211 protein-coding genes and 1 tRNA gene are annotated in these 225,300 nt (G+C 64.7%); 97 read left to right on the plus strand and 115 right to left on the minus strand.

Annotated elements, in window-relative coordinates; genetic code table 11:
- Positions 1 to 277: 277 nt before the first annotated feature.
- Together AB7Z56_RS36035 and AB7Z56_RS36040 are read right to left on the minus strand one after the other, a co-directional pair.
- A complete protein-coding gene (locus AB7Z56_RS36035; RefSeq protein WP_063985321.1) occupies positions 278 to 1,006 on the minus strand; it encodes a sulfite exporter TauE/SafE family protein in 729 nt (242 codons plus the stop codon).
- A gap of 47 nt (positions 1,007 to 1,053) precedes the next feature.
- The gene (locus AB7Z56_RS36040) at positions 1,054 to 1,242 is read right to left on the minus strand and encodes a hypothetical protein (RefSeq protein WP_187387810.1); all 189 of its coding nucleotides are present in this window, start codon (positions 1,240 to 1,242) and stop codon (positions 1,054 to 1,056) included.
- 464 nt (positions 1,243 to 1,706) lie between these two features.
- Between AB7Z56_RS36040 and AB7Z56_RS36045 the strand changes: the two genes are divergently transcribed.
- Positions 1,707 to 4,811: an ATP-binding protein gene (locus AB7Z56_RS36045; protein ID WP_063985323.1), complete on the plus strand. Its 3,105-nt coding sequence runs from the start codon at positions 1,707 to 1,709 to the stop codon at positions 4,809 to 4,811.
- 160 nt (positions 4,812 to 4,971) lie between these two features.
- Here the strand turns inward: AB7Z56_RS36045 and AB7Z56_RS36050 are convergent, their stop codons facing one another.
- Positions 4,972 to 5,235, minus strand: a complete 264-nt coding sequence (locus AB7Z56_RS36050) for a hypothetical protein (protein WP_063985324.1) — start codon at positions 5,233 to 5,235, stop codon at positions 4,972 to 4,974.
- 339 nt (positions 5,236 to 5,574) lie between these two features.
- Here AB7Z56_RS36050 and AB7Z56_RS36055 point away from each other — a divergent pair, with 339 nt between their 5' ends.
- Together AB7Z56_RS36055 and AB7Z56_RS36060 are read left to right on the plus strand one after the other, a co-directional pair.
- On the plus strand, positions 5,575 to 6,036 hold the full coding sequence (locus AB7Z56_RS36055) for a universal stress protein (protein WP_063985325.1): 462 nt from the start codon (positions 5,575 to 5,577) through the stop codon (positions 6,034 to 6,036).
- Between the two features lie 95 nt (positions 6,037 to 6,131).
- Positions 6,132 to 6,260, plus strand: a complete 129-nt coding sequence (locus AB7Z56_RS36060; RefSeq protein WP_256376431.1) for a hypothetical protein — start codon at positions 6,132 to 6,134, stop codon at positions 6,258 to 6,260.
- Between the two features lie 66 nt (positions 6,261 to 6,326).
- Here the strand turns inward: AB7Z56_RS36060 and AB7Z56_RS36065 are convergent, their stop codons facing one another.
- The 6 genes from AB7Z56_RS36065 to AB7Z56_RS36090 all read right to left on the minus strand — a co-directional run bounded on the left by AB7Z56_RS36065 (position 6,327) and on the right by AB7Z56_RS36090 (position 10,145).
- Positions 6,327 to 6,893 (minus strand): DUF1697 domain-containing protein, encoded by a 567-nt coding sequence (locus AB7Z56_RS36065; RefSeq protein ID WP_063985326.1) that lies wholly within the window; start codon positions 6,891 to 6,893, stop codon positions 6,327 to 6,329.
- Between the two features lie 170 nt (positions 6,894 to 7,063).
- Positions 7,064 to 7,336 (minus strand): hypothetical protein, encoded by a 273-nt coding sequence (locus tag AB7Z56_RS36070; protein ID WP_063986662.1) that lies wholly within the window; start codon positions 7,334 to 7,336, stop codon positions 7,064 to 7,066.
- A gap of 242 nt (positions 7,337 to 7,578) precedes the next feature.
- Positions 7,579 to 7,845 carry a DUF3551 domain-containing protein gene (locus tag AB7Z56_RS36075; RefSeq protein ID WP_063985327.1) on the minus strand — a complete coding sequence of 89 codons (267 nt, stop codon included), beginning with the start codon at positions 7,843 to 7,845 and terminating at the stop codon, positions 7,579 to 7,581.
- A 250-nt stretch (positions 7,846 to 8,095) separates the two neighbouring features.
- The gene (locus AB7Z56_RS36080) at positions 8,096 to 8,605 is read right to left on the minus strand and encodes a DUF2867 domain-containing protein (RefSeq protein ID WP_063985328.1); all 510 of its coding nucleotides are present in this window, start codon (positions 8,603 to 8,605) and stop codon (positions 8,096 to 8,098) included.
- Positions 8,606 to 8,925: 320 nt separating this feature from the next.
- A complete protein-coding gene (locus AB7Z56_RS36085; RefSeq protein WP_063985329.1) occupies positions 8,926 to 9,816 on the minus strand; it encodes a sigma-70 family RNA polymerase sigma factor in 891 nt (296 codons plus the stop codon).
- A gap of 20 nt (positions 9,817 to 9,836) precedes the next feature.
- Positions 9,837 to 10,145 carry a hypothetical protein gene (locus tag AB7Z56_RS36090; RefSeq protein ID WP_063986663.1) on the minus strand — a complete coding sequence of 103 codons (309 nt, stop codon included), beginning with the start codon at positions 10,143 to 10,145 and terminating at the stop codon, positions 9,837 to 9,839.
- A gap of 263 nt (positions 10,146 to 10,408) precedes the next feature.
- Between AB7Z56_RS36090 and AB7Z56_RS36095 the strand changes: the two genes are divergently transcribed.
- The 3 genes from AB7Z56_RS36095 to AB7Z56_RS36105 all read left to right on the plus strand — a co-directional run bounded on the left by AB7Z56_RS36095 (position 10,409) and on the right by AB7Z56_RS36105 (position 13,203).
- Positions 10,409 to 11,815, plus strand: a complete 1,407-nt coding sequence (locus AB7Z56_RS36095) for a DHA2 family efflux MFS transporter permease subunit (protein ID WP_063985330.1) — start codon at positions 10,409 to 10,411, stop codon at positions 11,813 to 11,815.
- Between the two features lie 126 nt (positions 11,816 to 11,941).
- The gene (locus AB7Z56_RS36100) at positions 11,942 to 12,679 is read left to right on the plus strand and encodes an SDR family oxidoreductase (protein ID WP_063985331.1); all 738 of its coding nucleotides are present in this window, start codon (positions 11,942 to 11,944) and stop codon (positions 12,677 to 12,679) included.
- A 26-nt stretch (positions 12,680 to 12,705) separates the two neighbouring features.
- On the plus strand, positions 12,706 to 13,203 hold the full coding sequence (locus AB7Z56_RS36105) for a DoxX family protein (RefSeq protein ID WP_063986664.1): 498 nt from the start codon (positions 12,706 to 12,708) through the stop codon (positions 13,201 to 13,203).
- A gap of 58 nt (positions 13,204 to 13,261) precedes the next feature.
- On the opposite strand, the gene AB7Z56_RS36110 is transcribed toward AB7Z56_RS36105, so the two are convergent.
- On the minus strand, positions 13,262 to 13,930 hold the full coding sequence (locus AB7Z56_RS36110) for a TetR/AcrR family transcriptional regulator (RefSeq protein ID WP_063985332.1): 669 nt from the start codon (positions 13,928 to 13,930) through the stop codon (positions 13,262 to 13,264).
- Positions 13,931 to 14,143: 213 nt separating this feature from the next.
- On the opposite strand from AB7Z56_RS36110, the gene AB7Z56_RS36115 reads away from it, so the two are divergent.
- The 6 genes from AB7Z56_RS36115 to AB7Z56_RS36140 all read left to right on the plus strand — a co-directional run bounded on the left by AB7Z56_RS36115 (position 14,144) and on the right by AB7Z56_RS36140 (position 19,146).
- Positions 14,144 to 14,977, plus strand: a complete 834-nt coding sequence (locus tag AB7Z56_RS36115) for a sugar phosphate isomerase/epimerase family protein (protein WP_063985333.1) — start codon at positions 14,144 to 14,146, stop codon at positions 14,975 to 14,977.
- A gap of 19 nt (positions 14,978 to 14,996) precedes the next feature.
- Positions 14,997 to 16,076: a Gfo/Idh/MocA family protein gene (locus tag AB7Z56_RS36120; protein WP_063986665.1), complete on the plus strand. Its 1,080-nt coding sequence runs from the start codon at positions 14,997 to 14,999 to the stop codon at positions 16,074 to 16,076.
- Positions 16,077 to 16,176: 100 nt separating this feature from the next.
- Positions 16,177 to 16,845 (plus strand): amino acid ABC transporter permease, encoded by a 669-nt coding sequence (locus tag AB7Z56_RS36125; protein ID WP_063985334.1) that lies wholly within the window; start codon positions 16,177 to 16,179, stop codon positions 16,843 to 16,845.
- A 9-nt stretch (positions 16,846 to 16,854) separates the two neighbouring features.
- Entirely contained in the window at positions 16,855 to 17,496 is a 642-nt protein-coding gene (locus AB7Z56_RS36130) for an amino acid ABC transporter permease (protein WP_063985335.1), read from the plus strand.
- Between the two features lie 22 nt (positions 17,497 to 17,518).
- Entirely contained in the window at positions 17,519 to 18,361 is an 843-nt protein-coding gene (locus tag AB7Z56_RS36135) for a transporter substrate-binding domain-containing protein (protein ID WP_428841292.1), read from the plus strand.
- A gap of 26 nt (positions 18,362 to 18,387) precedes the next feature.
- Positions 18,388 to 19,146 (plus strand): amino acid ABC transporter ATP-binding protein, encoded by a 759-nt coding sequence (locus AB7Z56_RS36140; protein WP_063986666.1) that lies wholly within the window; start codon positions 18,388 to 18,390, stop codon positions 19,144 to 19,146.
- A 53-nt stretch (positions 19,147 to 19,199) separates the two neighbouring features.
- On the opposite strand, the gene AB7Z56_RS36145 is transcribed toward AB7Z56_RS36140, so the two are convergent.
- The 6 genes from AB7Z56_RS36145 to AB7Z56_RS36170 all read right to left on the minus strand — a co-directional run bounded on the left by AB7Z56_RS36145 (position 19,200) and on the right by AB7Z56_RS36170 (position 24,017).
- Entirely contained in the window at positions 19,200 to 19,997 is a 798-nt protein-coding gene (locus tag AB7Z56_RS36145) for an adenylate/guanylate cyclase domain-containing protein (protein ID WP_063985336.1), read from the minus strand.
- Between the two features lie 87 nt (positions 19,998 to 20,084).
- Positions 20,085 to 20,297 (minus strand): hypothetical protein, encoded by a 213-nt coding sequence (locus AB7Z56_RS36150; RefSeq protein WP_014497603.1) that lies wholly within the window; start codon positions 20,295 to 20,297, stop codon positions 20,085 to 20,087.
- Positions 20,298 to 20,563: 266 nt separating this feature from the next.
- Positions 20,564 to 20,776, minus strand: coding sequence for a hypothetical protein (locus AB7Z56_RS36155; RefSeq protein ID WP_063985337.1), 213 nt, complete (start codon positions 20,774 to 20,776; stop codon positions 20,564 to 20,566).
- Between the two features lie 704 nt (positions 20,777 to 21,480).
- Positions 21,481 to 22,674, minus strand: a complete 1,194-nt coding sequence (locus tag AB7Z56_RS36160) for an adenylate/guanylate cyclase domain-containing protein (RefSeq protein ID WP_063986667.1) — start codon at positions 22,672 to 22,674, stop codon at positions 21,481 to 21,483.
- A gap of 126 nt (positions 22,675 to 22,800) precedes the next feature.
- Positions 22,801 to 23,385, minus strand: coding sequence for a HutD/Ves family protein (locus tag AB7Z56_RS36165; protein ID WP_063985338.1), 585 nt, complete (start codon positions 23,383 to 23,385; stop codon positions 22,801 to 22,803).
- A gap of 101 nt (positions 23,386 to 23,486) precedes the next feature.
- Positions 23,487 to 24,017, minus strand: a complete 531-nt coding sequence (locus AB7Z56_RS36170) for a hypothetical protein (protein ID WP_063985339.1) — start codon at positions 24,015 to 24,017, stop codon at positions 23,487 to 23,489.
- Between the two features lie 798 nt (positions 24,018 to 24,815).
- Here AB7Z56_RS36170 and AB7Z56_RS36175 point away from each other — a divergent pair.
- Complete coding sequence (locus AB7Z56_RS36175) at positions 24,816 to 25,112, plus strand: hypothetical protein (RefSeq protein WP_028153826.1); 297 nt, start codon at positions 24,816 to 24,818, stop codon at positions 25,110 to 25,112.
- A gap of 57 nt (positions 25,113 to 25,169) precedes the next feature.
- Here AB7Z56_RS36175 and AB7Z56_RS36180 read toward each other — a convergent pair whose 3' ends face one another.
- Genes AB7Z56_RS36180 through AB7Z56_RS36190 form a run of 3 tightly spaced genes read right to left on the minus strand, consistent with a single transcriptional unit; the run spans position 25,170 to position 27,253 of the window.
- Positions 25,170 to 26,015: an SDR family NAD(P)-dependent oxidoreductase gene (locus tag AB7Z56_RS36180; protein ID WP_063985341.1), complete on the minus strand. Its 846-nt coding sequence runs from the start codon at positions 26,013 to 26,015 to the stop codon at positions 25,170 to 25,172.
- A gap of 10 nt (positions 26,016 to 26,025) precedes the next feature.
- On the minus strand, positions 26,026 to 26,577 hold the full coding sequence (locus AB7Z56_RS36185) for a carboxymuconolactone decarboxylase family protein (RefSeq protein ID WP_063985342.1): 552 nt from the start codon (positions 26,575 to 26,577) through the stop codon (positions 26,026 to 26,028).
- Positions 26,555 to 27,253, minus strand: coding sequence for a TetR/AcrR family transcriptional regulator (locus AB7Z56_RS36190; RefSeq protein WP_063985343.1), 699 nt, complete (start codon positions 27,251 to 27,253; stop codon positions 26,555 to 26,557). Before AB7Z56_RS36190 ends, AB7Z56_RS36185 begins: the two co-directional genes overlap by 23 nt.
- 167 nt (positions 27,254 to 27,420) lie before the next feature.
- Between AB7Z56_RS36190 and AB7Z56_RS36195 the strand changes: the two genes are divergently transcribed.
- The 5 genes from AB7Z56_RS36195 to AB7Z56_RS36215 all read left to right on the plus strand — a co-directional run bounded on the left by AB7Z56_RS36195 (position 27,421) and on the right by AB7Z56_RS36215 (position 31,994).
- Positions 27,421 to 28,632 carry an ABC transporter substrate-binding protein gene (locus AB7Z56_RS36195; protein ID WP_063985344.1) on the plus strand — a complete coding sequence of 404 codons (1,212 nt, stop codon included), beginning with the start codon at positions 27,421 to 27,423 and terminating at the stop codon, positions 28,630 to 28,632.
- A gap of 4 nt (positions 28,633 to 28,636) precedes the next feature.
- The gene (locus AB7Z56_RS36200; RefSeq protein ID WP_063985345.1) at positions 28,637 to 29,530 is read left to right on the plus strand and encodes an MBL fold metallo-hydrolase; all 894 of its coding nucleotides are present in this window, start codon (positions 28,637 to 28,639) and stop codon (positions 29,528 to 29,530) included.
- 11 nt (positions 29,531 to 29,541) lie between these two features.
- On the plus strand, positions 29,542 to 30,510 hold the full coding sequence (locus AB7Z56_RS36205) for a Bug family tripartite tricarboxylate transporter substrate binding protein (RefSeq protein WP_063985346.1): 969 nt from the start codon (positions 29,542 to 29,544) through the stop codon (positions 30,508 to 30,510).
- A 31-nt stretch (positions 30,511 to 30,541) separates the two neighbouring features.
- A complete protein-coding gene (locus tag AB7Z56_RS36210) occupies positions 30,542 to 31,081 on the plus strand; it encodes a VOC family protein (protein ID WP_063985347.1) in 540 nt (179 codons plus the stop codon).
- A 100-nt stretch (positions 31,082 to 31,181) separates the two neighbouring features.
- Positions 31,182 to 31,994: a class I SAM-dependent methyltransferase gene (locus tag AB7Z56_RS36215; protein ID WP_063985348.1), complete on the plus strand. Its 813-nt coding sequence runs from the start codon at positions 31,182 to 31,184 to the stop codon at positions 31,992 to 31,994.
- A 10-nt stretch (positions 31,995 to 32,004) separates the two neighbouring features.
- Here AB7Z56_RS36215 and AB7Z56_RS36220 read toward each other — a convergent pair whose 3' ends face one another.
- Positions 32,005 to 32,970, minus strand: a complete 966-nt coding sequence (locus AB7Z56_RS36220) for a GlxA family transcriptional regulator (protein WP_063985349.1) — start codon at positions 32,968 to 32,970, stop codon at positions 32,005 to 32,007.
- 187 nt (positions 32,971 to 33,157) lie between these two features.
- Between AB7Z56_RS36220 and AB7Z56_RS36225 the strand changes: the two genes are divergently transcribed.
- Positions 33,158 to 33,529 (plus strand): hypothetical protein, encoded by a 372-nt coding sequence (locus AB7Z56_RS36225; protein WP_283018470.1) that lies wholly within the window; start codon positions 33,158 to 33,160, stop codon positions 33,527 to 33,529.
- A gap of 153 nt (positions 33,530 to 33,682) precedes the next feature.
- Positions 33,683 to 34,087, plus strand: coding sequence for a hypothetical protein (locus AB7Z56_RS36230; RefSeq protein ID WP_063985350.1), 405 nt, complete (start codon positions 33,683 to 33,685; stop codon positions 34,085 to 34,087).
- A gap of 93 nt (positions 34,088 to 34,180) precedes the next feature.
- Here the strand turns inward: AB7Z56_RS36230 and AB7Z56_RS36235 are convergent, their stop codons facing one another.
- The 17 genes from AB7Z56_RS36235 to AB7Z56_RS36315 form a co-directional block, all read right to left on the minus strand.
- Complete coding sequence (locus AB7Z56_RS36235) at positions 34,181 to 35,743, minus strand: L,D-transpeptidase (RefSeq protein ID WP_063985351.1); 1,563 nt, start codon at positions 35,741 to 35,743, stop codon at positions 34,181 to 34,183.
- A 220-nt stretch (positions 35,744 to 35,963) separates the two neighbouring features.
- Positions 35,964 to 36,182 carry a hypothetical protein gene (locus tag AB7Z56_RS36240; protein WP_063985352.1) on the minus strand — a complete coding sequence of 73 codons (219 nt, stop codon included), beginning with the start codon at positions 36,180 to 36,182 and terminating at the stop codon, positions 35,964 to 35,966.
- Positions 36,183 to 36,282: 100 nt separating this feature from the next.
- Positions 36,283 to 37,476 (minus strand): CaiB/BaiF CoA transferase family protein, encoded by a 1,194-nt coding sequence (locus tag AB7Z56_RS36245; protein WP_063985353.1) that lies wholly within the window; start codon positions 37,474 to 37,476, stop codon positions 36,283 to 36,285.
- Between the two features lie 84 nt (positions 37,477 to 37,560).
- Positions 37,561 to 38,775, minus strand: coding sequence for an ABC transporter substrate-binding protein (locus AB7Z56_RS36250; protein ID WP_371496415.1), 1,215 nt, complete (start codon positions 38,773 to 38,775; stop codon positions 37,561 to 37,563).
- A gap of 215 nt (positions 38,776 to 38,990) precedes the next feature.
- Complete coding sequence (locus AB7Z56_RS36255; RefSeq protein WP_063985355.1) at positions 38,991 to 39,686, minus strand: ABC transporter ATP-binding protein; 696 nt, start codon at positions 39,684 to 39,686, stop codon at positions 38,991 to 38,993.
- Entirely contained in the window at positions 39,686 to 40,456 is a 771-nt protein-coding gene (locus tag AB7Z56_RS36260; protein ID WP_283018469.1) for an ABC transporter ATP-binding protein, read from the minus strand. Before AB7Z56_RS36260 ends, AB7Z56_RS36255 begins: the two co-directional genes overlap by 1 nt.
- Positions 40,453 to 41,733 (minus strand): branched-chain amino acid ABC transporter permease, encoded by a 1,281-nt coding sequence (locus AB7Z56_RS36265; RefSeq protein WP_063985357.1) that lies wholly within the window; start codon positions 41,731 to 41,733, stop codon positions 40,453 to 40,455. Before AB7Z56_RS36265 ends, AB7Z56_RS36260 begins: the two co-directional genes overlap by 4 nt.
- Positions 41,730 to 42,677 (minus strand): branched-chain amino acid ABC transporter permease, encoded by a 948-nt coding sequence (locus AB7Z56_RS36270; RefSeq protein ID WP_028158956.1) that lies wholly within the window; start codon positions 42,675 to 42,677, stop codon positions 41,730 to 41,732. Before AB7Z56_RS36270 ends, AB7Z56_RS36265 begins: the two co-directional genes overlap by 4 nt.
- Positions 42,678 to 42,796: 119 nt before the next feature.
- The gene (locus AB7Z56_RS36275; protein WP_063985358.1) at positions 42,797 to 44,029 is read right to left on the minus strand and encodes a branched-chain amino acid ABC transporter substrate-binding protein; all 1,233 of its coding nucleotides are present in this window, start codon (positions 44,027 to 44,029) and stop codon (positions 42,797 to 42,799) included.
- A 245-nt stretch (positions 44,030 to 44,274) separates the two neighbouring features.
- Complete coding sequence (locus AB7Z56_RS36280; protein ID WP_063985359.1) at positions 44,275 to 45,402, minus strand: mandelate racemase/muconate lactonizing enzyme family protein; 1,128 nt, start codon at positions 45,400 to 45,402, stop codon at positions 44,275 to 44,277.
- 48 nt (positions 45,403 to 45,450) lie between these two features.
- Positions 45,451 to 46,488, minus strand: a complete 1,038-nt coding sequence (locus AB7Z56_RS36285; protein ID WP_063985360.1) for a tagatose 1,6-diphosphate aldolase — start codon at positions 46,486 to 46,488, stop codon at positions 45,451 to 45,453.
- On the minus strand, positions 46,485 to 47,414 hold the full coding sequence (locus AB7Z56_RS36290; RefSeq protein WP_245328487.1) for a sugar kinase: 930 nt from the start codon (positions 47,412 to 47,414) through the stop codon (positions 46,485 to 46,487). The genes AB7Z56_RS36285 and AB7Z56_RS36290 overlap by 4 nt, the downstream gene beginning before the upstream one ends.
- 17 nt (positions 47,415 to 47,431) lie before the next feature.
- Positions 47,432 to 48,505, minus strand: coding sequence for an ABC transporter ATP-binding protein (locus AB7Z56_RS36295; protein WP_063985362.1), 1,074 nt, complete (start codon positions 48,503 to 48,505; stop codon positions 47,432 to 47,434).
- A gap of 6 nt (positions 48,506 to 48,511) precedes the next feature.
- Positions 48,512 to 49,516: a zinc-dependent alcohol dehydrogenase family protein gene (locus AB7Z56_RS36300; protein ID WP_063985363.1), complete on the minus strand. Its 1,005-nt coding sequence runs from the start codon at positions 49,514 to 49,516 to the stop codon at positions 48,512 to 48,514.
- Between the two features lie 8 nt (positions 49,517 to 49,524).
- A complete protein-coding gene (locus tag AB7Z56_RS36305; protein ID WP_063985364.1) occupies positions 49,525 to 50,352 on the minus strand; it encodes a carbohydrate ABC transporter permease in 828 nt (275 codons plus the stop codon).
- Between the two features lie 4 nt (positions 50,353 to 50,356).
- Positions 50,357 to 51,244, minus strand: coding sequence for a carbohydrate ABC transporter permease (locus AB7Z56_RS36310; protein WP_063986668.1), 888 nt, complete (start codon positions 51,242 to 51,244; stop codon positions 50,357 to 50,359).
- Between the two features lie 61 nt (positions 51,245 to 51,305).
- The gene (locus AB7Z56_RS36315; protein ID WP_063986669.1) at positions 51,306 to 52,607 is read right to left on the minus strand and encodes an ABC transporter substrate-binding protein; all 1,302 of its coding nucleotides are present in this window, start codon (positions 52,605 to 52,607) and stop codon (positions 51,306 to 51,308) included.
- Positions 52,608 to 52,799: 192 nt separating this feature from the next.
- Between AB7Z56_RS36315 and AB7Z56_RS36320 the strand changes: the two genes are divergently transcribed.
- The gene (locus AB7Z56_RS36320) at positions 52,800 to 53,840 is read left to right on the plus strand and encodes a LacI family DNA-binding transcriptional regulator (protein ID WP_063985365.1); all 1,041 of its coding nucleotides are present in this window, start codon (positions 52,800 to 52,802) and stop codon (positions 53,838 to 53,840) included.
- 10 nt (positions 53,841 to 53,850) lie between these two features.
- Positions 53,851 to 54,585 carry an SDR family NAD(P)-dependent oxidoreductase gene (locus tag AB7Z56_RS36325; RefSeq protein WP_063985366.1) on the plus strand — a complete coding sequence of 245 codons (735 nt, stop codon included), beginning with the start codon at positions 53,851 to 53,853 and terminating at the stop codon, positions 54,583 to 54,585.
- Positions 54,586 to 54,593: 8 nt separating this feature from the next.
- Here the strand turns inward: AB7Z56_RS36325 and AB7Z56_RS36330 are convergent, their stop codons facing one another.
- Positions 54,594 to 56,030, minus strand: a complete 1,437-nt coding sequence (locus AB7Z56_RS36330) for a lipopolysaccharide biosynthesis protein (protein WP_063985367.1) — start codon at positions 56,028 to 56,030, stop codon at positions 54,594 to 54,596.
- A 353-nt stretch (positions 56,031 to 56,383) separates the two neighbouring features.
- Between AB7Z56_RS36330 and AB7Z56_RS36335 the strand changes: the two genes are divergently transcribed.
- Positions 56,384 to 57,451: an endo-1,4-beta-xylanase gene (locus AB7Z56_RS36335; protein WP_063985368.1), complete on the plus strand. Its 1,068-nt coding sequence runs from the start codon at positions 56,384 to 56,386 to the stop codon at positions 57,449 to 57,451.
- Positions 57,452 to 57,460: 9 nt separating this feature from the next.
- Here AB7Z56_RS36335 and AB7Z56_RS36340 read toward each other — a convergent pair whose 3' ends face one another.
- The 3 genes from AB7Z56_RS36340 to AB7Z56_RS36350 form a co-directional block, all read right to left on the minus strand.
- The gene (locus AB7Z56_RS36340; protein ID WP_063986670.1) at positions 57,461 to 58,414 is read right to left on the minus strand and encodes a DUF6492 family protein; all 954 of its coding nucleotides are present in this window, start codon (positions 58,412 to 58,414) and stop codon (positions 57,461 to 57,463) included.
- Positions 58,415 to 58,509: 95 nt separating this feature from the next.
- Positions 58,510 to 59,304, minus strand: a complete 795-nt coding sequence (locus AB7Z56_RS36345; protein WP_063985369.1) for a protein-L-isoaspartate O-methyltransferase family protein — start codon at positions 59,302 to 59,304, stop codon at positions 58,510 to 58,512.
- On the minus strand, positions 59,301 to 62,771 hold the full coding sequence (locus AB7Z56_RS36350; protein ID WP_063985370.1) for an ATP-binding protein: 3,471 nt from the start codon (positions 62,769 to 62,771) through the stop codon (positions 59,301 to 59,303). Before AB7Z56_RS36350 ends, AB7Z56_RS36345 begins: the two co-directional genes overlap by 4 nt.
- A 135-nt stretch (positions 62,772 to 62,906) precedes the next feature.
- Between AB7Z56_RS36350 and AB7Z56_RS36355 the strand changes: the two genes are divergently transcribed.
- The 4 genes from AB7Z56_RS36355 (at position 62,907) to AB7Z56_RS36370 (ending at position 71,605) form a co-directional block, all read left to right on the plus strand.
- The gene (locus tag AB7Z56_RS36355; RefSeq protein ID WP_063985371.1) at positions 62,907 to 69,350 is read left to right on the plus strand and encodes a non-ribosomal peptide synthetase; all 6,444 of its coding nucleotides are present in this window, start codon (positions 62,907 to 62,909) and stop codon (positions 69,348 to 69,350) included.
- Between the two features lie 142 nt (positions 69,351 to 69,492).
- On the plus strand, positions 69,493 to 69,663 hold the full coding sequence (locus AB7Z56_RS36360; protein WP_014497648.1) for a hypothetical protein: 171 nt from the start codon (positions 69,493 to 69,495) through the stop codon (positions 69,661 to 69,663).
- 233 nt (positions 69,664 to 69,896) lie between these two features.
- A complete protein-coding gene (locus AB7Z56_RS36365) occupies positions 69,897 to 70,628 on the plus strand; it encodes a 4'-phosphopantetheinyl transferase family protein (RefSeq protein WP_014497649.1) in 732 nt (243 codons plus the stop codon).
- Complete coding sequence (locus AB7Z56_RS36370; protein WP_063985372.1) at positions 70,625 to 71,605, plus strand: LLM class flavin-dependent oxidoreductase; 981 nt, start codon at positions 70,625 to 70,627, stop codon at positions 71,603 to 71,605. Before AB7Z56_RS36365 ends, AB7Z56_RS36370 begins: the two co-directional genes overlap by 4 nt.
- Here AB7Z56_RS36370 and AB7Z56_RS36375 read toward each other — a convergent pair.
- Genes AB7Z56_RS36375 through AB7Z56_RS36385 form a run of 3 tightly spaced genes read right to left on the minus strand, consistent with a single transcriptional unit; the run spans position 71,602 to position 74,607 of the window.
- A complete protein-coding gene (locus tag AB7Z56_RS36375; RefSeq protein ID WP_063985373.1) occupies positions 71,602 to 72,441 on the minus strand; it encodes an ABC transporter ATP-binding protein in 840 nt (279 codons plus the stop codon). The two genes, AB7Z56_RS36370 and AB7Z56_RS36375, sit on opposite strands and share 4 nt — an antisense overlap.
- Entirely contained in the window at positions 72,438 to 73,238 is an 801-nt protein-coding gene (locus AB7Z56_RS36380) for an ABC transporter permease (protein ID WP_063985374.1), read from the minus strand. The genes AB7Z56_RS36375 and AB7Z56_RS36380 overlap by 4 nt, the downstream gene beginning before the upstream one ends.
- A 4-nt stretch (positions 73,239 to 73,242) precedes the next feature.
- Complete coding sequence (locus AB7Z56_RS36385) at positions 73,243 to 74,607, minus strand: ABC transporter substrate-binding protein (RefSeq protein ID WP_187388095.1); 1,365 nt, start codon at positions 74,605 to 74,607, stop codon at positions 73,243 to 73,245.
- 19 nt (positions 74,608 to 74,626) lie between these two features.
- Between AB7Z56_RS36385 and AB7Z56_RS36390 the strand changes: the two genes are divergently transcribed.
- Positions 74,627 to 74,881 carry a hypothetical protein gene (locus AB7Z56_RS36390; protein ID WP_187387811.1) on the plus strand — a complete coding sequence of 85 codons (255 nt, stop codon included), beginning with the start codon at positions 74,627 to 74,629 and terminating at the stop codon, positions 74,879 to 74,881.
- Between the two features lie 87 nt (positions 74,882 to 74,968).
- Positions 74,969 to 75,808: a Crp/Fnr family transcriptional regulator gene (locus AB7Z56_RS36395; protein WP_371496430.1), complete on the plus strand. Its 840-nt coding sequence runs from the start codon at positions 74,969 to 74,971 to the stop codon at positions 75,806 to 75,808.
- A 116-nt stretch (positions 75,809 to 75,924) separates the two neighbouring features.
- Here the strand turns inward: AB7Z56_RS36395 and AB7Z56_RS36400 are convergent, their stop codons facing one another.
- The 3 genes from AB7Z56_RS36400 to AB7Z56_RS36410 form a co-directional block, all read right to left on the minus strand.
- The gene (locus AB7Z56_RS36400; RefSeq protein ID WP_063985375.1) at positions 75,925 to 76,950 is read right to left on the minus strand and encodes a histone deacetylase family protein; all 1,026 of its coding nucleotides are present in this window, start codon (positions 76,948 to 76,950) and stop codon (positions 75,925 to 75,927) included.
- Between the two features lie 128 nt (positions 76,951 to 77,078).
- Positions 77,079 to 78,020, minus strand: a complete 942-nt coding sequence (locus AB7Z56_RS36405; RefSeq protein WP_063985376.1) for an SMP-30/gluconolactonase/LRE family protein — start codon at positions 78,018 to 78,020, stop codon at positions 77,079 to 77,081.
- Positions 77,977 to 80,043 carry a PQQ-dependent sugar dehydrogenase gene (locus AB7Z56_RS36410; protein WP_063986673.1) on the minus strand — a complete coding sequence of 689 codons (2,067 nt, stop codon included), beginning with the start codon at positions 80,041 to 80,043 and terminating at the stop codon, positions 77,977 to 77,979. Before AB7Z56_RS36410 ends, AB7Z56_RS36405 begins: the two co-directional genes overlap by 44 nt.
- 207 nt (positions 80,044 to 80,250) lie before the next feature.
- Here AB7Z56_RS36410 and AB7Z56_RS36415 point away from each other — a divergent pair, with 207 nt between their 5' ends.
- Positions 80,251 to 80,484 carry a DUF6894 family protein gene (locus tag AB7Z56_RS36415; RefSeq protein ID WP_014497658.1) on the plus strand — a complete coding sequence of 78 codons (234 nt, stop codon included), beginning with the start codon at positions 80,251 to 80,253 and terminating at the stop codon, positions 80,482 to 80,484.
- 9 nt (positions 80,485 to 80,493) lie between these two features.
- Positions 80,494 to 80,670: a hypothetical protein gene (locus AB7Z56_RS36420; RefSeq protein ID WP_187387812.1), complete on the plus strand. Its 177-nt coding sequence runs from the start codon at positions 80,494 to 80,496 to the stop codon at positions 80,668 to 80,670.
- Positions 80,671 to 80,691: 21 nt separating this feature from the next.
- Here AB7Z56_RS36420 and AB7Z56_RS36425 read toward each other — a convergent pair whose 3' ends face one another.
- Positions 80,692 to 81,465 carry an enoyl-CoA hydratase-related protein gene (locus AB7Z56_RS36425; protein ID WP_063985377.1) on the minus strand — a complete coding sequence of 258 codons (774 nt, stop codon included), beginning with the start codon at positions 81,463 to 81,465 and terminating at the stop codon, positions 80,692 to 80,694.
- Positions 81,466 to 81,584: 119 nt separating this feature from the next.
- On the opposite strand from AB7Z56_RS36425, the gene AB7Z56_RS36430 reads away from it, so the two are divergent.
- Both AB7Z56_RS36430 and AB7Z56_RS36435 read left to right on the plus strand, forming a co-directional pair.
- Positions 81,585 to 83,174: a gamma-glutamyltransferase family protein gene (locus tag AB7Z56_RS36430; protein ID WP_283018468.1), complete on the plus strand. Its 1,590-nt coding sequence runs from the start codon at positions 81,585 to 81,587 to the stop codon at positions 83,172 to 83,174.
- 91 nt (positions 83,175 to 83,265) lie between these two features.
- Positions 83,266 to 83,496 (plus strand): hypothetical protein, encoded by a 231-nt coding sequence (locus AB7Z56_RS36435; protein WP_283018467.1) that lies wholly within the window; start codon positions 83,266 to 83,268, stop codon positions 83,494 to 83,496.
- A 56-nt stretch (positions 83,497 to 83,552) separates the two neighbouring features.
- Here AB7Z56_RS36435 and AB7Z56_RS36440 read toward each other — a convergent pair whose 3' ends face one another.
- Genes AB7Z56_RS36440 through AB7Z56_RS36455 form a run of 4 tightly spaced genes read right to left on the minus strand, consistent with a single transcriptional unit; the run spans position 83,553 to position 87,018 of the window.
- The gene (locus AB7Z56_RS36440) at positions 83,553 to 84,839 is read right to left on the minus strand and encodes an NAD(P)/FAD-dependent oxidoreductase (protein ID WP_063985379.1); all 1,287 of its coding nucleotides are present in this window, start codon (positions 84,837 to 84,839) and stop codon (positions 83,553 to 83,555) included.
- Between the two features lie 12 nt (positions 84,840 to 84,851).
- Positions 84,852 to 85,583 carry an amino acid ABC transporter ATP-binding protein gene (locus AB7Z56_RS36445; protein ID WP_063985380.1) on the minus strand — a complete coding sequence of 244 codons (732 nt, stop codon included), beginning with the start codon at positions 85,581 to 85,583 and terminating at the stop codon, positions 84,852 to 84,854.
- Positions 85,580 to 86,233, minus strand: a complete 654-nt coding sequence (locus AB7Z56_RS36450) for an amino acid ABC transporter permease (protein WP_014497665.1) — start codon at positions 86,231 to 86,233, stop codon at positions 85,580 to 85,582. The genes AB7Z56_RS36445 and AB7Z56_RS36450 overlap by 4 nt, the downstream gene beginning before the upstream one ends.
- Positions 86,234 to 86,259: 26 nt before the next feature.
- Entirely contained in the window at positions 86,260 to 87,018 is a 759-nt protein-coding gene (locus AB7Z56_RS36455) for an ABC transporter substrate-binding protein (RefSeq protein ID WP_063985381.1), read from the minus strand.
- Between the two features lie 179 nt (positions 87,019 to 87,197).
- On the opposite strand from AB7Z56_RS36455, the gene AB7Z56_RS36460 reads away from it, so the two are divergent.
- Complete coding sequence (locus AB7Z56_RS36460) at positions 87,198 to 87,839, plus strand: helix-turn-helix domain-containing protein (RefSeq protein WP_063985382.1); 642 nt, start codon at positions 87,198 to 87,200, stop codon at positions 87,837 to 87,839.
- Positions 87,840 to 87,998: 159 nt separating this feature from the next.
- Here AB7Z56_RS36460 and AB7Z56_RS36465 read toward each other — a convergent pair whose 3' ends face one another.
- Entirely contained in the window at positions 87,999 to 89,264 is a 1,266-nt protein-coding gene (locus AB7Z56_RS36465; protein ID WP_354124676.1) for a D-amino acid dehydrogenase, read from the minus strand.
- 70 nt (positions 89,265 to 89,334) lie between these two features.
- Positions 89,335 to 90,663 carry an aspartate aminotransferase family protein gene (locus AB7Z56_RS36470; RefSeq protein ID WP_063986675.1) on the minus strand — a complete coding sequence of 443 codons (1,329 nt, stop codon included), beginning with the start codon at positions 90,661 to 90,663 and terminating at the stop codon, positions 89,335 to 89,337.
- Between the two features lie 149 nt (positions 90,664 to 90,812).
- Here AB7Z56_RS36470 and AB7Z56_RS36475 point away from each other — a divergent pair, with 149 nt between their 5' ends.
- Positions 90,813 to 91,361 (plus strand): cupin domain-containing protein, encoded by a 549-nt coding sequence (locus AB7Z56_RS36475; RefSeq protein ID WP_231144261.1) that lies wholly within the window; start codon positions 90,813 to 90,815, stop codon positions 91,359 to 91,361.
- A gap of 146 nt (positions 91,362 to 91,507) precedes the next feature.
- Entirely contained in the window at positions 91,508 to 91,660 is a 153-nt protein-coding gene (locus tag AB7Z56_RS36480) for a hypothetical protein (RefSeq protein WP_166082130.1), read from the plus strand.
- A 43-nt stretch (positions 91,661 to 91,703) separates the two neighbouring features.
- Here the strand turns inward: AB7Z56_RS36480 and AB7Z56_RS36485 are convergent, their stop codons facing one another.
- Genes AB7Z56_RS36485 through AB7Z56_RS36495 form a run of 3 tightly spaced genes read right to left on the minus strand, consistent with a single transcriptional unit; the run spans position 91,704 to position 95,507 of the window.
- Positions 91,704 to 93,965: a xanthine dehydrogenase family protein molybdopterin-binding subunit gene (locus tag AB7Z56_RS36485; protein ID WP_063985385.1), complete on the minus strand. Its 2,262-nt coding sequence runs from the start codon at positions 93,963 to 93,965 to the stop codon at positions 91,704 to 91,706.
- Positions 93,958 to 95,013 carry an FAD binding domain-containing protein gene (locus AB7Z56_RS36490; protein WP_063985386.1) on the minus strand — a complete coding sequence of 352 codons (1,056 nt, stop codon included), beginning with the start codon at positions 95,011 to 95,013 and terminating at the stop codon, positions 93,958 to 93,960. The genes AB7Z56_RS36485 and AB7Z56_RS36490 overlap by 8 nt, the downstream gene beginning before the upstream one ends.
- Positions 95,010 to 95,507: a (2Fe-2S)-binding protein gene (locus AB7Z56_RS36495; protein ID WP_008140891.1), complete on the minus strand. Its 498-nt coding sequence runs from the start codon at positions 95,505 to 95,507 to the stop codon at positions 95,010 to 95,012. The genes AB7Z56_RS36490 and AB7Z56_RS36495 overlap by 4 nt, the downstream gene beginning before the upstream one ends.
- A 239-nt stretch (positions 95,508 to 95,746) precedes the next feature.
- On the opposite strand from AB7Z56_RS36495, the gene AB7Z56_RS36500 reads away from it, so the two are divergent.
- Positions 95,747 to 96,397 carry a TetR/AcrR family transcriptional regulator gene (locus tag AB7Z56_RS36500; protein ID WP_187388096.1) on the plus strand — a complete coding sequence of 217 codons (651 nt, stop codon included), beginning with the start codon at positions 95,747 to 95,749 and terminating at the stop codon, positions 96,395 to 96,397.
- Positions 96,398 to 96,462: 65 nt separating this feature from the next.
- Positions 96,463 to 96,870, plus strand: coding sequence for a DUF4864 domain-containing protein (locus AB7Z56_RS36505; RefSeq protein ID WP_063985388.1), 408 nt, complete (start codon positions 96,463 to 96,465; stop codon positions 96,868 to 96,870).
- Here the strand turns inward: AB7Z56_RS36505 and AB7Z56_RS36510 are convergent.
- Positions 96,867 to 98,132, minus strand: a complete 1,266-nt coding sequence (locus AB7Z56_RS36510; protein ID WP_063985389.1) for an MFS transporter — start codon at positions 98,130 to 98,132, stop codon at positions 96,867 to 96,869. The two genes, AB7Z56_RS36505 and AB7Z56_RS36510, sit on opposite strands and share 4 nt — an antisense overlap.
- Before the next feature lie 150 nt (positions 98,133 to 98,282).
- On the opposite strand from AB7Z56_RS36510, the gene AB7Z56_RS36515 reads away from it, so the two are divergent.
- The 8 genes from AB7Z56_RS36515 (at position 98,283) to AB7Z56_RS36550 (ending at position 105,667) form a co-directional block, all read left to right on the plus strand.
- Positions 98,283 to 98,720: a hypothetical protein gene (locus AB7Z56_RS36515; protein ID WP_063985390.1), complete on the plus strand. Its 438-nt coding sequence runs from the start codon at positions 98,283 to 98,285 to the stop codon at positions 98,718 to 98,720.
- 79 nt (positions 98,721 to 98,799) lie between these two features.
- Positions 98,800 to 99,084, plus strand: a complete 285-nt coding sequence (locus tag AB7Z56_RS36520; protein ID WP_063985391.1) for a hypothetical protein — start codon at positions 98,800 to 98,802, stop codon at positions 99,082 to 99,084.
- 9 nt (positions 99,085 to 99,093) lie between these two features.
- A complete protein-coding gene (locus AB7Z56_RS36525) occupies positions 99,094 to 100,518 on the plus strand; it encodes a TolC family protein (RefSeq protein WP_063985392.1) in 1,425 nt (474 codons plus the stop codon).
- 13 nt (positions 100,519 to 100,531) lie between these two features.
- Positions 100,532 to 101,863 (plus strand): copper oxidase, encoded by a 1,332-nt coding sequence (locus tag AB7Z56_RS36530; protein ID WP_283018465.1) that lies wholly within the window; start codon positions 100,532 to 100,534, stop codon positions 101,861 to 101,863.
- Between the two features lie 32 nt (positions 101,864 to 101,895).
- The gene (locus tag AB7Z56_RS36535) at positions 101,896 to 102,351 is read left to right on the plus strand and encodes a cupredoxin domain-containing protein (RefSeq protein WP_063986677.1); all 456 of its coding nucleotides are present in this window, start codon (positions 101,896 to 101,898) and stop codon (positions 102,349 to 102,351) included.
- A gap of 14 nt (positions 102,352 to 102,365) precedes the next feature.
- On the plus strand, positions 102,366 to 102,668 hold the full coding sequence (locus tag AB7Z56_RS36540; RefSeq protein WP_028158911.1) for a copper-binding protein: 303 nt from the start codon (positions 102,366 to 102,368) through the stop codon (positions 102,666 to 102,668).
- 358 nt (positions 102,669 to 103,026) lie between these two features.
- On the plus strand, positions 103,027 to 105,168 hold the full coding sequence (flhA, locus tag AB7Z56_RS36545) for a flagellar biosynthesis protein FlhA (protein ID WP_063985393.1): 2,142 nt from the start codon (positions 103,027 to 103,029) through the stop codon (positions 105,166 to 105,168).
- Between the two features lie 295 nt (positions 105,169 to 105,463).
- Positions 105,464 to 105,667: a hypothetical protein gene (locus tag AB7Z56_RS36550; RefSeq protein ID WP_014497685.1), complete on the plus strand. Its 204-nt coding sequence runs from the start codon at positions 105,464 to 105,466 to the stop codon at positions 105,665 to 105,667.
- Positions 105,668 to 105,937: 270 nt separating this feature from the next.
- Here the strand turns inward: AB7Z56_RS36550 and AB7Z56_RS36555 are convergent, their stop codons facing one another.
- The 6 genes from AB7Z56_RS36555 to fliI form a co-directional block, all read right to left on the minus strand.
- Positions 105,938 to 107,158, minus strand: coding sequence for an NAD(P)/FAD-dependent oxidoreductase (locus AB7Z56_RS36555; RefSeq protein WP_441256754.1), 1,221 nt, complete (start codon positions 107,156 to 107,158; stop codon positions 105,938 to 105,940).
- 115 nt (positions 107,159 to 107,273) lie between these two features.
- A complete protein-coding gene (locus AB7Z56_RS36560; RefSeq protein WP_063985395.1) occupies positions 107,274 to 108,233 on the minus strand; it encodes a helix-turn-helix transcriptional regulator in 960 nt (319 codons plus the stop codon).
- Positions 108,234 to 108,428: 195 nt separating this feature from the next.
- A complete protein-coding gene (locus AB7Z56_RS36565; protein WP_063985396.1) occupies positions 108,429 to 109,490 on the minus strand; it encodes an anti-sigma factor in 1,062 nt (353 codons plus the stop codon).
- A gap of 37 nt (positions 109,491 to 109,527) precedes the next feature.
- Positions 109,528 to 110,073, minus strand: coding sequence for a sigma-70 family RNA polymerase sigma factor (locus AB7Z56_RS36570; protein WP_063985397.1), 546 nt, complete (start codon positions 110,071 to 110,073; stop codon positions 109,528 to 109,530).
- A 180-nt stretch (positions 110,074 to 110,253) separates the two neighbouring features.
- On the minus strand, positions 110,254 to 110,673 hold the full coding sequence (fliJ, locus tag AB7Z56_RS36575; RefSeq protein WP_008138882.1) for a flagellar export protein FliJ: 420 nt from the start codon (positions 110,671 to 110,673) through the stop codon (positions 110,254 to 110,256).
- 121 nt (positions 110,674 to 110,794) lie between these two features.
- Positions 110,795 to 112,120 carry a flagellar protein export ATPase FliI gene (fliI, locus tag AB7Z56_RS36580; RefSeq protein ID WP_038936482.1) on the minus strand — a complete coding sequence of 442 codons (1,326 nt, stop codon included), beginning with the start codon at positions 112,118 to 112,120 and terminating at the stop codon, positions 110,795 to 110,797.
- Between the two features lie 431 nt (positions 112,121 to 112,551).
- Here fliI and ctrA point away from each other — a divergent pair, with 431 nt between their 5' ends.
- From ctrA to AB7Z56_RS36600, 4 genes are all read left to right on the plus strand, one after another.
- Positions 112,552 to 113,253 (plus strand): response regulator transcription factor CtrA, encoded by a 702-nt coding sequence (gene ctrA, locus AB7Z56_RS36585; RefSeq protein ID WP_008138878.1) that lies wholly within the window; start codon positions 112,552 to 112,554, stop codon positions 113,251 to 113,253.
- A 169-nt stretch (positions 113,254 to 113,422) separates the two neighbouring features.
- Positions 113,423 to 113,827 carry a DUF350 domain-containing protein gene (locus AB7Z56_RS36590; RefSeq protein ID WP_014497691.1) on the plus strand — a complete coding sequence of 135 codons (405 nt, stop codon included), beginning with the start codon at positions 113,423 to 113,425 and terminating at the stop codon, positions 113,825 to 113,827.
- 1 nt (position 113,828) lies between these two features.
- Positions 113,829 to 114,212, plus strand: coding sequence for a hypothetical protein (locus AB7Z56_RS36595; protein ID WP_063985398.1), 384 nt, complete (start codon positions 113,829 to 113,831; stop codon positions 114,210 to 114,212).
- Positions 114,213 to 114,297: 85 nt separating this feature from the next.
- A complete protein-coding gene (locus tag AB7Z56_RS36600) occupies positions 114,298 to 115,458 on the plus strand; it encodes a glutathionylspermidine synthase family protein (protein WP_231144257.1) in 1,161 nt (386 codons plus the stop codon).
- Positions 115,459 to 115,514: 56 nt separating this feature from the next.
- On the opposite strand, the gene AB7Z56_RS36605 is transcribed toward AB7Z56_RS36600, so the two are convergent.
- From AB7Z56_RS36605 to chpT, 7 genes are all read right to left on the minus strand, one after another.
- Positions 115,515 to 115,958, minus strand: a complete 444-nt coding sequence (locus AB7Z56_RS36605) for a hypothetical protein (RefSeq protein ID WP_231144256.1) — start codon at positions 115,956 to 115,958, stop codon at positions 115,515 to 115,517.
- 294 nt (positions 115,959 to 116,252) lie between these two features.
- Positions 116,253 to 117,125: a CheR family methyltransferase gene (locus AB7Z56_RS36610; RefSeq protein WP_063979740.1), complete on the minus strand. Its 873-nt coding sequence runs from the start codon at positions 117,123 to 117,125 to the stop codon at positions 116,253 to 116,255.
- Entirely contained in the window at positions 117,122 to 118,309 is a 1,188-nt protein-coding gene (locus tag AB7Z56_RS36615) for a protein-glutamate methylesterase/protein-glutamine glutaminase (protein WP_063979739.1), read from the minus strand. Before AB7Z56_RS36615 ends, AB7Z56_RS36610 begins: the two co-directional genes overlap by 4 nt.
- A gap of 74 nt (positions 118,310 to 118,383) precedes the next feature.
- Complete coding sequence (locus AB7Z56_RS36620) at positions 118,384 to 118,749, minus strand: response regulator (protein ID WP_007600538.1); 366 nt, start codon at positions 118,747 to 118,749, stop codon at positions 118,384 to 118,386.
- A gap of 72 nt (positions 118,750 to 118,821) precedes the next feature.
- Complete coding sequence (locus tag AB7Z56_RS36625; protein ID WP_063979738.1) at positions 118,822 to 119,295, minus strand: chemotaxis protein CheW; 474 nt, start codon at positions 119,293 to 119,295, stop codon at positions 118,822 to 118,824.
- A 27-nt stretch (positions 119,296 to 119,322) separates the two neighbouring features.
- Positions 119,323 to 122,106: a hybrid sensor histidine kinase/response regulator gene (locus tag AB7Z56_RS36630; RefSeq protein WP_441256755.1), complete on the minus strand. Its 2,784-nt coding sequence runs from the start codon at positions 122,104 to 122,106 to the stop codon at positions 119,323 to 119,325.
- Between the two features lie 195 nt (positions 122,107 to 122,301).
- The gene (chpT, locus tag AB7Z56_RS36635; protein ID WP_063985400.1) at positions 122,302 to 122,955 is read right to left on the minus strand and encodes a histidine phosphotransferase ChpT; all 654 of its coding nucleotides are present in this window, start codon (positions 122,953 to 122,955) and stop codon (positions 122,302 to 122,304) included.
- A 170-nt stretch (positions 122,956 to 123,125) separates the two neighbouring features.
- Here chpT and AB7Z56_RS36640 point away from each other — a divergent pair, with 170 nt between their 5' ends.
- Positions 123,126 to 123,956: a 3'(2'),5'-bisphosphate nucleotidase CysQ family protein gene (locus AB7Z56_RS36640; protein ID WP_187387813.1), complete on the plus strand. Its 831-nt coding sequence runs from the start codon at positions 123,126 to 123,128 to the stop codon at positions 123,954 to 123,956.
- A gap of 8 nt (positions 123,957 to 123,964) precedes the next feature.
- Here the strand turns inward: AB7Z56_RS36640 and AB7Z56_RS36645 are convergent, their stop codons facing one another.
- Positions 123,965 to 124,450, minus strand: coding sequence for a YHS domain-containing (seleno)protein (locus AB7Z56_RS36645; protein WP_063986679.1), 486 nt, complete (start codon positions 124,448 to 124,450; stop codon positions 123,965 to 123,967).
- Between the two features lie 139 nt (positions 124,451 to 124,589).
- Here AB7Z56_RS36645 and AB7Z56_RS36650 point away from each other — a divergent pair, with 139 nt between their 5' ends.
- The 3 genes from AB7Z56_RS36650 to AB7Z56_RS36660 all read left to right on the plus strand — a co-directional run bounded on the left by AB7Z56_RS36650 (position 124,590) and on the right by AB7Z56_RS36660 (position 126,947).
- Positions 124,590 to 125,195, plus strand: a complete 606-nt coding sequence (locus AB7Z56_RS36650; RefSeq protein ID WP_028151234.1) for a DUF1134 domain-containing protein — start codon at positions 124,590 to 124,592, stop codon at positions 125,193 to 125,195.
- Between the two features lie 220 nt (positions 125,196 to 125,415).
- Positions 125,416 to 126,714: a hypothetical protein gene (locus tag AB7Z56_RS36655; RefSeq protein WP_063985401.1), complete on the plus strand. Its 1,299-nt coding sequence runs from the start codon at positions 125,416 to 125,418 to the stop codon at positions 126,712 to 126,714.
- 158 nt (positions 126,715 to 126,872) lie between these two features.
- Positions 126,873 to 126,947: transfer RNA gene (locus AB7Z56_RS36660), tRNA-Val, on the plus strand.
- A gap of 913 nt (positions 126,948 to 127,860) precedes the next feature.
- Here AB7Z56_RS36660 and AB7Z56_RS36665 read toward each other — a convergent pair.
- Entirely contained in the window at positions 127,861 to 129,279 is a 1,419-nt protein-coding gene (locus AB7Z56_RS36665) for a DUF2252 domain-containing protein (protein WP_283017699.1), read from the minus strand.
- 136 nt (positions 129,280 to 129,415) lie between these two features.
- On the opposite strand from AB7Z56_RS36665, the gene AB7Z56_RS36670 reads away from it, so the two are divergent.
- Both AB7Z56_RS36670 and AB7Z56_RS36675 read left to right on the plus strand, forming a co-directional pair.
- Positions 129,416 to 131,134 carry a SulP family inorganic anion transporter gene (locus AB7Z56_RS36670; RefSeq protein WP_231145432.1) on the plus strand — a complete coding sequence of 573 codons (1,719 nt, stop codon included), beginning with the start codon at positions 129,416 to 129,418 and terminating at the stop codon, positions 131,132 to 131,134.
- A 24-nt stretch (positions 131,135 to 131,158) separates the two neighbouring features.
- Complete coding sequence (locus AB7Z56_RS36675) at positions 131,159 to 132,016, plus strand: carbonic anhydrase (protein WP_063985402.1); 858 nt, start codon at positions 131,159 to 131,161, stop codon at positions 132,014 to 132,016.
- A gap of 227 nt (positions 132,017 to 132,243) precedes the next feature.
- Here AB7Z56_RS36675 and AB7Z56_RS36680 read toward each other — a convergent pair whose 3' ends face one another.
- Positions 132,244 to 132,909 (minus strand): hypothetical protein, encoded by a 666-nt coding sequence (locus AB7Z56_RS36680; RefSeq protein WP_063986681.1) that lies wholly within the window; start codon positions 132,907 to 132,909, stop codon positions 132,244 to 132,246.
- A 414-nt stretch (positions 132,910 to 133,323) separates the two neighbouring features.
- Here AB7Z56_RS36680 and AB7Z56_RS36685 point away from each other — a divergent pair, with 414 nt between their 5' ends.
- A complete protein-coding gene (locus AB7Z56_RS36685; RefSeq protein WP_084795396.1) occupies positions 133,324 to 133,800 on the plus strand; it encodes a DUF3302 domain-containing protein in 477 nt (158 codons plus the stop codon).
- 37 nt (positions 133,801 to 133,837) lie between these two features.
- Positions 133,838 to 135,016 (plus strand): HlyD family secretion protein, encoded by a 1,179-nt coding sequence (locus tag AB7Z56_RS36690; protein ID WP_063985404.1) that lies wholly within the window; start codon positions 133,838 to 133,840, stop codon positions 135,014 to 135,016.
- A 70-nt stretch (positions 135,017 to 135,086) separates the two neighbouring features.
- On the opposite strand, the gene AB7Z56_RS36695 is transcribed toward AB7Z56_RS36690, so the two are convergent.
- From AB7Z56_RS36695 to AB7Z56_RS36705, 3 genes are all read right to left on the minus strand, one after another.
- Positions 135,087 to 135,404: a hypothetical protein gene (locus AB7Z56_RS36695; protein ID WP_187387814.1), complete on the minus strand. Its 318-nt coding sequence runs from the start codon at positions 135,402 to 135,404 to the stop codon at positions 135,087 to 135,089.
- A gap of 965 nt (positions 135,405 to 136,369) precedes the next feature.
- Positions 136,370 to 137,119, minus strand: coding sequence for a bestrophin-like domain (locus tag AB7Z56_RS36700; RefSeq protein ID WP_063985406.1), 750 nt, complete (start codon positions 137,117 to 137,119; stop codon positions 136,370 to 136,372).
- Positions 137,120 to 137,152: 33 nt separating this feature from the next.
- Positions 137,153 to 138,490, minus strand: coding sequence for a TAXI family TRAP transporter solute-binding subunit (locus AB7Z56_RS36705; RefSeq protein WP_063985407.1), 1,338 nt, complete (start codon positions 138,488 to 138,490; stop codon positions 137,153 to 137,155).
- 326 nt (positions 138,491 to 138,816) lie between these two features.
- On the opposite strand from AB7Z56_RS36705, the gene AB7Z56_RS36710 reads away from it, so the two are divergent.
- From AB7Z56_RS36710 to AB7Z56_RS36720, 3 genes are all read left to right on the plus strand, one after another.
- Positions 138,817 to 140,082 carry a metallophosphoesterase family protein gene (locus AB7Z56_RS36710; protein ID WP_231143614.1) on the plus strand — a complete coding sequence of 422 codons (1,266 nt, stop codon included), beginning with the start codon at positions 138,817 to 138,819 and terminating at the stop codon, positions 140,080 to 140,082.
- 62 nt (positions 140,083 to 140,144) lie between these two features.
- The gene (locus AB7Z56_RS36715) at positions 140,145 to 140,579 is read left to right on the plus strand and encodes a hypothetical protein (protein WP_071909693.1); all 435 of its coding nucleotides are present in this window, start codon (positions 140,145 to 140,147) and stop codon (positions 140,577 to 140,579) included.
- Positions 140,576 to 140,941 (plus strand): hypothetical protein, encoded by a 366-nt coding sequence (locus tag AB7Z56_RS36720; RefSeq protein ID WP_063985409.1) that lies wholly within the window; start codon positions 140,576 to 140,578, stop codon positions 140,939 to 140,941. Before AB7Z56_RS36715 ends, AB7Z56_RS36720 begins: the two co-directional genes overlap by 4 nt.
- 92 nt (positions 140,942 to 141,033) lie before the next feature.
- Here the strand turns inward: AB7Z56_RS36720 and AB7Z56_RS36725 are convergent, their stop codons facing one another.
- The 6 genes from AB7Z56_RS36725 to AB7Z56_RS36750 all read right to left on the minus strand — a co-directional run bounded on the left by AB7Z56_RS36725 (position 141,034) and on the right by AB7Z56_RS36750 (position 145,831).
- A complete protein-coding gene (locus AB7Z56_RS36725) occupies positions 141,034 to 141,711 on the minus strand; it encodes a hypothetical protein (RefSeq protein WP_231145434.1) in 678 nt (225 codons plus the stop codon).
- A 180-nt stretch (positions 141,712 to 141,891) separates the two neighbouring features.
- Complete coding sequence (locus AB7Z56_RS36730) at positions 141,892 to 142,455, minus strand: hypothetical protein (RefSeq protein ID WP_084795301.1); 564 nt, start codon at positions 142,453 to 142,455, stop codon at positions 141,892 to 141,894.
- A gap of 20 nt (positions 142,456 to 142,475) precedes the next feature.
- On the minus strand, positions 142,476 to 144,062 hold the full coding sequence (locus AB7Z56_RS36735; RefSeq protein WP_063985410.1) for a tetratricopeptide repeat protein: 1,587 nt from the start codon (positions 144,060 to 144,062) through the stop codon (positions 142,476 to 142,478).
- Between the two features lie 203 nt (positions 144,063 to 144,265).
- The gene (gene greA / locus AB7Z56_RS36740) at positions 144,266 to 144,748 is read right to left on the minus strand and encodes a transcription elongation factor GreA (RefSeq protein ID WP_063985411.1); all 483 of its coding nucleotides are present in this window, start codon (positions 144,746 to 144,748) and stop codon (positions 144,266 to 144,268) included.
- Between the two features lie 92 nt (positions 144,749 to 144,840).
- The gene (locus AB7Z56_RS36745; RefSeq protein ID WP_063985412.1) at positions 144,841 to 145,326 is read right to left on the minus strand and encodes a hypothetical protein; all 486 of its coding nucleotides are present in this window, start codon (positions 145,324 to 145,326) and stop codon (positions 144,841 to 144,843) included.
- Positions 145,327 to 145,492: 166 nt separating this feature from the next.
- Complete coding sequence (locus AB7Z56_RS36750) at positions 145,493 to 145,831, minus strand: hypothetical protein (RefSeq protein ID WP_063985413.1); 339 nt, start codon at positions 145,829 to 145,831, stop codon at positions 145,493 to 145,495.
- Positions 145,832 to 146,084: 253 nt separating this feature from the next.
- Here AB7Z56_RS36750 and AB7Z56_RS36755 point away from each other — a divergent pair, with 253 nt between their 5' ends.
- On the plus strand, positions 146,085 to 146,318 hold the full coding sequence (locus AB7Z56_RS36755) for a DUF3551 domain-containing protein (protein ID WP_028151247.1): 234 nt from the start codon (positions 146,085 to 146,087) through the stop codon (positions 146,316 to 146,318).
- 336 nt (positions 146,319 to 146,654) lie between these two features.
- On the plus strand, positions 146,655 to 148,193 hold the full coding sequence (locus AB7Z56_RS36760; protein ID WP_231143615.1) for a peroxidase family protein: 1,539 nt from the start codon (positions 146,655 to 146,657) through the stop codon (positions 148,191 to 148,193).
- A 194-nt stretch (positions 148,194 to 148,387) separates the two neighbouring features.
- Here the strand turns inward: AB7Z56_RS36760 and AB7Z56_RS36765 are convergent, their stop codons facing one another.
- Both AB7Z56_RS36765 and AB7Z56_RS36770 read right to left on the minus strand, forming a co-directional pair.
- Complete coding sequence (locus tag AB7Z56_RS36765; protein WP_063985415.1) at positions 148,388 to 148,918, minus strand: hypothetical protein; 531 nt, start codon at positions 148,916 to 148,918, stop codon at positions 148,388 to 148,390.
- A gap of 38 nt (positions 148,919 to 148,956) precedes the next feature.
- Complete coding sequence (locus AB7Z56_RS36770) at positions 148,957 to 150,504, minus strand: acetolactate synthase large subunit (protein WP_028151250.1); 1,548 nt, start codon at positions 150,502 to 150,504, stop codon at positions 148,957 to 148,959.
- 269 nt (positions 150,505 to 150,773) lie between these two features.
- Here AB7Z56_RS36770 and AB7Z56_RS36775 point away from each other — a divergent pair, with 269 nt between their 5' ends.
- Together AB7Z56_RS36775 and AB7Z56_RS36780 are read left to right on the plus strand one after the other, a co-directional pair.
- Positions 150,774 to 151,352, plus strand: coding sequence for a L,D-transpeptidase (locus AB7Z56_RS36775; RefSeq protein ID WP_063985416.1), 579 nt, complete (start codon positions 150,774 to 150,776; stop codon positions 151,350 to 151,352).
- 84 nt (positions 151,353 to 151,436) lie between these two features.
- Positions 151,437 to 152,252, plus strand: a complete 816-nt coding sequence (locus AB7Z56_RS36780; protein WP_063985417.1) for a DUF2927 domain-containing protein — start codon at positions 151,437 to 151,439, stop codon at positions 152,250 to 152,252.
- Positions 152,253 to 152,301: 49 nt separating this feature from the next.
- Here AB7Z56_RS36780 and AB7Z56_RS36785 read toward each other — a convergent pair whose 3' ends face one another.
- Positions 152,302 to 153,429: a threonine synthase gene (locus AB7Z56_RS36785; RefSeq protein WP_063985418.1), complete on the minus strand. Its 1,128-nt coding sequence runs from the start codon at positions 153,427 to 153,429 to the stop codon at positions 152,302 to 152,304.
- Positions 153,430 to 153,812: 383 nt separating this feature from the next.
- On the opposite strand from AB7Z56_RS36785, the gene AB7Z56_RS36790 reads away from it, so the two are divergent.
- The 3 genes from AB7Z56_RS36790 to upp are packed head-to-tail and all read left to right on the plus strand — an operon-like array spanning position 153,813 to position 157,002.
- Entirely contained in the window at positions 153,813 to 155,069 is a 1,257-nt protein-coding gene (locus AB7Z56_RS36790; protein WP_014492301.1) for a GTP cyclohydrolase II, read from the plus strand.
- A 7-nt stretch (positions 155,070 to 155,076) separates the two neighbouring features.
- Positions 155,077 to 156,315, plus strand: a complete 1,239-nt coding sequence (locus tag AB7Z56_RS36795; protein ID WP_063985419.1) for a URC4/urg3 family protein — start codon at positions 155,077 to 155,079, stop codon at positions 156,313 to 156,315.
- Positions 156,316 to 156,372: 57 nt separating this feature from the next.
- On the plus strand, positions 156,373 to 157,002 hold the full coding sequence (upp, locus tag AB7Z56_RS36800; protein ID WP_014492299.1) for a uracil phosphoribosyltransferase: 630 nt from the start codon (positions 156,373 to 156,375) through the stop codon (positions 157,000 to 157,002).
- Between the two features lie 65 nt (positions 157,003 to 157,067).
- On the opposite strand, the gene AB7Z56_RS36805 is transcribed toward upp, so the two are convergent.
- Positions 157,068 to 158,180: a M48 family metallopeptidase gene (locus AB7Z56_RS36805; RefSeq protein ID WP_063985420.1), complete on the minus strand. Its 1,113-nt coding sequence runs from the start codon at positions 158,178 to 158,180 to the stop codon at positions 157,068 to 157,070.
- Between the two features lie 3 nt (positions 158,181 to 158,183).
- Positions 158,184 to 159,338, minus strand: a complete 1,155-nt coding sequence (locus AB7Z56_RS36810; protein ID WP_063985421.1) for a YjgN family protein — start codon at positions 159,336 to 159,338, stop codon at positions 158,184 to 158,186.
- Between the two features lie 390 nt (positions 159,339 to 159,728).
- Between AB7Z56_RS36810 and AB7Z56_RS36815 the strand changes: the two genes are divergently transcribed.
- Both AB7Z56_RS36815 and AB7Z56_RS36820 read left to right on the plus strand, forming a co-directional pair.
- Positions 159,729 to 160,994: a cytochrome P450 gene (locus AB7Z56_RS36815; protein WP_063985422.1), complete on the plus strand. Its 1,266-nt coding sequence runs from the start codon at positions 159,729 to 159,731 to the stop codon at positions 160,992 to 160,994.
- Positions 160,995 to 161,048: 54 nt separating this feature from the next.
- Positions 161,049 to 162,323, plus strand: coding sequence for a cytochrome P450 (locus AB7Z56_RS36820; protein WP_063985423.1), 1,275 nt, complete (start codon positions 161,049 to 161,051; stop codon positions 162,321 to 162,323).
- A 234-nt stretch (positions 162,324 to 162,557) separates the two neighbouring features.
- Here the strand turns inward: AB7Z56_RS36820 and AB7Z56_RS36825 are convergent, their stop codons facing one another.
- Positions 162,558 to 163,478, minus strand: coding sequence for a LysR substrate-binding domain-containing protein (locus tag AB7Z56_RS36825; protein ID WP_063985424.1), 921 nt, complete (start codon positions 163,476 to 163,478; stop codon positions 162,558 to 162,560).
- Between the two features lie 125 nt (positions 163,479 to 163,603).
- Between AB7Z56_RS36825 and AB7Z56_RS36830 the strand changes: the two genes are divergently transcribed.
- From AB7Z56_RS36830 to mdlC, 4 genes are all read left to right on the plus strand, one after another.
- Positions 163,604 to 164,773: an acyl-CoA dehydrogenase family protein gene (locus tag AB7Z56_RS36830; protein ID WP_063985425.1), complete on the plus strand. Its 1,170-nt coding sequence runs from the start codon at positions 163,604 to 163,606 to the stop codon at positions 164,771 to 164,773.
- 9 nt (positions 164,774 to 164,782) lie between these two features.
- A complete protein-coding gene (locus AB7Z56_RS36835; protein ID WP_063985426.1) occupies positions 164,783 to 165,886 on the plus strand; it encodes a CaiB/BaiF CoA transferase family protein in 1,104 nt (367 codons plus the stop codon).
- A 15-nt stretch (positions 165,887 to 165,901) separates the two neighbouring features.
- Positions 165,902 to 166,753 carry an FAS1-like dehydratase domain-containing protein gene (locus AB7Z56_RS36840; RefSeq protein ID WP_063985427.1) on the plus strand — a complete coding sequence of 284 codons (852 nt, stop codon included), beginning with the start codon at positions 165,902 to 165,904 and terminating at the stop codon, positions 166,751 to 166,753.
- A gap of 140 nt (positions 166,754 to 166,893) precedes the next feature.
- Positions 166,894 to 168,516 (plus strand): benzoylformate decarboxylase, encoded by a 1,623-nt coding sequence (mdlC, locus tag AB7Z56_RS36845; protein ID WP_063985428.1) that lies wholly within the window; start codon positions 166,894 to 166,896, stop codon positions 168,514 to 168,516.
- Positions 168,517 to 168,626: 110 nt separating this feature from the next.
- Here the strand turns inward: mdlC and AB7Z56_RS36850 are convergent, their stop codons facing one another.
- On the minus strand, positions 168,627 to 169,403 hold the full coding sequence (locus AB7Z56_RS36850) for an SDR family NAD(P)-dependent oxidoreductase (protein WP_283017701.1): 777 nt from the start codon (positions 169,401 to 169,403) through the stop codon (positions 168,627 to 168,629).
- Positions 169,404 to 169,478: 75 nt separating this feature from the next.
- Here AB7Z56_RS36850 and AB7Z56_RS36855 point away from each other — a divergent pair, with 75 nt between their 5' ends.
- Positions 169,479 to 169,940 carry a MarR family winged helix-turn-helix transcriptional regulator gene (locus AB7Z56_RS36855; protein ID WP_084795397.1) on the plus strand — a complete coding sequence of 154 codons (462 nt, stop codon included), beginning with the start codon at positions 169,479 to 169,481 and terminating at the stop codon, positions 169,938 to 169,940.
- Between the two features lie 75 nt (positions 169,941 to 170,015).
- Here AB7Z56_RS36855 and AB7Z56_RS36860 read toward each other — a convergent pair whose 3' ends face one another.
- Complete coding sequence (locus AB7Z56_RS36860) at positions 170,016 to 170,810, minus strand: SDR family oxidoreductase (protein ID WP_063985431.1); 795 nt, start codon at positions 170,808 to 170,810, stop codon at positions 170,016 to 170,018.
- A gap of 93 nt (positions 170,811 to 170,903) precedes the next feature.
- The gene (gene trhA / locus AB7Z56_RS36865; protein WP_028151267.1) at positions 170,904 to 171,599 is read right to left on the minus strand and encodes a PAQR family membrane homeostasis protein TrhA; all 696 of its coding nucleotides are present in this window, start codon (positions 171,597 to 171,599) and stop codon (positions 170,904 to 170,906) included.
- A gap of 179 nt (positions 171,600 to 171,778) precedes the next feature.
- Between trhA and AB7Z56_RS36870 the strand changes: the two genes are divergently transcribed.
- From AB7Z56_RS36870 to AB7Z56_RS36885, 4 genes are all read left to right on the plus strand, one after another.
- Positions 171,779 to 173,248: a YcjX family protein gene (locus AB7Z56_RS36870; RefSeq protein WP_063985432.1), complete on the plus strand. Its 1,470-nt coding sequence runs from the start codon at positions 171,779 to 171,781 to the stop codon at positions 173,246 to 173,248.
- On the plus strand, positions 173,245 to 174,270 hold the full coding sequence (locus tag AB7Z56_RS36875; RefSeq protein WP_063985433.1) for a YcjF family protein: 1,026 nt from the start codon (positions 173,245 to 173,247) through the stop codon (positions 174,268 to 174,270). Before AB7Z56_RS36870 ends, AB7Z56_RS36875 begins: the two co-directional genes overlap by 4 nt.
- A 586-nt stretch (positions 174,271 to 174,856) precedes the next feature.
- Complete coding sequence (locus AB7Z56_RS36880; RefSeq protein ID WP_256376432.1) at positions 174,857 to 174,991, plus strand: hypothetical protein; 135 nt, start codon at positions 174,857 to 174,859, stop codon at positions 174,989 to 174,991.
- Between the two features lie 313 nt (positions 174,992 to 175,304).
- Entirely contained in the window at positions 175,305 to 175,508 is a 204-nt protein-coding gene (locus AB7Z56_RS36885; RefSeq protein ID WP_063985435.1) for a hypothetical protein, read from the plus strand.
- A gap of 12 nt (positions 175,509 to 175,520) precedes the next feature.
- Here the strand turns inward: AB7Z56_RS36885 and AB7Z56_RS36890 are convergent, their stop codons facing one another.
- Together AB7Z56_RS36890 and AB7Z56_RS36895 are read right to left on the minus strand one after the other, a co-directional pair.
- Positions 175,521 to 175,763 (minus strand): hypothetical protein, encoded by a 243-nt coding sequence (locus tag AB7Z56_RS36890; protein WP_063985436.1) that lies wholly within the window; start codon positions 175,761 to 175,763, stop codon positions 175,521 to 175,523.
- Positions 175,764 to 176,019: 256 nt separating this feature from the next.
- Positions 176,020 to 177,525, minus strand: a complete 1,506-nt coding sequence (locus AB7Z56_RS36895; RefSeq protein ID WP_063986685.1) for a glycosyltransferase family 39 protein — start codon at positions 177,523 to 177,525, stop codon at positions 176,020 to 176,022.
- Between the two features lie 428 nt (positions 177,526 to 177,953).
- Here AB7Z56_RS36895 and AB7Z56_RS36900 point away from each other — a divergent pair, with 428 nt between their 5' ends.
- From AB7Z56_RS36900 to AB7Z56_RS36915, 4 genes are all read left to right on the plus strand, one after another.
- The gene (locus AB7Z56_RS36900; RefSeq protein WP_155794894.1) at positions 177,954 to 179,684 is read left to right on the plus strand and encodes an adenylate/guanylate cyclase domain-containing protein; all 1,731 of its coding nucleotides are present in this window, start codon (positions 177,954 to 177,956) and stop codon (positions 179,682 to 179,684) included.
- 217 nt (positions 179,685 to 179,901) lie between these two features.
- Positions 179,902 to 181,101, plus strand: a complete 1,200-nt coding sequence (sorA, locus tag AB7Z56_RS36905; protein ID WP_283017702.1) for a SorA family sulfite dehydrogenase catalytic subunit — start codon at positions 179,902 to 179,904, stop codon at positions 181,099 to 181,101.
- A gap of 12 nt (positions 181,102 to 181,113) precedes the next feature.
- Positions 181,114 to 181,422, plus strand: coding sequence for a SorB family sulfite dehydrogenase c-type cytochrome subunit (gene sorB, locus AB7Z56_RS36910; RefSeq protein ID WP_063985439.1), 309 nt, complete (start codon positions 181,114 to 181,116; stop codon positions 181,420 to 181,422).
- Positions 181,423 to 181,630: 208 nt separating this feature from the next.
- Complete coding sequence (locus tag AB7Z56_RS36915; RefSeq protein WP_008134691.1) at positions 181,631 to 181,831, plus strand: cold-shock protein; 201 nt, start codon at positions 181,631 to 181,633, stop codon at positions 181,829 to 181,831.
- A gap of 170 nt (positions 181,832 to 182,001) precedes the next feature.
- On the opposite strand, the gene AB7Z56_RS36920 is transcribed toward AB7Z56_RS36915, so the two are convergent.
- Complete coding sequence (locus AB7Z56_RS36920; protein ID WP_038954741.1) at positions 182,002 to 182,463, minus strand: Lrp/AsnC ligand binding domain-containing protein; 462 nt, start codon at positions 182,461 to 182,463, stop codon at positions 182,002 to 182,004.
- A 114-nt stretch (positions 182,464 to 182,577) separates the two neighbouring features.
- Here AB7Z56_RS36920 and putA point away from each other — a divergent pair, with 114 nt between their 5' ends.
- The 3 genes from putA to AB7Z56_RS36935 all read left to right on the plus strand — a co-directional run bounded on the left by putA (position 182,578) and on the right by AB7Z56_RS36935 (position 187,703).
- Complete coding sequence (gene putA / locus AB7Z56_RS36925) at positions 182,578 to 185,577, plus strand: bifunctional proline dehydrogenase/L-glutamate gamma-semialdehyde dehydrogenase PutA (protein WP_231143619.1); 3,000 nt, start codon at positions 182,578 to 182,580, stop codon at positions 185,575 to 185,577.
- A 116-nt stretch (positions 185,578 to 185,693) separates the two neighbouring features.
- Entirely contained in the window at positions 185,694 to 186,899 is a 1,206-nt protein-coding gene (locus AB7Z56_RS36930; protein ID WP_063985441.1) for a CaiB/BaiF CoA transferase family protein, read from the plus strand.
- Between the two features lie 156 nt (positions 186,900 to 187,055).
- Entirely contained in the window at positions 187,056 to 187,703 is a 648-nt protein-coding gene (locus tag AB7Z56_RS36935; protein ID WP_063985442.1) for a glutathione S-transferase family protein, read from the plus strand.
- Between the two features lie 11 nt (positions 187,704 to 187,714).
- On the opposite strand, the gene AB7Z56_RS36940 is transcribed toward AB7Z56_RS36935, so the two are convergent.
- The 6 genes from AB7Z56_RS36940 to AB7Z56_RS36965 all read right to left on the minus strand — a co-directional run bounded on the left by AB7Z56_RS36940 (position 187,715) and on the right by AB7Z56_RS36965 (position 193,059).
- The gene (locus AB7Z56_RS36940) at positions 187,715 to 187,882 is read right to left on the minus strand and encodes a hypothetical protein (protein ID WP_014492272.1); all 168 of its coding nucleotides are present in this window, start codon (positions 187,880 to 187,882) and stop codon (positions 187,715 to 187,717) included.
- An 80-nt stretch (positions 187,883 to 187,962) separates the two neighbouring features.
- Entirely contained in the window at positions 187,963 to 189,513 is a 1,551-nt protein-coding gene (locus tag AB7Z56_RS36945) for a hypothetical protein (RefSeq protein ID WP_231143620.1), read from the minus strand.
- Positions 189,514 to 189,606: 93 nt separating this feature from the next.
- Entirely contained in the window at positions 189,607 to 190,578 is a 972-nt protein-coding gene (locus AB7Z56_RS36950) for a hypothetical protein (protein WP_063985444.1), read from the minus strand.
- Positions 190,579 to 190,912: 334 nt separating this feature from the next.
- Positions 190,913 to 191,410 (minus strand): TPM domain-containing protein, encoded by a 498-nt coding sequence (locus AB7Z56_RS36955; protein WP_063985445.1) that lies wholly within the window; start codon positions 191,408 to 191,410, stop codon positions 190,913 to 190,915.
- A 5-nt stretch (positions 191,411 to 191,415) separates the two neighbouring features.
- A complete protein-coding gene (locus tag AB7Z56_RS36960; protein ID WP_063985446.1) occupies positions 191,416 to 192,312 on the minus strand; it encodes a TPM domain-containing protein in 897 nt (298 codons plus the stop codon).
- 138 nt (positions 192,313 to 192,450) lie between these two features.
- The gene (locus tag AB7Z56_RS36965) at positions 192,451 to 193,059 is read right to left on the minus strand and encodes a LemA family protein (protein ID WP_063985447.1); all 609 of its coding nucleotides are present in this window, start codon (positions 193,057 to 193,059) and stop codon (positions 192,451 to 192,453) included.
- 171 nt (positions 193,060 to 193,230) lie between these two features.
- On the opposite strand from AB7Z56_RS36965, the gene AB7Z56_RS36970 reads away from it, so the two are divergent.
- The 3 genes from AB7Z56_RS36970 to AB7Z56_RS36980 are packed head-to-tail and all read left to right on the plus strand — an operon-like array spanning position 193,231 to position 196,441.
- Positions 193,231 to 194,085: an enoyl-CoA hydratase gene (locus AB7Z56_RS36970; RefSeq protein ID WP_063985448.1), complete on the plus strand. Its 855-nt coding sequence runs from the start codon at positions 193,231 to 193,233 to the stop codon at positions 194,083 to 194,085.
- A gap of 4 nt (positions 194,086 to 194,089) precedes the next feature.
- Positions 194,090 to 195,229 (plus strand): acyl-CoA dehydrogenase family protein, encoded by a 1,140-nt coding sequence (locus AB7Z56_RS36975; protein ID WP_063985449.1) that lies wholly within the window; start codon positions 194,090 to 194,092, stop codon positions 195,227 to 195,229.
- Between the two features lie 15 nt (positions 195,230 to 195,244).
- Positions 195,245 to 196,441, plus strand: coding sequence for an acyl-CoA dehydrogenase family protein (locus AB7Z56_RS36980; RefSeq protein ID WP_063985450.1), 1,197 nt, complete (start codon positions 195,245 to 195,247; stop codon positions 196,439 to 196,441).
- A gap of 237 nt (positions 196,442 to 196,678) precedes the next feature.
- On the opposite strand, the gene AB7Z56_RS36985 is transcribed toward AB7Z56_RS36980, so the two are convergent.
- The 3 genes from AB7Z56_RS36985 to AB7Z56_RS36995 all read right to left on the minus strand — a co-directional run bounded on the left by AB7Z56_RS36985 (position 196,679) and on the right by AB7Z56_RS36995 (position 201,139).
- Positions 196,679 to 199,003 carry a xanthine dehydrogenase family protein molybdopterin-binding subunit gene (locus AB7Z56_RS36985; RefSeq protein ID WP_063985451.1) on the minus strand — a complete coding sequence of 775 codons (2,325 nt, stop codon included), beginning with the start codon at positions 199,001 to 199,003 and terminating at the stop codon, positions 196,679 to 196,681.
- A gap of 227 nt (positions 199,004 to 199,230) precedes the next feature.
- Positions 199,231 to 200,109 (minus strand): dihydrodipicolinate synthase family protein, encoded by an 879-nt coding sequence (locus tag AB7Z56_RS36990; RefSeq protein ID WP_063985452.1) that lies wholly within the window; start codon positions 200,107 to 200,109, stop codon positions 199,231 to 199,233.
- A gap of 64 nt (positions 200,110 to 200,173) precedes the next feature.
- A complete protein-coding gene (locus AB7Z56_RS36995; protein ID WP_063985453.1) occupies positions 200,174 to 201,139 on the minus strand; it encodes a VOC family protein in 966 nt (321 codons plus the stop codon).
- Between the two features lie 200 nt (positions 201,140 to 201,339).
- On the opposite strand from AB7Z56_RS36995, the gene AB7Z56_RS37000 reads away from it, so the two are divergent.
- Both AB7Z56_RS37000 and AB7Z56_RS37005 read left to right on the plus strand, forming a co-directional pair.
- A complete protein-coding gene (locus AB7Z56_RS37000) occupies positions 201,340 to 202,206 on the plus strand; it encodes a S1C family serine protease (protein ID WP_063985454.1) in 867 nt (288 codons plus the stop codon).
- Positions 202,203 to 202,574, plus strand: a complete 372-nt coding sequence (locus AB7Z56_RS37005) for a response regulator transcription factor (RefSeq protein WP_063985455.1) — start codon at positions 202,203 to 202,205, stop codon at positions 202,572 to 202,574. The genes AB7Z56_RS37000 and AB7Z56_RS37005 overlap by 4 nt, the downstream gene beginning before the upstream one ends.
- Before the next feature lie 12 nt (positions 202,575 to 202,586).
- On the opposite strand, the gene AB7Z56_RS37010 is transcribed toward AB7Z56_RS37005, so the two are convergent.
- From AB7Z56_RS37010 to AB7Z56_RS37025, 4 genes are all read right to left on the minus strand, one after another.
- On the minus strand, positions 202,587 to 203,663 hold the full coding sequence (locus tag AB7Z56_RS37010; protein ID WP_063985456.1) for a sensor histidine kinase: 1,077 nt from the start codon (positions 203,661 to 203,663) through the stop codon (positions 202,587 to 202,589).
- Positions 203,650 to 204,342 (minus strand): response regulator transcription factor, encoded by a 693-nt coding sequence (locus AB7Z56_RS37015; RefSeq protein ID WP_063985457.1) that lies wholly within the window; start codon positions 204,340 to 204,342, stop codon positions 203,650 to 203,652. Before AB7Z56_RS37015 ends, AB7Z56_RS37010 begins: the two co-directional genes overlap by 14 nt.
- A gap of 100 nt (positions 204,343 to 204,442) precedes the next feature.
- Positions 204,443 to 205,018, minus strand: a complete 576-nt coding sequence (locus tag AB7Z56_RS37020; RefSeq protein WP_063985458.1) for a hypothetical protein — start codon at positions 205,016 to 205,018, stop codon at positions 204,443 to 204,445.
- A gap of 340 nt (positions 205,019 to 205,358) precedes the next feature.
- Entirely contained in the window at positions 205,359 to 207,695 is a 2,337-nt protein-coding gene (locus AB7Z56_RS37025) for a Tex family protein (RefSeq protein WP_231143621.1), read from the minus strand.
- A gap of 246 nt (positions 207,696 to 207,941) precedes the next feature.
- On the opposite strand from AB7Z56_RS37025, the gene AB7Z56_RS37030 reads away from it, so the two are divergent.
- Both AB7Z56_RS37030 and AB7Z56_RS37035 read left to right on the plus strand, forming a co-directional pair.
- Entirely contained in the window at positions 207,942 to 209,048 is a 1,107-nt protein-coding gene (locus tag AB7Z56_RS37030) for a ring-opening amidohydrolase (RefSeq protein WP_166081270.1), read from the plus strand.
- A 112-nt stretch (positions 209,049 to 209,160) separates the two neighbouring features.
- The gene (locus AB7Z56_RS37035) at positions 209,161 to 210,630 is read left to right on the plus strand and encodes an amidase (RefSeq protein WP_014492253.1); all 1,470 of its coding nucleotides are present in this window, start codon (positions 209,161 to 209,163) and stop codon (positions 210,628 to 210,630) included.
- Between the two features lie 38 nt (positions 210,631 to 210,668).
- On the opposite strand, the gene AB7Z56_RS37040 is transcribed toward AB7Z56_RS37035, so the two are convergent.
- Entirely contained in the window at positions 210,669 to 210,986 is a 318-nt protein-coding gene (locus AB7Z56_RS37040; RefSeq protein WP_028151536.1) for a hypothetical protein, read from the minus strand.
- A 161-nt stretch (positions 210,987 to 211,147) separates the two neighbouring features.
- On the opposite strand from AB7Z56_RS37040, the gene AB7Z56_RS37045 reads away from it, so the two are divergent.
- Both AB7Z56_RS37045 and AB7Z56_RS37050 read left to right on the plus strand, forming a co-directional pair.
- Positions 211,148 to 212,056, plus strand: a complete 909-nt coding sequence (locus tag AB7Z56_RS37045) for a PaaI family thioesterase (protein WP_063985461.1) — start codon at positions 211,148 to 211,150, stop codon at positions 212,054 to 212,056.
- Between the two features lie 68 nt (positions 212,057 to 212,124).
- Positions 212,125 to 212,490, plus strand: a complete 366-nt coding sequence (locus tag AB7Z56_RS37050) for a hypothetical protein (protein ID WP_038942774.1) — start codon at positions 212,125 to 212,127, stop codon at positions 212,488 to 212,490.
- Here AB7Z56_RS37050 and poxB read toward each other — a convergent pair.
- From poxB to AB7Z56_RS37065, 3 genes are all read right to left on the minus strand, one after another.
- Positions 212,487 to 214,223 carry a ubiquinone-dependent pyruvate dehydrogenase gene (gene poxB, locus AB7Z56_RS37055; protein ID WP_063986686.1) on the minus strand — a complete coding sequence of 579 codons (1,737 nt, stop codon included), beginning with the start codon at positions 214,221 to 214,223 and terminating at the stop codon, positions 212,487 to 212,489. The genes AB7Z56_RS37050 and poxB overlap by 4 nt on opposite strands.
- Positions 214,224 to 214,303: 80 nt before the next feature.
- Complete coding sequence (locus AB7Z56_RS37060) at positions 214,304 to 214,936, minus strand: 2-dehydro-3-deoxy-6-phosphogalactonate aldolase (protein WP_063985462.1); 633 nt, start codon at positions 214,934 to 214,936, stop codon at positions 214,304 to 214,306.
- 13 nt (positions 214,937 to 214,949) lie between these two features.
- Positions 214,950 to 215,864, minus strand: coding sequence for a 2-dehydro-3-deoxygalactonokinase (locus tag AB7Z56_RS37065; protein ID WP_063985463.1), 915 nt, complete (start codon positions 215,862 to 215,864; stop codon positions 214,950 to 214,952).
- 240 nt (positions 215,865 to 216,104) lie between these two features.
- Between AB7Z56_RS37065 and AB7Z56_RS37070 the strand changes: the two genes are divergently transcribed.
- Positions 216,105 to 217,202, plus strand: coding sequence for an LLM class flavin-dependent oxidoreductase (locus AB7Z56_RS37070; RefSeq protein ID WP_063985464.1), 1,098 nt, complete (start codon positions 216,105 to 216,107; stop codon positions 217,200 to 217,202).
- A gap of 57 nt (positions 217,203 to 217,259) precedes the next feature.
- Positions 217,260 to 217,814, plus strand: a complete 555-nt coding sequence (locus tag AB7Z56_RS37075) for a flavin reductase family protein (protein WP_187387815.1) — start codon at positions 217,260 to 217,262, stop codon at positions 217,812 to 217,814.
- Positions 217,815 to 218,020: 206 nt separating this feature from the next.
- Here the strand turns inward: AB7Z56_RS37075 and AB7Z56_RS37080 are convergent, their stop codons facing one another.
- From AB7Z56_RS37080 to AB7Z56_RS37090, 3 genes are all read right to left on the minus strand, one after another.
- Complete coding sequence (locus tag AB7Z56_RS37080; protein ID WP_063985465.1) at positions 218,021 to 219,874, minus strand: sigma-54-dependent Fis family transcriptional regulator; 1,854 nt, start codon at positions 219,872 to 219,874, stop codon at positions 218,021 to 218,023.
- Positions 219,875 to 219,969: 95 nt separating this feature from the next.
- Positions 219,970 to 223,272, minus strand: a complete 3,303-nt coding sequence (locus AB7Z56_RS37085) for an acetyl-CoA carboxylase family protein (protein WP_063985466.1) — start codon at positions 223,270 to 223,272, stop codon at positions 219,970 to 219,972.
- A gap of 194 nt (positions 223,273 to 223,466) precedes the next feature.
- Positions 223,467 to 225,149 (minus strand): methyl-accepting chemotaxis protein, encoded by a 1,683-nt coding sequence (locus AB7Z56_RS37090; protein WP_063985467.1) that lies wholly within the window; start codon positions 225,147 to 225,149, stop codon positions 223,467 to 223,469.
- Between the last annotated feature and the right edge of the window lie 151 nt (positions 225,150 to 225,300).

Below are 225,300 nucleotides of genomic sequence, written 5' to 3' on the forward strand. Positions count from 1 at the left end.
CGGGCATAAGGTCGGCCTAATCAGATCGATCGAATTTTAGGTATTGCCTGACTTGGAGGAGGCGGACGCCGTCGACAACCCGCCCAACGGAGCTGCACCCGCGAGGTCGCGCGTTTTGACCAGCAGCAGCCTCTGGCAAGCGAAGGATGACCCTCGACCGGGGCAGCAGCACGGCCCACCGAATGGTTCGGCTCACGCTTAAGGGATTACGGCGACAGCGCTACTGCGCGCCGTACTCGAATGGCTGCCATTGTAACTGGAGGCGCGACCGGCGTAACTACAATACCAGCAACAGTCCCGAAACCAGCAAGATGCTGAGGATAATTCGCCGGAACAGCGCGTCATCGACGCAGCGAAAGACAAAAATCCCGAGCGCCGTTCCTGCAACGAGCGCCGGGATGCCGACGGCGAAGTCAACCAGGACCTTTGTCGACAGATCTCCTCGGATCAGCATGAGAACAAGTGCGAATATCTGCATGGCGGCGATGAAGGGTTGAACCATTCCGCGCTGTTCGGTTTTTGGCACGCCGTGGATGTCACACCATATGGTCGGTATTGCACCCGGCATTGCCGTCAACCCGCCGACAAAGCCTCCACCGAAGCCGATCAATGCATTACGTCCCGCATTCATCTGCAAGCGATGAGAGAGCACCGGCCGGAATAACGTGTAGGCCGCGTAGCAGGCGACGGCGAGACCAAAGCTCTCCCTGAAGATCCGGGCGTCTGCAGCTTGCAGCAACCACACGGCGATCGGAACGCCGAGCAATCCGCCGACGACCAGTCCCGAGCTCTGCTTCCAGCGAATGCTTTTTCTCAAGGCCCAAAGACCCGCGGCTTGCACGGTGATGCTGCAGGCCATCATCAGCGGGACCGCCTCCCGTGGTGGGAGAACGTGAAGGAGAATCGCGCCGGCCACCGCCGAAAAGGCAAAGCCCGCGAGGCCCGAGACGAAAGCGCCGCAAAACACGGCGATGCTGAGCAGGCAAAACGACGCCACGTCGCCCATGAGCTAACCCTTCTTGTCTGTCAAATCCTGGAATAGCGAGCTGGCGATCAGTCCCCGGACGACAGTCCGGGCGGCTCGGGCGGTGCCCCGGCATCGCTCTGGCGGGTCGACGTCAACGTCGTGGCTGCAAGGATGTGAAAAATGATAACGCAGATGGCGATCGTTGCGAGCAGCGTATTCTCGCCCGGCGCCGAAATCCGAAGCTTGCGTTCGGGGGACTTTTCACTGACCGGCATTGTCTCGCCCTCCAACATCTGACCGAGAGGCAAACTGGGGCCACCCATTGTCGGTCAGGTGACGATTCTGTCGAAGGGTGCGCTCTGCCTGCAGCCGTCGCGAATGGTGGAGCGCTTGAAGGAGGCGCCCAAACCAGCCTTCCTTTCGGGAAGACCCCGTGGAGGCGACAAACGAACTCGCTGAAATTGACGCATCGCCTCTGGGTGAAGCTCTGCCGTTAAACAATGGTACGGAGGATGCCACGAGCGACTGAAACATCTTGTGAAGCAACAACCCATAGAACACGCGGGTGAGACGCCGTGCCTTATCTTCCAAGCGCATGACACGAACACCTTGTGTGAGTGACCGGATACGGCTGGAAGTATCGAGCGGGACGCGGGGCCACGCTTTAAGGCGAGCTTAATTTGTTCTTATCGTTTCCTTGATTCTGAAGGGTGTGCTTGCTTTCGGGCCCGCGTACCGGTTGAATATCCGCCTTGCGCACACCTCCGAAGGCATTGTTTTGCTGTACCTATTTGACGAGTTTGTCCTCGACACCGACCGGCGGGAATTGCGCCGTGACGGACGTACGATCCCGTTGCAGCCCCAGGTTTTTGACATCCTCGAATATCTGATCCGCTACCGCACCCGGGTGGTGACCAAGGACGATCTGATCGGTGCAATTTGGGGCGGGCGCATCGTCTCGGAGTCAGCGCTCACCACCCGCATCAACGCGGCCCGTACCGGAATAGGCGATTCCGGCGAGGCGCAGCGGCTGATCAAGACTTTGCCGCGCAAAGGCGTCCGCTTTATCGGCACGGTTCGGGAAGCGGCCAGGGAGGTCGAGAACGCGGTCGTACCTCTGAAAACCGAAATCTCCGCTCTGGTGGTCGGCCGGACCCCGTCCTTCGAGACGATCGACCAGATGACGCGGCACGTCCTGTCTGGCAAACGGCAGATGGCTTTTGTCACCGGAGAAGCCGGGATCGGCAAGACGGCCTTCATCGCCAAGGCGCTCGAGCAGCTGACGGAACAGGGCTTCGATCAGCTCTATGGGCGCTGCACCGAACGGTTCGGAACAGACGAAGTCTTTCTTCCACTCATCGATGCGCTGGTGAGCCGTTATCGCGCAAACGGTCCGGAATTGATTTCGGCCGTTCGCGCCCACGCCCCCACCTGGATCCTGCAATTGCCAGGCGTCATCGACGCATCGGAACGCGCGGCTTTCCAGGACGAAGTGTTCGGCGCGACGCGCGAGCGGATGCTGCGCGAATTCTGCGATCTTCTGGAAGCGCTGAGCATCGACCGCCCCTGGGTTCTTGTTCTCGAAGATCTGCACTGGAGCGACTTCGCGACACTCGACGTACTGTCTCGCTTCGCGCGCGGGAACGGCAAAGCACGCGTGCTGGTCCTCTGCTCCTATCGTCCGGCCGACAGTTCCGTCGGCGGGCATCCCATCCCTCGCCTGCACCGCGATCTCGAGATTCACGGATATTGCAGCGAATTGCGCCTCGATCGGTTGTCGCGTCCGGAGGTCGAGCGTTACCTGGCATTGCGCTTCGGCGACGAGCAGCTTGCCTCCGGCCTGTCAAAGCCGGTATTCGAGCGAACGCTGGGACATCCCCTGTTTGTTGCCACGCTGCTCAAACACTTGATCGACCAGGAGTCGATCATCGAAATGGACGACGGATGGCGCTTGTCCTCACAAGCGGCATTTGCGCAAGATCGCATTCCAGACAGCCTCGTGAACATGATCGGCCACGAGCTCGATCGCCTCACCGACAACGAGCGGCGTCTGCTCGACGTCGCCAGCGTTGCCGGCGAAGAATTTTCTGCGGCCCTCGTTGCGGCCGGCCTGAGCGGCGATGCGATCGACGTTGAAAGGGACATCGAAGCGTCGATCCGGAAGGATCAGATCCTCGTTCGTTCGGGGGTTGCCGAGTGGCCCGACGGCACATACTCGGGCTGCTACGCTTTCCGTCACATTCTCTATCAGAACATCATTTACCAGAATCTGCCGCCCGGGCGCCGCGCACAAACGCACAAGCGCCTGGGCAAGAGGCTGGAGGAGGCCTATGCCGGCCGCACCCCTGAAATAGCGCCCGCGCTCGCACTTCACTTTGAGCAGGGTCGCGACTTTCCGAGCGCGTTGCGTTACCTCCGGGAAGCGGCAAAGAACTCGACGAAACGCCTCGGCCATGCGGAGGCCGCAAGCTATCTCACCCGCGCGCTTGGCATACTCGATCGTTTCGATGCTGCCGACAAATTCTCAACCCGCGTCGCTCTTTTGCGGGAGCGAAGCTGGGCTCTTCGTTCGTGCGGCGACCTCGCCGGCTCCATCCGCGATCTGCGAGACATGATTGCCTGCGCCGAACAAGCGGGCGAGATCAAGCAACAGCTCAACGGCCTCACGGCGGTGAGCAGCCTCTGCTTGCGCGTGGATCGCCACGCCTGCCTTGAGGCCGCTGAAGATGTGCTGTCGCGAAGCCAGGCGCTGGCGGACGACACATTCAAGGCTCTGGTCCAGGGCAGCAGCGCGAGCGTCAACCTGTTCCTCAACGGCTGGCGCAAACAGGACGCCACGCTCTGCGACAGGGCGATCGAGCTGAGCGCGAATGCCACGAATTATGGCATCCTGATCAGGCGCAATGGAATATCGGGTATCGTCGATTGCTGGAGGTCGCGGTACCAGGAGTGCCGCCGCGCCGGCACGGAAGGCAAGCGGTTGGCCCGTCTGGCCGGCGACGTCTACACTTTTGTTCTGTTCAACGTTCTTGAGTCGATCGCGCTTATTCATCTGGGCGAGTGGCGCGAATTGCGACTTGAAATCACGGCCGGCCTCGAACTGGCCGTCAGGAACGCGAACGGCCCCAGCAGCGCATTGTGCCGGCTGACGCTTGCGTGGTTGCACGTCGAAGCGATGGACTTTGATGGAGCCCGTGAGCTCTGCGAAAGCGTCGACGATAGTCTGCTGGTCGGAGATCAGTCGACGTACTTCCACAAGCGGGCCGTCCTTGCCAAGGCCTATGTCGGGCTGAACGACCCGTCGGGAGCTCGCAGGCAATTTGATGACATCGAGCGCCGCAGGCATGAAGAAGGCATCGACATCGAATTTACCGCCGCGACGCAGGTGTATCATTGTCTCGGCGAATATTACTTGCAGGTTGACGACTTTACGCAGGCCCAGAGCTGTGCGCGCCAGCTCCACGACTATGTGGCCACGGCTCCGGATCTCAATCACCTGGCCCAGGCCCACGGACTGCTCGCCCGTACTGCGCTTGCCATGGGCAATTCAGCGGAGGCCCAGTTACAGCTGTCTCGCGCGCTGGAGATCGTCGACAGTGCCGACTTCCCGATTGCTTCCTGGCGGGTGTACCGCACGGCCGCCGAGATCTTCGCGAAGTACGGCGACGTCGACAGGGCGGCGACGTATCGCATGCGATTTGTCGAGACCGTCCGAAGGCTCGCGCAAAATTTCGAACCCGCGGATCGGCTGCACAAGAGCTTGCTCGCCATGTTGGCGACGCGAACAGCGCAACTGGAAGCAATGACCTCTCTGCCTTCGCGGCCCGACAGTGCACGCCATTGACCCGATCCGCCTCGACACGCATGGCGGCCAGGTCTGCAATCTGCCGCTCAGTCGGCCGAAATGGCGTTAAACTGTGCGGCAAGTTGCGATGAAAATGGCCAAGCTACTTTGAGCTTCGCACCGCGCGCCAATCCTTGCGAACGCCGGCAAGGTCGGATGCTCAGCATATCATCGGGTTATCCCCGTGGTCGCAAACTCCACCCGGTTGATCCGAGGGTACTGGCGCAAATGCGTGGTAGGCCGGCGTAGCGATCGATCGCTCGCCCTCGAAGCGAGAGCTCGCCCCCACGCCCTGCTCGGTGCGCCGATCGCCGGTGCGGTGCTCACGCGCCTGGAGCGGCGTGCTGAAGATTGCGGTGACGACCAGTCCGGTCAACAGGGCCTTGGACAGGACTGACGCAATGGGATTTTTGAATGGTGTCATCGTGGTGGTTCCTTTCGTTTGGGGGATCTCCCGCGAGGCAAGAGATCCGGTCCACCACCCTTAGACGTGCGTTGTCGCGCGCTTATTCCCAAGTCACAAAGTAGTTTCCGAGGCGCGTACAATCTTCTCGGACACGAGACAGAGCTCTACGCCGGATTCGGTTGCCTGCATCGAACGTGAATAAAAGTTTAGTCAGCCGAGAACCGGACGTGTCCACGCGGCGCGCGGCGAGCTTTTCGAGGCTGTAACGGCGAGACCGAAAACGCACATGGACCCACGGCGCGTATAAGATCATATTACCCAGGCATCACTTTGTTCGAAGAGCAGAGGATTGATCGAATGTACGCCAACATTCTCTTGAGCACGGACGGATCGGACGTTGCGCGAAAAGGCGTTGAGCATGGCATTGCCCTGGCGAAGGCGTTGAACGCCAGGCTGACGATCATCACGGTGACGGAAGCGCTGCCGGTCGACTATGGGAGCGGACACGCCTCGGGATGGATTCCGACGCAGGAGGAGGTTGACAGCTATGACGCAGCCTGCAAAGCCCGTGCAGGCAAAGTGCTCGATGAAGCGCGCGCCATGTCGGAGCAGATCGGCACGCCTGCGGAACTCCTGCACGTTCCGAATGCGCACCCGGCGACAGCGATCATTGCAACAGCAGAGTCGAGAGGCTGCGACTTGATCGTCATGGCCTCTCACGGGCGTCGCGGCCTCAGGAAGCTGTTTCTGGGCAGCCAGACATCCGAGGTCCTGGTGTACGGAAGCGTGCCGGTGCTGGTCGTGCCGAAACCGGCATAGTGCAGGGCTTACCCCACGCCACTCGGCTGTTCTGCTGGGCGAGCCCAACCAAAACAAGGCGCCAATCGACCGCTCTCACGCGGCAGGAGAATTTTATGGTCAGTGAAAAAGGCCCGAACATCAAAAAGAAGCAGAAATGCAAAAATTGCGAGGGCAAAGGCTTGCTCAAGAAGGGCGAGAAGGTGGTGAAGTGCCAGCGCTGCAAGGGCACGGGGGTGCGGTGATGTTGAGTTGATGACCGCTCTATTCCCGGGGGATTGCGATGACAGTGCACTTCCCAGCAATCGATTTTATTTTTGATCAGCCCGGCTGGATCGGGCCGAAGTCACGGCGTCACCGATTCGCCTTAGCGTATTCGTGTTGCGCAACGTGCCGACGCCCTTCAGGCGCCCCGCGCCTAACGCCGAAAGCAAACGCGATCGCGCTGGATCTCCCGTAAAATGGATCCAGAGATCGCCACCGGCGACGGCAATTCGTTCATCGCTGATATAGCGTGCCAGGGCGTTTTCGCTGCCTTTCGGGATTGGACTGCGCATCACGCGAACAGCGACCCTTTGCGGATCAGCGGTCGCTTCGGCACGAAACGGGTTTGCGCGTAGCAGGCGTCGCCACGCGTCAGCGTTGCGAACGATGATTGCGACATGCTTGCCGAACCGCACGTTGAAGGCCGCTTCGAGATTTTCTTCCAACTCGGAAATCGACGCCTTGTCGCTGTCAAACGTCAGATTTCCCGTCGCGCCGATGGTTCTAGGGTCGTGGAGGCCGAGGCCTTGCGCCATGGCACGCAGCTCGGCCATCGCCAATCGCCGGCCGAGCGGGAGAACCACACTGTAAAGCAGGGCCACGTAGGTCGTCATCGTTGGATGGCTCTCGTTCTCGGTCGGCTATCCTGACCAGCTTTATCTTTCACAAGGTCAAATATCTTACGGGGTGCAGTCAAGCACTGTCACTGTAATAGCCCGCACCATGAAGCCACTGGTATTCCGGCCGGCAACATCAAGCTTCGTGCAGTATTCTGGGCGATCCATCACAGAAAGGTCGTGAGCTCATAAGCCAGCACGGCTCCGCCAAGACAGCGCCGCCATGGGTTCACCCCGCGGAAAATCTCGTCGAGGGCCCAAACGATGAGGCCGCCTTTGAACACGATGTCCAGGGCAATAGCGGCAGTGCCCGGCGGCTGCCAGACCCAGCGCAGGACACCGGCCACAATGACGACCCAGAGAACGAGGTTGGGGACCTGGGCGATCGTGATGTCACCGGTTTCGCGATTCCGAAAGAACCATTGCAGGAACCTGGACATGATCGCGCTTGCCTCTCCGATCGTGAAGATACTCGAATATTCCGGTCGCCGCGATTGCGCCGTCCCGATGTCTGCCATCGAGGACCGCATCAGGTCTTTCGCGATTCGGGAGATGACGACGACAGCGCTGGATTGTATGCCATCGACGGGCCGGCCGTGCGTCCCGACGCATTGCTGCTTGTTCGGTGGAGCAGCCACATCGAACAGGGGCGCCGTCGCCGGCGCCCTTCATCGCTTGCCGCTCAATCCCGGCTGCGATGCAGCACGTGCCGTTGCTGCTGCGGCGCGTAGGCCCGCATCGGGTTGATACCGCAGCTCTCGTTGGTGCCGCTCGCGGTGGCGCGGCACTGCTCATAGGTGGAAAACTCGCAATTGCCGGGGTAGCCCGATTGGCGGCCCTGCAGGCAATAAGTGTCCTGCACCTCGGTTGCGGACGCGGCGGTAGAGGATGCCGCGACGGTCAGGGTGGAAACCGCCGCAAGGACGGCGATAGCGAGATGACGATGCATGAGGGAACTCCTGTGTAGCGCTCGCTGGATGCGAGAACTCTCGTGAGCTAACGTTTCAGATCTCGAATACTTTGCAGGTGGAGAGATTAAATCGCTGTTATGTGCCACAGGGGCGGCACGCCCGTGCTCCGCTCCACCACGCACTCCGCACCATCGATAACGTAGGGTGCGTGACGAAAATCCCTGATGGTGGCGGGCTTGTCGCCGACCCAGCACGTACCGAATTTGGTCCAGCCGTCGGCGCGCGACCTTACAGTTCAGCTGGCCAGCCCGATCGCTCGGCTCGACGCAAAGACGACTTTACGATCAGGCGATGGAAGGGCGCGATTCCCGCGATATAGGCCCGCCCTCCCAAATGATTGAAGGTCACGACCGTTGTGGCGACAAGTCGGCGGCACAAAGCGGACTCTTCAACCAAAACGGACAAACGGAAGTCGAGATGGCGATCGTCCTCGCCAAGAATAATCTCATGACGACGCCGATCGTAGACCCGAAAGAAATCGATCCTGTCGGTCGCAACGTCATCGCGCAAGTCAGACGATGTCTTAAGACCAAACCCCGCAACCAAGGTGTCCCTTAGAGCCACCAGCCAGCCAACCCACCGCGCCTGACCCATAAGCATATGGGTGGCGAGGCGCTCGGCGTCGCCCGTCGCATGGCTCGGCAGATCGATGGCGAATGCGTCAGCGAAGCCCGCCTTGGCGTAGAGCGGCTTGAGCACCGAACGTTGCGGTAAATCCACTCGAGCAACGCGCGCCATAGATGTTCCGCCCGGACTGAATGGAAGCGAAGAGGTGGTGGAGACAAATAGCACCCGTGGGGCTCTCCAACAAGCGGCGAGGCCACTAGGCAGGTCGGTGCCCCCTTCCCGCTCAGCGGTCATTGAAACTGAAGCTCAGACCACGCTGCCGGCCACGCGAATAGGTGCCAAGCGAATTACAGTGACAGTGCACTCGATGCCTCCGGCCGCTTTCATGGGCTCGAAGGCTTGTGCATTAAAGTCCACCGGCAATAGCCGGGAGGGTGAATGGCGCTCAACCTTGTTTCGTTCAGGTGCGGCGGAGGGGTCGCTACGTACACTCACCCTCCATCCACCACGCACTCCGCACCATCGATAACGTAGGCTGCGTGACGAAAATCCCTGATGGTGGCGAGCTTGTCGGCGGACCAGTTCAACAGCATGAAATATTTCGCCCGCCCGCTCGGCTCGTTCGGATCGAACACCAGGATCGCGGGACGTCCGTCGACCTGCCCCGTCACCAGGTGCCAGTCGCTGATCTTCGAATAATTGCCGAAATAGCGCGACACCTCGGCCTTGCCGTTCAGCCTGGTGCGGTTGACGAGCTCGAGCCTGACGTCATCGGCGATCATGGCGCGGATCGCGTCGAAGTCGCGGGCATTGAAATGGCCGACATAGGCGTTGAGCCGCGTGCGGTCGGCCTCCGACAGGCCCGGCTGCGGCACATCGTCAGGCTCCCCGGCAAACTCGCGCAGCTGCGTGCGCCCACGATGCAGCGCGGCCTTCACCGCCGGCAGGCTGAAATCCATGATGTCGCAGACCTCGGCAAGCGAGCAGCCGAGCACGTCCATCAGGATCACGCTGGACCGCTGCGCCACCGGCAGCCGCATGAAGGTGCGCAAGCTGGTCGCAGCGATCTGGCGGCTTTCCACATCATCGAGCTGGTCGGCAATCATCTCCACCTCCTCAGCCGAATGCAGCGCCTCCTGCCGGTTGCGGCGACGCAGGAAATCCAGCGCGGTGTTGTGCGCGATGCGGAACAGCCAGCCCTCCGTATTGACGACGGGCGTGACCGATTGCAGCGCTCCCATTGCCTTGATCAGCGCATCCTGCAGCACGTCCTCACCGTCGATGACCGAGCCGACCATGCGCGCGCAGTAGCGATGCAGCTTCGGCCGCAACCGCGCCAGCAGCGCCTCGATATCGATGGTGGCCAGTGGCTCCGGCGCCATTGCTCCTCCGCCTCGCCTCGTCAGGACTCGTCCAGCATACGGTAGTTGCCGACGATCCTCACATCACGAACCAGCGGCGGCTCGGCGCAGCGGTCGCGGATGCCGTCCTGGAACGCCTGAAACGCCCTGAGTTTCGGGATCGGGCTCGAGCCGTCCTCGGCCGCGGCCTCGACCAGATGGATGAAGGTGTCGTCCTCCAGCCGCAGCGTCAGATAGCGCACGCCGTCCGGCCCGGCCGCCTTCAATTCGGCAAATACGGCCGAAACCAGCTCGGCGTTCCTGTCGGCCAGCTCGGGCTTGGCCTTGTACCTGATCAACGTCCTTTTCATCGCGCTCTCCTTGCTCATCTCGCGACCTGGCTCGCCCATCGCGCGCCATCTTTCCATTTCGGCATGACCTTCCCGGAAAACCGGTGCCCCGCTTTCCGGATCAAGCTCGCGTCAATGGCCGCGTCATCCCCAAGGACGTTTGGCGGTCGGCGAAGGATGCGGCCGGGAAAAAATTATTTCCGGGCGCATCCTTTGCCCCTCCGACCTCGTCTAGCCAGCAGAACGCGCCGCGACAGGGTGGCGCAACACACGGAGAGAGGGCGATGCAGACCCCGACCAATCGCGCCGAGAAGAACTGGGTGCTTGGCGTCACCGCGCTGGCATCCTTCATGATGGCGCTGGACGCCATGATCATTACGACGGCATTCGCGACCATCCGCGCCGAATTCGGCAGCCCGGTCGAGACGCTGCAATGGACCGTCAACGCCTTCAACCTGACCTTCGCCGTGCTGCTCCTGACCGGCGCCGCGCTCGGCGACCGCTTCGGTCGCCGCCGCATGTTCGCGACCGGGATCGCCCTGTTCGTCGTTGCGTCGGCGGCCTGTGCGCTCGCAGGCAATGCCACCGCGCTGATCGCCGCCCGCGCGCTACAGGGCGCCGGCGCCGCATTGGTGATGCCGCTGGCGATGGCGATCCTGAGCGGCACGTTCGGCCGCGAGGAACGCGCCCGCGCGCTCGGCATTTTCGCCAGCATCACCGGCTGCGCGCTGATCATCGGCCCGGCCATCGGCGGCTTCATCACCGAACATTTCGGCTGGCGCTGGGTGTTCTGGATCAACCTGCCGATCGGCCTGATCGTGATCACCCTGGTGCTGGCACGCTTGCGCGAAAGCTTCGGACCGGCTGCCGCATTGGACATCCCCGGACTGTCGCTCGTCGCCCTCGCGGCGCTCGCGCTGGTCTGGAGCCTGTTACGCGGCAACGCAGTGGGATGGGCGAGCGCTGAGGTCATGGGCACGCTGATGTCAGGCCTGGTGTTCACAGCCGGCTTCGTGCTCTGGGAATTGCGCGCGGCCGCGCCGATGGTGCCGATGCGGCTGTTTGCATCACGCGCCCTCGCCTCCGGCATGTCCGCAAGCGTCCTGTTCTACGCCGCGATGTATGGCGTCTTGTTCCTGCTGCCGCAGTTCCTGCAGACCGCGCTGGGCTTCGACGCCTTCGGCGCCGGACTTCGCCTGCTGCCCTGGACCGCGACGCTGTTCGTCACCGCCCCGATCGCCGGCGCGGTCGTCAACAGGTTCGGCGAGCGGCCGCTGGTGGTGACGGGATTGCTGATGCAGGCGATCGGCCTTGGCTGGATCGCGGCGATCGTGAGCCCCGCGATTGCCTACTCCGCTCTGGTCGCGCCGCTGGTGCTGGCCGGCGTCGGCGTCTCGATGGCGATGCCAGCGGCGCAGAACGCGATCCTGAGTTCAGTCGCGGTGGCCGAAATGGGCAAGGCGTCCGGCGTCTTCAACATGGGCCGCTTCCTGGGCGGCATGTTCGGCATCGCTGCGCTGGTGGCGAGCTTCTCGGCCAACGGCGGGGCCGACTCGGCCGCGCATTTCGAGAGCGGATTTGCTGCGGCGATGCGCCTCGCCGCAATGCTGTCGTTGGCCGGCGCGATTGCGGGGCTTTCCCTGCCGGCACGGCGACGGACCGCCAGTGCAGTCGCGCCACAGGATGCGTGACGCTGACAGCGGCGGATACCGCACCATTCACTGTTCGTCCCACCCGAACAGTGAAGCCAATTCCAGCGGGATTATCCAGCCAACCTCCCCGCCTATTATCTCCCCATCAAACAGGGAGACCCCACCATGACCACCCAGCACCCACGCACAGCCATCGTCACCGGCAGCTCGAAGGGCATTGGCGCGGCGGTCGCCGAGCGGCTGGCGCGGGACGGCCTCGCCGTCGTCGTCAACTATGCGAGCGGCGCTGCGCCGGCCGAGGCGCTGGTGGCGAAGATCAAGGCCGCCGGCGGAGCGGCGATTGCGGTCAAGGCCGACATCAGCAAGTTGGCCGACGTCCGCGCGCTGTTCGACGCGGCCGAGACGGCGTTCGGCGGCATCGACGTGCTCGTCAACAATGCCGGGATCATGAAGGTCGCCCCATTGGCCCAGACCACCGACGAGGTGTGGGACCAGACGATCGCGATCAACCTCACCGGCACCTTCTATGCGCTGCGTGAAGCGGCGAAGCGGCTGCGCGAGGGCGGCCGGATCGTCAATTTCTCGACCAGCGTGGTCGGGCTTTATCAGCCGACCTATGCGGCTTACGCCGCGACCAAGGCCGGCATCGAGGCGATCACCCACATCCTCTCGAAGGAGCTGGGCGTGAGGCGGATCACGGTCAACGCGATCGCGCCGGGCCCAGTCAACACCGAGCTGTTCCACAACGCCAACCAGCACGACATCTCGCCGATCATCGACCGGACGCCGCTCCATCGACTCGGCGAACCCGACGACATCGCGCGCGCGATCTCGTTCCTGGTCGGGCCCGACGGCGGCTGGATCAACGGCCAGATCCTGCGCGCCAATGGCGGCATCATCTGAAGCCGCATCGTCTGGAGATCATGACCATGAGCGATGCGATCACGGGCGGGGCCCCACGGCACAGCCCCGCGTCCCTGCTGTTGCCTGGCTTGCGAAATTTCTACGAGATCGCCAATCCCGTTTCCTATGCGTTTCTGCGCGTTGCCTTCGGATTGATCCTGTTCACGCACGGCTTGCCGAAATTGCTCGGCGAGTCCCACGGCGCCATGGCCAATCCGTTCGCGAGCTCCATCAATTTCATCACCAATTCATTGCATTTTCCGGCCCCGGTGGCGTTCGGCTATTTCGTGATGCTGCTGGAAACCATCGGGGCCATCATGCTCGCCGCAGGGCTGTTCACCCGCCTCGTCGCGCCGATGGTCGCCGTGCAGATGGCGATGATCTGCCTGATCCATTATCCCAAATGGGCCTGGATCGATCGCGGCATGGAGTACCCGTTCCTGATGGGCCTCGTTGCCCTGCACATGTCGTTTCGGGGCGGCGGGCGATTTTCGGCGGACGGCTTGATTGGACGGGAGCTTTGAAGGCGCGCCGGGCGGCCCTGCCCGCTCCGGCCGCGCGAGGTCTTCACACCGCCGCCGTTCAATCCCCCCGCACACAACGCCACAGCAGATCGGCGATCTCGGCGCGGCGCTGCGCCCTCGCCTTTGACGAGGACATGTCGAAGGCGAATTGCGCCTCGAACGTGTGACGGTTGGCGACCGCGAAGAAGCTCAGCGCATTCAGCGTCATATGCAGTTCGACCGGATCGATGCCGGGCCGGATCGCGCCGCAGGCCGCGCCGCGCTCCAGCACCTTGGCAATCTGGCTGATGCTCGGCTGCGTCATCTCCTTGAGCCTGCGGCTGATGGCCATGTGCCGTCCGCGATGGATGTTCTCGATGCTGACGAGGCGGACGAATTGCGGATGGGCCTGGTGGAAATCGAAGGTGAATTCGGCAAGCCGGCGGATCGCGGCCTCCGGCTCCAGCGCCTCGAGATGAAGATCCTCCTCGGCGGCGCGCATCTCCGCATAGGCCATCTCCAGCACCGCGGTGAACAGCTCTTCCTTGGAGTTGAAGTAGTAAAAGATCAGCCGCTTGGTGATGTTGGCGCGGGCGGCGATGGCGTCGGTGTTGCCGCCGGACAAGCCGTTCTCGGCGAACTCCTCGAAGGCGATGTCGAGGATCTCCTGCCGCGTCCGCTCGCGGTCGCGCCGCTTGATCGGCACCGGCTTCGCCGCCCGCAGGGGCTGCTTCGTCACACCTGGCATCTGGCCCTTCGGTCCTTCACGGCGGCCGGTCGCGGCATCGCCCTCCCTCCATAGCGCAATCGCGGGCCCTTGACATCAATTATCCCATTGGGTAATTAGTAATTAACCTATAGATTAATTAAGAGAGAGGAGACACATGCGCCTGATCGGCCACCGCCGCGCCAGCTCCCGACCACTGCGACTGCCGGGATTGCCTGTGCAGGCGAGCAGGCCATGATCGCGCTCGGCCTCGCCCATCTCACAGCGTTGGAGCTTGCGCCCACGGCGCTGGTTGCCGAGGCGGCGCGAGCCGGGTTTGCAGCCGTCGCGCTACGCTTCATCCCGGCAACCAGCGACGGGCCGGCCTATCCGACGCAGGTCGGCACCGAGGCCCACCGAGCGCTGAAGCGCGTGCTTGACGGCGAGGGCGTGCGGGTCAGCGACATCGAGCTGGTCCAGCTCAAGCCCGCCATCGACATCTCCTCGCTCGCAGGCTGTCTCGAAGCCGGCGCCGATCTCGGCGCCACCGCGATCATCGCTTCGGGCGACGATCCGGATCGGTCCCGGCTCACCGCGCGTTTCGCCGAGCTCTGCCAACTCGCCGCGTCGTTCGGACTGCGCGTCGACCTCGAATTCATGCGCTGGCGCGCGATCGGCAATTTGGCGCAGGCCGCGGCGGTCATCCGCGACGCAGGCCAGACCAACGGCTCCATCCTGGTCGACGCGTTGCACCTGGCGCGCTCCGGCGGCCGGGCCGGCGACCTGATCCCGCTTCCCGATCATTGGCTTCGCGCCGCGCAACTCTGTGATGCCGTCGCCGAAGCGCCAGCAACGGACGCGGCCATCATTGCCGAGGCGCGCGCGGGACGGCTGCCGCCCGGCGACGGCGCTCTGCCCCTCGGCGCACTGCTGGAGGCCCTGCCCGCTGACACCGCCCTCAGCGTCGAGATGCCGTTGCCGGCGCTCGACGCGAGAGAGCGGATCGCCACGGCGTTCAACGCGACCAGGAACTTGCTCGAAGGCCAGGCCCGCGGCGCCAGACGCCGCGACTGCCACGGCTGGGCCTAAACCCAACGGAATGCACGAGATGACAAAAATCAGGATTGGCGTGATCGGCGCAGGATTGATCGGGCGCAAGCATCTGCGCAAGCTGGCCGAGCACGGCGACTACGAGCTCGCCGGCATCGCCGACGTCAACGCCGAGCAGGTCGCGGCCGAGCAGCCCGGCGCACGCGTCTTCGCGGATTACCGGAGGCTGCTCGACGAGGCGCGGCCCGAGGCCGTGATCATCGCATCGCCCAATCAGCTCCACGCCGAGAACGGCATCGCATGCGCGCGGGCCGGCATCCATATCCTGATCGAAAAGCCGGTCACCGATACGCTCGAGACCGCCGCCGGCCTGATCGCGGAGGTCCGCAAGGCGGGCATCCGGTCGCTGGTCGGGCATCACCGCCGCCATCATAGGCAGGTGAAGGCGCTCAAGGCGCTGCTTGGCGAGGGCCGCATCGGCGATGTCGTCGGCGTTTCGGCGATCTGGGCCACGCACAAGCCGGCCGACTATTTCAAGGCGGCGCCCTGGCGGTCGCAGGCCGGTGGCGGGCCGATCCTGATCAATCTGATCCACGAGATCGACTTCCTGCGCTTTGCGGTCGGCGAGATCGTCGCCGTGGAGGCCATCGCCGCGAACCGGCAGCGCGGCTTCGCGGTCGAGGATACCGCCGCCGCGCTGCTCGAGTTCGAGAACGGCGCGCTCGGCACGTTCTTCCTCAGCGACTGCGCGGTGACGCCCTGGACGATGGAACAGGGTCTCGGCGAGGCGCCGGAGTTTCCGTTCAGCGGCCAGAGCAGCTACCGCCTGATGGGCCGCCGCGGCGCGATCGAATTTCCAAGTCTCGATCAATGGACGCAGGAAGGCGGCGCGCAGGACTGGAACAGGCCGATCCAGGCGCAGGCCAATCATGCGGCGTCGATCGATCCTTACGTCGCCCAGCTCGATCATTTCCGCGACGTGGTCCGGGGTGTGACGCCGTCGCTGCAACCGGTCGAGGACGGCGCGCGAAGCCTGCTGGTGACGCTCGCGATCGCAGAGGCCGCGACGGCGCGACGGCGCATCGACCTGCGCGAGCGCTACGCGGCGCTCGGGCAAGGTGAGCAGGCAACGACCTAGAGCACGGCTTTCACCGCCGTCGGACAGACGCGAACGGGCCAAGCCACGCCAAGGGGGCGGCCCGGCCACGCCAAGAGAGCGGCCCGGAGGGAGGAGCGAGGTGAACTACAAGTTCGATTTCGGACCCGTGATCGAGGGCCTGCCGGAGCTGCTCTGGGGCTGTGCCGGCACGCTCGGCCTGGCGCTGTCGGGCATGGTGCTGGCGCTGATCATCGGGATCGGCGGCGTGCTGCTGCGCGATTCCCGGCTCGCGCCGCTGCGCTGGCTCGTCATCGCGTTCGTCGAGACGATCCGCAACACGCCATTTCTCGGCCAGATCTACTTCGTCTTCTTCGCGTTGCCGATGGTGGGCATCCGCCTCGATCCCACGCTGACCGCGATCATCGCGCTCGGCGTCAACGGCGGCGCCTATGCGATCGAGATTATCCGCGGCGGCGTGCAGTCGATCAACAAGGGGCAGGTCGAGGCCGGACTGGCGCTCGGCCTGAGCCGGACCCTGATCTTCCGCCTGATCGTGCTGAAGCCGGCGCTGCGCGCGATTTTCCCGTCGCTGACCAGCCAGTTCATCATGCTGACGCTGACGACGAGCATCGCATCGGCGATCTCGGCCTATGAGCTGACCTCGGTCGGACAGGCGATCGAGACCAATACGTTCCGCAGCTTCGAGGTCTATGGCGTCGTCACGCTGCTCTATCTCGCGATGTCGTGGATGCTGATGCAGATGTTCGCGCGGATCAACGCGCGCTTCCTGCTCTATCCCGTGAAGTGAGGACGGCGCATGGACAAGAACCAGTTCCTGTTCCTGCTCGGCGGCCTGAAATGGACGCTGGCGCTGTCCGCGATCGGCTTCGCGCTCGGCTCGGTCGCCGGCCTCGGCGTCGCGCTGGCGCGCACCTCGGGCCGGCGCTGGCTCGAACGCGGCGCGGCCGCCTACATCGCGCTGTTCCAGGGCACGCCGCTGCTGATGCAGCTGTTCGTCGTCTATTACGGCCTCGCGCTCGCCGGGCTGAAGCTCGATCCCTGGGTCTCCGTCTCGATCGGCTTCACCCTGCATGCCGGCGCCTTCCTCGGCGAAATCTGGCGCGGCTCGATCGAAGCCGTGCCGCGCGGCCAGGTCGAGGCCGCCAAGGCGCTCAGCCTCGGCTATCTCGACCGGATGAAGGATGTCGTGCTGCCGCAGGCGATCCGCATCTCGCTGCCCGCGACGATCGGGTTCCTGGTGCAGCTGATCAAAGGCACCTCGCTTGCCGCCATCATCGGCTTCACCGAGCTGATGCGCGCCGGGACCATCGTGTCCAACCAGAACTTCAAGCCGCTGCTCGTGCTCGGCCTGGTCTGCGCGCTCTATTTCGCGCTGTGCTGGCCGCTTTCGCTCTATGGCGCCTGGCTGGAGCGGCGGCTCGTCACCGCCGCACGATGATGAATTCAACACAGAGGAGGGAATGATGACCAAAAAGACAATCCGGTTCAATCGCCGCCACATGCTGGCGCTCGGCGCCGGCGCGATCGCCTCGCCGTTCGTGCTGTCGCGCGCCGCCTACGCGGTGACGCCTTCGGAGATCAAGGCGCGCGGCAAGGTGTCGATCGGGATCCAGGGCGACAATCCGCCCTGGGGGTTCGTCAATTCCACGGGCAAGCAGGAGGGCCTCGATGCCGATCTCTCCGAGCTGTTTGCAAAAGAGCTCGGCGTAGCCGCCGAATTCACGCCGCTGGCCGTCGCCAATCGCATCCCGGCACTGACGTCGGGACGCGTCGACATCCTGTTCGCGACCATGGCGATGCTGCCGGAGCGCGCCAAGGCGGTGCAATTCTCAAAGCCCTATGGTGCCAACATCATCACCTTCATCGCGCCGAAGGAGATGGAGATCAAATCGCCGGCCGACATGGGCAAATATGTCATCGGTGTCGCGCGCGGCAGTGTGCAGGACACCGACGTGACCAAGGCGGCGCCTCCCGGCACCACCATCCGCCGCTTCGACGGCGATGCGCCGACCATGCAGGCGCTGCTGTCCGGGCAGGTGCAGGCGGTGGGCGGCAACATCTTCTACGTTCCGCGCCTCAACGAATCCAAACCCGGCACTTACGAGAACAAGCTCGAATTCACCAAACTCTATAACGGCGCCTGCACGCGGCTCGGCGAGAAGGAGATCAACGCCTTCGTCAACGGCTTCATCGACAAGATCATCGCCAGCGGCGAATGGGCCAGGATCTATCCGAAGTGGATGAACAACCCGCTGCCGGCTTTCCCCGACAGCATTCCCGGCATCCCCTTCACCGTCAGCTGAGGGAGAGTGCCATGTCGGTCACAGCCATGTCGGTCGCAGCCACGGCGGACACGATGATCGCGATGCGCGGTGTCAACAAATGGTACGGCACCTACCAGGTGCTCACCGACATCAACCTGGCGGTCCGTGCGAGCGAGAAGATCGTCCTGTGCGGGCCGTCCGGATCGGGCAAATCCACCCTGATCCGCTGCATCAATGCGCTGGAGAACTACCAGAAGGGCGAGATCGTCGTCGACGGCGTCCATCTCGGCAGCCAAGGCAAGGCCATCGACGCGGTGCGCCGCGAGGTCGGCATGGTGTTCCAGCAATTCAACCTGTTCCCGCACATGACGGTGCTGGAGAACTGCACGCTGGCGCCGATCCGCTCTCGCGGCATTCCGCGCCCGGCGGCCGAAGAGACCGCGCGGCGGCTGCTCGACCGTGTCAAAATCCTCAACCAGGCGGACAAATACCCGGCGCAATTGTCCGGCGGTCAGCAGCAGCGCGCGGCGATCGCGCGGGCGCTGTGCATGGAGCCCAAGGTGATGCTGTTCGACGAGCCGACCTCGGCGCTCGACCCGGAAATGGTCAAGGAGGTGCTCGACACCATGATCGGGCTTGCGACCGACGGCATGACCATGATCTGCGTCACCCATGAAATGGGCTTCGCCCGGCAGGTCGCCGACCGCGTGATCTTCATGGCGGAGGGACGGATCGTCGAGGAGGCGGAGCCGGAACTCTTCTTCAGGGCCCCGCAGCACGAGCGCACCAAAAAATTCCTCGGCGAAATTCTGCCGCATCATTGAAGCCGTGCCGGCGCGGCGCGACGGCGGTCCGGTGTCCACCCTTGCCGGACGCCTCACGCCTCCACCCGATACAGCCTCCACCGCTCCGGCACACCCTTGAGCTGGTGCATGCCGTGATCCCTGAAGCTGATGGTTGATTGTGCCTTCAGCAAATCCTTGACCGCGCTCGAGACCAAGACTTCGCCGGCCCGCGCTTTCGCGGCGACGCGGGTGCCGATGTGGAAGGCGAGACCGACCATTTCGTCGCCGCTGATCGTATACTCGCCCGCATGCAGGCCGACCCTGATCTCTAGCCCCAGCGTGCGCACCGCCTTCTGGATCGCGGTCGCGCAACTGATCCCGGCCGCCGGCGCCTTGAACGTCGCCAGCACGCCGTCGCCCGTCGTCACGACTTCCTTTCCGCGCGAGCTCTTCAGCTCCTTGCGGACGGCTGCGTAATAATGGCCCATCACCTTGGTCCAGCGCGCATCGCCGAGCTTCGCCGCCTTGGCGGTGGAGCCGACGATATCGACGATCAGGATGGTGGCGAGCGCCCGCTTGAGATCGGTGCCGCGCTCGGCGGGGCGGCGCCGGAGCGCGATAGCTCCGACCAGCGGCTCATAGCGATGGCTACGGCGCCGCGCGATCGCGGCCTTTGCGTAATCCTGGGCACGCTGCGCCGTGCCGCACCGAACTGTCTTCTCCTGCGGCGAGCGCGTCCAGTAGACCTTGCGCCCGGCGCCGGTGCCTTGGACCTCGACGCCGCCCCACTTCAGGAAAACCGCCGAGCCGACGCGCCTGACACACCACGCCTTCGACGTGTATCCCGATACGTTCGACTGATGGACTCCGATGCGAAGGAATTTTGGCATGAACGCGCGGCCAGTCGAAGGAACGTGGGCGGACCTCGGACCAACGTATTCGCACATGCCTGCATTGGCAACAGGGCTCCTCGCACCCTATGCTCCCCTGCGAGCCTCCTGCTTGCCGATCGAGCAGCGCCACGCCGCGAGACGTTCGGCTGGATGCTGCGCCATCCATTCGGCGAGCTGCGGCGCTCCCATCAGACAGGACTGCATCGTCACGTCAGCGAAATCCGAGGTCGTGACGATCTGCTCGTGGCAATCTGTCGGCGACGAGAGGCTGCAGAGCACGGCAATGATCTTGATCATGTCACGAGAGCTCCTTCGACGTACTCGGGCTCTGCGTCGCCGCCCGAGGGGTCGACCGCGGCTCGACGGGCCGCTCGCCGTCGGGATCTGCCCGCGGAAACACGGCGTCATAGTTAGCGCGCGCTTCGCGGATCAGCCGCGCACGCTCGCGCTCAGCTCTTGTGACCAGTCGAACAACTTCGCCCATATCGGCTCCACGGGGTGGCAAGAGAGGAAACTGACCAGACGGCCCTGATTGGGCGACCGGCTCACCGCGCAACCCGCAATCACGGGTACGATTCGTATCGCGTGCCGGCCGAACGCGCCGATGACCTCGCCGCATCGACGCTTGATGCCTTTTCGGCGCGCCGCTGATAGTCATTGGCCAGCATCTCGAGACGGGTCGCGACCACGATGTCCGTCATGGTCCGGGCCGCGCGCAGCAGGCTCTGCGCCGTCTCGAGATATTCCTTTCCTCGTCGTGACATCTGCATGGTCATAGGCGCCTCGCGCGGTTTTCTGAAAACATGTCGACAACCGACGGAAATCGACCGAACCAGTCGCGCTCACCCTGCCGGCGCGTCGCCAAACGTTCGACGCACTTTTTCGAGCAAAGGGGCTTTCGCCAAGAGTAGTAGCGGACCAGGCCAAACTTGCCGTCGCACGCGGCACAGCGAGCGGTTCGACTTCCAGAAACTTGGGAACAGTTTGGCATTGTCGTCTCCTCTTGTGGTCGCGTCCGATGTGTCGATCACCTTTTCTGTTGCATCGAGGCAGCCGCACCGACTGTCCTCGACCAAATCTTGCGGCACCAATCGCAACGCCGCCAGTGAAGCCAACCTAGGCGTCCTGCGCGAACATATCTTTCAACAACGCGTCCGATATTGCCCATAAGCACGACTTCCGTCGCGCGCAGGGGACGTACCCCCGACAACTGCGCGTTTGCGCGATCGCCCGATTCCGGAACTGGGTCGACGTCACGGCGACGCACGCATGCACCGTCAATCACAGCGCGTCGAGGCCATGACGAGCGGAGATGGCGACCGTCGTTCGGAGATGCCGGGGTGTGCAGGACGATGGCAAGCTGGCGTTGCCGATGAGGAGCTGGATTTCTCCGCCATGCCGCGCAATCGGCGGCGCGCGGGTCATCGGCAATCTTGCGTCAGCGAGATTTCAACCGGACGGCTGCGGCGAGCATCACGCCTCAGCCGTGAAACGCAAACAGCTCGATCGGATCGCTGAAGCCGCGCACCTCGTATTTGCCGACATGCTCGAGCTCGAACTCCCGCTCGACCAGCTCGGCGAAGGCGCGCGAGAGCAGCACCGGTCGTCCCAGCTGCTTGGTCAGGGCTTCGAGACGGGAGGCCATGTTGACGGCGGGACCGATGACGGTGAAGTCGAGCCGGCTGGACGATCCGATATTGCCGTACATGACGTCGCCGACGTGGACGCCGATGCCGTAATTCAGCGGCGCGCGGCCGGTCCCGTTGTTCCGTTCGTTCAGCGCGGCCATAGCCTGCCGGGCTTCAGTCACGGCGCGCAACAGGTTTGCGCAGGCGCCGGGCCCGCTGAGCGGGAAAATGGCGAGCAGGCCGTCGCCGATGAATTTCAGGATTTCGCCGCCGTGCCGCGCGATCGGCTCCGACATCGCGTCGAAATAGTCGTTGAGGAGATCGATGACGTCGTCGCGCGGCCAGTTGTCCGAGATCTTCGTGAAGTCACGGAGGTCGCAGATCATGATCGCGGCACGCACCGTCGTGCCGGTGCCGCGCCGCGTGGCCCCGGCCAGGATGAGCTCGCCGGCATGGGAGCCGACATAGGTCTCGAGCAGCGTTCGCGCCAGGCGGTTCTTGACGCGGATCTCGCTGACCAGCGCCAGCACCGGCAGCACGTTCTTGAGCGCAACCAGATGCGCGTCGTCGAAGCCGCCGGGGCGATCGGTCGCGAAGGTGACGAGATGGCGCTTGCCGAGTGTGTGGTGGAGCGGCCAGGCGACGTAGTCGGTCAGACCTTTCGCGCGCATCTCGTCATAGACCGCGTGCCTGCGGCCGAGCGACGGATCGCCTTCGAGGTTCTCGCGGAGTTCGCTCGCACCGTCCAGCATTTCGCTGACAGGGCTGCCGATGAACTCGGATCGCTCGAGCACATCGAAGTCGACCCGCGAGATCTTCGCCTCGCGCATGCCATCCAACCACATGAAGGCGGCGCCGAGCCATTGCGGATGCTGGATCCGGACGTGCATCGTCGACCGCTTGAGCGGAATGCCCGCCTGCTGGAGGCGGATGCACATCTCGGCAAAGATGTTGTCGACGAAGCGCTCGCCGCTCGTGCCGTTGGTCAGCCAGTCGACGACGCCGTCGGATAGCGTGGTGGGGCGATTTTGGTCTGGCGCGGTCATATCCTGCCCGTTCATATCGTGGCTTGCGCGGCGGTCCGCATGATCACGGCAGATATCGTGTTCCGGCGCCGCGGCGTCAACCTAGCCATGTGCATGGATTGTGCGCATCCGCCGGGCGATTGCCATCTAGCCGACGAGCTGAATCGAGCCCAGTACCGCCAGCCCTGAGACGAGTCCCAATCTGGACGCCTGGGTCTGCTCGACCTTCAGCGTGCTGCCGTCGGGGATGACAATATCCTCGCCATTGAGACGAATGCTGCAATCGCCGGAAACCGCGTAAACCAGGTGCGTGCCGGCGGACAAGGGCCGCTCGCCGGGTTCCCTGAGTGCCAGCAGCTCGATCTCCGCCGCGCCGCGCCGGGCCATCAGGTTGACGACCTCGACGGGACCCGCCTCGAGCGCGGTCACGACCTCCATCTCGCCGGTGAAGCGCACCGCCGTAAAAGGTTCGCGCTCGTCGAAGTCCTGGCTGGGCGACTTCAGCACCAGCCCGCGCCCACCGACGACCATTTGCAGGCGGTCGATGCCGGGCATGTAGGAGAAGGGCCCGGGCGCCACGATCGGCGTCGAGGCAAAGCGCCAGAGCAGGCTGTCCCAATCCTTCGCCGGCGCGTCGGCGCGATGGGCATCCGCGATATCGGTGAAGATGCCGCCACCGTTCTTCCAGGGCGAGCGGGTGTAGTCTTCGGACTTCAGCAGCGTGGTTTTCATGTCTTGAATTTATCCGGGAAGGCATGTGGCCGAGATCGTCCGCGCATCATGCGCGGGTTGGGCCGGCTTTGCCAACCGGTTTCACCGGCGATGAACTGCCGTCACGCTTTGGCGTCGAGGTTCAGCCTGGTGCTCAGCTCGTTGACGAGCGAATCCACGAACTGGTTCTGATAGGCCGAGATGCCGTTGAAATAGACCGGGCCGCCGGACTGCACCAGCAGGCCGCCGCCGGACATTTCGGCATCCTTGGCACCGCTCTCGGATTGGGTATCGAGCTTGCCCATGGCGTCGTTGAGCTGCGCGGCGGTCTTGTCGTCCATCTCGCCATTGGCCTGAAGCGTGGCGAGCAAGGCCTGGTAGGCACTGCCGAGATCGGCTCCCGTCCCCGTCTCGGCCGTCGCCGAGAAGCTGCCGTTGGTCTTGCCGCTGTAGCTCTTGTAGGTCAGCGTCTCCGTGGTGGTGCCGTCACTGTTGGTTCGATTGTCGAGCAACAGTTCGAACGCGTTGCCATAGGCGCCCGTCGTCAGCATGTTCGGATCGTTCGGATTCCTGTTCTTGCTCGCGCCTGTCTTGTCGGAGCCTGCGGTCCAGTTCGGCGGGACGGTGTAGCTGACGTTGGTCACGACGCGCATTCCTGTGTGCATTCCAAAGCGCGGAGAATGTTCAGCAAGATATGTGCCAGCGACAGCGCCGTTGATTCCTACCGGCTTTCCTTGCCGTAGCGCGTGGAATTCGCACGACGCTGCAAAAATTGCCCGGCAGTTTCATCCCGTCGCGCGATTGTGCGGAGCTTGCGCCTGAGTTCGTAGCCCGGATGAAGCGCAACGCAGTGCCGGGGCAACTCGCGCGATGAGGCTGTGCTCCCGGATGACGCTTCGCTTCATCAGGCTGCGCGCCCTCCACTCTTTGTCGGGAGCATTGTTGGCCGTCAGCCTTCATGGCCGCACCAAAAGCCTTGCTGTCGAACTTGCCGATCTTCTCGGTGACGGATTTGACGAGATTTGGGGGGACGGATCGCTTCCCCTTGCCCCCGCCGGCGGCAATTTAGGTCAGAAATCTACCCCTTTTGGGTACCTTGCACGAAGCTTGAAGCGCCGCATAATACAGACACTTATCCAAAGGTAATCCGCTCGCGCTTCGGCCAGGCAATTGCGTAACGCGCTCCTCTCAGTGGGAGAATTGCAATGCCCGTGTTGGACTTGCCGTACTGGTTGATCATTGCAGGCTCCGCGTTGGTATTGGGCGGGCTCATTGGCTTAGGGGTCAGCCGCAACAGGCGGGTTGAGAGCGATCCCATTCTGCTCCCGGGCGATTTGACGGCATGGAAAGCCGAGGGATCAGAGACCTCGGACCTTGCGGCTATCCGGGATTCGCACAACTGACGGCTTGTGCCCGTGGCCCATTCTGCGGAGCAAACTCTGGAGAGAGACATGACCCTGCACTTTACGCGCGTCGAGACTCCGGTGCATGAACTTGAAATCTGGATGGCGTGCAGCGGCGGATTTTCGTTCGTGATCAGTAACGAAAGCCGCACCGGTCCTGGCCTTCACGGAAAGCCCGGCCTGGTTGCCTCATGGCGACCGGTCGAAGAAAACAAGTCCGCGATCAAGCTTGGCGGCTCCCCCTTCAGTACCTTCGCCGAAGCCGAGAAGGCCTGCGAAGCCGTATTGGAAGCACTTGAGCAGATGAGCGAATCGCAAACTCCGACGACGTCCTCGCCGCAATGAAGAGAGACTCTGCTCGCCGGGGCATCGAATTCCGCGCCGCCGGATTGTGCTGGCGTCTTACATTCCGCTCAGGCCGCTATCCACCGCGAGCGACTGTGCGGTGACGTAGACGCTCTCATCCGACAGAAAGAACAGCACGGCATAGGCGATCTCCCAGGCGGTGGCCTGCCGGCCGAAGGGGACGTGGCCCTTGCCGCGGCTGGGGCGGCCGGCGCCGGCTTCGCGGCCGTTGGGGGTGTCGACGAGGCCGGGATAGACGAGATTGGCGCGGATGCCGCGGCGTGATCCGAGATGGGCGATGTTGCGCATCAGGCCGCCGAGCGCGGCTTTCGACGAGTCATACACCGCCATCTGCGATCCCGCTTTCAGCGCGGCGATCGAGGAGATGAAGACGATGGCGCCGCCATTGTCCAATTTCGGCATCGCGGCGCGGCAGCACAGCATGGGACCGCGGACGTTGACGTCGTAGATCCTGTTCCATTCCTCGGGGCTGACGGCATCGAGGCCGGTCTTGCCGAAGGTGCCGATGTTCAGCACCATGCCGTCAAGGCCGCCCATCGCGCGATGCGCCTCCTCGATCATGCGCTGGACGTCAGGCTCCGACGTGACGTCGGCAGTGATGGCAAAACCCTCGCCGCCTTCGTCGGTGATGTGCTTGACGGTCTGCTGTGCGGACGTCCGGTTGAGATCTGCCACCGCGACCTTCGCGCCCTCGCGTGCGCACAAAATGCTCATGGCGCGGCCGTTGCCGATCGGATCGGTGGCAGCGTCGAACACGCGCTGGCCGCCGCCGACGATCAGGATACGACGTCCCTTCAGGCGTCCCCTGCCCGGCGCTTCGCCCAATGACTCCGCGCTTGGTGGACGGACGTAACGCTCCGGTTTGCTATCGATTTCCGCCATCTCAGCCGCCCTACTTCTTGCCGCCGTCATAGACCTTCATGCCGGCCGCGGGATCGAGATCGGTTTCGGTTGCCTCGGTCAGGCGCGCCATCATCATATAGAAGCCGAGCGCGACGATGGCTTCGACGATCTCCTGATCGCTGAAGTGTTTTCGCGCGGCAGCGAAGGTCGCCTCGGGCACGCGAACATTCTCGACCACCTCGCGGCCGAACTTCAGCAACGCGCGCTCAGCATCGCTGAAGCTGGCGGCATCGTAGTCAGCCCGCTCCACCGCATCGATCTGTCCTTGCGTGCAGCTGACCCCGATCGCGATCGGCACGTGCTGGCGCCATTCATAGGCGCCGCCCTCGAGCTGGGCGGCCTGCAAGATCAAAAGCTCGCGGTTGACGGCTGAGAGCTTCTGCTTGTGCAGGATCGAATTGCCGAGCCGCATCGCCGGGATCATGTTGGCCTCGGCATGGGCCATCATGCGGAAGATGTTGAGCTTGACCGGCATGCGGTCGAACGAGGCGCGGATATCGCCGCTCGTCGTCTCCGGATCAATCAGGGGCAGCCTTGCCACGCGTTTCTCCCTTGGGTTTTCGTTTCTTGTTGTCTTCGCCATTGCCTGCCGCGATCAGCGACAGGAAAAAGGCGAGATAGCGGTCGATCGCCTCGATCACCTTCGGCCGCGGCGAAGGTGCCGCGCCCATCACGTAATGCTCGAGGCGGATGTAGATCAGGCCGGCCGCGAACAGCCGCGCGGCCTCGCGCGGATCGGGTGTCGAGACCAGGCCGGCGAGCGCAAAACCGCGAAAGTAATCCGTCATCATGCTCTGCTCGCGCGCATAAAAATGGTCGGCGAATTTGGCGCGGATGCCGGGCACGCGGTTACGTTCGGCGGTGATTACTTTCTGGAATTGGTGCTCGCGCGGGTCGGACCATTGCTCGACGAGATCAAGCGCGAACTGACGGCAGAACGCGGCCGGCTGGCGCGCCAGCTGCTTGTAGCGCGGCTCTTCCAACCGGCTCGCCGAACTGGCGGGGCCGTGCTCGGCCACGATCGCTTCTAGGATCGCGGCCTTGCCGGAGAAATGGTTGTAGAGGCTGCTCTCGCGGATGCCGACGCGGCGCGCAAGCTCGCGCATCGAGGCGCCGCCATAGCCGCTCTGCGCGAACAGATTGAGCGCTTCGCTGAGGATGCGCTCGCGGGTCGTGGGCGCAGCCGCTTCCGCCGCGCTGGAGGTGTGGACAGCCATGTGGCTTGACTAACGAACGAACGTTCGCTAGTCAACCGTACGAACGATCGTTCGTTTCGCCAGTCTGGCGGCAGCGGTCGCGGCCCGCAAGTCCGCTTCGGGCGCTGTTCTCGCGTTTCAACTCCGCTCCAATGAGAGGCGGAGAGCAATTTTGGGGAGACGACCTCATGGCGCGCTTTGCCCGCCTTCGCCTTCGTGCGGCCTGCATCCTGTTGCCGCTGCTCGCAGCCAGTGCCGTTCAGGCCCAAAGCGCGAAATACGATCCCGGCGCCGACGACAAGACCATCAAGATCGGCACCACCGCGCCGCTGAGCGGGCCAGTGTCCGCCTTCGCGCAGATCGCCAAATCGGCGGAGGCCTATTTCCGCAAGGTGAACGACGACGGCGGCGTCAACGGCCGGCGCATCCAGATGATCATCGCCGATGATGCCTACAGCCCGCCCAAGACGGTGGAGCAGACGCGGCGGCTGGTCGAGAGCGAGGAGGTGCTGCTGATCTTCGGCGGCGTCGGCACGCCGACCAACAGCGCCGTGCACAAATATCTCAACGACCGCAAGGTGCCGCAGCTCTTCCTCGGCTCTGGCGCCGCGAAGTGGGACGATCCCAAGAACTTTCCGTGGACCGTTGGCTGGCAGCCGACCTATCGCGACGAGGCGATCACCTACGCGAAGTACATCAAGGCGAGCCACGCCAATGCGAAGATCGGCGTGCTCTACCAGAACGACGACCTCGGCAAGGACTATCTGAAGGCGTTGGAGGAAGGGCTCGGCAGCGGCGAGGCGATCGTTGCGCGCGCGGCTTACGAGACCTCGGCGCCGACGGTCGATACGCAAATCCTGCAGCTCAAGACCGCAGGCGCAGAAATCGTGCTGGTGGCGGCAACGCCAAAATTCGCGGCGCAGGCGATCCGCAAGATCGGCGAGATCGGGTGGAAGCCTGTCACCATCATCTCCAATGTCTCGGCCTCGATCAGCGGCGTGCTGGAGCCGGCCGGCAAGGACAATTCCACCGGCGTCATCTCCAGCCAGTATTTGAAGGACGCGACCGACCCGGCCTCGAGGGACGACGCCGGCTATAAGGAATGGCTGGCGTTCATGGACAAGTACCTGCCGGACGCCAACAAGAGCGACTGGCTCAATGTCTACGGCTACACCATCGCGCAGACGCTGGTGACGGTGCTGAAGGCGTCCGGAAACGACCTCACCCGTGCCAATGTGCTGAAGCAGGCCACGACGCTCAAGGACGTAAAGCTGCCGATGCTGATCAACGGCACCGCGGTGAACAATTCGCCCGAGCACTACACGCCGATGACGAGCCTCCAGCTCATCCGCTTCGACGGCACGCGCTGGGTGCCGTTCGGCGACCTCCTGAAGAACTGAGCCCATGCGGCAGGTCAGGATCGGCAGCATGCGGATCGATCTCGTCAGCGAGATCCCTTCGCTTGCCTTCGAAAAGACCTGGCTGTTCGCCAACGTCACCGACGCGGTGATCGCGGAGAACCGGAGCTGGCTCGATCATCGCTATATCGAGCCGGAGACCGGTCGCTTCATCCTCAGCCACCACTCCTATCTGGTGCGCACGCCGCGCTGGACCGCCATCGTCGACACCTGCTGCGGCAACCACAAGCCGCGGCCGCGCGTGCCGATGTGGGACAACCTCAACCGACCTTATCTCGACAACATGCAGGCGCTGGGCGTTGCCCCTGAAGAGGTCGACTTCGTGATGTGCACGCATCTGCATGTCGACCACGTCGGCTGGAACACGCGCCTCGTGGACGGCCGCTGGGTGCCGACCTTCCCCAACGCGCGTTATCTGATGGGACGCGAGGAGTACCGCCACTTCGAGGCCGCGCACAATGCCGCGCCGAAACGCCCGGTCAACCACGGCTCTTTCGAGGACTCCGTGCTGCCGGTCGTCGCAGCCGGCCTCGCCGAGCTGGTCGAGACCGATCATCGCGTGTTCAACGATCGCGACGCAGGCTTACGCTTCGCGCCGGCACCGGGCCATACCGCCGGCAACATGCAGATCCACCTCAATGGCGGCCACGATCACGCGGTGATGTCCGGCGACGTCATCCACCATCCCATCCAGTGCGCGGCGCCGTGGCTGTCGAACGCCGCCGACGTCGATCCGGCCGCCGCGGTCGCAACACGGATGGCGCTGCTGGAAGAACTTGCGGACACGCCGAGCTATCTGCTCACCGGCCATTTTCCGGCGCCGACTGCGGGCCACGTGATCCGGCATGGCGAGGCCTACAGATTTCGTTTCGAGGATTAGGGGGAACTATCATGAAGCTGCGCACTGTCACCCTGTCATTGCTCGCATTGCTGTCGGCGGCACTGCCGGCACACGCCGAGGATCCTGCCACCTACCCCACCCACAAGATCAAAATGCTTCTGCCCTATGCGGCCGGCGGCGGCGGCGACGTGATCGGCCGCTTGCTCGCCGACAAGATGGGCAAAACGCTTGGACAGAGCGTCTATATCGAGAACCACACGGGTGCTGCCGGCACACTCGGCACGCAGATGGTCGCGGCGTCGCCGAACGACGGCTACACCATCACCGTCGGCGGCATGACCACGCATGTGCTGGCGCCGGCGATCTATCCAAAACTGCCCTACGATTCGATCAAGGATTTTACGACGATCGGACGCATCGGGACGTCCTCGATCATGCTGGTGGCGACCAGGGATTTTCCCGCCAATGACATCAAGGGCCTGATCGCGCTTTCCAAGAAGGGCGAGCCGATCCAGTACGGAAGCTGGGGCGTCGGCTCGACCGGACAATTCTGCGCGGAAATCCTGATGCAGCAGACCGGCATCAAGATGGATCACGTGCCGTTCAACGGCATCGCCAAACTCGCGGGCGACCTGCTTGGCGGCCACATCTCGCTTGCAACGCTGGACATGGCAACCGCAACGCCACTGGTGAAGGACGGCTCTATCAAGGCGCTGGCCGCCTGCGGCGAGCGCTCGCCGAGCCTGCCTGACGTCGCAACCTACAAGGAACAGGGCGTGCCGTTCGACCGCAGCCTGTCCTGGGCGATGTATGGTCCCGCCGGCCTCGCTCCCCCGATCGCACAGAAATTGTCGGCGGCGTTGAAGGACGCGCTGGGCGATGCCGAGGTGAAGGAGAAGCTTTTGGGGCTCGGCATCACGCCGCAATACGTGCCGGGCGACGAGCAGCGCGACATCAACGCCCGCGACATCGCAGCCTGGAAGCAGGTTGCCAGGGACGCAGGCATCGAGGTCAAGTGACGATCGCAAGCGATCAGAAGGGAGCGCGGGCATGAGCCGCATTTTCGGCGCGGTGCGCCAGAACGGATACGTCGTGCGGGACATCCACGCCGCGATCAAGCACTGGATCGAGGTGATGGGCGTCGGCCCCTGGTACTACATGGACCGCGTCAAGACCGACTGGTTCCGCCATCGCGGCCAGGACTCCGCGGTCGAGATGAGCATTGCGCTGGCCAATTCCGGCGATCTCCAGATCGAGCTGATCCAGCAGCGCAACGATGCGCCCTCGCTGTACAAGGAATTCCTCGACGCCGGCCACGAGGGCCTCCAGCACATGTCCTACTGGAGCCACGACTATCAGGCGCTCTACGACAAGGCACTCGGGCTCGGCTACAGGATAGGCCATGAAGGCCAGATCGGCGGAGACAAGGGACGCTTTGCCTATTTCGACACGCAGGCCCATCCAGGAACCATCATCGAAATCTCCGACATCAGCGGCACCAAGGGGCCGTTCTTCGAGAAGGTCCAGCAGGCGGCGATGACCTGGGACGGGACGCGGCCGATCCGCGAAGTCGGCGGAGCGAAACCTTAAAATCCGACCGCCGGATTGCGACCGGAAGAGGCCGCAGATGCGGTACGACTGCGATCCATGGTAGCATGAACCTCGTGTCCGAACCTTCAGCGAGGCAAGCATGTCCAACACTGACAAGGTTTTCGCCGGCTCGATTCCGAAAATCTACGACGAGTATCTCGTCCCGCTGATCTTTGCCCACTACGCCGCCGACATCGCGAAGCGTATCGCGGCTCTTTCCCCGTCGACGATACTGGAAACCGCGGCAGGTACCGGCGCCGTTACGCGGGCCGTGACCGCGGCGCTGCCTCCCGGCATCCGTTACGTCGCAACCGATCTCAACGAGCCGATGCTCGAGATCGCGGCGCAGCGCCAGGGTGAGGACCCGCGCATGACATGGCGTCAGGCGGATGCCACCGCCCTGCCCTTTGACGAAGCCGCGTTCGACGCGGTCTGCTGCCAGTTCGGCGTCATGTTCTTTCCCGACCGCGTCAAAGGCTACGCCGAGGCAAAGCGGGTGTTGCGGCCGGAAGGCACGTTCGTATTCAACGTCTGGGACCGCATCGAGGAAAACGTGTTCGCCGATGACGCCACCGCGGCGCTCGGAAAAATGTTTCCCGATGATCCGCCCCGTTTCATGGTGCGGACGCCGCATGGCTATCACGACAAGGCCATTATCAGAGCCGACCTGGAACAAGCGGGCTTCCGCCACATCTCGATCGAAACGCTTGCTGCGGTGAGCCGCGCGCCGTCGGCCGAGTATGTTGCGATCGCGCTCTGCCAGGGCACGCCGCTGCGCAGCGAGATCGAGGCCAGGGATGCCAGCAAGCTTCAGGCTGCGACCGACCTCGTCGCCGAGGCGCTCCGATCGCGCCATGGGTCCGGAGCGGTCGAAGGCAAGATTCAGGCGATCGTGATCGAGGCGCGGCCGTAGGTGCGGACCCTCAGCGCAGGTTTGCGCGAAGCTCGCGCACGCCGCGTCCGAGCCGTTCCCGCAAGAGCGTCCGGAGCGTCGCGCCGTCCTCATAGCCGACCTCGGCGGCGATCGCATCGACGTCGAGACCGCTGCCATGCAGCAGCGACTGCGCGCGCTCGACTCGCAGATCCTGAAAGTAGGAGAGCGGAGACTTACCCAGCACCGACTCGCACCGGCGCTGCAAGGTGCGTGCGCTCGTCGCGAGCGCACTGGCGGCCTCCTGCAGCGAAAACCCTTGCTTGAGATGTTCGCGCGCCCAGTGCTCGAAACGCTGGATGAGCGGATCGGCCTGCGCGAGGTGATTGGGAATGATGAAGGGCGCCTGCAGGGAGCGCAGGTCGGCGAGCAGATAGCGCGACACGACGGCCGCGAGCTCGGGGCTCGCCTGGCGTATGAACCACAGCGCAAGATCGAGATGCCCCATCGCAGCGCCCGCCGTGACGACGCGGTCTGACGTCACCAGCATGCGTGTCTCATCGAGACGAACATTGGGGTAGCGTTGGCGAAACAAGGGTGACAGCCACCACGTGGTGGTCGCGTCTCGTCTATCGAGCAGCCCCGCCTCCGCCAGCACGAAGGTACCGATGCAGGACGCGGCGATGCGCGCGCCCTCGGCGTACCAGGACTGGAGCTGTTTCACTGCCTCTCTGACATCGCGCCGGTCGAGCGCCGGAATCAGCTGTTCCGGCCGGCTCGTATTCAACGCCGGCACGATGACCCAGTCCGGCTTCAGATCGGATGTTACCGATTTGACGGGGATCGCAAAGCCCTGCCCGGATCGGACCTTCTTCCGCACGCCGACAATTGAGACATCGAAATGGGGCGCTCCGCCCGTTTGAGCGGCCGCGAAATTGTTGGCGATCGTGAACGCATCGAGCGTCACGGTCAGCCCGGTGTCCCAAAATCCCTCTAGGGCGAGCAATTGAATGCGCATGGCGGAAACGCTCTCAAAGTTGTCGTTTACGACAATACCGTTCGGACGGAAGCAAGCCTAGCTTGCGATGCAACGGCAACCGGAACAAAGGCCTTCATCGCGATCGATAGATAAGGGCAATCATCTGAACCAACAACGCTATTCCAGATGTTCGCTCGAGGAATCGATGGCGTGAACGCATCTAAAAATGGCGCTTCTGCCAACATTGCAGGAGGTCCTTGATCCGATGCCGTCCACTGACAAGCAGCAATCCAAAGGAGCCCACATGAAAGTCATCGCCATCGGTAACATCGGCAAGGCACCGACACCCGAGCAGCGGCAGCAGATCATGCCGAGGGAAGTGCCGGCCACGCTCAAGCTGTATCTCGACGGGAAGATCGAGCAGTTCTGGTTTCGCCAGGACAAGCCAGGCGTGGTCTTCCTGATGAACGTCGAATCCCTCGAACAGGCCAAGGCGACCGTGGAAGCACTGCCGCTCGTCACCGACGGCTTCGCCACTTACGAGCTGATGCAAGTCGGTCCGCTCGCGCCGCTGGGCATGCTCATCCAGGGCAAGTGACCGCGCGTCGGACCGACACGCGACGCTTCCACCAACCTTCCGAACCGGCCCGCATCGCCGCCGTTCCACGGCGGCGATGCAACGTGCGGCAATCGCTGCCGGCGAAGCATGACTAAATGAAGAGCGTAAACCTCGGAACATGGAGGATTTCAAATGAAGCTTACACTCGCTGCCGGTCTCCTGGCATTCGCCCTGTGCCTGACCTCCGCCGTCCCCGGACGCGCGCAGTCACCCACGCCACCGACACCGACCACCCGAATTCTCGCGATCGGCACCGTAAACCCCGGCGCCGATGTCGCCGCTGCGCGCGCCATCCTGCCGATGGAAGTGCGCGAGACGGTGAAGCTCTATCTCGATGGCAAAATCGACCAGTGGTACTCGCTGCAAAATCGTGTCGGCGTCGCGTTCATCCTGAACGTCACGGATATCGCGGCCGCTCATGACATGCTCGAAAAGCTGCCCCTGGGGCAGGCTCATCTCATGAGCTTCGAGCTGATCCCGCTTGGCCCGCTCAATCCGCTTCGGCAGTTGCAGGGCATGTCGACGGGTCCACAGTAGACAGCCGGTATGCCCGTCGTCGGCGCCGCTGCGGTCGCCGACGACAGATATCTTCAGCTCAGGCGATGACGCGGCCCAGCGCGGCGCGCCGTCCTACCAGAAGCCCCGCTGCATCGGCTGCGCCGGCTGATAATACTGATACTGGCCGCGGCGGCGCGGATTGACGGGCTGCGGGTTCGGCTGCTGCTGGAAGAAGAAGCCGAAGCCGTTGCCGCCATTGCCCCAGCTGTCATCGCTTGCCATTTCCATCGGCGGCGGCGCGGTCGGCTTGCGGGTGATGAAGCCGCCCTGCGGATGATTGCTCAGCACCGCGACGAACTCGGTGCGGTAATTGGTCTCGGCGCTCAGCGGCTCGTCCGAAATCACGATCGACGAACGCGGCAATGCCGTCGGCCCGATGCGATCCCAGACGTCCTGCGGAATGGTGATGCGATCGAGCGCGTCCTTGGCGTCGTCGCCGTTCTCGATCGTGACCACGCTCCAGCGCAGGCCGGTATCGGCCTTCGCCATCGCGGTGAAGATATGCGTGCCGAGCGGCTGGTCGGGATTGCGGATGGTGACGGGCACCTCGATGCTGGTGTCGAACACCTCGCCGCCGCCGTCCGGCGCCGGCTTGTGCGTGTTCCGCCGCACGTAGAGCTTCTGCGTCGCGCGGCTGATGTAAACGGACACCGGCTCAAGCGCGAGCTTGGCGTCGGTCGCAGCCGTCACCGCATCGGCCTTCCTGGTTGCCGCGACCTTTGCCGCCTCCTTGGTGGCGGCAACGGCGTCGCGCTTCGGCTGCGCGGCGGCCTTGGCGGCCTCGAGCGCCGACGCAGCGTCGGCGGCCTTGGTCGCAACCTTCTGCTTCAGCTCCTCGGCCTGCGCCCGCGCCTGATCGGTCTTGGCAGCCGCGATCTTCTTGTCGGCGAAGGCGAGCTCGGCGTCGGCCTTGGACTTCTGCTGTTCCAGCTTGCGCAGCGACGCGGGAAGCGACGCGGCCTCCTTCGCGGCCGCGGCCGCAGCCTTCTTGGCCTCGGCGGCAGCCTGGATCGCCTCCTCGGCTTCAGCGGAGAGCTTGTCGGCCCGGTTCGGCACGGCCGCGATGGCCTCGCGCTTCGGCACGAACAGCGAGGGATGAGTGAAATCGATCGGGGCCGCGTCGTTCGGCGAGATGATCACGCGCATGCCGATGTTGGTCTTGTCGAACAGGCCCTCGGCGAAGTTGAAGGGCATGCGCACGCAGCCGTGCGAAGCGGCATAGCCGGGCAGCGGCCCGCCATGCAGCGCGATGCCGTTCCAGGTGATGCGCTGCATGTTGGGCATCCAGGCATCGTCATACATGGTCGAACGGTGGTCCTTGTCCTTCTCGACGATGGCGAAGACGCCGGCCGGCGTCTCTCGCCCGGTGGTGCCGGTGGACACCGGCGCGCGCAGAATCCAGCCGTCGGAATCGTAGAAAGTGACCTGCTGGCTCTTGATCGACACGATCGCCATGATCGGCTCGCCGGCCTCGCGCGGCGCCACCGCCTCGGCCGGCTGGCGGGCCTGCTTGGCCGCCTCGGCGCTTCCGCTCAGCGCCGTCAGGGCAACGGCCGTTGCGAGCGCAACAAGTCCGGGGGGCCGCCAACGCCGCATCGCCGTGGTGGATTGCGCCGTCGTCATCAGGTCTTTCATGCCATTCCCCGGTCCAGTACCAGTCCGCGCCTTACGTCGATCACATCAGATTGCGATCTTTGAATTAAGAATTCGCAGCCACCTTGCGTTCCGTATCCGGCAATATTCGGACCTATCAGGCGGCAAATCTCTCATATACGAGGGCTCGCGCGGGCGGAAGGTGGGCTGGGGCCGGAGCTGGCCCGGGGCTGGTCACGAATCGCTGCGGCACAATGTCCGGTTAGTGGGTACGGCGCCCGATCAGCCGGGTCATTGCAGCGCCGAACAGGCCGAACAGCGCATACACCATGAGCGGCAGAGCGTGCGCGGCAGCCTGCCCGACCGGTTCGTGCTCCACGATTAGCAGGACCGCGAACACGGTAAGGCTCAGGAGGACGCAGATGAGGGCGGCAGCAAGGCCCAGCCTGCGCAGAACGAAGGCAAAGTCGCTGGTGGTCATGACCGCATCCGGGGCGAAGATGAACAGGCCTACGCTAGACCCGCCCGCGACAGCAGGATGTGACCGTCATCACAGAGATGCGGTTCCCGAACGCCGCGGCTCAAGACGCGACCCCGACCGCCTTGCTGTCGACCGCGGCCTGGATTTCCGCATCGCTCAGGCCCGCCTCGCGCAACACCTCGCGCGAATGCTCGCCGAGGCGCGGCGCCATGCGATGGATGCCGGCCGGGCTTTCCGAGAATTTCGTCGCGGGCCGCGCCTGCCGGATCCGGCCTTCGGTCGGATGATCGATATCCGCAAACAGTGCGACGGCGGCGAGATGCGGCTGCTCGCCGATCTCGGTGAGCCGGGCGAAGGCGGTGTGCGGCACGTCCAGCCGCAGCAATAGCTCCTCCCATTCCGCCGTGGTGCGGGTCGGCCCGATCTCGCTCATGCGGTCATAGACCTTGTCGATGTTCTGGGAACGAAGCACGGGATCGCGCACCCCGAGCTCCTCGATCAGCTCGGGGCGGCCGACAGCCTCGAAGAACGCGCACCAATTGTCTCCGGAGTAAGGCAGCATCGTCAGCCAGCCATCCTTGGTCTGCACCGGGCGCCGGTTCTTCATCCGCTTGTAGCCGGTCGGGCCGATCGGCGGATCGAACGCGTGCCCGCCCAGCATCTCGATACTGTTGAAGCCGGCGATGGTTTCCAGCATGGGGACTTCGACCATCTGGCCCTGCCCGCTGCGCTCGCGCCGGAACAAGGCCGCGGACACCGCGCCGACCATCGCCATCGCGCAGATCTTGTCGCCGATCAGGCTCGGAACGAATTCCGGCTCCTCGTCCGATCCGATCGATGACGCAAGGCCTGAAGCCGCCTGGATGATCTCGTCGAATGCGGGGCGCGCCGCCCACGGCCCGTCCTGGCCGAAGCCGGTCGCCGCGGCATAGATCAGCCGCGGATTGAGCTTTGCGCAGGCCGCGTAACCGAAGCCGAGCCGCGCCATCGCCGCGGGTCGCACATTGGTGACGAGCGCATCGACCGTCGGGATCAGTTTTGCCAGCGCCGCCTTGCCGTCCGGATGCTTCAGGTCGAGCGCGAGGCTGCGCTTGTTGCGGTTGACGGCCATGAACTGGCCGCTCATGCCGCGGTTCCGGAACACGCCGGTGTAGCGCCAGGTGTCGCCCGCGGGCGGCTCGACCTTGATGACATCGGCGCCCCAGTCGCCGAGCATCTGCGCGGCGTAGGGGCCGAACAGCACGCTCGTCAGATCGAGAACGCGGATACCGCTGAGGGGGCCGGTCGGTGTCATCGTCGTTTCACTGTCGTTGGAGGAAGCAATTGTGGGACAAGACGGGCGGGCTGGTACCAGCCCGCCCGTCACATTGCGTCGATCCTATTCGCCGATCACGTCGCCGAACAGCTCCCAGGATTTTCCGTTGAAGCGCGCCATCTGCAACTGCCGGATCGGCGTCACCTGCTCGGCCGAGGTGTTGAGCTTGATGCCCGGCAGCAGCATCGGCAATTCGACATCCCTGAACGACTGCGTCTGCTTCATCAAATTGGCGCGGGTGAGGTCGTTGCCGGCGCGCTGCAGCACCAGCTCCATGATCTGCGCCATGGTGTAGCCGGTGACGTTGAAGACGTCGGCCGGATCGGCGCTCGAATTGTACGTCTTCATCCACTCGCGCCAGGCTTTCATGCCGGAATCATTCTCCCAGCGCGGATCACCGGGATCCTTCTGGAAAGCACCGGTGACGATGCCGACGGAATTGTCGAGCCCGGCCGGCACCAGCACGGAGCCGACGGAGTTGGAAACGGCGGGAAGGATGATCTGCGGCTTCCAGCCGAGCTCGGCGATCTTCTTGATCGCTTGCGCCGCGAATTTCGGCGTGCACTCGTTGAAAACAACGTCGGCGCCGGCGGCCTTGAACTTGACGATCTGGGAGTCGACGGTCGGATCCGATGTCTCGTAGGTGGCCTCGGACACGATCTGGTTGACGTGCTCCCCTAACCCTTCTTTGAAGCCGGCGAGATAGTCGCGCCCGGGATCTTCGTTCGGCGTGATGACGGCGATTTTGGCATTCGGCTTGTTCGCAAGAATCCACTTGGCATAGATGCGGCCTTCGGTCCGGTAGGTCGGCTGCGAACCGGTGGTCCAGGGAAAATGCTGCGGATCGTTCCAGCGGCTGGCGCCGCTCGACGGGAACAGCTGCGGGATCTTCTTGGCGTTGAGGTATTTCTGCGCGGCGATGTTGGGACCGGTGCCGAGCATTGAGAACATCGCCAGCACCTCGTCGCCCTCGGCGAGGCGGCGAACCTGCTCGACCGTCTTCGACGGGGAATAACCGTCGTCCATGCTGAGCAGCTCGACCTTGCGGCCGTTGATGCCGCCCTTGTCGTTGAGCATCTTGAAATAGGCGATCTCGGCGCGGCCAATCGCGGAATACGCGGAGGCCGGTCCCGAGTAGGGCATGGTCTGCCCGAGCTTGATCGACGTGTCGGTCGCGCCGGTGTCGTAGTTTCCGGCCATCGCGGCCGAAGTGGCGCCCAGCGCCGCAAGCAGAGCAACGACTCCGCGGACCAGTTGTCTTCCCGGCATGCTCGGCATCTCCTTCCCAGGCAAGACGCATCGACGCGCGAGCTCACAGCTGCCGCCGGCGCCCTCCACTTTCTTCTTGGTTATCATCGTCCGCATCGATTGCGATGCCGGCGAGTGCGACGATACCTTGATTATGAAGCGTGAGATGTAGCGAAGAATTCAGATGCGTATGCGCGGCTTGCAGCCGTTCTATTTTACGCGCGCGTCACACGACAATGTGAGCGTCAGACCTCAAGCCATTCCTGGCGCACGGCGGCATTGGCCTTGAGCTCGTCCGGCGTCCCCTCGAACACGACGCGGCCGTGGCCCATGATGTAGACGCGCTTCGAGATCCGCATCGCGATTGACAGCTTCTGCTCGACGAGCAGGATGGCGACACCGGCCTGCGCGATGCGCGCGATGAGATCGCCGACCTGCTGCACGATCAGCGGTGCCAGACCTTCGGTCGGCTCGTCGATCATAATGAGGTCCGGATCGCCCATCAGCGTCCGGCAGGTCGTGAGCATCTGCTTCTCGCCGCCGGACAGCACGCCCGCGGCCGTATCGGCACGCGCGGCGAGATTGGGGAACATCTCGAGCATGTCCTCAAGCCGCCATTTGCCGGGGCGGCGCGTGTCCTTGACGCCGAGCAGCAGGTTCTGGCGAACCGTCAGGCTCGGGAAGATATCGCGATGTTCAGGGACATAACCGAGGCCGAGGTGCGCGATCTTGTAGCTGGGAAGGCCGGCGATGTCCTTGCCCTTGAAGCGGATCGTGCCTTGCGGCGCGACCTCGCCCATGATCGCCTTGACCGTGGTGGAGCGGCCGACACCGTTGCGGCCGAGCAGGCTCACGACCTCGCCTGCGGCGACATCGAGGTCGACGCCCTGGAGGATGTGGCTCTTGCCGTAATAGGCGTGGAGATCCCTGACCTCGAGCATCAATGCGCTTCCTCGCCGAGATAGGCTTCCTTGACCTTCGGATCGCGCCGGATCTCTTCCGGCGTGCCCGAGGCGATGATGTGGCCGTAGACCAGCACGGAGATGCGGTCGGCAAGGCCGAACACGACGCTCATGTCGTGCTCGACGATGACCAGGGTCTTGCCCTCGGTCAGCCGCCGGATCAGCGACACCGCGCGGTCGGTTTCGGCGTGGCTCATGCCGGCGGTCGGCTCGTCGAGCATGACGACCGTGGCCCCGCTCGCGATGGTGATGCCGATCTCGAGCTCGCGCTGCTCGGCGTAGGTCAGAAGTCCCGCCGGAACATCGCGCCGGTGCGTGAGATGGATGTCGTCCAGGATCTGGGCCGTGCGCTCGCGCACTTCCGGCAGGCTGTCGACGTTCTTCCAGAAGGCGTAGCGATGCCCCGTCGCCCACAGCACGGCACAGCGGACGTTCTCCCAGACCGACATGCGGGCGAACACGTTGGTGACCTGGAACGAGCGCGACAGGCCGCGCCGGTTGATCTCGAACGGCCGCAGGCCGGAGATCACATCGCCGTTCAGCTTCACCTCGCCCGAGGTCGGCTTGATGTGGCCGCTGATCAGATTGAACGTCGTGGATTTTCCGGCGCCGTTCGGACCGATGACGGCGTGACGCTCGCCTTTCGCGACGCTGAGGTTAAGGTCGCGGATGATGCCGACATTGCCGAAGCGTTTTTCGACGTCGCGGACTTCGATGGCTGCGCTTTTTCCGGGTACCGCTCCGCTCATGCCAGATACCCCCGGTCACGGGCGACCGTCGCAGCCCTGTCCCACGCGTCCGCGATCCTCCGCCAGCTCAGCCGCGCGACGAACGCACCGCCGACGACGAGAACTGCTGCGGAAATCCACGTCACCGGGGATTTCGCATTGAACGGAATGCCAAACAGGTTGATCGGGTCGCCGCCGGAATAGCGCGCGACCGTCTCGATGGTGAGGATGACGCCGCAGGCGAGCGCCAGGGTCGGCACGACAGCGACGAGATAGGACGGGATCACCGTCCACAGCGTTCCGGCGCGAACCAGCGGCCGGTGCATCATCAACAGGCCGGCGATGCCGCCCGGCGCGAACATCACGATGCCGATGAAGATGATGCCGAAATAGAGCTGCCAGACGCTGGTGAGGCCTGTCAGCCCGAGCTGGAGATAGGTCACCAGGATCGCGCCGAGGATCGGCCCGAAGAAATAGGCGATGCCGCCGATGAAGGTGGAGAACAGCACGAGGCCAGACTGGATCGCACCGAGCAGCGCGGAGTTCGCGATCTCGAAATTGATCGCGGTCAGGCCGCCGGCGACGCCCGCGAAGAACCCGGCAAAGCAATAGGCGAGATAGCGGACGACGTGAGGATCGTAGCCGATGAACTGGACGCGCTCGGGATTGTCGCGGACCGCGTTGCTGATCCGCCCCAGCGGCGTCCGCGTCAGCGCGTACATCGCAATCGCCGACAGCACCAGCCAGAACGCGATGAGGTAATAGACCTGAACCTGCGGCCCGAACGACCAGCCGAACATCTTGGGCAGCGCCGTGCGATCCGTGGTGATGCCGGCTTCGCCGCCGAACACCGAACGCAGGATCAGCGAGGACGACGCCACCAATTCGCCGATGCCGAGTGAGATCATCGCGAACACGGTGCCGGCGCGCTTGGTCATGACCCAGCCGATGATGATCGCGAAGACGAGACCGCCGATCCCGCCGAACAGCGGAATGAACGGCAGCGGGATCGGCCAGCCGTGCGACACCACCGCATTCATCATGTGGCAGGCCGCGAAACCGCCAAGACCATAGTGAACGGCGTGACCGAACGACAGCAGTCCGGTCTGGCCGAGCAGGATGTTGTAGGAGAGCGCGAAGACGATCGCGATGCCGATCAGGCTGAAGGACGTCAGCGAGCCGCCGGAGGAGAAGATCAGCGGCAGGACGATCAGCGCGGCAATGCCGATCAGCCAGACGCCGTAGAAGCGCAGGCCGTCGCCGGCGGGCTTCGATGTCGAAATCGGTTTGGCGGTCATGACTCGCGCGTCCCCATCAGGCCCATGGGGCGAACGATCAGAATGAGCACCAGCAGCATATAGGGAACGATCGGCGCGACCTGCGCGATTGTGACGTTCCAGATGTCGGTGAGGACCGACGGTCCCGTCGACGGATCGAGCGGTCCGAACGCACTCGCCAGCGAGCCGTTCAGCGCCACCGCAAAGGTCTGCACCAGTCCGATGACGAGCGAGGCGATGAAAGCACCGGGCAAGGAGCCGAGGCCACCGAACACGATGACGACGAACAGGATGGGCCCGAGCGCCGCGGCCATGTCCGACTGCGTGACCAGGGCCGGACCGGCGATGACGCCGGCAATGCCGGCGAGCGCGCTGCCGACGCCGAACACCACCATGAACACCCGCCCGACATTGTGGCCGAGATGCCCGACCATGTGCGGATGCGTCAGCGCCGCCTGCACGATCAGGCCGACGCGGGTGCGCTTGAGCACGACCAGCAGCGCCACGAAGATCACGACCGACACGGCCAGCATGAAGATCTTGTAGGCGGGATAGTTGGTCGAGAAGATCGTGAAGGCCGGGAAGTCGAGCAACGACGGCACGCGGTAGTCGACCGGGCTCTTGCCCCAGATCATCGACACGATCTCTTCGATCGCAAAAGCCAGACCGAAGGTCAGCAGCAGTTCCGCGACATGGCCGTGCTTGTGGGTGTTGCGCAGGCCGTAGCGCTCCACCGCCATGCCGATGGCGCCGACCAGCAGCGGCGCCAGCACCAGCGCCGGCCAGAAGCCGATCCACTTGGTGAGCTGGAAGCCGAAGAAGGCGCCGAGCATGTAGAAGCTGGCATGCGCGAAATTGAGCACGCCCATCATGCTGAAGATGACGGTCAGCCCGCTCGACAGCAGGAAGAGCAGCATGCCGAACAGCACGCCGTTCAGGGTCGAAATGACAATGAGTTCAAGCACAGCGCACTCGTCTCTGTCCGGGGCCTGATGGCCCCGGTGAACATCGCCCAATCAAGAATAGTCCGGCCACCGCCTTCCCGCGACCGATGTCGGCCGCGGGAAAACGACGGATGTCGTGATTACGGCCGCGCCATCTTGCAGGTCGTGGGGACCATGGCCTGCGCCGTGTCGACCTTGGAGACGAGGTGCCAGCCCCAGCCGGTGTTTTCCTCGTCGAAGGGCTCATTCTCGGTCAGCTTGCCGAAGGAGGAAATGTAGATCGGCTGAAGGAACTGGTGGTCGTCCTTGCGCATGATGCCGTTGCCGCCGTCCAGGACCTCGAACTTCAGGTCCTCGAGCGCCGCCGCCACCTTCACGGGATCGATCGAGTTGGCCTTCTCAGCAGCCGCCTTGAACATGCGCATCTCGTTGACCGCACGCGGGTACCAGAGCGACAGATTGACCTTGGCGCGGAACGCCTTCTCGTAATCCATCGCGGTCTTGTTGCCGGAATTCGCAAAGCCTTCGGTGATCTGGAAGACCTGATGATCGAGACCGGTCTGCTTGACGGCAGTGGGGCCGCCGGCGCCGCCGGCATAATAGGTGTACCAGTTGACCTTCAGGCCGGCGTCAGCGGCAGCCTTGAGCAGCAGCGCGAAGTCCTGGCCCCAATTGCCGGTGACGACGCTGTCGGCGCCGGACGCCTTGATCTTGGCGATATAGGGCGAGAAATCGGTGACCTTCAGCAGCGGATGCAGCTCGTCGCCGACGATCTGGATGTCGGGCCGCTTGGCGCCGAGCATCTTGCGCGCGTCGGAGCGGACGGACTGACCGAACGAATAGTCCTGGTTGATCAGGTACACCTTTTTGATCGAGGCGGTGTCCTTCATGTAGTTGGTGAGCGCCTCCATCTTGATGTCGGAGCTCGCATCCCAGCGGAAATGCCAGTAGCTGCACTTCTCGTTGGTCAGGCTGGGATCGACGGCGGCGTAGTTGAAGTACAGCACTTCCTTGCCGGGATTGCGCGTGTTGTTCTTGGTGACGAAATCCGACAGCGCCGCGCCGACGGACGAGCCGTTGCCTTGCGTGATGTAGTGGACCCCGGCGTCGATCGCCTTCTGGGCCTGCACCAGGCTTTCCTGCGGATTGGTCTTGTTGTCGAGCGGCACGATCTCGATCTTGTGGCCGAGAATGCCGCCCTTGGCGTTGAGCTCGTCGGCCAGATACTGGAATGTCTTCAGACCACCCTCGCCGACGCTGGCACCACCGCCGGAGAGCGGATCGATGTAGCCGATCTTGAGGGTGTCCTCAGCCGACGCGGCATGACCGAGCATCGGGGCGATCACGGCAATGGCCAAAGTGAGCTTGCGCATTTTTTCGTTTCCTCGCTGGCTATCGACTTTAGTCGATGGGCTTTTTGCGCATGTTGCAGCGCAATTGCAGATCCCTAATGAGCAGAACGAACTTTGATTTTCAAGCTCGGCGAGACATGGCTCCGGCCATCGTTATGAAATGTGAAGGCGGCTGCCCGTCTCGCCGGCAGCTTTCCGCGACGAGGAATAGAACGCAAGGGGAAACTGGCCTGCGCGGCGCCTGACGACGCAGGTGTCGCAGCCGTCTACAGGCTGCGATAGTTCGCGATTCCCGACAGGTCTGGCGTGAATCCGAGCCCCGGTTCCTCGCCGAGGACGATCGTACCATCAGTGACATTGGCAACGGCACCGCAGAACCGGTCGCGCAGCGGATTATCGTTGGCGTCGACCTCGAGCCAGCCGTCGCCGCCGATGCCCGCAAGCAGATGCGCCGAGGCAAGCAGTCCGATGCCGCCGCCGAGATAATGCGGGCAGAACGTCTTGCCCGCCTTCAGAATGTCGCGCGCGACGCCAGCGCATGCGCTCAGCCCGCCCCATTTCGCGATGTCGGGCTGAACGACGCCGAGCACGTCTTCGGCCAGGACGTCCTTGAATCCCTCGACGCTCGAAATGTTCTCGCCCGCGGCAATCGGCATTTTCGCGGCTGCCCGCAGCCTGCGCCATTCCTCGCGCGGCCGGTCGGCGCGGATGGGCTCCTCCAGCCATCGCAGATCGAACGCGGCCAACCGCGGCACCATCTCCAGCGCCTGATCGACCGACCAGCCCTGATTGGCATCGGCAGCGAGCATGCCCGCACCGACGATCGCGCGCAGCGCGGCCAGATTGGCGAGGTCGGTCTCGGCACCGAAGCCGACCTTCAGCTTCAACGCGCGATGGCCACGCGCGAGCGCGGCTTCGGCCGCCTGCGCGGCGCCGCCCGGATTGATGCCGCTGGCATAGACCTTGATCCTGCGCGACTGCCCACCGAGAAGCCGCCACAGCGGCAAGCGCTGCCGGCGCGCGGAGAGATCCCACAGCGCGAGATCGATGCCCGAAATCGCCTGCGCGAACGGACCGGGCTCGCCGCATTGAAGCGCCAGCACTTCGGTACCCTTCGTCAGGACCTCGAAAGCCTGGGCGGGGCCGTAGAACCTGCGCCCGACAAGGCCCGGAGCCAGCACTTCGTTGACAAGCCGGGCACGGTGCTCGGCGCCCGGTGCAGGAAAGTTGGACCAGGCTTCGCCCCATCCCTCGACACCGTCCTCGTCGACTGCGCGAACGAAGACGGCCGGTCGGTTGAGCATCTTGCCGAACGACGTCACCACCGGCGTCGCCAAGGGATAGCGATAGCAGAACGCCTCGATCGAGCGGATCGTGAAGCTGTCAGTCGTCATATTGCAGGTCCTGCGACCGAGGTGAGACCACGCGGGACCGTTACCATCTCAGTAGGCGCGCGCGAAGTCACCTTCCTGCTTGATATCAGCGAACACCGGGAAGCGCGCCTTCCACGCCGTGCCCTTGGCCGTGGTCAGCTGATTGAGCCGTTCCAGCACCCCAAGGCCATCCTTGCGCAGGCTGGCCGACACCGCTGCGCGATCCGGAAAGTTCTTCAGGACGGCATCCAGCCAGATGGTGCGGCCCGCCAGGAAACCGCTTGCGCCTGCGGCATAGGAGTAGTCGAGCACGCGCTCGAACTTTTCAGGCGCAGCGCCGCCCGACAGCAACACCCAGGGGATGCTGCGTTCGCGGCAGATTTCGCCGATCGCATCGAACTCCTTCTGCGACGCCTTTGCTTCCGCGCTGCCGTCACGCGCCGGCAGGCTGTTGGCTGCAAGCGGGCTCTCCAGCTTGAGGAGATCGACGCCATATTCGGGCTTGGCAAATTCGCGCACGCTGTCGATGACGAGGCCCGGGAGCTTGCCGGGCGATTCCACGTAATCGGCCGTGTGATTGGCGCTGCCGAGGAACGGGTAGACCAGCAACTCGAGCACGTAAGGGATATCGTGACGGGCGCAGTCTTCGCCGATTTCGCGCACGAAGCGCTTCTGGTGCTCGTTCACCGCGGCATCGGCGTCCGGCCGGTACCAGGCCAGCACCTTGACGGCGTCGCCGCCCATCGCGCGGATCTTCTCCACGCTCCAATTGGTGATCGCGCGCGACTTGCGGCCGCCCGCGGTTTCCTCAACGCGGTGCTCTTCCAGCGTCATGATCAGGCCGCAGCGCGGCGGCAGCAGGTCGATAGCGGCAGGCACTGCGAAGTTCGGGTCGAACAGCATCGAACTGCAATGCGGTGCGAGGTTCTCGACCAGGAGACGCTTGGCCGCCGTGACGTCGGAATATTCGACCTGATCCCGCGTGATCCCCTTCGCCTTTGCAATGGCGTCGAACAATGGCGGCCGCTGATCCAGCGCGACCATGCGAAAATGGCCATCCGCGTCAGCAAGCCGTGCCAGGCCGCGGTTCTTTCCAATCGTTCTCATGGCTTCGTCCTCATGAATACAAGACACTCGTTGATCTCGGGGATTCCGTTACGGCCGCCGGCGTGGCGGCATTTCATGGCGGCCGTCGCCGCCGAAAACGCCATGGCGGCGCGCACGTCGAGGCCGGCGCCGATTGCGAGCGCATAGGCGCCGTGGAAGACGTCGCCCGCGCCCGTGGTGTCGACGACGTCGACGGCGTAGGCGGCCTGCCGGTGCAGTTGGCCGTTCTCGTGCCAGCTCACGCCGCCCTCGCCGCGCGTGACGGCGACGACGCGGCAGCCGAAGCGCGCAAGGGCTGCGAGAGATTTATCTTCGGCCGAGCCGGCAAAGGCGGCGAGTGCAGGCTCGGAGAAGATGGCGTGATCGGTCAAGGGCAGCAGCCGCTCGAATACCTCGGCATCGGCCATGTCGCCGTCGAGCACCGTCGGGATGTTGCGCGATCGCGCTTCCCGAAACAGCGTCGCGGCACCCTCGACCCAGCGCGGATCGGCCAGCACGGAGGATGCGCGCGCGACAGCTTCGAGCGAAAGCCAGTCTGCGGTCTCCGGGTAAAGGCCACGGAAATTCACGATCTGCCGCTCGCCGGAGTTGTCGACGATGACCCCGGACACGGACGAGCGGCCATCGGGGAACAGCCGGAAATTCTCGACATCGACGCCTTCAGCGGTGAAGGCCGATTTCATCTCGTGGCCGGCGGCGTCATTCCCTGCCCGTCCCCAGAACGCGACGGACGCGCCGAGCTTCGCTACCGCGACGCTCGCATTGGCGGCCATGCCGCCGCCAAGCGTACCGTACTCGACGGCCTTGATCTTCTCGCTTCCACCCGCGAATGGCCGATCGACGCGCCAGACCTGGTCGAGCGCGGATAGCCCGAGGCAGATCACGTGCACGGGCTTCGTGCCGGACGCAACGTCCGCGAGATCCACTATATTGGCCGGCGCGCTCACCGCAGGACCTGTCCGTTGGATGCAGCAAACAAATGCGTCTTGCCCGACTGTGGGCGCAGATTGATGCGATCACCAACCTTCGGCCGCAGCGCCGGATCGACCCGCGCGATGGCGGAGCCGCCGGCGAGATCGAAATGGATCAGCGTGTCCGAGCCGAGCGGCTCGACCAGCTTGACGTTGATGGCGATGCCATCGGCGGCATCAGTGGCGATGGCAAAGTGTTCGGGGCGAATGCCCAGCACGGCGTTGCCGGCTTTGCTCAGGCAGCCAGCGGTCTCGCCGTCCAGCGGCACCACCGTTCCGCCTTGCGACAGGATCGCGCGCTCCTGACGCCATTCGACCGGGAAGAAATTCATCGCGGGCGAGCCGATGAAGCCGGCGACGAACTGGTTGGCGGGCCGCTCGTAAACCGTCTCCGGTGTATCGTATTGCTGGATCGTGCCGCTCTGGAGCACGACGATCCGGTCGGCCATGGTCATGGCCTCGATCTGGTCATGCGTCACGAAGACCATGGTGGTCTTCAGCTCCTGCGACAGCGCCTTGATCTCCGCCCGCACCTGCCCGCGCAGCTTCGCATCGAGATTGGAGAGCGGCTCGTCGAACAAAAAGGCCTTGGGATTGCGCACGATGGCGCGGCCCATGGCGACGCGCTGGCGCTGGCCGCCGGACAACTCCTTCGGCTTGCGATCCAGATAAGGCTCGATGTGCAGCAGTGCGGCTGCACGCTTCACGCGGGCGTCGATCTCGGCCTTCGGCGTGCCTCGCAGCTCCAGCGCAAACGACATGTTGTCGTAGACCCGCATGTGCGGGTAGAGCGCGTAATCCTGGAACACCATCGCGATATCGCGTTGCGCAGCCTGGACGCCGTTGACGCGCCTGTCGCCGATGTAGAGATCGCCGGACGAAATCGGCTCGAGGCCGGCGATGATGCGCAACAAGGTCGACTTGCCGCAGCCGGACGGGCCGACGAAGACGACGAATTCGTGGTCCGCGATCTCCAGATTGAGATCGGGGATCACGGTAAAGTTGCCGTAGCGCTTGGTGAGGTTGCGGATAGAGATCGAGGCCATGATCGCTCAGTCCAGCGCCAGCACGGGCTTGATCAGCTCGCCCTTGGCGAAGCGGGCGAAATTCTCTGGCAGAGCCGACAGGCCGAACTCGCCATCGACCAGGACGCGGTATTCGTCCTTGTACTTGCGCAGCAGTTCGACATTCGGCTCGAAATCCGAGACCGGGAAGTAGAAGGTCCGGATCATGTAAAAATCCTTGCGGCGGAAGACCTTGCCTTCCTCGATGGTCCAGGGCGCGGCGTTCTCGCCGACCAGCACCAGCGCACCGCGCGGCAGGACCAGCTCGATGCCGAGGTTGCGCGCCGCATGGGCGCCGGAGCATTCCATGATGAGGGCAAAGCGCTTCGAAGTGTCGCCGACGGGATGCGCCTTCGCGCCGAAGGATTGGGCGATCTTCAGGCGTGTGGCGTTGGGATCGGCGACGTAGATGTCGTCGTAGCCGAGCGCGCGGAGCGCCAGCACGACGCCAAGGCCGACGGGCCCCGCACCCATCACGAGGACCGGCCCCGCCTCATTCGGCGGCACGACGCGGCTGACGAAGCGCACGGCGTGGCCTGACGTGCCGATGGTGTCGAGCAGCAGCGGCGCAAGGCTGTCCTCGATATCATCGGGCACCGGCAGCAGGCAGTTTTCCGGCACCGGCACATATTCGGCATAGCCGCCCGGCCTGTTCCAGCCGATCAGACTGGAGACGTCCAGGCACATCTGGGTGTCGCCGCGCTTGCAAGCGGCGCAGTGACCGCAGTGCAAAGGGATATAGACGGCGCAGCGGCGGCCGTGCAGGCGATGACCGGGCTGCTCGACCACGCCAAAGATCTCGTGGCCGGCGGTGAACTCGGCGCCCTTGTGCCAGAGCTTGAAGTCGGAGCCGCACAGCGCAGTGCGCGAGACGCGGACGAGCACTTCACCTGGGCCGACATCGGGCATCGCGACGCGCTCGATGGTGATACGGTCATTGCCGTGGAAGACCGCGGCCTGCATGATCGAATTCGGACGGGGCGACACGTTCATTTCGATACCTAGCCTTTCACCGCACCGAGCGTCAGTCCGGACACCAGCCAGCGCTGAACCAGGGCCGCCAGCACCAGCGGCGGCAACGCGATCAGCGTTGCAGCCGCCATGAGGGCGCCCCATTGCGTCGAGCCTTCGCCGATGAAGTTGAAGGCCGCCGCGATCAGCGTCTTGGTGTCGCCGTTGGAGAGCACCAGCGCAAACAGGAAGTAGTTCCACGAAAACACGAAGGCCAGGATCGCCGAGACGGCGACGCCTGATGCCACCAGCGGCAGCGCGATGCGCCAGAGGATGCGCGTGGCGCTGCACCCATCCACCTGCGCCGCCTCGAACACGCTGCGCGGAATGCCGTCGAAGGACGGCAGCAAAACCCAGATCACGATCGGCAGCGTGATGACGGCGTGGCTGAGGATCAGCGCGGTGTAGGAGCCGATCATGCCGACCTGCCGGAACATCACGTACCACGGCAGCAGGAACAACGTGCCGGGCGCCATGCGCGCGGCGAGCGTCAGGATGGCCGGCCACGAAATCCGCGTCCAGGAGACGGCGAAGGCAGCAGGAATTCCAAACAGCAGACCGAGCGCGGTCGAGCCAACGGTGACGATGAGACTGTTGAGCGCGTAGCTGAGGAACGGCGTGGTCCTGGTCAGCTCGACATAGTTTTCCAGCGTCGGCGAGAAGCTCAGCGTCGGCGGATACGCGGTGACCTCGAACGACGGCTTGAACGAGGACAGCACCATCCAGACCGTCGGCGCCATGATGAGCACGCCGGCGAGCAGGAGCTGCACCGTGTTGAGCCAGCGGATCCAGCGGTCGGTGTTGGCGGCATCGTTCATGACATCACCAGGCCACCGCGCCGCGGAGGCGATTGAAGGCGAGCACGGCGCCGAACACGATCGCCGTCAGCGTCAGCATCAGGGCACTGGCATAGCCGATGTTGAAGAATTCGAAGCCGACCCGGAAGCCGTAGATGTTGAGCGTGTTCGAGGCGTTGCCCGGGCCGCCCTGGGTCGTGATGTAGATGATGTCGAAGAAGCGCAGCAGATCGACGCTGCGCAGGATCGCCGCGGTGACGATGGTCGGCAGCAGCAGCGGCAGCGTGATGCGCTGGAAAGTCCTGAATGGAGACGCGCCGTCGATCTGCGCCGCCTCGTAGACGCTCGGCGGCAGGGATTGCAGGCCGCCCAGCACGATCAGGGCGACATAAGGCGTCCACTGCCAGCTGTCGATCAGAGCCACGGTAGGAATGACCCAGGTCGGCGAGGCCAGCCAGTCCGACGGCGGCAGGCCGAACGACTGGAGGATATAGTTGGCAGCACCGAGCGACGGATCGAGGATCACCAGCCACATCATGCCCGCCACCACCGGCGGCATCATGAAGGGCGAAATGAACAACGAGCGCACGATCCCCGGCAGCCGCTTGGCGTGGAACAGCACCAGCGCCAACCAGACGCCGAAGACGAGCTGCAGCACCAAGGACAGCACGAATAGCGCAATGGTGATCCACAGCCCGTGCCAGAATTCGTAATCGGAGATCAGCTTCGAATAATTGGCGAGGCCAGCGAAGGACTGCTTGCCGGTCGAGGAGAAGGTCTGGAAGCCGAGCCAGATCGTATAGACGACCGGAAACGCGATCATCGCGACCGTGAAGACCACGGCCGGCGCCGATAGGGCCGCCATCTCCAGCTTCTGCCGGTCCTGCGTGAGTGTCGCAGCCGTATCAGACATGCGTTCGTATCCTCGATCGAGTTGGGTGCCGGCAGGCAGCAAGCCTGCCGGCATGAGGCCGTTAGTTCAGCGCGATTAGCGCATCCAGGGCCTTGTCGGCATCCGCGCAAGCCTGATCGACGGTCTTCTGCTTCAGGATCAGATCTTGCACCGCCTGCCCGATGAACTCGCGCGATTGCGGATTGGCGACGATGGGATAGCCGACCTCGGAGGAGCCCTTGGTGGCGAGCACGTCGAGCGCGGCCTGCCATTCCTTCCGCACCGGCTCCTCGTCGATCCACTTGCGATATTCAGGATCCTTGGCGACCGACGGACGCGGCGGGGCAATGCCCTGAAGCGCCATCTTCTTCTGCACCTCGGGGCTGGTCGCCCACTGCACGAAGTACCAGGCCGCATCCGGCTGCTTGCTGTGCGAGGACACTGCCATGCCCCAGCCGATCGTGGTCGGCACCTGGCCGGCATCGCCCGCCGGGAACGGCAGCAGGCCGGTGTCCTTCAGGCGCGCGCCGCCTTCCATCACCGTGCGCAATTCATTCGACGACTCAAACGCCATCGCGGCGCGGCCGCCGCGGTAGAGCGCCGAAATCTGCTGGAAGCTGTAGTTGACGACGCCAGGCGGTCCGAAATCGCGCAGCAGCCGGCTATAGGTGTCGAGCGCTTCCTTGCCCTTGGCTGAGCAGAGGTTCGACTTGCCGTTTGCGACATAGCTGCCGCCGACATTGTGCAGCATGTTGCTGAAGGTATAGGCGATCGCGGGCTTGAGGCCGCGCGAGACGAACGGCGTCACCGTGCTGTCGCAGCTCTTGATCTTCTCGGCAGCGGCCTCGACGTCCTTGATCGTCTTCGGCGCCTCGAGGCCGCACTTTTTGAAGATGTCGGTGCGGTAATAGAAGATCGGGCCTTCGATGTTCATAGGCATGCTGGTCAGCTTGCCGCCGAAGGTCGCGGCCTTCAGCAGGGCCTGGCTCAATCCGTTGGGGTCGTATTCCTTGGCCACCTCGTTCTTGGCCATCGCGGTGAGATCGCCGTACCAGCCGGCGGCGGCGAACTGCTCGCCCTCGCGCGAGGGCAGCGTCATGAACACGTCCACCTCGTCGCTGTTCGCATTCATGACGGTCACCAGACGCTGGCGCATCTGCTGCTCCTGATAGCCGTCGACCTTGAGGGTCATGCCGGTCAGCTTCTCGAAATCGGCCTTGTAGGTCAGCAGCGCCTGCGACACCGGATTGTTGTTGGCGAGAAAGGTGACGGTCTTGCCCTTGAACTTCATCCAGTCGAAATCGGCGGCGTGCGCCTGCGCGGTCGCCGCAGCAATCGCGAGAACGGGCAACGCGACGTGGGTCGCGAGCATCCTGGCCTTCATCGAACTCTCCTCCCGGCTGGCCGCCTTAAGCTGGCGGACCATTTTGAAAACGTTTGAGCAGCGCTTGAAAACGGTTACAAAATAGACCTCGCATTCGCCGTGTCAAGCGATGGACAAGCCGCACAATCTGCGGCAGATTTGCGACATTGCCGCTACCATGCGGTTCGCTACGCCCGATGTAACGTTACATTCATGAGACTGACCAACGCCAAGTCTGTGAAACAGGGCATCCGCGCCGTGGCGGCCCGCGCCGGCGTCTCGACGGCATCGGTCTCGCGCGCCCTCAACAACCCCGACGCGGTGAGCCCTTCCTTGCGGGCGCGTATCGAGCAGGCCATCGACGCGCTCGGCTACATCCCGCATGCGCCGGCGCGCATCCTGTCGTCACGCCGCTCGCGCACGCTTGGCGCAATCGTTCCAACGATCGACAACACGATGTTCGCGCGCGGCATCGCCTCGCTGCAGCAATATCTGTCGTCGGTCGGATACATGCTGTTTCTCACCACGAGCGGCTACGATCTCGACGTCGAATTGCAGCAGGCGCGCAATCTGATCAGCCGCGGTGTCGACGGCCTCGTGCTGCGCGGCGATTGCCATCACGACGGATTGCGCAAGCTGCTGGCGGACAATGCCGTACCGTTCATCAATGTCGGCATCTACCAGCCCGACCGGCCCTATCCTTGCGTCGGCACCGACAACGAAGCCGCCGCCCATCGCGCCGCCGCGCATGTCATCGAGCTCGGCCATCGCCGCATCGGGATCGTCTCGGCGCTCCAGCGCAACAACGACCGCGCCAGCGCGCGCGTCGCCGGTTTTCGCCGCGCGCTGACGGAGAACGGGCTCGAATTGCCTTCGCAATGGCATGTCGAGGTGCCCTATACGCTGGACGACGCGCGCGAGGCGGCGCGCTATCTCCTGGGCCTCGAGGACCGTCCGACAGCCGTTGTCTGCGGCAACGACGTCATCGCCTATGGCGTGCTGCTCGAAGCCGAGCGCAGCGGTTTTTCGGTGCCGCGTGACCTATCGGTGGTCGGCTTCGACGACCTCGACTGGAGCCGGCATTTGCGGCCGAGCCTGACCACGATCCACGTACCGACCGGAGAAACCTGGCAGCGCGCCGGCGAATATCTGGTGCGCAGCCTCGCCGGCGAGCAGACCATCATGCATCGCGAGATCGACTTCTCGCTGGTCGTCCGCGAGTCGACGGCTGCGCCTCCGAAATCCCTGAAGTGAGACATTCCCGATGAATCCGAATTTTTCTCTCGCCCCCGGCTTTCATGCCGTCGTGATCGGCGGCGCCGGTGACATTGGCGCCGCCATCAGCAATCAATTCTGCGATCTGGGTGCGACAGTGACAGCAACGGGTGCGAACGAGGCCGATCTTGCCCGCACCCTCCTCAAACCGCGCGCGGGTCTCACGCTCGCGACGCTCGATGTCACCGATGACGAGGCCGTCACGTCCTTCGCCCGGAAACACAAGCGCGTCGACGCGCTGATCAACTGCGCCGGTATTCTCGCGCGCGACAAGGAATTCGAGATCGAGACCTTCATAAAGGTGCTCGACGTCAATCTCACCGGCACGTTCCGGACCTGCATGGCCTTTCATCCCCTGCTCGCGGAGCAGACGGGATCGATCGTCAACATAGCTTCGATGAACGCGACGCTGGCGCTGCCGCGGATTCCCGCCTATTGCGCCAGCAAGGGCGGCGTCGTGATGCTGACCAAGGCGCTGGCTTTGAAGTGGGCCGAAGAAGGCATCCGCGTCAACGCGGTCGCGCCCGGCTATATCGAAACCGCGATCAACGCCGCCGGCCGCAGCGACCTTGCGCATTATCGGCGCATCGCCGACCGCACTGCCTTCAAGCGCTGGGGACATCCGGAGGACATTGCCGGCGCCGTTGCCTTCCTCTGCATGCCGGCTTCGCAATATGCGACCGGCACCGTCATTGCCGTGGATGGCGGCTTTCTGGCGGGGTAGCGCGGGTTCTATACGCCCAGCGCCTTGCGATTGAACGTCCGCAGGAAGCGCAGCGACAACGTCCGCACATTCGCGACGTTGAGCAGCCAGGCCGCAGCGGCGTAAGCAACCCCGCCCGCGGAGCTGACGACCATCAACGCCACGATACCGGTACCGCCGACCTGTGTCCGCGCAATGAGGATGGCGCCCGCCATCGCCGCAGCCGAAGCCGCAACGCCGGCGAGGCGGTTGACGTCGAACGGCACGGGATGGGCGCGGTGCATCAGGGCGACGGCGACGACGAAGCCGAGCGCTTCGGTGGCGAGGGTGGCGAGCGCTGCGCCGTAAAGGCCGTAGCCGGCGACCAGCGCAAACATCAGTGCCACGCTCAAAACGAGCGTGAGGAACGACTGCGCCGCCAGCATGAACGGCCGCTCGGCGAGCTGGAAGCTGATCTGCACATAGAATTGATTGGCGATGCCGAAGAAGCGCGCGAGCACCAGCGTCGGCAGCAGCGCCGACACGCCGGCGCGGAAATCGACGCCGACGAGCGTGCCCGCGACCTGGTCGGCCGCGAGCGCGAGCCAGACGGCGACGGGTGCGACGACGACGAGCAGCAACTCGAGGCTCTCGCTCAGCCGCTCCCGCGTCGTCTCGCTGTTCTTCTCGGATAGTGAGCGGAACACCAGCGGCACGGTTGCCGCGGCGACGCTGGAGGCGATCATCACCATGAACTGGCGCGGCAAATCGGCGGCGACGCCGAAAATGCCGGCGGCGTCCTTGCCGAGCAAATAGGCTACGATGAGCCGGTCGCAGGCCGAATAGACCGCAACGGACAATCCGGCCAGCGTCAGCGGCAGGCCGTAGCGCGCCAGCTGCATGAACTGGCTGCGCTGGAAGCGCGCGATCTTCGTGCGGTCGCCGACGAGATTGAGAATGATGCCGGTGAGCGAGCCCAGACCGAACGCGGCGAGCAGTCCCAACCCACCCCAGCCGAGCCAGATGCCGAGCAGGCCAAAGCCGACGCTCGACACGCTGCGGACGATCGAGATCGCCGCGAACCTATAGGGGCGCAATTTGGCGCGTTCGAATTCCTGGCCGACATCGACGGCATTGGCCATGATCGCCACGAACATGCTGGCGAGCAGCAGCTCGACGCTGAGGTCGCTGCGGAACAGAATGACCAGCGGCGTGGTGGCGCAGAGGACCGCGGCCGTCAGCCCGAAGGCGACCATCGCCGTGCCGCGAAAATCAACCTCCGCCGACATCGCCTGATAGCGGGACACCGACAGCTTGATCCAGGCGAAGAAGATCGCGCCCAATATGCCGGCAAGGCTGATGCCGACGACATAAACGCCGTACTCGGCCGGCGTCAGCAGCCGCGTGTAGGCCGTGACCGCAAAGAAACCCACCGCTGCGGGCAGGATGTAGGCGACGAGATAAATCGAGAAATGGCGGTTCAGCATGCGAGCACAGGACCGGCAACGGTGTTGCGATGGTGACGGCCGTTAATCAATGACCTTGGCGGGGCGAACAAACTGCGCCGCAGCATCTCTCAAGAGTGTCACATAAGTCTGCAGATCGGGCGGCGAATGAGGCTGGAAGGCCGCTTTCGCGCGTTAGCGTTAAATTTGCCCTTTCCCTGGGGCGGTTCGAGCGATCACGACACGAAACCCTGATCCAGACTGGAACAGCGATGCAGCGCCACGCGCGTTGCGCACCGGACATCCGCAAAGGTTAACCCAACGACAGGAAACCCCGGCGTCGCAAGGCGCCGCTTGGTACGATGGCGCGTTGGTTCCCAAAGGAACGTCCCACCGTGACCAGGCTCGACAGACGCGAATTTCTCCTCGGCAGCGCCGCAGCACTCGCGGCGGGGGCATCGGCGTCCGCCGCACCGGCATCAAAACTCGCGCAGCGCCGTCCGGGCTTTGGCGCTGCGGCGACGCTCTGGGACCTGCAAGCCGATCCCAGGCTCGGCGAAGCCATCAGCACCTATTGCACCCAGGTGGTGCCGGTGCTCGAGCTGAAATGGCCGATGCTGCGGCCGAACGCGCACACGTTCAACTTCGAGCGCGCCGACGCGATTCTGGATTTCGCCAGGGAGAACGATCTGACGATGCGCGGCCACGCGCTCGCCTGGTATCACGACATTCCGGACTGGACCAAGCAGATCAAGGACACCAAGGACGTCGAGCGCGCCTATGTCGACCACATCGGCACCGTCGTGTCCTATTACAAGGACAAGCTGACGTCGTGGGACGTCGTCAACGAGCCGATCCCGGACAATCCGAAGAAGATCACCGACCGGCGCGACACGTTCTGGACGCAGCATCTGGGCAACCGCTGGATTCCGCTGGCCTTCCGCACGGCGGCCGCGGCCGATCCCTTCGTCAAGCTCGCGATCAACGAATATGACATCGAGTCGGCGAAGGACTCGTTCATTGCCAAGCGCGCGGCGTACCGCAACCTGATCATGGACCTGCTCGACCAGGGCGTGCCACTGCACGCCGTAGGCCTGCAATCGCATCTGCATGCCGAGCTCGAGATCGACACGCATGGGCTCGCCGAATTCGTCACCGAGTTGCGCTCCTGGGGCCTCGATGTGCTCGTCACCGAGCTCGATGTCGACGACCAGAAGCTGACAGGCAATCCGGCGGAGCGCGACGCCATCGTCGCCAAGCGCGTCGACGACCTCCTGACCGCGATCTCGACCAGCGGCCCGGTGCGCTCGATCCTGACCTGGGGCCTCTCGGATCGCTATAGCTGGATCAACGGCACCTTCGCCCGCGCGGACAAGCAGCCGAACCGCCCCTTGCCGCTCGACGGCGAGTTCAAGCCGAAGCCGTTCATGGACGTCATCAGCAAGTTCACGAGAGACGCCTGAGACGCGGCCTTAGCGCGTCTTCGCCGGCACTTCGAATTCGGCCGCATCACCCATATCTTCAGGAGACAGGCTCGGGCTGCGTCGATCCCGCGAGCTAAGGCGGAACACGTCGCGGATGTCGTCGATCGAGGTCGACGAATAGGACTGGATGCAGAGCGCGACCTGTTCGGGCGAGGCCGCGCCCATCATCGCTTCGATGGCGGGACGGTCGAGGGGCGTGTCGTCCCAATGCGAGACCGCAATGCTGTCTTCGGTGACCCGATGGGTGGCCAGATGCGCGGGCGAGTTCGCGACGAAGTGTCCGTACATCAGATACTCCGAGAACTTCTTCTTCCGGCACAGCGCCAGAACCCAGTTCAAGCCCGTCGCCGCCTTGATGGCGTCGGTCATCGCGCGCGCGGTGTCCCGGTCCCAGACCAGCGCGTTGCCGACATAGTCGTCGGCGGGGAACGAGCGCTCCTTGATACCGAGAAGCTGATCGACAGTGCGCAGCCACAGGCCGTGCAACGGATGGTCGGCGCCGATGTCCTTCGGGGTGACGAACAGCGGCGTCTTCTCGGCGCCGGCATATTGGCCGACGTCGAATTCGCGGAAGAACAGATTGTCCGAGTCCAGGATGCAGACGCGCTGCTCGGATGCGTTGAGCACGCCGGCGATCTTCAGGATCTGCTGGATGTGCCAACCATGCACCGGCGACGACAGCAGCGACAGCCAGACCCGGCGCTTGCTGAGGAACTGAAGCGCCGGCGGCAGCGCCCACAGCCATTTCGGCAGATAATTCGAGGCCGGAACGATGACGCGCTTGTCGGACGCGAACCGCGCGAACAGCGGCACGTCCTCATCGTTAACGAGAACATAATGCCGCGTGTATCCCGAGAGCCAGGTGTCGATGCTCTCGCTGAGCAGCGAAAAGCGTTCGATATCCTTGGCGTAGCTGGCGGTCAGCAGGGCAACGGAATGCATGGAGCGCGCTCGAATGGCCATCAAGCCGCACTCATAGCCGCACCGCGAGATGCTGGAAACTCACAAACGGAATCAAGGTAAAACGAAACCAAGCATTAGCCATCCGACGGCAGCCCCTGCTCGATGGCGCGAAAACGCAGTGGCGCCAGCGCGGAGGCGCGCTGCCACCAGTCGGCGACGCGGTCGTCCAGTGCGGTCACACCGCGACCCTGGCCGGGGAAGATCCGGATCTGCTGCACCGCCTCGGCCTCGAACCCCCTGCCCTTGCGCGTGATCTTGAGGGCGGCGCCCTCGCGGTCGCGCTGCGTCAGCGGCGCCAGGAGGCGGCCGTGCGGGCGGAGCGACTGAAGCCAGAGCGGATGCGGGTGCGGGAAGCCGGCATGCACGATGATCACGTCGGCGGGCTCGCCGATCTCCTCGCATCCATCGCCATGCACGACCTCGACATTGCGATAGGGGCGAAGGTAATTCGCGGCACGCGCCGCAAGCCGCCCGTCGCATTCGATTGCATGCACCGTGCCCTTGGGCCCCACGATCTTCGACAACACCGCGGAAAAATAGCCGAGACCGCAGCCGATCTGGACCACGCGGTCCTTCTCCCCGACGTCGAGCAGATCGATGAAGTGCGCCCACAGGCTCGGCAGCCCGGTGTCGAGCTTGCGGCGCGCATCGATCGCGACCAGCACATTGTCGTAGAGATGAACGGGATCGGCATCCGGCGTCAGCCGGTAGCCGCGCGCCGCCTCGCTCTTGATACGCCAGGGTCCCTTCGCCAGAAAATCCTCGCGCGGGATGGCGGCGAGCGCTTCGAGCAGGCGTGGTGAGGAGATCCGCTCTCGCTTCGCAATCAACTCGACGTAGCGCGCACGCGCGGCGGCAAGATCGCTCATTTCATCGCATCGGCCTGTTCAAGGACGGGCACGTCTCCGCCGAGCTCGCTGAGGAGCTGCATCGCCTGCTTCAGGTCCGGAGTATAAAAGCCCTCGCTGAACTTGCCGACGATCGGCAAAAGCAGAAGACTTGCGTGCTCGCGCTTGCCGGCTTGGTGCGACAGCCGCGCAAGGCTGACGGCGGTCCGAAGCTCCCATGACAGCGCGCCCTGCTTGCGCGCGGTCTCCAGCGACAGGGCGAACAGGTCCTCGGCCTCCTGCACCGATGCCGGATCACCGTCCGACATCGTGATCTCGCCCTGCAGCCGATAGACCTCGGCGAGATAGGAGTGATCGCCGGTCCGTCTCGCGGTCGCGAGCGCGCCGTCCAGCGCGCGCAAGGCGGCATCGCGCATCCCGACCTTGGCATAGGCTTCCGCAAGCAGGCAGCGGAACCAGCAGCCGGCGAGCCAGGAATCCATCGCCTCGTATTCGTCGAGGCCGAGGCGCATCTGGCTGAGACCTTCGTCGGCCTCGCCGAGCTGGGCCAGCGCCCAGCCGCGCAGGATCGCCGCCTGCTGCTTCCAGTGCAGGAAATTGTGCTCAGTGGCGATGATCATGGCGCGGTTGGCGTGGTCGCGCGTACCCTCGACGTCGCGCAAATGCTGGCACAGATAGGCGCCGAACACGAGCGCGAAGGCGAGCGTGAAGGGATGGCGGATCTTCTCGGCATTCGCGATCGCCTGCTCGCTGTGCTGGCGCGCCGCGTCCGGCCGGCCGAGGAACCAGAGGAGATAGCCGAGATAGGACAGCGAAACGACGCCGGGATCGGTACCGTGCCGCTCCATCAGATCGGAGTGCAGATCGGGACTGTAGAGGTTGATGCAGCGGTGCAGATGGTGCTGGGAGGCGGCAAAACGGCCGCGATAGAGCATCGTCATCGCGATCGAGCGGTGCGCCTCGATCAGATAGCCGGTCTGCTGCGCCGGCTGCGTGCGCTCGTTCAGCCGCTCGCGCTTGGCGAACTTCAACAGCTCGACACTGAGATCGTGCGCGCGGCTGAGATCGGCACGGATGAAATGGCAGACCCAGAGCCCACGCGTGGCGGCGAAGGCCTTCTCGTCGTCGTCGAGCTGCTGACCGAGCTCGAGCGCGCGGATGTAGTTTTCCTCGACCTCCTGCACGGCGTAGCCCTTGGCGGCAATCAAAGCGTTGCCGAGCGCGATGCGCAGCTCCAGCTCCATCTCGTCGGCGCCCTGCATGCGCGCATTGGCCTGCACGACGCTCAAGCCCCGGCGCAAATGCCCGATCGCCTCCAGATTGGCGCCGCTCTTGGCCGCCTGCTTGCCGGCCTTGAGCCAGAAGCTGGCGGCGCCCTCGCTCTGGCCGGATTCGGTGAGGTGATGGGCCAGCAGCTCCGGTTCGCGCTCGGTCTTCTCCGGATACATCTCGGCGAGCACCTGCGCGATCCGCGAATGCAGCTTGCGCCGCTCACTGTGCAGCAGGCTGTCGTGCGCGGCGTTCTGGATCATCACGTGCTTGAAGGAGTAGAGCGCGCCGGGCGGATGGCCGCGGCGCATGATCAACCCGGCCTCCTCCAGATGATTGAGCGCGGCCTCGATCTGCTCCGCCGGCGTATTGGCGACCGCGTGCAGCGTCGCGTAGGAGAACTCGCGACCGATGGTGGCGCCGATCTGCGCGATGCGCTTGAACGGTCCCATCCGGTCCAGCCGCGCCATCAGCGAGTCGGTGAGGGTCGCCGGGATCGCGAGCTGCCGCCATGGGCCCGACAGCACGTAGCGCCCGTGCCGCTCGGTCAGGAGGTTGGATTCGAGAACGGTCTTGGTCAGCTCTTCCAGGAACAGCGGCACGCCGTCGGTCTTGACGATGATCTCCTCGACCACCTCCTTGGGAAGCTCGCGGCCCGCGACGCGCTCGACCAGCGTCGTGCGCAGCTGCCGGCTCAGGCGGTTCAGCACCAGCGTGGTGATGTGCGAATGCGCGTTCCAGCTCGGCTGGAATTCGGAGCGCGCGGTGATGATGACAAGGACCGGCTGGTTCTGCACCCGGGCGACGAGGAGGTCGATCACCTCGCGGGAGGTCGGGTCGATCCAGTGCAGATCCTCAAGCGCGATCACCAGCGGCATGTCGCGCGCAAGGCCGAGGAAATGATTGACCAGCGCGGCGACGGTCGCATCCTTCTGCTGCTGCGGTGACAGGTCGAGCGGCGGATAGCGGTCTCCGGTCGGGATCGACAGCAGCGCGGCAAACAGCGGCGTGACCTGCTCGATGTCGCCATGGGCGGCGGCGATCGCGGTCTCCAGACCCGCCAGCGACGTCGCGGATGGATCCTCGCGGTCGAGGCCGAGCGAGAATTTGAGCTGCTCGGAGAACGGATAGAACGCCGTGGAGGTGTAGTAGGGCGAGCACTGGAACGAGACGTGTCCATGGCGGTCGCCCGCGATCCGGTCGAATATCTCCTGGATGATGCGCGACTTGCCGATGCCGGGCTCGCCGAACTTGACCACGACCTGGCCGTCGCCGTCCTTGACCTGCTGCCAGCGCCCCATCAGCAGCGCGATCTCTTCCTCGCGGTTGACGAGCGGCGTCAACCGCCCGCCCATGGAAGCGGCGAAGCGGGTCTCCGCCCGCGAGGCGCGCACCACGTGCCAGGCCTGCGTCTTCTCCGAGATGCCCTTCAGCGCATGGACACCGAGATTGCGGTAGTCGAACTTGCCCTTCAGCAGCGACTGTGTCGAGGCCGAGATCACGACGCCGTTGGGCGGCGCCAGACCTTGCAGGCGTGCGGCGAGATTGACGGTTTCTCCGACCGCGGAATCGCGCTCCTCGGTGCCTTGGCCAACGAGGTCGCCGACCACGACGAGACCGGTTGCGATCCCGATGCGGACGGCGGGGGCGTGGCTCAGCGCACCGCGCGGCTCGATCGCGCGCGCGGTCGACAGCACCCGCACGATCTCGAGCCCGGCGCGCACCGATCGCTCGGCATCGTCCTCATGCGCGGTCGGATAGCCGAAATAGACAAGGATACCGTCGCCGACGAAGCGCGCGGCAAACCCTTCGTAATGCTTCACCACGCGGACGCAGGTCTCGCGAAAGCTCGCGATCATGTCGCGCACGTCTTCCGGATCGAACTGCACCGACAGCGAGGTCGAATCCACCATGTCGCAGAACATGGTGGTGAGCTGACGCCGTTCGGCACCGACTTCCGCCCGGACTTGCGGGCGCGCGGCCGTATCGGGCTTCTCGGCGGTCTCAGCGTGGAATAGCGCCGACATCGCGCGCTGAAGCCGCTTGCGATCGCCGAGCGGCAATCCGAGCTCGACCAGGTCGGATTCCGTCAGGTCCCCCATCACATCGAGATCGAGGCGGTGCTGCGCGAAGAGATCGGTGTAATGTCCAAGACCGACGCCTTCGAGCCAGCGCTTCAACCCGCCTTCCGTCCCCGTAACAGGTTCATTCTCCAGCATGGTGATTCTGCCCGACCTTCACTCCGTCGAAGGGCTTTAGGCCCCTCAACCACAGATTTTGGGGCCCGAACTTCACCTCAGACTGGACGCGTTCCCTAAGTCTTGGGAAGAATAGCTCAATCAGATCAAAAGGGAATGGCATTGTCCCACATTGCATCCGTAGCGGGAGAGGATTCGGACAGCGCAGGCGCCGAAACCAGGACGTTTGCCGATATCGGCGGCCTTCTCGACTTTTATGCGCGCAAGACCCCGTCGGCACCAGCTCTCCTCGCGCCGGGCCGGCCGGCCCTCACCTACGGCAAGCTGGGTGAGTTGATCCAGCAACTGGTCCGCACCCTGCGGGGGCTTGGCATTGCCCCTGCCGACCGGATTGCCGTTGCGCTGCCGCGCGGCGCCGACAGCGCGCTGGCGCTGATCGCGGTCGCCTCGGCCGGCGCCTGCGTCCCCGTCAATCCCGATCTGACGGCCGACGAGCTGCAGCGCTATTTCAGCGAATTGAAGCTGACCGCGCTCGTCACCCGGGCCGACATGAATTCACCAAGTCGTGACGTTGCCAAGGCACTCGATATCGCGGTGATCGATTTCGTGCCGGGGCCGAACGACAATCTCGGCGGCTGCGCGTTCATCGGCCCGGCAGTCGGGCCGGCCAGCACGAGCGGCGCCTCGCGCGGCGACGATGACGCCTTCATCCTGTTGACGTCAGGCACGGCGGCGCGGCCGAAAATGGTGCCGCTGACGCAGCGCAATGTGTGCCTGTCCGCATACAATGCCGGCCGCGTGCTGTCGCTCGCAGCCCACGACCGCCTGCTCAACGCCCTGCCGCTGTTTCACGCCCATGGTCTGATCTCCGGCCTGCTGACGGCGCTGGCCGCGGGCTCCAGCGTGATCTGCACCAACGGTTTCGACGCGTTGTCCTTCTTCAGCTGGATGCGGGAGCTGCGACCGACCTGGTACACGGCGGTGCCGACCATCCATCGCGCGCTGCTGACGGCGGCCGAGGCCGACCCGGACCGCGCCCGGTCGTCGTCGCTGCGCGTGATCCGCTCGGCCTCATCCTCGCTCGCGCCTGCGATCCTGAACGGGCTGGAGGCGATGTTCGGCGTTCCCGTGCTCGAGACCTACGGCATGACGGAAGCAGCCTCGCAGATCTCCGCCAATCCGTTCGAGCTGCGCAAGGTCGGATCGGTCGGCCGCGCTGCGGGCCCCGAGATCGCGATCATGGACGGGGCGGGCCGCACGCTTGCGAGCGGCGAGCATGGCGAGATCATGCTGCGCGGGCCGAACATGAGCCGCGGCTATTATAATGACGAGGCGACGACACGGGCCGCCTTCCGCAACGGCTGGTTCCGGACCGGCGACCTCGGCTATCTCGACGCCGACGGCTACCTCTTCATCGTCGGCCGCATCAAGGACGTCATCAACCGCGGCGGGCAGAAGATCTCGCCCCTGGAGGTCGAAGAGGTCCTGCTGAGCCATCCGGCGGTGCTGGAGGCCGGCGTGTTCGCCGTCCCGCATCAGAAGCTCGGCGAAAACGTCGCCGCCGTCGTGGTGCTGCGCCCGAACTCCGAAGCAACTCCGGACCAGCTTCGGCAGTTCGCGCGCAAACGACTTGCGGCCTACAAGGTACCGAGCCTGATCCGCGGCGTGGCCGCACTGCCGAAAGGCGCGAGCGGCAAGGTCAAGCGCAACGCGCTGGCCGATCTGATCGCAACCGCGGAGCATGGCGTCGAAGCGCAATTGCCGCGCAACGCGCTGGAGACCCAGCTCGCGGGGATCTGGGCCGGTCTGTTGGAACTGCCGCAGGTCGGCATCGATCAGGATGTCTTTGCGCTCGGCGCGGACTCGCTCGCGGCGACGCAGATGCGCTCGCGCTTGCGCGAACGCTTCAATGTCGACTTCTCCTTCGAGGACATCTTCGATTGTGCCACGGTCTCGGCGCTTGCGGCCCGGATCGAGACCGCCACAACCCATCGCGAGACGATGGTGCCCGCATGGCGCCAGGCGGCGGCAGCAGACGCGCCGCTGTCGTTCCAGCAGCAGCGGATGTATGTGCTCTCGCGGCTCGATCCGACCCGCTACAATTACAACGTCGTCGAAGTCGCGGTTCTCAAGGGCCTGCTCGACGTCGCCGCGCTTTCTGCGAGCCTCGCCTCGATCTGCGCGCGCCACGAGGCGCTGCGCTCGGTCTTCATCGAACGCGAGGGCGAGCCGGCGCAGCGGGTGCTGCAATCACCACCGCGATTCGAGCGGATCAAGCTCAAGCCCTGCGCCGCGGACAAGCAGGGCGCAATCATCCGGCGCGAGGCGCTTGAGCTCGCGCAATATCCGTTCGACCTGGCGCGTGAGCCGCCGCTGAAGGTCACCCTGCTGTCGTTCGACAAATCCAGCCACGCGCTGGTGGTCAACGTCCATCACCTCGTCACCGACGGCTGGTCGCAACGGCTGTTCTGGGAGGAGCTTGCCGCCCATTATTCCGCTGCACGCAAGGCAAGCGCCGTGACGTTACCCTCGCCCGCCTTCCAGTATCGCGACTTTGCGCTATGGCAGCAGAGCTGGGCTCAGACGCCGGCGGCGAAGGAGCAGCTCGATTACTGGCGGACCCAGCTCGACGGTGTCACCACGCTGCCGCTGCGGACCGACCGGCCACGACCGGAGGTCTGGAGCGGTCACGGCGCCCGTCACTATCTCGAATTCTCCAAGGCACTGTCGGCCGATCTGCGCGCGCTCAGCCAGGACCAGGGCGTCACGCCTTTCATGACGCTGCTCGCGGCTTTCCAGTGCCTGCTGTTCCGCCACACCGGACACGAGGATGTCGCGACGGGATCGCTGATCGCCAACCGCAACCAGATCGAGAGCGAGCGATTGATCGGGCTGTTCGCCAACACCCTGATCCTGCGCAACGATTTTGGCGGCGATCCGGGCTTTGGCGAGATGTTGCGGCGGGTACGGCAGGTCACGCTGGATGCCTACCGCAACCAGGACCTTCCGATCGAGGAAGTGCTGCGCGCGCTGCAGATCGCGCGCCGGAGCGATGGCAATCCGCTGTTCCGGATCATGTTCATCCTCCAGAACGCCTCGATCGAGGCGGCACGTTTCCCCGGCCTGTCGACGCGGCGGCTGGAGGTCGACCCGAAGGTCGCGCGCTTCGACATCACGCTCGAACTGGTCGAGGCCGACGGCCGCTTCACCGGCTTCTTCGAATACGCCACCGATCTGTTCGACGCGGCGACCATCGAAGGCATGGCCGCTCAGTTCAAGACCCTGCTCAAGGCCGTGATCGCCAATCCGGAGCAGCGCATCTCGCGCCTGCCGCTCCTGACGGAGGCCGAACGCCGGCAGTTGCTGGCGAAAGGCCAGGGCGTGGTGGCCAATTTCACCGCGCGCGGCAATCTTTGCGAGCGCCTCGAGCGCCAGGCGAAGAAGACACCGAACGCAATCGCGGTAACGGACGGACACACCTCCCTGACCTATCGGGAGCTCGCCCGCCGCAGCCAAGCGGCCGCACGCTGGCTCGCGCGCGAAGGTGTCGGCGCCGAGAGCGTTGTCGCCTTGCTTGCGGATCGCGGGCCCGACCTGCTCGCCGCGATGATCGCCGCGCAGCGCGTGGGCGCAGCCTTCCTCAATCTCGATCCCGACCAGCCGCCGGCGCGGCTTGCGACCATCCTCGGATCGAGCTGCGCCCGCATGCTGCTGACCGGGCGCGCCCAGTCGGCCATGGTCGAGGCCCTGCTCGGACCGCTGGTCGAGCGCATCCATGTCGCCGAGCTCGAGGACGCGATCGCACCCGGATCGACCAGGCCTGCCCGCGCCGCGCGGCGCGCAGCCGCGAGCCTCGCCTATCTCATCTACACATCCGGCTCCTCCGGCGCGCCGAAGGGCGTCATGATCGAGCAGCGCGGGCTGTCGAACCATCTGGCGTCGCTCATTTCCGAGCTCGGCCTTACGGCGAGCGACGTGATCGCCCAGACTGCGCCGCAGAGCTTTGTCATCTCGGTCTGGCAGTTCCTTGCCGGTCCCATGGTCGGCGCGCGCGTCCATGTCTGTGCCCACGCAATCGTGCAGGACCCGATCCTGCTCGCGCGGGAGATCGAGCGTGAAGGCATCAGCGTGCTCGAGATCGTGCCGTCGCTGCTGCGGGTGATCCTCGACCGCATGGACGACGCGCAGGTCCAGCGCGCCTTTGCGGGATTGCGGCTCCTGATCTCGACCGGCGAGCCGCTGCCGGTCGATCTCTGCCGCGCCTGGTTCGCCCGCTGCCCGAAGGTGCCGCTGATCAACGCCTATGGCGCGTCGGAATGTTCCGACGACGTCTCGCTGCATCGCCTGACCAAGGCGCCGGCGGCGACGACGAGCAACGTCCCGGTCGGCGCGCCGCTGCCCAACACCCAGCTCCATGTGCTCGATCAAAACCTCCAGCCGCTGCCGGTCGGCGTGACCGGCGAGCTCTGCGTCGGCGGCGCCGGTGTCGGCCGCGGCTACATCAACGATCCCGCGCAGAGCCGGCAGCGCTTCCTGCCGGATCCGTTCGCACGCCAGGCCGGCGGGCGGCTGTACCGGACCGGCGACCTCGCACGCCGCCGCGCCGACGGCACCATCGAATGCCTCGGCCGCGCCGACCATCAGGTCAAGGTCCGGGGCTACCGTATCGAGCTCAAGGAGATCGAGAACGCGCTTGCCGACCATCCTGCGGTGCGCGCCGGCATCGTCGAGCCGCGCCGCGAGGCGAGCGGCGATGTCAGGTTGATTGCCCATATCGTCGCAAGGGCCGGCAGCCAGAGCAGCGCCAGCGAGCTGCGCGACTTCCTGAAGAGCCGGTTGCCGGGCCATGCCATCCCGTCCGCATTCCTGTTCCTGGACCAGATGCCGCTCAATGCCCATGGCAAGATCGACCGGTCGGCGCTGCTGGCGCCCGCGCAGCAGGACGTCTCCGGACCGGACGCCGCCGTGCCGGCGCGGCACTTCACCGAAAAAGTGCTCTCGGACATCTGGGTCGACCTGCTGAAGGTCGAGAGCCTCGGCGTGACCGATAATTTCTTCGATCTCGGCGGCCATTCGCTGCTGGCGGGCCAGGCGATGGCGCGCGTCGCCCGTGCGCTCGGCGTGTCGCTGCCGATCAAGACCATCTTCGAGGCTCCGACGATCGAAGAACTCGCCCGGCGGGTTGACGAGGCCGTGGCAGCAAAGCCGCGCAAGCCGGCAACAGGCATGCTGCGGCCTGCTGAAAGCGGGCTCCCAACGCTCTCGATCGCACAGGACCAGATGATGCGGATCGAGCAGAACCTGCCGGGCCTGCCGCTGTTCAACCTGCCCTTTGCCTTCCGCCTCCAGGGCCCGCTCGATCCGACCACCCTCGCGCAGGCGTTCGGCGACATCGTGCGCCGCCACGAATCGCTGCAGACCGGGTTCGGCCGGAGCGGCGAAGAGCCCGTCAGTCGCATCGCCACACCCGGCGAGCTCGGACCGGCCCTCACGATCGAGGTCATCGGCGACGGACGTCCCCACGACAACAAGCGGCGCAAAGCCCTCGAACTCAGGAAGATCGACCTCCTGATCGAGCAGGAGACCTACGCCCCGTTCGACACTGCGCGGCCGCCGCTGTTGCGGGCGCGGCTGTTGCGGCTCCATGCCGACGATCATGTGCTGCTGCTGACGCTGCATCATGCCATTGCCGACGGCTGGTCGATCGGCGTGCTGTTCGAGGAGCTGTCCAACCGCTATGCGGCGCTGGCCGGGCGTCCGTCCGTGCCGCTGCCGAAACTACCGCTGGCCTTTTCGGACGTCGCCCGCTGGCAGCGCTGGTGGCGCGGCACGGACGCCGCCCGCCGCCAGGCCGCCGACTGGACGGAGAATCTGCGCGGCGCGACCCCCGTCTTCGACGGTGAAGCAAGCCCCGGCGCGTCCACCGGGCATCACCCCGTCAGCCTCGAGCGCGAGCTGATCGGCCGGCTCACGGCGTTCGCCGGCCGGCATAACAGCACGCTGTTCATGTGCCTTCTCACCGGCCTGAAAGCCCTGCTGCTGGCGCAGAGCGGCCGCAACGACATCTCGGTCGCCACCGCCATGGCCAATCGTGCCCAGCCGGATACCGACCGGATCGTCGGTCCGTTCGAGAACACGGTGATCGTCCGTACCCGAATCACGCCGGAGCTGTCATTCGCGCAAGCCCTGGCCCGGGTGCGCCAGAGCGTGCTCGACGCGCATGCGCGCCAGGAGCTGCCGTTCAACATCCTGGCCGACCATCTGGAGCAGGAGGGGATCGATCCGGCCTCGCTGCTCCAAGTCTATTTCACCCTGCAAAATCCGCTGCGCCAGCCGCTCGATCTGGCTGACGTCACGATCGAATCGATCGGCAACGTCGCGCGCGAAGGCCAGCCGGTGCTGCCGATCGACCAGACCTGGCTGTCGCTGATGCTCAAGGAACGCCCCACCGGAATCACCGGCTCATGCAATTACAAGGGCGAGCTGCTCGATGGCCGCAGGATCGGTGAGTGGATGGCGCATCTCGTCGCGCTGCTGGATGCGGCCGTCGCCCACCCCAACACACCGCTCGGCCGATTACTCGCTCGCAGGGCGGCATGACCGGCTGTACGGGACGGGAGAACACAGGTTCACTCGCCAAAGCTGTGCATGACCAAGTTGCATCTTGATTATTTGGCGCCAGCGCGCAAGATTATTCCCTCGATTTGATTTGGACGATTATTTTCAACCGGGGGAGTATGTTATGGGTTTCATCAAATTTACCAAGGGTACCTCGTTGAGCGACAAGGACCGCAAGGCCCTGCAAAAGCTGCTGGGCGCCGAGAAGAAGAAGCTCCAGTCCGCGCTCAAGGATGTCGATGCCAGCCTTTCGATGCTGGGCGGAGCGAAGAAAGCCAAGAAGAAGAAGAAGTAAGGATCGTCGGCCGGGACGCCGCACGAATCCTCAGGCTTCACTTTCCGGATATGGGCCGCTCGCTTGTCGAGTTGGGGTCTCGCACAAGCTTGCGCCTGTAAACTGGCCTGCAAATCGACAAGAAATTGCCCGGGTGGACCGTTAGAAGCGGTCCGCTCAGTTGATTCTTGCTCAGTTGATTCTTCCGTCAGGGCCGGAGACTTGGCCTCCGCCTGACGCCATGGGCCTTATTGATGGCAGACGACAGAATTGAACTGTTTGTCGGACTGATCGAGACCATTGACGCTCCGGGCGCAGTCGATGCGTGCCGGCGCCTACTCTCGGTCGACGAACGGATCCGCGCCGACCGCTTCATGTTCGAGCGGCACCGGCGGCAGTATATCTTCGCGCACGCGATGCTGCGCCTGGCGCTGTCGCAGGCCGCGCCGAACGTCGCACCCACCGATTGGTCCTTCGGGGCCGGTCGCTACGGGCGGCCGTTTGTCGCGGCGCCCGCGACCTCGACCGCGCTGCATTTCAGCCTGTCCCATGCCGATGGCTGCGTTGCCTGCGTCGTCTCCGGGCATGAGACCGTCGGCGTCGACGTCGAAACCGTGTCACGGCGTGTCGCGCCACTGTCCACCGCGCTTCGCTTCTTTGCGCCGGAGGAGGTCGAAACGTTGCGCGGACTGCCGGAGCCCGCCGCGATCGAGCGCTTTTTCGACTATTGGACGCTCAAGGAGGCCTATCTGAAGGCAAGGGGCTTTGGGCTCAATCTGCCGCTCGACGCTTTCGCGATGCAGGTGTCCCGCGAGGCCATCGAGATCAGCTTCAAGCCCGATATCGCCGACGATCCGCATGCATGGCGCTTCTCGCTGTGCTCGCCGTCGCCCTCGCATCGCCTCGCGATCGCCGACGGCTCCCGCGCGCACGGCGGCCTTCCCATCACCCGCAATTCCTGGCCGTTCCAGGAAGCGGCTGAATGACGCCCCCGCGGCTGCGCGTCTTTCCCGCGATCTCGCGCAACCGCGATCCCAAGAAATATGTCGGCGAGCTGATGCGGGTGGCACAGTTCGCCGACCGCAACGGCTTCGAAGGCATCCTGCTGTTCGAAGGCAACGACGTGTTCGTCGAGCCCTGGGCGATGGCCCAGCACATCATGGGTGAGACCACGCGAAGCTCGCCGCTGATCGCGGTCAATCCGGTCTACATGCACCCGTTCGCCGCGGCAAAATTCGTCTCGTCCTTTGCGCAGCTCCACGGCCGCAAGGTCTATCTCAACATGATCACGGGGACCGCGGTCAGCGATTTGCAGGGGCTGGGCGACGAGCAGTCGCATGCGGACCGCTACGTCCGGCTCGGCGAATTCGTCGCGCTGATGCGCCAATTGCTGGAAAGCCCTCGCCCGGTGAATTTCGACGGCCGGTTCTACCGCGCAAGCAATCTGCAACTTCGCCCGCGCCTGCCGGCGGAGCTGATGCCGGAATTCCTGGTCGCGGGCCAGTCGGAGGCGGCGCAGCGCGTGGCGAAGGAGACCGGCTGCATCAAGATGCAGATGCTGCCGCCCGATCTCGATCGCGGCCTCGATGCGCCCGGAATGAACTTTGGCATCTTCGCCCGCGAGGGACGCGACGAGGCACGGCAGGCGGCAACGGCGCGTTTCCGTGACAATGCCGATGATCGCGAGCTGCTCGCGCTCACCGTGGAGAACAGCGATTCCGTGTGGAAGCGGCGGCTCTATGACGGCCAGAGCGGCGAGCTCGCCGACAATGGCTACTGGCTGCTGCCGTACCTCACCTTCCAGGCCGACTGCCCCTATCTCGTCGGCAGCTACACCGAGATCGGCGCAAAGCTGAGGGATTTTGCGGCGAAGGGCCTGACCACGATCATGCTCGACATGGTCGCCGACGAGGCCGAGATGCAGCACGTCCGCAAGGCGCTCGCGGCGAGCGGGATGTTCTAGGACGTCACGCCGAGCGGACTGAGCCGTGCCAGCGGCTCGCTGCCTTCCGGCCGTCGCAAAAGCTGCATGACATGCCGCTTCAGGCGCACGAATTCGGGTTCGGTGACGAGATCGTGGCTCCGCGGCCGCGCAAACGGCAGCACGATGTCCTCGATCACCCGGCCGGGTCTTGCGCTCATCACGACGATGCGATCGGCGAGAAACAATGCCTCGTCGATGTCGTGGGTGACGAAGACCGTGGTGGTCGGGATCTTGCTCCAGATGTCGAGCAGGACCTCCTGCATCATGCCGCGCGTCTGCGCGTCGAGCGCGCTGAAGGGCTCGTCCATCAGCAGCACCCGCGGCTGGTTGATCAGGACCCGCGCGATTTCCACGCGCTGCTGCATACCGCCCGACAATTGCGCGGGATAGAACGCCTCGAAGCCGGAAAGGCCGACCAGCTTCAGGATCGCGTCGGCGGCGCGGTCGCGCTCCCTCCTCCCGAGACCCCGCATCTTCGGGCCGAAGGCGACATTGTCACGCACCCCCTTCCAGGGAAACAGCGTGTGCTGCTGAAACACCATGCCCCGGTCCGGGCTCGGGCTCTGGACCTGCTGGCCGTCGACCGTGAGACGGCCAGCCGTGATCGGCAAATGCCCGGCCAGCGCGCCGAGCAGCGTGGATTTTCCGCAGCCGGAGGGACCGAGGATGCAGACGAGCTCGCCCGGCGCAATCGCGACATCGAGACCGCTGACCGCTTCGAATGCATCGCCGCCCGATCCGAGCGAAATCGAGACATCGGCGAAGTCGATCCGACCGACGCTGTTCGTGCCGATATCCGCGACCCGGATGTTCATCGCGCCACCTTCGGGCTACGCCAGGGCATCAGAAGCCGCCCGGCCGTCGTCAGCAGCCAGCTCGATCCCATGCCGAGCAGGCCGATGATCAGCATGCCGACGATGATGTCGGCGTAGTTCTGGAGCGTGTAGGCTTCCCAAGTGTAATAGCCGATGCCGAACTGGCCTGAGATCATCTCCGCGGTGACGAGGCAGAACCACGAGGTGCCCATGCCGATTGCAAGCCCGGTGACGATGCTGGGCGCGGCGTCCGGCAGCACGACCTCCCTCAGGATCGCCAACTCCCCCGCGCCGAGGCTGCGGGCGGAGGCAACCAGCCGGCGGTCGACATTCGCGACACCGTGGACGGTGTTCAGCACGATCGGAAACAAGGCACCGATGAAGGTGATGTAGATCATCGAGAGTTCGGACGACGGAAAGATCAGGATCGACAGCGGTATCCATGCCACCGCCGGTATCGGCCGCAGCAATTCCAGCGGCGGCAGCAAAAGATCGCTCGCGGCGCGTGACCGGCCGATGGCAAAACCAAGGATCACGCCGATCACGACCGCCGCCCCGTAGCCCGCGAACACCCGCCAGAGGCTACTGGTGATATGTGCCGTCAATTTCGGCGAACGAAACAGGGCGAGCGCGGATTGAGCGACCTCGACCGGCGGCGGCACGTTGCGGAAGGTCACGATCCCCAGATTGAGATGCGTGGTCGAAGCGACCTGCCAAAGGGCGATGCAGGCCAGGATCGAAAGGCCGCGGACCATCCAGCGGATGCCCGCAGGTCGCGCCGGGATAGCGGTGGCCATCGCCTCACCGGCTCGCGACGAGGGACTCGCGCGCGGCCGCGAAGTCGAGCACCGCGCCACCGTTCTTCTTCGACCAGCCCTCGGCCGCCTGCTTGAGCAGGAACGCGCTCAGCTCGCCCTTGGACGACCGCACGAACCAGGCCTGGTTTGCAAACAGCTTGATGCCGCTCTCGCGATCCTGAGCGTAGACGACGCGGATGGTCTTGCCGTCCTTCTCGAGGCCGGCGAGCGCCTTGAGCGCGTTCTCGGGCGAGGCATAGTGGCGTACATGAGCCTCGTCCTTGACCCAGATCTGCGCGACGCGGCTGAAGTCGCTGATCTGGTCGCCCGTTGCGGCGTCCTTGGCACGAAGCGGAAGCTGCGCGTAGTTCTTCAGTTCGGAGTCGTAATCGCGTCCCGCCTGCGCCGCCGCGATACGGATGAACTTGTCGGTCACGAACTGGTTGATATCGAGATCACTGTCCGCGCGCTTGAGCAGCTTCAGCGTCTTGATCGAGGTTGCGACCGCCTGGCGGTACTCCGGCTTCCAGGTCACATCGCGGGTCTGGAGACCGAGCGGTCCGTGAAAGAGGTAGTCGACCTCCGCCTCGATGCCGGTCACCTTCGCGATCAGTTCGCTGTACTTCTCCGGCTCTTCCGCGATCAGGCGATCCGCTTCCAGCGCTGCGCGCAGATAGGCGACGACGATCTCGGGATATTTCTCGGCATAATCGGCATCGACCAGCCCGCCGTGGAATGTCGGGGCATTGGCCTGCGCGCCGTCAAAGATCTTGCGCGCGAAGCCGCGCCACGGGAACAGTTCGGCGAACGGAACGAAGTCGGCATGCGCCTCGATCTTGCCGGCCTGCAAGGCCGGCCCCGCAACCTCCGGCGCCTGCGTGATGATGTTGACGTCGGTCTCGGGATTCCAGCCCTTGGCCTCGATCGCGCGGAGCAGCATGCCGTGCGAGGTCGAGGCGAAGGGAACCGAGATGGTCTTGCCCTTGAGCTCATCGAGCGATTGCACCGGCGAGCTCGACGGCACCACGATGCCGTTGCCACTGCCCTTGGTGCTGCCGGACAGCACGCTGATGAAGAGGCTACGGCGTCCGGCCTTCTGGAACGCCACGCCGTTCAGCGAGCCCGGAAAGTCAGCCATCGCGCCGAAATCGAGCTTGCCTGCGACCATCTCGTTGGTGAGCGGCGCGCCGCTCGTAAAATTCTTCCACTGGATGTCGTAGGTGACATCCTTGTACTTGCCGTCATGTGGCAGAAATTTCTCAAGCAGCTTGAGCTCGCGAATGAGCAGTCCGCCGGTCGCGCAATTGATCGTCGTGTCCTGCGTCCCGACTGCCACACGGATCGTCTCCGCCTGGGTCGGCGCGAACATCGCAACAGTGATGGCCACAATGGCCACACTGAATCTCAAAGAGCTGAATTCGATCATCGAACTGTCCTCGGGAGGCCGGGCGCGTGCCGGCGGCAACGCTGGCCGGCACTATCGAAGGCGCGGCGCAACGCTTGAAGCAATTACTTGCGTCGCTGTCGCAGGACGTTCGCGTCATGATTCCGTCGCGCAACGACGCAAAGGATTTTCTCAGGACGGAGCCATGGACAGAGGAATCGTTTCGCTGCCGGTCGCCGCACACATCAAGCTTTGCTAAGTGATTTGGAACGATCGCAAAGAGATGGACATCGCACCACCGCCGCACTTACCTATTCGCAAGCCCCTGGAGAGCTGACGGATTGCGATGACCATACTCAAGGAAGCTGCCGCGACCGAGCCTGCCGCTTTCGCCGACCGGCCTCATGCAGGCGTTCCGTTCGACTGGACCGACCACAAGAAGACGCGGCGGGTCCGCAGCACACGCGCGAGGCCCGCAAGCTCGGCGCTGTTCATGAGCGAGACGATCGACGGGCTGAATGCCGGCGCGCATTTCCTCGACCGTTTGTCCGCGTCGGAGCAGGCGCGCGTGCACGCGGCCGGCCGCATCATCACGGTGCCGCAGGGCGAAATGGTATTCAGCCAGGGCGATGGCCACGACGGCATCTTCATCATCCGCCGCGGACAGGTGCGGGTCTACTACACCGCGCCGTCGGGCCGCGAGATCACGCTCGCCTATTGGACGCCGGGACATTTCATTGGAGGCCCCGAGATATCCGGCGGTGGCATTCACATGTGGTCGGGCATCGCCATCGAGGCCTGCGAGATTACGACACTCTCCGGCCCCGCGCTTGAGAAGCTGTTGACCAGCATGCCGAGCTTCGCGCTGGCGCTGATCGACGGCCTCATCGCCAAGGGCAAATGCTACTCCTCGATGGCGCAGATCCTCGGTACGCGATCGGTGATCGAACGGCTGGCGCAATTCCTGCTCACGCTGTCGGAATTGCATGGCACGGCCGACGGCGACACCATCGTCATCAACCGCAAGATCACCCATGACCAGATCGCGGCCATGGTGGGCTCGACCCGGCAATGGGTGACGATGATGCTGAAGCGTTTCCAGAACCGCCGCATCATCGCCATCGACGGCAGCACCATCCAGATCAGGCGGATCGACCTGCTGGAGCAGATTTTGTTCAAGGATTAGGCGCGGCGGGTTGTCTCCGTGCGCACGGTGACAGTCGAACTCGCGGAGAGTCCCCCTCACCCGGAATTTGCTTACGCAAATTCCGACCTCTCCCCGCAAGCGGGGAGAGGTAAACTTCACCGCGCCTCTTCAAACCCGGCCAGCACCGAGGTCAGGTTCGCGCCCAGAATATCCGAGAGATAGCCGCCCTCCTGCACGAACACGGTCGGCAGGCCCAGCTTCGCGATCGCCTGGCCGATGCGGCGGAAGCCCGGCGTGGTGACGGCGAGGCCCTTCAGTGGATCGTGCTCGGAGGCATCGAGGCCGAGCGCGATGACGAGGGCGCCGGGTGCAAAGGATTCGATCGCCTTGCGCGCGACATCCATCGCCTGGATGTAGCCGTCGTCACCGGTGCCGATGGCCAGGGGGATGTTGAGATTGGCGCCGAGGCCGGGTCCTTCGCCGCGCTCATGCGCGTAGCCCCACACATAAGGATAGTACGCGATGGGGTCAGCGTGGATCGACACCGTGTAGACGTCAGGGCGTGCGTAGAAGATTCCTTGCGTGCCGTTGCCATGATGGACGTCGACGTCCAGGATCACGACGCGCTCATGCTTGAGCCGCAGATGCGCGGCTGCGATCGCGCTGTTATTGAGGAAACAGAAGCCGCCGGCCATGTCGCGGTAGGCGTGATGGCCGGGCGGACGGCAGAGTGCATAGGTCGCATCCTCGCCGTCCATCACCATCTGCGCTGCCGTGACCGCAACATCGGTGGCAGCGCAGGCCGCGGCCCAGGTGCCGGGACCGATCGGCGCCGCGGTGTCGGCGGTGTGCCAGCCGAGCTTGCCGACGATATGAGTGGGATAGGTCGCGGCATGACGCACGGGATGGATGTTGCCGATCATCTCCGGGCCGGAATCGCCGAGCGCGGTCCAGGCGTCCCAGGCTTCGCTGAGGAACGACAGATATTCCGGGCTGTGAATCCGCGCACGCGGCCCCTGCCCGAATGTCGTCGGTTCGACCAGCTGATGCTTGCCGTCCTTCAACCCCTTGAGCAGGCGATCGGCGCGCTCGGGCTGCTCCGTGGTGCGCTTGACGACACCGCGAACCAGGAAGAATTGCGGATCGTGGCTGCGATGCAGTTCGGTATGGACGGCTTTCACTCAAACACTCCGTGGTCGCGTTGACGGTGCCCACAGATGTCTAAATGCCTGCGGCGGCCAGATGCAAGCAAGAAGAATGCCGCCGCTTTGGTGCTGCTCTGCGCCGGAGGCAGACCGCCCGTGATGCTCTAGCAGCGCCCGCGCTGGAGGCAGTGCTCGCGGCCCTGCTGGTCGGTGCGGAAGGACTCGACGAAGCCGCCCTGACGCTGGGTGACGAAGACGGTCTTGCCGTCGCTGCCGCCGAAGGCGAGATTGGTCGGCTCCTTGCCCTTCAGCGCGATCTCCCGCTCGACCGCACCATTGGGCTTCATCAGCGCGATGGTGCCCTTGAGGATGCGCGCGACATAGAGACGGCCGGCGACGTCGGTGCGCAGGCCGTCGACGGTGTCGGGCTGGAAGGCTTTGACGAGTTTTGCGCCGGTGAGCTCGTTACCGCGGACGGTGTAGGACCAGATTTCGCCGCTGCTGGATTCCCCGACATAGAGCGTCTTGCCGTCAGGGCTGAGGTCGATGCCGTTGGTGGTGCCCATCGCGCGCGGCGCGGGCATCACCTGCCCCTGCACCGTGCCGTCCGCAGATTTGGCGATGCGCCAGATGTGGCCTTCCCTGCCTTTCCAGTTCGGATCGCTCGCATAGATCGTGCCGTCGCGCGCGACCGTGATGTCGTTGGGCTGGTTCATCTCGTCGGAATGAAACCAGACGACGGGCTCGCTCGCGCCCTTCGGGATCGCGAAGATGTTGTGCTTCTTGTAGTCGGCGATGAACATGGTGCCGTCACGCGCAAAGCGGATGGCGTTGCCGACGCTGCCCGCGGGCAGTGCCGTAAACTGCTCCGAAGCCGCGCCGCCCACCGGCAGCTTGCCGATGGTGCCGGGCTTGCCAAAGTTGACCACGAAGAGATTGCCGTCGAGATCGGCCGCCGGCCCTTCGATGCCGAAGGTGTATTCGCCCGACGGCGTCACCTGCACGCTTTCGAACAGCTTTGTTTCAGCATGGGCCGGCGATGCCGCGATGACGAGAAGGAGGCTACTGCACAGGCACCAGAAATTCCTGCCGAATGTAATAGCCATCGTCGTCGCTGCACTCGCCATTCAGATAGGGATCGGCAGGCCGGAAGAATCGGCTGAAGCCGGGTTTGTCTACAGCGCTCCTTTGTGTCACGACAACGACCTTGCCGGCCGGTATTTCGCCGCATTCCTTGTTGGTCTTGCCAAAGAACTTGCGCTGCGGCGGGCCGGACTTGATCCGCATCCGCGTGCCCGGAACCATTTTCGCAACCAGCAGGTCCGCGGTATCGAGCAGGCGCGTGTAGCCAGGTTCGGTCCTGGGCAGGCTTTCGCCGCCCGGCGGCATCAGCTTCTCGGCGCCGATACCGCGCAGCCGCGTGCGCAGCTTCCCGGAGTCTGGATCGCCCGGATAGATCCAGCCGTCCTGCGACAGCATGAAGCGCAGCACCGTCGCGTCCTTTTCCGCATCCGATTGCCCTGCCTTCAGGCCGAAATCCGAGTGGCAGCCGACGCAGTGCTTTTCGACGAGCCCCTTGCGCAGCGTGGTGAGCCGGACACTGTTCTGCGCGTCTTTGGCGACGAAGGCCGCGAGCTGGTCGATCATCGCCTGGCTGCGCATGTCGCAAGGCAACGGCGGCGGATCGCCAGCAGCGCGATCGATGCGGATTACCGTCTGGTTCTTGTCCTCGACCAGCCAGATTGCGCCGTCCTCTGCGACCGTCATGCCGACGGGCGCTCCTTGCGGCCGCGCGCCGTTGACGCGGTGCCAGCCTGCGATCAGTTCGTCGAATGGCGCGGCGGCGACTTCTCCGGCGTCGGTCTGAAAGCTGTGGGTCGGATCTGCCGCGCAACTGACGTGGTAACGCACCGGCGCCGGGGCGGGCTTCGGGAAGCCATGGTCGTCGACGTCATAGAAGAGGACGCGGCTGCCGGTCGGACGATAGCCGTGCAGGCCGACTAGCAGCTTGCCTTCCAGCTCCGGGAATTTCGCGCCGTGATAATAGAGCATCGCCAGCGGCGCGCCGTGCGGCGGCATCAGAGAGAACGGTGCCTTGTAGAGCGCATTGGCCGTGCAGAGCGACCTGTAGACCCCGGATTGCAGCACGGGCTTGAATTCGGGGCTCGGCGTCGACAGGTCGTAGCAATAAGGCCAGCCATAATGCCTGCCCTGCTCGATCGCGTTGATCTCCTCGTTCGGCTTGAAGATGTCGGGCAGATCGCGGCCGTTCTCGCCCTGCAGGAAGGCGTAACCAGGATCGGGAAAATTCGGATGCAGCGCCAGCGCCATCGAGTTGCGCAGGCCGCGCGCATAGACGGTGTGCGGCGGGTCGGGATCGGCCGGCTTCAGCGCCGGGAAGATGCCGCCTGCGGGCGGTGTGAACAGCCAGATCGAGGCCATCGCGGACGCGCCCTCGGCCGCCGCGCATGGTTTTGTGATCGGCGCCGACGTGATGCAGTCGTCGCTGTGCGAGCCGACATTGACGAACAGCCGCCCGTTCCCGTCAAAGGCGAACTGCTTGAGCGGATGGGCACTCTCGTCGAGCCTGGTGCCGTCAGGCAATGTGATCCGGCGGCCGGGCATGTGCCGGATGATGGTCTCGACCGTGCTGCGGGGATTGTCGGCGAGCGGATCGAACCGGAAGATCGTCTCCGCGGTCGAGGCGTACAGCTTCTTGTCCGGGCCAATCACGAGACCGAACGGATATTCGATTGCGGTCAGCAGCTCCTTGAACCGCTGCCCCTGCGGCGCATGCGGATCGAGCAGCAGCAGCCGTCCATCGGTGTGGCCCCAGCCCCCCATGTCGGCGACCACGAACAGGTCACGGCCTGGCACCTGGATGATCGAGCGCGGAAATTTCAGGCGATCCTCTTCGCTGGCGACGAGACCGGCGCAGAATCCCGCCTTCATGTCGATCTGGATTCTGGGAAAGGCGAGATCGCCGCTGCCACAGGTTTCCGTGCCGATCGCGTAGCCGCTTTTCCTCACCGGCTCGGAGGAGGCTCCCGGGGCAAGACCGAACAGCGCTCCGGCGACGATCGCCGCAAACAAGCTTCGGCGTTCATGCCAGAATGTGAGCTGGTTCACGGCGATCCCCCGGACTTTCGGTCCAAAGTTGTTCCATGCCATGGGAACGCCGTCCAGTTGATCATCACCCCCCTGTGATCAAACCCGCTCGGGCCTTCGCAGCGACCAATCTCCGTAGATTCCCTTACCGGGCTCGCCCCGAATGTTTCGCGAAGGCCTCGGGTGGTATCGGTTTGCCATCCCAGTCGCTCCCGACAGGAGACGCATATGGTCCAGGTCTATTTTCACTGCTCCAACACCGAAGGCACGCTGATCGATCGCAGCGGCACCGCGGTGGCCAGCCTGACCGAGGCGCGTGACCGTGCGGCCCAGATCATGCACTCGATGATCTACACCCCGGGTGCCGAAGACTGGCGCGACTGGGTGATCCATGTCAGCGGCTCCGACGGCGAGGAGATCTTCGACCTTCCCTTCACCGCCATGCTCGGCAAGCCGCATTGAGGTGATGCCGTGCTGTTCGCTTCATTAACCCTGCTCTGCCAGCCCCTCAACTTCGTCGCCACCAAGTGGCAGAAGCTGGTGCGGATCGCAGGCAACCCCTACCGCCCCGAACTTCACTACATGCGCGGGCCTGGCCCGAAATGGCACGCCAAATATCAGGCCAGCCGGCTGGACCGCGGGCTCTGAGCGCAGTCCGCGGCTGCTCCTCTACTTCCCCGTAAACTTCGCCTTGCGCTTCTCGACGAAGGCGGTGCGGCCTTCGATGGCGTCGGCGCTCTTGCGGATCGTGGCCTGAACCTCGATCTCGCGGCGGAACTGCGCCTCGTAAGCCGCATGCTCGCTCTCCTCGACAAGCGCACGCGTTGCGACCAAAGCGCGCGTCGGGCCGTCCGCCAAACGGCGCGCCAGGACCAGCGCCTCGTCCATCAGCTTCGCGTCGTCGACGACCTGCCGCACCAGGCCGATCTCCTGCGCACGTTCGGCCGTCAGGGGCTCGTTCAGCAACATCAGCTCGAGCGCGCGCTGCCGACCGACCAGCCGCGGCAACAGCCAGGTCGAACCGAGATCGGGCACCAGGGCGATCCGGCTGAACACCTGGATGAAGCTCGCCGACCGCGCCGCAACAATCATGTCGCCGGCCATCGCAAGGCTGAAGCCGCCGCCGGCCGCGACGCCGTTGACGGCGACCACGACAGGCACGCGGCATTCGCGCAACGCCTTGAACGCGGGCCAGTAGAACCGCATCACGCCGGCGGCGATGTCCTCGCCCAGCGCTTCCGATGCCTTCAAATTCTGTCCTGAGCAAAATCCGCGCCCCGCGCCGGTGAGGATCAGTGCGCGAATGCCCTCATCCCCAGTCATCTCGGCGACGGCGGCGGCGAGCGCGCCGAGCAGGTCCGGCGTCATCGCGTTCAGACTCGCCGGCTCGTCGAGCGTCAAGATCCCAACCGCGCCATCCCGCGCCTGTTTCACACCTGCCATGTCTCGTCTCCCTTTGGATTTTCTCGTTGGCGGCAATGTGCCATCCTTCGCACGCCCCGCCAATGCTGCAGCTTCCGCGTGAAGCCAGAACAACCGAATCCAGAGATCAAGACGACATCATGCCTCATCAGTTCAGCCTCGCCCAAGCCGTCCGCAAACCCGCCGTCACATCCAAGGGCGGCATCGTCGCCTCGCAATCGCGACGGGCGGCCGAAGTGGGCGCGCAGGTGCTGGCGGCGGGCGGCGACTGCGTGGACGCGATCGTCGCGACCACCTTTGCGCTGAACGTGCTGGAGCCCTGGAACAGCGGCATCGGCGGCGGCGGCGCCATGGTGCTCTACCGCGCCAAGGAAAATCGCACCGAGGTGATCGACTACGGCATGTGCGCGCCACAGAGCCTGCGCACCACCGACTACCCGCTCAGCGGCGAAGGCGCGGCCTCCGATCTGTTTCCCTGGCCGCGGGTGAAGGACGATCGCAACATTCACGGCCCCGGCTCGGTCGCCGTGCCCGGCGTCGTCGCCGGCATGGAGGAGGCACATCGCCGCTACGCCAAGATGCCGTGGAAGGATCTGGTCGCGCCGGCCGCCGCGCTCGCCGGCGAAGGCCTGCTGGTCGATTGGTGGACCACGCTGACGATCGCGGCATCGGCAGCCGATCTCAGGCGCTATCCCGCGAGCGCGGCCACCTTCCTGAAGGATGGCCTGCCGCCGAGCGCGCCGTGGGGCATCAAGTCCGAGACGCGGCTGCCGTTGGCCACGTTGAAGGCGACGTTGTCGCACCTCGCCGCTGCCGGTCCGCGCGATTTCTACCAGGGCGATCTCGCCAAAAGCATCGCATCCGACATCAAGGCCGACGGCGGCTCGCTGTCGGTGGAGGATCTCGCCGCGTTTCGCGCCCATCTGCGCGAGCCGCTGGCGATCCCCTATCGCGGCGGCAAGGTGTATGCGACGCCGGAGCTCACGGCCGGACCGACAATGGCGCATGCGCTGCGGCTGTTGCAGCAGAGTCTGAAGCCGGGAAGCGCACCCGACGCGACCACCTACAGCGAATATGCGGTGGCGCTGCAAGCAGCCTTCCGCGAGCGGCTCAAGGACATGGGCGATGCCGACGGCAAGCGATCGCTCGGCGCCGAATATCTGGCGCCCGCCTGCACAACGCATTTCTCCGTGGTCGACCGCCACGGCAACATCGCAGCGGTCACGCAGACGCTGCTCTCGTCCTTCGGCTCGAAATACGTGACGCCGCACACCGGCATTGCCATGAACAACGGCATCATGTGGTTCGACCCGACGCCGGGCACCACCAACTCGCTCGCTCCCGGGAAGCGCTGTCTCTGCAACTACACGCCCGTCATCGCCGAAACGAAGGACGGCAAGCGTCTCGCGGTCGGCGCCTCCGGCGGCCGCCGCATCCTGCCGTCGGTGATGCAGCTCGTGTCCTTTGCGATGGATTACGGCATGGACCTCGACACGGCCATCCACCAGCCGCGGATCGACGCAAGCGAAGGCGCGGTCGTGATCGGCGATATCAGACTGCCGGCAGACGTGCGCAAGACACTTGCCGCACGCTTCGATTATGAAGAGACGCAAGTGCAGGCCCTGCCGCAGAAGTTCGCCTGCCCCAGCGTGGTGATGCGCGAGGACGATACGAATTCGGGCGCGGTCGAGATCTTCCAGCCCTGGGCCGACGCTGTCGCCGAATCCTGAGCGTCACGACTCCTCCGCATTTGCACGCGACACCGCGATCGATGTTCGTTCGTCGAACGGACAGATGCGTGCCTAACAGGAGAGATTTCGGATGAAGAAACTTGCGCTCGCCGCAACACTGATCATCGCGGCCGGCTTCACCATGCCAAACGCCGCATTCGCCAGGGGCGGCCACGGACATGGTCATGGCCATGGCCACGGCCATCATGGCGGATACCATGGACATCGCCATGCCACTCATCTCGGATGGCACCACGGGCGCAAGGTCGGCTGGCGCGGCAGGGGCTGCCCGCCCGGCCTGTGGAAACAGGGTCGCTGCTGACGCCCTATCTGCAAGTCATGCAAGGCGTCGCTCCTGACGGGGCGGCGCCTTCTTCTTCAAACGCCCAGCCGATCCCGCACCCGGCCCGTGATCACAGCAGTCGCAACCCCCAAGGGCCAAAATGCGTGCATCGGAATCGGCTTGATACCCGTGACGGGCATGTCGATCTCAGCCTTGGCACCGCCGATCAGCCGGCGCGCGAGCTGCGCGCCCATCGCGGTCGAGAGCGCGACGCCGCGGCCATTGCAGCCGAGCGAGATCAGGACGCTCTCCGCCGGCTCGTGCACATGCGGATAATGATCCTTGGTGATGGCGAGCCGGCTGTTCCAGCCATGCGTCCAGGCGGCGCCCTTGAGCTGCGGCCATAGCCGCTCGGCATAACGCATGAGATAGGCGACGTCGTTGGGCGACTTGATCCAGCGCATCGGGCCGCGGCCGCCCATCAGCAGGCGGTTGTTTTGATCGATCCGATAATAGACGGTGATATGACCGCTCTCGTAGAGCACCGGCCGTGTCGGCATGATCGAGCGGGCGACCGCGTCGGAGAGCGGCGCGGTGGCGGCAATCGAAGAGAATACCGGCACGATGGTACGGCGGAGCGCCGGCCAGAGATCGTCGGTGAAGCCGTTGGTGGCGAGCAGGACCTTGTCGGCATGCACCACCGCGCGCGGCGTCTCGATGCGCCAGCGCGCGCCGTCGCGACGGAGCGACAGCGCCGGCGTTTCGCCATGGACCTTCGCGCCCGCGGAAATCGCGGCGCGCGCGAGGCCACGGGCGTAGCTGAGCGGATGCAGATCGCCGCCGCGCGAGTCCAGCATGGCGCCGATGTAGCGGTCCGTGCCGGTCATCTCGCGCAACTGCTCGCGGTTCAGATATTGCACCGGCATGCCGCGGCGCATGCATTGCTGCGCCGTCTTCTCGATCGCGGCGGCGCTGGCCTCGTTGTAGGCCGCGCGCAGCGTGCCATTCTGCCGCGCTTCGCAGGGGATCTGGTAACGGCGGATCAGGTCGTGCGTGAAATTGGTCGTGCCGTAGGAGAAGTCGATCATGCGGCGGCCGAGCTCGGCGCCGAAATCGGCCTCGATCTGATCGGGGTCATGCTTCAAGCCGGGATTGGTGTGACCACCATTATTGCCCGATGCGCCCCAACCAGGTTCCTGCGCCTCCAGCACCAGCGCCTCGACACCTCGCTCCGCCAGATGCAAGGCCGTGGACAGACCGGTGTAGCCGCCGCCGACGATCGCGACGGGGACGGTCTTGTCCGCGTCGAGCGGCGGCGTGGCAACCGGCGCGACGGCGGTGTCGGCATAGAGCGAGGGCGGCAGAGGCAGGCGCGTAGTCATGACGAGGACCGATCAGAGCGGATGCAGCACGCGGCGCAAAAAGTCCTGCGTGCGCGGGTGCTGGGGTTGATTGAGGACGGCCTTCGCCGCGCCCTGCTCGACGATGACGCCGCCGTCGATGAACAGCACGCGGTCGGCGACGTCGCGGGCAAAGCCCATCTCGTGGGTGACGACGACCATGGTCATGCCGTCATCGGCGAGCTTGCGCATCACGCCGAGCACGTCACCGACCAGTTCGGGATCGAGCGCCGAGGTCGGCTCGTCGAACAGGATCGCCTTTGGCTGCATCGCGAGCGCGCGCGCGATGGCGACGCGCTGCTGCTGGCCGCCGGAGAGCTGCGGCGGATGCGCGTCGGCCTTTTCGGCGAGGCCCACCTGACCGAGCAGCGCGCGGCCGCGCTCGAGCACCTGCGCACGCGGCTCCTTCTTTACAAAGAGCGGGCCTTCGACGACGTTTTCCAGCACGGTGCGATGCGGGAACAGGTTGAAGCGCTGGAACACCATCGAGACCTGGGTGCGGACCTTCACGATGGAGGACGCATCGCGGTCGACCTTCAGTCCCTCGACGTTGATCTCGCCGCGGTCGTAGCTTTCCAGCCCATTGATACAGCGCAGGATCGTCGACTTGCCGGAGCCCGAGGGGCCAATGATGCAGACCACCTCACCCTTCTGGACGGAGGCCGTGATGCCCTTGAGCACCTCGTTCTGGCCAAAGCTCTTGTGGACGTCGGTGAGCTCGATCATTTCTTGCCCGCCCGCTTCTCGAAGTGACGGACCAGCAGGATCAGCGGGATGCTCATGGTGAGATACATCAGCGCCACCAGCGTGAACACATTGGTGTTCTTGAAGGTCGAGGATGCGATCAGCTTGCCTTGCAACGCGAGCTCGGCGACCGTGATGGTGGAGGCTTGCGACGAATCCTTCAGCATCATGATCATGACGTTGCCATAAGGCGGCAGCACGATGCGCACCGCCTGGGGCAACACCACGCGGCGCATGGTGAGCCACCAGCCCATGCCGATCGACTGCGCCGCCTCGATCTGGCCCTTGTCGATCGCCTCGATGCCCGCACGGAAATTCTCGGCCTGGTAGGCCGAATAGGCGATGCCGAGCCCGAGGATCGCGGCCTGCAAGGCCGACAGCGTGACGCCGAGATCCGGCATCACGAAATAGAGGTAGAACAACAGCACGATGATCGGGATGCCGCGGATCACGTTGATCAGGCTGGCGCTGAGCATCGACAGCACCTTGATGCCGGAGACCCGCATCATCGCCCAGATCAGACCCAGCACCGTCGAGAGCAGCAGCGAGCCGATGGTGACGACGATCGTCAGCGCGACACCGCTCATCAGGATCGGGAAGAATTCGACGGCGTCGTGCCAGAAGCCTTTCATCGGTCAGCCTTACCAGCCTCTGTCGATCAACCCTGCGCCTTCTGACCCCACTTCTCGAGGATCTTGTCGATGGTGCCGTTGGCCTTCAGCTTCGCCAACGAGGCGTTGATCTTGCCGAGCAGCGCGGCCTCGCCCTTGCGGACGCCGATGCCGACCGAGCCGACGGTGACGGGCTTGTAGCCGTCGACGAGACGTACCTCAGGGAAACCACCCTGCTTCAGATTGTAGGCGAGGATCGGATAGTCGGCGTAGCCGGCCTTGAGGCGACCGGTGTTCACGTCGCGCAGGATGTCAGGGATGGTGTCGTAGGCCTTGACGTCGGCGAACAGGCCGGACTTCTTCAGCGCATCGACGAAGGCGGTGCCGACCTGGGCGCCGACCGTCTCGCCCTTCAGATCATCCTGCGTGGCATAGGCCTTGGTGTCGCTCTTCGGGACCACCAGGCCTTCGCCGTAGGTGTAGATCGGATCGGAGAAGTCGACGACCTCCTTGCGCGGCGCGGTGATGAACATCGCCGCCGCAATCATGTCGATCTTGCCCGATGTGAGCGACGGGATCAGCGCCGAGAACGCCATCGGCTCGATCTGCACGCTGAGGCCGGCGTCCTTGCCGATCTCGGTGACGATGTCGACCATGATGCCCTGGATGGTGTTGGTCTTGGTGTCGAGGAAGGTGAAGGGAATGCCTGTCGGCGTCGAGCCGACCTTCAACGCCTGCTGCGCCGAAGCCGGCATCGCCGCTGCAATCGCGAGCGCCGCGACCGCGGCCAGACCAAAACGCTTCATCGCATCCCCCTTTGGGCTTGGCCGATGTCGGCGCTCGCGCATGTCGTGATCAGACGTTGCGGGCCAAGCCGTTTCGGCCTATTTTCACCAATATGAAAATTTGGTCACACTTTCGCGGGCGATGCAAGCGGTTTTCATGCACATGAAGGAAGCGGTTTGACGTGAGCGGTGGCAAAAGAATGCGCAAACCGGCCGCCGCAAAGCCGGCGAAGGTGAAAGCCAAGGCTACCACCAAGCCGGCCGAGCCCGCGATGGATGTCGCGGTCGGCCGCCGTATCCGCGATCTCAGGCGTGTCAGACAATTCTCGCTCGAGACCGTCGCGGCGCGCACCGACCTGTCGATCGGCTTCCTCAGCCAGATCGAGCGCGGCCTGTCGTCGCCATCGCTGCGCGTGCTGGCAACGCTCTCCGACGTGCTCGGCGTCGGCATGGCCGCTTTGTTCGGTGCGAGCCCAAGTCCCGACGGTGCCTCCGACCAGGTGGTGACGCGCGGGCTTCAGCGGCCGGAACTGAAACTCTGGCGCAGCGGAATTTCGAAGCAACTGCTGAGCGCTGCGGGCAGCGACAACCGGCTCAACCTGTTCCTGGTGCATATCGATCCCGGCGGCTCCGCGGGCGACGAACTCTATACCCATGACGGCGAGGAAGCCGGCCTCGTGCTCGAAGGCGAGATGATGCTGACGGTGGACAGCGAGACGTGGTCGCTGAAGACGGGCGACAGTTTTCGGTTCGCTAGCCGAAGGCCGCACCGGTTTTCCAATCCGGCCAATGATGCGAAGGCTGTGGTGCTGTGGGTGAATTGCGTGACGGGCGCGGGGTAAGCCCGTGCTCACCTTCCACCGCGCACGGCGAAAGTAAGAAAAGCCGCGACGTCTCCACATCGTCATTGCGAGCGAAGCGAAGCAATCCAGACTTTCTCCGCGGAGGCACTCTGGATTGCTTCGTCGCTTCGCTCCTCGCAATGACGGGCGGATGGAGTCTTAGCCGAACCGATACTTGTACCGGTCCACCGTCAGCGCACTCACATCGACCTCCGGCTTCCTGCCCGACAGCATGTCCGCGAGCACGCGGCCGGAGCCGCAGGACATGGTCCAGCCGAGCGTGCCATGGCCGGTGTTGAGGTGGAGGTTGCCGTATTGCGTCGGGCCGATCACCGGCGGGCCGTCCGGCGTCATCGGACGCAGGCCGCTCCAGAACGTCGCCTTGGAGAGATCGCCGCCGCGCGGGAACAGATCGGTCAGCGAGTGATCGAGCGTGGCGCGGCGGGCGTCGTAGAGCTGGCTCGAATAGCCGGATATCTCGGCAGTGCCGCCGACGCGGATGCGATTGCCGAGGCGGGTGATCGCGACCTTGTAGCTCTCGTCCATCACGGTCGATTCCGGCGCGCCGGAGGCGTCCTTGATCGGCACCGTGATCGAATAGCCCTTCACCGGATAGACCGGCAATGAGATGCCAAGCGGTGCAACGAGCCGCGACGACCAGCTTCCGAGCGCGAGAACGTAGGCATCGGCCTGCAACGAGCCCGCACTGGTCACGACACCACTGACGCGCGCGCCATCCGTGACGATGCGATCGATGCCGGTGTTGAACATGAAGCGCACACCGAGCGCTTCGGCATGCTTGGCCAGCGCCTGCGTGAACATGTGGCAGTCGCCGGTCTCGTCCTGCGGCAAGCGAAGCCCGCCGGCGAACTTCTCCTTCACGGCGGCGAGCGCCGGCTCGACCGCGATGCAGCCCTCCCGGCTCAACACCTCGAAAGGAACGCCATACTGCTTGAGCACGGCGATGTCCTCACCGGTGCCATCGAGCTGCGCCTGGTGGCGGAAAAGCTGCAGCGTGCCCTGCGAGCGCTCGTCATACTGGATGCCGATGTCGCGGCGCAGGTCGCGCAGGCAATCGCGGCTGTATTCCGCGATCGGGATCATCCGGCTCTTGTTGACCGCGTAACGCGCGCTGGTGCAGTTGCGCAGCATCTTGGAGAGCCAGACCCACATGACAGGATCGAGCTTCGGCCGGATCACCAGCGGGCCGCGCTTCATCAGCAGCCATTTGATCGCCTTCACCGGCACGCCGGGACCGGCCCAGGGCGACGAATAGCCGGGCGACACCTCGCCCGCGTTGGCGAAAGAGGTCTCCAGCGCCGGCTCGGGCTGACGGTCGACGACCGTCACCTCATGACCGGCACGCGCAAGGTAGTAGGCAGAGGTGACACCGATGACGCCGCTGCCGAGGATCAGAACTTTCACGCTTCGTCAAACTCCCGCGGCATCACGCTCGCCGCTGCAAGAACAAACTCCGCAACGGCGAGAGCAATTATCAGGCCACCCGCTTGATGGCGTCGCCGAGGATCGAGACCATATCGTCGATATGGCTCTTCTCGACGATGAGCGGGGGCGACAGCGCGAAGCTATCGCCGCTCATGCGGAAGTACAGACCGCGATTGAAGCAATCGACCATGACGTCGTAACCACGCGCGCCGACCGCACCGTCACGCGACGACAGCTCTACCGCGCCCATCAGGCCGCAATTGCGGATGTCGACGACGTTCGGCAGACCCTTCAGCGAATGCAGCGCATCGCCCCAGTATTCGGCAATCGACGCACCGCGCGTCAGCAGGCCCTCGTCCTTGTAGATGTCGAGCGTCGCGATGCCGGCGGCGCAGGCCGTCGGATGCGCCGAATAGGTGTAGCCGTGGAACAGCTCCATCTGGTTCTCCGGGCCGACCATCAGGCCGTCGTGAACCTTGCGGCTCGCGAACACCGCGCCGCAGGGAATGGTGCCGTTGGTGATGCCCTTGGCCGTCGTCATCAGGTCCGGCGTGACGCCGAAGAAGTCGGCGGCGAATGGCGTGCCGAGGCGGCCGAAGCCGGTGATGACCTCGTCGAAGATGAGGAGGATGCCGTGCTTGTCGCAGATCTCGCGCAGGCGCTTGAGATAGCCCTTCGGCGGCGGCAGCACCGCGGTCGAGCCCGGCACCGGCTCGACGATAACGGCCGCGATCGTCTCGGCGCCGTGCAGGCCGACCAGACGCTCGAGATCGTCGGCGAGCTCGGCGCCATGCTCAGGCTGGTCCTTGGCGAAGGCGTTGCGGGTGAGATCGTGGGTGTGGCGGATGTGGTCGACGCCCGGAAGATGGGTGGCGAAGGCGCGGCGATTGGCGACCATGCCGCCGACCGACATGCCGCCGAAGCCGACGCCGTGATAGCCGCGCTCGCGGCCGATCAAACGGGTGCGGCTCGCCTGGCCGTTGGCGCGGTGATAGGCGAGCGCGATCTTCAGCGCGGTGTCGACCGACTCGGAGCCGGAGTTAGTGAAGAAGATGCGGTCGAGGCCCTTCGGCGCGATCTCGGCGAGACGCTCGGCGAAGTCGAATGCCAGCGGATGGCCCATCTGGAACGACGGCGCGAAGTCCAGCGTCATCAGCTGGCGCTCGACCGCTGCGGCGATCTGCTTGCGGCCGTGACCGGCATTGACGCACCAGAGGCCGGCGGAGCCGTCGATCACCTTGCGGCCGTCGACGGTGGTGTAGTGCATGCCCTCGGCCGAGGAGAACAGGCGCGGCGCCTTCTTGAACTGACGGTTGGCCGTGAACGGCATCCAGAACGAGTCGGTCTTGATAGTGTTCGGAATCTGATGAAGGGTCACGGGCCACGCTCCTTTGCTGACGGGATAGCAGAGGCACGGCTTCGGAAGCGCAACAAGTCCTTTTCTGGTCACCTGCAAGCCATTGATTTCACTGGGGCTGCCGGTCCATATTTGCGCGATCCGCAACACCTGCAACAGGGACCAGGGGCATGAGCGTCGACATCGGTAGACGGCTGCGATTCATCCGGGCGCACCACAAGCTGTCGCAGCGCGAGCTCGCCAAGCGCGCCGGCGTCACCAATTCGACGATCTCGCTGATCGAATCCAACCAGATGAACCCGTCGGTCGGCGCGCTCAAGCGCATCCTCGACGGCATCCCGATGGGGCTCGCCGAGTTTTTCGCGCTGGAGCCGGAGTCACGGCGCAAGATTTTCTACCGCGCCGAGGAGCTGACCGAGGTCGGCAAGAAGCCGATCTCGTATCGCCAGATCGGCGACAATCTGTTCGGCCGCAGCTTGCAGATCTTGAAAGAGCGATACGAGCCCGGCAGCGACACCGGACGCGTTCACCTCGTCCATGACGGCGAGGAAGGCGGCATCGTAATCTCGGGCAAGCTCGAAGTCACCGTCGAGGACGAGCGCCGCATCCTCAATCCCGGCGATGCCTACTACTTCGAGAGCCGTCGCCCGCATCGCTTCCGCTGCGTCGGCGGCAAGCCGTGCGAAGTGATCTCGGCCTGCACGCCGCCGACGTTTTGAGGCGCATCGACATTATCCGGAATCTTACGGAGTGCCCCGGTATCTTACGGATCTTGAGGCATCTCAATCTCCGCGCGTCGACCCTCTATATGTTGCGAACCCAAGCCGAGAGACATTCCGGCGCCGCTTCATAACTGGGCTCGAAGATGAAGATCACGCTCGCCAATGCAGAGGCCGCGCTCGATGAAGTGCAGCGCGACACCGACAAGCTCCATTCGCAGGAGCTGCGTAAGGCTATTGCCGACTACATCGAGACGCAGCGAGAAGCGCTGAAGGCGCTCCGCAAGAAACTGCATTAGCAGGACGCGGCGGAACGAGAAGATCTCGTCCCGCCTTTTTGCCTCAGCGCTGCGTCAACAACTCCTCGATCTTGATCGGAAAGCGGCGGACACGCACGCCGGTCGCATGCCACACCGCGTTGGCGACCGCGCCGGCGCTGCCGGTGATACCGATCTCCCCGACGCCCTTGATGCCGAGCGCATTCACATGCGGATCGTGCTCCTCGACCATGATCACGTCGAGCGGCGGCACGTCGGCATTCACGGGGATATGGTACTCGCCGAGATTGGCATTCATGATCCGGCCGCTGCGGCGGTCGGTGATGGCTTCCTCATGCAGCGCGAAGGACATGCCCCAGATCATGCCGCCGAACAGCTGGCTCTTCACCAGATGCGGATTGACGATGCGCCCCGCCGCGAACGCACCGACCATGCGGGTGACGCGGACCTGGCCGAGCTCGGGATCGACCTTCACCTCCGCAAACACCGCACCATGCGCGTGCATCGCATACTCTTCCATCGCCGCAGGGTTCGGCGCTCCGGTGCCGCGGGCTTCGAGTTCGGCAACGCCCGCGCGCGCGAGGATCTCGACGTAGCTCTCGCCACGGGTCTCGTCGTCGCGCCGGATCAACCGGCCATCGCGCGCGATCACGCCGGCATTGCCGGCACCAAACAACGGCGAGCGCTCGTCGTTGGTGGCGAGATCGGCGAGTTTTGCGACGACGGCCGCACCGGCACTGTGGATCGCAGCACCCGCGGTCGCGGTGTGCGCCGAGCCGCCGGCGATGCCCGCGTCGGGCAGGTCGGATGAACCAGCCTTGAACTCGACACGGTCGATGTCGAGCCCGAGTTCGTCGGCCGCGATCTGCGCGAGTGCCGTCCAGGCGCCCTGCCCCATGTCATGCGCGCCGATCTCCATCGCGCCACTACCGTCGCGGCGGAGCACCGCGCGCGCTTCGGCCTGGAACATCAGCGCCGGGAAGGTCGCGGTGCCCATGCCCCAGCCGACGAGAAGGCCAGCATCGTCGCGCATCTGCCGCGGCTGGAGCGAACGCTTCGACCAGCCGAAGCGCGCCGCGCCCTGCTCGTAGCAAGCACGCAGCGCCTTGGACGAAAACGGCTTGCCAGTGATCGGCTCGACCTCGGCGTAGTTCTTCAGGCGGAAAGCCAGCGGATCGATGCCGCAGGCCCAAGCCATTTCGTCGATCGCGCTTTCGAGCGCGATCGAGCCGGTGGCCTCGCCGGGCGCACGCATGAACAGCGGTGTACCGGTGTTGACGCGCACGGCGTCATGCGAGGTGCGGATTGATGGGCTGGCATAGAGTGTATGCGAGGCGTCCGCCGCGGGCTCGTAGAAATCGTCGAACGTGCTCGACACGGTCCGGGCGTGATGATCGAGCGCAGTCAGGCGCCCTTCGCCATCCGTGCCAATGCGCAGCCGCTGACGCGTCGGTGCACGGTGACCGACCGGGCCGTACATCTGCTCACGGCGCAGTACGAGCTTGACCGGCTTGCCGACCAGCTTTGCGGCCATGATGCCGAGGACCGGCGGACCAGCCATCAGCCCCTTCGAGCCAAAGCCACCGCCGAGGAACGGGCTGCGGATGTGGATCTTGTCATGCGCGATGCCGAACAATTCGGCAACGCGCGCAAGCGACAGCATCAGACCCTGGGTCGGCATGTCGATCTGCAGACTGTCGCCATTCCATGCGGCCACAATCGCATGCGGCTCCATCGCGTTGTGATATTGCGGCGGCGTTTCGTAAATCGCGTCGATCTGCTTCTCGGCCGCGGCAAGACCCGCCTCGACATCGCCGAGGTGATTTTCGGTGGGGTTGCCGACGCCCACGACCGGCGGCACGTAACTCTCGCCGGCATCGAGGCCGACCAGCGCGGGCAGCGTCTCGTAGCGCGGCGCCAGCAGCACCGCGCCTTCCGTCGCTGCCTCCAGCGTCTCGGCGATCACGACGGCGATGGGCTGGTTGGCGTAGCGGACCTCGTCGCTTTGCAACACCTCCATCCGAAACACGAACGGATTGGTCTTGATTTCCGGATCGATTGCGAGCTGCGGCTTGTGGTCTGGTGTCATGACGTCAACGACACCGGGATGGCGTTTTGCGGCGGCGACATCGAGCGAGGTGACGCGGCCACGCGCGATGCTGGCGACAGCCATCACGGCAAACAGCATGCCGGGCGGATGGTTGTCGGCGGCATAGGTCGCCTGCCCCTTGACCTTGAGGACGCCGTCACGGCGGGTCAGCGGCTGACCGATGTTCGAGCCGTGGCGCAGATGGGCGGGAGAGCTGGATAGATTAAGCTCAGGCATGGATGGCTCCGGACGTCGAGGCAAAGGGAGAGGCCGGCAGCGCGGGAATACGCGCGGGCGTACCGGCAGCGGCAAGGGTCAGCGCGCGCACGACGATGCGGCGTGCGAGCTCGATCTTGAAGGCGTTGTCGCCGGACGGCTTTGCGTCGGTAAGCGCGCGCCAGGCGGCTTCCTGAAAAGCGTCGCTCGTCGGCGCGACGCCCTTGAGCACGTCTTCCGCGGCACGGGCACGCCAGGGCTTTGCGGCGACGCCGCCGAGCGCCAGCCGCGCCTCCGCGATCTTGCCGTTCTCGATCCGCAACGCCGCCGCGGCCGAGACCACGGCGAACGCGTAAGACGTGCGCTCGCGAACCTTGAGGTAGCGCGCATGCGTGGCGAAGCCGCGCGCCGCGGGCGGCAGGCGCACCGCGACGATGAGGTCGCCGGGTTCGAGCCCCGATTCACGCTCGGGCGTGTTGCCCGGCAGACGATGCAGCGCGTCGAGCGCGATCTCGCGGCGGCCGTTCCTGCCCTCGATCTCGACGACGGCATCGAGCGCAAGCAGGGGTACGCAGAAGTCCGACGGGTGCGTGGCGATACAGCTCTCGCTCCAGCCGAGCACGGCATGGGTGCGGTTCTCGCCCTCACGGGCGTCGCAGCCCGAGCCGGCCTCGCGCTTGTTGCAGTGGCTGGCGGTGTCGTAGAAATACGCGCAGCGCGTCCGTTGCAGCAGATTGCCGCCGACGGTCGCGGCATTGCGCAGTTGCGCGGACGCACCGGACAGCAGCGCTTCAGCGACGGCCGGGTAGGATTTCGCGAAGTTTGCGTCATGCGCGAGATCGGCGTTGCCCACCAGCGCGCCGATGCGCAACGATCCGTCAGCGAGAGTCTCGATCTGATCGAGCCCATCGAGATGCGTGACATCGACCAGACGATCCGGCCGGCTGACGCCGCCCTTCATCAGATCGAGCAGATTGGTGCCGGCGGCGAGATAGGCAGTACCCGGCTGAGCGGCCGCCGCGACGGCCTCGGCCACTGTGGCCGGCCTGATATAATCGAACGGTTTCATGCGGAGCGCCTCTGATTGGATTCATCCATGCCGGCCTGGGCTTCCAGCACGGCATCGACGATGCCGGCATAGGCGCCGCAGCGGCAGAGATTGCCGCTCATGCACTCGCGGATGCGCTCGGGATCGTTGCCGGCTTGCGCCTCTTGCATCATGCCGATCGCGCTCATGATCTGGCCGGGCGTGCAGAAGCCGCACTGAAAGCCGTCATGGGCGATGAAGGCCGCCTGCACGGGATGAAGCTGGTCGCCGCGCGCCACGCCTTCGATGGTGAGGATGTCGGCGCCATCATGGCTGATGGCGAGAGCAAGACAGGAGTTGATGCGCTTGCCGTCGACGAGAATGGTGCAGGCGCCGCACTGGCCGCGATCGCATCCCTTCTTGGTTCCGGTCAGATGGAGGCGCTCACGCAGGAGATCGAGCAGCGTGACGCGCGGATCGTCGAGGACGAAATCGCGCCGCGCACCGTTCACGGTGAGGCTGATGGAGTGGTTCATACAAGGCTCCGATCAGATATGGACATGAGTCATCAGCCAGCGCGCCACCTCCGTGGCCGCCGTCGATATGCGTTGGCCAGGCGGAACCCGGCCAACATCTCAAGGAAGATACGGAGGCACCCTCCGGTTAACAAGGGCTGCCCGAAAATATTTGGAATTCGTCGAAAGCCCGTGCGCATACAACGCGATGCAGCCTTGCTAGGGTTCAATCTAACCAATTCGTGATCTACATTACCGCCATGGACGACCAGACCGACCAGATTCGGAAGCCCCGCGCCGACGCCGTGCGCAATCGCGAGCGCGTGCTCGAGGCGGCGAAAATCGTGTTCAACGCGGGCGGTCCCGAGGCGAGCCTGGAAGCCGTCGCCAAACGCGCCGGCGTCGGCATCGGCACGCTCTATCGGCATTTTCCGACTCGCGAGGATTTGTTCGAGGCGGTGTACCGGCGCGAGGTCGAGCAGCTCAGCGAGCTCGCTGAGCAATTGAAGAATGCCAAGGACCCGGTCGACGCGCTGCGGCGCTGGCTGCGCTCCAATGTCGAATTCGTTGCCACAAAAAAGGGCATGTCGGCCGCGCTGGCGCTGACGTTCCAGAGCTCGTCGGAACTCGCGGCGTTCTCGATGGACCGGCTGACCAAGGCGATCGGCTCGCTGCTCGACCGCGCGGTCGCGGCCGGCCAGATGCGCGGCGATGTCAGCCCGGAGGATCTGCTCAGGGCACTCGTCGGCATGTGTTACATGCACGACCAGCCCGGCTGGCAATCCTCGGTACTGCGCATGCTCGACGTGTTCGTGGACGGGCTGCGGGTGCAGCCGGCCGGCAAGTCCGGCACCAAGACCAAGGCGCGCGCCGCCAAGCCCGCAAAGCCCGCGGTGAAACGGAAGCGATAGCACGCCGTATTTCGCTGAGGTCGTGCTAGGATTGGCATCGCCGGGATTTCAACGCAGAGCCTGTCATGCGCATCGCCGCCTTGCTCGTCGCTATCAGCGTTATCTTCAGCTCCGTCTCAGCACGCGCCGGCGACGTCTCGGCGGCGCAAGGCGTGATCAGCGCCCAGGAACAGGCTCTCGCGCGCGACGATGCTGCGGCGGCCTATTCCTACGCCGCACCGGCGATCAAAGAGATATTCCCCGCCCCTGATATCTTCATGTCCATGGTGCAAAACGGCTACGCGCCGGTCTACCGGCACAAGAGTTTTGAATTTGGCGAGAGCAGGAGCGAAGGCAACTGGATCTCCCAGCACGTCCACATCATCGATGCCAATGGCGAAGCCTGGGAGGCGCTGTACACGCTCGAGCAGCAGGCGGACGGCAGCTACAAGATCACCGGTTGCTCGCTGCTGAAGGTGGGACGAGAAGTCTAGGTCGCAAAACCCGGTCCCGTCTTGACCGCGTTCATTCGCGACCGGATCAGCAGCGTCAAGACGATACCGACATTGAGGGCATTCCACGCCACGCCGTTCGCGAACGCCGCAGCGTAGGAGCCCGTCGCGTCGAAGATGACGCCCGACACCCAGCCACCGAAGGACATGCCGAACACCGAGGCGAAGATCACGATGCCGACGCGGGTTGCCGCCTCGCTCGCCGGCATCGCCTCGCGCACGATGATGGCGTAGCTCGGCACGATGCCGCCCTGAAACAGGCCGAACATCGCGGAGATCAGATAGAGCGAAGTCAGGCTGTCGAAGAACAGATAGAACACCAGTGCAAAGCCCTGCGCCAGCGATCCGACCAGCAGCGTGCGGATGCCGCCGATCTTGTCGGCAAGGTAGCCCGAGCCGATGCGGCTGACGATGCCGCAGGCCATCATCAGCGACAGCATCTCGGCGCCACGCGCCACGCCGTAACCGAGATCGCCGCAATAGGCGACGATGTGCACCTGCGGCATCGCCATGGCGACGCAGCAGGAGATGCTGGCGATCGAAAGCAGCACGGTCAGCGTATTGGTCGAAAGCTTGAGATCGACTTGCGGCGGCCGCGCATTGGCGTGATTGCGGACCTTGTCGTCGCCGATCTGTGCGCGCAGGACCAGCACCAGGATCGTCATCAGGACCACGCAAACGAGGGCGATGCCGATATGCGTGGTGCGCCAGCCGATCGTCTGCATGCCCTCGCTGATGAGCGGCGGCCACATCGTGCCCGCGACGTAATTGCCGCTCGCGACGATGGTCACGGCAAGTCCGCGATAGCGTTCGAACCAGTGCGAGGCCTCCGCCATCAGCGGCGCGAAGGTCGCCGAGGTGCCGAGCCCGATCAGGAAATAGGCCGCGACGAACTGCCAGAGCTGGGTCGAGAGCCCCGCCAGCACGTTGGCAACGCCGATGAAAGCGATGCTGATCGCCATCGCCGGCACGATGCCGAACTTGTCGGTGATCTTGCCGGCGATCACGCCGCCAAGGCCGAAACCGAACATCATCAGTGTGAAGGCCAGCGACACAGCTGCTCGCGTGGCGGCGAACTCGGTCTGCACGACGGGAATCACCACGACGACCGCCCACATGCCGACGCCACCGATCGAACCGATCAGCAGCGCAAGCAACAGCCGCACCCAAGCCTGACGCGAATCAGGGGTGAATGAGGCCGGTCTCTGTTCTGGAAGATTTGGCGCGTGCACGGGCCGGACCATGTTCGCTGATCGCCGCGCGGTCAAGCATCGTGCCGCGATATTGGGCATGCGCGGTGCACTGCGGTAAGAAGATGCTTGGCGAAGCCGCGCTTTGCCATTAGTTTGCAATCTGCGTGTGCAAGATTGCCGCGCGAGGAGCCTGTCGGCGGAATGCTGTTGCGATTAACGCGATCGATGCGGATCAGGGTGGGGCGGATCATCGCCCTCGCCTATTTGTTCTGCGTGCTCGCTCCGGCAGCAGCCCTCGCCTGGGGCAGCGGCCCGGCGCCGTGCCTCGACGACGCGCTCCTCGCCGATCTCGTGCCGGTGCATCACCAGATGCAGGCCGGCGACGTGCATGACGGTGTGCCGCATGACCACGCAGGCATGCACGCGCATCACCAGACTGCCGCACAGGATGCGCCCGCCCAACATCACCATGACGGCAAGGCTGGCCCGTGCTGCGCGATGATGTGCGTGAGCGCGCTGCCGGCCGACCTGCCCGGCGTCGCCAAGCCGCTGCAGCCGATTTCCGCCTGCGCGCCCGAGATCGTGGTCAGCCTGCACAGCGCGGCGCCGCCTCAGCACTACCGCCCTCCCATCGCCTGATCTGACGCGACGACGTCAGGGCCGCACGTGCATCCGCGCGCGCGAACCTGTGGTCTCTACGACAGATCAAGGATGACTCATGCTTACGCTTTCCGGGGCGAAGTTCGCCGCCGCATCCGCGGCGCGTGGACGACACTTTCCATTGAAATGGCCGCTGCTGGCCGTGCTTGCACTCGCGCTGTCGGGCTGCATGCCAGCAACGACGCAAATTGCCGGCGCCGATCCTGCCGATCCTGCGGCAAAGGTCGCACGCGTCGGCTATCGCTCGACGATTGCGCCCTACACCAGCCTGCGGCCCGCGACGCCGGGGCCATGGCGCGACCGCAACGACGCTGTCGCACCGCAGCCGAAGCAAGACCGGTAGGGGCGCGCCATGACGCATCATTTTGCGCGGGGCCTGCTCGTGCTCACTGCGCTGGGACTCTCCGGCTGCATGGCATTCTCGCCGGACGGAGGCATGACGACGGTCTCGGACCTCACCAGCCAGACCATCAACAAGGACGTCGCCTTCGTGCGAACGGCCGAAGGCGCGGAGGCCGTCAACGCGGCCGTCCGCCGCTTGCTGGCACGCACGCTGACCACCGAGACGGCCGTGCAGATCGCGCTGCTCAACAACAAGGGACTGCAAGCGACCTATAACGAGCTGGCGCTGGCCGAGACCGAGTTGGTCGAGCAGAGCCTGCCGCCCAATCCTGTGTTTTCGATCTCGCGCATCGCAGGCAATGGCGCGAGCGAGATAGAGCGTCAGGTAGTTGGCGACATCCTCGCGCTGGCCACCCTGCCGTTCCGCTCCGACATCGCCCGCGACCGTTTCCGTCAGGCGCAATTGCGCGCGGCGTTGGCGACGCTGCGGCTGGCCGCAGATGTCCGGCGCGCCTATGTCCGTGCGGTCGCCGGCAACGAAATGGTGGCGCTGCTCACCGACGCGAAGGCGACGGCGGAATCGACGGCGCAGCTCGCGGTCAAACTCGGCGAGACCGGCTCGATCAACAAGCTCGACCAGGCCCGCGAGCAGGTGTTTTATGCCGAGACCACGGCCGACCTCGCAACCGCGCGGCAGGCGGCAACGAGCGTCCGCGAAAGGCTCGCGCGCCTGATGGGGCTGTGGGACGGCGGCCTCGACTTCCGTCTGCCCGATCAACTGCCGCCGCTGCCGCGCCGGCCGCAGGCACTGCCCTCGATCGAGGCCGATGCGGTGGCCCATCGCATCGATCTTCAGACCGCGCGGCTGGAGCTAACGGCGCTGGCAAAGTCACTCAACCTCACCGAGGCGACGCGCTTCGTCACGCTGCTCGACCTCGCCGGCATCTCCCGCCGCACCCAGGATCCCGAGGGCCCGCCGTTCCGCGAACGCGGTTTTGACGTGCAGTTCCAGATCCCGATCTTCGACGGCGGCGAGGTGCGGGTGCGGCAAGCGGCGGAGACCTACAATCTCGCCTTCAACCGCCTGACCGAGCGCGCCGTCAACGTCCGCTCCGAGGCGCGCGATGCTTATCGCGTCTATCGCTCGACCTACGACATCGCCAGCCACTATCAGCGCGAAATCCTCCCCTTGCGAAAAATCATCACGGAGGAGATGCAGCTGCGCTTCTCCAGCATGCAGGTCGATATTTTCGCGCTGCTCACCGAAGCGCGGCAGCGCCTGGCGTCGCTGCGCGGCGCGATCGATGCCAAGCAAAAATTCTTCCTCGCCCAGTCCGACCTCCAGACCGCCGTCAACGGCGGCGGCGCGCCTGCGTCGGGCGGCGACACTTCAACCACCATCGCCGCGGCAGCGCCTGCCGATGGCGGTCACTGAGATGGAGGCCAACATGTATTCCCGCCGAGGATTTTTGGGCACCGCCGCGCTTGCCAGCGCGTCAGCCGTCAGCGGCCGTGTGCAGGCCGCGTCCATTCCGGAAGCGCCTCACATGGACAAGGTGGTGATGCAGCCGCCGCTGCATCCGATCAGCGGCCCGGACTATCGCCCCGTGGTCACGCTGAACGGCTGGTCGCTGCCGTTCCGCATGAACGGCGACTGGAAGGAATTCCACCTCGTCGCCGAACCCGTGGTGCGCGAGTTCGCCGAAGGCATGAAAGTGAATTTGTGGGGCTATAACGGCCAGTCGCCGGGTCCGACCATCGAGACGGTCGAAGGCGACAAGGTCCGCGTCTTCGTCACCAACAGACTGCCCGAATACACCACCGTGCACTGGCACGGCATGATCATTCCCAGCGGCATGGACGGTGTCGGCGGACTGACGCAGCCGCACATCCAGCCGGGAAAAACCTTCGTCTACGAGTTCGAGATGAAGAAGAGCGGGACCTTCATGTACCACCCGCATTCCGACGAGATGGTGCAGATGGCGATGGGCATGATGGGCATGGTCGTCGTGCATCCGCGCGATCAAAGCTTCCGGCCGGTCGACCGCGACTTCGTCTTCGTGATGAGCACCTATCGCGTCGATCCCGGCACATACCTGCCGCAGGTCAACGAGATGACCGACTTCAACATGTGGACCTGGAATTCGCGGGTGTTTCCCGGCATCGATCCCTTGCCGGTCAGGCTCGGCGACAAGGTGCGCGTGCGCATCGGCAATCTCAGCATGACCAACCATCCGATCCACCTGCACGGCCACAGCTTTGCGGTGACCTGCACCGATGGCGGCTGGATTCCGGAGAGCGCGCAATATCCGGAGACGACCACCGATGTACCCGTGGGCGCGGTACGGGTGTTCGACGTGCTCGCCGACAATCCCGGCGACTGGGCGTTCCACTGCCACAAGTCACATCACACCATGAACGCAATGGGGCACGAGGTGCGTAACCTGATCGGCGTGTCGCGCAAGGATCTCGCCAGGGCGGTCGGCAAGCTCGCGCCCGATGCCATGGCGATGGGCTCGACCGGCATGGCCATGGGCAACATGGAGATGCCCGCGCCCGACAACACGCTGCCGATGATGACCGGCACCGGTCAGTTCGGGCCGATCGAGATGGGCGGCATGTTCACCGTGATGAAGATCCGCGAGGACCTCGCGCGCGACGATTATCGCGATCCCGGCCCCTACAAATTCCCGCAAGGCACCGTCGCCTACGAGGTCACGCCGCCGGCCGCAGAGCCGGCGCGGCAGCAAGGCGCGCCGATGAAGAACATGAAGATGTGAGCGTTTCGATGAACCACCAACTGGAGAACAAGATGAAGAAGACGATCAAACTCGGACTTGCGCTGGCTGCACTTTCGATCGCACCGGCGTTTGCCCACGACCAGCACGGGCACGGGACCTTTTCGGCCGGCGAGCCCGGCGATCCCAGGAAGCCCGCGCGCACGATCGAGGTCCTGCTGAACGAGATGGACTACGCGCCCGCCAGGATCGAGGTCAAACGCGGCGAGCAGATTCGTTTCGTGCTGCGCAACGTCGGCAAGGAGGACCATGAATTCCTGCTCGCCACGACGAAGGAGAATCTCGCGCATGCCGTGGAGATGAAGAAGCATCCGCACATGGAGCACGACGATCCCAACGGTGTCCGGCTCGCACCGAACAAGACGGCCGAGATCCTCTGGAAGTTCAGCAAGGCCGGCACGTTCGAATTCTCCTGCCTGATTCCCGACCACCGCGACTACGGCATGGTCGGCCACGTCACCGTGAAGTAACAAGGAAGACTCCCATGAACCGCACCATCCGTATCGCCGCAGCGCTGGCGCTGACCGTCGGCCTTGCCGCCGAAGCCTTCGCGGCCCAGGGCGCCGCGATCAGCGGCGAGGTCAAGAAGATCGACGAGGGCGCCGGCAAGATCACGCTCAAGCACGGACCGGCGAAAAGCCTCGGCATGGATGAGCCCATGACCATGGTCTATCGCGTCAAGGACCCCGCTTTGCTCAAGCAGGTGAAGGTCGGCGACAAGGTGACCTTCGAGGCCGAGGAGGCGGCTTCGGGGTATACCGTGACGACGATGCAGAAGGCGAAGTAGGGCTACGTCCTCCGCAGCTGATTTCGGCGCCAAACGCTTCCACAGCGTCATGGCCGGGCTCGTCCCGGCCATCCACGGCTTCGGCCGCGCAGGCGGGACAAGCCCGGGCATGACGACTTCGTCCCTGCCAGGTGCCCGAAACACCCCGGTCTGACCTCCTGCCGCACCCTGCGTTAACCCTTTGCTAACCATACACCCGGCAAGAATTGCCGGGTGAAGTCGAGTGTCGTCAGCCGCGTAGAACGGGAGGTCCCCCGTGGACGCCAGTGCGGTGCCTCACTTTCGAAACGGCGGCCCTTCGGCCGCCGCGCAGACATTTGGGGCGCGCGGACGGCAGTCGCGCGGGGGAGCAGCTACCATGGTCGACGTCACCGCGGGACAGGGCGTAGGCAGCACGAACGCCGGCTTCCCGACCCTCACCGAGATCGGCAACATCCTCAAGCGCGGCGATATCGCGCTGGCACTCGGCGTCCTCACCATCCTGGTGGTGCTGATCCTGCCGCTGCCCGCGATCGTGCTCGACCTGTTCCTAGCGATCTCGATCACGCTCTCGATCCTGATCCTGATGACGTCGCTGTTCATCCAGGCGCCGCTGGAATTCTCCGCCTTCCCGACCGTCCTCCTGATCTCGACCATGCTGCGCCTGTCGCTGAACATGGCCTCGACCCGCCTGATCCTGTCGCACGGGCACGAGGGCACGGATGCCGCCGGTCACGTCATCGAAGCCTTCGGCAGCTTCGTGATGGGCGGCAATTTCGTCATCGGTATCATCGTCTTCGCCATCCTGATCATCGTCAACTTCGTCGTCATCACCAAGGGTTCGGGCCGTATCGCCGAAGTCGCCGCCCGCTTCCACCTCGACGCCATGCCCGGCAAGCAGATGGCGATCGACGCCGATCTCTCCGCCGGCCTGATCGACGAGAAGGTCGCCAAGCAGCGGCGCAAGGACCTCGAGGACGAGAGCGGCTTCTTCGGCGCCATGGACGGTGCCTCCAAATTCGTCCGCGGCGATGCCATCGCGGGCCTTTTGATCGTCTTCATCAACATCGTCGGCGGCATGATCATCGGTGTCGCGCAGCAGGGCCTCTCCTTCGCCGATGCCGGGCGCAGCTACACGCTGCTGACCGTTGGTGACGGCCTCGTCACCCAGGTGCCGGCGCTGATCGTTTCGACCGCGGCCGGCCTGCTCGTCTCCAAGGCCGGCGTGTCCGGCGCCGCCGACAAGGCGCTGATGAAACAGTTCTCCGGCTATCCGCAGGCGCTGGCGATGTCCGCGGCGGTCATGCTGGTGCTGGCGGCGCTGCCGGGTATCCCGACCATCCCCTTCCTGGCGCTCGGCGGCGGCGCCGGTGCGCTCGCCTGGCACGCCCGCAACCGCAACCGGGCGACTGCCAGGGCTGACGAAGTTGCAAAGACCGCATCCGCTCCGGGAACGCCGGGTTCACCTGGCGCCGCTGCGGCCGAAGAGCCGATCTCCGCCGCGCTCAAGATCGACGATCTCAAGATCGAGCTCGGCTATGCGCTACTGCCGCTCGTCAACGGGCCTGATGGCACCGACCGCCTCACTGAGCAGATCAAGGCGCTGCGCCGTTCGCTCGCCATCGAGATGGGCTTTGTGATGCCCGCGGTGCGTATCCTCGACAACGTCCAGCTCGAAGCCAACACCTACATCATCAAGATCAAGGAGGTCGACGCCGGCACCGGCAAGATCTGGCCGAACCAGTTCATGGTCATGGACCCCGGCGGCAGCCAGGTGCAGGTGCCCGGCATCCACACCACCGAGCCGACCTTCGGCCTGCCCGCAACCTGGGTCGATGCCAGCCTCAAGGAAGAAGCCTCGCTCAAGGGCTACACCGTCGTCGACGCCGCGACCGTGCTCTCGACCCACCTCACCGAGCTGCTCAAGGCCAACATGTCGGACCTGCTCTCCTATGGCGAGGTGCAGAAGCTGCTCAAGGAGCTGCCGAAGGAGCAGGGCGAACTGGTCAAGGACATCGTGCCGGGCCAGGTCACGGTCTCCGGCATCCAGCGCGTGCTGCAGCTGCTGCTCGCCGAGCGCATCTCGATCCGCGACCTCTCGACCATCCTGGAAGGCATCGCCGACTCGCTCGCCTTCTCGCGCAATCCCGCGACCATGGTCGAGCATGTCCGCGCCCGCCTCGCGCGGCAGATCTGCGCGCAGAACACCTCCTACAGCGGCTATCTGCCGCTGATCGCGCTGTCGGCGCGGTGGGAACAGGCCTTCGCCGAATCCATCATCGGCCAGGGCGAGGAACGCAGCCTCGCGATGCAGCCCTCGAAGCTGTCGGAATTCATGACCGGCGTGCGCGAGGCCTTCGAGCGCGCCGCGCGCGAAGGCGAGGCGCCGGTGCTGGTCACGTCTGCGGCAATTCGTCCCTTCGTACGCTCCCTCGTCGAGCGGTTCCGGGCCCAGACGACGGTGCTGTCGCAGGCTGAAATCCACCCCAGGGCGAGATTGAAAACGGTCGGAAGCATCTGATTTGCCTTAAGAAGCCGTATGTTTTTGGGCCACAGGCAAATGGTTTTTGAGTTCCTGGCGCCTTGTCGACCAAATGCAAACAAGGCGCCTCGCAAGCACATTACACCTTTGAAATAATTATATAATCGCACGATTGAGGGGTCGCTTTCGATCGCGATCTTTCACGTCCTGTCACGCTCTTGTGATCGCCCCTTGGGAACGAATCCCCCCAATACTAGGTTGTTGGGGACCGGAAGCATGAACCTCCCCCAACAGGGTAGCGACTACTTCGGGTAGATGGCGGCAGGAGCCTTCCATGAACCACTCGATTTACAGCGCCGATCGCTCGACCCACTTGAAAATCGTGGTCGTAGCCCTCGTCGCCGGCATCGCGGTGGCAGGCTTCGGCATCACGGCGGCGCGCACGGGTTCGGACGAAGGTCTGACCCAGACCGCCCGCGTCATCAAGGCCGGCAAGCCGGTTGTTATCACCAGCTCGAACGCATCCCTCGTTCGATAAGGAGATTTGACGAGTTTTGTGAATTCACGCGGCTCTTTACCAGCCCCCCAAAGTCGCCACGTGGATATGTAGACGACCCCAACCCCAAGTCGACTACGGAAAGCGCCCGCCCCCCACGGGCGCTTTCTCATGTCTGGGGTACCTCGTCATTGCGAGCGTAGCGAAGCAATCCAGACTGTCGCCGCGGAAAGATTCTGGATTGCTTCGCTACGCTCGCAATGACGGAGCAATTGGCACAGCCGCGATCCTCCAACCAGCCCCGATCAAAATCTACCGCGCCCCATAAGTCGGCGGCGGCGCCTGGACCGTCGGTGCTGCCGCAGCGAAGAGCTCGGCCTTGCTACCGGTGAGCGGCGGGTAGATGCGCTTGCAGTTGATGGTCTGCTTGGTCGCCTTTGCGGCCGCGCCAGTGGTGCGAACCTCGCGATCCCACCCTTCGGTATAGAGCGCGCCCCAGCCGCCGAGGTCGAGCACGGTCACGTAACAATCGATGCGCAGCGGCAGCATCGGCAGGCCCGCCAGATCGGCTACGACGTTGTGACCGGCGAAGCGGCCCATGGGACGGGCGAACTGGCAGGACATCACCGTCGGGTGCAGTCCATCGACCACGCTCGAGGCGACGTCGCCGGCGGCGAACACGCCCGGCACATCGGCCACCCGCATGAAAGGATCGACCAGCAGGCGGCCGAGGCGATCGCGCGCGCCCGCGAAGCTCTCGGCCAGCCGGCTCGCGCGCATCCCGGCGCACCAGATCACGGTTTGCGCCGGGATGAACTCGCCCGAGCTCAGGTGCATGCCGGCGGCCTCGACGGACACGACGCGCACGCCAAGCCGCGTCTCGACGTCGAGCGAGGCCAATGCCGTCTCGATGACGGGACGCGCATGCGCGCCGATGGTGGCGCCGACCGCAGGGTTGGGATCGACCAGGACGATGCGGCGGCTGCCGGTGATGCCGACGCGCGCCAGCCTGTCCGGCATCTCGGCCGCCACCTCGATGCCGGTGAATCCGGCGCCGACCACCACGACAGTCGAGCGCCCCGGCGAGGGCGCGCTGTGTCCGAGCGAGACGAGATGATTTTCGAGGATGAGCGCGGCGGCATAGGTATCGACATCGAAAGCATGCTCGGCAAGGCCGGGGATGGCGGGACGCATCACTTCGCTGCCGAGCGCCAGCACCAGGCGGTCGTAGCTCAGCGTCTCCTCGCCCCCGCTCGTGACGAGAGAAATCTCGCGCCGTGCCGGGTCGATGGCTTCGACCTCGCCAATGCCATGAGTGACGCCGATCGGATCGAGCAGTTGCGGCAACGACAGTGCGACCTCGCTAAGGTCGGCCTCGTAATTGCGCACCCGGATGTTGTGATAGGGATTGCGATCGACGACACGGATCTCGACGTCACGGCCGGCCGCGCCGATCTCGTCGCGCTTGCGCGCGGCGCCGATGGCCGCCCATAGACCCGCAAACCCCGCGCCGAGCACGACGATACGCGCCATGTCCGTTTACTGCTTTGTCCAAGAATTCCGGCGGCCTGCCCGCGCAGGCAGATATAGCTCATTCGACCGGATCGACCAACTGCGGCGGCGCCGCTCCGCTGCATAAAATCGCGGCTCAGGTCTCGCGCAGCTCCGATGGCGTCGCGCCGAAACGCTTGCGGAAGGCGCGGTTGAAATAGGACAGGTCGGAGAAACCCGAGGAATGCGCGATGTCACTGATCTTGCGCGCCCTCGCGCGGGGATCGCCGAGCAGCTTGCGCGCCAGCACCAGGCGCTGCTCCAGCACGAATTCGGTGAAGGTCGTGCCGGCCTGCTCGAACAAGCGTTGCGCCTGGCGCGGGCTGAGCCCTGAGCGCGTCGCGATCTCGGACAGGCAGAGATCGTTGCGGCCGAGCGCGGCCATCACGTCGGCACGCATGAGATCGAGACGGGCCGCCGCATGTCCGCGACCGCGCGCGAGGCTTGCATGCTCCGCATCGGTGCCGAGCAGCAGACCGACGAGATCGATCACGTGCTGCGCGGTCAGGCGCTGGCCGACGGCGTCGAGATGCGGCGCGTGATTGGCGGCGAGTGCGTGGTAGCGGAAGATCGTCTCGGCCACCGCGCCATCCGAGAGCACTTGCGACAGCTTGTCCTCGGCACGCGGATTGATGTCGAGCAGCGCGCGGCGCGGCATGCGGATGCTGGTGAAGCGATCTTCCTGGGTGTGGCCGACGGTGCCGGTGACGCCCATGTCGATGAGCACCATCTGCGCGGGCGCAAGCTCGACGGTGTGGCCGTTCTGCCCGACGCGGACAAGACCCGCATGCGCGGCGATCAGGACCAGATCGTCGCTGCCGTCGGCAAGATGGCTCTGCGTGCGCGAATATTGCGCGGAGGCACCTTCGGGAATTGCCAACGCGATATTGTCGACCACGCTGACCTGGAGCCGGCAATCGATGCTGTCGCCATGGCTCGGCCCGACGTCGAGACCGCAGGGACCGAAGGCCCGCTCGCGCCAATGTTCGAAGGCCGGACCATGCGGAAGGCCCGCATATTGGTGGACGAAGATGCCCGGCGTCTTAGCTGCATCCATCTGACTTCTAGCCCCTTTTCCGGCGCCATGATGTGCGGCGCCGACTGCAAATTCCGGGCATTTGACGCCGTGGATTGCGGGGAGGTTCAACGCGGGAGTGGATTCGGCGGGACTTGTCGGGGTGCGACGGCTGGACGGACCTTGGCGACGGTCGAGCGCCGTGTGCGCTCCATCCGGGCTACGGCGCCACGACACCTACTTCTTCGCGGGCGCCTGCGGCTGAGACGGCGGCACGGTCTCGATCAGCTTGCCGGAAAACACCGGAGCCGAGGTCGGCTGGCCGTTGGGCGAGCCGCCGGCCTGCTCGACGGTGACGGCGTAGGTCGCACCGTTGACGACCTCGGGATCGAAGGAGCCGAGCACCGGGCGCGCGGTGAAATCGCCCGCGCCGATCACGCCGAGCGAGCGCGGACGCGGCAGCTTGTCGGAGATCAGCCAGAGCTCGAAGCTCTTGCCGGCCTCCGGAGTCGCGCCCACCTTGCGCACGGTGAAATTCCGCGTCGCGCCGTCGACGGTGAGGATGAAGGCGGGACCGCCGCCCTGGCCCTGCAACAGCGCGACATATTGCGCAGCAGCCGTGAGCGGCGCCGCCGGCGTCTTCACTTCCACCGTCTGGATGCGCGGCGCCGGGCGCAAGCCGCCCGGCAGCGCATCGGGCTGGAAGATCTGAAGCGACAGCGTCACCAGCAGTGCAGCCGCAAGCGCGCCCACCGCGGAGGCGATCGTGCGCCAGCGTTTCACGCGGCCCTCGAGCCGGATGACATTGCTGTTGTCGGCGACCGGCGCCGGCGGCGCGCGCGCGACGTCAGGATCGGGTGCATGGACCTGCGGCATGAATATCGGCGCGATGTCGGGAAGCGCATCGGGTGCCGGCCGCGCCGTCCCGGGCTGCTCTGCTTCGGAAGGCTGCAGCTCCGATTGCGGCACGGCGTCCGGCGCCAGCTCAGGCGGTGCAGCTTCGATCGAGGAGGACTCGGGCACAGGTGGCGGCGGCGGCGAAGCTTCCGGCGCAGGCGTCTCCTGCGCAAAGTCCGTCCGCGCAAGCTCGGACCGGATGTTCTCCCACACGATCGGACGCGGCTCGACCGAGCCGACCATCTGGTTGAGGACGCCGAGCCGGTAAGCCCAGGCCTGCACGACATCGGCGAACGCCTTGTCCACGGCCATCATGGTCTCGACCTGCGCGCGCTCATCGGCGTCGAGCGTACCGAGCGCATATTCCGCGGCGAGCGCGATATGGTCCTCCGTGTAGGCCATCACTTCCAGTCCAGAACCACCCTCACAATGCGAGCCCTCATAGTCCGAGGCACTCGCGGATATCCAACATGCTGCGCCGGAGCCACGTCTTCACCGTGTTGACGGGCGCGGCGAATTTTTCCGCCAATTGCTCGCGGCTCCAGCCGTTGTAATAGGCGAGAAGCACGAGCCTCTGACGATCCGGCTCGAGCCGGCCGATGCATTCCAGGAGCCGCTTCAACTCCTCGGTCATCTCCCTCCGCGCCAGCGGATCGGGGCTGTCGGCAGCGACTTCCATTGCCTGCGGCTCTTCCTCGATAGAGACTTCCGTCTTCTTGCGCACGATGTCGATGGCGCGGTTGCGCGCGATCGATGCCATCCATGTGATCGGTGACGACAAGGCCGGATTGAACTGGCCGGCGCCGTTCCAGATCTTGACGTAGGTCTCCTGAATGACCTCCTCTGCGAGATCCTGTCGGCGCAAGATACGGAGCACAACGCCGTAGAGTTTCGCGCGCGTGGCGACGTAGAGGCGCTCGAACGCGGCCTGATCGCCCCTGGCGACCGCCTCAATCAGCCCGACCAGCTCTGCTGGCGTCAGCATTCAGCCCCCCACACACGGCCTGTCGCGTTCGGCGCAGGCCCTGGCACTCCGCTACCATAGCGCGCGGCAAAGCCCATCACCAAGGGGCGGCGCGCCACACTGTGGATAGCAAACGCGAAACCCGGACCTTGCGGGTCCGGGTTCGACGAATTCTCGGCTGTTGGACCGCTGGTTGCGTCGTCAGGCGACGGCGCCGATGCGGGCGCGCATCAGGCCGATGCTGTCGAGGTCGGCCTGCTCGCGGGCGTTTTCTTCGGCGCGCTCGCGGGCCTGGTCACGCTCGTCGAGGAGCTCGACCTTCTTCAGTTCCTCGAAGGCTTCGGCCAGCGCGGCCTTGGCTTCGTCGAGCTGGCCCTTCAGTTCGTCGGCCGAGCGGGTCAGGTTCTCACGGCGCTGAATCGCGGCCTTGGCATAGGTCGGATAAGCGAAGTGCGAGGGATCGTTGATCCCGGCACGCTCCTGCTCGGTCGTGATCTCGCGTTCAAGATCGGTCGACATCCGCTGGAAGTCGGCGATCATGGTCTCGATCTGGGTGACCCGGCGGCGCTTCTCGTCGACCTGAAATTTCTTCAGGCGGATGAGGGTATCACGTGACTTCATCGACTCATACTCCCCAGAAGTCCCCTGGCTGCACGTGGGACGTCACCGGTCTCCCCACAGGCCCGATTGAGGCCAAGACCGGCTCTGCTACTCTGTGAGAGCGGATGATGACCTGACAAAGTTAGCGTTCCGTTTCCAAATCACCGAGGATTTGCGCCAACTGGCGGTAGCCGTCCGCCAGTGATGCATTTTCGTCCTTGCGCTGGCGAAGGAACGCCTCCAGCGGCTCGTGCAGCCGGATCGCCTCGTCCACCTCGGGGCTGGAGCCGGCCCGGTAGGCCCCGAGCCGGATCAATTCCTCCATGTCGGCATAGGTCGCCATCACCTGGCGGGCCCGCTGGATGGTCGGCCAGAACTGCGGATCGGCCGATTTCGGCATGGTGCGGGAGACGGATTTGAGGATGTTGATGGCGGGGTAGCGGCCGCGCTCTGCGATCGAGCGCTGCATCACGATATGGCCGTCGAGGATGCCGCGGACGGCATCCGCAATCGGCTCGTTATGGTCGTCGCCGTCGACCAGCACCGTGAAGATCGCGGTGATCGCCCCCTCGCCCAGGCCCGGCCCCGCGCGCTCCAGAAGCTTCGGCAGCTCGGTGAACACGGTCGGCGTATAGCCCTTGGCGGTCGGCGGCTCGCCGGCGGACAGGCCGATCTCGCGCTGGGCCATGGCGAAGCGCGTCACCGAGTCCATCAGGCACAGCACGTCCTTGTCCTCGTCGCGGAAATATTCGGCCACCGCGAGCGTCAGATAGGCGGCCTGGCGCCGCATCAGCGCCGGCTCGTCCGAGGTCGCGACCACCACGACCGAGCGCGCCAGGCCCTCCTCGCCGAGATCGTCCTGCAAAAATTCCTGGACCTCGCGGCCGCGTTCGCCGATCAGCCCGATGACGCTGACCGCGGCATCGACGTTGCGCGCGAGCATCGACAGCAGCACCGATTTGCCGACGCCGGACCCTGCGAAAATGCCCATGCGCTGGCCGCGGCAGCAGGTGAGGAACGTGTTCATCGCACGCACGCCGAGATCGAGCGGGGCGCCGACGCGCTTGCGCGAATGCGCCGGCGGCGGCGAATTGCGGTATGGCATCGGCGCCGGGCCCTGCGGCAATGGCCCCTTGCCGTCGATCGGCTCGCCCAGCGCGTTGACGACGCGGCCGAGCCAGGCCGACGACGGACGCACTTGATTGGCCGCATTGGCGATGACGGCCTTGCAGCCGCGGCGCACCCCGTCCAGGCCGGCGAACGGCATCACGACAGCGTTGTTGCCGGAGAAGCCGATCACCTCGCAGGGAATGGAACGGTTCGCGCCGGTTTCGATCACGAGCCGCGCACCGACCGACATCGCGTGAATGGGTCCGGCCACTTCGACCATCAGGCCGCGAACGCCGACCACACGGCCATAAATGTTGACGCCGTCGATGTCGCCGATCTGTTCGGCAAGAGCCTTCATCAGGGGCGCGCCTTTAATAAGAGGACCTTCATAAGGTGATCGCCTCCGATCCCGGGCTTCATGGCGAAAGACTTAAGTTTCGCCATATTTCTGAACGGCGCTTAACTTCGTGTTTACCCGCATCGTTAATCATTGCGTCACTGTCTTTGTGACTGAGCGTGACTCCCCTTCAGAAGAAGGCTGAGTCGCGGGAGTCGGTTAGGCCCGTCTCTTAAAGTGGAACTTGAACGATACGGGGTGACGAAAGCTGCTTCGCGCGCAAGACCTTAGGGCGATTCGACAAAAATTGCACCGGGGGGACTTGCGTTCCAGAATCAGAGTTTGTTAACCATCTGTTGTCAGGATCCGAATCAGTTGTTCAAAGGCGTTTTGTTGAGTGCCGCGAATGCGGCCGACCTGACGCCCAGGAGCGGCGACTATGGGGAACTGGCATGCGCGTTTTGCTGATTGAAGATGACAGCGCCGTCGCGCAGTCGATCGAGCTGATGCTGAAGTCTGAGAGCTTCAACGTCTACACGACCGATTTGGGGGAAGAAGGCGTCGATCTCGGTAAGTTATACGATTACGACATTATTCTTCTCGACCTCAACCTGCCCGACATGTCCGGCTACGACGTGCTCAAGCAGCTCCGGGTCTCCAAGATCAAGACACCGATTCTGATCCTCTCCGGCCTCGCCGGCATCGAGGACAAGGTCAAGGGTCTCGGCGTCGGCGCCGACGACTACATGACCAAGCCCTTCCACAAGGACGAGCTGGTGGCCCGCATCCACGCGATCGTGCGCCGCTCCAAGGGTCACGCCCAGTCGGTCATCCAGACCGGCGACCTCGTCGTCAACCTCGACACCAAGACGGTGGAAGTCGGCGGCCAGCGCGTGCATCTGACCGGCAAGGAATACCAGATGCTGGAGCTCCTCTCGCTCCGCAAGGGTACGACCCTCACCAAGGAAATGTTCCTCAACCATCTCTATGGCGGCATGGACGAGCCCGAGCTGAAGATCATCGACGTCTTCATCTGCAAGCTCCGCAAGAAGCTCGCCAACGCTTCCGAGGGCCGCAACTTCATCGAGACCGTGTGGGGCCGCGGCTATGTGCTGCGCGAGCCGCACGAGCACGAAGAGCGCATTCCCGCCTGATCACTAAGTTTACGTCGCGAGCCCCCGGGGCTCGCTCCTCCCAGCCTGGACCCCGCCGCAAATGGCGGGGTTTTGTTTTTTGGGACGCCAACGCGGCCTCATCGTCCTTGCGCCATTGAACCGCTATCCTCCCCCCGCCGACGAATGGTCGCTGCACGATGGGGGAACGATGATCCTGCAATCACTGGCCGGCCTGCCCGCCTTCCTGGTCTATTTCTGCACCGGCCTGATCGCGATCGTGGCGTATCTGTTCGTCTACACCCGCATCACCCCGCACAACGAGTTCCAGCTCATCCGCGACAACGAGCCGGCCGCCGCGATCGCGCTCGGTCTCAGCCTGCTCGGCTTCGTGGCGCCATTGGTCAGCGCGATCGCGCATTCGGCCAATGTGCTGGACTGCCTGATCTGGGCGGTCATCGCGTTGATCGTGCAGATCATCGTGCTCTTTCTGGTGAAGGTCCCGGTGCCGAACCTGTCGGCGCGGATTGCCGCAGGCGAGCTTGCGCCGGCGATCTGGCTCGGGCTGTCCTCCCTCGCGGCGGGCCTGTTGAACGCCGCCTGCATGATCTACTGACATGGCCAAACCCTCCAAAAAGGAGTTCGGCAAGCGCCGGCCGGCGCCCGTGGCGCCGCCATCGGGGCCGCCGGTGAAGCGCTCCGGCCATGTCGCGCTGCTGGTGATGGGCACGATCGCGGTCGGCACCACCGCCTACACGCTGATGCCGCGGCAGCACTGCGAGCCCTCGCCAGGAGCCGTGCCGGGCCAGACGACCACGACGTGCAGCAGTAGCAGCAGTTCATCGGGCGGCAGCAGCTCGCGCTGGTCGTCGCGATCGAGCTTCTTCAGCAGCGATTCCTCGAGCCATTCCTCATCGGGCACCTCTTCGGACTCAGGCTCCAGCAGCGTGAGCCGTGGCGGCTTCGGCTCGTTCGGCCATGGCTTCTCGGGCGGCGGCTAGCGCATGATCCGGAAAAGCGGCCACCGATTTTCCCTCGCGACAAACGCGGAACGCGTTTGCGCGGAGATCATGCGCAGGAAATAACATGCGACGCATCGTCTGCCCCGAGCGCGACGACTGGCGGCAGACCGCCGAACAATGCGGCTTCGCCTTCCACACCATCGACGGCGAACGCTATTGGGACGAGAGCGCCTATTACGCCTTCACGCTCGACGAGATCGAGCGCGGCATCGAGACGCCGACAGCCGAGATCGACGCGATGTGCATCGAGCTTGCCGGCCGCGTGATCGGTGACGAGCGCTATCTGCGACGCTTGAAGATTCCGGAGGCATTCTGGAGCTTGATCGCCGAGAGCTGGGAGCGCGACGACCGCAGCCTCTATGGCCGGCTCGATCTGAAGTTCGACGGACAGTCGCCTGCAAAGCTGCTCGAATACAACGCGGATACGCCGACCTCGATTTTCGAGGCTGCGGTGTTTCAATGGACCTGGCTCGAACAGGCGATCGAACGCCGCATCATTCCGGCGCGCGCCGACCAGTTCAACTCCATCCACGAGCGGCTGATCGCGGCGTGGAAGGAGATTGCCGCAGGCCGCCATGTCCATCTCACCGGCACCACCGGCAACGAGGAAGACGCCGGCACGCTCGCTTATCTCGAGGACACCGCGCGCCAGGCGGGGCTCTCGACCAGACTGCTCGACATCGAGGAGATCGGCTGGCGCGACGAGCCTGGCGGCTTCGTCGATCTCGACGACGGCGACATCGCGCTCGCCTTCAAGCTCTATCCCTGGGAATGGATGTTCCACGACGCCTTCGGCGCCAAGCTGATGAGTGCGCCGACACGCTGGATCGAGCCGCCGTGGAAGGCGGTGCTCTCCAACAAGGGCATTTTGCCGCTGCTCTGGGAGATGTTTCCGAACCATCCCAATCTGCTGCCGGCCTTCTTCGAGGACGACGCGCGGGCAGCCGAGCTCGGCAGCTCCTACGTCCGCAAGCCGCTGCTGTCGCGCGAAGGCGCCAATGTCACGCTGGTGTCCGGAGGCACGCCGCTCGACGAGCAGGCAGGCCCCTACGGCGCAGAAGGTTTCGTGCGGCAGGCGCTGTCGCCGCTGCCGAATTTCTCGGGCTTCTATGTGGTGGTGGGAAGCTGGCTGGTGAACCACGAGCCATGCGGCCTGTCGATCCGCGAGGACGAGAGCCCGATCACCGGCAACCGCTCGCGGTTTCTGCCGCATGGGATTTTGTGAAATGCGCTCGCGACCTCATCGGAACGGGACGCGAGCGCAGAGACTTGCGTGCTTACTCAGGGTGTCTTGACGATGAATCTCCCGTCGTAGAGGCCCGCGCCCTTGAAGCCGGCTTGCGCACTTTCGAAGCCGCCCGTGCCCGTCGCGTTTGCATACGCCCCGGTGCCCGACAGGATCGTGTATTCGCCTTTCGCCCGACCATCCTTGATCGCGCCGGCGTAGCGCGCCGTGATCGAGGATCCGTCGTCGAAGGTGTAGGTGCTGTAGCCGTAGATGGGTCCTGAGCCCTTGATCAGGTCGGCGGAGTGGACGAAGTCCTTCACCGCAACGCGGCCGTCCTTGAAGAAGGCAACGCCAAACATTTTGCCAGACATGACCGTCTGACCTTCGACGTTCGCGACCTCGGTGACCTTTAAGTCCATCGGCTTGGTGACAAGCTTGAATTCGAGGACCTGCTCGCCAGCGAGAGCAGTGGCGGGCAACGAAAGCGCCGCGAACAAGAAATACGAGGCACAAGACATTCGCATGGTATGTCCTCCTCAGTACAATTCATGATGGAATGAAATCCCGCCTCGGTTCGGCGGGACCATCGCCAGCATAGCACAACCGTCAGATGCTGATCAGGGCCGCGATTGCATTGCATCGCGGCACGAGCTCTATTGCGCGGTAGTCGAGTAATCCGCAATGCTCAAACGCGTGTGAAGCGTCACGCACTCTGACGGAACGATATCCGCCAGTTGTTGCCGATCATTCGCGACGACGGCGTTCAGTGAGATTGCCTGTCGTTCGGCGAATCACCTCGCCGCTGCGATTTTCAGCGGCTGCGGCATCAATCCGCCCATCGGACGGCCGGAGCGCGCGGGATTGAGCTGATAGAGACCGCGGCGCTCGGTGATCGGGCGGAACGCGTCGGTGATGCCGACGACGGATTCGGCGGCGCCAAGCAGCAGCGTACCGTCGGCTTCCAGTCCCTTCGCCATGCGCTCGAAGATCACGGCCTTGGTGTCCTGGTCGAAATAGATCAGAACGTTGCGGCAGAAGATCACGTCGAACGTGCCGAGATGGGAGAAGTCCTGCAACAGATTGAGCTGACGGAACTGCACCATCGCGCGAATGTCGGCATTGAGCTGCCAGAGCTCGCCGACTTGCGTGAAGTATTTCATCAGGTGCTGGATCGGCAGGCCGCGCTGCACCTCGAACTGGCTGTAGATGCCAGCCCTGGATTTCTCCAGCACCTCCTGCGACAGATCGGTGGCGACGATCTCGATGCGCCAGCCGGCGAAGGCCGCGCCCATCTCCTTCACGCACATCGCGATCGAATAGGGCTCCTGCCCGGTCGACGAGGCCGCCGACCAGATGCGGAGCGACCTGCGCGCCGCGCGCGCCTGGAGCAGGCCCGGCAGGATGGTTTCGCGCAGATGATCGAACGGGATCTTGTCGCGGTAGAAGAAGGTCTCGTTGGTGGTCATCGCTTCGACCACGTCGGTCGCAAGCCGGCCGTCGCCGTTCCTGATCTTCAGCACGAGATCGGGAATCCCGGGCAAGCTCGCCTTGCGGGCAAGCGGCAGCAGCCGGCTCTCGACGAGATACTGCTTGTCGGCGGAGAGATCGAGGCCGGAGCGCTCTTTCAGGAACTTGCGCAGATATTCGTAGTCAACCGGCGTCACGAGCGGTCTCCCGCGAACAGGCGGTTGACCTTGGCGCCGATCTGGTTGAGCGGCAGGATCGCCGCGCAGATGCCGGCATTGGCCGCCGCGCCCGGCATGCCCCAGACCACACTGGAGGCTTCGTCCTGCGCGATCACGTTGCCGCCGGCGGCGACGATGTCCTTGCCGCCGCGCATGCCGTCCGAGCCCATGCCCGTCAGGATCACCGAGAGGATGTTACCGTGCCAGATGTCGATGGCGGAGGTGAACAGCGGATCGACCGCGGGCTTGCAGAAATTGACGGCGGGACCGTCGTCGAGCGCGATCGCCGCGTCAGCGCCGCTGCGCACGACACGCATGTGCTTGCCGCCGGGCGCGAGGTAGATCCGTCCCGGCTTCACCGGCTCGCCGTCGACCGCCTCGGCCGCCGGCTTGCGGCTCGCGCGCGCCAGGTGCTCGGCGAGAATGGTGGTGAAGGTCGGCGGCATGTGCTGGGTGATCAGCACCGGGAAGCGGTCGATCACCGGGCCGAGCTCGGTGACGAGCGCCATCAGCGCCTGCGGACCGCCGGTCGAGGAGCCGATCAACAGCACCTTCGGTGCGTGGGCCGAGAACGGGCGCGTGGACAGCACCCCAGACGACGGCGCATGCAGGGTCGGTGCGGGCGCGGCGGGCCGCACGACAGCCGGCGCACGTGCAGCCGGGGTCGCTGGCGCCAGCGGCGGGCTCGCGACTGCGGGCCTGCGGCGCAGCCGCGCGCCGAGGTGACGGATCTTCTGGATCAGGTCGTGATGAAAGATGTCCGCGGCCGACGCTTCGCGTGTCGACTCCGGCTTCGGAATGTAGTCCGCCGCACCGAGCGACAGCGCCTTGAAGCTGATCTCCGCGTTACGGCGGGTCAGCGTCGAGGCCATGATGATGACGAGATCGCGCTTCTTCGCCAGCAGTTGCGGCAGCGCCGAGATGCCGTCGAGCTCGGGCATTTCGATGTCGAGCACGGCAACGTCGGGATTGATGCGTTCGAGCTGGTTGACCGCCTCGAGCCCGGTGCGCAGCGAGGCCGCGACCTCCATGTCATGCTCGGCACCGATCCAGCGCGAGATCAGACCGCGTATGACGACCGAGTCGTCGACGACCATCACCCGCAGCGGCCCGGCGTCGCGCGACGGACCCGTGGTCGAATTACCTGCGAACGCAACACTCATTACTCACCAACTCAGACTGAAACGGTTCAGTTGAAACAATCGCCGAAGGATCCGTTCAGCCTCCGGATGTTCGCTCAGATAAGCCCGACTTCCTGGAATTTCGCCGTCACGATGTCCTTGTCGAAGGGCTTCATGATGTATTCATTGGCGCCGGCGTGCAGCGCACGGGCGATGTGCGCGACGTCGTTCTCGGTGGTGCAGAACACCACCTTGGGCTGGTCACCGCCGGGCATCCGCCGGAGATGGCCAAGGAATTCGTAGCCGTCCATGACCGGCATGTTCCAGTCAAGCAGCACGGCATCGGGCAAGCCGCGCTTGCAGGCCTCCAGTGCCTTCTCACCGTCCTCGGCTTCGAGAATCTGGAAGTCGAGGCCCTCCAGGATCCGGCGCGCAACCTTGCGGATGACGCTGGAATCATCAACGACGAGACAAGTGCGCATGTGAACCTCTGCTTCCTACCCCCTTGTGGGGATACTTCCAATTGCGAGTCCGTCGGCGGCGATGCCGCCGTATCAGGCCGCCATCATCTCGGGCGCGAGCTCGAGGACGCGATCGACGTCGAGGACGACCATGAGCTGGCCGTCGAGGCGGTGGACGCCGCCGGCGAGCTTGGCCATGCGGGGATCGAGGTTGACGGGGTTCTCTTCCATGCCGGCCTCGGCAAGCCGCAGCACTTCGCCGATCTGGTCGATCAGGAGGCCGTAGGATTCACCGCGCAGGTCGACGCCGACCGCCATCGGGGTCTTGCCGTCCTCGGGCTTGGGCAGGCCGAGCCGGGCGCGCATGTCGACCACGGTGACGATGCGGCCGCGCAGGTTCAGCACGCCCGCGATCTCGCGCGAGGACAAGGGAACGCGGGTGACGCGCTCGGGCATGAACACGTCCTGGACGCGGGAGATCGGCAGGCCGAACAGCTGGCCGCCGATCATCGCGGTGACGTATTCGACCATGGCGCCTTCGCCGATCTGCGTCTTCTTGTTGCTCATAGCGGTATCTCCTGATCCCCAGTGCCGTTACGCCGCTGCCCGGCTCAGCTCGGAGGCGCCGGCGGCGCCCGCGGTCTGTTCCTTCAGCGCCGCGATCAGACCGGGACGGTCGAACTTGGCGACATAGTCGTGGAAGCCGGCCTGACGGCCGCGCTCGATCGCCGCCGGCGACACCAGCGCGGACAGGCCGATGATCGGCATCGCGCCCAGATTGGTGTCGGAGCGGATCACTTCGGCGAACTCGAACCCGTTCATGTCGGGCATCTCGATGTCGGTCAGGACCACGTCGAAGCTCTGCGCACGCAGTGCAGCCAGGCCCTCCTGCGCGGTCGGCGCGGTGCGGACGCGGTAGCCGGCCGCCTTCAGCACGGGGGCCAGCATGTTGCGGAAGAAGGCCGAGTCGTCGACCAGCAACACCGACTGCGAGTGCTGCGACGGCTTCATCTCCTTGCGGGTGAACCAGTCGGCGAACGCCATCGGCAGGAAGTGGCCGACGTCGATCACCTCGGTGGCCTGGCCCTTGATCACGGCCGAGCCGAGGATGCCGGAGGCGGAGCCGCCGACCTCGATGTTGAGCCGTTCCTCGACGATGTCGATGATCTCGTCGACGACGAGGCCCATGGAGCGGCCGTCGTCCGCAAACACCAGGATCGGCTGGGCGCCCTGGCTGGCGATGGTGACGCTCTCCATGGCGACGAGCGGCATCAGCTGCTCGCGGTACTGCACCATGTAGCGGCCGTTGCTGAACTCGATCTTGTCGGCCGGGAGCTCCTCCAGACGGGTGACGAGCCCGAGCGGGACTGCCTTGGGCTGGCTGGAGCCGGCGCGGAAGACGAGGAGCGAGGTGGTCTGCTCGCCACTTCCGATGTGATGCGCCCCGTTCTCGTCGCCCATGTCATGGGCCGAGGAGCCGGCGGCGCCGAGCGCCTTGGCAATGCCGTTGGGATCGATGATCATGATAACAGCGCCATCGCCCAGAATGGTGTTGCCGGAGAACATGTCGATGTGACGCAGCTTCGTCGACATCGGCTTGACCACGATCTCTTCGGTGTGGAACACGCCGTCGACGACGATGCCAAAGGTCTGGCTGCCGACCTGGGTCACGACGATAAAGCCGTTCTCGGGATCGGAGGCCGCGCCGTCGTCGATCTTCAAGAGCTTCTTGAGGTGGATCAGCGGCAGCAGCTTGTTGCGCAGGCGCAGGACGGCGGTGTCCTTGATACGCTCGATGCGGTGCTCGCTGTTGGCGCGGGCACGGACGAGCTCGACCACCGAGAGCTGCGGGATCGCGAAGCGGTCGCCGGCGGCCTCGACGATCAGCGCCGAGACAATGGCCAAGGTCAGCGGGATCTTGATGGTGACGGAGGAGCCCTCGCCGGCCACCGACTTGATGTCGATGGTGCCGCCGATCTGGTCGATATTGGTGCGCACCACGTCCATGCCGACGCCGCGGCCGGAGACCGAGGTGATGGCGGCCGCGGTTGAGAAGCCCGGCGCGAAGATGAACTTGTGGATCTGGGCTTCGCTCATCTTCTCGAGCTCGGCCTCGGTGACGAGACCGGAGGAGATCGCCTTGGCCTTGATCCTCTCGGTGTTGAGGCCGCGGCCGTTGTCGGCGATGCAGATGATGATGTGACCGCCCTCGTGATAGGCGGACAGGCGGATGGTGCCCTGCTCGCCCTTGCCGGACGCGAGCCGCTCGGCGGGGGTCTCCAGGCCGTGGTCGGCGGAGTTGCGCACCATGTGGGTGAGCGGGTCCTTGATCAGGTCGAGCACCTGGCGGTCGAGCTCGGTGTCGGCGCCGTGCATCTCCAGCTCGATCTGCTTGCCGAGTTCGCTCGAGAGATCGCGGACGATGCGGGGCAGCTTCTGCCAGGCATTGCCGATCGGCTGCATGCGCGTCTTCATGACGCCTTCCTGCAGCTCGGCGGTGACGTTGGACAGGCGCTGCAACGGCACCTTGAACTCGGTGTCCTCGTTGCGGCGGGAGATCTCCAGCAGCTGGTTGCGGGTCAGGACCAGCTCGGAGACCATGGTCATCAGATGCTCCAGCGTATCCACGTTGACGCGGATCGACTGGTTGGCGATGCTGGCGCCTTCGCCTGCATTCTCGTCGGCCGTCGACTTCTTCGGCGCGGCCTTTTCCTTGGCGGGCTTCGCAGCTTCCTTGGCGGCGAGCGCCGGAGCTTCAGCAGCCGGCGCGGGCTCGGCCTTGGCGACAGGAGCCGGCGCTTCGATCGCGGTCTCGCGGAAGGCGCGCTCGAGCTCGTCGAGCGAGACTTCGCCCGGACGCAGCGGACGCTCTAGGGTCTGGTCGATCAGCGAACCCTGCGTCATCTCTTTGGCAGGTGCGGCCTTGGCTTCGGCCGGAGCTTCCGGCACCAGCGGCGGCGCTTCAGCAACGGGAGCAGCGCTGCCAGCCGCCATTGCGGCCATGCCCTGCTCAACCATCGCTTCCAGCTTGTCGATGAGATCGCGGTCGGTGCCCTCGGGCTCGGCTTCGGTCGCCTCGAGGCCTGCGAGGATCTCCTTGATGCGGTCGATCGAGGACAGGATCACCGTCACGGCCTGCCCCGTCACCGGCATGCCGTCGCGGAATTTGCCCATCAGCGTCTCGCCGGCATGTGCCAGCGCTTCAAGCCGCGGCAGGCCGAGGAAGCCGCACGTGCCCTTGATGGTGTGGACCAGGCGGAAGATGTTATCCAGGATCTTGGCGTTGTTCGGCTCCTGCTCGAACTTCACCAGCTGATTGTCGACGGTGTCCAGGCTCTCGCTGGTCTCCGTCAAAAACTCCCGCAACAGATCATCCATGAAAACAGGCCTTCATACAGGGAGGGCGCGCACGACTTGTGATGCGCCATTTCGGAATGGGGCCAGCTTCACCGCAAAGCGTTTAATAATGGTTGAGTATGTGCAAAAGAACGGAACCAACAAAGAGATAAGGCGCTCCGGACAAGCCGAAGCGCCTTGTAAAGATTCGATTAACGTTTGAGGGCGGCGGCGCGCTTACGACGCGGTAATGGTGATCGCTTCGCCCTCGTGCGCGAGCCTCACGGTGAGCCCGCAAGCCTCCGCCAACAGCCGCGTATAATAAGGCTGGATCGCGTGCGCATCCGCGGCCGGGCCGCGCTCTCCGCTCAGGAGCTCGGAGATGTTCTGCGGCAGGCGCGCATTATGACCGGTCGCGGTGACGCGGAAGCTCATGGTCTCGCCGTCACCGATCGGGTCGATCGTCAGCATGCCGCCGCGCGGGATCGTGTGCTGGGAAACAACCAGCATATTGAGCAGCAGCTTGACGCGATTCTTCGGCAGCAAGAGCCGCGGCAGATTCCAGGTGATCGAGCACTTGCCGTCCTCGATGTGGCCGCGCGCCATGGTCTGGGCATCGCCGAGGTCGATCTGCGCGCCGGACGAGCCGGCCGCGCCGAAGGCCAGGCGACAGAACTGGAGGCGGGCGGAGGCGGTTTTCGCGCTCTTGCGGATCAAATCGAGCGCGAACTCGCGATCCTCGGGCTTGGGATCGTCGTCGAGCACTTCGAGCCCATTGACGATGGCTCCGACAGGGCTGATGAGATCGTGGCAGACCCGCGAGCACAGGAGCGCGGCGAGTTCGAGCGCATCTGGAGCGGTAGCGGTACCGGGTGACGAAGCGTCAGACATAAAGGGTTCCTGGAATTGCACGGCGCGGACGCGGCGAATCACGCATGCTTGACGAATGCCGCAGGTTCTAACATTCGCAAGCCCGTGGCAGCTAGCTTGCGATCGGCTCGAAGCGGCCCTAAAGCCGCGGCGAATCAGTCGAGTAGGATGGAATTGCCGATGAATGAGGCATGCAGGTGAAACGGATCATCGACGGCCCGGCCGCCTCCCACCTGATGGAGCCGCTCACCGCGCTGGTGGTAAAGGCGGGCGAAGCGATCCTCGCGGTCAACCGCGCAGCGATGCGGGTCGACGGCAAGCAGGACGGCTCGCCGGTCACCGAGGCCGATCTCGCCGCCGACCGCATCATCGCTGACGGCCTGGCGCAGCTTGCGGGCGACGTGCCGACGTTGTCGGAAGAGCGGACCCAGCTCGCCTCGCCGCCATTCCGCGACAGCTTCTTCCTGATCGACCCGCTCGACGGCACCAAGGAGTTCGTCGCCGGCCGCGACGAGTTCACCGTCAACCTCGCCCTCGTGACCGAAGGCGTGCCGCTGCTGGGCATCGTAGCCGCGCCCGCACTCGGCCTGCTCTGGCGCGGCATCGTCGGCCGCGGCGCCGAGCGCGTCAGGTTCGACGGCGTGAACATCGGTGCTGCCGAACCGGTCCGCACCCGCACGCTGCCGACGCAGGGCGAGCCCTGGATCGCGGCGGTGAGCCGTTCCCATGGCGACCTCAGAAGCGAGGCGTTCATCGACGGCCGGCCCAATGCGGTCAGGAAGACGGTCGGCTCGGCGGTGAAATTCGGACGGATCGCAGAGGGCAGCGCCGACATCTATCCCCGCTTCGGACCCACTTGCGAATGGGATGTCGGGGCGGGCTGCGCGGTCGTGACGGCGGCAGGCGGCAAGGTCACCGACGGCAACGGTGGCGAGCTCCGATTCGGCCAGCGCGGCGACACCGGCTTCATCATCCCGGAGTTCATCGCCTGGGGCGATCCGCGGGCGGCAGGCTGCTACTGACTGAGCTGTTATTGACTAAGCTGATCCTGGAGCGCCGGCCAGCGCTTGCGTACCTCATAGAGGAAGCGCTCCGGGTCGGCGGCGAAGGCATCGCGATTGGCCTCCCGGCTGAACAGATAGAGCCGCTGCGCCGAAATCACGTAGAAGCGGGGATTGGCGGCGACGGCGACGCCGCGGGCGATGTCGGCCGGATCGTAGCCGCCGAACTGCGGTCCATAGATCTCGGGATGGGCCAGGAAGGACGCCCGGTTGCCCTCGTTGCGGAAACGCCAGACCGCGCCCCAGAGGTTCGCCTCGAACTCGGCCGTCCCCTGCACGGCCGCGCCATCGACGAAATAGGATACGGGGTCGAACCCCTCGATCGCCACGCCGCTGAAGCGGTTGACGACGATCCGCTCGGTGGTGGCGGCCTCGGCCGGCAAACCTGCGCAGGCGATCCAAATGCCCGCCAGCAGGCGGACGAGGAGGCGGATCAAGGCATTTCCGGGGCGCAAAGGGCTATCTTCCTGCCGTTGTGCCGTCATAGTTGCTGCGGATAACATCCGAGTCGAGGGGACATCCGGCGCAACCTAGAGCCGTGCCTGTTGGCGTCAGGTTAAGGAAGCGGCGGCATTCGATACCAGGGGTTCTTTTATGACTTTCGCATCACGCCTTGCTGCGGTCGCGCTTGCCGCGCTGGTCGGCTGGATCGTCCCGGCCTCCGCCCAGCAGCCGCCGCCGCCCAATTTGCCGCCGCCGCAGCGGAGCCCGTCACCCAGCACCTATGGGCCGGACGAACTCGTGACCGCCGGCCACCGCTTCTTCGGCAACGTCTCGCGCGGGCTCGCCTCGATCATCGAGAAGGCCGTCAGCCAGTGGGGCCTGCCCAACGGCTATATCCTGGGTGAGGAAGGGTCCGGCGCCTTCGTTGCCGGCCTGCGCTACGGCGAAGGCACGCTCTACACCAAGAACGCCGGCGACCTGCGCGTCTATTGGCAGGGCCCCTCGCTCGGCTTCGACTGGGGCGGCGACGGTGCGCGCACCATGACGCTGGTCTACAACCTGCCCGCCACCAACGCGATCTACCAGCGCTTCGCCGGCATCGACGGCTCGGCCTATATCATCGGCGGCTTCGGCATGACGGCGCTCACCGCCAACAACATCGTGCTGGTGCCGATCCGCTCGGGCCTCGGGCTACGGCTGGGCGCCAATATCGGCTATTTGAAATTCACCCCGCGCGCGACCTGGAACCCGTTCTAAAGCGCGATCGCGCTTTAGATTGTTGTTCGAGCATGATCTTTCCGGAAAGCCGCTGCGCACTTTGCGCTGACGCGGCCCTTCGGGCCCGGATCATGCTCTAGGGCTCCCTCCTCGGGTCCGATTCCGGATTCACGTTAACAACAGGGCGGGGCTGGCTTTTTGCCGGCCCGCCATGCATTGTCTTTGGTAAATTTTTCCTTGCTTTCGGAGTTCTGGCCCCATGGTCGAACCGATCATGTACCTGGCGATCGGCTTCCTGCTCTCGATGCTGTGCGGGCTTGCCATCGTGCCGCTGGTGCATAACCGCGCGGTCCGCCTGACCACGCGCCGGCTCGAGGCCGCCACGCCGCTCTCGATGGCCGAGATCCAGGCCGACAAGGACCAGCTCCGGGCCGAATTCGCCATGTCGGCGCGGCGGCTCGAGATGAGCGTCGACCAGCTCAAGAACAAGACCACGAGCCAGCTTGCCGAGCTCGGCAAGAAGAGCGACGCCATCAACCGCATGAAGATCGAGCTCGGCGAGAAGAACGCCACGATCTTCGCGCTGGAGGCGCGCGAGAAGGCGGTGAAGGAGCAGCTCCGCGCCACCGAAGAGGAATTCAGCGCCAAGACCGAGGCCCTGCGCGCCGCCGAGAACGCGCTGACCGACAAGCAGGGCGAGCTCGCAAAAATTAATTCCGAGCTGTCCGACCGCTCGATGATGGCGGAGAGCCGGCAGGTCGAGCTGGTCGCGGTGCGCGCGCAGATCGAGAACTTGAAAAATCGCGTCGGCGACGCCGAGAAGGAATTTGCCGCCACGCAGGCGCGGCTGACGCAGGAGCGGACCGAATCCGAGACCGCCTCCCGCGAGCTCGGCGATGCGCGCGGCCGTGTCGAGAATCTGAGCCAGCGCGTCACCGAGCTCGATCGCCAGCTGATCGTGCAGGTGAAAGAGGCCGAGATGCTGTCGGGCCGCGTCGCCGATCTCGAAGGCCGCCTCGCCACGCAGGGCAAGCTGCTCGCCGAGCGCGACTACGAGAACAACCAGCTCCGCCAGGCCAATGAGGGCAATGATCGCACCATCAAGGAGCTGCGCGTCGAGATCGCCGGCTTAAGCGGCGGCAAATCGTCGGCGGCGTTCGAATCGCTCCGCGCGGAAAAGACCGCGCTGGAGGAGCAGCTGCGCACCGCGCGCGACGAGCGCGCAAAACTCCAGCGCGACATCAATGCGATCCAGCAGCAGGCGGAGAGTTCCTGGGCGACCGAGCGCATGGAGAATGCATTGCTACGCGAACGCATCAACGACATCGCCGCCGAGGTCGCGAAGCTCGCGATGCAGCTCGAAGGCCCGAACTCGCCGATCGAGGCCCTGCTGGCGGCCGAGGCCGGCCAGCCCCCGAAACCGGCGCCCCGCCCGGCCAATGACGCCGCCGGCAATGGCGCGGCCGCAATCACCCTGCCCGAGGGCGGCGGAACGCTCGCCGAGCGCATCCGCGCGCTGCAGGCCCACGCCTCCCGCGCCCGCCAGCAGGGCGCATAAGCGGCCCAAACCACGGTTTCGCGCGCGAATCGCGTGATTGACGCAAGGTTTTCCGGCCTCGAGGCGCCTGGAAACTTGACACCTTTGGCCCGCACTTCTAAATCGCGGGCTCCGATGTGCCGGCCGGCCGAAAGTCCGGCCGTCGGCATGATGGTCCCGGGCGCATAGCTCAGCGGGAGAGCGTTCCCTTCACACGGGAGAGGTCCAAGGTTCGATCCCTTGTGCGCCCACCATCCATCTTCCTGAACCCTCCAGATTGCGGACCATCGTCGACGCCTCGCGGCGCTCGTGGACCGGCTCAATCAAAAATGTCGAAAACAACCCCATGCACAGTAGCCGCCGTCAGTCGGATCAATGGGTTACGCCTTTTCCGAAATTCGATTGACGCGTCGGGCAAAACACCGGCATGATGGCATCATCCAAGGAGAGGCCCGCCCCCCCTGCGACTAGCCCGCCTTGACACGCGAGAGGCCCATGGTTCGACCCATGTGCGCCCAGCATTGATCCTAGATTCCAAGAGTCGCTGAAAGCTCCCTTGCGAGGCGTGCGAACGTCCGCTTTGCCAAAAGCGGTCATTCACCCGAGGTCGGCTTTTGACCCACCGCGGACCTCGGGAGGATTCATGTCCATCCCTGAAGACTGAGGCGACCGGAGGTCGTGTGGGTTCGGCGTTTTCAGACGAACGCCCTCGGCCTCAAAGAGCCGAAGTCGCTCCAATCTTCAGATTAGCCCTTGGTTACTACCGGAGCCGGAGCTTTGCGATGGCCCCCTTGATCTGAATCAAGTCTGGCGAAGCTCGCGCGAGCAAGATGCACTGGGATTAGTTGCGTAACGGAGAAAGCCTATGAAACGGACGGGAACGTTTGCCGTCGCAGCTGCCGCCTTGATGGGCGGGGTGTTGCTTACTTTCGGCTGGTCCGAGCAAGGCGGCGTCTCGCTATCTGTCGAGAGCGCTCAGGCGCGGGTCGGTCGCCCGCTGACCCCTGTCAGCGTTGCGGGCGTTGCGCGTCGACAGACGCGACGGGCAGTCGTTGGCGGCGCTGCCGTAGGTGCAGCCGCTGCCGGCACGGCCTGCGTGCGCGTGCTAGTCAACGGCTCTTACGTCTGCCGCTGAGATCTTTGCTGGTCCGCAGCGCAGCACTGTTGCTAGGATTCCAGATAAACCCTGATGTCGCCTTTCTTCACAGCAGCTTTTAGGGTCGCATGGTCGCGCTCGGCCTGGTCGGCATAGGAAACCGCAAAGTGGCCCATGGCTTGGTCGAATTCGTCGCTGGATGAGCCGAGATACCCGCTGATCGTCGCCGATATCTCGCTGACCTTGGCATGTGCACGCGCGAGCACCCAACCGCAGGCGCCCGCATAGACCTCCAGAACTTTCGCGTCGAAAGTTTCGATCAGGGGCTTGATTTTGGCGTCGCGCAGCTGCCGCACGTAGAACTGACGGTCGCGAGAGCCCGTGAGCCAGCCGAGGAAAATATCTGAGGCGGGCTGCATCAGGCGCTGACCCATCACAACGCGCTGCCCGTGATGACGATAGACGCTCTTTCCCGCATAGGACTCCAGAACGGAATGCGCCGCTTCCTTCACCTGCAGAAACAGCGGACTGTTGGCCTCCGACATCATGAGGACGATCCAGCATCGCCGACCCACGCTTCCAACGCCGACCACCTTGATGGCGGCGTCGACCAGCCGGTAGCGGTCGAATAGCTGACGCCGGTCATCGGGCAGCGAATCCCGGTAGATACGCAGGATCCCTTCGAGCGCCGACAGGAAATCAGAAGCGCGAGCCACATCCGGGTGAAAGATGAGCGGAGGTTGCTCCATGATGCGGATTTGTCCGCCGATGCTGCCGGCAAGCTTGGGAAAATCCAGCTCCGAGCCCCGGTCCGCGGCGGCATGGTCAATCCGCCGCTGCAGGTGTTTTCGCGCACTCTTCGGCGCGATCGCCATCAAATCCTCGGCGGGGATGTTCGCGTACCATACGGCGAGTGGATCCATCCTGGAGAATCCGCGCATGTGTTCGCGATAGCCGCGCGCGGCAGCCATCGCGCAATCGCGGCCCGTGACGTCGGACAATCCGATCGATCGTGCGGCGAGCACCACCGAGGCGGCGAGACGCTTGACGTCCCATTCCCACGGGGCCGGCAACGTCTCATCGAAATCGTTGATGTCGAAAATGATATGTCGCTCGGGGGTGGCAAAGCCCCCGAAATTCGCGAGGTGGCAGTCGCCACACGCCTGCACATTCAGTCCGGTGCTCGGCGTCCGCGCCAAATCCGCGGCCATCACACCCGCGGAGCCACGAAAGAATGCGAACGGCGATTGCAGCATCCGGCCATAGCGGATCGGTATCAGCTTCTTGACCCGGCCGGCGTCCGATTTGAGCAGGATGTCGAGGGGATTCGGCCGCTCCCTGGATGGCTTCCAGCGACCCTGTTGCTCGCGCGCGAGCCTGTCGCGCAGAGCCTTGCCGGCGGCAGCGCGATCGCTTGGGAAAACGATGTGGGGTGTTGTGCCGGCAGTCGGCCTCGTCCTGGCCTCTGATCTGTGGCTGGCAATGTCCATCGTGAACCCCGGTTTTCGAACCCCGGTCTATGCCTCATTTTTCGATCGGGAAGCCTCAAGGGCCTTGACTTGGATCAAGCGATCGCTGCGCAGCGTCGTCAACGTTGCCGTCCCACCAGCCGAAAGGCTTGGCATGATGGCCGACGCGACAGAACCAACGGGCAGCGTCGAGCGGCAGACTTCGTGGCTGTCCTGGCTGCCACCGACCCGCTGGCTCGCAGATTATTCCGCGGCCTGGCTGCCTTCCGACATCATCGCCGGCGTCACGCTCGCAGCCTACGCAATCCCAGTCTCCCTTGCCTATGCCGGACTGGCCGGGCTGCCTCCGCAGGTCGGCATCTACGGCTACCTGCTGGGAGGAATCGGCTACGCGTTGTTCGGTTCTTCGCGCCAGCTTGCGATCGGGCCGACCTCCGCCATCTCGCTCATGATCGCCGGCACGGTGGGCGCGATGGCTGCCGGCGACACACTCCGTTACGTGCAGATCGCCAGCCTTGCAGCCTTCACCGTGGCCGCACTCAGCCTCTTCGCCTGGCTGTTGCGGTTGAGCGCGCTGGTCAAACTGATCAGTGACAGCATTCTTGTCGGGTTCAAGGCTGGTGCCGGCCTCACTATCGCGATGACGCAGTTGCCGAGCCTGTTCGGCGTCCCGGGCGGCGGTCACAACTTCTTCGAACGGGTCTATCTGCTCGTCGGCCAGCTCGGTCAGACCCAGCTGCTTGTCCTTCTCGTCGGGATCGTGGCCCTCGTGCTGCTCGTCGTCGGCGAGCGTCTGCTGCCGGGACGCCCCGTCGCGCTCGGCGTCGTGGTGCTGGCCATCGCGGCCGCGAGCCTGCTTGGTTTGCCGGCGCTTGGCGTTCCCGTGACAGGCAAGATCCCGTCGGGTCTGCCGAGCCTCGCCCCGCCGGCTCTGCGGATCCGGGACGTCGAGGGCATCCTGCCGCTTGCGGGGGGCTGCCTGTTGCTGGCCTACATCGAAGGCGTGTCCGCGGCGCGAACCCTTGCGGCGAAGCACGGCTATGCGGTCGACGCACGCCAGGAACTTCTCGGCATCGCCGCCGCCAATCTCGCCGCAGCCATTGGTCAGGGCTACCCGGTTGCCGGTGGACTGTCGCAGTCGGCCGTCAACGACAAGGCCGGCGCCCGTTCCGCTTTGGCGCTCATCTTCGCCTCGGCCACACTGGCCCTGTGCCTGCTTTTTCTCACGGGGTTTTTGGAGAACCTTCCGAAGGCTGTGCTGGCCGCGGTCGTCCTCACCGCCGTGTATGGACTATTGGATTTCCCGGCGATGCTCCGCATGTGGCAGGTCAGCCGCATCGACTTCCTGGCAGCCGCAATCGCGCTCCTCGCCGTGCTCTGGCTCGGAATTCTGCACGGCATCCTGCTCGCGGCGCTGGCTTCCATTCTGCTGCTGCTGGCACGTGCATCGCAGCCCCACGTCGCCTTCCTCGGGCGGATTCCGGGGACCGAACAATATTCCGATATGGAGCGCCATCCTGACAACGAGCCGGTGCCCGGCGTGATCGTGTTTCGGCCGGAGGCCTCACTCATGTACACCAATGCCGATACCGTGCTGGAAGCGGTTCTGAATCGCGTTCAATCCCCCCCGGACCCAATCCGTTTGGCGGTCTGCGATCTGTCCGCATCGCCGTATATCGATCTCGCGGGTTCGCGGATCCTGCGCGAGCTGGAGACTGAGCTTTCCGGCCGCGGTATCGCGCTGCGGATCGTCGGCGCCCGCGGGAGGGTGCGCGATCTCCTGCGCGCCGATGGCCTCGAGGACAAGGTTGGAGGCATCGATCGCACCGCAACTGTCGAGAAGGTGCTTTTGGTGACCTTGAGACAGGTAGGCTAACCTTGTCCGCAAAAGGAAGCCGATGTGAAAACGGTCGACGTCATCTACCGATATCAAGCAGATGCGCCTGCGAGACACCGACCGTCCGATAGCGACGAAGCGCGACTTCGTCTCGATGAAGGCAACCGGACCTTCGCCGCGCTGCTCGACCAAGTCAAAGACGAACATGGGCGGACAGAGAGGGTCGTGCCCGTCGATGCGCGTGATCTAGGCCTGATCTCTGGCCAAATCGGAACACCCACCCAACACCCCTTCGCCGCGGTTCTTGGCTGCTCGGACGCCAGGGTGCCGATCGAACTCATTTTCAACGAAGGTCCGAACGACCTCTTCGTCGTCAGGGTCGCAGGCAACGTGCTGGGCACGGACGTCCTGGGCAGCCTGAAGTTTGCGGTGGAGCACCTAAACGGCAGTGTAAAACTCATCGTTGTCTTGGGACATAGCGGATGCGGCGCTGTGACCAGCGCTGTGGATGTGTTTCTGGATCCCGGCGACTACCTGTCCCTCGCGACGAAGCATTCGCTGCGCAACATTCTGGATCGTTTGCTGGTCGTGATTCAGACGTGCGCAAGGAAGTTGGCTACGGCGTTCGGACCGGAGGTTGCGCACCGCCCGCGATACCGAGAGGCTCTTATTGAGGCATCGATTGTGACCAACGCCGCGCTCGCTGCTTATTCAATACAGCAAGGCGTCGGGACTAACGAGGCGGGTGAACTGCAGGCGGTGTATGGCGTCTACCTTCTTGAGACCCGGGAGGTGTGGGCACCGCATGCGGGCGACACGAAAGGCGTCGGACTGGCGGCAGCCCCGCACGACCTTGCCGGATTTGTCGATCTTGGCGGCGCCATTGTTCGGTCGGAGCGAATTGCCCGTCTTCTCGGATAGCGGAACAAACGTTACACCGATCTCTCTGATCGCACCACGAGATCGTTATGGATCCTCGAGATCGCGGCGTATCGAATCGAACATCAGAAGCCAACTGGCCATCGGCACCGAAGGGCTCCTGGAGTTGAATTTTTCCCAAGCACGGGGGACCTCGGCTAGGCGCGTGATGCGCGCGGCAGCGGCGCAGTGGTAACGGTTCTAGCTCATTACTTCGTGGAGGGAGGACCTCACGACGAACTCGGTGCCGCCTCCTTCTCCCACAGAATGGATAGGCTGATCAACAGGACCCAGAGCGGGAATACCAGCAGGCTCCAGTCGAGATAGTAGCTCCCGATGAGGAGTATGATCGCTACGACGTATCCCCCAAGTGCGAGCCAGCGAGGCGTCAAATGTGTGTAGAGGGCGATGGTGGACGTCGTAAACATGAAGACGGTAGCTGTCTTGATCAGGTAGATGTTGATCATCCCATAGGCTAGGCCGCGTCCGAAATGAAAAGTCGGTGAGTTTTCGAGCGCTCCGGGAGCGGCATGAAATGCAGTAATGATGGCGCCAAACGCCGCCGCGGCCGCGAAAAGCATCGCCAGCAGCAACAAGCCGCTACCCAGGAAGACCGTTGCAAAAAACTGGTCTTCGCGCGCACCAAGCCTGTCGCGAAGCACGCCAATAAACCAAAGAAAGGCGACGCCGGCAAAAGGCACGAGGTTCATCGCGAGCGTCACGTAGGTCAAACTGCCTTCGAGCCAAGCCCCCGGTTCGAAGGGATCACCGGGGATCGAAAGCCGCATGAGCCAGAAGACTGCGAACAAAAGAACCGAAAACAAGATGCCCGCAACAGCCGCGGCTCGTGGGGTTCGTAGATGCGCGTGGGTGAGCCTCGCTTGATCAGAATTCATGGCGGAACTCCCTTCATCTTGGTCCACTTGGTCGGAAGCTCTTACCCACCATGGCGAACCGGATAACTACAGACATCAGCTAGGCCAGTAGGGGCGACGACTCCGCCGAGCAGGCCGTTCAGTGAAGTGGCGGCAAGGCAAAAAGCTTGATCTATATCAACTGCACTTCGGCGGGGCGTGCGAGTTATTGCTGCAATTGGCAATAGTGCAATCGCGATGCGTGATTGCATCTGGCAGCAGCGGGAGAGCGCCGCCCGCCAGGAAGCACAAATTTGACCTGCGCAAGCGCACGTACGAGGCGCGGGGCTTGAGGGGCTTGATGCATCCATAATTCCAAGTTCTCAAGCCGTTAGTGACGTGGTCGACATAGAGAGTGCTCAAGGCACGTAATGCTCCACCTGAATGAGGGCGAGCATGGAAGATCCATTCCTGAACTACTTCGCACTTGGCTTGCTGTTTTTCGTGGTGATCGTTCTGGTGTACGGCATGATCGCGATCCACGACATTCCAGCCAAGATCGCGCACGCGCGTCACCATCCACACGCGGACGCGATCCACGCCGCCGGCTGGATCAGCCTGTTCTTGCTGCATGTGCTGTGGCCGTTCCTCTGGATCTGGGCGATGATGTATAAGCCGGATCGAGGCTGGGGTTTCGCTCACCAGCCGGGCGAGCCGGCCTCGCCGAAGGAGGCGGTGGCTGAGTTGGAGGAACTCAGGCGTCGCATGGCAGAGGTCGAGGCCAAGCTCGAGATCGGAGATCGAGCAGCTCAATTGAGCAAAGGCGGGCGCCGGGTTGCGGTCGAGTCGCCTGGATCATCGGGTTCAGCCGCCGAGGTGAGCGCTCCTGCGACGGAAGGGGCAGATGCGAAGGGCCGAGGTGCTCGGCGATAGCTGATGCACGCTCACAGCTCGGAGTGGGAGGTCGCAGATGGAACTCTTGCTCGTATTGACCTACGCCGCACTCTGCTATGCCATCTTCAAGATTTTCAGAATCCCGGTCAATCAATGGACGCTGGTGACAGCAGTACTCGGCGGCGCCTTTGGCCTTGCGCTGCTGTTCATAACCATGGCCTACAACCACCCGTTCTCGACCAACACGCGCATCTATTTCGCGGTCACCCCTGTACTGCCCGGGGTGAAGGGGCGCGTGATCGAGGTACCGGTTGAGGACCGTACCAACCAGCACCTCGAAGCCGGAGAAGTTCTCTTCAAGATCGATCCCAAGCCTTACGAATACATCGTCGCGCAAAAGCGAGCGGGGCTGGCGGACGCGGAGGCCAATGTCGCCCAGCTCAAGGCGTCCGTCGATCAGGCATCGGCGGTGACGGGAAAAGCGAACGCCCAACTGCAGCTCGCGCAGGAAAACTACGATAGTCAGTTGACGCTGTTCCAGAAAAACGTGGTGGCGAAGGCAACACTCGACACCGCAACGCGCAACTTCGATGCGGCAAAACAGACAGTCGCCGAGGCCGCTGCTGCAGAAGATCGAACCCGACAAGCGTTTGGCGCGACTGTTGATGGTGAACACTCGGTCATCGTACGTTTACGCAATGAGCTTGCCGATGCTCAATACGATCTGGACCAGACCATTGTTCGAGCCCCGACAGGCGGCTTTGTCACCGAGCTGGTATTGCGGCCGGGCGTGTATGTGGTCCCGGCGCCGTTCCGTCCAGCCATGATTTTCGTCAACGACAGCCATAGGGACCGGGCTTTGGTAGCGGCGTTTCAGCAAAACACCCTGCAGCGTGTTCGTCCTGGCAATGAAGGCGAAGTTCTGTTCAAGGGCATACCGGGTCGCGTATTCAAGGCCAAGGTCCGCCTCGTGATTGATGCGATCGCTAGCGGCCAGCTTCAAACCACGGGCACGCTAGTGAATGTCGAGGGGCCGCCGACTGGAGACCGGGCTCTGGCCGTCCTTGACCTCGTCGATGACGTGTCCGGTTACCAGGTGCCGCTTGGTTCGGAAGGCGAAGCCGCCATTTACACCGAGCATTTTCATGAGCTTTCGTTGTTACGGAAAATTCTTCTGCGCATGCGCAGCTGGCAGAACTATGTATTCCTCGAAGGACATGGCGGGGGTGGCGGAGGATCGGGCGGCCACCATTAATGACAAGCGCCATCCCTTAGCTCCAGTTTTGGCAAACGAGGGATGGGAACGCGGTCGTGTTGCGTTAGTATCAGGGTGACGAGCAGCGAGAGTATCGCTTTCGGCAATAGATCGCGGCCACGCGACTCATCTCTAACGCCACCGCGCAGGCGGCGTTCAGGTTTTCAACATCCGCGCCGGGCGCACTAACCAGCACCTCGAAGCCGGCGAAGTTCTTTTCAGGATCGATCCCAAGCCTTACGAATATATCGTCGAGGAAAAGCGGGCGGGGCTCGCGGACGCGGAGGCCAATGTCGTCCAGCTCGGGGCGTCCGTTGATCAGGCCTCGGCGACGACCGCAAAGGCGAAGGCCCAACTGCAGCTCGCGCAGGAGCAATACGATGCTCAAGCGACGCTGTTAGCCCTGACCGAGCGTCGTCAGCACCTCACGTCATCCAATGTCGCCCTTTGGCCCATCAGCGAGTGGCGGCACGCCCTTGCCCCGCTTCGGCAGACTACGCTCGTTGATCCAGATCAACGACCTCCGGCCCCAGATGTGCGCCGATGCGCGCTTAAGGGCGACTACCCTGTTTTGGGCGACTTCAACAGGAGAGCAACAATGATCAGGTTATTTGCTGTTGCCTTCGCACTGGCCTTGGCGTCATCGGCGCAGGCCATGCCCCTGATACCCCTTCAACAGCCGGACGGGATTGTCATCCAAGTCCGCGAAGCATGCGGACCGGGTATGCGCCGCACTGCGAATGGTGCTTGCATCAGGACTCCCACCCGACGTGCCGCCAGCAGGTGCGCACGTGGAGTGACATGCTAACTTCGTGCGGCCGCTGCCGAGCAACGCGGCAACACTGCGTAAGCTCGTCCGCAGAAAAGGGAGCACGCCCACATGAAGCGCCTCGTCGCGTTGCTACTCTTTGGGCTCTTGCTTGCTCCGGCATTCGCTCAGACTCAGACCCCCCCGCAGCCTCCGCTAATTCAGCAAGTTCACCCGGGGGTCACTTACGAGGACTGCGTGGAGAGATGCAAGAAATGTGGGACCGGGAAAAACCCGGACTGTGTCAAGAATTTCTGCACAGGCTATCCGCACCGAAAACGAGGTGCGGCGCCTTTGCCTGTCGTCTGTCCATCATACGATTAGGCCGCTTCTATTCCGCTTCTGGCCCCTAGTCGACCTCGCTAATTTCCCAAACGTCCGCTTTGCCCTCGCAAGCAGAAATCAGCCGACCGACATGGGCCAGATTCGGACATCTCAGCACAATGCGCACCTTGATCAATTCGAAAAGCCGCGGCAGCAGGTCGCGACGACCACGATAACCGTCGGGGCTCGCTCTGGCCGGCAATCTCGATCATGCGAATGGCTTAGGGGCCGAGCGGCGTGAGGGCGTCGCGCAGTGGCGCGCTGGAAATTTGCATCAAACCCGCAAATGGCTGACCCAGCTCCAGGACCAGGTAGATCGCCCCGGCGGCCGACAGTGCAAAAACGAACAGCGAGCCGAAAACGGTTGCGCTGGGTTTGGCAAACAGGCCGAAGCTTCCAAAGATGATGGTGAGCCAGAAAATCAGCACCACCAGGAACGGCATAGGGATCGAGTTGTTCGTCTGTGCGAACAGCGACAGGCGGGTTTGCGCAATGTCGGTGGCGATCTGTAGGGCCCTGGCTTGCAGGGAGCGTTGGGAATCGTTCTGCGGCGAAAGCTGCTGAAGCTTCGCAAAGAATGCTTCGCTTGCGGCGCTCGCCTCGAAGGGGTTCGCCTTGGCAACCTCGGAACTTTTCTCGCGCCACATTCGATCGGCTAAAACAACGATGGCCCGCCGCAAAAGGTTGCGTTCGTCATTCGCCTCCGGTCCGTACTGCGCCAGCAGATTGTCGAGCAGGACAACATTGCTCGTCATCTGCGTGACTTGAGTGCTCTGCGTGTCGTATGAGCCCTTCGCCGAGGCGATCAGCAGGCCGAGGACAAGCGCGGCTATCGTCCCGATGAGGCCCGTGCCCAGCCTGACCACATCCTTGTCATCCGTGCTCAGGTGATGCCCAGGAAGGAACATACCGAGCAGGGCACCGCCTGAGATGCATAGAAACGTGATGCACGATAGCGCGATTGCATTCATGATTCACCACTGTGTTGCGAGGCGTGTCGTGACTTAGCGCTGTGTCGCCTTCGCCGCGGAGGCAACTGCGGGTCCCTTGGCGATCAATGTGCGTCGGTCGTGAATCAAGCTCTCCAGCCGGTGGGCTGCCACGTTCAATGTGGCATCATCCACCGCGCTCTCGTCTCCAGCAGCGGATTTGGCGAGCTCCACCTTTAGAATGCGGTCGATTTCGTCTTCGATATCCGAAAGTTCAGCCTCTGTATCGACTTTCCGAATCCGGCGCGCCAGGGCGTAGAGAGAATCGAGCGGGCCTTCGGCTGCGCGGCTGCCGAGGCCCAGGAATTTCCACGCCGCCGCAAGCATGGTGGCAGCGCCACCCAGTACCATCGGCGTCAAATAGATCCAGTTGCCGTACTCATCCATGAAGCTTTGCGTGGTGCTGTTGTAGACGGCTGCGGCGCCAGGGTGCAGCGGAAGGTAGGCATCCTGGTCGGTGCTGGGCGCGGTGATCTGCGCGAAAATCGGCTGCTCACGCAGAAGATTCCTGCGCGCGCTCATGATCGCCTCCGTGAGGTCGGTTACCAGATCAGTGCCAAGCTTCTTTTGCGCAACCAGATATAGCGAGGTCCTCAGAGTCGTCAGGTCATCTTCCGGGACCGGCGGCGATCCCCGCAGTGTGCCCTTCGGGACGTCGAAGCTTTCAAAAGCGCGCTCATTCTCTGCAATTGCCCCCGCGGACTCGATTGGGATCAGTACCGGGGTCTTTTTACGGTCAAGCTGAAAAAATCCGCGAACGAGCGAGAGGTATTTTTCGGCGAGCGGGATCACGACAAGCAGGGCGCCGACTTGCTTCGACTGAATGGCTTGCCGGACATCCGTCAAAGCAAGGTTCTTGAAGACAACTTTTGCGCCCGCCAGATCGTATCCCTTGGTCAACACATCGACAATTTTGGCGTTCACTGCTCCGCCGACCACGCCGACCGTGCGTCCCTTCAGGTTGGCAATGCTGTCGATGGACGATCCCGGCGGCGCGATGATCAGTACGACCATATGGCTGACGACGACGACGGCTTGCGCCTGCGACAAGTCGCCGACATCGCCGCGAACCACAGCGAGATCGACCTTGCCCGCGGAGAAAGCCGCAGCGGCCTCGAGCGCGGTGCCGCTGTCGATGACCTTGAGCCGGACCGGCGCGTTCGCTGAAACGAACTCGCCTGCTATCGCTGACATTGCCTTCGCTGCCTCGCCGTCGAGCGAGCCGACCGCCACAGTCAGCGTTACCGGGCGGCTGTAGTACCGATAGGCAAGGAGACCCGCGCCTGCCGCAAAGGCGACGACGCCGACGAGCAGGAAAAAGCGAAGCCACAGCGGCAATTTCATCGACATCATGCTCGCCACCTGTGTGGGTTCGCCACGTCCTTGCCGCTGTATTTCTGCACACCTGCGATGCCCGCAAGCGTCCGCGGCCAGAATAGCTGCCAGCCGCCGCTCTACGTGCTCGCTGCTACGGCAGATGAGGACGTTGATCTATATCAAGCTTACCCGCCGCTGAAGGTCCACGGGAAAGCGGTCGGCAAATCGGGCTGTTTGCGCGCCCGATACGGCGGCTCATTCCCTCTCCTCGATCAGGGGTGATCATTATGCAATCCTCTTGGCCTAACGAGCCCAGTCGTCGCCTGGTTCTAGGCGCACTCGCAGCACTGCCCGCATTCTCCGTGCCACTCGTTGCCAACGCGCAGGCCCAAACAACAACCGCGCAAGCACCCGTTTCCATCGGGGGCGGCTTTTCATTCGCTGCGGTCGGCGATACCCGACCGATGATGTACCTCCCGTTGAAAGAGGGACAACCGGACCTCAGCAAGTTCTTCGTCGAGATGTTCGGATTGGTCATGCCGGAGAAGGTCGCCGAGGCCGTCGTAGCGAAGGATGTGAAGATGATCTTCGATCCGGTCACAAAGGACCTGATCAAGGTCGTCATGCCGTTTACATCCAAGACGGAAGTGATGACCCTGACGGTAGATAAAGGTTGGGTCACCGAGGCATCCGTTGAAGACGTGAAATTGCTTCCCGGAGTGCATCGAACCATGTTCCGGCTGCAGGGCGGCGAATGGGTGACGCGCGAAATCGTCAAGGACGTTCAATCCGGTCGCGCCAAATTCGTGGTCAATAGCGGTGACGCTGTGTGGTGGGGCAATCAGGGCTTGACCGTGAGTGACAGCCCATACTGGAAGCGCGTGAACGAAACAATGTTGAAGAAACTACCCGCGCCGGATGACGAGATGCGCGCAGCCGGTCTGGATGGGCGCTTTTTCATGAGTGTGGGTAATCATGAGGTGTGGGCCGACCCAAAGATTGAGGGCGTACTTTCGGCTGTGCCGTATCTGAAAAAATTCGGCGTCACGCCGGAAAACCTCATCTACAAATTCGACTTCAAGGGCACCCGCTTCATCTATCTCTGGAGTGGCAAGTACGATTACCGTTCGCCGTCGCTGTGGGACGCTGATCGGCCAAAATATGCCGAGCAGATGACCCAGCTTCAAAAGTGGATGGACGAGGCCAAGGCCAATGGCATTCGGAAGGCGTTTATCGTCTTCCACTATCCCGTGTTTGCGCGGTCAGGCTTAGGCCCGATCCCGGCTCCCGATAACCCGCACAAGGTGATTGCGTCGTATGCCAAGGACATGGAGGTGGTCGTGTTGAACGGGCACGTCCACACCACGGAAATCTACGACGTAGATGGGGTAAAGTATCTGATGTTGGGCGGTGGGGGCGCAGAACAAGACCCAATCCTGCCGGGGCGAACCAGCATCAAGGTGCCCGCCGACTATCCGCGGGACCTTTACTGGAAGGGCCAGCCTCCGCAAGAGGAGTACAACTACGTGCTGGTGGACGTTGAACCCGGCCAGAAGACGAAGTTCACCCTCAATCGCTTCCGGCCGTGGTCGGCGGAGCCATTCGGGACTGAGGAACTCTTCACGTGACAGCAAGCGGGCAATAGGCCGGGAGTGAGGTTCTGGCGACAGTACTCCTGATTATTCACGGCTTGGTCGCCGTTGCACTGCTTGGCGCGATTACGCACCAGACCTTGGCGACGTGGGCGACTGTGGGAACGCGCCCCAGTTCGTTTTTCGGCCGCTTTCGCTCCGTGTCATCGGCCCGGTTCGCCGACGCCGTCGTCGTCTTGTATGCCATCTCCATCCTGCTCGGTGGGATCATCTATCTGTATTTTCGCGTCGACATCAGGCCAGAGTTAGAGCGCGCCGGTCATTGGCCAGCCCTGGGCTTCTTCGACCTCAAGGAGCACTTCGCCGCTATCGGTTTTGCGTTGCTACCAGCCTACTGGGTTTGCTGGCGACGGCCGCGTGCCGACGAGCCTGCTCAGACGCGCACGATGCTCACCTCGATCCTCGCCTTTGTCATCTGGTGGGGCTTCCTAACTGGCCACGTCGTAAACAACATCAGGGGTTTCGGCGCATGACGTTATCGGCTGCGTTCCGCCGCTTTGCATTCGCGTTCGGGACGACATTTGGCTTCCTCTACGTGGTTGCACTCGCAAAGGACCTTGCTCTTTTCACCGTTTTCCCGTCGCTCGGCATCGTGCTGGCGGGCACGCATCATTCGCGAGACGTTGCTGACCCTGCGATGGGATTTCTAGCTCCAGCGATGTACTGGTACGGGTGGGCCGCGACGGCCGCGCTCGGGGCACTGATCGTCGCCCTCGTTGCTGCGTCGTTACCCGGACGTTCAGTGCGAAACTTCTGGTCGGGATGGGTGTGGATAATTCCCATCCTCTCGATGATCGCTTGCGTCTATCTCACCCTGCCTTGGTTTAGGCTCTGACTTGGGTGCTTCCGCACATGGATCATGACCGACCAAGCTCAAAGCGGGCTCTCTGGTCGGAAAGCCGGTTCGCAGTCTTCCGGATTCAAGCCTCAAGCAGCCCGATCCGGCCGGAAGGCGGCGTAGAGACCGACGAGGGTTCCGATAGCGACCAGGCCTGCCGCCAGCAGCACCTGCAATTCCCCATCATCGGTGGCGCCTGCGGACGACACCAGTCTGGTCACAATGACGAACAGAATGCCCACGGAGGCTGCTGCACCCACACTGAGATAAGCGAGCTCTCGCGTCAGGTTCCGGCCAAGAAGTCCGAGGGCCGTGAAATACATCGCGCAAGCGTTGGGATGAACGAACAAGGCAACGCGCGCATAAGGACCGTAGGAGTCGAGGAGGGACTCACATCGGCTCATTGCCGCTTTTGAGGCAACCCGCTGCAACATCGGCCTGAAAAAGCGAGCCTGTCCGTAACTCAGAACGGCGCCCACGATGATGGCCGCCCACGCCACGATGAAAACGGAGACATCCGCAGGCTTCGGATTGAGCGCCACGGACATCAGGATGAGGGCGGTTCCGGGAAAATAGCCGAAATACGGAAAGACCGACTCCAGGAGCACGCAAGCGAACATGAAGACCGGAAACCATGCCGAACCGGTCGCACCCTGGACGATCGCGTTCAAGTCGAACAGGTTCGTCTTGTACAGGACGAGGTACATGCACATGGCCAATCCGGCCAGCGCGTAGAACGGCAACGCCCCCGACAAAAACCGCCTCATCCAGCCGCCGCGCTTTGTTTCGCGGACACGGCGGAGACCTTCAATATCGGGACAAGACAACGGAAACGCATGGCTCATGTTTAGGCGAATGAGATTGCCCCTGTCGATAGCAATCCTCGCCCCGGCTGCGCGGGCCAATCGCCGCATTGAAATGCCCGCCGATCGGGAAGGTGCAGTCGATCACAGACCTAGTGTGACCTCAGCCCAGTGCATCGCGGTGCTGCCGCCCAGAAACTCGATCACGCGGGGTTCGATGGTCTCCGGCCGATCGGAGCCGGTGACAGCGGTCGCTGCGATCATGTCGCAACGCTCGTTGTAGACGACCGACACCAGCGTTTTGCCGGGAGCGCCACGTGAGTTGAGCGTGTAGGCGCGGCTGCGACCGTTCATCGACGCAATCCTGATGGGATGGCCGGAACCGCGTGGAGAGACTTCGCCCAGGAGAACGGTATCGCCCATGCGATCGAGGTCCTCGTCATCGGCGACGCCCGTCGCGCAATTGCAAAAACCTATCTTGGCGCGCAGGTACAGCGTCACCTCGACACCGCAGTCGGAAGCCTTGCACCGGAACGCCTTTCCCTTGCCCCATTGGTCGATCGAGAACGGCCAAGTCACCTCGTGCCACACCGGCGTGGCGGAATTTGCGGCGGCATGCCGTGGCACATGGAGCCACACGAGCGACGCCGCCAGCGCGCTTCCCAGCGAGATTGCTGCGACGGCGATGGCGGCTGCCCTTCTCATCATTCCACCGTTCTCGTTCCGGCTCAGTTGCTGGCGAGGTATTGCTTCGCCGCCGCGACCTCGGGGCGTTCCGAATCGGCACTGGCCGTCAGCGTTACGAGCTGCTGACAGTTCTGCCGTGCCCCTTCCCTGTCACCAAGGGCTTCGGCCGCCTTGGCCGCCCCCGCGAAAGCGTGCAAGCGGTTAGGCTCCTTCGCCTTGGTTGCCTCGAATGCAGCAAGCGCCTCCTTGGCCATGCCGCGATCGAGCAGCATGAAGCCGTAAAGCTCGCGCGCCGGCGCCAGCGGTCCGGGCGTGATCACGTGCTTTTCCGTCTTGTCCTCTGCATCCGCCGCGGCGCTCATCGCATTGAGCGCCTCGTCATACTTGCCCTCGGCGTAAAGCACCCAGGCGACGGCGACCTGACGCTGGATGTCGACGATTCCGGACCAATAACTGTCCTTGGCGTCCTGCAGCTTGTCGCGCAATTCCGCCAGCTTCTGGATGTCGGCCTTGGCGGCTTCCGGTTTGCCGGAGCGCGCCGCGCCGAGAGCCCGGGCGAAATGCGTTACCGCCATCGCAAAGTTGAGGTTGCTCGGCCTGACCGGCAGCTGCGAGGCACCCTCCCAATCGCCACGGTCGATCGCATAACGCGCCGGCGAAGCCGCCAGCGCGTAGTCTGCCGCCGCGACCGTCGCCTTGAAGTCGGTCTCCTTGATCATGTCGTCGATGACGGCACGCGCCTGCTTGTCCTGGCCGAGCTGCAGGTAAGCATAGACCATGTAGTCCTGCGCATGCAGGTAGTTGCCGACCGACTTTTCGGCCATCGCGGCTTTCACGGAAGCAGTGTTGGAGTCGATCGATTCCTTCCAATAGCCGACGCGCGTGTAGATGTGGGAGGGCATGTGCTGGGCGTGCGGCGCGGCCGGCGCGATCTTGGCGTAACGATTGGCGGCATCGAGCCCTTTCTGCGCCAGCGCCGGGTAGTCGTAGAGATGGATCAGATAATGCGTCACGCCCGGATGCATCGGCAGCCGCCTGGAGATCGGCTCGAGAATCGCCGCGCCTTTAATTTGCTGCGCATAGGTCTTGTCGTTCAGATCCGCCGACGTATTGAGCGTAATGGCGTAGGCGATCTGGGCTTCGTCGTCGTCTGGATATTTTGCCGCGACGCGGGCCTGCGCGTCACGCAGCATGCGCATCCGCTGGACGTGAGGGATCTTGTCGTAATCGGCATACATCACCATCAGCGCATCGATGTAGTCGCGCTCGCGCTCGGTCGCGGCGCCGATCTCCTTGGCCTTCATGATCGCGGCGAGGCCCGGCGCCAGGTTCGGCTTTGGAATAGCATTGTGCGGATTGTCCATGTAGGTGAGCGCAATGCCCCAATAGGCCATGCTGCATGTCGGGTCAGCCTTGATGGCTTCCTCGAAGATCTCCTTGGCGTTGGCGTACCAGTAGGAATGCTGATAGCGCATCCCGCGATCGAAACGACGCTGGGCCACATCGTTGCAAGAGGTCTGGAAATGAACGCTGCCGAGCTGCTGATCTACATCGTCTTGCGCGACCAGAGCTTGTGGTCCTGATAGGCCGAGACCGGCTGCGATGACGAAGTATAGGGACTTCCGCATGGATCGCTCCCTTGGCCTGACACGCAATGAATTGGTCTTGATACCCCCTCACTATATGACCTTCGCGGCTTTTGAACAGCGAAGTGAATCGCGGCAGCGCAACTGACCCAGTGACGCGATCGGAGTTGGCGCAACCAATCCGAAGCCAGAGCCGTCGGAGTTGGATCCTCACGCGCCCACCATTCAGGCCTCAGATCGCATCCCTACGCGATCGACAGAATCTCGATCTCTTGCGCGCCTGAACCCACGACATCGCCCACCGCCTTCCCGATCAGCGACTTCGCAACCGGCGCCACGAACGAGATCGATCCGGCCTTTGGATCCGCTTCGTCCTCGCCGACGATGCGATAGGTCTGCACGCGGCCGTCGGTGCGGCTGAAGGTCACGGTGCTGCCGAAGGCGACGACATCGGTCGACGCCGGATCGGGAATGACCTGCGCCGTGCGCAGCCGTTCGGTCAGATAGCGAGCATCGCGCAAGGGCACCGCCGACTGCCGGCGCTTTTCGTTGACGTCCTCGATGGCTTGCGCGGCTTCATAGGCCTCGCGCGCCTCGCGCAGCTGCGCCTGCAGCGCCTGCAAGCCTGCTTCCGTCACGAGGTTTGGATGAGGCGAGATCGGGCGATCCGGCAGCAGCGTCTCGGACGCGGTTTCGGCGCTTTCTTCCTTGGTAAAGGCGACGCTCAATTCAAGATCCTGTCGAACTGTTTCGGACACCCGCTCGCGCCTCGCCCCACAACGGGGAATCGCGCCGAACAGCAGCCGGTGATTGTCCCGGACTATATCTCAAGTTCGACGAAACGGCGCAGCTTGAAGACCAGGTCCGGTACGGCCTGGCGGAACCGCGTCGCGTTCTGGAACGTGGTCGAGAACGGCGCGAAGGTGATCATCGCATTCCAGTGCTTGTAACCGTAGACCGTGACGGAGGCGCCGGTCGCCGGAAAATTCTCCAGCTTGCGCAGCTCGCCAAGCACCAGATCGGCAATCGCCTCGGCGGGAAGCAGCTTCTTGCCATCAGGCGTCGTCGTGATTTTCGCCGGCCGCTCGACCGGCTTCGCGGCAGCCGGCACGGCATCGGGCGCATCGTCGGATTCGGCCGGTGCAGGATCGGGGGTGGACGGCTCGACCAGGTCGAACCCGTTCGTCGGCGCTGTCGGCGGAACCTCGGTGAGCGGCGGCGGAGCACTGCTGTCTGCGCGCTTGTTGCCTCCCAGGATGCTGCTGATCATGGCCACAAGGCCAGCATCCTTCACGTCGTCGCTCATTTCTCCCCCCGGGGCTTCGGCCTACTCTAGCACCGCTCTCGCGGACCGCCACTGGGGATGTATGGCCGGATTCCGCTTGGTTAAGGCGCTACGACAAGGCGTCACACCAAGGCCACGATGGCACCGGCGGCCCGACGTCTGATCACGTCGCCCGCCGTGAGACCCGTCACCGCTTATCGAACGGAATGTACTGCTGGTACTGCTTGGGCACAGAGCTGCGGTAGCGCGCGGGCACGGTGCCGGTGTCGACCGAATGATCGATTTCCTGCTGCCGCGTCATCTTCTTCTTCGCCGGCTTCTTCGATGCGCTCTTCTTGGAGTCGGCCGGCTGGCTGGAGGTGTCGCTGGTCGCGGCCGGCGTTGTCGTCGTCGCTGCCGGCGCAGTGGTCGTCGCGGTAGGCGCTGCGGTTCCACCGGCGGCCGGCGCACTCTGGGCCAGCGCGAGCGGTATTTGCATGAAAAGCGCCAGCGCTGCTGTCGCAGCCAGCAAATATGACCTTTGCATTAGAACCTCCAAAATACCTGATCCGAATGAGACAAGCCTGATTCTCCGGGATCGACGCGTGCACGTCTTCTCACGATAGGCCCGGCCCCCACCGCGAACTGTGGCGTAGATCACATTCCTGGCCGCCGGCTGCGTCATGATGTGCCATGTCGCGAACGCACGGCATTCCGCCGACACCAAGATAGGCATGACATGCCTCAGACGAGCCCAGCTCGCTGACGTTCCCGTCCACCCGCTCTCGAAGGAGATTGAAATGCGTCGCATCATCCTCACTCTCGCATCGTTCGCCGCCCTGGTCGCCGTAGCATCCCCGGCCGCCCAGGCACATCCTGCAAACGATCGATATTGCCTGCAGGGACGCATGTGGGGCTATCCCGGCAACTGCCAGTTCGCGAGCTATCAGCAGTGCCTCGCCACCGCCTCCGGCACGTCGGCCTCTTGCGGCATCAATCCGCGCTACGCGTTCTCGCAGCAGTACGCCTACTGAAGACATCGCGGCGTGCGCGCATGACGCGCACGCCGCCACACTTATTGCGTGAAGACGATCCACTTCGCCGACAGTCCGGCGAACTCACTTGCGCGAAGCTGCTCGCGCATGCCGATGACGAGAATGTTATCCGTCATCGCTCCGGGAAAAATTTGCAAAGCGCGACCGCAGCTTGTTCGCAACGCTCCCTTTCGGAACATCATCGATGCCGCACAGTGTGTGAAGCAGATCGCTTGTGGCACCCAATCGCCTGATCTAGCGTGACATGCATATTCTGTTGCGAACAACTTTAGCTTTATTCGTTGCACGTCGTGACTTTTCAGGGAGGTGTTTTCAATGAGCAGCCGCCACAGCGTTGTTCCGCGCGGTCTGAACGCAACGCGTTCGCCGCTTTCCCAGGGCCGTTTCGGACGCATGTTCCGCAAGCTCACGCCGGCGAAATTCGGTCCGAACGACGCCGACAATGTCGCGAACCTTTCGGCGCTGGCCGACAAGATGGTCGCCGACTTCGATGGTCCGAAGGACGGGCCGGACGCGGAGGAGAGCGGCATTCCCGCGCTCTACACCTATTTCGGCCAGTTCATCGACCACGACATCACCTTCGATCCGGTCAGCTCGCTGACCAAGCAGCAGGATCCCGACGGGCTCGTCGACTTCCGCACGCCGTCGCTCGATCTGGACAATCTCTACGGCCGTGGTCCGAACGATCAGCCCTACATGTATGACGGCATCAAGTTCCGGCTCGGCGAGAAGCTGACCGGCGCGGGCGTGCCCGATGCCAGCGACCTGCCGCGCTTCAAGGGCCGCGCCCTGATCGGCGACCCCCGCAACGACGAGAACAGCATCGTCTCGCAGTTCCAGGCCTTGATGCTGCGCTTTCACAACCGCATGGTCGACGATAATGACAGCCTGTCGTTCGAGGACGTGCAGCAGCGCGTCCGATTCCATTATCAATACGTCGTGCTGAACGACTTCCTGCCGCGAATCGTTCACGCCAGCGTGCTGGACGAGTTGAGGACCGCGGGCCAATACGACCGCAGCAAGCTCGCTCACTACCACTGGAAGACTTATCCGTTCATGCCGGTCGAGTTCTCGGTTGCGGCCTACCGTCTCGGCCATTCCATGATCCGCCCCGGTTATCGGCTGAACGATGCGGACAACATGCTATTGCAGATCTTCCCCGACCCCCACAATCCCGACAAGAACGCGCTGACCGGCTTCCGCGCCATGGGCCCGGGACGCGCCATGGATTGGGGCCGCTTCATCGATCTGGACACGCGCCCCTATGGTGTCGAGGACGACGACACCAATCCTGACAACAAGAAGCGACTGCAGTTTGCCTATCGCATCGACGCATCGCTGGTCGATCCGCTGCGCAAGCTGCCGCCGGAGGTCGCGTCCAATCCGTCGTCGCTGGCGCTGCGCAATCTCGAGCGCAGCTGGCGGCTCGGCCTGCCGTCCGGCCAGGCCGTCGCCAAGGCGATGAACCTGACGCCGCTGACGGATGATCAGATCATCGTCGGCAAGGCCGTCGACGAGCCCGGCGCGGGCGATCCGCAAACTGGGATCGCGACCATCGCGAACGGGGTGTTTGCCGGCAATTGCCCGCTCTGGACCTACATCCTGGCCGAGGCGCGGCAATTCCAGACCGCGGTGACGATCCCGGCTACCGGCGCGCCGGCGACCGGAATCAACACGCCGCAGCTCGGCCCCGTCGGCGGTCGCATCGTGGCCGAGGTCTTCCTCGGCATGATGTTCGGCGACCATTCCTCCGTGCTGTCGCTCGACCCGCAATGGACGCCGGTGACCGGCTCCAGCTTCGCGCTGAAGGACCTCGTCGCCTACGCGCTCGGCCAGGGCGATCCGCTGCACTGAGGTGGTGACAGTTCACGGGAGGTCGTCATGCCCGGGCTTGTCCCGGGCATCCACGTTCTCAGTACCACGTGGCAAGGCGTGGATGGCCGGGACAAGCCCGGCCATGACGCTGCGGTGACTGTCGGTCCTCCCACAAGGGAGAGGGAACGGGGAGGGTCTTGCTGCCGTCCGAATTCAATTCGGACTTCAACCCGCTACGACGCAGTTTTATGCGCGGCCCCCAGTCCGCTCTCCTCCAGCCGCGCCGCAAACCATAGCGACAGCGGTTGATCAACGACGCCGCTGACATAGACTTCCGAAATCGTCACCTGCTGCCTGTCCAGCACCAGCAGTACGCCGATCCAGTACGCGAACCAGACATGCGCGTCGGTCAGCGCCATCAGCTTGTGCTGGTCGTGGTCGAGCGAGGTGTGATTGCTCGCCTTGCGGATCTCGACGGCGAGCAGGTTGTTCGGGATCTCGCGCTGATGCACGACGACGTCGGGGTAGATCGATTTTCCCAGATGATCGTCGGTGGAGACGATGGTGCCGTGCGGCAGATGCAGCGTGCGCTCGCCGAGGCGGTCGTAGTTGCAATCGACTGACCAGCCGGCGAATTGCCGCTCCAGATAGACGGCGAAGCGGTGCGTCACCGCCCGCTCGCCGACGTCCTTTTCGAACAAGAATCCTTCGTGAGCGTAGAAGTCCCGGAGCGCCGCGATCACCTTGTTCAGCTCGGTCTGCATCTTGCCCCCCGGCCCTCGGCGCTCCCTGATGCTGCGCCCTACATCTGGACTTCGATCAGCCGCGGCCCGGGCTCGGCGACGGCTTCGGCCAGAGCCTTGTTGAACTCTTCGGCATTGGTGACGGCCCGGCCGGGGACGCCCATGCCCTTCGCCAGCGCGACGAAGTCCAGCGTCGGACGGTCAAGCCGCAGCATGTCGTTGGCGCGCTGGCCGGGCTCGCCGGCGCCGACATTGTCGAACTCGCCGCGCAGGATCTGGTAGATGCGGTTGGCGAACACGATGGTGACGATGTTGAGGTTCTCACGGGCCTGCGTCCACAGCGACTGGATCGTGTACATCGCGCTGCCGTCGCCGACCATGGTGATCACCTTGCGGTCCGGACATGCGATCGCGGCGCCGATCGACAGCGGCGTGGAGAAGCCGATCGAACCTCCCATGTTCTGGAGCCAGTCGTGCGGAGCGGCCGCCGCCGTCGGCGGGAAGAAGCCGCGGCCGGTGGTCAGGGATTCGTCGACCATGATTGCGTTCTCGGGGATGGCGCATGCGATCGCCTGCGCGATCGAGGCAAAAGTCAGCGCGCCGGTCGGCTTCACCAGCTCAGCCAAGGCCTGCGGCTTGACGTCCTTCGCGCTCGCCTTCACCGCGCCGGCCAGTGCTTCGAGCGCCGCGACCGAATTCTCGCCCCAGGAGGTCATGCGATGCACCTCGCAGCCCTCGGGCTTGAGCATGCTCGGCTTGTTCGGATAGGCGAAGAACGCCACCGGATCATCGGACTCGACTAGCACGATGTGCCGGAACTTCGCCAGCATCGGCAGCGCGTTCTCGATCACGTAATGAATGCGGTCGATCGAATAGCGGCCGCGGCCGCGCGCCATCTTGGGACGGAAGGTCGGGCCCATCACCGTGCAGCCGGTCTTGCCGGCGATACGCTCGGCCAGCGCCAAGCCCTGTTCGCTCAGCGCGCTGCCGGTCATCAGCAGCAGCGTACCCTCGCCGTCGCCGTGCAGGATCTTCGCGGCCCGCTCGACCGCCTGCGGCGAATAGCTGGCGCGCTGCTGCTCGGCCGGTACCTCGGCGATGCCATCGGCCTCGTTCCAGGCGGTGTCGGCGGGCAGGATCAGGGTCGCGATCTGTGGCGGTGCGCTCTTGGCGGCGGCGATCGCCGCGGCGCCGTCAGCTGCAACCGATTTGGAGTCCGGCGAAGTGCGGACCCAGGACGACATCGGCCGGGCCAGGCCCTCGATGTCGGAGGTCAGCGGCGCGTTGTAGTCGATGTGGTAGACCGCATGCTGGCCGACGATGTTGACGATGCCGGAATTCGCCTTCTTGGCGTTGTGCAGATTGGCCAGGCCATTGGCCAGGCCGGGGCCGAGATGCAGCAGCGTCGAGGCGGGCGTGCCCTTCATGCGGAAATAGCCGTCAGCGGCGCCGGTCACCACGCCTTCGAACAGGCCGAGCACGCAGCGCATGCCCGGCACGCGGTCGAGCGCCGCGACAAAATGCATCTCGGAGGTGCCTGGGTTGGTGAAGCAGACATCCACCCCACCCTTGACCATCGTCCGCACCAGGCTTTCCGCACCGTTCATCCCAAAGCTCCCTGCAACCGGCAATATTCAAATGTCCGCTCGATCAATCATTGTTCGCCGCCTCCGTCAAAGCAATAGCCGGCATCGCTGGCCTGCTCCGCGCGACGATGCGCTTGTTTGGCTAATGCTTTCAGGCAAATTAGCGTGGTTGCCGGTTTGGTAACGCCAAACGTTAAGGATGATCTCCCTCACGGGGCCGTGGCTTGCGAAAAGCCCGCAAATATGGCCTGTAACTTCAGTTGAATCCGATTTTTTTGCTGGGGGAAACAATGATCCGATTTTTTGCCGCGCCGATTGCCGCCATCGCACTGCTGTCGGCCACCGCCGGCGGCGCATTCGCCGAGGGGTTCGACTCGCGCGAGATCATGGGCTTCGGCCCGAGCTTCTTCCGCGGCGGCTCTAGCCCGATCCCCCGCACCACCATCATGTACAACGGCAATTACGCCCCCGGCACGATCGTGGTGAACACGAGCGAGCGCCGCCTGTATCTGGTGCTCCAGAACGGCCAGGCGCTGCGCTACGGCATCGGCGTCGGCCGCGACGGCTTCCGCTGGGGCGGAGTGCACAGGATCACCGCCAAGAAGGAATGGCCGGACTGGACGCCGCCGTCGCAGATGCTGGCCCGCCGGCCCGACCTGCCGCGCCACATGAAGGGCGGCATCGAGAATCCGCTCGGCGCGCGCGCGATGTATCTGGGCTCGACGCTCTACCGCATCCACGGCTCCAACGAGCCGGAGACGATCGGCCAGGCCGTGTCCTCGGGCTGCTTCCGCATGACCAACGAGGACGTCAGCGATCTCTACAGCCGCGTCTCGGTCGGCACCAAGGTGGTCGTGCTCAACAACTAGCCGTCGGCGAACTGCGGGAACCCGCAGGGCGCGTGAATATGCGGTCTTGTGCGTCGCTGCCGAATACGGCAGCGTCGGGACGCAATGAGCGCATTGGCCCCGCCTTCGTCAGGCTTTCGCATCGCCCTGCTGGCGCTCGCCACTTTCGCGTTCGCCCCTGACACCGCTACCATCGCCGTCGCGGGCGAATTGCCCGCGATCGCCTCGCGCCAGCGCGCCGAGAAGAAGAGCTTCACCGACGGCGAGATCGTCGAAGGCTTTCTGAAGACGGCGTTCGGCGCCGAATACCACCTCGCCGGCCGCGTCGACCGCATCCGGAAATTCGACGGGCCGGTGCGCGTCTACGCCGAGAGCGAGCGCGCCGACCGCAAGACGCAGCTCGCCAAGGTCGTGGCCGACATCGGCAGGCGCGTGCAGCATCTCGACATCGCCATGATCGACACCAGCGAAGCCGCGAACGTGCGGGTGAAGCTGGTTCGCGACCGCGACCTGTTTCGGACGATTTCCAGCTTCTACGGCGCGGAGAAGGCGCGCGAGATCCGCACCTCGCTCGATCCGCAATGCCTGTCCGGCTTCCGCAAGAACGACAATTTCGAGATCGAGCATTCCGACGTGATCCTCACCGTCGACAACGGCGATTTCACCTTCCTCGACTGCGCCTATGAGGAACTGCTGCAATCGCTCGGCCCAATCAACGACACCGCGAGCGTGCCGTGGACCATGTTCAACGACAATGTGTCGATGGGCTATTTCGACGTCTACGACCAGTACATCCTCAACCTGCTCTACGATCCCCGCATCAAGGCCGGCATGACCGTGCAGGAGGTCAGGGCGGTGCTGCCCCAAGTGCTCGCCGATGTGCGCGCCTGGGTGAAGCGCGTGAATGATTTGAAGGAGTGAGGTACTGCTTACCCTCCCCTGGAGGGTAAGCGGCGCGCCTCCTCCGCCCCTACTGCACGAGATCGGCGACGGTGGTCGCGGCTTTCAGGCCGGTGCCGGTGAGGACCGCGACCGTGGTCTCGTTCGCCTTGATCGATCCGGCGCCGGAGAGTTTCTCAAGCGCAGCGGCCGCGCTGGCGCTGGTCGGTTCGGCAAACAATCCCTGCCGCGCAAGACGCCGCAACGCGGCGACGATCTCGTCCTCGGTCAGCGCAACGGTGCCGCCGCCGCTCTCGCGCAAGCTCCCGATGATCTCGCGCAGGCGCAGCGGATTCTTGATGGCGGTGCCTTCGGCGACGGTCTTGTTCACCTCGCGGGCGACCGGCGTGTCGACACCCGCCTTGAAGCTGGCATCGATCGGCGAGCAGTTCAGCGGCTGCGCCGCGAACAGGCGCGGCAGCTTCGCGATCTGCCCGGCTTTCAGCAGCTCGCGGAAGCCGAAGGCGCAACCGAGGAGGCTGCTGCCTGCGCCAACGGGAACGATGACGTTGTCGGGTGCGCGAAAACCGAGGTCTTCCCAGATTTCATAGGCGAGCGACTTGGTGCCTTCGAGGAAGAACGGCTGCCAGTTGTGGCTGGCATAGAAGGTCTGGCTCGACTGGCGGATGGCTTCGGCTTCCGACTCCTCGCGCGGGCCCTCGACGAGCTGAACCGTCGCGCCATAGGCGCGCACCTGCGCGATCTTGGCCGGCGACGTCGAGGCCGGCGCCAGGATCTTCACGCGCATGCCGCCGGCGGCACCCAACCCCGCCATCGACGAGCCGCCATTGCCCGAAGAATCCTCCAGTATCGCGTCGACGCCGATCTGCCGCAGGAACGACAGCATCACCGAAGAGCCCCGGTCCTTGAAGCTGCCGGTCGGGTTGAACCATTCGAGCTTGAAGAACGGACGCAAATCACCCCAGTCCTGCTGGACCAGCGGTGTGCAGCCTTCGCCGAGCGTGATCGGCTTCTTGATCTCGACCGGCAGCGCCGCCCGGTAGCGCCAGAGCGAGCGCGTGGCGCCGTCAATGTCCGCGCGCGATATGCCTGGTCCCGGCGTCACCAGCAGCGGCGTGCGCTCATCCGAGCACCAGCGCGGCTGGTCCAGCGGATAGAGCTGTCCGTTGCGGGGGTCGATGTAGCTGGCGGTGGGCATGGCAGTCTCCAAGCGAGAGGCGACCTATTTGTCCGATTATGTGGGTCCGGTCCAGCCCAAGGCACCGCGGTGGCGCAACTTGCAGGACACCCTCTTGAAAACATAAAAAATAAAACTATTTCAAATCCTTAGACCTATCGCGCGGATCGAATAGCAGGGTTCGGCCGGGGCGAAGGCGCGGCATCCAGGCGAGCCCGACCGGCCCGTCGATGACGGGAATTTGGCCATGATCGCCTGCCCGGCGCGGTACCATTAACTTGTCTGTCGTCGCCAGCCGCTACAATATGTTGGATTGAGCTTGCATCGCCGGTGTTCGGCACCGGCAACGCAGGTGAGCCAGGCCCGTCCGAGCGGCGGGCCGTCGGCTTTTTGGGAGCCTGGACATGAGCCGCGCGAACCGTACCGATCACATCCGCCTGACCTCCCACCCGGAGCCGGGCAAAAAGGCCGCGTTTCCGATTCACTGGGGCGCAGCCGACGCGCGCGCCCGGGGGCCGATCATCGGCACGGTGTCGCGCGCTGGGGATCGCAACGTGATCGGCAGCCATGGCGGCTCCTACGCGATGTACCGGGCGCTCGCGGTGTCCGCAGGCGCGCTCGATCCGATCCGCCGGCCCGACCTCACCAACACCTTTCCGGCCGCGACCATCGGACCGTTCGAGCAATGGCGCGATCCCGACAAGATCGTCGCGCTCGATCCCTGGGGGCATCTCGTCGCGGAGAATTTCGGCAAGGACATCGCCGAGGGCGTCGACATCCGTCCAAGCATCGCGGTGACGCGCGCGCGGCTCGACCTGCCGGAGATCCGCGAGGCGCTCGCCGCAAAACGGCTGCGCGCCGACGGCGAGGTCGTGCACGCCAATGGCAGCGTGTCGGTGGTGAAGATCGCGATCGACCCGGTCTGGTACCTGCCGGGCCTTGCGACGCGCTTCGGCACCGGCGAGACCGAGCTGCGGCGCACGCTGTTCGAGCAGACCGCCGGCATGTTCCCCGAGCTCGTGACGCGGCCGGACATGAAGGTATTCCTGCCGCCGATCGGCGGCACCACCGTCTACATGTTCGGCGATGTGACAAAACTGCCGGACCACCGCACCAAGATCACCTGCCGCGTGCATGACGAGTGCAACGGCTCCGACGTGTTCGGCTCCGACATCTGCACCTGCCGTCCGTATCTGATCCACGGCATCGAGGAATCCGCGCGCGGCGCGCAGGAGGGCGGGCTAGGGCTCGTCATCTACAACCGCAAGGAAGGCCGCGCGCTCGGCGAGGTCACCAAATTCCTGGTCTACAATGCGCGCAAGCGCCAGGAGGACGGCGACGCGGCGGCCGCCTATTTCGAGCGCACCGAATGCGTTGCCGGCGTCCAGGACGCGCGCTTCCAGCAATTGATGCCGGATACCATTCACTGGCTCGGCCTGAAGCGCATCGACCGTTTCCTGTCGATGAGCGACATGAAGCATGACGCACTGACCTCGCAGGGCATCGACATCGTCGAGCGCGTGCCGATCCCGCCGGAGCTGATCCCGGCCGACGCCTATGTCGAGATCGCCGCGAAGAAGGCCGCCGGCTATTACTCGACCGACATCGCGCCGGAGAAGGATGTGAACGGCGTGGTCGGGCGCTCGCTGGAAAAGTACTGATCGCGCGATGGCGGAGGCTTTGGAACAACAGGCCCGCTCCCTGCTCAGCGCAGGAGCTGTTCGTGCGCGTGCCGGCAAAATGCTCGAGATCGGCCTTGCCGGCGGGCTCAATCATTTCACGATCGATCTCGATCGGATGGATGGCGTTGCGGATGCCGTGGTCGCGGTCACGCGCAAAGCCTATCCGACGCTGGATATCCCCTTCCATGCCCGCTGGCGGCATTTCGTGCTCGGCGGCGTCGATCGCTGGGCGGGGCTTGCCGACAAAGTATCGTGGCCGGATCGCGCGGCACGTGCGCGCGCGGAGTTCGACCTCGCCATCGTCAGCGTGCTGCTCGACGCAGGCGCGGGAGCCACGTGGCGCTATCGCGATGCCGTGACCGGCGAAAGTATCGGCCGATCGGAGGGGCTTGCCATCGCAAGCCTCGACATGTTTGCAGCCGGCCTGTTCTCCGGCGATGCGCGTGCGCCGTTCAGGGCCGATGCAGACGTGCTGGCGAAACTGCCCTTGGCCTCCCTCACCTCGGCCTTTCAGGTGAGCGATGCCAATCCGCTGCTCAGTCTCGACGGACGCACTGATCTGCTGCGACGCCTTGGCAAGCTGGTTGCCGAGCGCGCGGACATTTTCGGCCTGCACGATACGCCGCGGCCAGGCGGCCTGTTCGATCACATCGCGGCGCAGGCTGTGGGCGGCGCGGTCGCCGCGCCCGCCATCCTGTCCGCAGTGCTGAACCAGCTTGGACCGATCTGGCCGTCACGGCTCGAGCTTGCCGGGATTCCGCTCGGTGATTGCTGGCGTCATCCGGCGATCGAGACGGACGACGGAACGGCAGGCCTCGTGCCCCTGCACAAGCTGTCGCAATGGCTGAGCTATTCGCTAATCGAACCGCTACAGCGCGCCGGCTTTGACGTCACCGACATCGACGGCCTCACCGGACTAGCCGAATACCGCAATGGCGGCCTGTTCGTCGATCACGAGGTACTGCGCCTGCGCGATCCCGGCGATGCCGAGCGCGCGCATGCTGTGGATTCCCTGCTCGTCGTAGAATGGCGCGCGCTCACCGTTGCGCTGCTCGACCGGCTTGCGGGCAGCATCCGCGCCAGGCTCGGCCGCAAGCCCGAGACCCTGCCCCTCGCGAGCATTCTCGAAGGTGGCAGCTGGGCTGCCGGCCGCGCTATCGCCTTCGCGCGCCGACCCGACGGCGCACCGCCGCTCAAGGTGATCAGCGACGGCACGGTTTTTTAATCCATTCGTCCGCAGCGTAATCCATTGCGTATCGATGAATTTCAGGAGCATCCCATCATGGAAGGCGTCACGATCGTCGATCATCCGCTGGTGCAGCACAAGCTGACGCTGGTGCGGGACAAATCCATCTCGACCAAGTCCTTCCGCGAGCTGATCAAGGAGATCGGCATGCTGCTGTGCTACGAGATCACGCGGGATCTGCCGCTCGCCGATACCGTCATCGAGACGCCGCTGGCGACGATGCATTCGGCCAAGATCGCCGGCAAGAAGCTGGTGTTCGTGCCGATGCTGCGCGCCGGCACGACCTTCGTCGACGGCATGATGGATCTGGTACCGACCGCGCGCGTCGCCCATATCGGCCTCTACCGCGAGCCGCACAGTTTTGCCGCGGTCGAATATTTCTTCAAATCGCCGTCCGATCTCAGCGAGCGCCTGGCGATCGTGGTGACCCCGGTGGTCGCCACCGCCAACACGGCCGTCGCCGCGATCGACCGACTAAAGGAGCGCGGCGCCAGGGACATCCGCCTCGCCTGCCTGATCGCGGCCCCTGAAGGGCTCGAACGGCTGCGCGGACTGCATCCCGACGTTCCGATCTGGACGGCTGCGGTGGACGAAGGTCTCGACGAGAACGGCTTTATCCTGCCGGGCCTCGGCGATGCCGGCGACCGCGCTTACGGGACGCGGTAGGCGCGGAGCTCTTTTTTGACGCGTTTTCTTCACGCGAACCGGTCGCCACTTCGCTCGAAAACGCTCTAGATCTTCCCGCTGCCGCAAATCAGCTTGAGCGACTGCCATTCCTTGTCCGTCAGCAGCGGCGGGCCGCTGGCGGGACGATCTTCCTTCGTCATGCGCGCGAGGCGGTCTTCGGTGAGCGGGTGGCTCGCCAGGATCGTGGTGAGGCCGGAGCCGCCTTCCTTGCCGGTGATGCGGAACATCAATTCGGCCGCGGGTTTCGGCGAGCGGCCGAGCTTGTGCATGATCTCGATCGCGAACGTATCCGCGGCGGTCTCGGCCTCGCGCGAATAGGAGGCTTCGACCACGCTGCGCGAGGCAAAGATCACAGCGCTCGAGCCGGTGACGTCGCCGAACAACAGGCCGATCAGGAACGAGGTGCCGCCGTTGTAGATCAGCCCGCGCATGTTGTCGTAATGCTTGAGATGGCCGAGCTCATGGGCAAGGATGCCGGCGAGCTCGTCGGGGTTTTCGGCCTTGTCGACCAGGCCCCTCAGCACGTACACCTTGCCGCCAGGCAGCGCGAATGCGTTCGGCACCGAGGTCGGCAGCACGCCGGCCGTCATGGAATCGTCGTCGAGGCCGGCGGCATCGCGCAGACGATTGACCAGTTTTGTGAACGCGGCCTTGCCCGCGGGGTCTTCGCATGCTTTGCGGCCGAAGATGGTTTTCACCTGGACTTCGGAGGCGTCGCCGATGCGCCGTTCGATCGGCTTGGGCACCAGCGGCGCGAGCCGGTCGGCAGCGAGCGGCACACCGAACAGCACGACGCAAACGATGGAGACGGCGGCGGCCACCGACCAGCCGACGATCTTTGCGACACCGCGGCGCGAGGTCTGGTGCTCGTCGAGACGCATGCAGCGGGCGGTCACGTCGGCGGCGAGCGCGGCGTCGCGAATTTCAAGCCGCGCCAGCGGCGGCGCGGATGTCGAGGCCAGGCGCAATATCCCGGCCGGACTGTCGGCGCGGCGAATGTCGGCATAGGTCCAGCGAACCGGCGCTCCGCCCTCCTCGACGATGTCGAGCGCGTCACCGAGCGCCAGCGACACCTCCCGCCTGCGGCTCGACACGCCGTCGAAGAAGATCGTCGGCTTGGCGGACTGCGCCGGAACCTCGGTGGACAACTCACTCACAGATCAGAATCCCGCGACATCGAGCCCATCGGCAAAGCCTTCGCCGAGCGCGCTGGCAAGCTCACCGCTGCCGCGTACATCCGCCGCGGCCCCGATGTTATGCACCTCGACGGTTTCCAGCACCTTGGCCCAGAGATCGCGCTGCAGATAGACCCGCATGACGATGTTGATCGCTAGCGCCACGGCGAAATAGCCGATGACCATCATGACCAGCATCGGGATGCTCTTGCCGGCATTTCCGGGGCCGAAGACCTGATCAGCCGGAACGCCACTCAGCTGGACGACGAGCAAGGCACCGCCGCCCATATAGGCGGCGAAAATGGTCGAAAGCAGCATCCACCAGCCGATCACTTTCCAGTACAGGCCGTAGAACGCGTTGTGCGGCAACTCCGAGGACAGGCTGACACCGCCGATGCGGATGCCGTCGAGCCACCAGCGCCATTCACGCGCCTTGAACTCGGCATAGAAGAACGGGGCGAGCGGGAAGATCACGAGCGCGATCGGGCTCAAGAGCCACAGCCACCAGCCGCGCTTGAAGAAGGTCCAGCCGTCGCCTTCGAAATCGCCGGGGAGATCGCCGTAATGGGTGTGCCGCATCTTGTAGCGTTCGAGCGACGCCTCGCGCCAGGGCAGCGCCAGGCCGAGGGTGAGGAACACCAGCAGGCCCCACGCCATGGCGCGGAACGAATAGGCCCAGCCCGAACCGTCCATCCAGAACCGGACGCCGCGCCAGACCGTGCGCGTCAGGCGATAGCGCCGCGCGCGAAAAATCGCGAACTGGCCGAAGGCATAGAAGCTGATGAACAGCGGCGTCGAGGCAAAGCCCTGCCAGCGCTCGAACTCGATGCCGATGAGAAAATAAGCGAGGTAGATCGGCACCAGGATCGCGAGCGCGAACAGGAAGCCGACCAGCAGCTCCTTGGCCCGGCCGGTGTATTCGGCGGCATCGCCGTCGACCGCGGTGTTCGTCCACAAATGACGGCGGATGTCGGTGACCAGCCAGAACCGGTAGAAGCCGAAGGTGACGAGCTCAAGCATGGCACCCTTGGTGACCATTTTGCGGAACTCGGAGCGGTTGCCGGTGAAGTCGACCCGCGTGGGCGGCAGCGGCGGGGGTAAGGGTTCGGACCCGATGGGGGCCCATTGCATGTCGTTCACGGCGGCAACCTCGGGGTGCGGACCTGATACGGTCAAACTATAGATCAGAGATTTGGTCGATCCCCAAGATGGCTGGGTTCGATTTACCTCGATTTCTCGCATGATTCCGCAGGCGCGGGGGTGCGGGAGATCACGTTGACACATCTGCGTGACGGTTGCTGATCCGTAGCCCGGATGGAGCGGAGCGTAATCCGGGACAGCGCCAATGGAGGCCCGAATCCCGGATTTCGCTCCGCTCCATCCGGGCTACGCATCTAGCCACCTCTCGCAAAGGTTGGATGTGGCAAAAGTCTCCCTTGCTCCGACGCAGACAACCGGCTGTAATTGCAAATCAAATACCGCAGCGCAGAATTCAACGAGAACGCGCGGTTCATGTCAGGGAAAGCGGTCATGCATGGGACCATCGAGAGCGCGGCGAAGCTCGACGAGCTACGCGCGCGCGCCACGTCACTGCCGCTGGAGCAGTTCGATCCGGGCGATCCCGAGTTGTTCAGGACCGATACGTTCTGGCCGTATTTCGATCGGCTGCGCCGCGAAGATCCCGTGCACTATTGCAAGGACTCGATGTTCGGGCCGTACTGGTCGGTGACGCGCTACAACGACATCATGGAGATCGAGACCAACCATTCGGTGTTCTCCTCGGCCTCTGCGCTCGGCGGCATCACCATCCGCGACATCGACCCGGATCTGCGCCGCGAGAGTTTCATCTCGATGGATCCGCCGCGCCACGCGGCGCAGCGCAAGACCGTGGCGCCGATGTTCACACCGACGCATCTGGACAATCTCGCGCTCAGCATCCGCGAGCGCTCCGCCGAGTGCCTCGACAATCTGCCCGTGGGCCAGGTGTTCGACTGGGTCGACAAGGTCTCGATCGAGCTCACCACGCAGATGCTCGCGGTGCTGTTCGACTTTCCCTGGGAGGACCGCCGCAAGCTGACGCGCTGGTCTGACATCGCCACCACCATTCCCGGGCCGGACGGCCTCGTCGCCACCGAAGACGAACGGCAGGCAGAGCTGACGGAATGCGCGGGCTATTTCGCGCGGCTGTGGAAGGAGCGTATCGAGCAGCCGCCGAAGAGCGACCTGCTCTCGATGATGGCGCATGGCGCCGCGACGCGCGACATGGATGCAAAAAACTTCCTCGGCAATCTCATCCTTTTGATCGTCGGCGGCAACGACACCACCCGCAACACGATGTCGGGATCGATCTACGCGCTGAGCCAGCATCCGGAGCAGTATCGCAAGCTGCGCGAGAACCCCGGCCTGCTCGACAGTTTCGTGCCGGAGGTGATCCGCTGGCAGACGCCGCTGGCGCATATGCGCCGCACCGCGCTTGCCGACTTCGAGTTCCGCGGCAAGCAGATCAAGCAAGGTGACAAGGTCGTGATGTGGTACGTCTCGGGCAACCGCGACGAGGAAGCGATCGAAAAGCCCTACGATTTCATCATCGACCGCGCCCGCCCGCGCACGCATCTGTCCTTCGGCTTCGGCATTCACCGTTGCGTCGGCTTGCGGCTTGCCGAACTTCAGCTCAAGATTATCTGGGAAGAGATCCTCAAGCGCTTCGACCATATCGACGTGGTCGGCGAACCCAAGCGGGTCTATTCGAGTTTCGTAAAGGGACTTGAAACCTTGCCGGTGAAGATTACGGCGTGAGATCACTCCCTCTCCCCGCTTGCGGGGAGAAAGAGAAACACTGGAGCTACTACCATGAACATCCAGACTCCGGTCAAAACCGACAACGCCGAACGCATGCGCAGGGCCCGCGAGGAGGCCTATGCGACGCCGCTGGCGCAATTCCACCCCGGCGCACCCCGGCTGTTCCAGGACGACACCTTGTGGCCGTGGTTCGAGCGGTTGCGCAAGGAAGAGCCAGTGCATTACTGCACCAATGCGCCGATCGAGCCGTACTGGTCGGTGGTGAAGTACAACGACATCATGCATGTCGACACCAGTCACGGCATCTTCTCCTCGGACTCGACGCTCGGCGGCATCGGGATCCGCGACGTGCCGCAGGGCTATGACTGGCCGAGCTTCATCGCGATGGACCAGCCGCAGCACTCGGCGCAGCGCAAGACGGTGTCGCCGATGTTCACGCCGACGCATCTGGACGAGCTGGCAAAACTGATCCGCCAGCGCTCGCAGACCGTGCTCGACAATCTGCCCCGCAACGAGACCTTCAATTTCGTCGAACGCGTCTCGATCGAGCTGACGACGCAGATGCTGGCGACCCTGTTCGACTTCCCCTGGGAAGAACGCCGCAAGCTGACGCGCTGGTCTGATGTCGCGACCGCGCTGCCCAAGAGCGGCATCGTCGCCTCGGCCGAAGAGCGCCGCCGCGAGATGGACGAGTGCTACGCCTACATGTCCAAGCTCTGGAACGAACGCGTCAACTCCGCGCCGCGCAACGATTTGCTGTCGCTGATGGCGCATAACGACGCGACGCGCTTCATGGACCCCGACAATCTCATGGGCAACATCATCCTGCTCATCGTCGGCGGCAACGACACGACGCGCAACACCATGAGCGGCTCGGTGCTGGCGCTGAGCGAGAACCCGGACCAGTTCGACAAGCTGCGCGCCAATCCGGAGCTGATCGACTCCATGGTGCCCGAGGTGATCCGCTGGCAGACGCCGCTGGCGCATATGCGGCGTACCGCGCTTGCCGACACCGAAATCGGCGGCAAGCATATCAAGAAGGGCGACCGCGTCGTGATGTGGTACGTCTCGGGCAACCGCGACGAGGAGATGTTCGAGAAGCCGAACGACTTCATCATCGACCGCCCCCGCCCGCGCACCCACCTCTCCTTCGGCTTCGGCATCCACCGCTGCGTCGGCATGCGGCTGGCCGAGCTGCAGCTTCGGATCGTCTGGGAGGAGATGCTGAAGCGCTTCGACCGCATCGAGGTGGTCGGCGAGCCCAAACGGATCTATTCGAGCTTCATCAAGGGCTATGAGTCGCTGCCGGTGAGGATTCCGGGGTAGGCCCCACTGTCATGCCCCGCGAAGGCGGGGCATCCAGTACGCCGCGGCCTCTCGGCTCGAGCACTGCAGCCTCTGGAATACTGGATCGCCCGCCTTCGCGGGCGATGACACTGAGGGTGAGGCTGGGAGCGCACGCTCACGCATCGTCCAGCCCAGCTATAAAATTCCGGCATGACAGGTCGCGCCAGATGCGAAGCCAAGTTGGCGCGCGGCTGTTCTAGGACACGCGTGCATCTAACTCAACTTGATGTCCCACAGGCCTTCCTTGCGGCAGGCAGCGACTTCCTCGCGCAGAAGCGTCGTGATGGCGAGCGACGCCGTTGAGGCCGGACGGTCGATCGGAGAGGCGAAAATGAGCTCGCGCGTCATCGGCTTGGATACGGGCGCGGTCTCCAGCCGTCCGTCGGCGACCTCGCCGTGGACCGACGAGGGCGGCAGCAGCGCGAAGCCGAGGCCTTCCTCGACGAGGCTCGTCAACACGCGGAACGAATCCGCCTCGAGCTGGACGTTGAGCTTGATCTTGCGCTGGGCGGCGGCGTGCTCGATCAGCGCGCGGAGACCGTGGGAATGACTGGGCAGCACCAGCCGCTGGCGCAGCAGCCAGCCGACATCGACGCTCTTCTTGCGCGCGAGGCCGCAGCCGCGCGGGCCAACCGCGACGATATTGTCGCGGCCGAGGCTCTCCACGTTGAGATGCAGATCGGCGGAGCGGCCGTAGAGGATGGCCAGATCCATCTCGCCGCGATGCAGCCATTCGACGAGATGGCCGCTGTAGCTCTCGACGATGCGCAGCGAGATGCCGGGAAATTTTTCGACGCAGCGGCGCGCAAAGCGCGCCGACAGCACGCAGCTCACGGTCGGAACCAGGCCGAGCACGACCTGGCCGGACGGCGGCCCCTTGGTCGACTGGATGTCGTCGCGGATCTGGTCGATCTGCCGCACGATGCCGGAGGTGCGTGCCAGCAGGAGACGGCCGGCTTCCGTCAGCACCATGCCGCGGCCGTTGCGGGTGAACAATTCGGTGCGCAGCTCATGTTCCAGCAGCTTGATCTGCCGGCTCAGCGCCGGCTGCGCCACGCGCAACGTGTCGGACGCCTTGGAGAGGCTGCCGAGCTCCGCCACGCAACTGAAGGTCCTGAGCTGCCGGAAATCCATGCTTGCCAATCCTCGAAGGCTACTTCATACGCTATAGCAAATGAGCATAGGGGGCTGGCGATGTTTTCACAACGCCAGAGGGTCGGCCGGCGTTATCTTGACTGCCGCTAGATACGGGAAACGCCATGAGTGAAGAACACCACACCGAAGATCACGCCGACATCCGCGAAGCCGTCGCAAAACTCTGCGCGCAGTTTCCCGGCGAATACTGGCGCAAGCTCGATCGCGAGATGGCCTATCCCAAGGCCTTCGTCGACGCGCTGACGCAGGCCGGCTATCTCTCGGTGCTGATCCCCGAGGAATATGGCGGCGCGGGCCTGAAGCTTTCCGCCGCGGCTGCGATTCTCGAAGAGATCCAACGCGCCGGCTGCAACGGCGGTGGCTGTCACGCCCAGATGTACACGATGGGCACCGTGCTGCGGCACGGCAATGACGAGCAGAAGGCGAAGTACCTGCCGAAGATCGCCAGCGGCGAATTGCGGCTTCAGGCGTTCGGCGTTACCGAGCCGACCAGCGGCACCGACACCTCCTCGCTGAAGACGTTTGCGCGCAAGGAAGGCAACGACAGCTACATCGTCAACGGCCAGAAGATCTGGACGAGCCGGGCCGAGCATTCCGACCTGATGGTGCTGCTGGCGCGCACCACGCCGAAGGAGCAGAGCAAGAAGCGCACCGATGGTCTCTCGGTCTTCATCGTCGATATGCGCGAGGCCAAGAACAACGGCCTCGAGATCCGCCCGATCCGCACCATGATGAACCACGCCACCACCGAAGTGTTCTTTACCGACATGAAGGTGCCGGCGGAGAATCTGATCGGCGAGGAAGGCAAGGGGTTCCGCTACATCCTCTCCGGCATGAATGCCGAGCGCATTTTGATCGCGGCCGAATGCGTCGGCGACGCCAAATGGTTCATTGCCAAGGCCACGAACTACGCCAAGGAGCGCGCGGTGTTCGGCCGGCCGATCGGCCAGAATCAAGGCATTCAGTTCCCGATCGCCAAGGCCTACGCCTCGATGCGCGCGGCCGAGCTGATGGTGAAGGAAGCCACGCGCAAATATGAAGCCGGGCTCGACTGCGGCGCCGAAGCCAACATGGCCAAGATGCTGGCAGCCGATGCGTCCTGGGAGGCAGCGAATGCCTGCATCCAGACCCATGGCGGCTTCGGCTTCGCCGAGGAGTACGACGTCGAGCGCAAATTCCGGGAGACGCGGCTCTATCAGGTGGCGCCGATCTCGACCAACCTCGTGCTGTCCTACGTCGCCGAGCACGTGCTCGGCATGCCCCGCTCGTACTGAGGTCGCATCATGGGAGCATTGGACGGGATCAGGGTGATTGCGGTCGAGCAGGCGGTCGCGGCGCCGTTCTGCTCGTCGCGGCTGGCAGACGCCGGCGCAGAGGTGATCAAGATCGAGCGGCCCGAGGGCGATTTCGCCCGCGGCTATGACGCGGCGGCCAAGGGCCAGAGCAGCTATTTCGTGTGGCTCAACCGCGGCAAGCAATCGGCGGTGGTCGATCTCGCCACCAAGGAAGGCTGCGCCGAGCTCGAGAAGCTGATCGCGAGCGCGGACGTGCTGATCCAGAACCTCAAGCCGGGCTCGATGGACAAGCTCGGCTTTTCGCGCGAGCGGCTGCTGAAGGACTATCCGAAGCTGATCTCGTGCACCATCACCGGCTATGGCGACGAAGGTCCCTACGCCCACCGCAAGGCCTATGACCTGCTGATCCAGGCCGAGAGCGGCCTTGCCTCGATCACCGGCAACCCTGACGGCGCCTCGCGGGTCGGCATGTCGATCGTCGACGTCGCGACCGGCGCGACCGCGCATGCGGCGATCCTGGAAGCGCTGATCGCGCGCGGGCGCACCGGCAAGGGCTGTGACATCCGCATCTCCATGTTCGACGTGATGGCCGACTGGTGCACCGTGCCGCTGCTCAATTCCGAAGCCGGCAATCCGCCCAAGCGCATGGGCCTGCGCCATCCCTCGATCGCGCCCTACGGCGTGTTCACCTCCAAGGACGGCAAGGACATCCTGATCTCGATCCAGAGCGAGCGCGAGTGGAAGACGCTCTGCGTCAAGGTGCTCGACCAGCCCGATTTGCCGGCCGATCCGCGCGTCGCCAACATGGTCGAGCGCGTGCGCAATCGCGATTTCACCGACACGACGGTCGCAGATATCTTCGGCAAGATGACGCGCGACGAGCTGCTGAAGCGGCTGTCGGACGCCGACATCGCCTTTGCCGAGGTCAACACCATGGCCGACCTCACCAATCATCCGCATCTGCGCCGCATCGAGGTCGACACGCCGCAGGGGCGCGTCAGCTATCCCGCGCCGGCGCCGATCATCGTCGGCGACACCCGCAGCTACGGCGCCGTGCCGGGCATCGGCGAGCGGCCGGCCAAGAAGTCATAACAAGAGCGAGGCGTCATGACCGAGAAGCTCGACATCGATCACTTGCGGCAATGGATCGGCCGCAGCACCGAGGCCACCGACATCGTCACCGCGCAGCTCGTCAAGGGCCTGCGCGCGACGCTGTTCCAGGAGGTCGGCGAGCCCAAAAAGGGTGACGCCGCGCCGTTCACGGTACACTGGTGCCTGGCGCAGCCGGTGTTTCCGATGTCGATGCTGGGACCCGACGGCCATCCGACCCGCGGCGGCTTCCTGCCGCCGGTGCCGCTGCCACGCCGGATGTGGGCCGGCGGCGAGATCGAGTTCCTGCAGCCCTTGCGCGTCGGCGATGAATCGACGCGGACCTCGCGCATCGCCGACGTCCAGGTGAAATCGGGCTCGACCGGCACGCTGTGCTTCGTCTCGGTCGAACACAGCATCTCGTCGCCGCGGGGCGTTGCCATCCGCGAGCGGCAGGACATCGTCTATCGCGAGATGACGAGCAGCGCGCCCGCCGGCGCCAGGGCCCCGCCCCCGCCGCCCAAGGCGCAGCACCGCGAGACGCATGTGTCCGATCCCGTGCTGCTGTTTCGTTATTCCGCGCTGACCTTCAACGGCCACCGCATCCATTACGACCGTGACTACGTCACCAAGGTCGAGGGTTACCCGGGCCTGATCTTCCACGGCCCGCTGCAAGCGGCGCTGATCGTGGAGATGGCGGCGAAACTGCACGACGGCAAGGCGCCGAGGAAATTCACCTATCGCGGCCTTCAGCCGCTGTTCGAGGGCACCGAGTTCTCCATCAACGCCAACGAGACCGAGACGGGCCTGGAGCTGTGGACCGCGAATGCGGAGGGACAGCCGACGATGAAGGGCACGGCGGTGTGGTAGGCACCGCTATTAGACCCTCACCCTGAGGAGCGCACCCCTTCGCGCGCGTCTCGAAGGGCGAGGCCACCAGCCGGGCCTTCATCCTTCGAGACGCGCGTTCCGCGCTCCTCAGGATGAGGAATTTACAGGGGACGGAAACCATGGCCAAGAACGGCAAGAGCGGCAGCAAGTCCGTCACCGTGAAGCAGGCGACGCTCGATCTGCTGCGCTCGCTGGGCATCGACAGGGTGTTCGGCAATCCCGGCTCGACCGAGCTGCCGTTCCTGAGCGACTGGCCTGATGATATCGACTATGTGCTGGCGTTGCAGGAAGCCTCCGCCGTCGGCATGGCCGATGGTTACGCGCAGGCGACGCGCAATGCCGGCTTCGTCAATCTGCATTCGGCGGCCGGCGTCGGCAACGCGCTCGGCAATATCTACACCGCGCACCGCAACCAGACGCCGCTCGTGATCACCGCGGGCCAGCAGGCGCGCTCGATCCTGCCCTTGCAGGCGTTCCTCTATGCCGAGCGCGCCTCGGAATTCCCGCGGCCTTACGTCAAGTACAGCGTCGAGCCGGCCCGGCCCGAGGACGTTCCGGCCGCGATCGCGCGGGCCTATTACACCGCGATGCAGCCGCCCTGCGGGCCGACCTTCGTGTCGATCCCGATCGACGATTGGGCCCATGCGACCGCACCGGTCGATGCGCGCAAGGTCAGCCGCGAGATCGGGCCCGAGCCTGACGCGATGAAGGCGCTGGTCGCCGCGCTCGGCTCAGCCAAGAATCCCGCCCTCGTGGTCGGCCCCGGCGTCGACCGCGCCGGCGCGGTCGATTTGATGGTGCGCGTGGCCGAGAAGGCCAGGGCCAGCGTCTGGGTCAGCCCGTTCTCCGCGCGCTGCTCGTTCCCCGAGCGTCATCCGCAGTTCGCGGGCTTCCTGCACGCCTCGCCGGCGCAGCTGTCCGACGCGCTGCGTGAGCACGATGTGGTCGTGGTTATCGGCGCGCCCGTGTTCACCTTTCATGTCGAGGGCCATGCCGCGATCTTCGACAGCGGCGCGACGATCTTCCAGATCACCGACGATCCGGACGCGGCCGCGGTGACGCCGGTCGGCACCAGCATCGTCGCGACGATGAAGCCGGCGCTCAGCCTGCTGCTCGACCTGCTGCCGGAGAGCAAACGCGCCACGCCAAAGGGCCGCACGCTGCCGTCGGCACCGCAGGCCGCCGATCCGCTGCCGGTTGAATTCCTGCTGCATACGCTGTCGCAGGCGATGCCGGACGACGCGTCACTGGTCGAGGAAGTGCCCTCGCACCGGCCGGCGATGCAGAAGTTCATGCCGATGCGCGGCCAGGACAGTTTCTACACGATGGCGAGCGGCGGCCTCGGTTACTCGCTGCCCGCCGCGGTCGGCATGGCGCTCGGCAAGCCGAAGCAGCGGACGGTGTGCCTGATCGGCGACGGCTCGGCGATGTATTCGATCCAGGCGCTGTGGACCGCCGCGCAACGAAAACTGCCGCTGACCATTGTCGTCATCAACAATTCCGGCTACGGCGCGATGCGCTCGTTCAGCCAGGTGATGCAGGTGAGGAACGTGCCGGGGCTGGAACTGCCGGGGATCGATTTCGTCAGGCTCGCCGAGGGCATGGGCTGCCATGCGGTGCGGGTGAGCAAGGCCGCGGAACTGGGCGAGGCGCTCGAGCGCGGAATGGCGTTCGAGGGGACGAGCCTCGTCGAGGTCGTCGTGGATTCGACGGTGCCGGTGCTGTACGGGCAGAAGCATTAGGGGGGCGCGTAGCCCGGATGGAGCGAAGCGAAATCCGGGAATCGTGCCGCAAGCGAGTCGGCCCCGGATTACGCTGCGCTCCATCCGGGCTACGAACTACGACTACGACATCACGACGCCAAGAATCCCCCGTCCGCCGCCAGCACGTGCCCGACGACATAGGATGACGCGTCGGACGACAGCCACACCACGGCCTCCGCGACTTCCTCCGGGCTCCCCATCCGCCGCAGCGGCAGGCCCGCACTGACGGTCGCGACATCGCCGACGCCGGCGCGCAGCATCATGTCGGTGACGACCCGGCCCGGCGCAATCGCGTTGATGCGGATGCCGCGCGGGGCATTCTCCATCGCGGCCGAGCGTGTCAGCGAGATCGCGGCGGCCTTCGAGGCCGAGTAGAGCGAGAAGCCGGGATTGGGATTGCGCACGCCGCTGACGGAGGCGTTGACGACGATGCTGCCGCGGCCCTGCGCCAGCATCGCCGGCAATTGATGGCGCAGGCACAGGAACAGCGCACGGACATTGGTGTCGAACACCGTGTCGTAGATCTCCGTGCCCTGCTCTTCCAGCGGCGCACGGCGCTCCTGGAATCCGGCATTGTTGAAGGCGACATCGAGCCGGCCGCAACGCTCGACCGCCGTGCGAACCAGACGTTCGACGTCATCCTCTTGCGTGATGTCGGTTTGGATCGCGATCGAGTCAGCGCCGAGCTCCCGGCACGCTGCGGCGGTGTCCTTGATTTCGGCTTCGCGCCGCCCCGCAACGACGATCGCCTCGGCGCCTTCCGAGGCCATCCGCAGCGCCGTGGCGCGGCCGATGCCGCTGCCGCCGCCCGTGACGAGGCAGACCTTGCCTCTCATCCGCATCCCGGCCGGCACAGTTCCGCTCATGGCTCACTCCAAAACGCTTGCGCGCGACGTTGCGCGCATATAGTTGTATGATACAACTATATGCTGGGAGTCAAGATGGCCGAGCTTGCGCTGATCGACGACATCCGCGCCGCCTCGCGATTGATGGTGCGGGAGCTCGGCTTCATGGATGCGACGGTGGCGGCCTCGGACTATCCGCCCTCGGCGGTGCACACCATTTTGGAGATCGGCATCCGCGGCCCGATGAACTCAGGCGAGCTCGGCGATTTCCTGCGGCTGGAGAAATCCAGCGTCAGCCGCCTGGTGCGCAAGCTGGTCGATTGCGGCGAGCTGCGGGAGACGCCTGATGAAGCCGATGCGCGCAGCAAGCTGTTGTCGCTGACGGCGAAGGGCCGGCGCACGCTGGAGGCGCTGCACGCGTTCGGACGCCAGCAGGTGCGCGGCGCGCTGGCCGCGCTGACAGAGACCGAGCAGCGCACGGTGCGCGAGGGCATGATGCTCTATGCGCGGGCGCTGCGGCAGAGCCGGATGGAGGACGAGGGGGAGTCGGCGGCGTAGCTAGGTGTCCCGCCCCCCGTACGCAATTGCGCACTAGGCGGGGCATGACAGGGTCAATCGCGGAAACTGCGCCGGCTACTTCCCGAACTCCTCCCGCATCTTCGCCTGGATCTTGGCCATGCCGCCGATCCAGCGGTCGTAATTCTCGGTCTTCTTGCGCATGTAGCCGAGCACCTGGGGGTGCGGCAGGATCAGGAAGGTCTCCTGCGCGAGGCCGGCGAGCACGTCTTTCGCGACCTGCTCCGGCGTGAGATCGCCGTCGCCGGATTGCGGGCCCTTCGGGATCGAGCGCAGCATGTTGGTGTCGACGCCCTGCGGACAGAGGATCGAGACCTTGATATTGTCCGCCTTGTGCGAGATCGCAAGATTTTCGGCAAAGCCGACCGCGGCGTGCTTGGTGGTGGAATAGGCGGGGCTTCCGACCTGCGACAGCAGGCCTGCCGCCGAGATCGTGTTGAGGAAATAGCCGCCGCCGCGCGCCTTCATGCGGGGAATGAGATACCGCGCCGCATAGACATGGGCCATGACATGGATCGCCCAGCTCCGCTGCCAGGGCTCGTCCGAGGCGCCGCCGGCATTCACCGACATCGGATCGAAGCCGCCGCCGATGCCGGCATTGGAGCAGAACAATTCGATCGGGCCGAACTGCCGCTCGGTCTCCTCGATGACGTGGGCGATCTCTTTTTCCTGCGCGACGTCGCATCTGAAGGCCGCACCATCCACCGTGGCGGCGACGGCTCTTGCATTGGCGGCGTCCATGTCCGCGACGACGACCTTGGCGGCACCCGCCTTGTGGAAGGCCTCGCACAGCGCCTTGCCGATGCCGTTTGCGCCGCCCGTGACGACCACGACCTTGCCGGTCACCTGCATGCGACGTCTCCTCTTTGTCTTGTAGCGCTTCTCTTTTCGGATAGCGCTTCGCTATCTTATACCGCTTCGCTAATTCCGCTTCGCGGATCTTGCTCAGCTCAACACGAGGTCGAGCACCGCGGTATAATGGCACGCCGCGCCGGCCAAGACAAAGCCGTGCCAGATCGCATTCTGGAAGCGCAGCCGCCGCCAGGCATGGAAGATCACGCCAAAGCTGTAGAGCAGGCCGCCCGCAAGGATGAAGCCCAGCACCAGCGCAGGCAGCGCCTTGACCACGGCGTCGTAGACCATCACGCCGCTCCAGCCCATCGCGAGATAGATTCCGACTGCGACGCGGTCGAACCGGCCGGGGTAGAGAAGTTTCAGCACGATACCGAGGATCGCGACGCACCAGACGCCGCCGAGCAGCACCAGCGCGAACACACTGTCCCTCACCTCGAGGATGAACGGCGTATAGGTCGCCGCGATCAGCAGATAGATCGCGCAATGGTCGAACCGCCGCAGCAGCCATTTGGCCGGCGAGACCGGCCAGAGATTATAGGTCGCCGACAGCACCAGCATCGAGAGCAGGCCGGCGACATAGATCGAGACCCCGACGATGTTGGTGGCGTCGGCATAAACCGCCGTCAGCACCACCAGGACCGTGGCGGCGACGATGCCGCAGAACACGCCGATCGCGTGGATCACGCCGTCCGCGATCAATTCGGCACGGTCGTAGTTCCAGCCGATCGCGTCGGCCGCGGCGTGGACGGAGGTGGATGCGAGCTGTTTCAGCTGGAAGACGGTCATGGCAATCCGCAAGGCTCAGACAATGCCCTCTTGTAGGGTCTTTCGCGATCGGCGCATCGTTCAAACGGCTGATTTGCCGACAAAGGCGGTGGAAGTATGAAGCTTGATTTTCCCTACGCAATTGCCACTTTTGTGAACGGCTTCACTGTTCCGCCCGCCCCGAGATCAATCACGTTCATATGGCATTCAGTTTCCAGGATATGGTCGAAGAAGCGCGGCTGTCGGCCAGGGCGCTGATCGACTATGGCGAGCACTTCTTCAACCCGACGGTGCGTCTCGGGGTCACCGGCCTGTCACGGGCCGGTAAGACCGTATTCATCACCGCGCTGATCCACGGCCTCACCCGCGGCGGCCGCTTTCCGGTGTTCGAGGCCTATGCCTCCGGCCGGATCGCGCGGGCGCATCTGGCGCCGCAGCCGGACGACGCCGTGCCGCGCTTCGCCTATGAGAACCATTTGCGCGCGCTGCTCGAGGAGCGGCGCTGGCCGAACTCGACCGTCGACATCAGCGAACTCAGGCTCGTCATCGACTATCAGCGCCAGAACGGCGCCGATCGCACATTGACGCTCGACATCGTCGATTATCCCGGCGAGTGGTTGCTCGACCTGCCGCTGCTCCAGAAGAGCTATGAGCAATGGTCGGTCGAAAGCCTCGCGCTGTCGCGCGAGGCGCCCCGCGCGCATCTTGCGGGGGATTGGCACGCGCATCTCGCGACGCTCAAGCCCGAGGCGCGCGAGGACGAGCAGGCGACGCTCACCGCGGCAAAGCTCTTCACCGGCTATTTGCGCGCCTGCCGCGACGAGCGCTTTGCGATGAGCCTGCTGCCGCCCGGCCGCTTCCTGATGCCCGGCAATCTCGCCGACACGCCGGCGCTGACTTTTGCGCCGCTCGACGTACGCGTGGGCGGCCAGGCACCGGACGGCTCGCTGTGGGCGATGATGGTCCGCCGCTTCGAGGCCTACAAGGACGTCGTGGTGCGGCCGTTCTTCCATGATCATTTTGCCCGGCTCGATCGCCAGATCGTGCTGGCCGATGCGCTCGCCGCGTTCAACTCCGGCCCCGAAGCGCTGCACGATCTCGAAGCCGCGCTTGCCGGAATTCTCGACTGCTTCCGCATCGGCCGCAGCACGTTCCTCTCCAGCCTGTTCCGGCCGCGTATCGACCGCATCCTGTTCGCGGCGACCAAGGCGGACCATCTGCATCATTCCAGTCACGACCGGCTCGAGGCGGTGCTGCGCCGCGCGGTCACCCGGGCAGTGGTGCGTGCGGAAGATACCGGCGCGGAGATCGACGTGGTGGCGCTCGCCGCCGTTCGCGCCACGCGCGAGGCCCAGGTCGCGCATGGCCGCGACAAATTGCCGTCGATCCTGGGAACGCCAGCGGCCGGCGAAAGCGCCGGCGGCGAGTTCTTTGACGGCAACACGGAGGTTGCGACCTTTCCGGGTGACCTGCCGCCGGACCCCGAGGCGCTGTTCAACGGCACCGACGCATTCCGGGGCCTCGCGACCCAGGCCGCCGAGAAGAGCGATTTTCGCTTCCTGCGCTTCCGTCCGCCAAAGCTCGAACGCGAAGGCAATGACGAGCCGGCGCTGCCACACATCCGCCTCGACCGTGCCCTGCAGTTCCTGATCGGAGACAAGCTGTCATGAACGACCGATCCAAGCCGCGGCGGCCGGCGACGTTCCGGCTCGACGATCCCGGCGTCGTTGTCACCGAAGCCGACGAAGCGGCGCGGCTTGGCCGCACCACGATCCAGATCACGCCCGAGCACGATCCGCAGGCATTGCCGGTGCCGATCGAGGCCGCGCTCCCGGCGCGTCGCGGCTTTCCCTGGGGCACGCTGTTCTGGTCCGGGCTCGGCGGGCTGACGCTGCTCGGCACCGGGCTCGGCGTGGTCCGTCTGATCGAGGATCTGTTTGCGCGCAGCGAAACGCTCGGCTTCGTCGGCCTCGCATTCGCCTTCGTCACCGCACTGGCGCTCGCGGTGGTGATCGGGCGCGAGGCCTTTGGTCTGGCGCGCCTTGCAACCATCGAGAAGCTGCATGCGCGCGCCGCGGCAGTCCTTGCCAGTGACGACCGCAAGGAGAGCCGCGTGATCGTGCAGGACCTGCTCAAGATCGCGCACCAAAATCCGCAGCTTGCACGCGCGCGCGCGACGCTGGAGAGCCACACGGGCGAGATCATCGACGGCGCCGACATGATCCGGCTTGCCGAGCGCGAATTGATGTCGCCGCTGGATGCGGAAGCGCGGCGACTGGTGTCGTCGGCCGCACAAAAAGTCTCGATCGTGACCGCAGTTTCACCACGCGCGGCGATCGACGTATTGTTCGTGTTCGTAGCCGCGTTGCGCCTGATCCGTCAGCTCGCTTTTCTCTATGGCGGCCGCCCCGGCGCGCTCGGCATGATCCGCCTGCTCCGCCACGTGATCGCCCATCTCGCTATCACCGGCGGCATGGCCGCGAGCGACAGCCTGGTGCAGCAGATGCTCGGCCATGGCATCGCGGCAAAGCTGTCGCAGCGGCTCGGCGAAGGTGTGCTGAACGGATTGCTGACCGCGCGGCTGGGTCTGGCCGCGATCGACGTGACGCGCCCGCTGCCGTTCGCGGCGCTGCCGCCGCCAAAACTGTCGGACCTCGCGACGGATCTGCTGCGGAAGAAGGACGAGGAGTAGCGGCGCTATCCGCGCCATCGTTCGCGCCATTCGCCGGACCGACACATGGCGCGGCGCCTGAATGAGCGAAGCTTAAGCTCGCGGTTCATCGGGAAAGTCGAAGCTGACAATGATAAACCCGACCGCACCAAACACCAACAGCGCCAGGAACAGTGCCGCAACAGCAAAGGACCACACGAAAGGCTCCGAGCAGCTGATGCCACCCAATCGAGCCAACGAGCGGAATATCATCCCTCGCCGGCTGATCTGAGGCAGACCCGGACGGGGTTAAAGGGCAATTGTCCGGTAAAATGACCTTGCTCAGTCAAGCCGCACCTCGCAAGCGAACTATCGAGTTAGCCCTTTCGAGTATTGGAGGATTATGTGCCGCAGTTAATGGCAACTGAGCACAAGGAGGCGGCAATTCAAGTCGCCGCTTTCAAGTCAGCCTCTGGCCGCCCCATACCACGGCGCATCAGCCCGTTAAGAAACTGGTTACCAGTCAATGTCACCATTTGCATATTAGGCCGCCATATGCGGCGCGCATTCTGAGAACGTCTCAATATTTCGACACGCTCGGTTGGCGGTCTCTTTCAGGAGAGGCCCAATGTTTAAGGGCTTAATGGCAGCGCTTGTGGCGCTGATCAGCACACTGCAGCTGGATCGATACCTGACCAATGGTCGGTACACCGACGCGGCCACGGATATGCTGCGGCAAATCAGGCGCGCGTTTGGATTTTGAGGTGCACTGGACGATTTGAGGCCGGTGATGAAGGGCATCCCCTGGACTGATCTCGACGCGGAGGAGCAACGCGCCATTGCGATATTGGGCGCCGGGCTCCCGATCGAGCTGTGTGACCCCGTCGCTCTCCCAAGATTGAAGCGGCTCGGGCTGATCGCAGGGTCTCATTTGACCGCTGCTGCGCACGAGCTGCGGAGGCGCGTTGTTCTGGAAGAACTCAGTGCGCGGGATTGAGCCGCGCAACCAATTGGCACGATCGATCCTCGCCTGGTCGGGAGTGCCTTGACGGGGCTAACAAGGCGTGGGGAGTTTGATGGCGGCAGGTGCAATTGAGCTGATCGTGGAGGGCTACGTTTCCCTCAAGGACCAAGCAGCTCTTGATGAGCTTCGGACACAGCGTCGCAAACTTATCGCAGATCTCGATGCATGTACCGGGATCGACTGCAGGAGTACCATCCGGCAGATCGAGGAAGACATCGTCGTGATTGAGGCCGGGCTGGCGCGGTTGCCGACCTAGTCGGCCGGATGTTTAGAGATTGCCCGGTGTCGTATCGGCAACGGTGCACCCGGTGTGGATCAGGTCCTTCTTGGTCACCCGCACGCTGCCAAGATAATAACCTCGCTCCTGGACGGCTGCCCTGATCTCGTCGCTGACCTTGAGAACTCTCGCTCTGCTCTTGCGCCATTTGTTGGAAGAGTAGAGCGCGGGCATCGGAGAGCCGTTGCTGACGACGAGGAAGTCCCGCTTGCCATTGCGATAGACATCAAACATGTCCTATCCCCGCAGATAATATCAATAAGAGAAAATATGTTTCGTCACGATAGCTCCAGCTTAGCGGCTTAAATGCTTGAGCGGGTGGTAATCTGGGATGGCGGCCTGTGAATGTCGGGAAAAATGCTGGTTGCAGCTAAGCGATCAGCTCAGATTTCTGCTCTATGTTGTTCTCATGTCACGCTAGGCCGCTTCAACGCGTGGCCTCGTTTGCCTTTGGGACCCCACAAGGGGAGAAGGGAAGAAGGTTGCCTCGCTAGGCGAGCGTACGTTTCTCGAATTCCCCCGCCAGCACCCGCCATTGAAACAGCGGCGAATCCGTTGGCGGCGAGAGTTCCGGCGTCCAGCCGGTGAGCTTCTCAATCACGTAGGTATCCGTCAGAACGCCGCGCCACCGACGTTCGACCTGGCCGAGCTGCTCGCGCTTCGCCGGGATCGATCCCCACACCGGTGCGCGATTGTCCGGCTCTCGCCCGACATAGATGCCTGCATGCCCGCTGATCCGATCGATGCCGGGATCGCGAAAATCCTGGAAGCGGCCGCGTTCGTTGATCTCGACGACGGGCACGCGGCCCCTGAACAACCAGCGCATCATCGCGTAGGTGCGATAGTCCGTCGTCGCGATCCAGGTCGCGCCGGTCTCGTCGAGCGCGGCCTGCGCACGCGCAGCTACCTGCTCGTAGCCGGCCTCGGCGCCGATCGGATCGATCTTGCCGAGGAGATTCCAGGGCGCGGCGACGTAGTACAGGAACACGATGACGACGAAGGCGATCCCCGTGACGACCGCCGTGTTGAGCCAGAAAATGCTCGACCGGATCATCCGCGCCGACCAGTGCTCGCGCGACAGCATGACGAGGTTGACCGCGGCGGCGGCAAAGCCGACCGGCCACATGAACATCGGCCAGGTGTCGCCGACCCTGAGCGTCGTCGACTTGAACAAGAAATAGAGGAACGGCACCAGCACCGCGGTCGACAGCAGGATCGCGACCGGCTCGCGCGTGCGATAGCCGCGCCACGCCGTCATCACGAGGCCTGACAGCACGACCGGCAGCATGACGAAGCCGACCAGGCCGAATTGCAGGCCGATGTAGTCGCCGATCGTGCGCAGCGAGATGCCGTAATTGGCGGTGGCCCGCACACCCTGGAAACGGAACGAGGCCCAGTCGTGCTGCGCGTTCCAGATCAGCACCGGGGAGAACACGGCAATCGCGATCAGCACCGCGAGATAGGGGTAAGGACTGCGCAGCCAGCGCCAGCGCCAATCCGGCACCAGCAGAAACGCGGCGACCGCCGGCGCGAACATGATCGCGGTGAATTTCGACAACATCGACAGTCCGGCGAACAGGCCCGCCGCCAGCCACCAGCGTCCATCGCCGCCCTGCGCGAGCCGCACCAGGGACCACATCATCGCCACCGCGAACGGGATCATGGCAACGTCCGGCGCGACCTTGGCCATCAGCAGGCCGTAATAGAGCGCAGCCTCCGGCATCAGCACCGCGAACATGATGGCGCGCGCATCATGAGTGAGGCGGCGGACGATGTCGGCGAGCAGCAGCTGCGTGACCAGCATCGCGACGATGCCGCCGAAACGGACGCCGAGCACGGTGTCGCCGAAGATCGCGGTACCAAAACGGATGAACCAGGCGATCATGGGAGGATGATCGAGGAAGCTGAGCGCTCCCTCCTTCGACCAGGTCCAGTAATAGGCCTCGTCGGTGCGCAGCTCGATGGCGGAGGCGTAGACGATGCGCAGCAGCGTCATCGCGGCGATGACGAGCACGGCCACGACGAGGGGCCGGCGCACGGCGCCGGCTGCGGGCGTAGTGATATCAGGGGCTGTCGTCACGGCCGCCCTTTTCGCCAACCTGGGAGGGGGAGTCAATGCGGGGGCGCCGCGCATATCGCTGTCGTCCCGGGGCGCGACATAGTCGCGAGCCCGGGACCCATAGCCACAGGGAGGAGTCGTGGCGCGAACTGGTAACCACGAGTCTTCGTCAAATCCGATCCTGTGGCTATGGATCCCGGATCGCCGCGCCGCTTGTCCGGGACGACAGCGGTGGGTGTGGCGCGCGCCTTTGCCCACCCTACGGTTCGGTAACCTTGCCGCGCATGTGATCAGGCCAGCTGTCCGCCCCTGGAATTAAACGCTACGCTGGCTGTTCTCCTTCATGAACTGATACAAACCGAATCATGGCCACTGCATCCTCACGATTGTCCGAACTGTCCCGCGCGACCAGCATGCGGCAGGTTCGGCTGGTCTGCGGCGTCATCCTGTTCTCCTACGTGGTGAGCCATTTCCTCAACCATGCGCTCGGCAACATCTCGGTCGATGCCATGGAGATCGGGGTCTACTATCACACGGCGTTCTGGCGGTTCCTCCCCATCGCGATCGTGTTCTATACGGCCGCGCTCACGCATATGGGGCTCGGAATCTACGCGCTCTATCAGCGCCGCCAGTTCCGCTGGCGAACGATCGAGCCGCTCCAGCTCGTGCTGGGCCTGAGCATCCCCGCCCTCGTCATGGCCCATGTGATCGGCGTCCGGCTCGGCTACACGTTGTACGGACACCAGAAGCTCTATCCGCAGGAACTCTATCTGTTCTTCGTCACGTCGAACCGCATCTGGACCATGACGGTCCTGCTGATCATCGCCTGGGTCCATGGCTGCATCGGCATCTATTTCTGGCTGCGCCTGAAGCCGTTCTTCGCGCGCGCCGCGCCTTATCTGCTCGCCGCCGCCGTGCTGATCCCGACGCTGTCGCTGCTCGGCGTCTACCAGGGCGGACGCAGTGTGCAGATCGAGGTCGACGACGGCGAATGGCGCACGCACAATCTCACCCGCCGCCAGCTCGGCTCGACCGCGGAAGCCGCGACGCTCGACCGCATCACCGGCGGCCTCACCATCGGCTATGTCGGCCTGCTCGGACTGGCGCTGGCGGCACGCGGCGTGCGCGCCTTGCGCGAGCGGCGCCGCGGCATGATCGCGCTGTCCTACGGCAACGGCAAGACGGTGCGCGTGCCGAAGGGCCTCTCCGTGCTGGAGGCGAGCCTGCGCCACAATGTGCCGCATGCCAGCGTCTGCGGCGGCCGCGCCCGCTGCTCGACCTGCCGCATCCGCATCATCGGTGACCATGCCGCCCTGCCCGAGCCGTCGCAGCGCGAGGCCTTCGTGCTCGCGCGCGTCGGCACTGCCGATCCCTCGATCCGGCTTGCCTGCCAGCTGCGGCCGGACTCCGACCTCTCCTTCTTCCAGCTGTTCACGCCCCACACGCATTCGGCGGACGGGCAGGCCTCGACATCGGCCAGAATCGGCCAGGAGCGCTACCTCGTCAGCCTGTTCGTGGACATGCGCGGTTCGACGCAGCTTGCCGAGAAGCGGCTGCCATTCGACACCGTTTTCATCGTCAATCGTTTCCTCGGCGCCGTCTCGCGGGCCGTGATCGAGAATGGCGGCCAGCCGAACCAGTTCGTCGGCGACGGCATGCTGGCGCTGTTCGGGCTGTCAGCCGATCCGGAGACCGCCTGCCGGCAAGCGCTGAAGGCTGCCGCCGGCATCGCCACGCATATCGACGAGCTCAACGAGCTCCTGAGCCACGATCTCCGCCAGCCGATCCGCTTCGGCATCGGCATTCACGGCGGCGAGGTCATCATCGGCGACATCGGCTATCGCGATCACATCGTCTTCACCGCGCTCGGCGATGCCGTCAACGTCGCGGCCCGGCTCCAGGACATGACCAAGACACTGGCCTGCGAAGCAATCGTCTCGGAGGAGGTCCGCCGTACCGCGGGCCTTGCCGACGATGCGCTGCCGCAGCAGGAGGTCGCGATCCGCGGCCGCGACGAGCCCCTGGCCGTGCGCGTGGTTGCGGACACGAGGCAGCTGTCGGCGCTGGTTGACCGAAGCGAGCGCGTCGCAGCTTGATTCTTCACCTCTCCCCGCTTGCGGGGAGAGGGAGTGCACTGTCACTGCGGCTACAGCTCGGCAATCTCGTTACGAACGTAACACCGGCTTGCTGCAACGCAGCGACATGGGCCTGCTGCGAAAGCACGAATTGACTTCATCTCGATCGTTGCGACAGATGAGCGCGGGATCGCGGTGATGACTGCGGTCCAACGAAAAGCTCCGGGAGGAGACGAGAATGTTCGATCGACGCGACCTGCTCAAAGGAGCGGGCCTTGCCGCTATGGCGGCCACACTGAATTCCACCAAGGCGCTGGCACTCGACACCGTCACGCTTCCCTTCGCCAATGGCGAGCGGCCGCTGGTGAAATATCCGCAGAAGCGGCCGATGATCGGCCTGACCAGCCGGCCGCCGCAGCTCGAGACGCCGTTCGCGATCTTCAACGACGGTCCGATCACGCCGAATAACGCGTTCTTCGTGCGCTATCACCTCTCGGACCTGCCTTACAATCTCGATCCCGACAAGTTCACGCTCGAGGTCAAGGGCAAGGTCGACAAGCCGCTCAAGCTGTCGCTCAAGGACATCAGGAAAATGAAGGCGACCGAGATCGTCGCCGTCAACCAGTGCTCCGGCAACAGCCGCGGCTTCTCCGAGCCGCGTGTCGCCGGTGGCCAGCTCGCCAACGGCGCGATGGGCAATGCGCGCTGGCGCGGCGTGCCGCTGAAGGCCGTGCTGGAGATGGCAGGCGTGCAGAGCGGCGCCAAGCAGGTCACCTTCAACGGCATGGACGGCCCCGTCAGCGACAAGACGCCCGATTTCGTCAAGGCGCTCGATCTCGAGCACGCCACCGACGGCGAGGTGATGCTGGCCTATGGCATGAACGGCGAGGACCTGCCGTTCCTCAACGGCTTTCCGCTGCGCCTGATCGTCCCCGGCTATTACGGCACCTACTGGGTCAAGCACCTCAACGAGATCACCGTCATCGACAATGTCTATGACGGCTTCTGGATGAAGTCGGCCTATCGCATTCCGGACACGCCGAACAATGCGGTCGAGCCGGGCACCGCGCCGAAGGCGACGATCCCGATCAACCGCTTCACCATCCGATCCTTCATCACCAGCGTTCCCGACGGTGCCAAGCTGAAGGCAGGCGGCACGACGCTGCGCGGCATCGCCTTCGACGGCGGCAAGGGCATCAAGGACGTCCAGGTTTCCACCGACGGCGGCAAGACCTGGGTCAGCGCCAAGCTCGGCAAGGATCTCGGCAAATACTCATTCCGTGAATGGAAGCTGCCGGTGAAGCTCGCGGCGGGCGCCCACGAGCTCAGGGTGCGCGCCACCGGCAATGGCGGCGAGACCCAGCCGGATGCGCCACGCTGGAACCCTGCGGGTTATCTACGCAACGTCGTCGAAACCGTCCGCGTCACCGTGGCCTGAGAGAGAATGATCATGCAGCGCACCGTTCTCCTCGCCATCTCACTCACCGTCGCCGCAATGGTGGGTTCGGCGCTTGCAGCGCCGCTCAACTACAAGACGCCCGACGAGGTCGCGGCCTTCAAGCCAGGCCCCAATCTCGAGGTCGTGCAGGGCAATTGCAGCGCCTGCCACTCGGCCGATTACGTCAACACGCAGCCGCCGATGAAGGACAAGAAAGGTTTTTGGCAGGCCGAGGTGACCAAGATGATCAAGGTCTATGGCGCCCCGATCGACGATGCCGATGTCGGCAAGATCGTCGATTATCTGGCCGCGACTTATTGACGGATGGCGCGCGGCGTGCCGATCAATTGACCGCGAAACGGGCAGAATCGGCAAAATCGCTGCGAAGTTGAGCGGAATTCGGCGAAATGCCGATATGGTTTGAGCTACCAAGCCGGCCACATTCCGCGTATCCTGTTAGGACCGAACCGGCCGGTTGGCGGGGACTGGCGGTTCGAGATCTCGGAGGAAGACCCGCGGAGAAGACGTGATGGCTAAAGGTACGGTCAAGTGGTTCAACCCGACGAAGGGTTATGGATTTATCCAGCCTGCGTCGGGCGGCAAGGATGTGTTCGTGCATATCTCGGCAGTGCAGAAAGCCGGTCTGTCGTCCCTGAACGAAGGACAGACGGTGGAATACGAAGAGATCGCAAACCGGGGCAAGACCTCCGCAGAGAACCTCAAAGTATAAGCCCGGCAGCCTTTGCTGCCTCCCGGATCTGTCCGGGAGCCGGGCCAAAAAAATTTTAGAAGACGGCCAGTGCATTCGACGACGGGCGTTGCGATTGCACACGGAGAGCTATTTTCCCGCGAAGACCGCTCGTTCAACGCCACAGCAATGACAATCGCGACGGCCCTTCGTTAGTCCACCGGCAATGGTGCGTCGCGCTTGATCTCTTCCATCACCGCATAGGTTCGCGTCTCGCGCACGCCCGGCATCGACAGCAACGTCTCGCCGAGGAAGCGTCGATAGGCGGTCATGTCCGCAAGCCGCGCCTTCACAAGATAGTCGAAGCCTCCTGCAACCATGTGACACTCCAGCACCTCGGGTGCGAGTTTCACCGCGCGCGCGAACCGCTCGAAATTGTCCGGCGTGGTCTTGTCGAGCAGCACCTCGACGAACACCAGAAGACCCAGGCCGAGCCGGTGCGGATTGAGCCGCGCGCCGTAGCCCTCGACAAAGCCCTCCCGCTGCAACCGCTTCAGCCGCTCGCCGACCGAGGTCGGCGAAAGCCCGATGCGCTCCGCAAGCTCGACATTGGCGATGCGCCCGTCCTGCTGCAGAATTGAGAGGATCTTCCGGTCGATTCGATCGAGTTCCATATTTTATGTGGCCAATGTACCAATGATCTTCATTTTCTAAGGCAAAATGGCTAATTTGTCTATCGAACTACGGTCTAGCGGGCCTTATCCTGGATTCGAGCCACAGGACACGCCATGCCGAACATCCCGCCGCCCTTCACCGCCCCCTATGCGCCCGATGATGCCGAGATTGCCGCGCGACTCTTGCCCGCTTCGCATCTCGGCCCGCCGCAGGAGGCGCGGATCGACCGCACCGCGACGCGGCTGATCGAGGCGATCCGCAAGCGCGACGACCGGCTTGGCGGGGTCGAGGACATGCTGCGGGAGTTCGCGCTTTCGACCAAGGAGGGGCTCGCCCTGATGGTGCTGGCCGAGGCGCTGCTCCGCGTGCCCGACGCGCGCACCGCCGACCAGTTCATCGAGGACAAGCTCGGCGAAGGCGACTTCATCCACCACGAGACCAAGTCCACGGCCTTCCTGGTCAATGCCTCGGCCTGGGCGCTCGGCCTCTCGGCGCGAGTGATCCAGCCCGGCGAGACGCCCGACGGCACCATCGGCCGGCTGGTGAAGCGGCTGGGCGCGCCGGCGGTGCGCACCGCCACGCGCCAGGCGATGCGGCTGATGGGCAACCATTTCGTGCTGGGGGAGACCATCGAGCAGGCGCTGGAGCGGGGTAAGCCGCGCTCCGGCCAAAAGACGCGCTACTCCTTCGACATGCTCGGCGAGGGCGCGCGCACGGCGGAGGACGCCAGGCGCTATTTCGACGCCTATGCGAGCGCGATTCTGACCATCGGCAAGGCTGCGGGCAGCTATCCCCTGCCCGACCGGCCCGGCATCTCGGTCAAGCTGTCGGCGCTGCATCCGCGCTTCGAGGCCATCAGCCGCAACCGCGTGATGGGCGAGCTGGTGCCGCAACTGCTGGACCTGGCGCAGCGCGCCAAGGCGCATGATTTGAACTTCACCGTCGACGCCGAGGAAGCGGACCGGCTGGAGCTGTCGCTCGACGTGATCGCGGCAACGCTCGCCGATCCCTCGCTCAGCGGCTGGGACGGCTTTGGCCTGGCGATCCAGGCCTATCAGAAGCGCGCGAGCGCCGTGATCGACTATGTCGACGCGCTCGCCCGCGCGCATGACCGCAAGCTGATGGTGCGGCTGGTCAAGGGCGCCTATTGGGACACCGAGATCAAGCGCGCGCAGGAGCGCGGGCTGGACGGCTATCCCGTGTTCACGCGCAAGGCGATGACGGATCTGAACTACGTCGCCTGCGCTTCGAAGCTTTTGAGTCTGCGGCCGCGCATCTTTCCGCAATTCGCCACCCACAACGCGCTGACGGTCGCGACCGTGCTGGAGCTTGCGCAAGATGGCGGCGGCTTCGAATTCCAGCGCCTGCACGGCATGGGCGAAGCGCTCTACGAACAGCTCGCCAAGGATCATCCTGACATCGCCTACCGCACCTATGCCCCGGTCGGCAGCCATCGCGACCTGCTCGCCTATCTGGTGCGGCGGCTGCTGGAGAACGGCGCCAACTCGTCGTTCGTGGCGCAGGCGGCCGACTATCGTGTGCCGGTTGTGGCGCTGTTGCAGCGTCCGGCCGATGCCATCGTCCGGCCGCAAGCGGCGGCCCATCCCAGAATTCCGTTGCCGGGCGATCTGTTCGCGCCGGACCGGCGCAATTCGCGCGGCGTCGAATTCGGCGCGCGCGCGGCGCTCGACCGGCTGCTGGCGGACGCGAAGGCCGAGGCAGCCGACCTCAAGCCCATAGCCGACACAACGCCGGACCGAGCCAATGCGTCGGTGACTGCTGCGCGCGCCGGCTTTGCCGCCTGGAGCCGAACGCCGGCGGCCACGCGCGCGGCCGCACTGGAGCAGGCCGCGCATCTGTTGGAGAGCCGGAGCGCCCATTTCATCGCGCTGCTGCAAGCCGAGGGCGGCAAGACGCTGGACGATGCGCTATCGGAGCTGCGCGAGGCCGCCGACTTCTGCCGCTACTATGCCGCACAGGGTCGAAAGCTGTTCGGCGTTGAGGCCGCCATGCCGGGCCCGACCGGCGAGAGCAATGCGCTCGCGATGCGCGGCCGCGGCGCCTTCGTCGCGATCTCGCCGTGGAATTTCCCGCTGGCGATCTTCATGGGCCAGGTCACGGCGGCGCTGATGGCCGGAAACAGCGTGATCGCAAAACCCGCCGAGCAGACGCCGCGCATCGCGCGTGAGGCCGTAGCGCTGCTGCACGAGGCCGGCATTCCCAGGAGCGCGCTGCATCTCGTCACCGGTGACGGCCGCATCGGCGCCGTGCTGACGGCGCATGCCGACATCGCCGGCGTCGTCTTCACCGGCTCGACCGAGGTCGCGCGCCTGATCAACCGGACGCTCGCCGCCAAGGAGGGGCCGATCGTGCCGCTGATCGCGGAGACCGGCGGTATCAACGCCATGATCGCGGATGCGACCGCGCTGCCCGAGCAGGTCGCCGACGACGTCGTGACCTCGGCCTTCCGCTCCGCCGGCCAGCGCTGCTCGGCGCTGCGGCTGCTGTTCGTGCAGGAGGATGTCGCCGACCGCATGATCGAGATGATCGCGGGCGCGGCGCGCGAATTGAAGATCGGCGACCCCGGCGATGTCGCGACCCATGTCGGTCCGGTGATCGACGCTGAGGCCAAGCAGCGCCTCGATGCGCATATCGCGCGGATGAAGTGCGAGGCGCGGCTACACTTTGCAGGCACTGCGCCCGACGGCTGCTTCGTCGCCCCGCACATTTTCGAGCTCAAGGACGCCGGCCAGCTCACCGAGGAGGTGTTCGGCCCGATCCTGCACGTCGTGCGCTATCGCGCGGAAAACCTCGACCGCGTCCTGCAGGCGATCGAGCGCAGCGGCTATGGACTCACGCTCGGCATTCACTCCCGGATCGACGACACCATCGAGGCGATCATCGATCGCGTCCAGGTCGGCAACATCTATGTCAACCGCAACATGATCGGCGCCGTGGTCGGCGTGCAGCCATTCGGCGGCAACGGGCTGTCCGGAACCGGCCCGAAAGCGGGCGGCCCGCATTATCTCGCACGCTTTGCGACCGAGCAGACCGTGACGATCAACACCGCGGCAGCCGGCGGCAATGCCGCGCTGCTTGCGGGGGAGGAGTGAAGCCCTGCGCCTGGCGCCGTTGCATCCCGCCGAAACATCGGTCTAATGCTGCCATGACTTGACCTGCGCCAATTCCAGCGCGCGGGAAACAACAAGAGCGAGGGAGCTACGCCGCGATGGAAAAGGGCATTTTTGCAGGGCTCAAGGTTCTGGACTGCGCGAGCTTCATCGCAGCGCCCGCCGCCGCGACCGTGCTGTCGGATTTCGGCGCCGACGTCATCAAGATCGAGCCGCCCGGCGCCGGCGACCCCTACCGCAATCTGCCCAACATTCCGGGCTATCCGACCAGCGAGCACAATTTCGCCTGGCTGCTGGAGGCCCGCAACAAGAAAAGCATCGCGCTCGACCTCTCCAAGCCGGAGGCGCAGGCCGTGCTCTACAAGCTGGTCGAAGAGGCCGACGTCTTCATCACCAACATGCCGCCGCCGGTGCGCGCCAAGCTCGGCATCACCTATGATCATCTCGCCCATCTCAACGACCGGCTGATCTACGCCTCCTTCACCGGCTATGGCGAAAAGGGCGAAGAGGCCAACAAGCCCGGCTTCGACAGCAACGCCTATTGGGCGCGTTCAGGCCTGATGGACCTCGTCCGCGCCGACACCCACACGACGCCGGCCCGCTCGGTCGCCGGCATGGGCGACCATCCCTGCGCCATGGCGTTCTATGGCGCCATCGTCACCGCGCTGTATCAGCGCGAGAAGACCGGCAAGGGCTCGCATGTCGCCTCCAATCTGATGGCGAACGGGGTGTGGGCCGCGGGCACGCTGGCGCAGGCAAAACTGTGCGGCTCCAAGTTCGCCGAGAGGCGGCCGCGCGAACGTGCGCTGAACGCCGTGGCCAACCACTACCAGTGCAAGGACGGCCGCTGGTTGATCCTGTCGCTGCTGAGCGAGGAGAAGCAGTTTCCGATACTGGCCAGATGCCTGGGACGCGAGGACCTGATTGACGATCCGCGTTTCGCCACCAAGGCCGACCGTCACGCCCGTTCGGTCGAACTGATCAAGATTTTTGACGAGACCTTCGCCACCAGGGATCTTGCCGAATGGCGCAAGATCCTCGACGGCAACGGCCTCGTGTTCGGCATCGTCGGCATTCTCGACGACATCCCCAACGACAAGCAGATGCTCGACAACGAGGTGCTGGTGCCGTTCGAGAACGACACCATGCTCACCATCTCCAGCCCGATCTGGATCGACGGCGCCAAGAAGGTCCAGCCGCGCAAGCCGCCCGCCGTCGGCGAGCACAGTGACGAGATTTTGCGCGGGGCGGGATACGACGAGAAGGCGATCAAGCAGCTGCGGGGTTCGGGGGCGGTCGGCTAGAAGCGTCGCTGGCGCAACCCCCGTCATTGCGAGCGCAGCGAAGCAATCCAGAATCCCATCGCGGATGCATTGCTGGATTGCTTCGCTGCGCTCGCAATGACGGCGTGGAAGCATCCCGGTATAACGATCGGCAAAGCTCCCGCGCCGCGAGGTCCCATGCCCAGCTACCGCCTGCACTACTTCCCGGAATCCGGCAACAGCTACAAGCTGGCGTTGATGCTGACGCTTTGCGGCGAGACGTTCGAGCCGGTGTGGACCGATTTTGGCGGCGGCGTCACGCGCACGGCGGAATGGCGCAAGGCCGTGAACGCGATGGGCGAGATTCCCGTGCTCGAGGTCGACGGCGTGAAGATGACGCAGACCGCACCGCTCCTGCTCAAGCTTGCCGAGCAGTACGGCCGTTTCGGCGCGGAGACCGAGGAGGAAAAGTTCGAGCTGCTGCGCTGGCTGTTCTGGGACAACCACAAGCTCACCGGCTACATGGCGACCTATCGCTTCATGCGGGCGTTCACTGAGAAAAACGATCCGCAGGTGCTGAAGCATTTTCGCCGGCGGCTCGAGGACTTCCTCGGCATTCTCGACGGACATCTCCAGCATAATGCCTTTGCGATCGGGGCGAAGCCGACGATCGCCGATATCTCGATGATGGCCTACCTGCACTATCCGAGCGACGAGCACGGCTTTGATTTCGCGGCGAGCCACCCTGCCATTCACGCCTGGCTCGGCCGCATGGCCGCGCTGCCCGGCTGGAAGCCGGCCTATGAGCTCTTGCCCGGCAAGCGGATGACGAATTACGCGAAGTGAGGGCGCTGGCACTAACCCCGCAGTGCCAGCCAGCCCAGCGTGAACAGAATCCCGCCGACGATGACGACCACCGCGACCGCCCAGGTGCTGACGCGGATGCTGCCGGTGACCTGCTTGGCTTCCTCATTGCGCGCGATCTCGCGATTGCGCTCCTTATCGGCGTCGCTGGTCTCAGTCATGGGTCATCCAAATCGGTTGCGGGCTTTATCTGGCGCGTGATCCTTTCGAAAAACCGCTACACGCTGTTTCGGATCACGCGCTAACGCGTCTTGATGAAGCACATGCCGATGCGGCTCGATGCCGCGGCAGCCTGACAGGTGAGACCTTTAGCACAGCTCCATGACGTAAAACTCTTATCCGACGCTCCCGATCCCGCATTTTGCAGGGAACAATGGGCACCCCAGCCATCCTGATATTCGGTGCCGGCCAGCTCGCCGCTGCCGCGGGTCTGCGGCCGGCTGGCAAATCCGCGTGAGAAATCAGGGCGTTTTCCCGCGGCGAATGCGGTGAGGATGTCGCGGCGGCGGACCTGGTCGCCGAAGAAGTGCGGCGAGGCCGGCACGATGGTGGAGTTCGACGGCTTGTCCGCCAGCCAGTCGACGCCGGGGAAATGGAAGCCGCCGATGCCGCGGGTCTGGTGGCAGCCGCCGCAGGTGACGTCGTTGAGGCGGCGCTGGAAGCCCGCGACCGAGCGGATGTTCTGCATGTCGATGCCACGCGCCGCCGCCTGCTTCAGCGCGCCGACCACGTCGTTGTCGTTGAAGACGGGCTCGCCCTTGTTGCTGTCCCTGTCCTCCCCTTGCACCATGCCGAACTCCGGCTGCAACGGCGAAGCATCGAGGCCCGCCGGCGTCGGCACCACCGCGGCCTTGGCCAGGAATTTCTCGGGGATCAGCACCGTGCCGCGATCGAACTCGCGGAGATTTTCCGGCGCAAGCAGCCAGGCCTTGAAGTCACGTCGAAGATCGTCGTCGGCGAGGATGCGGTCGCGATCGATCTGGTTCTCCAGCGTCGATTCCTCGAACGTCTTCGTCGCGGCGTTATACTTGAACACCTTGAGCAGATAGTCGGAGCGGAAATCGTGCAGTGCCGATTTCGGCGCGATGGAGATCTGGATATTGGTCTCGATGCGGTCGAGCATGGCGTCGGAAGGGGAGATGCCGCTGCCGATCAGCCCCTGCCAGTCGCCATTGTCGAGCCAGCGCCGCGCGACCTCGGCGCAGGTAACAGGCTTGCCGCTCGCATCGGTCTGGCGCGCATCGCGTGCCTTCATCACCAGATTGAACGTCATCGGCAGACGCGTTGCGGTCTTGCCACCTTCCGGCTTACTCTCGAAACGCACCAGCCGATAGATCAGCCTGATCTCGCCGCACGCCTCCTCCGAGACATAGGCGCGGTCCATGCGATTGACGATGCCGGCCAGCACGAAGCGGGTGTCGCGCGATTTGAGATTGGCCCGATCGAACAGCTGCACGTCAAAGCCTTCACCGACGCCGATGGTCTCGGTCGGGTACGCCGCCTTCTGCCTGATGATGTAGCGGTCGAACTCCGCGTCGATCGCGGGTGGAATTCCCTTGAGCTGCGACAGCGACGAGAACAGCAAATCGGTCGTCAGCGGAACGTTTGCGTTCCGCTCCGGCCATAGCAGGCGCGAGATCGTGAGCGAATCGTTCTGGTCGAGCTTGCGGAGCAGATCGGGATCGATGATCGCCGTGCCGCGCGTCAACGGCGCGTTCTCCGCTGCGAAAAGCGAAGCAGTCCCGCCAAGCAAGACGGCGGCAGCAACGAGAATTCGCAACGCGCGGCTCATGCCTTCAGTAACACCGCGTAAGCCGGCCTATTCAAGTCAAAAGGCGCCTCACATGGTGGTGAAGCGCCTCTTTGAAGAGCGGAGATCGAACGCTCAGCGTGCGACGATCAGGCCCTTGCTGGTGACGACGACCCAGCGGCCGTCCTGACGGCGGATCGCATCGACGCGGCCAATTCCGGGGATGGGGTCACCGGCATAGACCTCGTAGAGGCCGCCGCGGCCCTCGATCAGCGCGCCGCCATTGGCAACGTCCCGCAGAACCCAGCCGTCGATCGTCGGCAACCGGCCGACCTCGGTCTTGGGCGCGGCAGGGGCCGGAACCGGTGCAGCGGCTGCGGTCGCAACCTGGGTCGGCGCGATCGAGCCGGTGGTCTCCTTCGCGGCGGCAGCCGCGGCCTGCGCGGGGGCCGCGGGCGGCGTGGCGCGGAGCTTGTCGACGGTCTCGGACAGCTTTGCGATTTTGGCCATCGGCTCGGCCTGGGCCTTCTCGAGCTTGTCGAGGCGGTCATTGGACCGGTTGAACTGGCTGAGGCCAGTCTTGGAGGTGTGCTCGACATTCGCCTTCAGTGCGACGACATCGGCATCGATCCGGGCAACCGAGGATTCCAGCGCGCTGGTGTCGGCGACCTGCACCGGCGCGGGGGCCGGGGCCGCGAAGTGCATCATGCCCGCAGTCGCGAGCGCGCCGCTGATGGCGCCGACGCTGGCCGCAATCGCCACCACCGCGGCCATCGCCGACAGGCGGCGCTTGCCGCCGGTCTCGCGCGGCTCGTCCGCCTTCACATGCGGGGCAAACTCTTCGCGCTCCCAGGAGCGCTCCGACGGTGCCATGACGATGAGCTTGCCGGGCTTTGGCTCGGGCTTGGTCTCGGCCCTGGTTTCGAACTTCGGCACCTCGACCTTGGGCGGCTCGACCTTGGGGGCTTCAGCCTTCACCGGATCAGCTTTGGGCGGCGCTTCATGGTCGGGCGCAATCGAGGGAGCCTCGATGCCGGCAGCCTCGACGGCCTGCGGCGCGGTCACCGCGGCTTCGACGCTCGTATCCTGGGCAGCCTGCTCAGCCATTGGTTCGCTCACAGTTCGAATACTCCACTCTGGATTGACCTTTTGGTAACTTTCATTGCTTGCGAAATCCTTACTTCGGGACCCGCTTACCGAAATTTTAGGAAGTCATCCGGGGCCGAATTGGGCCGGGAACGTGGAACCGGTGTGGCGGGCGTGAAACAAATTGTAAGCCGGGGAAGATGAACGGCCGCGGAATGGGTGCCTCCACACCGTCATTGCGAGCACAGCGAAGCAATCCAGAATCTTTCCAAAGCCGCCGTCTGGATTGCTTCGTCGCGAGAGCTCCTCGCAATGACGGAGCGCGCCGCACCCGCCGGCTCCCAATCACTATCCGTCACATCACGACCGGCGCATCCGGCAGCTCGTTCGCATGCGGGCCCTGCGGCGGGAAATGTCGCGACAGCTCGCGCGACACCGCCGCGATGCCGCCGATCACGCCGCGCTCGAACTGGCCGGAGGCGAACTCGGCCTCCATCGCGCGGCAGATGTTCTCCCAGCCCTCGGCACCGACCTTCGCGTGAATGCCGCGGTCGGCAACGATCTCGACGTCGCGATCGGCGAGCAGGAGATAGATCAGGACGCCGTTGTTGTGCGCGGTATCCCAGATGCGCAAGTGAGAGAACACGTCGAGCGCACGCTCACGGGCCGGCTGGTTGCGGAACAGCGGTCGCCCGTCGAGCGCGCCTTCGACGACGAAGCGGACCTGGCCGGAATGTGTGCTCTCACCCTGCTTGATCGCCTGCTCGATGCGGGCGAGCACCTTTGGCGGGAAGATTTGCTTCGCCCGCCAATGATGCTGCACGAGATGTCTGGCAATGCGCTTCATGCTCATGACCGCTACCAGCTCCCCGAGGCGCCGCCGCCGCCAAAACTGCCGCCACCGCCGCTGAAGCTGCCGCCGTCGCTGGACGACGATCCGCTGCTCCAGCCGCCTCCCGAAGAGCCGCTCGACCACGAGCCGCCGCGCGACGATCTCGTGGCTGGCGCCATCGCCGCAAACAGATCGGCGATGAAGCCGATGACGAAGCCCAGCGCTCCGAGCGCGAGCGCGATTGCAAAGGACCCGAGAATGAGCCAGGTCAGCGCCGCGATGATGCCGCCGGTCGCCAAGGAGCCAAGCAGCCGCCCCAGCATGGCCCGGAAGAAGCCGCCGACCCCGATCGAGGCGAACAGCGTCACGATGAACAGCGGCGCGATATCATCCAGATTACCGAAATTCACAGTCGGCGAAGGTACTGGCAGCGGCTCCCCGTCGATCACGCGGATCATGCGATCGACACCATCCGAGATGCCGCCGCCGAAATCGCCCGTCCTGAATTTCGGCGTGATGATCTCGTCGATGATCCGCCGCGAGGTGACGTCGGTGAGCGCGCCCTCGAGGCCGTAGCCGACCTCGATGCGCAAATGCCGGTCGTTCTTGGCGACGACGAGGATCGCGCCGTCGTCCACCTTCTTGCGGCCGACCTTCCAGGCGTCGGCAACGCGGATGGAAAACTGCTCGATCGTCTCCGGCTGCGTGGTCGGCACGATCAGGACGGCGACCTGGCTGCCTTTTCGAGTCTCGAAGTCTCGCAGCTTTTGCGACAGCGCGGCGACGTCGGCGCTGGAGAGCGTGCCGGTCTGGTCGACCACGCGACCTGTGAGTTGCGGCACGGCGACATCGGCCAAGGCGGGGAAATTGAAGGCGAGGAGGAGTACGAATACGGCTATCGCTTGCCACAACCTCGCTGTCATCGCCCGGCTTGACCGGGCGATCCAGTATTCCAGAGACGCCGGCGGATTACGGAGAAGCTGCGGCGTACTGGATTCCCCGCCTTCGCGGGGAATGACGGCGGTGGGTGGGGCTGGGCGCATTCGCAAAACGGCGCGCAGCTACTTCGACGGCGCGGGCGCCGGGTTGAAATCGACCTTCGGCGCGGTCGAGATCTCCTTTTCGTTCTCGACCGCGAAATTCGGCTTCTCCTTGTAGCCGAACATCATCGCGGTGAGGTTGCTCGGGAAGGAGCGAATGGTGACGTTATAGTCCTGCACCGCCTTGATGTAGCGGTTGCGCGCGACCGTGATGCGGTTCTCGGTGCCTTCGAGCTGCGACATCAAATCCTTGAACAGCGCATCGGACTTGAGCTGCGGATAGTTCTCGGTGACGACCAAGAGACGTGACAGCGCGCTGGAGAGCTCGCCCTGGGCGGCCTGGAACTTCTGGAAGGCGGCGGGGTCGTTCAGCACCTCAGGCGTCGCCTGGATGCTGCCGACCTTGGCGCGCGCATTGGTGACGCCGAGCAGCACGTCCTTCTCCTGCTGCGCAAAACCCTTCACCGAGTTGACGAGATTGGGCACGAGATCGGCTCGGCGCTGATACTGGTTCACGACCTCGGACCAGTTGCCCTTGATCTGCTCGTCCTCGCTCTGGATGGCGTTGTAGCCGCAGTTGGTCAGGCTCAGCGAGGCCAGAGCCGCCAGCACGGTCAGGATCTTGCGCATCAAATTCCTCCCGGTGAAATCTGGCGTAAACTATCAGATTGAACGCGCGGGGTGCCAGACATCTTGTGCCGGCGGCGCGAAAAGCAACCGACTGACGCAAGCCCCTTGCCTATCCCTGGCCGACATAGTCAACTTGAGCAAAACAAGAACGGAAACGCCAAGGGGAACGCGATGAGCTCGTTCGAGACCATCCTCGTGGAGAGGCCCGAGCCGGCGATTGCCCGGATCGTGATGAACCGGCCCGAGGCGCGCAACGCGCAGAACCTGCAGATGACCTACGACCTCAACGCCGCCTTCGACGAGGCGGTGCAGGACGACGCGGTCAAGGTGATCATCCTCGCCGGCAACGGGCCGCATTTCTCATCGGGCCACGATCTGCGCCCCGGCGGCAAGAACGCCGCAGGTGTCGATTTTCCGCCGATCGGAAATTGGGGCGGCTTCGCGGAGGCGAACGCGCATGGCCGCTTCGCGCGCGAACAGGAAATCTATCTCCAGATCACGCGGCGTTGGCGCAACCTCGCCAAGCCGACCATTGCCGAGGTGCACGGCAAGTGCATTGCCGGCGGGCTGATGCTGGCCTGGGCCTGTGACCTCATCGTCGCCAGCGACGATGCGCAGTTCTGCGATCCCGTGGTGACCATGGGCGTCTGTGGGGTCGAATGGTTCGTGCATCCCTGGGAGCTCGGACCGCGCAAGGCCAAGGAGTTTTTGTTCACGGCCGACGCATGGAGTGCGCAGGAGGCGCATCAGCTCGGCATGGTCAACCGGGTCGTGCCGCGCGCGGAGCTTTCAGCGTCGGTGCTGGAGCTGGCGCGCCGGATCGCATCAAAGCCGTCCTTCGCGCTGAAGCTGACCAAGGAAGCCGTGAACCGCTCGGTCGATGTGATGGGCCAGCCCGCCGCGATCGACCAGGCCTTTGCGCTGCATCAGCTCTGTCACGCCCATAACCTTCAGGAGTTCGGCATGGTGGTCGATCCATCCGGACTGCATCCCTCCGTGCGCAAGCCGCCGGCGGCCGCGGAGTAACGACATGGACCTCAATCTGAGTGACGAGCAACGGCTGCTGCGCGAAAGCGCGGAACGCTTCGTGGCCGAGAGCTACGACGCCGATCATCGCCGCAAAATGGCGAACGATCCGTCCGGCTTCAGCCCTGCGGTGTGGAAGCAGTTCGCCGAGCTTGGTTGGCTGGCACTGCCGATCGCGGAAGAGTTTGACGGGCTCGGTGGCGGCGCGGTCGAGATCGGCATTCTGATGGAAGCCTTCGGCCGCGGGTTGGTGTCGGAACCGTATGTTGCAACGGTGGTGCTTGGAGCCTCGCTCATCGACAAATGCGGCAGCACCGCGCAGAAGCAGGCGAGGCTGCCGAAGGTCGCGGATGGATCGCTGAAGCTCGCCTTTGCCCATTCCGAGCGCACGGCGCGGTTCGATCTCGCAAAAGTCGCGACCGTCGCCCACAAGACGGCGCAAGGCTGGCGTCTTGCCGGCAGCAAGATCGCGGTGCTCGAGGGCCACGCCGCCGACGAGATCATCGTATCCGCGCATGTCCACGACCATCAGGGACCGTCGGGGCGGATCGGCCTGTTCCTGGTGCCGGCAAAGACACCGAGCCTCGCCATCAGCGACTACGAGCGTCTCGGCGGCGGACGGGCCTGCAATATCGAGCTGTCCGGCGTCGAGCTGCCGGAGGATGCCCTGCTCGGCGACGGACATGACGCCCTGCCCGCGATCGAATGGGCCATCGATCGCGCCATGGCTGCGTTAGGTGCCGAAGCCGTCGGCCTCATGCAGACGCTGCTCGACACCACGCTGGAATACACCAAGATCCGAAAGCAGTTCGGCCGGCCGCTCTCAGCCAACCAGGTGATCCGCCACCGCCTCGCCGACATGGCAATGCAGGTCGACGAGGCGCGCTCGATGGCGCTGCGCGCCGCGCTGAAGGTGGACAGCCCGCCGATCGAGCGCGCGCGGGCCGCCTCCGGTGCGAAAGCGAAGATCGGCAAATGCGCGCGCTTCGTCGGCGAGCAGTCGATCCAGCTTCATGGCGGCATGGGCGTCACCGAGGAGCTCGAGGTCGGCGCCTATTTCAAGCGGCTGGTCGCCTTCGACACGCTGTTCGGCGGCAGCGCGCACCATTACAGCCGCCACGCCCAGCTTGGCCGCACGGCCTGACACAAGGAGCGCATCATGGACCTCTCGTTCAACACCGAGGAGCGCGCTTTCCAGGACGAGGTGCGCGGCTTCATCGCCAAGAATCTCACCGAGGAGATGAAGCGCGCAACCGCGCTGACGCCGTCGGTGTTCTCCGATCCTGATATCGGCATGGCCTGGCAGCGCGCGCTGCACCGGCAGGGCTGGGGCGCACCGGGCTGGCCGGTCGAATATGGCGGTCCGGACTGGACGCCGGCGCAGCGCTGGATTTTCGAGACCGAAAGCGCTCGGGCCGGCGTGCCCAATGTCAACGTGATGGGCGTGAAGATGGTCGGGCCTGTTATCATCGGCTTCGGTTCGCCCGAGCAGAAGAACTTTTATCTACCGCGCATTCTCTCCGGCGAGGATTATTGGTGCCAGGGCTATTCCGAGCCGGGCTCCGGCTCCGATCTCTCGTCGCTGAAGACGCGCGCGGTGCGCGACGGCGACGACTACATCATCAACGGCACGAAAATCTGGACCACGCATGCCCACCACGCCAACCGCATGTTCGCGCTGGTGCGCACCAGCGACGGACCGCGGCAGCAGGACGGCATCAGTTTTATTCTCATCGACATGACAACGCCGGGCATCACCACGCGCCCGATCCTGACCATCGGCGGCGACCACGAGGTCAACCAGGTGTTCTTCGACGACGTGCGTGTGCCCGTGGCCAATCGCGTCGGCGAGGAAGGCAAGGGCTGGACCTACGGCAAGTATCTGCTCGAGTTCGAGCGGGGCTCCGGCATTGCGTCAGCGAAGCTGCGCGAGGGACTGAAGGCGATCGCGGAGCTGGCCGAGTCGGACCTGACCGGCCGCGCGATCGACAGCCCGGATATCGCCGTGCGCATCTCCGAGGTCGAAATCGACATCGACGCGCTGGAGATGACCGAGCTGCGCGTGCTCTCCGCACTTCAGACCGGGCAAAATCCCGGCGCGGTGTCGTCGATCCTGAAGCTGCGCAACAGCGAGATCCGGCAGGCCGTGACGCGGCTGGGGGCCGACGTGATCGGCCACGACGCCCTCGCGGTCGAGCCGATGCGCCCGCTCTACAAGCTCAACCACGCGCCGGCGACGCCTGAGGAGATGCTGACGGTGGTGCCGGAATATCTCAACGGCCGCGCCTACACGATCTTCGGCGGCACCTCGGAGATCCAGCGCGACATCATCGCGAAGATGATGCTGGGGATTTGAGGGCGTGGGGATTTAGCCAGAGCTGGCGCGGCATTCTCCGCTGTCGTCCCGGACAAGCGCAGCGAAGCGAAGCGCAGATCCGGGACCCATAACCACGGGGTGAGGTTATGGCGCGAGCTGGTCACCACGAGTCTTCGTCAAACAACGTCCTGTGGTTATGGGTCCCGGGTTCGCGCGTTGCGCGCCCCGGGACGACAGTTGGGTATGAGGCGGCAGCTAGCGCAACAACGCCTTCCGCTAACCCGCCACCTTCGCGTCCCGGATCGCCTTCCAGATCTTCTGCGGCGTCAGCGGCGTGTTGAGCTGGGTGATGCCGAGCTCGGCGAGTGCGTCCATCACGCCGTTGGTGACGCAGGGCGGGCCGCCGATGGCGCCGGATTCGCCGCAGCCCTTGGCGCCGAGCGGATTGGTGCGGCAGGGCGCGGAGTCGTCGAGCGTGACCTCGATCGGCGGAACGTCGTCAGCACGGGGGATGCAATAGTCCTGGTAGCTCGCGGTGAGGAGCTGGCCGTCCTCATCGTAGGACACGCCCTCGTACAGCGCTTGTCCAATGCCCTGCGCGACGCCGCCATGGATCTGGCCGGTGACCAGCATCGGGTTCACGGCGACACCGACGTCGTCGACGGTGGTGTAGCGCACGACCTTGGACACGCCGGTCTCCGGGTCGATCTCGACCTCGCAGATATGCGTGCCGTTCGGCCAGCTTGGGCCATCGACCTCACCTTCGGAATCGACGCTGAGCTTGGCGCCGCCCTCCTTCTCGGCGAGATCGAACAGGCTGATGCGGCGGTCGGTGCCGACCACGGTGAGCATGCCGCCCTGATATTCGATATCCTCGACCGAGGTCTCGAGCACGTTGGCCGCCTTCTCGCGCGCCTTCTGAATCAGGTCGTTGGAGGAAACTGCCACGGCCGTGCCGCCGACGAACAGCGAGCGCGAGCCGACGCTGCCGAAGCCCATCGCAAGATCAGTGTCACCCTGGACGACGTCGATCTTGTCCATGGCAATGCCGAGCGTGTCGGAGATCATCTGGGTATAGGTGGTCTGCAGCCCCTGCCCCATCGCCATGGTGCCGGAATGCAGCACGACGCGGCCCTGCGACGTCGCATGCAGGCTGACCTTCTCGGTGTGGGCGCGGCCGCCGGTCCATTCGATGTAGGACGTGAGCCCGCGGCCGTAGAGCAGGCCCTTCTTCTTCGCCGCCTTCTTGCGCGCGGCAAAGCCGTCCCAATCCGCAAGCTTCACGGCGCGATCGAGCATGTGCGCGAAGGCGCCGGAATCGTAAACCTGGCCCGCAGCGTTGGTGTAGGGCAGCTGCGTCGGCTTGATGTAGTTCGCCTTACGGATCGCACGCGGATCCATGCCGATCTTTCGCGCGGCGGCGTCGAACAGACGCTCGACGATGAACACCGCTTCAGGCCGGCCCGCGCCGCGATAGGCGCCGACCGGCGCGGTGTGGGTCATCACCGACTGCACCTCGAAATGCACCAGCGGCAAATCGTAGACGCCGGTCTGCACGAACGGCCCGAGCACCAGAGGGATGATGTTCGCCGCGCCCGAGGAGTACGCGCCGGTGCAGCCGATCGACTTGACGCGATAGGCCAGCACCTTGCCCTTCTCGTCGAGCGCGAAGGAGGCCGTCGAGGTGAGATCGCGGCCATGGGTGCCGCCGACGAATTCGTCGGTGCGGTCGCCGCGCCAGCGGATCTTCCTGTTCAGCTTGGTTGCGGCATAGGCGACGATGCCATCCTCGGGATAGAGGTTGGTCTTCTGGCCAAAGCCGCCGCCGATGTCGCCGACCAGCACGCGGACGCTGTCCTTGGGGCGCTTGAGCACGGCTTCCGCCAGCACGTCGCGGGTCGAGGCCGGCGTCTGCGACTGCACATGCAGGAGGAGGCGGCCGGTCTTCTTGTCAATCTCGGCAATGGTCGAGCGCGGCTCCATCGCGGAGGGCACCAGACGCTGGCTGACGATGTCGAGCTCGACCGTATGCGCAGCCTTGGCAAACGCTTCGTCCGCCTTGGCGGCATCGCCATAGCTCATCGCGCCGACGATGTTGTCGGGCGCCTCGGGCCATACCACGGGCGCGCCGGGCTTGACCGCCTCGACAGGATCGACCACCGCGGGCTGCACGTCGTATTCGATCACGATCGCTTCGGCCGCGCTTTGCGCTTCCGCACGAGAGGCGGCCACCACCGCCGCAATCGCTTCGCCGGCGTAGCGGACGATCTCATGGGCGAGCAGGCGGCGCGGCGGCACCGTCATCGGCTTGCCGTCGGGGCGCTTGAAGATGCTCAGGGTCGGAATGGTGCCGATATCGTCCTTGACGAGGTCAGCGCCGGTGTAGATCGCGGTGACGCCCGGCATCGATGCCGCAGCGCCGGTGTCGATCGAGACGATCTTCGCGTGGGCATGCGGCGAGCGCAGCACATGCAACCACAGCGCGCCTTCCTCCGGCTTGTCGTCGATGAACTGCCCCTTCCCGGTGAGCAGCCGCTGGTCTTCCAAACGCTTGACGGGCTGGCCCGCTCCGAAACGCAAATTGCCGGGAAGAATGTTCATTCCGTGGGGTCCTCAGGGTCTTTTCGAAACTGCGGGCAGCCTTTTAGCGGATCGATCGGAGGCATACCAGCCGCGGTTTTGGGCGGGATATCCACGATTTCGGCATGCCGTCTCGCAAATCCGCGATTCCGTAGGGTGGGCAAAGGCGCGCTTGCGCCGTGCCCACCATCTCTCAACGGATGATCGGGATGGTGGGCACGCTACGCTTTGCCCACCCAAAGGCACTGCTACGGAGAAAGCTCCCTCAACGCCGCTTCCACGACCTTGCGCGCCTCCACGGTCAGCGCGGCCTGCGGCGGGACGGGATCGCCGACGTCGTAGCCCTGGATCGCCAAGCCCGCCTTGATGCAGGCGGCGAGGTTGAAGCGGGCGAAAGCCTCGTTGATCCGCCACAGTCTGCGCTGGAGCGCCATGGCCTCGTCCCAGCGGCCGGCCTTGCAGAGGTCGTAGAGCGCGACGCTCTGGCGCGGGATGATGCAGGCCGGTCCCGCCATCCAGCCGAGCCCGCCGATCAGCATCACCGCCGCCGGGATATGGGCGGAAGCCGAGAACACGCGCAAGGCATCGCCGCAGCGGTTCATGATCGAGAGCAGCCGGCCGGTATTGGTCGAGGCGTCCTTGATGTAGCCGATGCGCGGATGTTCAGCGAGGCGCGCGATGATGTCGAGGGTGAGGTCGGAGCGCTGGAATTGCGGATTGGTGTAGATGACGACGGGGATGTCGACGGCATCCGCGATGCTGCGGAAGTAGGATTCGACCTGGGCGTCGGCGAGCGGAAAGTACGCTTCCAGGATCGCCAGGATGCCGTTGGCGCCGAGCCTCTGATAGGCCCTCGCCTGCGCCACTGCGTCCGCCGTCGCGGTGGAGGCGACGCCGGCCACAACCGGCACGCGGCCCTTCGCGGCCTCGATGGTGGTCTGCACGATCGCGGTGCGTTGCGCGGCATTGAGATAGGCGAACTCGCCAGTCGAACCCAGCGGCGTCAGCCCGTGCACGCCTGCGCCGATCAAATCGTCGCAGAGCTTGCCGAGGACTTCGGTGCGCACCGTGCCATCGGCATCGACGGGCGAAACGAGATAGGGAAAGACGCCGTGAAAATCGGGCATGTCAGGCTGAACCCCGGAAAATTGGCTAGCGCCTGACCGGTCATAGCAATGCCCGCGCTAGCGATCAAACCCTGATCAGGCGCACCCGCGTGCCCCAGGGATCGACGGCCTCCAGACCGTTGGCGAGCGCTGTGACCTGCGCACCGCCTTTGCGCAGGCGTTCCTCCTGCGCGGCGAGAATGTCCTGCTTCGCCATCACCAGCGAGAACCAGGCAAGCCCCGTCGTCTGATCGTCACGTTGGCCGGCCCCCTGGCTCTGCCAGACGTTCATGCCGAGGTGATGGTGATAGCGGCCCGACGACAGGAACGCGGCGCCGCCACGGCGGCGGGTCGGATCGAGGCCGACCGTGCCGTGATAGAACCGTTCGGCCTCGGCGAGATCGCCGACACGCAGATGCATGTGGCCGACGCGCAGACCGTCCGGCGCCTTGGCGTAGTCTGCCACGCGCGTGTTGGTCAGCGACAAGAGGTCAGGGATGTTGAGCTCGTCGCTCGCCATCTTCACGCTGCCCTCGCTCCACTGCCATTGCGAGGGATCGCGGTCGGCATAGACCTCGATGCCGTTGCCTTCGGGGTCGTCGAGATAGACGGATTCACTGACGAGATGATCGGCAAAGCCCGACAGCTTCACGCGATGCGAGGCGGCGTGCACCAGCCAGCGCGCGAGATCTTTGCGCGACGGCATCAAGAAGGCGGTGTGGTAGAGGCCCGCGGCGTTGCGCGGCTCGATCGCGGCCTCGGGACGGGCTTCCAGCACGAGCAGCGTGATGCCGGCCGTGCCGAGCGTCGCGGCGGTCGCGGAGCGCTCCATCACGGTGAGCCCGATCACGTCGCGATAGTAGTCCGCGACCTTGTCGAGGTTCTTGACCCGGAGCGTCACCATGCCCACCCGCATCGGCGTGCGGCTGGCATAGGTCGGCCCGCCGCCTTGCGGCATGCCCTCGGCCCGAGCGGCGGCGGCGGCCGCCATCGCGAGCGAGGTCGCACCGGCGAGTTGAAGCAGGGTGCGGCGGGTGAGGTCGACGGTCATCGGTCGGGGCTCGCTGGAAACGCTGGAGGTCGTACAGTGCAATTCCTGGATTGCTACACGTTCCCGTGAAGGCGTCCCAATCACATGTTCGTCGGCCGCGGCCCTGCGGAGGCCGGTCCGCCCCGTCTGTCCTGGCCACCCGGCCAGTTTCGCAATCGCCCGCGACATCCCAGATTGAGGATAATCTACAGGAGCCTTCCATGACCGACCCCACTCCTCTGTCGTCCCTTTCGTCCGCGCTCGCGGATGTCGTGGCGCGCACCGCGCCGTCCGTCGTCGCCGTGCATTCGCATCGCTCCCGCGCCACCGGCTTCGTCTGGAAACCCGGCTTGATCGTCACTGCCGACGAAGCGCTGGCCGACGAGGGCGATATCCAGATCAGCCTCCCCGACGGCAGCAATGCTGCCGCCACAATCGTCGGCCGCGACCATACGACCGACATCGCGCTGTTGCGCACCGATGCCAGTCTTGCGCCGGTCAAGCTGGCCGCGACCGTTCCGCCCCTCGGCACGCTGTCGGTCGTCGTCGCCACCGATCGCGATGCGCCGAGCGCGGCGCTCGGCATGGTATCACTGTCCGGCAAGAGCTGGCGCTCCTTGCGCGGCGGCGACATCGATGCGCGTATCGAGCTCGACGTGCGCCTGCGCTTCGCGCAGCAAGGCGGGCTCGCACTCGACGCAACAGGCGACGCCTTCGGCATGGCCGTGCTCGGGCCGCGGCGGGTCCTGGTGATCCCGACGGCGACAATCGAGCGGGTCGCGGCACAGCTCGAGGCGCGCGGTCGCATCGCCCGCGGATATCTCGGCCTCGGGCTCCAGCCGGTGCGGCTCGACGATGGCATCGGTGCGATGGTGATGAATGTCGACAAGGCCGGTCCTTCGGCTGCGGCCGGCATCCGCCAGGGCGACGTCATCGTGGCGGTCAACGGCCAGAAGCTCTCCGGCGTGCGTGCGCTGTCGCGGACGCTGGGACCTGCGAGCGTCGGCACGGTGGTCGATGTCGCGGTGCGCCGCGGCGGCGAGCCAGTCAGCTTCAAGGTCACGATCGGCGAGAGGCCGGAGGCGTGAGCGAGGACAACGCGCCCGAGATCGTGCTCGCCCTGGAGATCGACGATCCCGCCCTCGCCGATCGCCTGGCGGTCTTGCTCGGCAACATCGCCGGGCTTCGGCTCGCCGCGCCCGGCGAGGCCGCCACGGCGACGGTCATGGCCCGCGATCCGCGCAGCATGCCGGACGACATCGCGCTGACGCAGCGCGAGCTCGATGTCCTGGCGCTGATGGCGGAAGGCGCGTCCAACAAGCTGATCGCGCGCCAGCTCGGCATTTCCGTGCACACGGTCAAATTCCACGTCGGTTCGCTGCTCGATAAGCTGGATGCCACCGGCCGCACCGACGCGGTCGCGCATGCGGCACGCCGCGGCGTGATCGAGCTATGACGCCGTCAGCTCCTATCGCGCTGGTGTCGCCGGGAAGCTGAGCCGGACCGTGAGGCCCGGCGCATTGTCGTGCAGTGCAATCTCGGCGCCATGGAGACCGGCAACGGCCGCGACCAGGCTCAAGCCCAGACCGTTGCCCGGCGTGTAACGACTCTGTTCGAGCCGGTAGAAGCGCTTGAACACGTGATCGCGCTCTTCGGTGGGAATGCCCGGACCATCGTCGGCGATCGCGATCACCGCTCCGCCGCCGGCACTGCGACAGGTCACGGTGACCTGCCCGCCCGCGCGGCCGTGCTTGATCGCGTTGTCGACGAGATTGGCGATGGCGTCGAACAGCAGGTCGCGGTCCCCCGTAATCGCAACCTCGCGGTCGCCGTCAAGGCTGAGGCGGGTCGCGACCTGCTCGGCCGCGGCGTCGTAGAGCTCGACGACCTCGCCGGCAATCTCGGTGAGGCTCAGCGTGCGAAACGCGCTCCGGCGGGCGCGGGTCTCGATCTCCGAGATCCGGGTGATGGAAGCGAACATGCCGAGCACGGCGTCGAGATCGGCGATGGTATCGCCAATCAGCGTCGCATCGGCCTCGCCATTGCGCGGGGTGTGATAGGCCTTTTCCAGCCGGCCGCGCATGCGTGTCAGCGGCGTGCGCAGATCGTGGGCGACGTTGTCGCTGACCTGCTTGACCTCGCCCATCAGCGTCTCGATGCGGTCGAGCATCTGGTTGAGATTTTCGGCGACGCGGTCCCACTCGTCGTGACTGCCGCGCAAGGGAATGCGCCGGTCGAGCCCCGACAGCATGATGGCGCGACTGGTCGCATTGATCTCCTCGATCCGTCCGACCGTGCGCCGCGTCACCAGCACGGCCGCGACCCCGGCCAGCACGGCCAGCAGCACGGCGACGGCGACCATCGCGAGCTCGATCATCGCGGTGAAGCCGCTGTGATCGCCGGCGTCGCCGACCCGGCCCTGCACATAGGCGATCGTGCCGAAATAGACATAGGCCATGATCGCCGCGACGATCAGGCCGAACGCCGCGATCGCGATCAGTGCCAGACGGAAGGTGGAGGAGCGGAGCGTCTTAGCCAGGAGCACGGATGCAATATCCGATGCCGCGGATCGTATGGATCAGCGGATAGGCCTGGGCATCGTCGACCTTGCGGCGGACCCGCCCGACATAGACGTCGATGATGTTGGTGGAGGGATCGAAGTGCAGATCCCAGACATGCTGGAGCAGCATCGCCCGGGAGACGACGCGGCCTTCGTTGCGGACGAGATATTCGAGCAGCTGGAACTCGCGCGGCAGCAGCGGAATTTTCCGGCCGCGCCGGCTGGCGTTGCGCGCGATCAGGTCGATGGCGAGATCGCCGACCCGCAGGATGGTTTCCTTGGCGACGGTCTCGCTGCGGCGGCCGAGCGCCTCGAGGCGCGCCAGCAGCTCGACGAAGGAGAACGGCTTGACGAGATAGTCATCGCCGCCGGCGCGCAAACCGCGCACGCGGTCGTCGACCTCGCCGAGCGCGGAGATGATCAGGAAGGGTGCGGCGATGCCGTCGTCGCGCAACTGGCGCATCACGGCGATGCCATCGATGTCGGGCAGCATGCGGTCGATGGTGATCACGGCATAGTCGCGGGCGACGCCGTGGCTCAGGGCTTCACGACCCGTCGCGGCAAGATCGACGTCGTAGCCCGAGGTGGTGAGCTCCTCGACGAGCTGGCCTGCGGTTTCCGGATCGTCCTCGACGACCAGAATGCGGCGGTGACCTCCGGTCATGCAAAACTCCGCGCGACGATCGCCACCAGACTATCCCGTTCCGGGGCTGAGCGGAACCGCCCGGTGGCGATCGCGACAATGGTGCGGTACCGCGATGCGACTACCAATAGTCTCCGCACACATTGACCCATTGCCATCCATAGGGCGTCAAGCTCCTGCGCCAGCAACCATCGTCGTAATAGTTGGCATAGTTGGCATAGAAGAACGGCGCGCCGACGAAAGCGAACCGGTTGAAGCGGTGACGGTGGAAGAAGGCATGGCGGCCAATGAACGGCCTGCCGTGCCAGCCCGGGCCAGCAAACCGCGGGCCGAAAGCGGCGCGGGTCGCTAATGGTGCACCGGCAAAGCGCGGCCCGATGGCGGCGCGGGCATTCATTGGCGAGCCGACGAAGCGGGCGCCACCGAAACGAGCACCGCCGATGCCGCCAAATCGCATGCCGCCGCCACCCATACCGCCGACGTGCATACCGCCGCCGAAGCCACCCGCATGCATTCCGCCGCCACCGAAGTGTCCACCACCGCCAAAGCCGCCATGTCCGCCACCGCCGAAGCCGCCACCGCCGTGGCCTCCGCCACCGCCACCGCCGCCGCCGCCACGGGCAAGCACAGGTGAAGCGAGCGCCATCATTGCGGCGAGCGTCACCGCAGTGACGCCTTTGAGAAGCCTGTTGTCCATCGAAGCATCCTCCGTGCTGCGCGGCGATCTTTCTGCCGCGCGAGGAGGATCAGATGAGAGGAAGGGACAGGCACCTTCAACTTACAAACGCGCCAGATTCTGACGCAGGTGTTAGGGACGAACGCTCTTTCGCTCCCTCACCCCGTTCTGACGGGGAGAGGGTGGGGTGAGAGGCTGCGTCCCGCCGAGGCGATCTAAAAAGTGATCGCAACGCTTGTCCCGTGCACCGTCAAGTTACGAGCCGGAGAGACCTTTGATCTGGTCAGCCGCATGCCTTGCCTCACCCGGATCGCTAGCGCGATCCGACCTCTCCCCGCAAGAGCGGGGAGAGGTTAAAGTATCACGCCCGCTTGCCGCCGTTCTTCTCGGCCGCCCGGCGCATGGCCTCCGCGAGGGCACCGCCGCCGGAGGATTCCTGGTTGCGCGGGGCCGACGACGTCATGCGCGCGGGGTTTCGCGAGCTGTTGTCCCGCTGCATGCCGGGCGCATCCTTCTTGGCGCCGACCTCGTCGTCGAGGCGCAATGTCAGCGAGATGCGCTTGCGGGCGACTTCGAAGTCCAGCACTTTCACCTTGACGATGTCGCCGGGCTTCACCACCTCGCGCGGATCCTTGATGTAGTTCCTGGACATCGCCGAGATGTGAACCAGGCCGTCCTGATGCACGCCGATATCGACGAAGGCGCCGAAGGCGGCAACGTTGGTCACGGTCCCCTCGAGGATCATGCCTTTCTGGAGATGCTTGATCTCCTCGACGCCCTCCTTGAACACCGCGGCCTTGAACGCCGGACGCGGGTCGCGGCCGGGCTTCTCGAGCTCGCGCAGGATGTCGGTGACGGTCGGCAGACCAAAGGTCTCGTCGACGAAATCCTTCGGCTTCAATGTGCGGACGATCTCGCTGCTGCCGATCAGCGCCTTGATGTCGCTCTTGGTGGCGCTGAGAATCCGGCGCACAACGGGATAGGCTTCCGGATGCACGCCGGAGGCGTCGAGCGGATCTTCGCCGCCGAGGATGCGCAGGAAGCCGGCACACTGCTCGAACGCCTTCGGCCCGAGCCGCGGCACGTCCTTGAGCGCCTTGCGCGACTTGAACGGGCCGTTGGCGTCGCGGTGTGCCACGATGCTCGAGGCAAGGCCGGAGCCGACGCCCGACACGCGGGCCAGCAGCGGCGCCGAGGCGGTGTTGACGTCGACGCCGACCGCGTTCACGCAGTCTTCGACCACGGCATCGAGCGATTTGGCGAGCTTGGCCTGGCCGAGGTCGTGCTGATACTGGCCGACGCCGATTGCCTTGGGCTCGATCTTGACGAGCTCGGCGAGCGGATCCTGGAGCCGCCGCGCGATCGAGACCGCGCCGCGCAGGGTGACGTCGAGACCCGGCAACTCCTCCGAGGCGAAGGCCGAGGCCGAATAGACCGACGCGCCGGCTTCCGACACCACGATCTTGGTCATCTTCAGCTCGGCCAGGCCCTTGACGAGATCGCCTGCGAGCTTGTCGGTCTCGCGCGAGGCGGTGCCGTTGCCGATCGCGATCAGCTCGACGCGATGCTTCAGCGCAAGCTTGCCGATGATCGCAAGCGCCTCGTTCCACTGCCGCTGCGGCTCGTGCGGATAGATCACGGCGGTATCGACCACCTTGCCGGTCGCGTCGGTGACGGCGACCTTGACGCCGGTGCGGTAGCCGGGATCGAGCCCCATGGTGACGCGGGTGCCGGCGGGTGCCGCGAGCAGCAGGTCGCGCAAATTGGAGGCGAACACGCGCACGGCCTCGGTCTCGGCGGCGTTCCACAGCCGCATGCGCAGGTCGATGTTGAGATGCACCTGGATCTTGGTGCGCCAGGCCCAGCGCACGGTGTCGATCAGCCAGCGGTCGCCGGCGCGCTTGAGGTCGGCGATGCCGAACCGCTTCATGATCTTCAATTCATAAGCGCTCGGCACGCCCGGCGGCGACGCTTCGGCTTCGGCCTGGATCTGGAGATCGAGGACCTCTTCCTTCTCGCCGCGGAACATCGCGAGGATGCGGTGCGACGGGAGCTTCGTCAGCGGCTCGGAGAACTCGAAATAATCGGCGAACTTCTCGCCCTCGGTCTTCTTGCCGTCGCGCACCTTGGAGGCCATGCGCGCGTTGGTCCACACCTCCTCGCGCAAAGCACCGATCAGGTCGGCGTCCTCGTCGAAGCGCTCGACCAGGATGGCGCGGGCGCCATCGAGCGCGGCAGCGGCATCGGCCACGCCCTTCTCGGCGTTGATGAAGGTTTCGGCCACGACCTTCGGATCGTTGCCCGGCTCCGCCATCAGCTGATTGGCGAGCGGCTCGAGCCCGGCTTCCTTGGCGATCTCGGCCTTGGTGCGGCGCTTCGGCTTGAACGGCAGGTAGATGTCTTCGAGGCGCGCCTTGCTGTCGGCGGCGAGAATGGAGGCTTCGAGCGCGGCATCGAGCTTGCCCTGCTCGCGGACCGATTCGAGGATCGCCTTGCGGCGGTCTTCGAGCTCGCGCAAATAGCCCAGGCGCTCCTCCAGGGTGCGCAATTGCGCGTCGTCGAGCGCACCGGTCGCTTCCTTGCGGTAGCGGGCGATGAAGGGAACCGTGGCGCCGCCGTCGAGCAACGTCACCGTCGCCTCGACCTGCTCCGCCCGTACCCCAAGCTCCTGCGCAATTTTCTGGTTGATATTTGCCACGCGAGAATCCCTCTATCAAGCACGCGACGCGGGGGCGAACCACCGGCAGCGGGACGCCGCTTATGGACCAACCGAGGTTGATTCATCAAGGTGCGGCGCGCAACCGTCGACAGAGGATTTTTTTGTTGAACCGGATGCGATCTCGCCACATTCGTGGGTGCCTGCGCCCTGCTTGTGCCTTGACATGCGCGTCCGTTCCACGGCTGGTTCATCCGCCGGACCACCGAACTCCACACGAGGACTGCAATGCGGACAGCATCGGTCGGCGTCTTCAGGGTCGCCACCACCGGCCCCGGCGACGTCTCCGGCCTCATGGCCATGATCGGCTCCGGCGCGATCGACCCGACAACGATTTTGGCCATCCTCGGCAAGACCGAAGGCAATGGCGGCGTCAACGATTTTACGCGGGAATATGCCGTTGCTGCGTTGTGCACCGCGCTGGCGCCAGAACTCGGCCTTTCGCCAGAGGCGGTCGAGCAGCGCATCGCCTTCGTGATGTCGGGTGGCACCGAAGGCGTCCTCAGCCCGCATATCACGGTGTTCACGCGGCGCGAGGCTGAGCGCCCGGCAGGCATGTCCGGCAAGCGCTTGAGCATCGGCATGGCGCACACGCGGGACTTCCTCCCCGAAGAGATCGGCCGCTCCGCACAGATCGTGGAAACGGCCAAGGCGGTGACTGCCGCGATGGCGGATGCCAGCATCACCGATCCCGCCGACGTCCATTTCGTGCAGATCAAATGCCCGCTGCTTACCAGCGACCGCGTCGAAGCGGCAAACGCGCGCGGCAACACGACGGCCACGACCAGCGCCTACAGCTCGATGGCCTATTCGCGCGGCGCCTCCGCGCTTGGGGTCGCGGTCGCGCTCGGCGAGATCGCTTCCGATATCAGCGACGACGACGTGCTGCGGCGCTACGATCTGTTCTCGTCGGTTGCGTCCACCTCGTCAGGGATCGAGCTGATGCACAACGTCATCATCGTGCTCGGCAACTCGGCGTCTTCAGCGAGCGAGTTCGAGATCGGCCACGCCGTGATGAACGATGCGATCGATGTCCCGGCGGTGGTTTCGGCGCTGAAAAGCGTTGGCCTTGGCGTCGCGCCGCTAGCCACCGAGGGCCGCGAGCTCGTCAATATCTTCGCCAAGGCCGAGGCCTCGCCTGATGGCAGAGTGCGCGGCTTCCGCCACACCATGCTGGAGGATACCGACATCAGCTCGACGCGCCATGCCCGCGCAGCCGTCGGCGGCCTGATCGCCGGCCTCGCCGGCACCGGCGCGGTCTATGTCTCCGGCGGTGCCGAGCATCAGGGGCCGGCGGGCGGCGGCCCGGTTGCGGTGATCGCACGGCTGTCTTAATGACGCTGCGACCTCTCCGCCCGGCGCAACCCTGCCCTTCGCGCCGGCTCAGTTGATTCACGCGGGCCCTTGCGAAAAAGGTGACGCCGCTACCCACGGGGATTTGGACTTCATGACTTTGCCGATGAGCTGGAACGAATGGGCGCAGCACGATGGCGTCGGACTGGCGGCGCGCGTCCGCAAGGGCGAGCTGACGGCGAAGGAGCTGGCGCGCCAGGCGGCTGCGGGCGTCGCCAAGGTCAATCCGGCACTGTCGGGCGTGGTCGAGCTGTTCGAGGACGTGATCGCCGATCCGGCCAAGGACGGCGCCAATCTTGCCGGCCCGTTCGCCGGCCTGCCCTTCCTGATGAAGGACCTCGGACCGACCATGAAGGGCCGGCTGCAGGAGATGGGCTCGCTGCTGATGCGCGGCAATCGCGCCGCGGCCGATACGTTTCTCACCGGTAAATTCCGTCAGGCAGGCCTCAACCTGATCGGACGCACGACGACGCCGGAATTCGGCGTGTGCAGCTCGGCCGACAATCCCGCCGTCTACGTGACGCGCAATCCCTGGAATACCGACTACACCACCTGCGGCTCGTCCGCGGGCAGCGCGGCGATGGTCGCGGCCGGCGTCGTCCCGATCGCGCATGCGACCGACGGCGGCGGCTCGATCCGCATTCCCGCCGGCGTCAACGGCAATATCGGTTTGAAAGTATCGCGCGGCGTGTTCTCGCTCGCGCCGCACATGTCCGATCTCACCGGCCTCGTCTCGATCCAGGGCTGTCAATCGCGCTCGGTGCGCGACACCGCTGCCTTCGTCGATCATGCCCGTGGACCTGCGCCCGGCGAGTTCATGCCATTCTGGACGACGGCGCAGCCCTATTCCGAGATGATCAAGCGCGACCCGTCAAAGCTTCGCATCGCGCTGTCGCACACCTGGGGCGACTACACCGCAACGCCGGAGATCGCCGCCGAGCTGGAGAAAACCGGCCGCTTCCTCGAAGGCCTCGGCCATCACGTCGAATACGCGCTGCCCGAACTCGACTTCCGCGCCGCGTTCGCGGCGCAGACCACCTGCTACATCAGCAATTTTGCCGTGGTGATCTCCAACATGCTCGCCGCACGCGGGCTGGAAAAGCCGCCGGAAGATCTGATCGAGCCCATGAACATCAGGATCTGGGAAGCCGGTCGGCACACGAGCTTCGCCGAGCGGGCGAAGATGCAAGGCGTGTTCAACACCACGTCACGTGGCTTCGGCGCGTTCTTCGAGCAGTGGGACGTGATCCTGACGCCGATCACCGCGTTGCCGACGCCGAAGGTCGGCACCAGGGAATATCTCACCATCTCCGACAACCCTGACGTCCTCGACTGGTTCGGCAATCTCTGGCGCTTCTTCGCCTTTACGCCGCTGGCCAATCTCTGCGGCATGCCGGCGATCTCGATGCCGATGGCAGAGCAAGACCACGGCCTGCCGCTCGGCATCCAGGCCATCGCCAAGCAGGCCAATGACGGCCTGCTCCTGCAACTCGCCGCCCAGATCGAGCGCGCTCTCGACGGCAAGTGGAACGGCGGCAAGAAGCCGAAGGTGCATGTGGGCTGAGAGATTGCGATCGCATTCACAAGCGATCGCCCGCGATCTCAATTCTTCACCGTCGGGATCACCTCCGCCGGCTGTTGCTGCCCCTGCCTGTACATTGCCAGCGCCTTGTCGAGCGCCTCGCGCAGCGCCAGCGCTGCGGCCACGCTGCAACGCAAGTGCGCGGTCTGGACCACGTCGACCCTGACGGCGGCCCCGACCGGCATCAGCAGGTTCGCGGCGAGCTCGATCTGGATCGCGCCGTTGTGGTGTCCGAAGCAGGATGCGCCGTCGAAATAGATGATCGGTGCCCGTTCCGAGCTGGAGCTCGAAATGGTCACGGGCCCCTGATTGGTGGCGGGTGTTTCGGGGTCGGCCATGGGCACTCCTTGGGGCTAGTCGACGGACGAAGCGCCCACCATCGTTGCTTCGGCACACCATGTCGAGGCCAAACCGGCCCAGACAGACCTGCCTGCGGACCTGCCTGATGAGCCCCTTTCGGGGTTTTGCGCGGCGAGCGACACTGGTCTAGAACGTCGTCATGTCCACTTCACCCACCACGCTGCCGTTCGAAGAACTCGCCGAGGCGATCAAGGGCCGCCGCTCCGACTACGGCCATATCAGCGGGCTCCAGCTCGACCGCTTCGCCCCCGCCGAGGCCTGGTCCAGCCTGCCCTATCGTCCGGTCTTCGTCGGCGACACCGAGACCGGCGTGCTGCATGGCGGCGTCGTCACCGCGATGCTGGACGAGAGCTGCGGCATGGCGGTGCAACTTGCGCTCGACGGCACGCGCGCGATCGCAACCCTGGATCTGCGCATCGATTATCAGAAGCCGGCAACGCCGGGCCTCGACATCAAGGCGCATTCGGTCTGCTACCGCACCACGCGCTCGATCGCCTTCGTGCGCTCCACCGCCTATCAGGACTCCGAGGACGATCCGGTCGCAACCGCGACCGCCTGCTTCATGATCGGCGCCAACCGCACCAACATGCTCGCGGACCGCAGGATGGATTCGCGCAGCATCCCGACGCTGGAGGCGCCCGACGATCCGGACGGCCCGTTCGCCAACAGCCCGTTCGCGCGCTGCCTCGGCATTCGCGTCAATGACGACGGCACGCTGACGATGCCGTTCTCGCCGCAGATCATCGGCAATCCGATCCTGCCCGCGATCCATGGCGGCATGACCGGTGCCTTCCTCGAGACCTCCGCGATCCTCGGCGTGAGGCGCGAGCTCGGCATCGCGGCGCTGCCCAAGCCGATCGGACTCACCGTCAACTATCTGCGTTCCGGACGTGCCCTCGATACCGTCGCCAATGTCTCGATCGTGAAACAGGGCCGGCGTATCGTCGCCTTCGAGGCGCGGGCCTGGCAGGACGATGCGAACAAGCCGATCGCTACCGCTTTCGGCCATTTCATGCTGCGGCCAACGCCCGGAAGTGACGAGGAATAGGCGTATTTTCCCTTGACGACCGGAGTTCCGGCCACAACGATAGCGCGGTTCCTGCGAGAGGTATTGGATTGCGGCATCCGCTCGACATCATCGCCATGTTCGCCGCGCTCTGGCTGCTGGCGTCGATGGTGCTCGACGCGCTGACGCCGAAGGAGCTGACCGCGGTGATGATCGGCATCGCGATCGGGCCCGCCATCGTCATCACCGCCGTGTTCTACTATTTGCGCTGCCCGCGCACCGATTTCGCGGTGATGTTCGCAGCGCTCTGGCTGATCTCCGATATCGCCATTGCATTCATCTCGCCGACGCAGCTGCCGTATTTCCTGATCGCACTCGGCTTCGTGCCGGCCCTGCTGATCGGCATCGTGCTGCACTGGCAGCGCTTCCAGCACCGCCACGAGCGGCTGCCCGCGCCTTCGGTGAAGCGCGGCTAGCGCGGCAACAGGTTGGTCTTCGCGAGATCGAGCACCTCATCGCCACGCCCGTTCATCACCGCGCGCAGCACCCAGAGGCTGAAACCCTTGATCTGCTCGGGCGTGATGGTCGGCGGCATCGACAGCTCCTGCTTCGCCGTGACGACGTCGAGCAGCGCGGGTCCGTCATGGGCGAGCATCTCCTTCACGGCGCCCGGAAGCTCACCGGGGTCCTCGACGCGTTTGGCGAAAATGCCCATCGCGCGCGCCATCGCCGCGAAATCGGGATTCTCAAGATCGACATTGGTGTCGACGAACCCGGCCGCCTTCATCTCCAGCGCAACGAAGCCGAGCACGCCGTTGTTGAAGACGACGATTTTCACCGGCAGCTTCATCTGGGTCAGCGTGATCAGGTCACCCATCAGCATGGTGAAGCCGCCGTCGCCGGAGAGCGAGATGATCTGGCGGCCGGGCTGCGAGGCCTGCGCGCCGATCGCCTGCGGCATCGCGTTGGCCATCGAGCCATGCACGAACGAGCCGATCAGCCGGCGGCGGCCGTTCATGTCGAGATAGCGCGCGGCCCACACCGTGGGCGTACCGACATCGGCGGTGAAGACGGCGTCATCAGAGGCATGGTCGCTGATGACTTTTGCCAGATATTGCGGATGGATCGGCTTGCTGCCCGGTGTCCCCTTCGCAAGCGAGTCGAGCCCTTCGCGCGCTTTCTTGTAATGCGCGATGGCGTCGTCGAGATGCCTCCGCTGCGTCTTGGTCTTGAGCAGCGGCAGCAACGCCTCGATGGTCAGCTTGACGTCGCCGACGAGGCCGAGATCGATCTTGCAGCGCCGTCCCAGATTTTCCGGGCGGATGTCGATCTGCGCGACCTGCGCATCGGTGGGGAAGAACTGCTTGTAAGGGAAATCGGTGCCGAGCATCACCAGCGCGTCGCAGGCGTGCATGGCGGCATAGCCTGAGGAGAAACCGATGAAGCCGGTCATGCCGACGTCGTAGGGGTTATCGTACTCGACATGCTCCTTGCCGCCGAGCGCATGCACGATCGGGCTCTTCAGCGCTTCTGCCAGCTGCATCAGCGGCGCGTGCGCACCCGCACAGCCGCGGCCGCAGAACAGGGTGATGCGCTCGGCGCTGTTCAGGAGGTCCGCGAGCGCCTTCAGCTCGTCGGCCTGCGGCACGACCTTCGGCGCCGACAGCGCGAGCCCGCGCGTCATCGATAGCGCGCGCTTGGGCGGGCTGCGGAACGCGACATCGCCGGGCATGGCGATCACGGCAACGCCGCGCAGGCCCACGGCCGCGCGGATCGCGTTCTCCAGCACGAAAGGAAGCTGGCTCGGGTCCGAGACCAGCTCGCAATAATGGCTGCATTCCCGAAACAGGTTTTGCGGATGGGTTTCCTGGAAATAGCCGCCGCCGATCTCCGCCGAGGGGATCTGCGCGGCGATCGCGAGCACGGGAACACGGCTGCGATGCGCGTCGAACAGCCCGTTGATCAGATGCAGATTGCCCGGGCCGCAGGAGCCTGCGCACACCGCAAGGCTTCCGGTCATCTCGGCTTCGCCGGCAGCCGCGAAGGCCGCCACCTCCTCGTGGCGGACATGAATCCATTCGATGGTGCCGCGGCGGCGCAGCGCCTCGGTGAGACCGTTCAGACTGTCGCCGACGATGCCGTAGATGCGCTTGACGCCGGCCTGCTCGAGCGTTGCCACGAACAGATCGGCTACGTTGTTGATCGCCATGTCGGTCTCCTGATCTCGCTGGTGCAGCAAGATAGGATAAAGCGCGGCTATGACGGGATCACGGCTTGTTTATTTCTGGGTCAGTCTTTCACAATCGCCCGATCATAGGCCGCGATTGTCACCTTTGCGCGAGCGGCGACATCGGCGGCCGTCATGCCGGGCTTGTAGAGGCTGGAGCCGAGCCCGAACGCGGTCACGCCGCCCTTCATGTACTCGGCAAAATTCTGGTCGGAGACGCCGCCGACGGCGGCGATCATCACGCCCGCCGGCAGCACGGCGCGGATCGCGGCAATACCGGACGCACCGAGCACGCTGGCCGGAAAGAATTTCAGGCCCGATGCTCCGGAGCGCGCCGCGAGCAGCGCCTCGGTCGGCGAGAACACGCCCGGCAACGTCACCATGGCGTACTGGTGTGCACGCGTGAGCACCTGCGTATCCACATTCGGCGAAACCATCAACTTGCCGCCGACGTCATTGAGACGATCGACATCTGCGGCGGTCAGCACCGTGCCGGCGCCGATCAGGACGCTGGCCGGCGCGAGCTTCGCGGCAGTCGCGATCGAGCGGAACGGCTCCGGCGAATTCAGGGGAATCTCGATCGCGGTCATGCCGGCCTCGATCAGCACGCCGACGATCGCCTCGGTCTCCTCGGGCTTCACGCCACGCAGGATCGCGACCAGCGGCCGCTTCATCGGCGGAAAGGGAACGCTCATCTCAAGATTCCTCTCATTTCGTCCAGATCGCGGCAGCAGCCATCGACAGGCCGCGGCGAACGGCTTCATCGGCATCGATCGGCTGCACGGTGACCGACAGCGCATCGAAGGCGAGCCGGTACAGCATCGCGAGCCGCCCGGAGGCAATCAGCGTGATGCCCGCTTTCGGCACCGTGCCGGAGAGCCCTGCCGCCAGCTCGACGCCGATCAACGTGCCCGACAGCGTCTCGCGCGCGGCGGCCGGCGTGCCGCCGAACAGGAGCTGCCGCGACCGCGCAGTGAACAGAAGGTTGGCCGCAAAGGCCGGCGCTTCATACGCGGCTTTCACGGCCGCCTTGAAGCTCGCAACATCCTCGGCATCATCGGCACCGGCGACCGCGAGCGACAAGATCGTCTCGCGCGAGACCACGCTGAAGAGCTCGCCGGTCATGAAGGTGGAGAAATGCGCGACCGTGCCGTCCTTCACGCGCACCCATTTCGAATGCGTGCCGGGCATGCAGACCAGCGCTTCGCCTGCGGCCTCGAGGCCGAGTGCGCCGAGCAGCTGCGTCTCCTCGCCGCGCATCACGTCCGGCGCCCTGGTATCGCGCTGCGCGATCCCGGGCAGGATGCGAATATCGCGCGTCTCGCCGGGCACAAGCGCGGCCTGCTTCAGCACGGCAGAGAGCGGCGCAGGCGTGTCAACATAGCCGGCCTCGACCCAGCCGGTCTTGGCGCCGGCCATACCGCAGACAAGCACCGGCAGCTGGGCCGGGGCCTCGACAGCCTTGAGATGCGACTGCAGCACACCGGCAAAGCCGGCCTTGGCCGCGGCCAGCATGCCCTCATCGCTGCGACGTTCAGCCAGCAGCTGGCCGGCACGGTCGATCAGCCAGAGGCGGAAGCTACTGGTGCCCCAGTCCACCGCGACATAGGCGGGTTCGGTCATCTCAACGGGTATCCTTGGTCTCACCGGCAAGACGCCGTCTCGCGACAATGAGACGGACGCCCGCAAATCCGCCCCGGGATATCGGCTATTGCCGCCTCAAACCAGCGATTTTTCGCGGATCTGAGGCGCTCGCCGCGCTGGCACACGGCTTGCGATGCGGTGGCACACCGCTTGCTAAAGCTGTCCTGTTCAAGTCCGGGAACGCGCAACAAGACGCGTCAACATCAGATGAGGAAACCCATGGAGATCGGCTATTTCACGATGCCTTCGCATCCGCCGGAGTGCGGCCTGAAGGAAGGAAACGACTGGGACCTGCAAGTCATGCGCTGGCTCGACGAGCTCGGCTATCAGGAGGCCTGGGTCGGCGAGCACCACACCGCACCCTGGGAACCCAATCCCACGCCGGACCTCCTGATCGCGCAGGCGCTGATGCAGACCAAGAATATTCGCATCGGGCCGGGCGGCTTCCTGCTGCCCTATCACCACCCGGCGGAGCTCGCCAACCGCGTCGCGATGCTCGATCATCTCTCCGAGGGCCGGCTCAATTTCGGTGTCGCCGCTAGCGGCCTGCCGAGCGACTGGGCGATGTTCAACGTCGACGGCATGAGCGGGCAGAACCGCGACATGACCCGCGAGGCGCTGGAGATCATCCTGAAGCTTTGGTCCGATCCCGCGCCCTTCACCTACAAGGGCAAGTTCTGGACGGTGACCAAGCCGGACACGATGTTCGACTTCCTCAAGCCCCACATCAAGCCGCTCCAGGCCCCGCATCCGCCGATCGGCGTTGCCGGGCTCTCGAAGAACTCGGACACGCTGAAGCTCGCCGGCGAGCGCGGCTTCATCCCGATGAGCCTCAACCTCAATCCGGCCTATGTCGGCAGCCATTGGGATTCGGTCGAGATCGGCGCCGCCAAGACCGGCCGCAAGCCGAACCGCGCGGATTGGCGCCTCGTACGTGAGGTGTTCGTCGCCGACACCGACGAGGAGGCCTGGAAGCTCTCGACCGGCGACATGATGGGCCGGATGATGGGAGAGTACTTCCTGCCCCTGCTCGGCCATTTCGGCTTCAAGGACTATTTGAAGCACGCGCCCGACGTGCCCGATAGCGACGTCACCGTCGAATATTGCGCCAAGCGGAACTGGATCGTCGGCTCGCCCGCAACCGTCGCCGAAAAGATCGAGAAGATCTACGACGAGGTCGGCGGCTTCGGCGTGCTGCTGGTGTTCGGCTTCGACTACAAGCACAAGCCGGAGGCCTGGCGCCATTCGCTCTCGCTGCTCAGCAAAGAGGTGATGCCGCGCCTGAAGCATCTCGGCTCCGCGAAGAAGGCCGCTTGACGCGCGGCGGGTGCGGCGCAATCGTGTCGCACCCGCCCCCGTTTCGGAGATTTCGGCGTGAGCGTCGACGCAAAGGATTTCAAACTTGCAATGCGCCAATGCGCCGGCGCGGTTGCGCTGGTCACGGTTGGCGCCGAGCACGGCAAGCGCACCGGGCTGACGGTGACATCAGCCTGCTCGCTATCGGACAATCCGCCGTCCCTGATCGTCTGCGTCAACCGCAACGCCAGCGCACATGCGCGAATCCGCGAGGAAGGCGCCTTCGCGATCAACTTCTTGCACGAGGACCATGCCCTGCTCGCGCTCACCTTCAGCGGCCAGAAGGGCGTCAACGGCGACGACCGATTTGCCTTCGGGCAGTGGACGCGCGGCACAACCGGCGCGCCGGTGCTGACGGATGCGGTCGCCGCATTCGACTGCGTGCTGGCGCAGGAGTTCGAGACCAAGACGCATTCGATCTTCGTCGGCGAGGTGCGCGGCGTCTCGCATTCCGACGAGGCCGCGCCGCTGGTGTATCTGCGTAGCAGCTTCCACGTTCCTCACGAGATCCGCGGCACCGTTTCAGTCGGCGACCTCGATTCCCGGCATCTGAGCTGGAGCGATTTTTCGTAAGAGCGCGCCCTAGTCTCGGTGCCCCTTCCTTCTCCCCTTGCGGGAGAAGGTGGCGCGACGCGCCGGATGAGGGGTATCTTTCCGCGCACGCAAATGGCGAGGTGAATCCGCGGAGGCAGACCCCTCACCCGTCTCGCCGCTACGCGGCGATCCACCCTCTCCCACAAGGGGAGGGGGGAAGAAAGAACGCCGCATGCGACTGAACGCTACTGCGCCGTCTCGATCTTCAGCTGCTTGATCTTGCGATACAGCGTGGCACGACTGAGCTTCAGCGCCCGCGCCGCCTCTGTGACGCGGCCACCATGCTTGCGTAGCGCCTCGACAATCGTCGCCCGTTCTGCCGCCACCAGATCCGGCTCCGTCCTCCCACCGAACGGAGGCAGATCGAGATCGGCGTCCATGATGACGCCGTCCTCGGCCGTGCAGCCGGCAAGCCGCAGCACGTGGCGGAGCTGGCGCATGTTGCCGGGATAGGGATAGGCCGAGAGCAACGCCCAGGCCTCCTCCGACAGGCGGCAATCCGGCGCCTCCTCGCGCGCGATCTGGCGGATGATATCGTCTCTGTCGGCGCGCTCGCGCAACGCCGGCAGTCGCACCTCCATGCCGCGCAGGCGGAAGTAGAGATCGGCGCGGAAGGCGCCCTCCTCCGCCATGCGGCTGAGATCGCGATGGGTCGCGCTGATCAGGCGGATGTCGACCGGCACCGGCTTGAGCGCGCCGAGCGGCCAGACCTCGCGGTTTTCGAGCACGCGCAACAGGCGCGTCTGCAGCGCGATCGGCATGTCGCCGATCTCGTCGAGGAACAGCGTGCCGCCGTCGGCCTGCACGATCAGACCCTTAGAGCCGTCGCGGCGCGCGCCGGTGAAGGCGCCGGCCTCATAGCCGAACAGCTCGGCGTCGATCAGGCTCTCCGGCATCGCCGCACAGTTCAGCGCGACATAACGGTTGCGGGCGCGGTTGCTCGCCGCATGAATCGCGCGCGCGAACACGTCCTTGCCGACGCCGGTCTCGCCATGCAGCAGCACCGGCAGATTGTGGTCGCCGATGCTCCGCAGCCGTTTGACGCTCTTGATCAGGCCAGGATCGCGACCTGCGAGCCGATGCAGCGAATCGAAACGATCGACCGGAACGTCACGACGCAGAGTGGACGGCCTCGCCCGCAGCGGCGGCGCGACATGTCCCTGCCCGAGCGCGCTGCCGTCGGCGCGGCGCAGCTCGACGACCTCGTCCGCACCACGCGCAGCATGATGATCGAACTTGATATAGCGCGACAGATCGATGCCCGATGCGATCAAGCCGTCTGTGAGGCCCAGCAGCGCGCGCGCCGAACGGCAGGCGCCGACGATGCGGCGATCGTCGTCATAGGCGAGCAGGCCGCTGCCGCCGTCGCCCGGCACGGTGGCGATCCAGGCGTTGCGGAAATAGCCGCGGAAGATCGCGCCCTCCATCCGCCGCGTCGCCTCCATCGTCACCGCGAGCGCGAGCTGATGCGCGGCGCGTTCGAGATCCTCGCGGCACGAGGTGATGTTCACGGCACCGGCGAGCCGGCCGGCCTGATCGAACAACGGCGCCACGGCGCAGGAGAACATGTGCCACTGCGCGCGGAAATGCTCGTCGCGATGCACCAGGATGGGCTTCTCTTCGGCAAGCGCGGTGCCGAGCCCGTTGGTGCCCTCGAAGGTCTCGGCGAAATTCGAGCCGGTGTAGATCTTCCAGTCCAAGAACATCTTTGCGTCGGCTTCCCCCGGCAGGCGGCTGAACAGCATGGTCGCGTTCGTATCAGCCAGATTGACGCAGTAGCCGGCCTCGCGCAGCACCCGGGCGAGATCGTCGAGCTCGGGCATCGCGAGCCGGATCGTCTCCTCCATCGGTTCGGCGACGTGCCGGATCTCGGCCTCGGTCAGCGTCTGCGGCGGGCCCTGGCGCGCGGGATCGAGCTTGTGGCTGATTACGCAGCGCCGCCAGGAATTGGCGATCCGCGACGAGGCATCGACGTCGGCCACGTGGTTGGCGACGGACAAGACACGGGCGACATGGTTCGAGGCCGAAAGGCTGGCCATCGCGGACGTCTCCACCCTGCATTATTGTGCAAAGTCTGGCAGCACAGGCGGGGATGTCAATCGGGAACCGGGACGCAGCTATTGCTGCACTGCGCTCACCACGTATCGATGCAGGGTCGCTTCTTCTTCGTCCTCGCGGGCGGCCTCGGCACCGAGCGCACGCCCGCCATGATCCAGCGCCGCGTCTCGGCGGGGTCGATGACGTTGTCGATCTCGAACACCGAGGCGATCGAGACCGCCTTGCCGTTGGCATAGAGCTCGGCGACCTTGTTCCGATAATAGGTCTCGCGCTCCTCGGGGTCGGCGATCGCCTCCATCTCCTTGCGGAAGCCGAGGCGGACATACCCCTCCAGGCCCATGCCGCCGAATTCGCCGGTCGGCCAGGCCGCGGTGAAGAAGGAGGCGTGGAAGCCGCCGCCGATCATCGACTGCGCGCCGAGACCATAGCCCTTGCGCAGCACGATGCCGAACAGCGGTACGGTAAGGCTCGCACCTGTCACGAACATGCGCGAGACGTGGCGCACGATCGCGGTCTTCTCGGCCTCCGGGCCGACCATGAAGCCGGGCGTATCGCAGAGCGAGACGATCGGCAGATCGAAGGCATCGCAGAGCTGGAGGAAGCGCGCGGCCTTGTCGCCGGCGTCGGCATCGATCGCGCCGCCGAGATGGCGTGGATTGTTGGCGATCAGACCGAACGGCTTGCCCTCGATGCGGATCAGCGCGGTGATCATGCCGACGCCGTAGTCGCGGCGCAGCTCCAACACGGAATCCTTGTCGGCGACGAGATCGATCACGCTGCGGATGTCATAGACGCGCAGGCGGTTCTCCGGGATCGCACGACGAAGCAGGCGCTGGTCGGCCGCTTGCCACTCCGTCACCGCGCCCTGGAAATAGGACAGGTATTTTTGCGCCACCCGCGTCGCCTCCTCCTCGTCCTCGACGAGGATGTCGATCACGCCGTTCGGTGACTGGAAGGAGACCGGGCCGACCTCGGCCGGGTGATAGACGCCGAGACCGCCGCCTTCGATCATCGCCGGACCGCCCATGCCGATCGAGGCGTTCCTGGTGGCAATGATGACGTCGCAGCAGCCGAGCATCGCGGCGTTGCCGGCGAAGCAATAGCCGGAGACCACGCCGATAACCGGCACGAGGCCGGAGAGCCTTGCGAACTGGACGAAGGACGGGCCGTCGAGGCCGGTCATACCGAGCCGGTCGGTGTCGCCGGGCCGGCCGCCGCCGCCTTCGGCATAGAACACCAGCGGCACGCGCCAGTCTTCCGCAAGCGTCAGCATGCGGTCGATCTTCTTGTGGTTCATGTGGCCCTGTGTGCCCGCGAGCACGGTGTAGTCATAGGCCACGACGATGCAGCGGCCGCCCTCGGCGCCGAACTTGTCGGCATTCACCGTCGCAACACCCATCACGAGGCCGTCGGCCGGTGTGCTCTTGATGAGATCGTCGAGCTTACGGCGGCGCCGCTGCGCTGCAATCGCAAGGCTGCCATATTCCATGAACGAGCCGTCGTCGACGAGCTGCGCGACGTTCTCGCGCGCGGTGCGCTGGTTGGTGTTGCGGCGGCGCTCGACCGAGGCCGGTCGGTTGGCATCGAGCGTATTGGCCTGGCGCGCGATCATCTCGGCAAGATCAGGGCGGATGTGGTCGAGATCGACATCGGCTTCCGCTGCCGACGCATCGGCCGCGACGTCGAGCGGCTCCAGATACATGATCGGTTCGCCATGCATCAGGGTAACGCCATCGGCGGCCACGAGCTTCATGACGCGGCCGCCCTGCTCGGCCATGACCAGATGCTCCATCTTCATGGATTCGATCACGGCGAGCTGCTGGCCCGGGCGCACGATCTCGCCTTCCTTCACCTGGATGGTGACGATGGTTCCCTGCAAGGGCGCTGCGACCATCACCGCGCCTTCGGGCACGATCTGCACGACGTGCGTCTCGGCGCCATGGCCGCTTCGCTCGGTCGCGGCAAAATAGAGCGGCTTTGCCGCGCCATCGGCCGCCTCGACCAGCTTTGCGATGTTGCGATCGATGAAATCGGTCGCAATGCGGTTGGTCCTGAAATCGGGATGTGCGAGCACGGCCTGGAGGAAGGCGATGTTAGTGACGACACCGTCGATCCTGAACTCGCGCAAGGCGCGCGAGGCTTTTGCCACGACGTCGTGCCAGGCTTCGCCCGGCGTGTGCACGATGACCTTGGCCAGCAGGGAGTCGAACGCCGCGCTGGTTTTATAGCTGGCATAACCAAAACTATCGACGCGGACGCCGGGCCCCGACGGCGGCTCGAACACGGCGAGCACGCCGCCGGTCGGATGCGTCGCCCCCAGCTCGTCCAGCGTCTCCATGTTGACGCGGAGCTGCATGGCGTAGCCGCGCGGCTTTGGGATGGAGCCCTGTGCCAAACCAAGGGAGGCCAATGTTGCGCCGGCGGCGACCGCAAGCTGGGCCCGGACGAGGTCGAGACCGAGCACTTCCTCCGTCACGGTGTGCTCGACCTGAAGCCGCGGATTGGCCTCGATGAACGCAAAGCTGTCCTCGGCCGTGCCGTCGACCAGGAACTCGAAGGTGCCGAGATTGTCGTAAGCCGCCGCGGTCGCGAGCTGCCTCGCAGCCTCGATGATGCGGCCGCGCAAGGCGTCGCTGAGCGACGGGCTCGGCGCCACCTCGATCAGCTTCTGGTGCCTGCGCTGGATGGTGCATTCGCGCTCCCAGAGATGGGAGATCGCGCCATGGCGATCGCCGATGATCTGCACCTCGATGTGGCGGGCCTGGCGGATCAGGCGCTCGGCATAGACGCCGTCGAAGCCGAACGCCGCCTTGGCCTCGGATTGGCAGCGCGCATAAGCTGCCGCGAGATCGGCGGCATTCTCCACGACACGCATGCCGCGGCCGCCGCCACCGGCCATCGCCTTGATCACGATCGCCGCGCCCTTGCCGAGGGATTCGAAGAATGCCGTGATCTCCTCCAGCGACGAAGGCCCGCTGGTGCCGGCGATGATCGGCACGCCGCAACGCTTCGCCAGTTGCCGCGCCGCGACCTTGTCGCCGAACAGTTCAAGCGCGGCCGGCTTCGGCCCGACGAAGGCGATGCCCGCATCCGCGCAAGCCTTGGCGAACGCGGCGTTCTCGCTGAGGAAGCCATAACCGGGATGCACCGCGTCGCAGCCGGCGCTCTTCGCCGCCTTCACCACCGCTTCGATATCGAGATAGGCCCGTGCGCCGCGGCCGGGGATTTCGACCGCCTCGTCGGCAACACGCGCGTGCAGCGACAGCGCGTCATCGGCCGGATGGATCGCGACCGTCGCGATGCCGGCATCGGCCGCCGCGCGCGCGATGCGGATGGCGATCTCGCCACGGTTGGCGATCAGGAGTTTCTTGAACGACATGCGGCGTCTCCATGCCCGCGGGCCGAGGCGCGGGTCGGCAGGTTCGATGATCCTGCTTCTTCACTTTAACCGCAGCCGTCAAGGGCGGGAAAGCCGGTCGCGGTGACCGGTCCCGCGGGCCGGAATATCAATTGCCCGCGCGCGCCGTGACGAGGCGGATAGTCCGCGTCACGGCAGATAGTATGAACGCGATGTCAGGCCGCCCGCACGCCCGCAACGAAGGTGCTGACCTCGTTCTCCAGTGATTGCAGCTTCTGCGACAGCCGGCCGCTCGATTGCAGCACGAGGCCCGCGGCCTGGCCCGTTTCCGCCGTGGCGTCGGTGACACCGGAGATGTTCTGCGAGACCTGGTCGGTGCCGGACGCCGCCTCCTGCACGCTGTGGGCGATCGCCTGCGTCGCGGCGCCCTGCTCCTCGACAGCGGCGGCGATCGACGAGGAGATCTCGTTGACCTCCATGATGGTCTTGCGGATGCTCTCGATGTTGCCGACAACCTGGTTGGTCTCGGCCTGGATCGCGGTGATCTGCGCGCCGATCTCGTCGGTCGCCTTCGCGGTCTGGCTCGCCAGCGATTTCACCTCGCTCGCGACCACGGCAAATCCCCTGCCGGCCTCGCCGGCGCGCGCCGCTTCGATGGTGGCGTTGAGCGCGAGCAGGTTGGTCTGCGAGGCGATCTGGTTGATGAGGTCGATGACCTCGCCGATCTTGTGCGCGGCGACGGCCAGCCCCTGCACGGTGTCGTTGGTGCGCTGACCGTCCGCGGCCGCCTTGTCGGCCACGTTTGCAGCCTGCGCGACACGCTGGCTGATCTCGGTGATCGAGGACGACAGCTGGCCGGCGGCGGACGCCACTGTCTGCACATTGCTCGACGCCTGCTGGCAGGCGGTCGCGACGAAGCTTGCGCGGTCTGTCGCCTTGTTCGCGGTCTCCGACATGCCTTGCGCGGCCTGCTGCATCGCGCGCGCCTCGGTGAAGACGTCGCGGACGACGGCCTGAACGCTCGCCTCGAACTTGCCGGCGAGATCGGCCATCGTCTTGCGTTTCTCGTCGTCGGCCCTCTGCTTGGTCTCCTGCTGCTCGGCATGCATGCGGCTCACCGCCGACGCATTGTCCTTGAACACGGCAAGCGCCTTGGCGAGCCCGCCGACCTCGTCGCTGCGGCCGGTGTAGGGCACCTCGAACGCGCTGTCGCCGGCGGCGAGCCGCTCGGTCAGCGCGGTGATGTTCGCGAGCGGCCGGGTCACGCTGCGGCCGATCACGAAGGAGCAGGCCAGCACCAGGACCAGGACGGCCAGACAAATGTAGGCGAATGTCGTCGCATTCTGGCGAAAAACGGCATCGACGTCGTCGAGATAAATGCCGGTACCGATGATCCATCCCCAGGGCGCAAAGCCCTTCACATAGGAGATTTTTCCGACCGGCTGCTCGAAGCCCGGCTTCGGCCAGAGATAGCTGTAGAAGCCGGCGCCCTGCTTGTTGACGACGTCAACGAAACCCATGAACAGCGCGTTGCCGGCAGGGTCCTTCATGCCAGAGAGATCCTTGCCGTCGAGCTCGGGCTTGATCGGGTGCATGACCATCTTGGGGGCCATGTCGTTGATCCAGAAATACTCGACCTTGTCATAACGCAGGCTCTTGATCGTTGCGATCGCGGCGGCCTGCGCCTGCTCGCGCGGCAGCTTCCCCTCGCTCTCGAGCGTCTGATAGTGCGCCAGGATGCCGTAGCCGACATCGACCATGTGCTGCGTCTTGGCCTGGCGGTCGGCGATCATCTGCGCGCGCAGGGTCGAGAGCGCGATCGGCGCAAGAGCGATCATGCCGAGGAGGCTGATGCCGACAATCAGGACCAGCTTGAAACTGATGCGGGAGAAAAACATCGGTGCTCGCAAGAATTGGAAGGTCTGATATGCCAGTTTATCCCGCACCCCTTAGCGAAGCTTTAAGCATTCGGGTTCCCCAAATCGCCGCAAAATTGCGTCGGTGGCCGCCGGCGTACTGCGTGCGGCTTGGCAGGCCGGCGAGGCTTGG

The organism is Bradyrhizobium sp. 482_C4_N1_8 (assembly GCF_052075965.1).
Classification (GTDB): Bacteria; Pseudomonadota; Alphaproteobacteria; order Rhizobiales; family Xanthobacteraceae; genus Bradyrhizobium; species Bradyrhizobium barranii.

Coding starts and splice junctions, on each gene's coding strand:
- AB7Z56_RS36035 (WP_063985321.1), bottom strand. CDS start 1,006: ATGGGCGACGTGGCGTCGTTTTGCCTGCTCAGCATCGCCGTGTTTTGC.
- AB7Z56_RS36040 (WP_187387810.1), bottom strand. CDS start 1,242: ATGCCGGTCAGTGAAAAGTCCCCCGAACGCAAGCTTCGGATTTCGGCG.
- AB7Z56_RS36050 (WP_063985324.1), bottom strand. CDS start 5,235: ATGACACCATTCAAAAATCCCATTGCGTCAGTCCTGTCCAAGGCCCTG.
- AB7Z56_RS36055 (WP_063985325.1), top strand. CDS start 5,575: ATGTACGCCAACATTCTCTTGAGCACGGACGGATCGGACGTTGCGCGA.
- AB7Z56_RS36060 (WP_256376431.1), top strand. CDS start 6,132: ATGGTCAGTGAAAAAGGCCCGAACATCAAAAAGAAGCAGAAATGCAAA.
- AB7Z56_RS36065 (WP_063985326.1), bottom strand. CDS start 6,893: ATGACGACCTACGTGGCCCTGCTTTACAGTGTGGTTCTCCCGCTCGGC.
- AB7Z56_RS36070 (WP_063986662.1), bottom strand. CDS start 7,336: ATGTCCAGGTTCCTGCAATGGTTCTTTCGGAATCGCGAAACCGGTGAC.
- AB7Z56_RS36075 (WP_063985327.1), bottom strand. CDS start 7,845: ATGCATCGTCATCTCGCTATCGCCGTCCTTGCGGCGGTTTCCACCCTG.
- AB7Z56_RS36080 (WP_063985328.1), bottom strand. CDS start 8,605: ATGGCGCGCGTTGCTCGAGTGGATTTACCGCAACGTTCGGTGCTCAAG.
- AB7Z56_RS36085 (WP_063985329.1), bottom strand. CDS start 9,816: ATGGCGCCGGAGCCACTGGCCACCATCGATATCGAGGCGCTGCTGGCG.
- AB7Z56_RS36090 (WP_063986663.1), bottom strand. CDS start 10,145: ATGAAAAGGACGTTGATCAGGTACAAGGCCAAGCCCGAGCTGGCCGAC.
- AB7Z56_RS36095 (WP_063985330.1), top strand. CDS start 10,409: ATGCAGACCCCGACCAATCGCGCCGAGAAGAACTGGGTGCTTGGCGTC.
- AB7Z56_RS36100 (WP_063985331.1), top strand. CDS start 11,942: ATGACCACCCAGCACCCACGCACAGCCATCGTCACCGGCAGCTCGAAG.
- AB7Z56_RS36105 (WP_063986664.1), top strand. CDS start 12,706: ATGAGCGATGCGATCACGGGCGGGGCCCCACGGCACAGCCCCGCGTCC.
- AB7Z56_RS36110 (WP_063985332.1), bottom strand. CDS start 13,930: ATGCCAGGTGTGACGAAGCAGCCCCTGCGGGCGGCGAAGCCGGTGCCG.
- AB7Z56_RS36115 (WP_063985333.1), top strand. CDS start 14,144: ATGATCGCGCTCGGCCTCGCCCATCTCACAGCGTTGGAGCTTGCGCCC.
- AB7Z56_RS36120 (WP_063986665.1), top strand. CDS start 14,997: ATGACAAAAATCAGGATTGGCGTGATCGGCGCAGGATTGATCGGGCGC.
- AB7Z56_RS36130 (WP_063985335.1), top strand. CDS start 16,855: ATGGACAAGAACCAGTTCCTGTTCCTGCTCGGCGGCCTGAAATGGACG.
- AB7Z56_RS36135 (WP_428841292.1), top strand. CDS start 17,519: ATGATGACCAAAAAGACAATCCGGTTCAATCGCCGCCACATGCTGGCG.
- AB7Z56_RS36140 (WP_063986666.1), top strand. CDS start 18,388: ATGTCGGTCGCAGCCACGGCGGACACGATGATCGCGATGCGCGGTGTC.
- AB7Z56_RS36145 (WP_063985336.1), bottom strand. CDS start 19,997: ATGCCAAAATTCCTTCGCATCGGAGTCCATCAGTCGAACGTATCGGGA.
- AB7Z56_RS36150 (WP_014497603.1), bottom strand. CDS start 20,297: ATGATCAAGATCATTGCCGTGCTCTGCAGCCTCTCGTCGCCGACAGAT.
- AB7Z56_RS36155 (WP_063985337.1), bottom strand. CDS start 20,776: ATGACCATGCAGATGTCACGACGAGGAAAGGAATATCTCGAGACGGCG.
- AB7Z56_RS36160 (WP_063986667.1), bottom strand. CDS start 22,674: ATGACCGCGCCAGACCAAAATCGCCCCACCACGCTATCCGACGGCGTC.
- AB7Z56_RS36165 (WP_063985338.1), bottom strand. CDS start 23,385: ATGAAAACCACGCTGCTGAAGTCCGAAGACTACACCCGCTCGCCCTGG.
- AB7Z56_RS36170 (WP_063985339.1), bottom strand. CDS start 24,017: ATGCGCGTCGTGACCAACGTCAGCTACACCGTCCCGCCGAACTGGACC.
- AB7Z56_RS36175 (WP_028153826.1), top strand. CDS start 24,816: ATGACCCTGCACTTTACGCGCGTCGAGACTCCGGTGCATGAACTTGAA.
- AB7Z56_RS36180 (WP_063985341.1), bottom strand. CDS start 26,015: ATGGCGGAAATCGATAGCAAACCGGAGCGTTACGTCCGTCCACCAAGC.
- AB7Z56_RS36190 (WP_063985343.1), bottom strand. CDS start 27,253: ATGGCTGTCCACACCTCCAGCGCGGCGGAAGCGGCTGCGCCCACGACC.
- AB7Z56_RS36195 (WP_063985344.1), top strand. CDS start 27,421: ATGGCGCGCTTTGCCCGCCTTCGCCTTCGTGCGGCCTGCATCCTGTTG.
- AB7Z56_RS36200 (WP_063985345.1), top strand. CDS start 28,637: ATGCGGCAGGTCAGGATCGGCAGCATGCGGATCGATCTCGTCAGCGAG.
- AB7Z56_RS36205 (WP_063985346.1), top strand. CDS start 29,542: ATGAAGCTGCGCACTGTCACCCTGTCATTGCTCGCATTGCTGTCGGCG.
- AB7Z56_RS36210 (WP_063985347.1), top strand. CDS start 30,542: ATGAGCCGCATTTTCGGCGCGGTGCGCCAGAACGGATACGTCGTGCGG.
- AB7Z56_RS36215 (WP_063985348.1), top strand. CDS start 31,182: ATGTCCAACACTGACAAGGTTTTCGCCGGCTCGATTCCGAAAATCTAC.
- AB7Z56_RS36220 (WP_063985349.1), bottom strand. CDS start 32,970: ATGCGCATTCAATTGCTCGCCCTAGAGGGATTTTGGGACACCGGGCTG.
- AB7Z56_RS36225 (WP_283018470.1), top strand. CDS start 33,158: ATGGCGCTTCTGCCAACATTGCAGGAGGTCCTTGATCCGATGCCGTCC.
- AB7Z56_RS36230 (WP_063985350.1), top strand. CDS start 33,683: ATGAAGCTTACACTCGCTGCCGGTCTCCTGGCATTCGCCCTGTGCCTG.
- AB7Z56_RS36235 (WP_063985351.1), bottom strand. CDS start 35,743: ATGAAAGACCTGATGACGACGGCGCAATCCACCACGGCGATGCGGCGT.
- AB7Z56_RS36240 (WP_063985352.1), bottom strand. CDS start 36,182: ATGACCACCAGCGACTTTGCCTTCGTTCTGCGCAGGCTGGGCCTTGCT.
- AB7Z56_RS36245 (WP_063985353.1), bottom strand. CDS start 37,476: ATGACACCGACCGGCCCCCTCAGCGGTATCCGCGTTCTCGATCTGACG.
- AB7Z56_RS36250 (WP_371496415.1), bottom strand. CDS start 38,775: ATGCCGAGCATGCCGGGAAGACAACTGGTCCGCGGAGTCGTTGCTCTG.
- AB7Z56_RS36255 (WP_063985355.1), bottom strand. CDS start 39,686: ATGCTCGAGGTCAGGGATCTCCACGCCTATTACGGCAAGAGCCACATC.
- AB7Z56_RS36260 (WP_283018469.1), bottom strand. CDS start 40,456: ATGAGCGGAGCGGTACCCGGAAAAAGCGCAGCCATCGAAGTCCGCGAC.
- AB7Z56_RS36265 (WP_063985357.1), bottom strand. CDS start 41,733: ATGACCGCCAAACCGATTTCGACATCGAAGCCCGCCGGCGACGGCCTG.
- AB7Z56_RS36275 (WP_063985358.1), bottom strand. CDS start 44,029: ATGCGCAAGCTCACTTTGGCCATTGCCGTGATCGCCCCGATGCTCGGT.
- AB7Z56_RS36280 (WP_063985359.1), bottom strand. CDS start 45,402: ATGACGACTGACAGCTTCACGATCCGCTCGATCGAGGCGTTCTGCTAT.
- AB7Z56_RS36285 (WP_063985360.1), bottom strand. CDS start 46,488: ATGAGAACGATTGGAAAGAACCGCGGCCTGGCACGGCTTGCTGACGCG.
- AB7Z56_RS36295 (WP_063985362.1), bottom strand. CDS start 48,505: ATGGCCTCGATCTCTATCCGCAACCTCACCAAGCGCTACGGCAACTTT.
- AB7Z56_RS36300 (WP_063985363.1), bottom strand. CDS start 49,516: ATGAACGTGTCGCCCCGTCCGAATTCGATCATGCAGGCCGCGGTCTTC.
- AB7Z56_RS36305 (WP_063985364.1), bottom strand. CDS start 50,352: ATGAACGATGCCGCCAACACCGACCGCTGGATCCGCTGGCTCAACACG.
- AB7Z56_RS36310 (WP_063986668.1), bottom strand. CDS start 51,244: ATGTCTGATACGGCTGCGACACTCACGCAGGACCGGCAGAAGCTGGAG.
- AB7Z56_RS36315 (WP_063986669.1), bottom strand. CDS start 52,607: ATGAAGGCCAGGATGCTCGCGACCCACGTCGCGTTGCCCGTTCTCGCG.
- AB7Z56_RS36320 (WP_063985365.1), top strand. CDS start 52,800: ATGAGACTGACCAACGCCAAGTCTGTGAAACAGGGCATCCGCGCCGTG.
- AB7Z56_RS36325 (WP_063985366.1), top strand. CDS start 53,851: ATGAATCCGAATTTTTCTCTCGCCCCCGGCTTTCATGCCGTCGTGATC.
- AB7Z56_RS36330 (WP_063985367.1), bottom strand. CDS start 56,030: ATGCTGAACCGCCATTTCTCGATTTATCTCGTCGCCTACATCCTGCCC.
- AB7Z56_RS36340 (WP_063986670.1), bottom strand. CDS start 58,414: ATGCATTCCGTTGCCCTGCTGACCGCCAGCTACGCCAAGGATATCGAA.
- AB7Z56_RS36345 (WP_063985369.1), bottom strand. CDS start 59,304: ATGAGCGATCTTGCCGCCGCGCGTGCGCGCTACGTCGAGTTGATTGCG.
- AB7Z56_RS36350 (WP_063985370.1), bottom strand. CDS start 62,771: ATGCTGGAGAATGAACCTGTTACGGGGACGGAAGGCGGGTTGAAGCGC.
- AB7Z56_RS36355 (WP_063985371.1), top strand. CDS start 62,907: ATGGCATTGTCCCACATTGCATCCGTAGCGGGAGAGGATTCGGACAGC.
- AB7Z56_RS36360 (WP_014497648.1), top strand. CDS start 69,493: ATGGGTTTCATCAAATTTACCAAGGGTACCTCGTTGAGCGACAAGGAC.
- AB7Z56_RS36365 (WP_014497649.1), top strand. CDS start 69,897: ATGGCAGACGACAGAATTGAACTGTTTGTCGGACTGATCGAGACCATT.
- AB7Z56_RS36370 (WP_063985372.1), top strand. CDS start 70,625: ATGACGCCCCCGCGGCTGCGCGTCTTTCCCGCGATCTCGCGCAACCGC.
- AB7Z56_RS36375 (WP_063985373.1), bottom strand. CDS start 72,441: ATGAACATCCGGGTCGCGGATATCGGCACGAACAGCGTCGGTCGGATC.
- AB7Z56_RS36380 (WP_063985374.1), bottom strand. CDS start 73,238: ATGGCCACCGCTATCCCGGCGCGACCTGCGGGCATCCGCTGGATGGTC.
- AB7Z56_RS36385 (WP_187388095.1), bottom strand. CDS start 74,607: ATGTTCGCGCCGACCCAGGCGGAGACGATCCGTGTGGCAGTCGGGACG.
- AB7Z56_RS36390 (WP_187387811.1), top strand. CDS start 74,627: ATGGCCACACTGAATCTCAAAGAGCTGAATTCGATCATCGAACTGTCC.
- AB7Z56_RS36395 (WP_371496430.1), top strand. CDS start 74,969: ATGACCATACTCAAGGAAGCTGCCGCGACCGAGCCTGCCGCTTTCGCC.
- AB7Z56_RS36405 (WP_063985376.1), bottom strand. CDS start 78,020: ATGGCTATTACATTCGGCAGGAATTTCTGGTGCCTGTGCAGTAGCCTC.
- AB7Z56_RS36415 (WP_014497658.1), top strand. CDS start 80,251: ATGGTCCAGGTCTATTTTCACTGCTCCAACACCGAAGGCACGCTGATC.
- AB7Z56_RS36425 (WP_063985377.1), bottom strand. CDS start 81,465: ATGGCAGGTGTGAAACAGGCGCGGGATGGCGCGGTTGGGATCTTGACG.
- AB7Z56_RS36430 (WP_283018468.1), top strand. CDS start 81,585: ATGCCTCATCAGTTCAGCCTCGCCCAAGCCGTCCGCAAACCCGCCGTC.
- AB7Z56_RS36435 (WP_283018467.1), top strand. CDS start 83,266: ATGAAGAAACTTGCGCTCGCCGCAACACTGATCATCGCGGCCGGCTTC.
- AB7Z56_RS36440 (WP_063985379.1), bottom strand. CDS start 84,839: ATGACTACGCGCCTGCCTCTGCCGCCCTCGCTCTATGCCGACACCGCC.
- AB7Z56_RS36445 (WP_063985380.1), bottom strand. CDS start 85,583: ATGATCGAGCTCACCGACGTCCACAAGAGCTTTGGCCAGAACGAGGTG.
- AB7Z56_RS36450 (WP_014497665.1), bottom strand. CDS start 86,233: ATGAAAGGCTTCTGGCACGACGCCGTCGAATTCTTCCCGATCCTGATG.
- AB7Z56_RS36455 (WP_063985381.1), bottom strand. CDS start 87,018: ATGAAGCGTTTTGGTCTGGCCGCGGTCGCGGCGCTCGCGATTGCAGCG.
- AB7Z56_RS36460 (WP_063985382.1), top strand. CDS start 87,198: ATGCGCAAACCGGCCGCCGCAAAGCCGGCGAAGGTGAAAGCCAAGGCT.
- AB7Z56_RS36475 (WP_231144261.1), top strand. CDS start 90,813: ATGAGCGTCGACATCGGTAGACGGCTGCGATTCATCCGGGCGCACCAC.
- AB7Z56_RS36480 (WP_166082130.1), top strand. CDS start 91,508: ATGAAGATCACGCTCGCCAATGCAGAGGCCGCGCTCGATGAAGTGCAG.
- AB7Z56_RS36485 (WP_063985385.1), bottom strand. CDS start 93,965: ATGCCTGAGCTTAATCTATCCAGCTCTCCCGCCCATCTGCGCCACGGC.
- AB7Z56_RS36490 (WP_063985386.1), bottom strand. CDS start 95,013: ATGAAACCGTTCGATTATATCAGGCCGGCCACAGTGGCCGAGGCCGTC.
- AB7Z56_RS36495 (WP_008140891.1), bottom strand. CDS start 95,507: ATGAACCACTCCATCAGCCTCACCGTGAACGGTGCGCGGCGCGATTTC.
- AB7Z56_RS36500 (WP_187388096.1), top strand. CDS start 95,747: ATGGACGACCAGACCGACCAGATTCGGAAGCCCCGCGCCGACGCCGTG.
- AB7Z56_RS36505 (WP_063985388.1), top strand. CDS start 96,463: ATGCGCATCGCCGCCTTGCTCGTCGCTATCAGCGTTATCTTCAGCTCC.
- AB7Z56_RS36510 (WP_063985389.1), bottom strand. CDS start 98,132: ATGGTCCGGCCCGTGCACGCGCCAAATCTTCCAGAACAGAGACCGGCC.
- AB7Z56_RS36515 (WP_063985390.1), top strand. CDS start 98,283: ATGCTGTTGCGATTAACGCGATCGATGCGGATCAGGGTGGGGCGGATC.
- AB7Z56_RS36520 (WP_063985391.1), top strand. CDS start 98,800: ATGCTTACGCTTTCCGGGGCGAAGTTCGCCGCCGCATCCGCGGCGCGT.
- AB7Z56_RS36525 (WP_063985392.1), top strand. CDS start 99,094: ATGACGCATCATTTTGCGCGGGGCCTGCTCGTGCTCACTGCGCTGGGA.
- AB7Z56_RS36530 (WP_283018465.1), top strand. CDS start 100,532: ATGTATTCCCGCCGAGGATTTTTGGGCACCGCCGCGCTTGCCAGCGCG.
- AB7Z56_RS36535 (WP_063986677.1), top strand. CDS start 101,896: ATGAAGAAGACGATCAAACTCGGACTTGCGCTGGCTGCACTTTCGATC.
- AB7Z56_RS36540 (WP_028158911.1), top strand. CDS start 102,366: ATGAACCGCACCATCCGTATCGCCGCAGCGCTGGCGCTGACCGTCGGC.
- flhA (WP_063985393.1), top strand. CDS start 103,027: ATGGTCGACGTCACCGCGGGACAGGGCGTAGGCAGCACGAACGCCGGC.
- AB7Z56_RS36550 (WP_014497685.1), top strand. CDS start 105,464: ATGAACCACTCGATTTACAGCGCCGATCGCTCGACCCACTTGAAAATC.
- AB7Z56_RS36555 (WP_441256754.1), bottom strand. CDS start 107,158: ATGGCGCGTATCGTCGTGCTCGGCGCGGGGTTTGCGGGTCTATGGGCG.
- AB7Z56_RS36560 (WP_063985395.1), bottom strand. CDS start 108,233: ATGGATGCAGCTAAGACGCCGGGCATCTTCGTCCACCAATATGCGGGC.
- AB7Z56_RS36565 (WP_063985396.1), bottom strand. CDS start 109,490: ATGGCCTACACGGAGGACCATATCGCGCTCGCCGCGGAATATGCGCTC.
- AB7Z56_RS36570 (WP_063985397.1), bottom strand. CDS start 110,073: ATGCTGACGCCAGCAGAGCTGGTCGGGCTGATTGAGGCGGTCGCCAGG.
- fliJ (WP_008138882.1), bottom strand. CDS start 110,673: ATGAAGTCACGTGATACCCTCATCCGCCTGAAGAAATTTCAGGTCGAC.
- fliI (WP_038936482.1), bottom strand. CDS start 112,120: ATGAAGGCTCTTGCCGAACAGATCGGCGACATCGACGGCGTCAACATT.
- ctrA (WP_008138878.1), top strand. CDS start 112,552: ATGCGCGTTTTGCTGATTGAAGATGACAGCGCCGTCGCGCAGTCGATC.
- AB7Z56_RS36590 (WP_014497691.1), top strand. CDS start 113,423: ATGATCCTGCAATCACTGGCCGGCCTGCCCGCCTTCCTGGTCTATTTC.
- AB7Z56_RS36595 (WP_063985398.1), top strand. CDS start 113,829: ATGGCCAAACCCTCCAAAAAGGAGTTCGGCAAGCGCCGGCCGGCGCCC.
- AB7Z56_RS36600 (WP_231144257.1), top strand. CDS start 114,298: ATGCGACGCATCGTCTGCCCCGAGCGCGACGACTGGCGGCAGACCGCC.
- AB7Z56_RS36615 (WP_063979739.1), bottom strand. CDS start 118,309: ATGAGTGTTGCGTTCGCAGGTAATTCGACCACGGGTCCGTCGCGCGAC.
- AB7Z56_RS36620 (WP_007600538.1), bottom strand. CDS start 118,749: ATGCGCACTTGTCTCGTCGTTGATGATTCCAGCGTCATCCGCAAGGTT.
- AB7Z56_RS36625 (WP_063979738.1), bottom strand. CDS start 119,295: ATGAGCAACAAGAAGACGCAGATCGGCGAAGGCGCCATGGTCGAATAC.
- AB7Z56_RS36630 (WP_441256755.1), bottom strand. CDS start 122,106: ATGGATGATCTGTTGCGGGAGTTTTTGACGGAGACCAGCGAGAGCCTG.
- chpT (WP_063985400.1), bottom strand. CDS start 122,955: ATGTCTGACGCTTCGTCACCCGGTACCGCTACCGCTCCAGATGCGCTC.
- AB7Z56_RS36640 (WP_187387813.1), top strand. CDS start 123,126: ATGCAGGTGAAACGGATCATCGACGGCCCGGCCGCCTCCCACCTGATG.
- AB7Z56_RS36650 (WP_028151234.1), top strand. CDS start 124,590: ATGACTTTCGCATCACGCCTTGCTGCGGTCGCGCTTGCCGCGCTGGTC.
- AB7Z56_RS36655 (WP_063985401.1), top strand. CDS start 125,416: ATGGTCGAACCGATCATGTACCTGGCGATCGGCTTCCTGCTCTCGATG.
- AB7Z56_RS36665 (WP_283017699.1), bottom strand. CDS start 129,279: ATGGACATTGCCAGCCACAGATCAGAGGCCAGGACGAGGCCGACTGCC.
- AB7Z56_RS36670 (WP_231145432.1), top strand. CDS start 129,416: ATGGCCGACGCGACAGAACCAACGGGCAGCGTCGAGCGGCAGACTTCG.
- AB7Z56_RS36680 (WP_063986681.1), bottom strand. CDS start 132,909: ATGAATTCTGATCAAGCGAGGCTCACCCACGCGCATCTACGAACCCCA.
- AB7Z56_RS36685 (WP_084795396.1), top strand. CDS start 133,324: ATGGAAGATCCATTCCTGAACTACTTCGCACTTGGCTTGCTGTTTTTC.
- AB7Z56_RS36690 (WP_063985404.1), top strand. CDS start 133,838: ATGGAACTCTTGCTCGTATTGACCTACGCCGCACTCTGCTATGCCATC.
- AB7Z56_RS36700 (WP_063985406.1), bottom strand. CDS start 137,119: ATGAATGCAATCGCGCTATCGTGCATCACGTTTCTATGCATCTCAGGC.
- AB7Z56_RS36705 (WP_063985407.1), bottom strand. CDS start 138,490: ATGATGTCGATGAAATTGCCGCTGTGGCTTCGCTTTTTCCTGCTCGTC.
- AB7Z56_RS36720 (WP_063985409.1), top strand. CDS start 140,576: ATGACGTTATCGGCTGCGTTCCGCCGCTTTGCATTCGCGTTCGGGACG.
- AB7Z56_RS36725 (WP_231145434.1), bottom strand. CDS start 141,711: ATGAGGCGGTTTTTGTCGGGGGCGTTGCCGTTCTACGCGCTGGCCGGA.
- AB7Z56_RS36730 (WP_084795301.1), bottom strand. CDS start 142,455: ATGATGAGAAGGGCAGCCGCCATCGCCGTCGCAGCAATCTCGCTGGGA.
- AB7Z56_RS36735 (WP_063985410.1), bottom strand. CDS start 144,062: ATGCGGAAGTCCCTATACTTCGTCATCGCAGCCGGTCTCGGCCTATCA.
- AB7Z56_RS36745 (WP_063985412.1), bottom strand. CDS start 145,326: ATGAGCGACGACGTGAAGGATGCTGGCCTTGTGGCCATGATCAGCAGC.
- AB7Z56_RS36750 (WP_063985413.1), bottom strand. CDS start 145,831: ATGCAAAGGTCATATTTGCTGGCTGCGACAGCAGCGCTGGCGCTTTTC.
- AB7Z56_RS36755 (WP_028151247.1), top strand. CDS start 146,085: ATGCGTCGCATCATCCTCACTCTCGCATCGTTCGCCGCCCTGGTCGCC.
- AB7Z56_RS36760 (WP_231143615.1), top strand. CDS start 146,655: ATGAGCAGCCGCCACAGCGTTGTTCCGCGCGGTCTGAACGCAACGCGT.
- AB7Z56_RS36765 (WP_063985415.1), bottom strand. CDS start 148,918: ATGCAGACCGAGCTGAACAAGGTGATCGCGGCGCTCCGGGACTTCTAC.
- AB7Z56_RS36770 (WP_028151250.1), bottom strand. CDS start 150,504: ATGAACGGTGCGGAAAGCCTGGTGCGGACGATGGTCAAGGGTGGGGTG.
- AB7Z56_RS36775 (WP_063985416.1), top strand. CDS start 150,774: ATGATCCGATTTTTTGCCGCGCCGATTGCCGCCATCGCACTGCTGTCG.
- AB7Z56_RS36780 (WP_063985417.1), top strand. CDS start 151,437: ATGAGCGCATTGGCCCCGCCTTCGTCAGGCTTTCGCATCGCCCTGCTG.
- AB7Z56_RS36785 (WP_063985418.1), bottom strand. CDS start 153,429: ATGCCCACCGCCAGCTACATCGACCCCCGCAACGGACAGCTCTATCCG.
- AB7Z56_RS36790 (WP_014492301.1), top strand. CDS start 153,813: ATGAGCCGCGCGAACCGTACCGATCACATCCGCCTGACCTCCCACCCG.
- AB7Z56_RS36795 (WP_063985419.1), top strand. CDS start 155,077: ATGGCGGAGGCTTTGGAACAACAGGCCCGCTCCCTGCTCAGCGCAGGA.
- upp (WP_014492299.1), top strand. CDS start 156,373: ATGGAAGGCGTCACGATCGTCGATCATCCGCTGGTGCAGCACAAGCTG.
- AB7Z56_RS36815 (WP_063985422.1), top strand. CDS start 159,729: ATGCATGGGACCATCGAGAGCGCGGCGAAGCTCGACGAGCTACGCGCG.
- AB7Z56_RS36820 (WP_063985423.1), top strand. CDS start 161,049: ATGAACATCCAGACTCCGGTCAAAACCGACAACGCCGAACGCATGCGC.
- AB7Z56_RS36825 (WP_063985424.1), bottom strand. CDS start 163,478: ATGGATTTCCGGCAGCTCAGGACCTTCAGTTGCGTGGCGGAGCTCGGC.
- AB7Z56_RS36830 (WP_063985425.1), top strand. CDS start 163,604: ATGAGTGAAGAACACCACACCGAAGATCACGCCGACATCCGCGAAGCC.
- AB7Z56_RS36835 (WP_063985426.1), top strand. CDS start 164,783: ATGGGAGCATTGGACGGGATCAGGGTGATTGCGGTCGAGCAGGCGGTC.
- AB7Z56_RS36840 (WP_063985427.1), top strand. CDS start 165,902: ATGACCGAGAAGCTCGACATCGATCACTTGCGGCAATGGATCGGCCGC.
- mdlC (WP_063985428.1), top strand. CDS start 166,894: ATGGCCAAGAACGGCAAGAGCGGCAGCAAGTCCGTCACCGTGAAGCAG.
- AB7Z56_RS36850 (WP_283017701.1), bottom strand. CDS start 169,403: ATGAGCGGAACTGTGCCGGCCGGGATGCGGATGAGAGGCAAGGTCTGC.
- AB7Z56_RS36855 (WP_084795397.1), top strand. CDS start 169,479: ATGGCCGAGCTTGCGCTGATCGACGACATCCGCGCCGCCTCGCGATTG.
- AB7Z56_RS36860 (WP_063985431.1), bottom strand. CDS start 170,810: ATGCAGGTGACCGGCAAGGTCGTGGTCGTCACGGGCGGCGCAAACGGC.
- trhA (WP_028151267.1), bottom strand. CDS start 171,599: ATGACCGTCTTCCAGCTGAAACAGCTCGCATCCACCTCCGTCCACGCC.
- AB7Z56_RS36870 (WP_063985432.1), top strand. CDS start 171,779: ATGGCATTCAGTTTCCAGGATATGGTCGAAGAAGCGCGGCTGTCGGCC.
- AB7Z56_RS36875 (WP_063985433.1), top strand. CDS start 173,245: ATGAACGACCGATCCAAGCCGCGGCGGCCGGCGACGTTCCGGCTCGAC.
- AB7Z56_RS36880 (WP_256376432.1), top strand. CDS start 174,857: ATGTTTAAGGGCTTAATGGCAGCGCTTGTGGCGCTGATCAGCACACTG.
- AB7Z56_RS36885 (WP_063985435.1), top strand. CDS start 175,305: ATGGCGGCAGGTGCAATTGAGCTGATCGTGGAGGGCTACGTTTCCCTC.
- AB7Z56_RS36890 (WP_063985436.1), bottom strand. CDS start 175,763: ATGTTTGATGTCTATCGCAATGGCAAGCGGGACTTCCTCGTCGTCAGC.
- AB7Z56_RS36895 (WP_063986685.1), bottom strand. CDS start 177,525: ATGACGCTGCTGCGCATCGTCTACGCCTCCGCCATCGAGCTGCGCACC.
- AB7Z56_RS36900 (WP_155794894.1), top strand. CDS start 177,954: ATGGCCACTGCATCCTCACGATTGTCCGAACTGTCCCGCGCGACCAGC.
- sorA (WP_283017702.1), top strand. CDS start 179,902: ATGTTCGATCGACGCGACCTGCTCAAAGGAGCGGGCCTTGCCGCTATG.
- sorB (WP_063985439.1), top strand. CDS start 181,114: ATGCAGCGCACCGTTCTCCTCGCCATCTCACTCACCGTCGCCGCAATG.
- AB7Z56_RS36915 (WP_008134691.1), top strand. CDS start 181,631: ATGGCTAAAGGTACGGTCAAGTGGTTCAACCCGACGAAGGGTTATGGA.
- AB7Z56_RS36920 (WP_038954741.1), bottom strand. CDS start 182,463: ATGGAACTCGATCGAATCGACCGGAAGATCCTCTCAATTCTGCAGCAG.
- putA (WP_231143619.1), top strand. CDS start 182,578: ATGCCGAACATCCCGCCGCCCTTCACCGCCCCCTATGCGCCCGATGAT.
- AB7Z56_RS36930 (WP_063985441.1), top strand. CDS start 185,694: ATGGAAAAGGGCATTTTTGCAGGGCTCAAGGTTCTGGACTGCGCGAGC.
- AB7Z56_RS36935 (WP_063985442.1), top strand. CDS start 187,056: ATGCCCAGCTACCGCCTGCACTACTTCCCGGAATCCGGCAACAGCTAC.
- AB7Z56_RS36940 (WP_014492272.1), bottom strand. CDS start 187,882: ATGACTGAGACCAGCGACGCCGATAAGGAGCGCAATCGCGAGATCGCG.
- AB7Z56_RS36945 (WP_231143620.1), bottom strand. CDS start 189,513: ATGAGCCGCGCGTTGCGAATTCTCGTTGCTGCCGCCGTCTTGCTTGGC.
- AB7Z56_RS36950 (WP_063985444.1), bottom strand. CDS start 190,578: ATGGCTGAGCAGGCTGCCCAGGATACGAGCGTCGAAGCCGCGGTGACC.
- AB7Z56_RS36955 (WP_063985445.1), bottom strand. CDS start 191,410: ATGAGCATGAAGCGCATTGCCAGACATCTCGTGCAGCATCATTGGCGG.
- AB7Z56_RS36960 (WP_063985446.1), bottom strand. CDS start 192,312: ATGACAGCGAGGTTGTGGCAAGCGATAGCCGTATTCGTACTCCTCCTC.
- AB7Z56_RS36965 (WP_063985447.1), bottom strand. CDS start 193,059: ATGCGCAAGATCCTGACCGTGCTGGCGGCTCTGGCCTCGCTGAGCCTG.
- AB7Z56_RS36970 (WP_063985448.1), top strand. CDS start 193,231: ATGAGCTCGTTCGAGACCATCCTCGTGGAGAGGCCCGAGCCGGCGATT.
- AB7Z56_RS36975 (WP_063985449.1), top strand. CDS start 194,090: ATGGACCTCAATCTGAGTGACGAGCAACGGCTGCTGCGCGAAAGCGCG.
- AB7Z56_RS36980 (WP_063985450.1), top strand. CDS start 195,245: ATGGACCTCTCGTTCAACACCGAGGAGCGCGCTTTCCAGGACGAGGTG.
- AB7Z56_RS36985 (WP_063985451.1), bottom strand. CDS start 199,003: ATGAACATTCTTCCCGGCAATTTGCGTTTCGGAGCGGGCCAGCCCGTC.
- AB7Z56_RS36990 (WP_063985452.1), bottom strand. CDS start 200,109: ATGCCCGATTTTCACGGCGTCTTTCCCTATCTCGTTTCGCCCGTCGAT.
- AB7Z56_RS36995 (WP_063985453.1), bottom strand. CDS start 201,139: ATGACCGTCGACCTCACCCGCCGCACCCTGCTTCAACTCGCCGGTGCG.
- AB7Z56_RS37000 (WP_063985454.1), top strand. CDS start 201,340: ATGACCGACCCCACTCCTCTGTCGTCCCTTTCGTCCGCGCTCGCGGAT.
- AB7Z56_RS37015 (WP_063985457.1), bottom strand. CDS start 204,342: ATGACCGGAGGTCACCGCCGCATTCTGGTCGTCGAGGACGATCCGGAA.
- AB7Z56_RS37020 (WP_063985458.1), bottom strand. CDS start 205,018: ATGGACAACAGGCTTCTCAAAGGCGTCACTGCGGTGACGCTCGCCGCA.
- AB7Z56_RS37030 (WP_166081270.1), top strand. CDS start 207,942: ATGCGGACAGCATCGGTCGGCGTCTTCAGGGTCGCCACCACCGGCCCC.
- AB7Z56_RS37035 (WP_014492253.1), top strand. CDS start 209,161: ATGACTTTGCCGATGAGCTGGAACGAATGGGCGCAGCACGATGGCGTC.
- AB7Z56_RS37040 (WP_028151536.1), bottom strand. CDS start 210,986: ATGGCCGACCCCGAAACACCCGCCACCAATCAGGGGCCCGTGACCATT.
- AB7Z56_RS37045 (WP_063985461.1), top strand. CDS start 211,148: ATGTCCACTTCACCCACCACGCTGCCGTTCGAAGAACTCGCCGAGGCG.
- poxB (WP_063986686.1), bottom strand. CDS start 214,223: ATGGCGATCAACAACGTAGCCGATCTGTTCGTGGCAACGCTCGAGCAG.
- AB7Z56_RS37060 (WP_063985462.1), bottom strand. CDS start 214,936: ATGAGCGTTCCCTTTCCGCCGATGAAGCGGCCGCTGGTCGCGATCCTG.
- AB7Z56_RS37065 (WP_063985463.1), bottom strand. CDS start 215,864: ATGACCGAACCCGCCTATGTCGCGGTGGACTGGGGCACCAGTAGCTTC.
- AB7Z56_RS37070 (WP_063985464.1), top strand. CDS start 216,105: ATGGAGATCGGCTATTTCACGATGCCTTCGCATCCGCCGGAGTGCGGC.
- AB7Z56_RS37080 (WP_063985465.1), bottom strand. CDS start 219,874: ATGGCCAGCCTTTCGGCCTCGAACCATGTCGCCCGTGTCTTGTCCGTC.
- AB7Z56_RS37085 (WP_063985466.1), bottom strand. CDS start 223,272: ATGTCGTTCAAGAAACTCCTGATCGCCAACCGTGGCGAGATCGCCATC.
- AB7Z56_RS37090 (WP_063985467.1), bottom strand. CDS start 225,149: ATGTTTTTCTCCCGCATCAGTTTCAAGCTGGTCCTGATTGTCGGCATC.